The 230,686-nt window shown below is 61.4% G+C and carries 199 protein-coding genes, 2 tRNA genes and 3 rRNA genes (2 of these 204 cut by a window edge); 103 read left to right on the top strand and 101 right to left on the bottom strand.

Translation table 11 applies throughout. The annotated features are described in order from the left end of the window. Both ISP18_RS19765 and gltB read right to left on the bottom strand, forming a co-directional pair. Nucleotides 1–1,001, bottom strand: the 5' portion of a protein-coding gene (locus ISP18_RS19765) for an FAD-dependent oxidoreductase (RefSeq protein ID WP_380011468.1). The gene continues 436 nt to the left of window position 1, outside the view; 1,001 of the gene's 1,437 nt are visible here — the first part of the coding sequence; its start codon is at nt 999–1,001; its stop codon lies off the left edge, out of view. Then, on the bottom strand, nt 998–5,428 hold the full coding sequence (gltB, locus tag ISP18_RS19760) for a glutamate synthase large subunit (protein ID WP_380011946.1): 4,431 nt from the start codon (nt 5,426–5,428) through the stop codon (nt 998–1,000). The genes ISP18_RS19765 and gltB overlap by 4 nt, the downstream gene beginning before the upstream one ends. A 280-nt stretch (nt 5,429–5,708) precedes the next feature. Here gltB and ISP18_RS19755 point away from each other — a divergent pair, with 280 nt between their 5' ends. Beyond that, nucleotides 5,709–6,914 (top strand): murein hydrolase activator EnvC family protein, encoded by a 1,206-nt coding sequence (locus tag ISP18_RS19755; protein ID WP_380011465.1) that lies wholly within the window; start codon nt 5,709–5,711, stop codon nt 6,912–6,914. Nucleotides 6,915–7,056: 142 nt separating this feature from the next. Beyond that, nucleotides 7,057–8,418, top strand: coding sequence for a S41 family peptidase (locus tag ISP18_RS19750; protein ID WP_380011462.1), 1,362 nt, complete (start codon nt 7,057–7,059; stop codon nt 8,416–8,418). 53 nt (nt 8,419–8,471) lie between these two features. Here the strand turns inward: ISP18_RS19750 and ISP18_RS19745 are convergent, their stop codons facing one another. Then, nucleotides 8,472–10,694: a TonB-dependent receptor gene (locus tag ISP18_RS19745; protein WP_380011459.1), complete on the bottom strand. Its 2,223-nt coding sequence runs from the start codon at nt 10,692–10,694 to the stop codon at nt 8,472–8,474. A 197-nt stretch (nt 10,695–10,891) separates the two neighbouring features. Here ISP18_RS19745 and ISP18_RS19740 point away from each other — a divergent pair, with 197 nt between their 5' ends. Both ISP18_RS19740 and ISP18_RS19735 read left to right on the top strand, forming a co-directional pair. Further along, on the top strand, nt 10,892–11,572 hold the full coding sequence (locus ISP18_RS19740) for a hypothetical protein (protein WP_380011457.1): 681 nt from the start codon (nt 10,892–10,894) through the stop codon (nt 11,570–11,572). A 106-nt stretch (nt 11,573–11,678) separates the two neighbouring features. Continuing rightward, nucleotides 11,679–12,428 carry a pteridine reductase gene (locus tag ISP18_RS19735; RefSeq protein ID WP_380011454.1) on the top strand — a complete coding sequence of 250 codons (750 nt, stop codon included), beginning with the start codon at nt 11,679–11,681 and terminating at the stop codon, nt 12,426–12,428. 2 nt (nt 12,429–12,430) lie between these two features. On the opposite strand, the gene folK is transcribed toward ISP18_RS19735, so the two are convergent. From folK to tsaD, 3 genes are read right to left on the bottom strand one after another with little or no spacing between them, the layout of a single operon-like run. Continuing rightward, the gene (folK, locus tag ISP18_RS19730) at nt 12,431–12,913 is read right to left on the bottom strand and encodes a 2-amino-4-hydroxy-6-hydroxymethyldihydropteridine diphosphokinase (RefSeq protein ID WP_380011451.1); all 483 of its coding nucleotides are present in this window, start codon (nt 12,911–12,913) and stop codon (nt 12,431–12,433) included. Nucleotides 12,914–12,915: 2 nt separating this feature from the next. Next, complete coding sequence (gene folB / locus ISP18_RS19725; RefSeq protein WP_380011447.1) at nt 12,916–13,272, bottom strand: dihydroneopterin aldolase; 357 nt, start codon at nt 13,270–13,272, stop codon at nt 12,916–12,918. A gap of 32 nt (nt 13,273–13,304) precedes the next feature. Further along, a complete protein-coding gene (gene tsaD / locus ISP18_RS19720) occupies nt 13,305–14,372 on the bottom strand; it encodes a tRNA (adenosine(37)-N6)-threonylcarbamoyltransferase complex transferase subunit TsaD (protein ID WP_380011444.1) in 1,068 nt (355 codons plus the stop codon). A gap of 183 nt (nt 14,373–14,555) precedes the next feature. On the opposite strand from tsaD, the gene rpsU reads away from it, so the two are divergent. From rpsU to ISP18_RS19695, 5 genes are all read left to right on the top strand, one after another. Then, nucleotides 14,556–14,771 carry a 30S ribosomal protein S21 gene (gene rpsU, locus ISP18_RS19715; RefSeq protein WP_109724432.1) on the top strand — a complete coding sequence of 72 codons (216 nt, stop codon included), beginning with the start codon at nt 14,556–14,558 and terminating at the stop codon, nt 14,769–14,771. Nucleotides 14,772–14,935: 164 nt separating this feature from the next. Next, nucleotides 14,936–15,379: a GatB/YqeY domain-containing protein gene (locus ISP18_RS19710; protein WP_380011441.1), complete on the top strand. Its 444-nt coding sequence runs from the start codon at nt 14,936–14,938 to the stop codon at nt 15,377–15,379. A 91-nt stretch (nt 15,380–15,470) separates the two neighbouring features. Continuing rightward, nucleotides 15,471–15,644 carry a DUF1328 domain-containing protein gene (locus tag ISP18_RS19705; protein WP_380011438.1) on the top strand — a complete coding sequence of 58 codons (174 nt, stop codon included), beginning with the start codon at nt 15,471–15,473 and terminating at the stop codon, nt 15,642–15,644. Nucleotides 15,645–15,701: 57 nt separating this feature from the next. Continuing rightward, on the top strand, nt 15,702–17,438 hold the full coding sequence (gene dnaG, locus ISP18_RS19700) for a DNA primase (protein ID WP_380011435.1): 1,737 nt from the start codon (nt 15,702–15,704) through the stop codon (nt 17,436–17,438). 27 nt (nt 17,439–17,465) lie between these two features. Then, nucleotides 17,466–18,074: a DedA family protein gene (locus tag ISP18_RS19695; RefSeq protein WP_380011432.1), complete on the top strand. Its 609-nt coding sequence runs from the start codon at nt 17,466–17,468 to the stop codon at nt 18,072–18,074. A gap of 104 nt (nt 18,075–18,178) precedes the next feature. Here the strand turns inward: ISP18_RS19695 and ISP18_RS19690 are convergent, their stop codons facing one another. The 11 genes from ISP18_RS19690 to ISP18_RS19640 all read right to left on the bottom strand — a co-directional run bounded on the left by ISP18_RS19690 (nt 18,179) and on the right by ISP18_RS19640 (nt 33,733). Next, on the bottom strand, nt 18,179–18,979 hold the full coding sequence (locus ISP18_RS19690; RefSeq protein WP_380011429.1) for a bestrophin-like domain: 801 nt from the start codon (nt 18,977–18,979) through the stop codon (nt 18,179–18,181). 84 nt (nt 18,980–19,063) lie between these two features. After that, nucleotides 19,064–20,563, bottom strand: a complete 1,500-nt coding sequence (locus ISP18_RS19685) for an efflux transporter outer membrane subunit (protein ID WP_380011427.1) — start codon at nt 20,561–20,563, stop codon at nt 19,064–19,066. Nucleotides 20,564–20,565: 2 nt separating this feature from the next. Continuing rightward, on the bottom strand, nt 20,566–23,661 hold the full coding sequence (locus ISP18_RS19680; protein WP_380011424.1) for an efflux RND transporter permease subunit: 3,096 nt from the start codon (nt 23,659–23,661) through the stop codon (nt 20,566–20,568). Continuing rightward, nucleotides 23,654–24,769 (bottom strand): efflux RND transporter periplasmic adaptor subunit, encoded by a 1,116-nt coding sequence (locus ISP18_RS19675; protein WP_380011421.1) that lies wholly within the window; start codon nt 24,767–24,769, stop codon nt 23,654–23,656. The genes ISP18_RS19680 and ISP18_RS19675 overlap by 8 nt, the downstream gene beginning before the upstream one ends. Nucleotides 24,770–24,996: 227 nt before the next feature. Then, nucleotides 24,997–26,664, bottom strand: coding sequence for a Na/Pi cotransporter family protein (locus ISP18_RS19670; protein WP_380011418.1), 1,668 nt, complete (start codon nt 26,662–26,664; stop codon nt 24,997–24,999). 169 nt (nt 26,665–26,833) lie between these two features. Then, nucleotides 26,834–29,491 (bottom strand): magnesium-translocating P-type ATPase, encoded by a 2,658-nt coding sequence (gene mgtA / locus ISP18_RS19665; protein WP_449757887.1) that lies wholly within the window; start codon nt 29,489–29,491, stop codon nt 26,834–26,836. Between the two features lie 156 nt (nt 29,492–29,647). Continuing rightward, nucleotides 29,648–29,839, bottom strand: a complete 192-nt coding sequence (locus tag ISP18_RS19660) for a hypothetical protein (protein ID WP_380011415.1) — start codon at nt 29,837–29,839, stop codon at nt 29,648–29,650. A 344-nt stretch (nt 29,840–30,183) separates the two neighbouring features. Then, on the bottom strand, nt 30,184–31,080 hold the full coding sequence (gene cyoE, locus ISP18_RS19655) for a heme o synthase (RefSeq protein ID WP_380011412.1): 897 nt from the start codon (nt 31,078–31,080) through the stop codon (nt 30,184–30,186). After that, on the bottom strand, nt 31,077–32,234 hold the full coding sequence (locus ISP18_RS19650; protein ID WP_380011409.1) for a COX15/CtaA family protein: 1,158 nt from the start codon (nt 32,232–32,234) through the stop codon (nt 31,077–31,079). Before ISP18_RS19650 ends, cyoE begins: the two co-directional genes overlap by 4 nt. Next, complete coding sequence (locus ISP18_RS19645; protein WP_380011406.1) at nt 32,234–32,803, bottom strand: lipocalin/fatty acid-binding family protein; 570 nt, start codon at nt 32,801–32,803, stop codon at nt 32,234–32,236. Before ISP18_RS19645 ends, ISP18_RS19650 begins: the two co-directional genes overlap by 1 nt. Nucleotides 32,804–32,995: 192 nt before the next feature. Then, nucleotides 32,996–33,733 (bottom strand): SURF1 family protein, encoded by a 738-nt coding sequence (locus tag ISP18_RS19640; protein ID WP_380011403.1) that lies wholly within the window; start codon nt 33,731–33,733, stop codon nt 32,996–32,998. 59 nt (nt 33,734–33,792) lie between these two features. Between ISP18_RS19640 and ISP18_RS19635 the strand changes: the two genes are divergently transcribed. Next, complete coding sequence (locus ISP18_RS19635) at nt 33,793–34,008, top strand: twin transmembrane helix small protein (RefSeq protein ID WP_324938681.1); 216 nt, start codon at nt 33,793–33,795, stop codon at nt 34,006–34,008. A gap of 124 nt (nt 34,009–34,132) precedes the next feature. Here ISP18_RS19635 and ISP18_RS19630 read toward each other — a convergent pair whose 3' ends face one another. From ISP18_RS19630 to ISP18_RS19595, 8 genes are all read right to left on the bottom strand, one after another. Next, nucleotides 34,133–35,803: an EAL domain-containing protein gene (locus ISP18_RS19630; RefSeq protein WP_380011399.1), complete on the bottom strand. Its 1,671-nt coding sequence runs from the start codon at nt 35,801–35,803 to the stop codon at nt 34,133–34,135. After that, a complete protein-coding gene (locus ISP18_RS19625) occupies nt 35,800–36,189 on the bottom strand; it encodes a response regulator (protein ID WP_380011396.1) in 390 nt (129 codons plus the stop codon). The genes ISP18_RS19630 and ISP18_RS19625 overlap by 4 nt, the downstream gene beginning before the upstream one ends. Then, on the bottom strand, nt 36,186–39,146 hold the full coding sequence (locus ISP18_RS19620; protein WP_380011393.1) for a response regulator: 2,961 nt from the start codon (nt 39,144–39,146) through the stop codon (nt 36,186–36,188). Before ISP18_RS19620 ends, ISP18_RS19625 begins: the two co-directional genes overlap by 4 nt. Nucleotides 39,147–39,414: 268 nt before the next feature. After that, nucleotides 39,415–40,302: a cytochrome c oxidase subunit 3 gene (locus ISP18_RS19615; RefSeq protein ID WP_380011390.1), complete on the bottom strand. Its 888-nt coding sequence runs from the start codon at nt 40,300–40,302 to the stop codon at nt 39,415–39,417. 42 nt (nt 40,303–40,344) lie between these two features. Continuing rightward, nucleotides 40,345–40,530: a hypothetical protein gene (locus ISP18_RS19610; protein ID WP_380011387.1), complete on the bottom strand. Its 186-nt coding sequence runs from the start codon at nt 40,528–40,530 to the stop codon at nt 40,345–40,347. Between the two features lie 4 nt (nt 40,531–40,534). Further along, the gene (gene ctaD, locus ISP18_RS19605; RefSeq protein WP_380011384.1) at nt 40,535–42,160 is read right to left on the bottom strand and encodes a cytochrome c oxidase subunit I; all 1,626 of its coding nucleotides are present in this window, start codon (nt 42,158–42,160) and stop codon (nt 40,535–40,537) included. Between the two features lie 59 nt (nt 42,161–42,219). Then, complete coding sequence (gene coxB / locus ISP18_RS19600; protein ID WP_380011381.1) at nt 42,220–43,185, bottom strand: cytochrome c oxidase subunit II; 966 nt, start codon at nt 43,183–43,185, stop codon at nt 42,220–42,222. A gap of 19 nt (nt 43,186–43,204) precedes the next feature. Continuing rightward, the gene (locus ISP18_RS19595; RefSeq protein WP_380011941.1) at nt 43,205–43,645 is read right to left on the bottom strand and encodes a DUF2244 domain-containing protein; all 441 of its coding nucleotides are present in this window, start codon (nt 43,643–43,645) and stop codon (nt 43,205–43,207) included. A gap of 316 nt (nt 43,646–43,961) precedes the next feature. Between ISP18_RS19595 and putA the strand changes: the two genes are divergently transcribed. The 3 genes from putA (at nt 43,962) to ISP18_RS19580 (ending at nt 49,308) form a co-directional block, all read left to right on the top strand. Further along, nucleotides 43,962–47,150: a bifunctional proline dehydrogenase/L-glutamate gamma-semialdehyde dehydrogenase PutA gene (putA, locus tag ISP18_RS19590; protein ID WP_380011378.1), complete on the top strand. Its 3,189-nt coding sequence runs from the start codon at nt 43,962–43,964 to the stop codon at nt 47,148–47,150. A gap of 214 nt (nt 47,151–47,364) precedes the next feature. Next, nucleotides 47,365–48,129 (top strand): TlpA family protein disulfide reductase, encoded by a 765-nt coding sequence (locus ISP18_RS19585; RefSeq protein WP_380011375.1) that lies wholly within the window; start codon nt 47,365–47,367, stop codon nt 48,127–48,129. A gap of 99 nt (nt 48,130–48,228) precedes the next feature. Next, a complete protein-coding gene (locus tag ISP18_RS19580; RefSeq protein WP_380011373.1) occupies nt 48,229–49,308 on the top strand; it encodes an AraC family transcriptional regulator in 1,080 nt (359 codons plus the stop codon). Nucleotides 49,309–49,341: 33 nt separating this feature from the next. Here the strand turns inward: ISP18_RS19580 and ISP18_RS19575 are convergent, their stop codons facing one another. Then, nucleotides 49,342–49,722: an ArsR/SmtB family transcription factor gene (locus ISP18_RS19575; protein ID WP_380011370.1), complete on the bottom strand. Its 381-nt coding sequence runs from the start codon at nt 49,720–49,722 to the stop codon at nt 49,342–49,344. Between the two features lie 101 nt (nt 49,723–49,823). Here ISP18_RS19575 and ISP18_RS19570 point away from each other — a divergent pair, with 101 nt between their 5' ends. Next, nucleotides 49,824–50,570 carry a glucose 1-dehydrogenase gene (locus ISP18_RS19570; RefSeq protein WP_380011367.1) on the top strand — a complete coding sequence of 249 codons (747 nt, stop codon included), beginning with the start codon at nt 49,824–49,826 and terminating at the stop codon, nt 50,568–50,570. A 66-nt stretch (nt 50,571–50,636) separates the two neighbouring features. Here ISP18_RS19570 and ISP18_RS19565 read toward each other — a convergent pair whose 3' ends face one another. Further along, nucleotides 50,637–51,413 (bottom strand): hypothetical protein, encoded by a 777-nt coding sequence (locus ISP18_RS19565; RefSeq protein ID WP_380011364.1) that lies wholly within the window; start codon nt 51,411–51,413, stop codon nt 50,637–50,639. A gap of 884 nt (nt 51,414–52,297) precedes the next feature. Here ISP18_RS19565 and ISP18_RS19560 point away from each other — a divergent pair. The 4 genes from ISP18_RS19560 to ISP18_RS19545 all read left to right on the top strand — a co-directional run bounded on the left by ISP18_RS19560 (nt 52,298) and on the right by ISP18_RS19545 (nt 58,662). Further along, nucleotides 52,298–53,533 carry a parallel beta-helix domain-containing protein gene (locus ISP18_RS19560; RefSeq protein ID WP_380011361.1) on the top strand — a complete coding sequence of 412 codons (1,236 nt, stop codon included), beginning with the start codon at nt 52,298–52,300 and terminating at the stop codon, nt 53,531–53,533. 11 nt (nt 53,534–53,544) lie between these two features. Continuing rightward, nucleotides 53,545–54,708: an SO2930 family diheme c-type cytochrome gene (locus ISP18_RS19555; protein ID WP_380011358.1), complete on the top strand. Its 1,164-nt coding sequence runs from the start codon at nt 53,545–53,547 to the stop codon at nt 54,706–54,708. A gap of 79 nt (nt 54,709–54,787) precedes the next feature. Next, nucleotides 54,788–57,244, top strand: coding sequence for a TonB-dependent receptor (locus tag ISP18_RS19550; RefSeq protein ID WP_380011355.1), 2,457 nt, complete (start codon nt 54,788–54,790; stop codon nt 57,242–57,244). Between the two features lie 2 nt (nt 57,245–57,246). Then, the gene (locus ISP18_RS19545) at nt 57,247–58,662 is read left to right on the top strand and encodes a coniferyl aldehyde dehydrogenase (RefSeq protein ID WP_380011352.1); all 1,416 of its coding nucleotides are present in this window, start codon (nt 57,247–57,249) and stop codon (nt 58,660–58,662) included. Nucleotides 58,663–58,722: 60 nt separating this feature from the next. Here ISP18_RS19545 and ISP18_RS19540 read toward each other — a convergent pair whose 3' ends face one another. After that, nucleotides 58,723–60,138 carry an OmpP1/FadL family transporter gene (locus tag ISP18_RS19540; protein ID WP_380011349.1) on the bottom strand — a complete coding sequence of 472 codons (1,416 nt, stop codon included), beginning with the start codon at nt 60,136–60,138 and terminating at the stop codon, nt 58,723–58,725. A 339-nt stretch (nt 60,139–60,477) separates the two neighbouring features. Here ISP18_RS19540 and ISP18_RS19535 point away from each other — a divergent pair, with 339 nt between their 5' ends. Both ISP18_RS19535 and ISP18_RS19530 read left to right on the top strand, forming a co-directional pair. Continuing rightward, a complete protein-coding gene (locus ISP18_RS19535; protein ID WP_380011346.1) occupies nt 60,478–60,771 on the top strand; it encodes a YcgL domain-containing protein in 294 nt (97 codons plus the stop codon). Between the two features lie 67 nt (nt 60,772–60,838). Further along, a complete protein-coding gene (locus ISP18_RS19530; protein WP_380011343.1) occupies nt 60,839–64,279 on the top strand; it encodes an ankyrin repeat domain-containing protein in 3,441 nt (1,146 codons plus the stop codon). A 64-nt stretch (nt 64,280–64,343) separates the two neighbouring features. Here ISP18_RS19530 and ISP18_RS19525 read toward each other — a convergent pair whose 3' ends face one another. Next, nucleotides 64,344–65,438 (bottom strand): glycosyltransferase family 9 protein, encoded by a 1,095-nt coding sequence (locus ISP18_RS19525; protein WP_380011340.1) that lies wholly within the window; start codon nt 65,436–65,438, stop codon nt 64,344–64,346. 183 nt (nt 65,439–65,621) lie between these two features. After that, entirely contained in the window at nt 65,622–67,478 is a 1,857-nt protein-coding gene (locus tag ISP18_RS19520) for a monovalent cation:proton antiporter-2 (CPA2) family protein (protein ID WP_380011337.1), read from the bottom strand. Nucleotides 67,479–67,585: 107 nt separating this feature from the next. Between ISP18_RS19520 and ISP18_RS19515 the strand changes: the two genes are divergently transcribed. After that, entirely contained in the window at nt 67,586–68,374 is a 789-nt protein-coding gene (locus ISP18_RS19515) for a glutaminyl-peptide cyclotransferase (RefSeq protein ID WP_380011334.1), read from the top strand. A gap of 21 nt (nt 68,375–68,395) precedes the next feature. Here ISP18_RS19515 and ISP18_RS19510 read toward each other — a convergent pair whose 3' ends face one another. Continuing rightward, nucleotides 68,396–69,268 carry a LysR substrate-binding domain-containing protein gene (locus ISP18_RS19510; RefSeq protein WP_380011331.1) on the bottom strand — a complete coding sequence of 291 codons (873 nt, stop codon included), beginning with the start codon at nt 69,266–69,268 and terminating at the stop codon, nt 68,396–68,398. Between the two features lie 101 nt (nt 69,269–69,369). Here ISP18_RS19510 and ISP18_RS19505 point away from each other — a divergent pair, with 101 nt between their 5' ends. Next, nucleotides 69,370–69,939 carry a DUF4865 family protein gene (locus ISP18_RS19505; protein ID WP_380011329.1) on the top strand — a complete coding sequence of 190 codons (570 nt, stop codon included), beginning with the start codon at nt 69,370–69,372 and terminating at the stop codon, nt 69,937–69,939. Between the two features lie 18 nt (nt 69,940–69,957). Next, nucleotides 69,958–70,338 (top strand): tautomerase family protein, encoded by a 381-nt coding sequence (locus tag ISP18_RS19500; protein ID WP_380011326.1) that lies wholly within the window; start codon nt 69,958–69,960, stop codon nt 70,336–70,338. Between the two features lie 177 nt (nt 70,339–70,515). Here the strand turns inward: ISP18_RS19500 and hemB are convergent, their stop codons facing one another. Continuing rightward, the gene (hemB, locus tag ISP18_RS19495; RefSeq protein ID WP_380011323.1) at nt 70,516–71,508 is read right to left on the bottom strand and encodes a porphobilinogen synthase; all 993 of its coding nucleotides are present in this window, start codon (nt 71,506–71,508) and stop codon (nt 70,516–70,518) included. A gap of 214 nt (nt 71,509–71,722) precedes the next feature. Between hemB and ISP18_RS19490 the strand changes: the two genes are divergently transcribed. The 3 genes from ISP18_RS19490 (at nt 71,723) to ISP18_RS19480 (ending at nt 75,177) form a co-directional block, all read left to right on the top strand. Beyond that, the gene (locus tag ISP18_RS19490; protein WP_380011320.1) at nt 71,723–73,246 is read left to right on the top strand and encodes a S53 family peptidase; all 1,524 of its coding nucleotides are present in this window, start codon (nt 71,723–71,725) and stop codon (nt 73,244–73,246) included. Between the two features lie 125 nt (nt 73,247–73,371). Continuing rightward, nucleotides 73,372–74,388 carry a glucokinase gene (gene glk, locus ISP18_RS19485; RefSeq protein WP_380011317.1) on the top strand — a complete coding sequence of 339 codons (1,017 nt, stop codon included), beginning with the start codon at nt 73,372–73,374 and terminating at the stop codon, nt 74,386–74,388. Between the two features lie 105 nt (nt 74,389–74,493). Then, on the top strand, nt 74,494–75,177 hold the full coding sequence (locus ISP18_RS19480; protein WP_380011314.1) for an HAD family hydrolase: 684 nt from the start codon (nt 74,494–74,496) through the stop codon (nt 75,175–75,177). A gap of 74 nt (nt 75,178–75,251) precedes the next feature. On the opposite strand, the gene ISP18_RS19475 is transcribed toward ISP18_RS19480, so the two are convergent. From ISP18_RS19475 to secB, 3 genes are all read right to left on the bottom strand, one after another. Beyond that, a complete protein-coding gene (locus ISP18_RS19475) occupies nt 75,252–78,275 on the bottom strand; it encodes a DEAD/DEAH box helicase (RefSeq protein ID WP_380011311.1) in 3,024 nt (1,007 codons plus the stop codon). A 92-nt stretch (nt 78,276–78,367) separates the two neighbouring features. Next, nucleotides 78,368–79,408: an NAD(P)H-dependent glycerol-3-phosphate dehydrogenase gene (locus ISP18_RS19470; protein WP_380011308.1), complete on the bottom strand. Its 1,041-nt coding sequence runs from the start codon at nt 79,406–79,408 to the stop codon at nt 78,368–78,370. A gap of 21 nt (nt 79,409–79,429) precedes the next feature. Then, nucleotides 79,430–79,933 carry a protein-export chaperone SecB gene (gene secB, locus ISP18_RS19465; RefSeq protein ID WP_380011305.1) on the bottom strand — a complete coding sequence of 168 codons (504 nt, stop codon included), beginning with the start codon at nt 79,931–79,933 and terminating at the stop codon, nt 79,430–79,432. 304 nt (nt 79,934–80,237) lie between these two features. On the opposite strand from secB, the gene rpmB reads away from it, so the two are divergent. The 4 genes from rpmB (at nt 80,238) to ISP18_RS19445 (ending at nt 81,738) form a co-directional block, all read left to right on the top strand. Beyond that, on the top strand, nt 80,238–80,474 hold the full coding sequence (rpmB, locus tag ISP18_RS19460; protein WP_115477825.1) for a 50S ribosomal protein L28: 237 nt from the start codon (nt 80,238–80,240) through the stop codon (nt 80,472–80,474). Between the two features lie 13 nt (nt 80,475–80,487). After that, nucleotides 80,488–80,655 carry a 50S ribosomal protein L33 gene (gene rpmG / locus ISP18_RS19455; protein WP_026635435.1) on the top strand — a complete coding sequence of 56 codons (168 nt, stop codon included), beginning with the start codon at nt 80,488–80,490 and terminating at the stop codon, nt 80,653–80,655. Nucleotides 80,656–80,777: 122 nt separating this feature from the next. After that, nucleotides 80,778–81,329, top strand: coding sequence for a DUF4166 domain-containing protein (locus tag ISP18_RS19450; protein ID WP_380011301.1), 552 nt, complete (start codon nt 80,778–80,780; stop codon nt 81,327–81,329). Beyond that, a complete protein-coding gene (locus ISP18_RS19445) occupies nt 81,322–81,738 on the top strand; it encodes a thiol-disulfide oxidoreductase DCC family protein (RefSeq protein WP_380011299.1) in 417 nt (138 codons plus the stop codon). The genes ISP18_RS19450 and ISP18_RS19445 overlap by 8 nt, the downstream gene beginning before the upstream one ends. A gap of 381 nt (nt 81,739–82,119) precedes the next feature. Here ISP18_RS19445 and ISP18_RS19440 read toward each other — a convergent pair whose 3' ends face one another. Next, nucleotides 82,120–82,791, bottom strand: coding sequence for a class I SAM-dependent methyltransferase (locus ISP18_RS19440; RefSeq protein ID WP_380011297.1), 672 nt, complete (start codon nt 82,789–82,791; stop codon nt 82,120–82,122). A 292-nt stretch (nt 82,792–83,083) separates the two neighbouring features. Beyond that, nucleotides 83,084–84,277 carry a DesA family fatty acid desaturase gene (locus tag ISP18_RS19435; RefSeq protein ID WP_380011294.1) on the bottom strand — a complete coding sequence of 398 codons (1,194 nt, stop codon included), beginning with the start codon at nt 84,275–84,277 and terminating at the stop codon, nt 83,084–83,086. Nucleotides 84,278–84,422: 145 nt separating this feature from the next. On the opposite strand from ISP18_RS19435, the gene ISP18_RS19430 reads away from it, so the two are divergent. Genes ISP18_RS19430 through mutM form a run of 5 tightly spaced genes read left to right on the top strand, consistent with a single transcriptional unit; the run spans nt 84,423 to nt 88,593 of the window. Then, complete coding sequence (locus ISP18_RS19430) at nt 84,423–85,166, top strand: ABC transporter ATP-binding protein (RefSeq protein ID WP_380011291.1); 744 nt, start codon at nt 84,423–84,425, stop codon at nt 85,164–85,166. Next, nucleotides 85,163–85,948, top strand: coding sequence for an ABC transporter permease (locus tag ISP18_RS19425; protein WP_380011288.1), 786 nt, complete (start codon nt 85,163–85,165; stop codon nt 85,946–85,948). Before ISP18_RS19430 ends, ISP18_RS19425 begins: the two co-directional genes overlap by 4 nt. After that, entirely contained in the window at nt 85,948–87,273 is a 1,326-nt protein-coding gene (locus ISP18_RS19420; RefSeq protein WP_380011286.1) for a GldG family protein, read from the top strand. Before ISP18_RS19425 ends, ISP18_RS19420 begins: the two co-directional genes overlap by 1 nt. Then, on the top strand, nt 87,270–87,764 hold the full coding sequence (locus ISP18_RS19415) for a DUF4340 domain-containing protein (protein ID WP_380011283.1): 495 nt from the start codon (nt 87,270–87,272) through the stop codon (nt 87,762–87,764). Before ISP18_RS19420 ends, ISP18_RS19415 begins: the two co-directional genes overlap by 4 nt. Nucleotide 87,765: 1 nt before the next feature. After that, nucleotides 87,766–88,593, top strand: a complete 828-nt coding sequence (gene mutM / locus ISP18_RS19410; protein WP_380011280.1) for a bifunctional DNA-formamidopyrimidine glycosylase/DNA-(apurinic or apyrimidinic site) lyase — start codon at nt 87,766–87,768, stop codon at nt 88,591–88,593. 3 nt (nt 88,594–88,596) lie between these two features. Here mutM and ISP18_RS19405 read toward each other — a convergent pair whose 3' ends face one another. Then, a complete protein-coding gene (locus ISP18_RS19405; protein ID WP_380011278.1) occupies nt 88,597–89,364 on the bottom strand; it encodes a hypothetical protein in 768 nt (255 codons plus the stop codon). Nucleotides 89,365–89,395: 31 nt separating this feature from the next. Continuing rightward, nucleotides 89,396–90,028, bottom strand: coding sequence for a thymidine kinase (locus ISP18_RS19400; RefSeq protein WP_380011938.1), 633 nt, complete (start codon nt 90,026–90,028; stop codon nt 89,396–89,398). A gap of 140 nt (nt 90,029–90,168) precedes the next feature. Between ISP18_RS19400 and ISP18_RS19395 the strand changes: the two genes are divergently transcribed. Continuing rightward, a complete protein-coding gene (locus ISP18_RS19395; RefSeq protein WP_380011275.1) occupies nt 90,169–92,151 on the top strand; it encodes a UvrD-helicase domain-containing protein in 1,983 nt (660 codons plus the stop codon). A 9-nt stretch (nt 92,152–92,160) separates the two neighbouring features. After that, nucleotides 92,161–92,856 (top strand): 5,6-dimethylbenzimidazole synthase, encoded by a 696-nt coding sequence (gene bluB / locus ISP18_RS19390; protein WP_380011272.1) that lies wholly within the window; start codon nt 92,161–92,163, stop codon nt 92,854–92,856. Between the two features lie 34 nt (nt 92,857–92,890). On the opposite strand, the gene ISP18_RS19385 is transcribed toward bluB, so the two are convergent. Then, the gene (locus tag ISP18_RS19385; protein ID WP_380011269.1) at nt 92,891–93,910 is read right to left on the bottom strand and encodes an AI-2E family transporter; all 1,020 of its coding nucleotides are present in this window, start codon (nt 93,908–93,910) and stop codon (nt 92,891–92,893) included. A gap of 91 nt (nt 93,911–94,001) precedes the next feature. Between ISP18_RS19385 and ISP18_RS19380 the strand changes: the two genes are divergently transcribed. From ISP18_RS19380 to plsB, 3 genes are all read left to right on the top strand, one after another. Continuing rightward, on the top strand, nt 94,002–94,895 hold the full coding sequence (locus ISP18_RS19380; protein ID WP_380011266.1) for a 5'-nucleotidase, lipoprotein e(P4) family: 894 nt from the start codon (nt 94,002–94,004) through the stop codon (nt 94,893–94,895). A gap of 251 nt (nt 94,896–95,146) precedes the next feature. Then, complete coding sequence (locus ISP18_RS19375) at nt 95,147–96,124, top strand: hypothetical protein (RefSeq protein WP_380011263.1); 978 nt, start codon at nt 95,147–95,149, stop codon at nt 96,122–96,124. A gap of 42 nt (nt 96,125–96,166) precedes the next feature. Next, on the top strand, nt 96,167–98,812 hold the full coding sequence (gene plsB, locus ISP18_RS19370) for a glycerol-3-phosphate 1-O-acyltransferase PlsB (RefSeq protein WP_380011260.1): 2,646 nt from the start codon (nt 96,167–96,169) through the stop codon (nt 98,810–98,812). Nucleotides 98,813–98,957: 145 nt separating this feature from the next. Here the strand turns inward: plsB and ISP18_RS19365 are convergent, their stop codons facing one another. From ISP18_RS19365 to ISP18_RS19350, 4 genes are read right to left on the bottom strand one after another with little or no spacing between them, the layout of a single operon-like run. Further along, entirely contained in the window at nt 98,958–99,887 is a 930-nt protein-coding gene (locus ISP18_RS19365) for a c-type cytochrome (protein ID WP_380011257.1), read from the bottom strand. Continuing rightward, nucleotides 99,884–100,546: a c-type cytochrome gene (locus tag ISP18_RS19360; protein ID WP_380011254.1), complete on the bottom strand. Its 663-nt coding sequence runs from the start codon at nt 100,544–100,546 to the stop codon at nt 99,884–99,886. Before ISP18_RS19360 ends, ISP18_RS19365 begins: the two co-directional genes overlap by 4 nt. After that, nucleotides 100,543–101,487: a substrate-binding domain-containing protein gene (locus ISP18_RS19355; protein WP_380011251.1), complete on the bottom strand. Its 945-nt coding sequence runs from the start codon at nt 101,485–101,487 to the stop codon at nt 100,543–100,545. The genes ISP18_RS19360 and ISP18_RS19355 overlap by 4 nt, the downstream gene beginning before the upstream one ends. Nucleotides 101,488–101,497: 10 nt before the next feature. After that, a complete protein-coding gene (locus ISP18_RS19350) occupies nt 101,498–102,031 on the bottom strand; it encodes a DsrE family protein (RefSeq protein ID WP_380011248.1) in 534 nt (177 codons plus the stop codon). Nucleotides 102,032–102,155: 124 nt separating this feature from the next. Between ISP18_RS19350 and ubiE the strand changes: the two genes are divergently transcribed. Next, a complete protein-coding gene (ubiE, locus tag ISP18_RS19345; protein WP_380011245.1) occupies nt 102,156–102,905 on the top strand; it encodes a bifunctional demethylmenaquinone methyltransferase/2-methoxy-6-polyprenyl-1,4-benzoquinol methylase UbiE in 750 nt (249 codons plus the stop codon). Nucleotides 102,906–102,938: 33 nt separating this feature from the next. Here ubiE and ISP18_RS19340 read toward each other — a convergent pair whose 3' ends face one another. The 3 genes from ISP18_RS19340 to ISP18_RS19330 form a co-directional block, all read right to left on the bottom strand. Continuing rightward, a complete protein-coding gene (locus tag ISP18_RS19340; RefSeq protein ID WP_380011242.1) occupies nt 102,939–103,481 on the bottom strand; it encodes a lipid A 3-O-deacylase in 543 nt (180 codons plus the stop codon). Between the two features lie 199 nt (nt 103,482–103,680). Beyond that, nucleotides 103,681–104,370 (bottom strand): glutathione S-transferase family protein, encoded by a 690-nt coding sequence (locus ISP18_RS19335; protein WP_380011239.1) that lies wholly within the window; start codon nt 104,368–104,370, stop codon nt 103,681–103,683. A gap of 4 nt (nt 104,371–104,374) precedes the next feature. Further along, nucleotides 104,375–105,298, bottom strand: a complete 924-nt coding sequence (locus ISP18_RS19330) for a DMT family transporter (protein ID WP_380011236.1) — start codon at nt 105,296–105,298, stop codon at nt 104,375–104,377. 128 nt (nt 105,299–105,426) lie between these two features. Between ISP18_RS19330 and ISP18_RS19325 the strand changes: the two genes are divergently transcribed. The 6 genes from ISP18_RS19325 to ISP18_RS19300 all read left to right on the top strand — a co-directional run bounded on the left by ISP18_RS19325 (nt 105,427) and on the right by ISP18_RS19300 (nt 111,132). Then, nucleotides 105,427–105,933 (top strand): Lrp/AsnC family transcriptional regulator, encoded by a 507-nt coding sequence (locus ISP18_RS19325; protein ID WP_380011233.1) that lies wholly within the window; start codon nt 105,427–105,429, stop codon nt 105,931–105,933. 39 nt (nt 105,934–105,972) lie between these two features. Then, nucleotides 105,973–106,923, top strand: a complete 951-nt coding sequence (gene pip / locus ISP18_RS19320; RefSeq protein WP_380011230.1) for a prolyl aminopeptidase — start codon at nt 105,973–105,975, stop codon at nt 106,921–106,923. A gap of 79 nt (nt 106,924–107,002) precedes the next feature. Further along, on the top strand, nt 107,003–107,644 hold the full coding sequence (locus tag ISP18_RS19315; protein WP_380011227.1) for a glutathione S-transferase family protein: 642 nt from the start codon (nt 107,003–107,005) through the stop codon (nt 107,642–107,644). A gap of 76 nt (nt 107,645–107,720) precedes the next feature. After that, entirely contained in the window at nt 107,721–109,571 is a 1,851-nt protein-coding gene (locus ISP18_RS19310; protein WP_380011225.1) for a M1 family metallopeptidase, read from the top strand. A 174-nt stretch (nt 109,572–109,745) separates the two neighbouring features. Next, a complete protein-coding gene (locus tag ISP18_RS19305) occupies nt 109,746–110,735 on the top strand; it encodes an alpha/beta fold hydrolase (protein WP_380011222.1) in 990 nt (329 codons plus the stop codon). Nucleotide 110,736: 1 nt separating this feature from the next. Beyond that, on the top strand, nt 110,737–111,132 hold the full coding sequence (locus ISP18_RS19300) for a GFA family protein (protein WP_380011218.1): 396 nt from the start codon (nt 110,737–110,739) through the stop codon (nt 111,130–111,132). A gap of 81 nt (nt 111,133–111,213) precedes the next feature. On the opposite strand, the gene treF is transcribed toward ISP18_RS19300, so the two are convergent. The 7 genes from treF to ttcA form a co-directional block, all read right to left on the bottom strand. Further along, nucleotides 111,214–112,809, bottom strand: coding sequence for an alpha,alpha-trehalase TreF (gene treF, locus ISP18_RS19295; protein ID WP_380011215.1), 1,596 nt, complete (start codon nt 112,807–112,809; stop codon nt 111,214–111,216). Between the two features lie 89 nt (nt 112,810–112,898). Then, nucleotides 112,899–113,486 (bottom strand): methyltransferase family protein, encoded by a 588-nt coding sequence (locus tag ISP18_RS19290; RefSeq protein ID WP_380011212.1) that lies wholly within the window; start codon nt 113,484–113,486, stop codon nt 112,899–112,901. Nucleotides 113,487–113,572: 86 nt separating this feature from the next. Beyond that, entirely contained in the window at nt 113,573–113,788 is a 216-nt protein-coding gene (locus ISP18_RS19285; protein WP_404559534.1) for a hypothetical protein, read from the bottom strand. A gap of 47 nt (nt 113,789–113,835) precedes the next feature. Next, a complete protein-coding gene (locus tag ISP18_RS19280) occupies nt 113,836–114,603 on the bottom strand; it encodes a M48 family metallopeptidase (protein ID WP_380011208.1) in 768 nt (255 codons plus the stop codon). A 328-nt stretch (nt 114,604–114,931) separates the two neighbouring features. Further along, nucleotides 114,932–115,843 (bottom strand): recombination-associated protein RdgC, encoded by a 912-nt coding sequence (locus tag ISP18_RS19275; protein WP_380011205.1) that lies wholly within the window; start codon nt 115,841–115,843, stop codon nt 114,932–114,934. A 153-nt stretch (nt 115,844–115,996) separates the two neighbouring features. Next, the gene (locus tag ISP18_RS19270) at nt 115,997–117,196 is read right to left on the bottom strand and encodes an amino acid aminotransferase (RefSeq protein WP_380011202.1); all 1,200 of its coding nucleotides are present in this window, start codon (nt 117,194–117,196) and stop codon (nt 115,997–115,999) included. A gap of 60 nt (nt 117,197–117,256) precedes the next feature. Continuing rightward, nucleotides 117,257–118,138, bottom strand: coding sequence for a tRNA 2-thiocytidine(32) synthetase TtcA (ttcA, locus tag ISP18_RS19265; RefSeq protein WP_380011199.1), 882 nt, complete (start codon nt 118,136–118,138; stop codon nt 117,257–117,259). A 146-nt stretch (nt 118,139–118,284) separates the two neighbouring features. Here ttcA and ISP18_RS19260 point away from each other — a divergent pair, with 146 nt between their 5' ends. From ISP18_RS19260 to ilvA, 13 genes are all read left to right on the top strand, one after another. Beyond that, a complete protein-coding gene (locus ISP18_RS19260) occupies nt 118,285–118,491 on the top strand; it encodes a YdcH family protein (protein ID WP_380011196.1) in 207 nt (68 codons plus the stop codon). 164 nt (nt 118,492–118,655) lie between these two features. Beyond that, the gene (locus ISP18_RS19255; RefSeq protein ID WP_380011193.1) at nt 118,656–119,264 is read left to right on the top strand and encodes a GNAT family N-acetyltransferase; all 609 of its coding nucleotides are present in this window, start codon (nt 118,656–118,658) and stop codon (nt 119,262–119,264) included. 504 nt (nt 119,265–119,768) lie between these two features. Next, nucleotides 119,769–121,376, top strand: coding sequence for a 2-isopropylmalate synthase (locus ISP18_RS19250; protein WP_380011190.1), 1,608 nt, complete (start codon nt 119,769–119,771; stop codon nt 121,374–121,376). Next, a complete protein-coding gene (locus ISP18_RS19245; protein ID WP_380011187.1) occupies nt 121,373–122,377 on the top strand; it encodes a branched-chain amino acid transaminase in 1,005 nt (334 codons plus the stop codon). The genes ISP18_RS19250 and ISP18_RS19245 overlap by 4 nt, the downstream gene beginning before the upstream one ends. Beyond that, the gene (gene leuC, locus ISP18_RS19240) at nt 122,374–123,786 is read left to right on the top strand and encodes a 3-isopropylmalate dehydratase large subunit (protein ID WP_380011184.1); all 1,413 of its coding nucleotides are present in this window, start codon (nt 122,374–122,376) and stop codon (nt 123,784–123,786) included. Before ISP18_RS19245 ends, leuC begins: the two co-directional genes overlap by 4 nt. Before the next feature lie 142 nt (nt 123,787–123,928). Further along, nucleotides 123,929–124,513: a 3-isopropylmalate dehydratase small subunit gene (gene leuD / locus ISP18_RS19235; RefSeq protein WP_380011181.1), complete on the top strand. Its 585-nt coding sequence runs from the start codon at nt 123,929–123,931 to the stop codon at nt 124,511–124,513. Next, nucleotides 124,510–125,601 (top strand): 3-isopropylmalate dehydrogenase, encoded by a 1,092-nt coding sequence (leuB, locus tag ISP18_RS19230; protein WP_380011178.1) that lies wholly within the window; start codon nt 124,510–124,512, stop codon nt 125,599–125,601. Before leuD ends, leuB begins: the two co-directional genes overlap by 4 nt. 11 nt (nt 125,602–125,612) lie before the next feature. Next, nucleotides 125,613–127,331, top strand: coding sequence for a dihydroxy-acid dehydratase (gene ilvD, locus ISP18_RS19225; protein ID WP_380011175.1), 1,719 nt, complete (start codon nt 125,613–125,615; stop codon nt 127,329–127,331). Continuing rightward, nucleotides 127,328–128,344 (top strand): ketol-acid reductoisomerase, encoded by a 1,017-nt coding sequence (gene ilvC, locus ISP18_RS19220; protein WP_380011172.1) that lies wholly within the window; start codon nt 127,328–127,330, stop codon nt 128,342–128,344. The genes ilvD and ilvC overlap by 4 nt, the downstream gene beginning before the upstream one ends. A gap of 77 nt (nt 128,345–128,421) precedes the next feature. Continuing rightward, nucleotides 128,422–128,736, top strand: coding sequence for a VOC family protein (locus tag ISP18_RS19215; RefSeq protein ID WP_380011169.1), 315 nt, complete (start codon nt 128,422–128,424; stop codon nt 128,734–128,736). 82 nt (nt 128,737–128,818) lie between these two features. Continuing rightward, on the top strand, nt 128,819–130,687 hold the full coding sequence (ilvB, locus tag ISP18_RS19210; protein ID WP_380011935.1) for a biosynthetic-type acetolactate synthase large subunit: 1,869 nt from the start codon (nt 128,819–128,821) through the stop codon (nt 130,685–130,687). A gap of 38 nt (nt 130,688–130,725) precedes the next feature. Further along, the gene (gene ilvN, locus ISP18_RS19205) at nt 130,726–130,965 is read left to right on the top strand and encodes an acetolactate synthase small subunit (RefSeq protein ID WP_192676522.1); all 240 of its coding nucleotides are present in this window, start codon (nt 130,726–130,728) and stop codon (nt 130,963–130,965) included. Next, a complete protein-coding gene (gene ilvA / locus ISP18_RS19200) occupies nt 130,962–132,521 on the top strand; it encodes a threonine ammonia-lyase, biosynthetic (protein ID WP_380011166.1) in 1,560 nt (519 codons plus the stop codon). The genes ilvN and ilvA overlap by 4 nt, the downstream gene beginning before the upstream one ends. On the opposite strand, the gene ISP18_RS19195 is transcribed toward ilvA, so the two are convergent. Then, nucleotides 132,510–132,899 (bottom strand): VOC family protein, encoded by a 390-nt coding sequence (locus tag ISP18_RS19195; protein WP_380011163.1) that lies wholly within the window; start codon nt 132,897–132,899, stop codon nt 132,510–132,512. The genes ilvA and ISP18_RS19195 overlap by 12 nt on opposite strands. A 256-nt stretch (nt 132,900–133,155) precedes the next feature. Here ISP18_RS19195 and ubiA point away from each other — a divergent pair, with 256 nt between their 5' ends. Further along, complete coding sequence (ubiA, locus tag ISP18_RS19190; protein WP_380011932.1) at nt 133,156–134,049, top strand: 4-hydroxybenzoate octaprenyltransferase; 894 nt, start codon at nt 133,156–133,158, stop codon at nt 134,047–134,049. Between the two features lie 35 nt (nt 134,050–134,084). Here the strand turns inward: ubiA and ISP18_RS19185 are convergent, their stop codons facing one another. Next, nucleotides 134,085–134,798, bottom strand: a complete 714-nt coding sequence (locus ISP18_RS19185) for a ComF family protein (RefSeq protein ID WP_380011160.1) — start codon at nt 134,796–134,798, stop codon at nt 134,085–134,087. Nucleotides 134,799–134,813: 15 nt separating this feature from the next. Further along, entirely contained in the window at nt 134,814–135,020 is a 207-nt protein-coding gene (locus ISP18_RS19180; RefSeq protein WP_380011157.1) for a hypothetical protein, read from the bottom strand. A 138-nt stretch (nt 135,021–135,158) separates the two neighbouring features. On the opposite strand from ISP18_RS19180, the gene bioB reads away from it, so the two are divergent. From bioB to bioC, 5 genes are read left to right on the top strand one after another with little or no spacing between them, the layout of a single operon-like run. After that, nucleotides 135,159–136,202, top strand: coding sequence for a biotin synthase BioB (bioB, locus tag ISP18_RS19175; RefSeq protein WP_380011154.1), 1,044 nt, complete (start codon nt 135,159–135,161; stop codon nt 136,200–136,202). Further along, on the top strand, nt 136,189–137,373 hold the full coding sequence (bioF, locus tag ISP18_RS19170; protein ID WP_380011151.1) for an 8-amino-7-oxononanoate synthase: 1,185 nt from the start codon (nt 136,189–136,191) through the stop codon (nt 137,371–137,373). The genes bioB and bioF overlap by 14 nt, the downstream gene beginning before the upstream one ends. A gap of 27 nt (nt 137,374–137,400) precedes the next feature. Continuing rightward, a complete protein-coding gene (locus tag ISP18_RS19165) occupies nt 137,401–138,168 on the top strand; it encodes a sulfurtransferase (protein ID WP_380011148.1) in 768 nt (255 codons plus the stop codon). Then, on the top strand, nt 138,165–138,938 hold the full coding sequence (gene bioH, locus ISP18_RS19160; protein WP_380011145.1) for a pimeloyl-ACP methyl ester esterase BioH: 774 nt from the start codon (nt 138,165–138,167) through the stop codon (nt 138,936–138,938). Before ISP18_RS19165 ends, bioH begins: the two co-directional genes overlap by 4 nt. Next, entirely contained in the window at nt 138,935–139,816 is an 882-nt protein-coding gene (bioC, locus tag ISP18_RS19155) for a malonyl-ACP O-methyltransferase BioC (RefSeq protein WP_380011142.1), read from the top strand. The genes bioH and bioC overlap by 4 nt, the downstream gene beginning before the upstream one ends. 3 nt (nt 139,817–139,819) lie before the next feature. Here the strand turns inward: bioC and ISP18_RS19150 are convergent, their stop codons facing one another. The 6 genes from ISP18_RS19150 to ISP18_RS19125 form a co-directional block, all read right to left on the bottom strand. Then, entirely contained in the window at nt 139,820–140,398 is a 579-nt protein-coding gene (locus tag ISP18_RS19150) for an LptA/OstA family protein (RefSeq protein ID WP_380011139.1), read from the bottom strand. An 87-nt stretch (nt 140,399–140,485) separates the two neighbouring features. Continuing rightward, complete coding sequence (locus tag ISP18_RS19145; protein ID WP_380011136.1) at nt 140,486–141,067, bottom strand: DNA-3-methyladenine glycosylase I; 582 nt, start codon at nt 141,065–141,067, stop codon at nt 140,486–140,488. Between the two features lie 45 nt (nt 141,068–141,112). Further along, a complete protein-coding gene (locus tag ISP18_RS19140) occupies nt 141,113–141,874 on the bottom strand; it encodes a hypothetical protein (RefSeq protein ID WP_380011133.1) in 762 nt (253 codons plus the stop codon). A 213-nt stretch (nt 141,875–142,087) separates the two neighbouring features. Beyond that, the gene (locus tag ISP18_RS19135) at nt 142,088–142,999 is read right to left on the bottom strand and encodes a hypothetical protein (protein WP_380011130.1); all 912 of its coding nucleotides are present in this window, start codon (nt 142,997–142,999) and stop codon (nt 142,088–142,090) included. A 213-nt stretch (nt 143,000–143,212) separates the two neighbouring features. Further along, a complete protein-coding gene (locus tag ISP18_RS19130; protein WP_380011127.1) occupies nt 143,213–144,163 on the bottom strand; it encodes a pyridoxal-phosphate dependent enzyme in 951 nt (316 codons plus the stop codon). Beyond that, complete coding sequence (locus ISP18_RS19125; RefSeq protein WP_380011124.1) at nt 144,160–145,164, bottom strand: aldose 1-epimerase; 1,005 nt, start codon at nt 145,162–145,164, stop codon at nt 144,160–144,162. The genes ISP18_RS19130 and ISP18_RS19125 overlap by 4 nt, the downstream gene beginning before the upstream one ends. A gap of 67 nt (nt 145,165–145,231) precedes the next feature. Here ISP18_RS19125 and pepN point away from each other — a divergent pair, with 67 nt between their 5' ends. Then, nucleotides 145,232–147,877, top strand: a complete 2,646-nt coding sequence (gene pepN / locus ISP18_RS19120; protein WP_380011121.1) for an aminopeptidase N — start codon at nt 145,232–145,234, stop codon at nt 147,875–147,877. A gap of 57 nt (nt 147,878–147,934) precedes the next feature. Here the strand turns inward: pepN and ISP18_RS19115 are convergent, their stop codons facing one another. Next, complete coding sequence (locus tag ISP18_RS19115) at nt 147,935–148,120, bottom strand: hypothetical protein (RefSeq protein ID WP_380011118.1); 186 nt, start codon at nt 148,118–148,120, stop codon at nt 147,935–147,937. A 537-nt stretch (nt 148,121–148,657) separates the two neighbouring features. Between ISP18_RS19115 and mnmG the strand changes: the two genes are divergently transcribed. The 4 genes from mnmG to ISP18_RS19095 all read left to right on the top strand — a co-directional run bounded on the left by mnmG (nt 148,658) and on the right by ISP18_RS19095 (nt 156,015). Beyond that, a complete protein-coding gene (gene mnmG, locus ISP18_RS19110; protein ID WP_380011115.1) occupies nt 148,658–150,535 on the top strand; it encodes a tRNA uridine-5-carboxymethylaminomethyl(34) synthesis enzyme MnmG in 1,878 nt (625 codons plus the stop codon). 75 nt (nt 150,536–150,610) lie between these two features. Next, nucleotides 150,611–151,363: an RDD family protein gene (locus ISP18_RS19105; RefSeq protein ID WP_380011112.1), complete on the top strand. Its 753-nt coding sequence runs from the start codon at nt 150,611–150,613 to the stop codon at nt 151,361–151,363. Between the two features lie 131 nt (nt 151,364–151,494). Continuing rightward, nucleotides 151,495–153,819 (top strand): Tex family protein, encoded by a 2,325-nt coding sequence (locus tag ISP18_RS19100; protein WP_380011109.1) that lies wholly within the window; start codon nt 151,495–151,497, stop codon nt 153,817–153,819. Between the two features lie 153 nt (nt 153,820–153,972). Then, nucleotides 153,973–156,015 carry an autotransporter outer membrane beta-barrel domain-containing protein gene (locus ISP18_RS19095; protein ID WP_380011106.1) on the top strand — a complete coding sequence of 681 codons (2,043 nt, stop codon included), beginning with the start codon at nt 153,973–153,975 and terminating at the stop codon, nt 156,013–156,015. 76 nt (nt 156,016–156,091) lie between these two features. On the opposite strand, the gene ISP18_RS19090 is transcribed toward ISP18_RS19095, so the two are convergent. Beyond that, nucleotides 156,092–156,955, bottom strand: a complete 864-nt coding sequence (locus ISP18_RS19090) for a YbaY family lipoprotein (protein WP_380011103.1) — start codon at nt 156,953–156,955, stop codon at nt 156,092–156,094. 538 nt (nt 156,956–157,493) lie between these two features. On the opposite strand from ISP18_RS19090, the gene ISP18_RS19085 reads away from it, so the two are divergent. Then, the gene (locus tag ISP18_RS19085) at nt 157,494–158,072 is read left to right on the top strand and encodes a helix-turn-helix domain-containing protein (protein ID WP_380011100.1); all 579 of its coding nucleotides are present in this window, start codon (nt 157,494–157,496) and stop codon (nt 158,070–158,072) included. Between the two features lie 73 nt (nt 158,073–158,145). On the opposite strand, the gene glyS is transcribed toward ISP18_RS19085, so the two are convergent. Both glyS and glyQ read right to left on the bottom strand, forming a co-directional pair. Beyond that, nucleotides 158,146–160,293, bottom strand: coding sequence for a glycine--tRNA ligase subunit beta (glyS, locus tag ISP18_RS19080; protein ID WP_380011097.1), 2,148 nt, complete (start codon nt 160,291–160,293; stop codon nt 158,146–158,148). Then, on the bottom strand, nt 160,290–161,201 hold the full coding sequence (glyQ, locus tag ISP18_RS19075) for a glycine--tRNA ligase subunit alpha (RefSeq protein ID WP_380011094.1): 912 nt from the start codon (nt 161,199–161,201) through the stop codon (nt 160,290–160,292). The genes glyS and glyQ overlap by 4 nt, the downstream gene beginning before the upstream one ends. 93 nt (nt 161,202–161,294) lie before the next feature. Here glyQ and ISP18_RS19070 point away from each other — a divergent pair, with 93 nt between their 5' ends. Next, nucleotides 161,295–163,118 (top strand): GspE/PulE family protein, encoded by a 1,824-nt coding sequence (locus tag ISP18_RS19070; RefSeq protein ID WP_380011091.1) that lies wholly within the window; start codon nt 161,295–161,297, stop codon nt 163,116–163,118. A 26-nt stretch (nt 163,119–163,144) separates the two neighbouring features. Continuing rightward, the gene (locus tag ISP18_RS19065; protein WP_380011088.1) at nt 163,145–163,873 is read left to right on the top strand and encodes a glutamine amidotransferase; all 729 of its coding nucleotides are present in this window, start codon (nt 163,145–163,147) and stop codon (nt 163,871–163,873) included. Here ISP18_RS19065 and ISP18_RS19060 read toward each other — a convergent pair. From ISP18_RS19060 to tyrS, 8 genes are all read right to left on the bottom strand, one after another. Beyond that, nucleotides 163,870–164,193, bottom strand: a complete 324-nt coding sequence (locus tag ISP18_RS19060; RefSeq protein WP_380011085.1) for a DUF1820 family protein — start codon at nt 164,191–164,193, stop codon at nt 163,870–163,872. The genes ISP18_RS19065 and ISP18_RS19060 overlap by 4 nt on opposite strands. A 9-nt stretch (nt 164,194–164,202) precedes the next feature. Then, nucleotides 164,203–164,889 carry a rhomboid family intramembrane serine protease gene (locus ISP18_RS19055; protein WP_380011082.1) on the bottom strand — a complete coding sequence of 229 codons (687 nt, stop codon included), beginning with the start codon at nt 164,887–164,889 and terminating at the stop codon, nt 164,203–164,205. A gap of 343 nt (nt 164,890–165,232) precedes the next feature. Next, a 5S ribosomal RNA gene (gene rrf / locus ISP18_RS19050) occupies nt 165,233–165,347 on the bottom strand. Between the two features lie 183 nt (nt 165,348–165,530). Next, nucleotides 165,531–168,407: ribosomal RNA gene (locus tag ISP18_RS19045) — 23S ribosomal RNA — on the bottom strand. A 204-nt stretch (nt 168,408–168,611) separates the two neighbouring features. Then, nucleotides 168,612–168,687: transfer RNA gene (locus tag ISP18_RS19040), tRNA-Ala, on the bottom strand. Nucleotides 168,688–168,714: 27 nt separating this feature from the next. Further along, nucleotides 168,715–168,791, bottom strand: a tRNA-Ile gene (locus ISP18_RS19035). A 109-nt stretch (nt 168,792–168,900) separates the two neighbouring features. Then, nucleotides 168,901–170,445: ribosomal RNA gene (locus tag ISP18_RS19030) — 16S ribosomal RNA — on the bottom strand. The 16S, 23S and 5S rRNA genes sit together here with 2 tRNA genes alongside, the layout of an rRNA operon. A 423-nt stretch (nt 170,446–170,868) precedes the next feature. Next, nucleotides 170,869–172,080 (bottom strand): tyrosine--tRNA ligase, encoded by a 1,212-nt coding sequence (gene tyrS, locus ISP18_RS19025; RefSeq protein WP_380015819.1) that lies wholly within the window; start codon nt 172,078–172,080, stop codon nt 170,869–170,871. Nucleotides 172,081–172,297: 217 nt separating this feature from the next. Here tyrS and ISP18_RS19020 point away from each other — a divergent pair, with 217 nt between their 5' ends. Beyond that, the gene (locus ISP18_RS19020) at nt 172,298–173,749 is read left to right on the top strand and encodes an OapA family protein (protein WP_380015817.1); all 1,452 of its coding nucleotides are present in this window, start codon (nt 172,298–172,300) and stop codon (nt 173,747–173,749) included. Between the two features lie 4 nt (nt 173,750–173,753). Next, complete coding sequence (locus ISP18_RS19015; RefSeq protein WP_380015907.1) at nt 173,754–174,881, top strand: anhydro-N-acetylmuramic acid kinase; 1,128 nt, start codon at nt 173,754–173,756, stop codon at nt 174,879–174,881. On the opposite strand, the gene ISP18_RS19010 is transcribed toward ISP18_RS19015, so the two are convergent. The 3 genes from ISP18_RS19010 to ISP18_RS19000 form a co-directional block, all read right to left on the bottom strand. Continuing rightward, on the bottom strand, nt 174,882–175,178 hold the full coding sequence (locus ISP18_RS19010) for a hypothetical protein (protein ID WP_380015815.1): 297 nt from the start codon (nt 175,176–175,178) through the stop codon (nt 174,882–174,884). A gap of 129 nt (nt 175,179–175,307) precedes the next feature. Then, nucleotides 175,308–176,606: an AmpG family muropeptide MFS transporter gene (locus ISP18_RS19005; protein ID WP_380015813.1), complete on the bottom strand. Its 1,299-nt coding sequence runs from the start codon at nt 176,604–176,606 to the stop codon at nt 175,308–175,310. Further along, nucleotides 176,596–177,366 (bottom strand): exodeoxyribonuclease III, encoded by a 771-nt coding sequence (locus ISP18_RS19000; RefSeq protein WP_380015811.1) that lies wholly within the window; start codon nt 177,364–177,366, stop codon nt 176,596–176,598. The genes ISP18_RS19005 and ISP18_RS19000 overlap by 11 nt, the downstream gene beginning before the upstream one ends. A gap of 94 nt (nt 177,367–177,460) precedes the next feature. Here ISP18_RS19000 and pyrE point away from each other — a divergent pair, with 94 nt between their 5' ends. Both pyrE and ISP18_RS18990 read left to right on the top strand, forming a co-directional pair. After that, a complete protein-coding gene (pyrE, locus tag ISP18_RS18995) occupies nt 177,461–178,108 on the top strand; it encodes an orotate phosphoribosyltransferase (RefSeq protein ID WP_380015809.1) in 648 nt (215 codons plus the stop codon). A gap of 97 nt (nt 178,109–178,205) precedes the next feature. Beyond that, nucleotides 178,206–178,856: a DUF4124 domain-containing protein gene (locus ISP18_RS18990; RefSeq protein WP_380015807.1), complete on the top strand. Its 651-nt coding sequence runs from the start codon at nt 178,206–178,208 to the stop codon at nt 178,854–178,856. 98 nt (nt 178,857–178,954) lie between these two features. Here ISP18_RS18990 and ISP18_RS18985 read toward each other — a convergent pair whose 3' ends face one another. The 3 genes from ISP18_RS18985 to coaBC are packed head-to-tail and all read right to left on the bottom strand — an operon-like array spanning nt 178,955 to nt 182,970. Beyond that, nucleotides 178,955–181,297, bottom strand: a complete 2,343-nt coding sequence (locus ISP18_RS18985) for a phosphomannomutase/phosphoglucomutase (protein ID WP_380015805.1) — start codon at nt 181,295–181,297, stop codon at nt 178,955–178,957. A 15-nt stretch (nt 181,298–181,312) separates the two neighbouring features. Next, nucleotides 181,313–181,768: a dUTP diphosphatase gene (dut, locus tag ISP18_RS18980; RefSeq protein WP_380015803.1), complete on the bottom strand. Its 456-nt coding sequence runs from the start codon at nt 181,766–181,768 to the stop codon at nt 181,313–181,315. Then, on the bottom strand, nt 181,765–182,970 hold the full coding sequence (coaBC, locus tag ISP18_RS18975; RefSeq protein WP_380015801.1) for a bifunctional phosphopantothenoylcysteine decarboxylase/phosphopantothenate--cysteine ligase CoaBC: 1,206 nt from the start codon (nt 182,968–182,970) through the stop codon (nt 181,765–181,767). The genes dut and coaBC overlap by 4 nt, the downstream gene beginning before the upstream one ends. Before the next feature lie 369 nt (nt 182,971–183,339). Between coaBC and radC the strand changes: the two genes are divergently transcribed. The 3 genes from radC (at nt 183,340) to ISP18_RS18960 (ending at nt 186,921) form a co-directional block, all read left to right on the top strand. Next, the gene (gene radC / locus ISP18_RS18970; RefSeq protein WP_380015799.1) at nt 183,340–184,011 is read left to right on the top strand and encodes a RadC family protein; all 672 of its coding nucleotides are present in this window, start codon (nt 183,340–183,342) and stop codon (nt 184,009–184,011) included. Nucleotides 184,012–184,521: 510 nt separating this feature from the next. Further along, nucleotides 184,522–186,213: an arginine--tRNA ligase gene (argS, locus tag ISP18_RS18965; protein WP_380015797.1), complete on the top strand. Its 1,692-nt coding sequence runs from the start codon at nt 184,522–184,524 to the stop codon at nt 186,211–186,213. Continuing rightward, complete coding sequence (locus ISP18_RS18960) at nt 186,214–186,921, top strand: SPOR domain-containing protein (RefSeq protein WP_380015795.1); 708 nt, start codon at nt 186,214–186,216, stop codon at nt 186,919–186,921. It abuts the gene before it with no gap. Nucleotides 186,922–187,150: 229 nt separating this feature from the next. On the opposite strand, the gene ISP18_RS18955 is transcribed toward ISP18_RS18960, so the two are convergent. The 5 genes from ISP18_RS18955 to speA all read right to left on the bottom strand — a co-directional run bounded on the left by ISP18_RS18955 (nt 187,151) and on the right by speA (nt 192,878). Further along, on the bottom strand, nt 187,151–188,014 hold the full coding sequence (locus ISP18_RS18955; RefSeq protein WP_380015793.1) for an NAD(P)-dependent oxidoreductase: 864 nt from the start codon (nt 188,012–188,014) through the stop codon (nt 187,151–187,153). After that, nucleotides 188,011–189,213 carry a DUF3734 domain-containing protein gene (locus ISP18_RS18950; RefSeq protein ID WP_380015791.1) on the bottom strand — a complete coding sequence of 401 codons (1,203 nt, stop codon included), beginning with the start codon at nt 189,211–189,213 and terminating at the stop codon, nt 188,011–188,013. Before ISP18_RS18950 ends, ISP18_RS18955 begins: the two co-directional genes overlap by 4 nt. An 8-nt stretch (nt 189,214–189,221) precedes the next feature. Continuing rightward, entirely contained in the window at nt 189,222–189,971 is a 750-nt protein-coding gene (locus ISP18_RS18945; protein WP_380015789.1) for an acetoacetate decarboxylase, read from the bottom strand. 135 nt (nt 189,972–190,106) lie between these two features. Further along, complete coding sequence (locus tag ISP18_RS18940; protein ID WP_380015787.1) at nt 190,107–190,892, bottom strand: 3-hydroxybutyrate dehydrogenase; 786 nt, start codon at nt 190,890–190,892, stop codon at nt 190,107–190,109. Between the two features lie 96 nt (nt 190,893–190,988). After that, nucleotides 190,989–192,878 (bottom strand): biosynthetic arginine decarboxylase, encoded by a 1,890-nt coding sequence (gene speA / locus ISP18_RS18935; RefSeq protein ID WP_380015785.1) that lies wholly within the window; start codon nt 192,876–192,878, stop codon nt 190,989–190,991. A 284-nt stretch (nt 192,879–193,162) separates the two neighbouring features. On the opposite strand from speA, the gene speE reads away from it, so the two are divergent. After that, nucleotides 193,163–194,014, top strand: coding sequence for a polyamine aminopropyltransferase (gene speE / locus ISP18_RS18930; RefSeq protein WP_380015783.1), 852 nt, complete (start codon nt 193,163–193,165; stop codon nt 194,012–194,014). 146 nt (nt 194,015–194,160) lie between these two features. Here the strand turns inward: speE and ISP18_RS18925 are convergent, their stop codons facing one another. Next, nucleotides 194,161–194,343, bottom strand: coding sequence for an antitermination protein NusB (locus ISP18_RS18925; protein ID WP_380015905.1), 183 nt, complete (start codon nt 194,341–194,343; stop codon nt 194,161–194,163). 170 nt (nt 194,344–194,513) lie between these two features. Here ISP18_RS18925 and ISP18_RS18920 point away from each other — a divergent pair, with 170 nt between their 5' ends. The 5 genes from ISP18_RS18920 to ISP18_RS18900 all read left to right on the top strand — a co-directional run bounded on the left by ISP18_RS18920 (nt 194,514) and on the right by ISP18_RS18900 (nt 199,567). Further along, the gene (locus ISP18_RS18920) at nt 194,514–195,539 is read left to right on the top strand and encodes a hypothetical protein (RefSeq protein WP_380015781.1); all 1,026 of its coding nucleotides are present in this window, start codon (nt 194,514–194,516) and stop codon (nt 195,537–195,539) included. A 194-nt stretch (nt 195,540–195,733) separates the two neighbouring features. After that, the gene (locus tag ISP18_RS18915) at nt 195,734–196,366 is read left to right on the top strand and encodes a nucleotide-binding protein (protein WP_380015779.1); all 633 of its coding nucleotides are present in this window, start codon (nt 195,734–195,736) and stop codon (nt 196,364–196,366) included. 62 nt (nt 196,367–196,428) lie between these two features. Next, nucleotides 196,429–196,902: a SixA phosphatase family protein gene (locus tag ISP18_RS18910; RefSeq protein WP_380015777.1), complete on the top strand. Its 474-nt coding sequence runs from the start codon at nt 196,429–196,431 to the stop codon at nt 196,900–196,902. Then, nucleotides 196,899–197,501, top strand: coding sequence for a YceI family protein (locus ISP18_RS18905; protein ID WP_380015775.1), 603 nt, complete (start codon nt 196,899–196,901; stop codon nt 197,499–197,501). Before ISP18_RS18910 ends, ISP18_RS18905 begins: the two co-directional genes overlap by 4 nt. Nucleotides 197,502–197,671: 170 nt before the next feature. After that, nucleotides 197,672–199,567 (top strand): phospholipase D-like domain-containing protein, encoded by a 1,896-nt coding sequence (locus ISP18_RS18900; protein WP_380015903.1) that lies wholly within the window; start codon nt 197,672–197,674, stop codon nt 199,565–199,567. A gap of 175 nt (nt 199,568–199,742) precedes the next feature. On the opposite strand, the gene ISP18_RS18895 is transcribed toward ISP18_RS18900, so the two are convergent. The 4 genes from ISP18_RS18895 to ISP18_RS18880 all read right to left on the bottom strand — a co-directional run bounded on the left by ISP18_RS18895 (nt 199,743) and on the right by ISP18_RS18880 (nt 204,314). Then, on the bottom strand, nt 199,743–200,195 hold the full coding sequence (locus tag ISP18_RS18895) for a GNAT family N-acetyltransferase (protein ID WP_380015773.1): 453 nt from the start codon (nt 200,193–200,195) through the stop codon (nt 199,743–199,745). 18 nt (nt 200,196–200,213) lie between these two features. After that, a complete protein-coding gene (ntrC, locus tag ISP18_RS18890) occupies nt 200,214–201,608 on the bottom strand; it encodes a nitrogen regulation protein NR(I) (RefSeq protein WP_380015771.1) in 1,395 nt (464 codons plus the stop codon). Then, on the bottom strand, nt 201,601–202,638 hold the full coding sequence (locus ISP18_RS18885; protein WP_380015769.1) for a two-component system sensor histidine kinase NtrB: 1,038 nt from the start codon (nt 202,636–202,638) through the stop codon (nt 201,601–201,603). The genes ntrC and ISP18_RS18885 overlap by 8 nt, the downstream gene beginning before the upstream one ends. Nucleotides 202,639–203,012: 374 nt before the next feature. Beyond that, the gene (locus ISP18_RS18880) at nt 203,013–204,314 is read right to left on the bottom strand and encodes a hypothetical protein (protein WP_380015767.1); all 1,302 of its coding nucleotides are present in this window, start codon (nt 204,312–204,314) and stop codon (nt 203,013–203,015) included. 184 nt (nt 204,315–204,498) lie between these two features. Between ISP18_RS18880 and ISP18_RS18875 the strand changes: the two genes are divergently transcribed. The 4 genes from ISP18_RS18875 (at nt 204,499) to ISP18_RS18860 (ending at nt 206,973) form a co-directional block, all read left to right on the top strand. Further along, a complete protein-coding gene (locus ISP18_RS18875; RefSeq protein WP_380015765.1) occupies nt 204,499–204,924 on the top strand; it encodes a winged helix-turn-helix transcriptional regulator in 426 nt (141 codons plus the stop codon). A gap of 233 nt (nt 204,925–205,157) precedes the next feature. Continuing rightward, a complete protein-coding gene (locus tag ISP18_RS18870) occupies nt 205,158–205,520 on the top strand; it encodes an ArsR/SmtB family transcription factor (protein ID WP_380015763.1) in 363 nt (120 codons plus the stop codon). Next, complete coding sequence (locus tag ISP18_RS18865; protein WP_380015761.1) at nt 205,498–205,998, top strand: SRPBCC family protein; 501 nt, start codon at nt 205,498–205,500, stop codon at nt 205,996–205,998. The genes ISP18_RS18870 and ISP18_RS18865 overlap by 23 nt, the downstream gene beginning before the upstream one ends. 36 nt (nt 205,999–206,034) lie before the next feature. Beyond that, on the top strand, nt 206,035–206,973 hold the full coding sequence (locus tag ISP18_RS18860; protein ID WP_380015759.1) for an alpha/beta fold hydrolase: 939 nt from the start codon (nt 206,035–206,037) through the stop codon (nt 206,971–206,973). Nucleotides 206,974–207,056: 83 nt separating this feature from the next. Here ISP18_RS18860 and ISP18_RS18855 read toward each other — a convergent pair whose 3' ends face one another. Then, on the bottom strand, nt 207,057–207,644 hold the full coding sequence (locus tag ISP18_RS18855; RefSeq protein WP_380015757.1) for a TetR/AcrR family transcriptional regulator: 588 nt from the start codon (nt 207,642–207,644) through the stop codon (nt 207,057–207,059). Between the two features lie 153 nt (nt 207,645–207,797). Here ISP18_RS18855 and ISP18_RS18850 point away from each other — a divergent pair, with 153 nt between their 5' ends. Both ISP18_RS18850 and ISP18_RS18845 read left to right on the top strand, forming a co-directional pair. After that, a complete protein-coding gene (locus ISP18_RS18850; RefSeq protein WP_380015755.1) occupies nt 207,798–208,532 on the top strand; it encodes an SDR family NAD(P)-dependent oxidoreductase in 735 nt (244 codons plus the stop codon). Between the two features lie 45 nt (nt 208,533–208,577). Then, entirely contained in the window at nt 208,578–209,225 is a 648-nt protein-coding gene (locus tag ISP18_RS18845) for an NADPH-dependent F420 reductase (RefSeq protein ID WP_380015901.1), read from the top strand. A 203-nt stretch (nt 209,226–209,428) separates the two neighbouring features. Here the strand turns inward: ISP18_RS18845 and ISP18_RS18840 are convergent, their stop codons facing one another. Continuing rightward, on the bottom strand, nt 209,429–210,067 hold the full coding sequence (locus tag ISP18_RS18840; RefSeq protein ID WP_380015753.1) for a glutathione S-transferase family protein: 639 nt from the start codon (nt 210,065–210,067) through the stop codon (nt 209,429–209,431). Nucleotides 210,068–210,863: 796 nt separating this feature from the next. On the opposite strand from ISP18_RS18840, the gene ISP18_RS18835 reads away from it, so the two are divergent. Further along, on the top strand, nt 210,864–211,397 hold the full coding sequence (locus tag ISP18_RS18835) for a dihydrofolate reductase family protein (RefSeq protein ID WP_380015751.1): 534 nt from the start codon (nt 210,864–210,866) through the stop codon (nt 211,395–211,397). A 213-nt stretch (nt 211,398–211,610) separates the two neighbouring features. On the opposite strand, the gene ISP18_RS18830 is transcribed toward ISP18_RS18835, so the two are convergent. Continuing rightward, nucleotides 211,611–211,979, bottom strand: coding sequence for a VOC family protein (locus ISP18_RS18830; RefSeq protein WP_380015749.1), 369 nt, complete (start codon nt 211,977–211,979; stop codon nt 211,611–211,613). Nucleotides 211,980–212,383: 404 nt separating this feature from the next. On the opposite strand from ISP18_RS18830, the gene ISP18_RS18825 reads away from it, so the two are divergent. After that, nucleotides 212,384–212,911 (top strand): TetR family transcriptional regulator, encoded by a 528-nt coding sequence (locus ISP18_RS18825; RefSeq protein WP_380015747.1) that lies wholly within the window; start codon nt 212,384–212,386, stop codon nt 212,909–212,911. Between the two features lie 57 nt (nt 212,912–212,968). Next, the gene (locus ISP18_RS18820; RefSeq protein WP_380015745.1) at nt 212,969–213,916 is read left to right on the top strand and encodes an SDR family NAD(P)-dependent oxidoreductase; all 948 of its coding nucleotides are present in this window, start codon (nt 212,969–212,971) and stop codon (nt 213,914–213,916) included. A gap of 1 nt (nt 213,917) precedes the next feature. Here ISP18_RS18820 and ISP18_RS18815 read toward each other — a convergent pair whose 3' ends face one another. The 6 genes from ISP18_RS18815 to ISP18_RS18790 all read right to left on the bottom strand — a co-directional run bounded on the left by ISP18_RS18815 (nt 213,918) and on the right by ISP18_RS18790 (nt 219,569). Continuing rightward, the gene (locus ISP18_RS18815) at nt 213,918–214,433 is read right to left on the bottom strand and encodes a MarR family transcriptional regulator (protein ID WP_380015743.1); all 516 of its coding nucleotides are present in this window, start codon (nt 214,431–214,433) and stop codon (nt 213,918–213,920) included. A 74-nt stretch (nt 214,434–214,507) separates the two neighbouring features. Further along, the gene (locus tag ISP18_RS18810; RefSeq protein ID WP_380015741.1) at nt 214,508–215,695 is read right to left on the bottom strand and encodes an efflux RND transporter periplasmic adaptor subunit; all 1,188 of its coding nucleotides are present in this window, start codon (nt 215,693–215,695) and stop codon (nt 214,508–214,510) included. 10 nt (nt 215,696–215,705) lie between these two features. Next, nucleotides 215,706–217,187, bottom strand: a complete 1,482-nt coding sequence (locus tag ISP18_RS18805) for an efflux transporter outer membrane subunit (RefSeq protein WP_380015739.1) — start codon at nt 217,185–217,187, stop codon at nt 215,706–215,708. A 66-nt stretch (nt 217,188–217,253) separates the two neighbouring features. Then, nucleotides 217,254–217,703: a MarR family winged helix-turn-helix transcriptional regulator gene (locus ISP18_RS18800; RefSeq protein WP_380015737.1), complete on the bottom strand. Its 450-nt coding sequence runs from the start codon at nt 217,701–217,703 to the stop codon at nt 217,254–217,256. An 81-nt stretch (nt 217,704–217,784) separates the two neighbouring features. Continuing rightward, nucleotides 217,785–219,347, bottom strand: coding sequence for a DHA2 family efflux MFS transporter permease subunit (locus tag ISP18_RS18795; protein WP_380015735.1), 1,563 nt, complete (start codon nt 219,345–219,347; stop codon nt 217,785–217,787). Nucleotides 219,348–219,404: 57 nt separating this feature from the next. Beyond that, entirely contained in the window at nt 219,405–219,569 is a 165-nt protein-coding gene (locus ISP18_RS18790; RefSeq protein ID WP_380015733.1) for a hypothetical protein, read from the bottom strand. A gap of 225 nt (nt 219,570–219,794) precedes the next feature. Between ISP18_RS18790 and ISP18_RS18785 the strand changes: the two genes are divergently transcribed. Further along, nucleotides 219,795–220,325, top strand: a complete 531-nt coding sequence (locus ISP18_RS18785) for a MarR family winged helix-turn-helix transcriptional regulator (protein ID WP_380015731.1) — start codon at nt 219,795–219,797, stop codon at nt 220,323–220,325. A gap of 14 nt (nt 220,326–220,339) precedes the next feature. Here the strand turns inward: ISP18_RS18785 and ISP18_RS18780 are convergent, their stop codons facing one another. Next, nucleotides 220,340–221,281, bottom strand: a complete 942-nt coding sequence (locus ISP18_RS18780) for an AraC family transcriptional regulator (protein ID WP_380015729.1) — start codon at nt 221,279–221,281, stop codon at nt 220,340–220,342. Between the two features lie 125 nt (nt 221,282–221,406). On the opposite strand from ISP18_RS18780, the gene ISP18_RS18775 reads away from it, so the two are divergent. From ISP18_RS18775 to ISP18_RS18750, 6 genes are all read left to right on the top strand, one after another. Further along, a complete protein-coding gene (locus ISP18_RS18775) occupies nt 221,407–222,483 on the top strand; it encodes a quinone oxidoreductase family protein (protein ID WP_380015727.1) in 1,077 nt (358 codons plus the stop codon). A 5-nt stretch (nt 222,484–222,488) separates the two neighbouring features. Further along, entirely contained in the window at nt 222,489–222,857 is a 369-nt protein-coding gene (locus ISP18_RS18770) for a VOC family protein (protein ID WP_380015726.1), read from the top strand. A 771-nt stretch (nt 222,858–223,628) separates the two neighbouring features. Continuing rightward, nucleotides 223,629–223,781, top strand: a complete 153-nt coding sequence (locus ISP18_RS18765) for a hypothetical protein (protein WP_380015724.1) — start codon at nt 223,629–223,631, stop codon at nt 223,779–223,781. Nucleotides 223,782–223,910: 129 nt separating this feature from the next. Further along, a complete protein-coding gene (locus tag ISP18_RS18760; RefSeq protein ID WP_380015722.1) occupies nt 223,911–227,003 on the top strand; it encodes a TonB-dependent receptor in 3,093 nt (1,030 codons plus the stop codon). A 182-nt stretch (nt 227,004–227,185) separates the two neighbouring features. Beyond that, nucleotides 227,186–228,694: a tetratricopeptide repeat-containing sulfotransferase family protein gene (locus tag ISP18_RS18755; RefSeq protein WP_380015899.1), complete on the top strand. Its 1,509-nt coding sequence runs from the start codon at nt 227,186–227,188 to the stop codon at nt 228,692–228,694. A 686-nt stretch (nt 228,695–229,380) separates the two neighbouring features. Further along, nucleotides 229,381–230,686, top strand: partial view of a hypothetical protein gene (locus tag ISP18_RS18750; protein ID WP_380015720.1) — the 5' portion only. 680 nt of this gene lie beyond the right edge of the window; 1,306 of the gene's 1,986 nt are visible here — the first part of the coding sequence; the start codon lies at nt 229,381–229,383; its stop codon lies off the right edge, out of view.

The following is a 230,686-nucleotide window of genomic DNA, read 5'->3' as shown; positions in this document are numbered from 1 at the left end:
CGGCTGTAATTCACTTCGCGCGCGGAGCCGGGCATGCTTGCTTCGTCACGGCGATACACGCAGGTGACGGACGTGGCGCCGAGACGGATCGCGGTACGGTTGCAGTCCATGCCGGTATCGCCGCCACCGAGCACCACCACGTGTTTGCCGTGAAAATCGAACACGGACGCGGGTTCATCGCGCAGCAGGCGCTCGGTGTTGGCGATCAGGAATGGCAAGGCATCGTGCACGCCCAGCAATTCGCGCCCGGGCAATTGGCCGTCCACGAAAGTGTAGGCGCCGGTGCCGACGAAGACCGCGTCGTATTCTTCGAGCAGCGCACCAAACTCCACGTCGCGCCCTACTTCCTTGCCGAGCAGGAAACGTACGCCCATGCCTTCGAGTACGTCGCGACGCGTACGCACGACGCCCTTATCGAGCTTGAATGGCGGAATGCCGAAGGTGAGCAGACCACCGATCTCGCGCTGGCTATCGTAAACGTCCGCTGCGATGCCTTCGCGACGCAGGCGATCGGCGCACGCCAACCCTGCAGGGCCAGCGCCGATCACTGCCACGCGATAACCGGTTTCGCACACCTTGGAAAGATCCGGCCGCCAGCCCTGGCGCAGCGCTTCATCGGTGACCCAGCGTTCAATACTGCCGATGGTCACCGAGCCGAACGCGGTCTGCTCCAGCGTGCATGCGCCTTCGCACAGACGATCCTGCGGACACACGCGCCCGCAGATTTCCGGTAGCGGATTGGTTTCATGCATCAACGTGGCCGCTTCCATAATGCGGCCCTGTTGCACCAATTTCAGCCAGTTAGGAATGTAGTTGTGCACCGGACAGGCGTGTTCGCAATACGGATTGCCGCAATCGATGCAGCGCTCCGCCTGCGAGGACGCCTGCGGTGATGCAAAGTCGCCGCCGATTTCACCGTAGCCCAGCACGCGCACCGCCACGGGGACGGTGCGCGGCGGCTGTCGAGGTACGTCGAGGAATTGGAACAGCTTTGCGCTCATGCCGCCCTCCGAAGTTCTTCAGCCAGCACGGCAAGGCTCGCGGCTTTCGGTTTCACCAGCCAGAATTTGTATTGCAGGCCGCGGAAGTCGCGCAGAATCTGCCGACCCCATTCGCTGCCGGTCAATTCAACGTGGCGGGTGACCAATTTCCGCAGGTGCTGCATGTAGTTTTCCATCCCCTCGGGTGAAATACGCAGGATGTCGACCAGCTCGTGGTTGTAGCAGTCGACGAAATCGCGCTCGAGATCGAGCACGTAAGCAAAGCCTCCGGTCATGCCCGCACCGAAGTTGAGGCCAACCTTGCCGAGCACGGCGACAACGCCGCCGGTCATGTATTCACAGCAGTGATCGCCGGCGCCTTCCACCACGGCGATCGCGCCGGAATTGCGCACGGCGAAGCGCTCACCCGCGCGGCCGGCGGCATACAACTCGCCATCCGTCGCGCCATATAAACAGGTGTTGCCGATGATCGACGCATCCTGACTTGCGTATGGCGCATCCGCTGGCGGACGCACCACGATGCGACCACCCGCCATACCCTTGCCAACGCCGTCGTTCGCTTCGCCGATCAGTTCGATATGCACGCCGCCGGCATTCCACGCGCCCAGACTCTGGCCGGCCGCGCCTTCTAGCTTCAGTTCGATCGGGCTTGCATCCATACCGTGATCGCCGTGACGACGCGCGACGTCGCCGGACAAACGCGCACCGATTGCACGATCAGTGTTCTCGATGCGATAGGCGAATGCGCCGCCGGCCTTGTTCGCTACCGCTGTGGCCGTATCGACTTCGATGCGCGAAGCCAGTTCGGCTTCGTCGCGCATTGGGTTGCGCGGCAGCGTGCAGGCGAATTCGCTGCGTGCACTCAGACCCGTGCCATCGATCAGCGGAGTGAGATCGAGCTTATGCTGCACCGGCGTCACGCCTTCGAGCTGTTCGAGCAGTTCGGTGCGTCCCACGATCTCACCCAGCGAACGCACACCGAGCTGTGCGAGATGCGCACGCACATCCCGTGCGACGAAGGTGAAGTAGTTCATCACCATCTCAGGCAGGCCGATGAAGTGATCCTTACGCAGCACCGGGTGCTGCGTGGCCACACCGGTGGCGCAGTTATTCAAATGGCAGATGCGTAGGTACTTGCAACCCAGCGCCACCATCGGACCGGTGCCGAAGCCGAAGCTTTCCGCACCCAGCAGCGCGGCCTTCACCACGTCTAAGCCAGTCTTCAGGCCGCCGTCGGTCTGCAGACGCACACGGCCGCGCAGATCGTTGCGTCGCAGTGTCTGCTGTGTTTCCGCCAGACCTAGTTCCCACGGCGTGCCGGCGTATTTGATGGAGGTGAGCGGACTCGCACCGGTGCCACCGTCGTGGCCGCTGACGGTGATCAGATCTGCGCCGGCTTTCACCACGCCAGCCGCCACCGTGCCGACGCCTGCGTGCGAGACCAGCTTCACCGAGATCAACGCCTCCGGATTCACTTCCTTCAAATCGTGAATCAGCTCGGCGAGATCTTCGATCGAATAAATGTCGTGATGCGGCGGCGGCGAAATCAGGCCGATGCCCGGCTTCGCATAGCGCAGGCGCGCAATGGTGGCATCCACCTTGTGGCCGGGCAGCTGACCGCCTTCGCCGGGCTTTGCACCCTGTGCGATCTTGATCTGCAGCACTTCGGCGTTCACCAGGTACGCCGGCGTGACGCCGAAACGTCCGGACGCCACCTGCTTGATCTTCGATGCTTTCTCCGTGCCGTAGCGCGCTGGATCTTCGCCGCCTTCACCGGAATTGCTGCGCGCGCCGAGACGGTTCATGGCGATCGCCAACGCTTCGTGCGCTTCCGGCGAGAGCGCGCCCAACGACATGCCGGCCGAATCGAAGCGCTTCAGGATCGCTTCGACAGATTCGACTTCTTCCAGCGGAATCGGTTCGGCAGCGGGTTTCAAACCGAGCAGATCGCGCAGTGCAGACGGCGGGCGGTGATCGACGAAATCGGCATACTCACGATAATCACGTGGATTGCCGGTGCGCACCGCCTTTTGCAGCGTGGCGATCACATCCGGGTTGTACATGTGGTACTCGCCGCCGTGCACGTACTTGTACAGGCCGCCGGCGCGCAGCGATTGCGCCTGGTTCCAAGCTTCCGCCGCAAGCAGGCGCTGCTCGTGTTCCAGGTCGGCGAAGCTTGCACCCCCGATGCGCGAAGGCGTGCCGGGGAAGCACAGCTCCACCACTTCCGGTGCCAAGCCGACGATTTCGAACAACTGCGCACCGCGATAACCGGCCACGGTGGAGATGCCCATCTTCGACAGAATCTTCAGCAGACCCTTGCGAATGCCGCGACGATAACTGCGACCGATCTCCTGCCGATCACCTTCGATGTGCCCTTCGCGACCGAGCTCGAACAGGCTCTGATACGCCAGCCACGGATAGATTGCCGTGGCGCCGTAGCCGATCAGGCAGGCGAATTGATGCGGATCACGCGGCGTGGCCGTCTCCACCACGATATTGCAGTGGCAACGCAGACCTTCATCGATCAGATACGCATGCACTGCGCCGGTCGCCAGCAGCGAATGGATCGGCAGCAGGTCGTGCTGTGGGTAACGATCACTCAGGAAGATCAGCGCATTGCCATCGCGCACTGATTGCGCCACGTCGAGGCACAGGCGGCGCAGCGCGGCTTCCAATCCTTCTTCCGCCGCATACATCAGGTCGAAGCGCGGTGCGTTGGCGTATTGCGGCATCGCCAACAGCTGACGCAACTTGCGCTGCGAAAGAATCGGCGAGTTGATCAGAATCTGCTTGGCGTTCTCGGGCTTCAGATCGAACACGTTGCCTTCCGGCCCGATCTGCGTCACCAGCGACATCACCAGCTTTTCGCGCAGCGGATCGATCGGCGGATTGGTGACCTGCGCGAACGCCTGGCGGAAGCGATCGAACAACGGACGTACCTGACGCGACATCGCGGCGATCGGTGTGTCGTCGCCCATCGAACCGGTGGCTTCAGCTTCCAGTTCTGCGATCACCTTCAGCACGGTTTCGCGCTCTTCGCGCGACAGGCCATATAGCTTTTGGTAGCAGCGCAATTCATCCGCCGGCAGCGGTTCGGCCGCCAGAGAAGGATCGATCAGGTCGGATTCCAGATAGCTCACGCCCGCACGCAACCAGTCGCGATACGGCGCACGCTTGCGGTTGATGTCGTCGATGTCGGCATCGCGCAGCAGGCGGTGAGTCTGGAAATCGACAGCGATCATTTCACCGGGTGCGAGGCGGCCCTTAGCGATGACGCGCGAACTGGGCACGTCCCACAAGCCGGCTTCGGAAGCGACGATCAGATGGTTGTCGTCGGACAGTGACCAACGCGCCGGACGCAAGCCGTTGCGATCGAGCGTGCAGACGGCGTAGCGGCCATCACACATCACCAGTCCGGCCGGACCATCCCACGGCTCGCTGTGCAATGCGTAGTACTCGTAGAACGCGGCGAGATCTTCGTCGATGCCTTCGCGCGCGGCAAACGCCGGCGGCACCAGCACGCGTATGGCGGCGATCATGTCCAGCCCGCCGGCCAGCAGCAGTTCCAGCGCGTTGTCGAGGCTTTCCGAATCCGAGCCGCTTTGCCGCACGAACGGGCCGATGTCGGAGAGATCAACCCGCGGCGAACGCCAGACCTGTGCGCGTGTCTGCATCCAACGGCGGTTGGCGCGGATGGTATTGATCTCGCCGTTGTGCGCCAGCAACCGGAACGGCTGCGCCAGGCGCCACTGCGGCGTGGTGTTGGTGGAGAAGCGTTGATGGAACACCACTGCATCGGACGCCAGCGCTGGATGGCGCAGATCGTCGAAGACGTCGCGCAGATGTCCTGGCGCGGCCATCGCCTTGTAGCCGATCACCTGGGCGGACAGCGACACCACATAGAACTGCGGATCGTCGGCCAGTGCATGCTCAGCGCGACGGCGTGCGCGGAACAGCGCGCGCTCGAAGCTGGCGTCGTCCATGTCGTCCGCAGCATTGATAAAGATCTGCCGCACCAGCGGCTTGGCCGCGGCCGCGATCGGGCCGCAGGCTTCCGCATTCACCACCACGTCGCGCCAGCCCGCCACAAACAGGCGTTCTTCCGCCACATAGCGCTGCAGCGTCTTGGCGGCTTCGCTGTCGGCCGATTCCAGAAACACCAGACCTGCAGCGAAACGCTCACCCAGCGGGATGCCTGCTTGCACCGCCATGGCACGCAGCCAGGAGTGCGGGTGATGGATCAGCACGCCGCAACCGTCGCCGGTGACGCCGTCGGCATTCACGCCGCCGCGGTGGGAAAGTTTGGCGAGCGCCGTAAAAGCCGTATCGACCACCCATTTGCTGGCGCGGCCGTCGATCTGGGCGACCAGACCAAAGCCACAGCTATCGTGTTCAAAACTGGGGTCGTACAACCGCGGTGCCACCAACATGACTTGAATTCCCCTTACTTCTCCGGGCTCGCTAGGGCGCAAAAAGCCTGCCGCCTCGGGAGCGGCAAGCTGCATGCGAATAAGGCTTGCAACCCGACTTTAAGCACAACTTGTGCGTCGCGTCAAAGCCGGCTAGACGTCCAAATGAAAAACGATCGTTAGATGTACCAGCTCACGCTAACAGACCAATCCTGCGCGGATGTCCGCAAAGGCGCGCTGCGGCGGCGTTTGTGGCGTCTCGCGGGAACAGTCCAGCTCAGACATAATCTGCTGCATGCCGACATCTTCCCGTGCGTTCCGATCACTCGTTTTCACCCTCATCGCCGCTGCGATCGCCCTTTCCATCAGCTTTCCCTCCATCGCCGGAGCTGCGCAGGACAGTAAGGCTGAAGCCCAACAGGCCCAGACCAAGCAGCAACTGACAGACCTGCGCGCCAAGATGCAGACGCTGGCCAAGGAGCAGGCCGACACCGCTGCCAAGCGCGACAGCGTCAACGCCGAGCTGGCCAAGCAATCCGACGTAGTGGCCGCCGCCGCCAAGGCGGTGCGCGATACCGATGCGCAAATCGCGGCCAAGCAGCAGCAACTCGATCAGTTGCAAACGCAACGATCGGTGCTCAATCAGAACCTGAGCGGACAACGCGCGGCGATCGCCGACCTGTTGCGCGCCACTTACGCCGTCGGCCACGGCTCGGATATTCGCCTGCTGCTGGGCGACGAAGACATCGCGCGCATCGCCCGCTCGCTGGAATATTCCAAGTATTTCCAGCAGGACCGCCTGCAGAAGGTGCAGCAGCTGATGACGGAACTGGCCAAGCTGCAGGATCTGGAAAACCAGATCACCGCCGAGCAGCAGGCGCTGGAGGCCACCCGCACGCAGCGCCAGCAGCAGGCCGCCAGTCTGCAGCAGCAGCGCAAGCAACAGCAGCAGCTCGCCAGCCAGATCGACGCGCAGTACAAGAACCAGGCGCAGAAGCTGGCCGCGCTGAAGCAGAACGAGCAATCGCTCAACGACCTGCTGATGAAACTGCAGAAGGCCATCGACGACGCAGCCCGCGAAGCAGCGCGCAAGGCGCGCGCCAACCCCACCGTGCCGAGCGGCGAAACCGGCAAGGCCATGGCCAACATCCGCGGCAATCTGCCCTGGCCGGCGCCCGGCCCGGTGCACACATTCGGCAACGGTGTGGTGATCGGCGCGCCGCGCGGCGCCGACGTGCGCGCGGTGGCACGCGGACGCGTGGTGTATGCACACTTCATGCGCGGCTACGGGCAGCTGATCATCCTGAGCCACGGCAACGGCTGGCTGAGCATGTACGGCAACAACGAAACCCTGCTGCACGGCGTGGGCGATGATGTGGCCGCCGGCGAGGCGCTCGGCACCGCCATGCTCAGCACCGGCGACAACACCGGGGTGTATTTCGAGCTGCGGCAGAATGGCAAGCCGGTGGATCCGCGGACCTGGCTGAGCCAGAAACGCTGATGCCGACACGGTTTAGACAGGGGTGAAGCCATCCTGCAACGCTTAAGCGGTCAAGATCGGCGTATCCTTTTGGCTATTGAATTCCGATGGCCCCGGGCGGTCTCAGCCGGGCCATCCTCTTATTTTCTGTGGAGTTTGCCCCATGCGTTTCCCCCGCCCTTGCCTGCTCGCCTTGCTGCTGGCGACGCCCGTGCTGCACGCACAGGCGGCGCCCGATGCGGCGGCGGCCGACAATGATGCCGCCCCGGCGAAAGCGACGAGTAGCGCGGCGCCCGCGGAGCAGGTGAACATGGACGACGTGCGCAATTTCGCCCACGTCTACCAGATCATCCGCCAGGCCTATGTCGAGAAGGTCGATAGCAAAACCCTGATGAACGACGCGATCAAGGGCATGCTCGCCGGCCTCGACCCGCACAGCGCCTACCTGGACAAGGAAGGCCTGCAGGAACTCAACGAGGACACCACCGGCCAATACGGCGGCCTGGGCATCGAAGTGATGGAAGACAACGGCATGCTGAAGATCGTCTCACCGATCGACGACACGCCCGCCTCGCGCGCCGGCATCAAGCCGGGCGACGTGATCACCGCGATCGAGGGCAAGGTGGTCACGCCAGACAACATCGACAGCATGTTCGACGCACTGCGCGGCAACCCGGGCACCAAGATCACGCTGGGCATCCTGCACGAAAAATCAGACCAGCCCGTCAACATGACGCTCACCCGCGAGCGCATTTCCATGACCAGCGTGAAAGTGCGCGAGCTGGAGCCCGGCTACGCATACATCCGCATCAGTCAGTTCCAGGACGACACCGCCAGCGACCTGGAGAAAAAGCTGGGTACGTTGCTCCAGAAGAACGGTGCGCAAAAAGGCGCGATCCTGGATCTGCGCTCCAACCCGGGCGGCCTACTGACGGCGGCGGTGTCGGTGAGCGATGACTTCCTCGATTCGGGCATCATCGTCACGACACGCGGGCGCCTGCCGGATTCCAACCTCACCTTCTCCGCACACCCCGGTGATCTCTTGAACGGCGCGCCGATGGTGCTGCTGGCCGACAACGGCACCGCATCGGCGGCGGAGATCGTCTCCGGCGCGCTCAAGGACAACCATCGCGCGCTGATCGTCGGCCGCCGCACCTTCGGCAAGGGCGTGGTACAGACCGTGCTGCCGCTCGACGCCGATCACGCGGTGAAACTCACCACCGCGCGCTACTACACGCCGAACGGCACCTCGATCCAGGCCGAAGGCATCAAGCCAGACATCGCGCTGGCCGACCTTACTGTGGCCAAAGTAGACGATACGCAGAACCCGATCAGTTCCGAAGCTGACCTGCCGCATCACCTGGCGAACGAAGCGATCGCGAACAGCGATGGCATCAACAACGACGGCAGCGCGGAAAACGCGAAGCTGGCGACCAGCGATTACGCGCTGTCGCAGGCGTTGAACATTCTCAAGGGTCTGGCGCTGCGGAAGGATGGCGGGCAACCGACGGCTTCGGCGCATTGATTAAAGCCCCTCTCCCGAAAGGAGAGGGACTCACTCAGCAAAATCCCTTCGAATCAGAAGTCGAACAGCTTCTCCAACGTCAGATACAACCCGCGCCGCGGCGCATACTGCGGCGCGCCGACGCCGATGCCCGTGCCGCTGCGCAGTCGGTACGAGCGATCCAGCGCATTGATCAGCGCCAGCTGTGTATGCACCTTACCGAAGCTGTCGAAGTTGAAGTCGTGCGACACGTTGAAGTTGAGCTGGAAGTAGTACGGCAGCGAGAGGCCGTTGGGCACCAGACCTGCCTGGCGCAAGCCGCTGCCGAATAGGTAATCGGCGCCCACCTTGGTGCTGTCGGTGATGGCGTAGGTCACGCCACCCGATGAAGCCAGCTTCTGATCGTGGTCGAGGTGGATCCAGTTATTGGTGATATAGGCCAGCTCGTCCACGCCGAAGTTGTACTGGCCGGTGATCACGTCCTTGCCCATGGCGCGGCTGAATGCGGCATTGAAATACGCCGATACCGGGCCATGGTTGTAAGAAAGAGTGAGCTCGGTGCCGCGAACGCGGCCGTACTTGTAGTTAAACGTGGAGTACACCAGCGCGGTGCCGAACTGCCCCAGGTCCTGCAGACGCTCCACCTTGCGGTAGTAGGCATCCAGGCCCAGTGTCCAGTCCGAACCGATGTTCTGTTGAACACCCGCGTCGAAATAGTTGGAGCGCTCCGTCAGCGGCGTGTTGTTGCCGTAGTTCTTCACCGCATTGGTGGTGTTGGCGAACGCGTTGATGTTCTCGGAGGAGATCAACTCAGTCTGCGGCGGCGTGAAATAGCGCGAATAGCCAGCATGGAACGTCGTGCTGTCGGTCGCCTGCCACACCACGCCCACGCGCGGGCTCAGCTGGCTTTCCTCACGAAACGCCGTGTAGCGATCGCCACGCACGCCGTAGTTCAGCGTCCAGGCGTCGCTGATATCCCATTCGTCCTGCAAGTAGATCGCCGCCGTCTTGGCGAGAATGCGATCGCCGGTGAAGATGTTGAACGGCACTGTGCTGGCCTGGCTACCGTCCGGATTGGTCGGGAACACCAGCGAGTTGGTGCTCGTAGCGGCGCGATCGAATTCGTAATACACGCCATAGCGCAAGGTGTGATTGCTCGCCCACGGCGTAGCGAAGTCAGCTTGCAGCGTCGAAGCGCGGTCGGTCTGATTGATCTGGCCGGCCACGCCGTTGAACATCAGGTCGCCAATGTCATCGGGGTAGTACTGCAGTCCGCTGTAGCGCTGGCCCACCGATACTTGATAGGCGGTATCGCCGAACTTGCCCTGCAGCGCCAGCATGCCGAAGCGCGTCTGCTCGTTCTGGCGCTCGTTCAAGTTGGCGGAGTTGAAATCGGTCTGGTCCAGATAGCCGAAATTCGGCGTCTGGCTGGGATTGTTCGGAATCTGGAAGCGATTGTTGGTCACGCCGAACAGGAAGCTCAGGCGCGTGTCGTTGTTGATCAGGTAAGAGATATCACCGAAGCCTTTCACCTGGTTGGTGTGATCGTGGATCGGATCGCGGCTGCGCGTCGGATTCTCGATGCCGACGTTGTTCTCTATGTAATTGCCGGTGAAGAAGTAGCTCCAGTTGCCGCTATGGCCCCAGATCGACGCATACGGATTGACGGAGCCGAACGATCCACCGGTGATGCCCACCACGCCGCCATTGCCGAGATCCGCGCCACTCTTGGTGGTGACATCTACTACCGCCGCCGTGCGCTCGCCGTATTGCGCCGGTAAGGCGCCGTCCAGCAGTTTCACCGTTTGGATCATGCGCGGATCCAGGGTCTGGCCGAAACCCGCGATTGACTCCGGCAGCATGACGCCATTGATGCGGTACTGCAGGTTGGCGTGATCGCCGCGCACGTGCAGCTGACCGTAGGAATCCTGCACCACGCCAGGCGCCTGCAGCAGCACTTGGTTGAGCGGCGTGGAGGCACCCAGCGGCAGCGCCTGGATGTCCTGCGCACTGATGACGTACTGGCTGCTGCCCGTATCTGGCGACAAGTTGTTGCGCGCTACATCCAGCGCGGCGGAAACGTTGACCGTACCAAGCTGCTTCGCCTTGGTAGCCCGGCGGTTGCGCGAGCCCTGGTCAATGGTGTCGCCCTGAGTATCGTCACCGGGTGGTTGTTGTGTGGCGGTGTTCGAAGAACTGCTGGCGGCGGCAGGCACCTGATCGCCGCCGGGCGCGGCCGTGGCGGCGACGGCGTATAGCGCAAGGCTGAGACCAAGGGCAAGCGGAGACATTTTCATGCAGGGGAATCCAGGGCGGAGTTGAACGAAAGAACAGTCCGCAATGTTATAACATTTCCCTTACACCCTAGTGCCCGTCCCAGAAGTCATGCCCGGCCCCCCAGGTGGTTCATGCCGCCCTCATCAGCGCTGCACATGGCCGGACTATGATCCCGGGTCTGTTGTTTCCTCACGTTGTTTTCCCTAGGGAGCACGGCATGACCGAGCCCAACGACACGCAAGCCACCCCCGGCCTTCCGGCTGTGATCACACAGGACGAGGCCAGCAGCCGGGTGACGCGAGCCATCCTGGATTTCATCAGCCAGGTCCCCGACAGCAAGTTGCACAGCCATTCCGACCCAGAAGCCGAGGCGCGCCGTCTGGCCAACCGCGCCGCTCAGCGCGCCGCGCTGACCGCCGGCACGCTCGCCCTGCCGCCCGGCCCGCTTGGGTGGCTCACCATCCTGCCGGAGCTGATCTCGATCTGGAAAATCCAGGCGCAACTGGTCAGCGACATCGCCGCTGCGTACGGCAAGCACGCAGAACTCGGCCGCGAACAAATGCTGTGGTGCCTGTTCCGCCACACGTCCGCACAAGCGTTCCGCGACCTGGTAGTGCGGCTGGGCGATCGCCTGATCTTCCGCCGCGTGTCCTATGGCGTGATCGAACGCATCGCCAAGCAGATCGGCGTGAAAGTGACGCAGCGCGCGCTGGGCGAAGGGCTTTCGCGTTGGATGCCGATAATTGGCGCAATCGGCGTCGGCGGTTATGCCTATTACGACACGCGACAAGTGGCCGCGACGACGATTGCGATGCTGAAGAGCGACATCGGCATGGCCGATGGGGACGATGCAGCCGCGGACGTGACACAGGAAGTGCAGGCGACGCGTTTGCATTAGGACGGCGCAAGGCAACGCGATAAAGTTCAGCTGTTTCCTCACCGTTATTCCGGCGTAGGCCGGAATGACGGTGAGGCATGATTCCGCGTTACTGCAGGGGCCTCACATGGATTCGTCCAAACCGCAGCATCCGGTCGTACTGATCACCGGCGGTGCCAAGCGCGTCGGCGGCGTGATCGCGCGCACGCTGCATGCCGCCGGCTACGATCTCGCGCTGCACTGCCGCCGTTCGATGACCGAGGCGGATGCTCTGGCTGCCGAACTTTCCGCACAACGCGCCGATAGCGTGCTCGTGCTGCAGGCTGACCTTGCCGATCTGCACGCACTGCCGGAACTGCTCGACACCACGCTGGCGCGTTATGGCCGCCTCGATGCACTGGTCAACAATGCCTCCGCGTTCTACCCCACGCCGCTGGAAACCGCCACGATCACACAATGGAATGAGTTGTTCGCTTCCAACGCGCAAGCGCCATTCTTTCTCGCGCAAGCTGCGCTACCCGCTTTGCGTACAACGCGTGGCGCGATCGTGAACCTGGTGGACATCTACGCGGAACGCGCGCTGGCGCAACATCCCATCTATGTGATGGCGAAAGCAGCGCTCGCCGCCATGACGCGCTGCTTGGCGCTGGATATCGGCCCTGACGTGCGCGTCAACGGCGTCGCACCTGGCGCGGTGATGTGGCCGAGCGACGGCAAGCCCTACGCCGAACAAGAAACCATGCTTGCACGCACGCCACTCCAGCGCAGCGGCACGCCAGAAGACGTCGCCAGCGCGGTGCTTTGGTTATTGCGCGACGCACCCTTCGTAACCGGCCAGATCATCCGCGTGGACGGCGGGCGCAGCGTGACGATCTGAACTTACAGCGGCTCGAGTTTCAGAGGTTCGCGTTCGACGGGAAACGCCGCCCATAGTTCCGCCATGGTGCTTCCGCTGACGGGATGACGCACATCGGGTGCGATGTCGGCAAGCGGCTTCAGCACGAAGGCATGCTTCAGTTCCTTGCGCGGAATATCCAGATGCCCCGGCCCCTGCGTCACCAGGTCGTCGTACAGCACGATGTCCAGATCGAGCGTGCGATCGGCATAACGCGGCACGTCGCGGCGACGCCCGTGGTGATCTTCCAGCGCATGCAGCCAATCGTTGAGCGCGTTGGGGTCGAGGTCCGTATCAAGACCCACCGCAAGATTGACGAAGTCGGCGCCATCAAAACCCACTGCCGCGCTGCGGTACGCCGGCGACACGTTGATGTGGCCGAAACGCGCGCGCAATTCGTCCAGCGCGGCGCGCAGGTAGTGATGCGGTTCCTGGTTGGAACCCAGGCTTAGGTAGACGCGAGCCATGTCTAGGAACGTTTGCCGCGCTCGATGCACACGCCCACGGCTTTCGCGCCGCGCACCGCACCAGGCTTGGAAAGCTTCAGCCGCACCCACGCCACGCCGAATTCGACGCGGATGATTGCAACGCAGCGCTCGGCCAACGTTTCCACCAGGCCGAAACTGGATTCGCTCACATACGCGATCAGCCGCTTGGACACGTCCTTGTAATTGAGCGTGTCAGCGATGTCGTCGCTGGCGGCGGGTACGGTATTGTCGAACGCCATCTCGATGTCGAACGACAAGGTCTGGCGCACGCGCCGCTCCCAGTCGTAGATGCCGATGACAGTGTCGATGCGCAAATCTTCGATGAAAACGATATCCATGCGTGCAAGCGTCGCGGATGCGGGCGATACGATCAAGCGGCGGGTGGCAGGGTCTGCAGGTCCCAGCGCGGAAACACCTGCACGGATTCGTCCTGATGCTGCCCATGCGCCAACCGGATGGCGCCGGCCAGCGCGATCATCGCGCCGTTGTCGGTGCAGAACTGCAGACGCGGGAAATAGGTCTTGAAACCGTCCTTGGCGCCCGCGGCAGCCAGCTCTTCGCGCAAACGACGATTGGCGCCCACGCCACCGGCGATCACCAGCCGTTTCACGCCAGTTTGGGCCAGCGTGCGACGGCATTTGATCAGCAATGTATCGACGATCGCTTCCTCGAACGCGCGTGCGATATCGGCACGGGTCTGTTCGCTTTGATCGGACTGCTGCCAGGCCAGCAGCACCTGCGTCTTGAGGCCCGAGAAACTGAAATCCAGCCCGGGGCGATCCGTCATCGGACGCGAAAAACGGAACGCACCCGGCCGACCCTGGCCTGCCAACGCCGCCAACGCCGGGCCACCCGGGTACGGCAGGCCCATCAGCTTGGCGGTCTTGTCGAAGGCCTCGCCGGCGGCATCGTCCAACGTGTCGCCCAGGATGCGGTAATGACCGATGGACTGCACCTCCACCAGCATCGAATGGCCGCCGGACACCAGCAAGGCCAAGAAGGGCGGCTCGGGCGGATCGTCTTCCAGCAAGGGGGCTAGCAGGTGCCCTTCCATATGATGCACACCGATCGCCGGCACACCCAGCGCCCAGGCCATGGCGCGGCCGGTGGCGGCGCCCACCAGCAAGGCGCCCACCAGGCCGGGACCCGCCGTGTAGGCCACCCCGCCGAGGTCAGCCGGGGTCAAACCCGCTTCCTTCAAGGCTTCGCGCACCAAGGGCAATAGCTTGCGCACGTGGTCGCGGCTGGCCAGTTCCGGCACCACGCCGCCGTAATCCGCATGTAGCTTCACCTGGGTGTACAGGGCATGCGCCAGCAGCCCCTGCCCCGGCGCCTTGGGCTCCCAACGCAACAGGGCGACGCCGGTTTCGTCGCAGGAGGTCTCGATGCCCAGCACAGGGCGGGGAACGGGGGACGGGGGACGGGGAACGTTGGACATCTCGAAATGCGCTGGCTTTAATATATAGACGCTCATTCTTGCCTATATTGCGGTTAGAGCGGCATCTTTCATGTTCCCCGCTCCCTGTTTCCCGCTCTCCGCTCTTTGAATTTTTCACGTCACTCGGCGTATACTTTGCGGCTCGCCGCAGTCTTGTGGCCATTTCCACCATCCGGAGTTTCCATGCCCAGCGTAAAAGTCCGCGAGAACGAGCCGTTCGAACTCGCCCTGCGTCGCTTCAAGCGCACCTGCGAAAAGGCCGGCATCCTCGCCGAGACCCGTAAGCGTGAGTTCTATGAAAAGCCGACCCAGGAACGCAAGCGCAAGCGCGCCGCTGCCGTTAAGCGCCATCTGCGCCGCCTGTCGCGCGACGTTTCGCGCAAGACCCGTCTGTACTGAGCGCTCCCGCCTCGGCGGGGCTTGAGAGTTCTGGCGCGTTCCGCGCCGCACTCGTCCAGCGTTTGTAGTCGGCGCGTCCATTCGCAGCCGCTGTCAGCAAGGCACTTGCACTGGCCGACGTTGCCCCGCAACGTCGGCTTTGTGCTTTCCGAAGGAGTGGTTCCATGCCATTGAAACAACAGCTTACCGAAGACATGAAGGCCGCCATGCGCGCTGGCGACAAACAGCGCCTCGGCGTGATCCGCCTGATCCTGGCCGCAGTCAAGCAGCGCGAAGTGGATGAGCGGATCGAACTGGACGACACCCAGACCATCGCGGTGCTGGAGAAGATGCTCAAGCAGCGCAAGGATTCGATCAGCCAGTATGCCGCCGCCAACCGCGAGGATCTGGCCGACGTGGAGCGCGCCGAGATGACGGTGATCGAGGGCTACCTGCCCGCCAAGCTCAGCGAAGCCGAAATCGACGCGTTGATCGAAGCGGCCATCACCGAGACCGGCGCGACCAGTGCACGCGACATGGGTAAGGTAGTCGCCGCAGTGAAGACCAAGGCCGCCGGTCGCGCCGACATGGGCCAAGTGTCCGCCCGCATCAAGGCCCGCCTGGGTTGATGCCCGCCCACGGCAACGCCCGGATGGCGCTGCCTTCACGCCCGCCGCGTTTAGATGCTTCCACGCAACACATAGCGTAGGGGAAAGACGCATGCTCAAGTGGGCCATCATCTTCGCGATCATCTCCCTGGTTGCCGGCTGGCTGGGCTTCGGCACGCTGTCCGGCGCAGCCGCCGCCATTGCCAAGGTGTTGTTCGCGATCTTCGTAATCATCTTCCTGATTGCCTTGCTGGCAGTGATCGGCGTGATCCACATGGCGACGTGATTCGCATTCCTCAGCGATAGCGATCTCACCGCAGGGTCCGGCTAGACTAGCCGGACTATGCGCGGTCGCATCCCCGATAGCTTCATCGACGAACTGCTCGCCCGCGTCGACATCGTCGACGTGATCGAGCGGCGCGTGCCGTTGAAGAAAGCCGGACGCGAATGGACCGCCTGCTGCCCGTTCCACAACGAGCGCACGCCCTCGTTCTACGTAACTCCCGCCAAGCAGTTCTTCCATTGCTTCGGCTGCGGCGCGCACGGCAGTGCGATCAAATTTCTGATGGACTATGAGCGGCTGGAATTTCCGGACGCGGTGGAAGAACTGGCGCAATCCGTCGGGCTGAAAGTGCCCTACGAAGGCGCACGCGACAATGCGCCACGCGAAGACAAGACCGATCTCTACGCCGTACTCGACGCCGCCGCACGCTGGTACGAAGGCGAGTTGAAGAAAAGCGACGAAGCCGCGGCCTACTGCCAGAAGCGCGGCCTGGATGCGGACACCATGGCGCGCTTCCGCATCGGCTGGGCGCCGGCCGGTTTCGACGGCGTGATCCGCAGTCTCGGCACCAACGAAAAGCGCATGCAACTGCTGACCGAAGCGGGCATGGTCGCCAGCAATGAGCGCGGCAGCAAATACGACCGCTTCCGCGAACGGTTGATGTTTCCGATCCTGGATCGTCGTGGGCGCGTCATCGCGTTCGGCGGCCGTGTACTGAAATCGGAGCAAGGCCCGAAATACCTCAACTCACCCGAAACGCCGCTGTTCCACAAAGGTCGCGAGCTGTTCGCGCTATGGCAGGTCAAGCAGGCCAACAGCAACCTCGCGCGCATCGTGGTGGTGGAAGGCTACATGGACGTGATCGCGCTGCATCAGGCGGGCCTGCCGATTGCAGTGGCGACATTGGGCACCGCCACCACGCCCGAACACACCGAAGTGCTGTTCCGCGCCGCGCCAGATGTAGTGTTCTGCTTCGATGGCGATCGCGCCGGCCGCGCCGCCGCGTGGAAAGCACTGGAATCGGCCCTGCCGCGCTTGCGCGATGGGCGCCAGGCGTATTTTCTGTTTCTGCCGGACGGCGAAGATCCGGACACGCTGGTACGCAAGGAAGGCAAAGAAGGTTTCGAGAAGCGTCTGCGCGAAGCCACGCCGCTGTCCGAATATTTCTTCAACGAACTTTCGCACGAGGTAGATCTGGGCAGCCTCGACGGGCGCGCACGCCTAGCCGAGCGCGCACGCCCATTGATCGCGCGCCTGCCGGATGGCGCCTTTCGCGACTTGATGGCGCAGGAGCTGGAAAAACGCACCGGCGCACGCGCGGTGCTGGAAGCCGATCCGGCAGCGCGACGCCCTGTGCAACGTCCGGTCGCGGTGCAGCGTTCGCTGGTGCGCAGCGCCATCGGCCTGCTGCTGGCGCAACCCGGGGTTGCCGATGAAGTGGAGCGCCCCTACGGCTTTCTGCGCCTGGACAAACCGGGCGTGGATCTGCTCGCCGAACTGATCGATACCGCACGCGCCCGACCCGGCATCAACGCGGCAATGCTAGTGGAGCATTTCACCGGGCGGCCCGAATACGCCGCCTTGCAAAAGCTGACGGTTGCTACGACCGTCGGCGAGCCGGAAATCCAGCGCATCGAATTCTTCGACGCATTGGCACGCATGGAGAAGCAGGCCATTGACCAGCGCCGCGATGCGCTGGTCGCCAAGAATCGCGAAGGCACGCTGAGCTCTGCTGAAAAGGCCGAGCTGCGCGAATTGCTTGCCGCGCGCGCGCCGACGCCCACGGCCGCATCATGACCCGCTTTTCGACAACAAGGAACGTCGATGGATTTGCTTGAACGCCTGATCACTTTCTTCGCCGAACACGGTTATGTAGCCGTGTTCATGGCGCTGCTGCTGTGCGGCGCCGGCCTGCCGCTGCCGGAGGACATCACCCTGGTCGCCGGCGGCGTGATCGCGGGCCTGGGCTACGCCGACGTACACACCATGGCCGCCGTCACCATGGTAGGCGTACTGGCCGGTGATGCAGGCATGTTTCTGCTCGGCCATCACTACGGCGTACACATGCTGCAGTGGAAACCCATCTCCTTGCTGATGCCGCCGCGCCGCTACGCGAAGATGCAGGACAAGTTCGCGCGCTTCGGCAACCGGCTTATGTTCTTCGCGCGCTTTCTGCCCGGCATGCGCACAGCGGTGTACATCACCGCGGGCGCCACACATCGCGTGAGCTTCTGGCGCTTTTTGCTGCTTGATGGCATGGCCGCGTTGGTGAGCGTGCCGTTCTGGGTGTATCTGGGCTACTTCGGCGCCAACCGGCGCGAATGGCTCGGCATGTGGATACAGCGCGGGCAGAACAGTCTGTGGCTGATCGGCGGCGTCGTATTGCTGGTGTTACTGGTGCTGTGGTGGCGTAGGAAGCGGCAATCAGCGTAATCCTCATGGCCGTCATTCCCGCGAAAGCGGGAATCCATGTTGCTCTAAAGCTCAAAGCGAAGATGGATTCCCGCTTTCGCGGGAATGACGGCCATGCAGATCATCTATCTCAGTGAACTGACGCTGCCTGATTGCGCAGAAAACTGCTTGTGCAGATCATCACTCAGCATTTGCATGCTCTGCTGACTCACCTGGATCAAACCGTTCACCGGCGAATCCAGATCCGCAATCAAGCTCATGGCAATCGCCACCGTCAGCACGGGGATGAACGTGGCCAGGGCTGCGCGATGGCGTTGGCCGTAACCGATGATCACCGAGGTCAGAATCGCCAGCACCGCCATCAATGCCCAGATATCCTGCGGCACGCGATTGCGTCGCGCAGCCACGCGCTTGGCATCGAGATCGATCACGTCGTTCAACGCCGATACGTACAACCCCATGATGGGTGTCGGTGACTGCTGCGCGGCGGCCGTCGCCTGGTTCCACAATTCGTTCTGGATCTGCCTGGCGCGCTTTACCTCGGAACTGTTTTCGTCGATATCGGACATTGTGCCGAAGACAGCCAGGCGCGCATCGACATAATCGCGAAACAGCCCGGGCGCGGCGCTACGTATTGGTTCGGCCTGCATGGCGGCGCGCAGGTAGGCGGTACCGATGGCATTGGACTCCTCCAGCACCAAGTCCTTGCGCTGGTCGAAGCGCGAAAGGGCCATGCTGAGGGTGAAACCGATCAGCAGACTCAGCAATATCGCGAGTTGATTGCGCGTTTGGTGAACCTCCTTTTCCCAATCTTCCTCATCGCGACGCTTGGCGAATGCGCGCAGGCGATAACCCAGTTCATGGGCCAGCAACAGCACAAGCGTAACGAGTACAAACAATTCAACCGGATGGTTCAGCAGGTACATCAGCGCACTCCTTTTGCAGATGCATTTACGTTTGTGGCGTGACGAGCATGACTAAGCCTCATGCTCGTCATGACAGCAAGGCCATTACATGCCGCCCACCATGGCCACATCATGCCGATTCCACCAACCACCGCCCAGTGCCTGGAACAGCGCTACCGTATCGGCGTAACGTGCCGCGCGCGCCTGGATCAGGCTGAGCTGGGCCTGCCGGTACGTGACCTCGGCGTTGAGCAGCGCCACCATGCTGATATCGCCCAGCGCATATTGCTTCTGCGCGATGGCATAGCTGCGCGCTGCCGCCTGCTCGGCACGTGCGGAAGCTGCCATAGTCTCGGCATCGGACTGCAAGGCGTGCAAGGTGTCGGCCACGTTCTGCAGCGCCGACAGCACTGTGCTGCGATATTGCTCGGCCGCCTGACGGTAGGCCGCTTCGGCCGCACGCTGCTTGTGCTTGAGCGTGCCGCCGTCGAACAGCGGTGCGCTAATGGCGGTGCCGATGTTCCAGAAGCCGGTACCCGATCCGAACAGTGTGTGCATCTGATCCGTGGCGCTGCCCCAATTGGCCGTGATGTTGATGTTGGGCAAACGCGCGGCAAACGCCACGCCTACCTGTGCGCACGCGGCGTGCAACTGCGCATCGGCCATGCGCACATCCGGGCGCTGCTCCACCAGTCTCGCAGGCAGCGTCAGCGGCAGGTCTTGCGGTAGTTGCACGCTGTCCAGACTGAAATGGGCGCTGACATCCTGGTCAGGCGTGCGGCCAGTAAGTACCGCGAGCACGTCGCGCTGTTGCGCCAACTGTTTGCGCAAGGGCGGCAGCCCTGCCCGCGTCTGCTCCAGTGTGGCCTCCTGCGCGGCAACGTCGTTTTCTGAAGCGTCCCCCAAGCCCAATTGCTTTTTGCTGGTTTCCAGAATTTTCGACTGACTGTCGATCATGTCCTCCGTGGCGGCAATCTGCGCGCGCATCGAAGCTTCCTGTACGGCCGCGTTGACAAGATTGGACGTCAGCGTGAGATAGGTCGCTTCCAACTGGAACCGCTGTGCATCAGCTTGCGCCGCCAGTGATTCCACCGCACGGCGATTAGCACCCCATATGTCAGGTGTATAGGAAACGCTGACCTGCGCGGTGGTCAGATCATAGAACGAGGCACCCGACGAGGCCGGGCTGGCGAGCGTACCGGCGATTTTCTGCCGCGTGGGATCGACGCTGGCATCCACGGTTGGCCAATAGAAACCGCGCTGCGCGTAGACGTTTTCCCACGCCGATTTCAACGCGGCCTGCGCCGCGGCGGCATCGGGATTGTTCTTCAGCGCATCGTCAATCAAGCCGTTCAATGGCTGGGAATGGAACAGCGTCCACCACTCGCCAGGAATATCCATCTCCGGTACGAAGCGTTGTGCCTGACCGTCCGCACCCGGTGCGGATGCGGTGGCCGACAATGTCCCCTCTTCCATATACCCCTGCGCAGAGGGCGCAGCAGGCCGATGGTAATCCGGCCCAACCGCGCAAGCGCTAAGCGCGAGGCTTACGCCCAGCGCAAGCACATGGACACGCAATTTGAGAATGTGATTTGTCACGATCATGATCACAGCTCCACCTCAGACGGCGGATGTCCCCAGCGCTTGCGGATGAAAGTCTCCAATCCGAAGTAAAGGCTGGGCAGAATGTACAGCGTAAGCAAGGTGGCGATCGGCAGGCCACCCACCACCACGGTAGCGAGCCCGCGCTGCACGTCCGTGCCAATGCCCGTCGCCAGCGCCGCCGGGAGCATGCCGATGCTCGCCACGGTGGCGGTCATCAGCACGGGGCGAAAGCGTTCGGTCGCACCCACCAGTACAGCTTCGTTGAGCGACAAGCCTTCTTTGCGCACACGATTGATGTTCGACACCATGATGATGCCGTTCTGCACCGCCACACCGAACAGCGCGATAAAACCGACGGCCGTGGCGATGTTCAGCGTTTCACCGCGCAGATGCAGCGCCAACAGTCCGCCTACAGTCGCCAGCGGCACGACGCCCAGCACCAGCACGGCCTGATGGAACTTGCCGAACTCCGCAAACAGCAGCACCGCCATGATCGCGAGCACCATACCCATTACTACGGTCAGACGTGCCTCGGCACGCTGCTCGTTCTGGAAATTGCCCGCCCATTCGAGCTGGTATTTCTGCTGATCGAAATGCACCTTGGCATTGATCTGCGCTTGCGAATCGGCAAGGTATTCGGAAAGCGCACGATCGCGGTTGTCGATGCGGATGGTCAACTCGCGCTGGCCATGTTCGTGCGCGATCGTGCTTTCACCCATCGTCAGCTTGATGTCCGCCACCTGCTTGAGCGGCACCTGTGCACCGCTGGCGGAGGTCAACGGCAGCTCCCCGACCGCTTGCAGACTGTTGGTGACATCGTTGGATGCACGCGCGGTCACGTTGTAGATGCGATCGGCCACGTACACCTGGGTGATCGGCGCGCCGCCGATGGTCGTCTGGATCAGATTGGTGATGTCGCTGACGTTGATGCCGTAACGCGCTGCTGCATCGCGGTTCGCAGTGATCGACAATTGCGGAATCGGCGGCTCCTGAAAGATCGAAGCATCGGCCGTGCCGCGTACACCTTTCAGCACATCCACGATCTGATTGCCGACGCGACGCATATCGTTTAGATCGTCGCCATAGATGCGCAGCACCAGCGGACTATGTGCGCCGCCGATCATGTCATTCTCACCGTCGATGATCGGCTGACTGATGCCTACCGAGATGCCCGGTATCTGTTGCATGCGTGCGTTGAACTTGCGCAGGAATTCCTGCTTGGTCTCGCCATGCGCCCAGGTGTTGTAAGGCTTCAGACCCACACCGGATTCGACATGTGAGGGCGTCCACGGATCGGTGCCGGTATCGTTGCGGCCCAATTGGGTAACGATATAGGAGACCTCCGGAAACTCGCGCACTGCCTTGCGTAACTCGCCTGTCATCGCGCTGGCCTGATCCAGCGACAAACCGGTCGGCATCTGCACCTGCAGCCACAGTGCACCTTCATCCAGATCGGGCAGAAACTCGCGGCCAATGGTCGCGCCAAGCATTAGCACGCCGCAGAACGCCACACCTGCAATCGAATAGGCAATGGGCAGCCGATGCAACAACTTGCCGAGGCTGTATGTAAAGGCAGCCTGCAGGCGTTCCAGCGGCTTGTTGTGGAACAGCTTGCGCGGTTTGCGCAAGGCGAGATAGGCCAGCGCCGGCGTTAATGTCACCGTGCACAACAAGGCTGCCAATAAAGCGTAGCCGACGGTGAAGGCCATCGGCCTGAACAGTTTGCCTTCCGCATGCTCGAACGCGAACAGCGGCAGATAAGCCGTGATGATGATCAACGTGGCGAAGAAGATCGAGCGACCGACATGCCCGGTGACCAGCATCACGTCGTCTTCGGTCAGCACTTCGGTGGGCTTCTCCTCACGACGCCGCAAAATAGCTTCCGTCACTACGATGGCGCCGTCCACGATTACGCCGAAGTCGATTGCGCCGAGCGAAAACAAATTCGCCGACATATGCGTGAACTGCATCAGGATAAACACTGTCACCAGCGACATCGGAATCGCCACGGCGGCGACCAACGCGGAACGCGGGCTGCCCAGAAACAGGATCAGCACGATACACACCAAGCCGATGCCTTCCATCACGGTGTGGAAGACTTTTTCCTTGGTAGCGTTTACCAGATCGTCGCGATCGATATACGGCACGATCTGTACGTCCTGCGAAGCGAGCTGCTTGTTCAGCTCCGCCACTTTCGCGTGAATGCCGTCGAGCACGAGTGAGGGGTTCTCGTACTTGAGCAGGTCGACGATGCCTTCGATGGTGTCGGGATTGTTGTCCTTGCCGAGAATGCCTTCGCGTACCTGATGGCCGTAGCGCAGCTTGCCGAGTTCTCGCACCAATACGGGCACGCCGTTGTTCTGCGTGACGACAATGTCACCAAGATCCTTCAGCGAATGCACCATGCCGACGCCACGTACGATGTACGACTGCTCGCCGCGCGTGATGCGTCCGCCGCCGGCATTGGAGGTGTTGTTGGAAATCGCCGCCGTCACCTGATTGACGCTGACACCGTAATGCAGCAGTTGTGCCGGATCGAGTTCCAGTTGGAACTCCTTGGTGAAGCCGCCGAAAATATCGACATTGATCACGCCAGGCACCTGCTGCAGGGCCGGGATCACGATCCAGCGCTGGATCTCCGACAGCTGCATCAGGTTCTTGGTCTTGGATTCGAGCGTGTAGCGATAGATCTCGCCGGCCGGACCGGTCACCGGATCGAGCCCCGGCGTGACGCCCGCAGGCAGTGTGACCTGGCCCAGAGCATTCTGGACGCGCTGCCGCACCCAGTAATCGTCGGAGCCATCCTTGAACACCATGGTGATCAGCGACAAGCCGAAGGTGCTGCTCGAACGCATGTTCACCAGGTTCTGCGTGGTGGCCAGCTGACGTTCCAGCGGAATGGTGATCTGTTGTTCGATTTCCTCTGCCGCAAGACCCGGCACCTGCGTGGTGACCTGCGCGGTGACGTCGCTCAGTTCCGGATACGCCTCGATTGCCAGCTGGGTCCACGAGTAGTAGCCAAAACAGATGACGAGTAACGTCACCACGATAAACAACATGCGCTTCTCAAAGCAGAAGCGGAAGAGCTGGTTAATCATTGAGCAGCACTCCGCCTCGGACGATCACACGATCGCCCGCCTTCACGCCCTTGAGCACGCGCGTGTCGCCGGTTTCGTCGTAGCTCAAATCCACGGTGCGGCGCTCGAACGTCCACGGCGCTACTTCGACGAACACGCTGGTGTTGTCGTTGTTCATCAGCAGGGCCGATTCCGGCACGAATATCTCTGCGGGTTGCGGAATGTCGATGCTGACGTTGGCGTACATGTTGGGCTTGAGCTTGGCGTCCGCGTTGGCGAATACCGCACGCACCAGATCGCGGCGCGTATCGGATTGCAGCAGCGGATTGACGAAACTCACCGTGCCGTGGAATACCTCGTTCGGATAGGCCGACAGCACCGCATTGACCTTGTCGCCCTTGGCGATTTGGCCGACGTCACTCTCCGGCACGTTGGCAGTGATCCATACCGAATCGAGATTCGAGATGGTCATCATCGCCGCGGTGGCGTCGTTGACGTACATGCCGGGCGACACTGACAACGCAGTGATATAGCCGCTGGTCGGCGCCGCCACTTGCATTGGTCGCTGTGCCGCAGACCCCTGCATACCGCCGACGGCGGTGAGGCGCGTCTGCGCACGATTGAATTCCGCCAACGCTTGGTTGTAGCCGCTCTGCGCCGATTCCAGATCCTTGGTGGCATTACCGCCAGCGGCTTTGACACCACGCGCACGATCCAGTGTCTTCTTCGCAAGATCCAGGGCGTCGCGCGCTTTGTCGACGTCAGCGTAGGCTTGTGCGAGATCGCCCGAATCGATAACTGCCAGCAACTGGCCGCGCGTGACGTGATCGCCCAATCCGACTTTCAGTTCCATCACTTTGCCGGTGAGCGGCGGAAGCACATTGGCCGTCCGCGTGGGATCAGCTTCCACATTCGCCGGAAAGACTATCGCGTGAGGCACCTGTCGCATCTCGACCGGCTGCACGATCAGCTCTTTGCGCAGTGGCGAGCCGTCCGGGACTTTGATTTGGTCATGCTCGACGGTAAACGCCGGCGGCGCTTCAGCCGCTTCGTTTCCGCCCCGCGAGCAGGCAGCCAGACTCAGCGCCACGGCCATGGCAGCCGCCAGTCGCCATCCTTGTTTATTCATCTGGTAAAGCATTGGTGTTCCCCATCGTTGCTGCGCTATGGCGCTACCCCGTGACCACGAGGCCATAACGTTGTTGCAATACGGTGAAAGGAGCAGGGCAATGTGTTGCACATGCCTTGCATACCCGGACCGCGGTTGGGCTGCCCCTGACCGCCACCGGATTGATGGCGGCAGTCAGCGGGCCCGGCTAATAGTGGGAGGTTCCGCTTGCGTATGACTGTCCAAGTTCAGGCTTTTCCTTCTGCGATGGCGTGATTATTAGGCGGTTGAATCAGCCTGCCCTGCAGCAGGCCGGCGCGTTCCAATGGCAGATAGGCAATCGCCGCCAGGTGTGAATGAATGCGGCGTAGATCGCGCAGGATGCGCAGGTACACGTCGCCACCGCCGCCGTCGCGCTGCTGGCGCAGGTCGCGCACGTGCCGGTCGGAGGCGTCGTTTTCCAGGCGCCACAGCAATTCCTTGCGTTCCATCAAATGCTGCGCGGAACGAAGATCGCCACGCATGAATACCGCGATGGCCAACCGCAAGCTCTCCATCACCTGCGCGTGCATGGCTGCAAGATCCTGGATGTCGTCCGCCGAGAAATCCTGTCCGCGTTGCGCTTTCTTGGTGACGAACTCCATCAGGTTGTTGGCGGTGATGTCGCCGATGTGTTCGATGTTGATCACGAACGCATGGATCTCCTGGCTGCGTTCGCCGTCCTCCTCGTTCAGCGCCTCGCCGACGAGATCGGCCAGGTATTGGCGGATGGCGACGCCAAGACGATCCAGATACGGATCCATCTTGCTGATCGCTGCGGCGCGCGCGGTGTCGTCCTTGCCGAAGGTCTCGACTAGACCCTTCAGCATCCCTTCCACCATGTCGGCCATGCGCATGGATTCGCGCGTGGCATTCACCAACGCCACGCTGGCGCTTTCCAACGCGGCTTCTTCCAGATACAGCGGCACGCCCGGATCGGCCGGACGCGGTGGCTCCGGCAGCAGACGCACCAGCAACTGCGCGAGCTTGTTCACCGGCAGCAGGAAGATCAGCGCCAGCGCAAGATTGAACGCCGTGTGAAAATTCACCGCGATACGCTCCGGCGAATCGCCCAGCGGCGCGAGCCAATGCGCCAGCAGGTGCAGCAGCGGCAGGCAGACCACGCAACCGAACGCGCGCACCAGCAGGTTGCCCAGTGGCAGGCGACGCGCCATCGGCGTATGCGCTTCAAGCAAGGCCGGCAAGGTGCTGCCGAGATTGGCGCCAAGCACGAGCGCGATCGCGCCCGGCGCGTCGACCACGCCACCGGTGGCGAGTGACACAATCAACAGCACCACCGCTACGCTGGAATGGCACATCCAGGTCAGCGCGGCAGCGAGCAGCATGGCCATGACCGGCTCGTCGGCCAGCGCCTGCATGCCGGCCTTGAGCAACTGCGCGTTCTCCATCGGCGCCATGGTCAGCACCAGCAGATGCAGCGCCAGCAACATCAGGCCCAGCCCGATGCCGACGCGGCCAAGGTTTTCGTAGCGCACATCATCACTGCGGCGATGCAGTGCGGTGCCGAGCAGAATCAGCACCGGTGCGATCAACGCGATGTTGAACGACATCACCTGCACGATCAGCGTGGTACCGACGTTCGCACCGAGCATCACCGCCAACCCCGGCGCCAGGCCGAGAAAGCCGCTGGCCGCGAACGATGTGGCCATCATGCCAGTGGCGGTACTGCTCTGTAGCAACGCGGTGATGCAGAAGCCGAATGCAAACGCGCTCGGCCGAGTGCCGAGAAAACGGCCCAGCGAACGGCGCAACGCGCTGCCGTAGCCGCGCAGCACGCCGCTGGTGACCATGTGCGTGCCCCACAGCAGGAGGGCGACATAGCCGGCAATGTCGAACAAAGCGAACGTGCCTTTCATGGCAGGTCTCCTCGTGATGCGCTTCCCGGCGTTGAGTATTCGCCGGAAAGCAACGAGTCTGCGTAGATTGGGGTAAGCGCATGCGAACCCCAACGTCATCATATAAATCTTCGTGTTGGGGTTCGCCCCGGATCAAGTCCGCGGCTCACCCCAACCTACATGGCTCGAATTAGAGCCACCTGCTGAAACGGCGCATATAAAGCAGTTTCATCGCCTGCGTCAGCGCGCAATACGCCAGCACGGTTGCTGCCAGCCAAGCGAAGTAGACGTGTGGCAGTTCCAGCATACCCAGCTTCGCACCAATGCCGGAGTACGGAATCAGCAGGCCGATCACGATGATCGCCGTGGTCAGCGCCAGTACGGGCGCCGCCGCGATGCTCTGCAGGAACGGGATCCTGCGCGTGCGGATCATGTGTACCACCAGCGTCTGCGTGAGCAGGCTCTCGATGAACCAGCCGGACTGGAAGAACGACTGATGCTCCGCGCTGTTGGCGCCGAACACGTACCACAGCAGCAGGAAGGTGGTGATGTCGAACACCGAACTGGCAGGACCGATCCATACCATGAAGCGCCCGATATCGCGGGCATCCCATTTGCGCGGCTTACGCAGGTATTCGTCATCCATGCGATCAAACGGAATCGACAACTGCGAGATGTCGTACAGCAAGTTCAGCACCAACACCTGCAGCGGCAGCATCGGCAGGAACGGCAGGAATGCGCTCGCTACCAGCATGCTCAACACATTGCCGAAGTTGGAGCTGGCCGTCATCTTGATGTACTTCATGATGTTGCCGAAGGTGACGCGCCCTTCGACGACACCCTCCTCCAACACCATCAGATTCTTTTCCAGCAAGATGATGTCGGCCGACTCCTTGGCGATATCGGTGGCGGTATCCACCGAAATGCCAACGTCGGCTTCGCGCAAAGCCGGTGCATCGTTAATGCCGTCACCAAGGAAGCCGACGGTATGCCCCTGGCGCTGCAGCGATTTCACCACACGCGCCTTCTGCAGCGGCGACATCTTGGCGAACACAGTGGTGCGCTTGACCAGTTCGTCGAGCGCGTCATCGTCCAACGGTTCGATATCGCGGCCCTGAGCCGAATGCTCCACATCCAGGCCGACTTCGCGGCAGATCTTGCGCGTCACCGCTTCGTTGTCGCCGGTGATCACTTTCACTTCCACGCCGTGGTGATGCAGGGCGGCGATGGCCGTGGCCGCCGTGTCTTTCGGCGGATCGAGGAAAGCGAGACAACCGACGGCGGTGAGCTCGGCTTCATCGGCCACGCCGTAGGCGCGATGGCTCGGTGGCTGCTGCTTGATCGCTACCACCAGCACGCGCAGACCGTCTTCGTTGAGCCGGCGCGTCATCGCCTTGATTTCGCGGCGGCGCTCGTCCGTCATCGGCACGATCTCATCGCCGCGACGCTCCGTGGTGGCGATGGCGAGCATCTCTTCCACTGCACCCTTGCATACCAGCAGGTGGTGGCCCTCGCCATTGGCCAGCACCACCGACATGCGGCGGCGCTGGAAGTCGAACGGGATTTCGTCCACCACGCGATAGCGCGTCACAATCGGTTCGAGATCGCGATGCGTCAGCACGGCTTTGTCCATCAGATTCTTCAAACCCGTTTGGAAATGGCTGTTGAGGTAGCCGTATTCCAGTGCGTCTTCCGAATCCTCGCCGTCCAGGTCGAGATGGCGCTCCAACACGATCTTGTCCAGCGTCAGCGTGCCGGTCTTGTCGGTGCACAGCACGTCCATCGCACCGAAGTTCTGGATCGCGTTGAGGCGCTTCACCACCACCTTGCGCCTGGACATCGCCATCGCGCCCTTGGCGAGATTCGCCGTGACGATCAGCGGCAGCATCTCTGGCGTGAGGCCGACGGCTACCGACAGCGCGAACATCAGCGCCTCGAGAAAACCATGCTTGTACCACTGGATGCCCAGTACCACTGGCACCATCACCAGCATGAAGCGGATCAGCAGCCAGCTGACGCTTTTTACGCCGCGATCGAAACTGGTCTGCACGCGCTCGCCAACCATGCTGCTCGCCAGCGAACCCAGGTAGGTGCGCGAGCCGGTCGCCACGGCCACCGCGGCGGCCGTACCGCTCACCACGTTCGTGCCCATGTAGCAGACGGTGGGCAGATCCAGCGGATTGCCCTTCTGCGTATCGTGCGCGCCGCTTTCGACCGCGTGCGCCTGCGCCGGGCCAGCCTTTTCCACCGGCAGCGATTCGCCGGTAAGGATCGCCTGACTGATGAACAAGTCCTTGGCGTTAAGCAGGCGCAAGTCCGCGGGCACCATGTCCCCCGCTGCGAGGTGCACGATGTCGCCGACCACCAACTCGTTCACCGGCACTTCGATGCGTTCGCTGTGACCGTCCGAGGCGCGACGCGTGACAGTGGCGGTGTTGCGCACCATCGCCTTGAGCTTTTCGGCCGCCTGCGAGGAACGGTATTCCTGGGAGAAGCTGAGCAGCACGCTGATGCCGACCATCACCGCGATGATGATCGGACCGGAGAGGTCATCCGGCGTTACGAACACCTGCACCACCGCCAAGATCAGCAGCACGACGATGAAGGGATTGTTGAACGCGCGCAGCAACTGGATCGACCAGTGCGGCGGCTTCTCGTGCGACACCTCGTTCACGCCATCGCGGTCGAGGCGCTCGGTGATCTGCTCTTCGTTCAAGCCGGCCAGGCTGGTATCCAGGCCGCTCAGCAGGGCTTCGTTGTCGCGGAAGGCATCCTGCGCGGCTGCCACATGCTGAGGCGCGGGGGCGATCTTGGCCTTGGCGACAGCCTGGTTGACTCGGTTCATCATCATTCGCTTCCGGGAATCAAGTTGTCGTGCGATGCCGGAGGCGAGCTGATAGGGCTACCCGACTCCGTTAGGGCAATCCGCGGCCAGGGCGAGGCCCCTCGGACCGGTAAACCGGTCCTGGCGGAGGCCACCCTTTATGAAGCCGGGGATGACGCATCAGTGACTTGATACCAAATGAAGATGACGGGACGTGCGTGGCTCATCGGTCCGCGCGCGTTCGGCCGGCTGGCGCTGGGTGAGCGGCTGGGGCACGGTTACGGTGTAGGTCGGACGCACGGCTTGACGGCGGCCGGCCAGGGGAAACCGACCCGCGGTGCGAATACGAAAGAAATCACGAAGGAGCTTCATTGGCCCATCTCCTCTAATTACGGTGCCCGCGGCACCGTTAGGAGTGGGCCGGACTTCCCTAGTCGAGGAAAGCGCCGGCCAACCGCTGGCGGTTGCCGCGAACGATCAGCTTGTTATGCAATGCCGGCACCCGATGCTCGCGGATGTCGACGTTGCGACTAGGGTAAACGTCCATATGCCTTGGTTAAGTTCGGACAGAGGCCCGGTCAGCCAGATGGCGCCGGCGGGCGCGGGAATTGTCTTGCTGCAGTGCGAAACTGTCAAGCCTTGGAAACAAAGTTTTTCATCATTTAGCTCCCTTCCGGGAGCGGGCGGAGGCCAATCTTGCGGGAAGCCTTCGCAACCTATGCCAAGTGCGAGAGCGCGACTGTCTGCATCGGCTGCACTAACCAATGATCGGCCAGCAGAAAGGCGAACAACGCCATCAGATAGATCACCGAATACTTGAACACCCGCATCGGGAAATACTCGTCCGGTGGGTTCATCAGGCGGATCGCGTAATAGAGAAATCCGATGCCCAGCACCGCCGCGCCGCCGAAATAGATCAGGCCGCTGTGGCCGGTGATGGAAGGCAGCAGGCTCACAAGAACCAGTAGGATGGTGTAGAGCAGGATCTGCCAGCGCGTATAGCGCACGCCGTGTGTCACTGGCAGCATCGGAATCTGCGCGCGCGCGTAATCGTCGCGGCGGAAGATGGCCAGCGCCCAGAAGTGGGGGGGCGTCCACACGAAGATGATCAGGCACAGTTGCAGTGCAAAGGGATGCAGCGCACCGGTGACGGCCGTCCAACCGAGCACGGGAGGAATAGCGCCGGCCAGACCACCGATCACGATGTTCTGCGGCGTGGCGCGCTTCAGATACGCGGTATACACCAGCGCGTAACCGATCAGGCCGCCAAAGGTTAGCCACGCGGTAAGTACATTCACCTGCGAGGCGAGCACCACCATCGAGACAACGCCCAGCACGATCGCGAACACCAACACCTGCCGCGCAGTGAGCTTGCCGGTCGCCAGCGGGCGTCGTGCTGTGCGCGCCATTAGCTTGTCGATGCGCTCGTCGATCAGGTGATTGAAGGCCGCAGCAGAACCCGAGGCCATCCAGATGCCGAGCGTGCCGAACACCAGTGCGCGCCACGGCGGAATGCCGGGCACTGCGAGAAACATGCCGATCACCGCGCAGAACACCAGCAGTGCTACCACGCGCGGCTTGGTGAGTTGCAGGTATTCACGTGCCAGCATCATGCGAACGACTCCACGTCATCCGCATGCCAGGGTTGCAAGCGCGCGTAATGGGCCAGCAGCGTGAACAACAGCAATGCCGCGCCGCCGTTATGCAGGGTTGCCACCGGCAGCGGCAAGCCGAAGTGCACGTTGCTGATGCCGAGCAGCACCTGCACAACCAGCACGATCGCCAGTGCGACGCCACCCGTGCGAAAACCGCTGCGCGTCAATCGATACGACAGCCACGCCAGATAACAGAACACCACCAGTGCGCCGATGCGATGGGCGATCTGGATCGCGCTGCGCGCTGCCATGTCCAGCACGCCGCCTTCGTAGTTCACGCCGACCTCGCGCCACAGTACGAAGCCTTGGCGGAAATCGGTGGGGGGTGCCCATTGGCCGAGACACGTCGGGAAATCCGTACCGCAAGCCAGCGCCGCGTAATTTGCCGAAGTCCAACCGCCCAACGCGACCTGGCAGGCAAGCAACAGGATGCCCAGCATCACGGCCGCACGCAGGGATGCATGGCGATTATCCAGCGCGCCTACGCTCCTGTAGCGCAGGGCGGCATACGCGAGCAGACCGAACGTCGTCATGCCGCCGAGCAGATGGCCCATCACCACGATCGGTTTCAGCAGCAAGGTCACTGTCCACATGCCGAGCATGGCCTGGAAAATGATGACCGCCAGTGCCAGCACGCTCATCTTTAGCGCTGCGCGTTCACGCAGCCACAATGCACCCGCGGTCGGCAAAAGTATCGCCAATAGCGCCAGCCCCGACGACCAATTACGTTCGCCATGCAAATAGAGCGCAATGCCGATCGCCGCAAACAACGCGCTGAGTATGATCGCGAGCATGACCACACGATCGCGGCGCGCAGCCAGCAAGGCCAGCACTACCACCAGCACGCCCAACGTGCCGGCCAGCATGCGATGCACCTGTTCGCGCCAGGCCTTGCTCGCCTCGTAGGGGCGATCCGGAAACGCCGCATTCGCCGCCGCTACCGCCTGTTCGTGATGTGGCCAGGTGGCTTTGCCATAGCAGGTCGGCCAATCCGGGCATGACAACCCAGCGTTGGAAAGCCGCACGAACGCGCCGAACATCACCAAGCCGAAGGCGAACACAGCGGCGAGTATCGCCAGGTAGGGCACGATTTTGCGGACACGCAAGCTCATCAACGAATGATCCTCTGCAGATCCTTGCGCAAACCGCTCGGATCGAAACCGACAGGATACCGCGACAGTGCCGTCCCATCGGATTCCACCAGCACGGCGCTGACGCTGTCGGGCGTGGTGGGCCGGTAAGTATCGAGGCGACCATCCACGTCCGAGCCGAGCGCCCAGTAGTTCTCCATGCCGTTGCCAGCCGCATTCGCCGGCGGCTGTCCGACATAAAGCAGGCGCAGGCGCGACATGTTGTTGTTGAGCGTGATGCGCGCGGCAGCCATCTTGGTGAGCACATCCATGCAATGCGCGGCGCAGCCCGGGCCGGCCATGGCGATCAGCGTCATGCGTGGCGAAGTGTCGCGCCAAGCCCAGGTGCGTCCGTCGGCAAGGCGGACCTGCACATGTTCCTGTTCGAAATTGCGCTGCGGAAGAATGGGTTCGCCATACGCCTTCCCCGATGGTTGCCAGCCGCTGAAGTTCAGCAGCGCCGCGGCGATGATCGGAGCGACGAATATGCACACGACCAGCAGGAATTTGAGGCGGCTTGTGCGTTGGGTTGGAGTGTTAGACGTATTCATACTTGCTCAAAATGGAAGCCCTTCTTCGGAAGAACGTAGATATCTGGATTCATGCGAGGAGCGGCTCCCTCCCCTGCTTGCAGGGGAGGGCTGGGGTGGGGTCAGGCACTTGCGTGAAAGCTCAAGGCAAGTGTTCACCCCCTCCCAACCTCACCCTGCAAGCAGGGGGGAGGAGTTTGTTCGCAGGAATGATCAACCATCACGTTTCAGACGCGGCTTTCGCCGATGCAGCACCACAAAAATCACCACTGCTGCAATCGCAAACGTGAACCACTGAAAGGCATACGCACGATGCCGCGCTGGGGGCATTGATGAAAGGTCCAGCGCATGCACGCGCACGTAGATCGCCGAAGGATCGGGATCCAAGGCCAGCACTCGCGGATAAAGGGCGCCGTGTAAATCCGCTGCCACCTGACCGAGATCCAGATAAATCGACGTCTTCGGCCACTGCGTCTGCTGCGCCAAGGCATTGCCACCCAGCTCCAATCCCGTGCCTGGCGGCGGCTGATACGTGCCCTGCAAAGTCTGCACGTCGGCGGGAAGGGGTGGAAGCTGCGGCGCCTTGTCCGTACCGTTGCCGGGCAAAAAGCCCAGGTCCACCAGCAGCAACTTTTGCTGGTTCGACGGCAGGAAGGGCGCATACACCTCCGCACCGCCAAGGCTGTCGTGCTTGGGATTGTCGAGCAGATAAAGGCGATCGGCGAGATAACGCCCCTGCACGCGCACGCGCGGATACGCATCCATGGGGGGCTGATCGGCCACCGCATCGAAGGCTTGGACCGGCGCGCCGGCCGCCGCGGCATACCGTCGCAGAAGCTCGTCCTTGTAGTCCGCACGGTGCAATTGCCAAACGCCCAGACGTAGGAAAACAAGCACTCCAGCGATAGTGAGCAACACCGACCACCACGCCGGACGGCGCATCGGACTCACGCGGCAACTCCGCGGCGCGTAGCTATACTGGCGATGTCGGGCCTGCTTGGGATTTTCACGTGGAAACCATCTACAAAGTAGCGCTGGTAATCATGTTCCTGGTGGTGATCTTCAACCTCGGCCAGGCGCTGTATTTCATGATGACGGACAAGGATGGCAGCAAACGCACCGTGTGGGCGCTGACGCGGCGCATCAGCTTTTCTCTGCTGCTGATTGCGATGGTCATCATCGGTATCCGAATGGGCTGGATCCATCCGCACGGGGTTGGCCAGTAATTGTAGCTGTCAGGCTACGCCAGCACCCTGGGCTGCGACTTTTCAGCACTTTGCCGTCCTACAAAAAACCCGCCGGGTGGCAGGTCGGACGTTCGCGTCGTTTGGCCGGATGCGATCGCCCGGCTCAATGCAATCGACGCAACAGATCCGCTTCGGGCCGCGGCCGTCCCAGCAGATAACCTTGTACGTACTGGCAACCCACCTCGCGTAGCACTGTCAGCTCAGCATCATGCTCGACTCCCTCGGCGATTACCTCCAGGCCAAGCGAGCGGGCCATGCCGATCAGCGATTCGATCAGGCGGCGCATTTGCGCGTCGGCGTCGATGCCGCTGACGAAGCTGCGGTCAATCTTCATCGTATCGCAAGGCAGCAGGCTGACGTGGCTCAGCGATGAGAAACCCGTGCCGAAGTCATCCAGCGCCACGTGGATGCCGCGCTCACGCAGGCGTTGCAACGCGGCGACACAAGAGGGCATGTTGGTGACATGCAGGCGTTCGGTGAGCTCCACCGCCAAGTGCTTGCGCACGAATTCGGGCAGCTCCGCGGAAAGAATCTCCATCACCGGTCCCGATGTCAGGCTACGCGCGGTAACGTTCACGTGCAGCCTGAAATGTTGGGGCAACGTACCGTCCCAGGCCACGAGGCTGTCGATGGCGTGTTCCGTCACCCAGGCATCGATCCGGTTCATCAGGGGCGTGTGCTCCACGGCAGCGAGAAACGCCCCGGGAGCGAGCACACCTTGCTCGGGATGATTCCAACGCAGCAATGCCTCGGCGCCCACCGGGCACAGGTCACCGGCAATGGGGTAGATCGGTTGGAAGTAGAGCTCCAGCTCGCCGCGCTCCAGCCCCTCTTCCAGTTGCTGATGGATAGCCAGCGAGGCGCGCGTACGCATGCGCAACGCAGGGTCAGCCAGCACTACCCGCTCGTCCACCAACGGATCGATGAGTGACGCCTCGCTCATGGCCAGGCGCAATAGCTCGGCTACCTCTATCGGCATTCCTGCAGACGACCACACCGCGACACCGGCGGTAAGCGCACGCACCGATCCGAATATCGGCAGCGCCCCGCGGGAGGTTGCGTCGAGTGCCTCCTTCACGTCGAGGACGATCTGCTGACCGGCCTGCGCGTCAGGCACCAGACAACCCAGCATGTCTTCGGCGATGCGCGCCACCATGTCGATCCGATCCCATCGCGATTGCAGGTGCGCAGCGAGTTTGCGCAGGTATGCAGCCGCTTGAATCTCGTCCGTGCCAAGCGCCACGTCGTTGTGATTGCTGCAAGCTACCGCGACCAGGGCCAGGGACCGTCCGGAAGCCGCCACGCGCTGCGTTCGTTCGAGCAGCGCGGCACGGTTGGGCAGTTCGGTTTCCGCATCGAAACGGGTGAGGAAGGCGCGCTCGACCGCACGCAGGCGGCGACGTTCCAGCACGGAGGCGATGCGCGCGCGCAGCATCGGTATCAGGACAGGCTTGCCGAGATAATCCTCGGCCCCCAGTTCGATGCATCGTGCAGCCATGTCCAACGTGTCATGGGCCGAAACCATGAGCACGGTCACTTCGCGCAAGCGGTCATCCTCGCGCATGACGCGTAATACCGACATGCCATCGGTACCCGGCATCATCACGTCCAACAGCATGATGTCGGGCAATTCCCGGCGCGCCAGGGCGAGACCCGCCTCACCGTCACCCGCTTCGATCACGTTCTCGAAGCCCAACTGCTGCAGCCGTCTGCGCAGCATGAAGCGGCTGTTCTCGTCGTCGTCGACAATGAGGATGCTTGCATGCTGATTCATGAGCTGTCGCCTCCATGGCTGTCGTGCTTGATAACACGATCCAACGCTTCGAGCAGGCGAGGAAACTCGATGGGCTTGGGCACGAACGCGTCGGCACCGGCTTCGAGCGCCCGTGTGATGTCATCCTCCATCACGTGGGCAGAAAGCACGATCACCGGCACGCTCTGGGTCAGCGGGTTGCTGCGCAGTTTTTGCAGCACGCTGAGGCCATCCATGCCGGGCAGGCTGATGTCCAACAGCACCACGTCGGGGATCTTCCATACCGCGTCGATAAGCGCCTTTTCACCACTTTCGACGTGCCGCATGTGAATGCCGTGCCGCTCCAGCCGGCGGGTAAGCATGAAGGCGTTGTCGTCATCGTCTTCGACGTAGAGCACCGTGGTCATGTTATTTGGCCCGCCGTGACCATGGACGCCCGCATGGGATCCAGCAGCCGATGGACGCAATGAATGATGTCGGCGAGATCGCCCTCACCCTTGCGCACCAGCAGCACGGCGCGTTCGCACAGTCGCCTGTGCATCTCCGGCGTTATATCCGCCGCCGTCACCAGCACGATAGGCACCGGAGCCAGCACGGGATCGGCGCGCATCACCTCGATCACCGACAGGCCATCCATGCCCGGCATGACCAGGTCCAGCAGCACCAGGTCAGGCACGCGCTCACGCATGGCGGCCAGCGCGCGTTGGCCATCATGGGCGGCATCCACCCAATGCCCTTCCTGACGTAGCGCAACGGCAAGCTTCTCGCGGTAGAGATCATCGTCGTCCACCACCAGCACCTGACTGCTCTTCGCACTGCCCACCAGGCGCTGCACCAATCGGCTCAGGTGCGCGCGATCGAACGGCTTCGTAAGGTGCTCCACCACGCCAAGCAAACCGGTGCGCTGCTCGGGATCGGTAACGGTGCACACAATGACCGGCAGCTCCGAGTGCTCGGGGTCGGCGCGTACTGCGGCGAGCACGTCCCAGCCGCTCATGTCGCCGAGCAGGATGTCCAACACCATCACGGCCGGGCGCGCGGATCGCGTCAGCGCCAGAGCCTGCTCGCCCGAGGATGCGCTGATGACGCTGACGCCGTCGCGCTCCAGCGCATTGCGGATCAGCTGGCATGCGTCAGGATCGTCGTCGACCACCAACACCACCGGGCGACGTCCGTGGGCCGCAACATTCCCCTCAGCAGCCTGCGCCATGCGCTGTTCGGCGTTATCGATGTCGCCCACCGGCAACGTCACGGTGAACTCCGTACCGATGTGAATATCGCTGGTCACCCCGATCTGCCCGCCCATCAGTTCCAATAGCTGCCGCGAGATGGTCAGACCCAGTCCGGAACCGCCAAAGCGGCGCGCGATGGAACGATCCGCTTGCTCGAAAGGGTCGAATACGCGTTGCAACTGGTCGGGCGTCATACCGATGCCGGTATCGGCGATGGTAATCCGCAGTTGGTCATTGCTGCGGGCGAGCGTGACCTTCACCTCGCCGTCGCGGGTGAACTTGATGGCGTTACCGATCAGGTTGAGTACCACTTGTCGCAACCGCACGACGTCCACGCACGCCAAGCGCGCGTTTGGCGCTAGCTCCAATAGGAGCCTGTTGCGGTTGGCCTTGGCCAGCGGCTGCATGACGGTGACGATGCTTTCAAGCAAGCTGTCTACGCGAACGATTTCGGCATGCAACTCGATGCGCCCGGATTCCACGCGCGAGATATCCAGGATGTCGTTGATCAACGAAAGCAAGTGGCGTCCTGCGTTGACCACGCGTCGCATGAATTCGGCCGCTTCGTTGTCCTCGCGCTCAATGGCCTGCTCAAGCGTGAGTTCGCTCAAACCGATGATGCTGTTGAGCGGCGTGCGCAGCTCATGGCTCATGTTGGCCAGGAAGATCGACTTGGCCCGGTTGGCCGATTCGGCCTCCAGCTTGGCTGTCCGCAGCGCTCGCTCCATGTGGATGCGCGGGGTGATGTCCATCGAGACCACGCCGATGCCGGCGATGGCACCGTGTTCGTCCGTCACCGGGAAGCGCGTGGAGAACAAGGTGTAGGAGCCGCCCACGTAATCGACTCGCTCTTCGTAGGCGGTGATGCCGCTGCCCTCGAGCACTTCGCGATCATGCTCGCGTATCAGCGCCGCCGTTTCCGCCGTCGCGACCTCGTCGACGCTGTGGCCCAGCATTGCTTCGGCGGGGCGCCCCATCAGCTTCGCGGCAACGTCGTTGATGCGCAGGATGCGGCCGCTGGCATCCTTCACCTTCATCGCCAGATTGGAGTGCTGGAAGATCTCGTCCAGCAAATGCGCATTGGCGCGCATCTTGTGGTGCATGACGCGGAAGCGTTCGCGCAGATGCGTCAGCCACGCCGCCAATATCACCAGCAGCGGTAGCAGAATCAGCATGCAAAGCATGTAGCTGCGGCTCAGCAGAATGTCTTTCAACGCCGGCGCCGTGGTCAACGACACGATTCGCAACTGCGGTCCGGCAGCTCCTGCGCTGGGATTCATGTCGATCGTATCGAACACGAGTTGACCAAAGCTGCCGCTTTGCTCACCACGCGCCGTTGACCGCATCGCCGCCCATACCGCAGGCATGTCGGTGGCCACGCTCGCCTGTTCGCGGTTCGGCGTCATGAAGCGCCATTCGCGACTGGGATCGGGCCCTTCCAGCCAGTTGCCCTCGCGATCGACCAACCATATCGGCCCGTGCGCGAACTTGGCGTCCGCATGGAAATCCGCCAGTAGCTGGTTGCCGTCCAGGTTGATGATCACCATCCCCAAGCGGACGCCGTCCTCGCCAAACAGCGGCACACCGATACGCAAGGTGGGAAAGCGGGGCTGCTGGATCTGGCCATGCTCGATGTTCAGATCGAGAGGCGAAACATAGACCGCACCATCGGGCAGCTTGGCGGTAGCGGTCACATAGGGGCGGGATGCTTTGTTCTGCAGTTCGTCTACCGGCACGGTGCGCAGGCCATGCGCTGTTTCGTCGACGCGCAGCACCTCCATGCCGCTGTTATCGATTAGTCGGACTTGCGCGTAATTACCGCGGGTGATCGACAAGGTTGCCGCAAGACGCTCCACGGCCTCGCGCAAGGATGGTGTAGGAGCAGACATGAAATTGCGCACAATCGGCAGCGCCGAGAACAGCCGCGCATCGCCCTTGACGGTATCAAGTTCCGACCGCAGCGTACGGGCGATCAACGTGACCGCATCTGCGTTGGCCTGGTCCAGGTGATGGGCGGTAGATCGCTGTTCGACAACAGCGACGGCCACCTGCACGAGCAGGCTCAAGACCAGCAAGATAGCCAGAGTCGCCAGGAAGCCTGCCAATCCGCCGGCCAGGGCAGGTCGTTTCATACATGAGCCCCTTGTTCCCGTGTATTTTGGTTTCCTTCCTGCACGGGGCGCGCGTCATGGCATCAGAGCGTGAACTCGTCGGCTGAACCGGCTGCCCCTAAGACGAACGACTCACTTTGAACCCTCACAACGTGAAGGTTTCGTGTAGGAATGGACAGCAGAGCCCGTGACGCTTGGCGGCAGGCGTTATCTGAGCGGCATGGGTTCGGCAGGGATCACACGAAAGCGTGATACCTGCCCCTCACGACAGTGGAATTAACGGAGTCGTCTAGAGAATGTAGACGAACATGAACAGGCCCAGCCACACCACGTCCACGAAGTGCCAGTACCAGGCCACCGCTTCGAAGCCGAAGTGATGCTCCTTGCTGAAGTGGCCGGCCAGCACGCGCAGCCAGATGATCGCCAGCATGATGGTGCCCAGGGTCACGTGCAGGCCGTGGAAGCCAGTGAGCATGAAGAAGGTGCAGCCGTATACACCGGAGCCGAGCGTGAGGTTGAGCTCTTTATAAGCCTCGGCGTACTCGTGCGCCTGGCAGAACAGGAAGCTTGCGCCCAGCAACACGGTGAAGCCAAGGAAAGCCAGCACTTTGCCGCGATGGCCGGCCTTCAACGCATGGTGCGCGATGGTGACGGTGACGCTGGAACTGAGCAGGATCAGCGTATTGAGCAGCGGTAGTCCCCATGGCGCCACGGTCTGGAAAGCGCCGCCAACATGCGCAGGGCCGTTGCCGCCGCCCGAGCCCCACGAAGCCGCGTAATCGCTCCATAAGTACTGATGTGTCAGCACGCCGTGACCATAACCACCCAGCCATGGCACCGAGAACATGCGGATGTAGAACAGCGCGCCGAAGAATGCGCCGAAGAACATCACCTCGGAGAAGATGAACCACATCATGCCCATGCGGAACGAGCGATCCACCTGGCTGTTGTAGCGGCCTGCCATCGACTCGTGAATCACCGAGCGGAACCAGCCGAAGAACATCAAAAGGATGCCGACGAAGCCGATCAGCAGCATTGTCTTGCCGAAGCCGCTTTCACCCGGTTCGGCGTTGAGCCAGTGCGCCGCACCGAACACGGTGAGGAACATGACCACCGCGGCCACGATCGGCCATTGGCTCTTGCTCGGTACGTAGTAGATGTCGTGCTGCTGACTCATGATGTCGTTCCCGGAAACGTTCCTGGTGACCTGCGCCTACTTCTACTGCATAAGTGAATCGATGACGGCCTGGTGGTGCGCCTGCGGATGATGCTGCAACCAGAGCATCTGCCCGATCGAGAACACGAACACGGTGAAAGCGACGATGCCTATCACCATCGCAGTGCGCCGTGCGCGACGCAGGCGTTGAGCCTGTCCCGATTCGAGTGTCTGATGATCCAGCTTCATTCGATCAATCCTCGACGTGACCGTGCGCCAGTTCTTCGTCGTGGATCACCGGCGCAATCGAGAAGGTGTGATGCGGCGGCGGTGACGACACGGTCCATTCCAAGCCCCTGGCGCCTTCCCACACGCGATCGGTGGCCTTCTTCTTGGAGAACCACACGCAATGGATGATCACGCCGAGGAAAATCAGCTGCGAGGCGCCGAACAAGAAACCGCCAATCGAGCTGATCATGTTGAAGTTGGCGAAGGCCACGTTGTAGTCCGGAATGCGGCGCGGCATGCCGGCCAGCCCCAGGAAATGCTGCGGGAAGAACAACACGTTCACCCACACCACCGAGTTCCAGAAGTGCACCTTGCCCCAGAACTCGCTGTACATGTGACCGGTCCACTTCGGGATCCAGTAATACGTGGCGGCGATGATCGCGAAGATCGCACCGGTCACCAGCACGTAGTGGAAGTGCGCCACCACGAAATAGGTGTCGTGATATTGGAAATCCGCCGGCACCAGCGCCAGCATCAGGCCGGAGAAGCCGCCGATGGTGAACAGAATCACGAACGCCACCGCGAACAGCATCGGCGTTTCGAAGGTCATCGAGCCGCCCCACATGGTGGCGACCCAGTTGAACACCTTCACGCCCGTCGGTACCGCGATCAGCATGGTCGCGTACATGAAGAAGATTTCGGCACCCAGCGGCAAGCCCACCGCAAACATGTGGTGCGCCCACACGATGAACGACAGGAACGCGATGGAAGCGATCGCGAACACCATCGCCTTGTAACCGAAGATCGGCTTGCGCGCGAAGGTGGGAATGATCTCCGAGATGATCCCGAACGCCGGCAGGATCATGATGTACACCTCGGGATGACCGAAGAACCAGAACACGTGCTGGAACAGAACCGGATCACCGCCGCCGGCCGCGTCGAAGAAGTGCGTGTCGAAGTACTTGTCGGTGAGCAGCATGGTCACCGCACCCGCGAGCACCGGCATCACCGCGATCAGCAGGAACGCCGTGATCAGCCAGCTCCACACGAACACCGGCATCTTCAGCAGATCCATGCCCGGCGCGCGCATGTTGAGGATGGTGGCGATGATGTTGATCGCACCCATGATCGAACTGATACCCATCAAGTGCACCGCGAACACCACATAGGCCAGCGAAGCGCTCTGCAGCGATAGCGGCGGGTACATGGTCCAGCCACCGGCAGGACCGCCGCCCGGAAGGAACAGCGTGGACAGCAGCAGCGTGAAGGCGAACGGCAGGATCCAGAACGAAAGATTGTTCATGCGCGGCAGTGCCATGTCCGGCGCGCCGACCATCAGCGGGATCATCCAGTTGCCCAGGCCCACGAAGGCCGGCATCACCGCGCCGAAAATCATCACCAGCGCATGCATGGTGGTCATTTCGTTGAAGAAGTACGGCTGCACCAGCTGCATGCCCGGCTTGAACAGCTCCGCGCGGATCACCATCGCGAAGCTGCCGCCGATGAAGAACATCAGCAGCGAGAAAATCAGGTACAGCGTGCCGATGTCCTTGTGATTGGTAGACATCACCCAGCGCTGAAAGAAGTTCAGGTGCTCGTGATGTTCGTCGTGATGCTCATCATGGTGGTCGTGGGCGGCTGCTTGGGCCATAACCTTGAACCTCTACCGAGTGATTGCGTTTACGTGAACTGCATAAGCAGCCGGGTGAATCAACCTTGCGTCGCGTGGAGCGGTGCAATCTGCGCTGTCGCCTGCGCCGGCGCCGCAGCCGTGGATGCCGGCGCGGGTGCGGGCGTGGCCGGCTTCTGCTGATCGGCCAGCCACTTGGCGAAGTCTTCCTTCGACACGGCTTTCACCACGATCGGCATGAAGCCATGGTCCTGACCGCACAGCTCGGCGCACTGGCCGCGGTAAACGCCGGGCACCTTGATGTTCGTCCATGTCGCGTTTACCACACCCGGAATCGCATCCATCTTCCAACCCAGTGCAGGGATGTACCAGGAATGGATCACGTCGTCGGCGGTGATCACGAAGCGGATCTTGGTGTCGACCGGCACCACCAGCGCATGATCGACATTCAATAGATAAGTGTTCTCGTCGCCCACCTTGACCGCATACGGATCGAGGCCGGAATTCAACTGGCGCGTGGCGTTGCTCTGGTCGTCCAGCTTGGACATGAAACCGACGTGGCTGACCGCTTTACCGAGGTAGTCGACGTAGTCGTAGCGCCACTTCCATTGATAGCCAGTCACCTTCACCGTCATCTGCGCGCCGGTGGTGTCAGAGAACTTGCGCAAGCCGTCAGTAGCGAGCCACGCCAGGCTCACCAGGATGACTACCGGAACGGCAGTCCACACGATTTCAACGACGGTGTTGTGCGTCCACTTTTCCGGCACCGCGCCGCGCGATTTGCGGAAGCGGAACATCGCTATGAACATCGCGCCGAACACCAGGATGCCGATCACCACGCAGACGCCCAGCGCCACGTTGTTGAGCATGTAGGGAACGTCGGAATAGGTCGTCACGCCGGGCGTGAGGTTCAACTGCCCAGGCTGCGGATTGGCCAAAACGCTGTTGCCGAACAGACTGGAGGCGGCAAGCGCCAACGTCCCGACTGCATGCTTGAAGTGCTTCCCAACCCTGATGCCGTGCTTTCCAATGCCGCCAGCTGTCATGTTTGCACCTTTGTTGAACCTACCTGCATTGCTGAGATTGGAAATCAGCCAGCAACACCTTAAGTTTCCGGCATAGCTCGGTGCGTTCCTCGTCGGTGAGGAAAACCCCGATCTCCAGCTTGCGTCCATGCGACGACAACAACAATCGGTAACGCCCCTCCCCTGATTCCAGCAGCACGCGCACCCAATAGGGCTGGAAACGCGTGCAGCGGCGACCCGGCAAGGTTTGCACCTCCAGCGACGTGGTGTCGAGGGTGATGCGCTCGCTGCGGTCGCCGGCTCGCCAAGCCACGCTCAACGCGATGGCCACGGCGGAAGCCTCGATCAGGGCGAACAGCGGAGCGAATACGTCGCCCTGCCACGCTCCCAGACCTGCCGTTATCAACACCAGCGCAGCCAGCACCAGGATCAGATGACGCAGACCGCGCCGGCTGAGTGTGCGGTTGGGCCGAAGCCACATCACGCACGGCAGGCCGCCGAGGGCTGGTCGAAGCACGATCATGGAGGTCCGGCGTGCCTGGAACGTACTCGATCATAGGCTGCGCGGTGATGACGGGCAAGGACAGGCGCAGCGCACGGCGTGCCGCGAATTCGCCGCATGCGCGCGATTTGCAGTGCCGTATCGACGAAGATAGCAAGCCGCGACAATTTGTCTCGCCGGCAAGCAACCGCGAAATCGGGCAAGCCCATCGCGTTGCGCCGCAGCGCGGACGCCCTGCGCTTATCCCTTACAATTTGCCGTTCCCTGACCTCCCCTCCCCACGCGCCACACCATTGTGACCCAACCCATTCTTACTCCCGAACTGCCGACCAGCGTCGAGCCGGCCCGCGCGCGCATCACCGCCAACTGGCTGCGCGACGAAACCGAAGCCGTGAACGACCTGCTGGCCCAGGCCACGCTGCCGCCCGTCGAGCGCGAAAAAGTGATCGACCTGGCCGCCGACCTGGTCAGCCGTGTGCGTGCCCGCGCCAAAGACCAGAGCGCGGTGGAATCCTTCATGCGTCAGTACGATCTTTCCAGCGAGGAAGGCGTGCTGTTGATGTGCGTGGCCGAAGCCTTGCTGCGTATTCCCGACAAGGCCACCGCCGACAAGCTGATTCGCGACAAACTGGGCGACGCGAACTGGAAGAAGCACCTGGGACAGAGCGAATCACTGTTCGTCAACGCTTCCACCTGGGGCCTGATGCTCACCGGCAAGCTGGTGAACCTGGCCGAGGAAACCCGTCACGATTTCACTGGCGCATTGCGTCGTCTGGTCGGTCGCGCAGGCGAGCCGGCGATCCGCCTGGCCGTGCGTCAGGCCATGCGCATCATGGGTCACCAGTTCGTGATGGGGCAGACCATCAACGAAGCGCTGGACCGCTGCGCCAAGCCCGAGTACGCGGTATATCGCTACTCCTACGACATGCTCGGCGAATCGGCGCTCACCGCCGAAACCGCCGAGCGCTATCAGCAGGATTACCGCAAGGCCATCGCCGCCATCGGCGCGCGCGGCCCGTTTGCCAATCACACGGATGCCCCGTCGATCTCAGTAAAACTTTCCGCGCTGCATCCGCGCTACGAAATGGCGAACCGCGAACGCGCACGCCGCGACCTCACCGCCAAGCTGCTGGAACTGTCGCAGCTGGCGATGCAGCAAGGCATCGCCTTGTCGGTGGATGCGGAAGAAGCCGATCGCCTGGAATTGTCGCTGGACATCATCGGCGACGTGTTCGCGCATCCCTCGCTCGCCGGCTGGAATGGCCTGGGCATCGTGGTGCAGGCGTACTCCAAGCGCACACCGTTCGTGATCGACTGGTTGATCGAAACCGCGCGCGCCAGCGGCCGCCGCTGGTACGTGCGACTGGTGAAGGGCGCGTACTGGGATGCGGAGATCAAGCGCGCGCAAGAATTGGGCCTTTCAGGCTATCCGCTGTATACGCGCAAGCCGAATACCGATGTGTCGTATCTCGCCTGCGCGCACAAGTTGTTCGACGCGGGCAGCGAGCTGATCTATCCGCAATTTGCTACGCACAATGCGCACTCGATCGCCGCCGTGCATCACATTGCGCGCGGGCGTCCGTTCGAATTCCAACGCCTGCACGGTATGGGTACGGATCTGTACGCCGAAGTGATCGGCAAGCAGAACCTCAACGTACCTTGTCGCGTGTACGCCCCGGTGGGCACCCACGAAGACCTGCTGCCGTACCTGGTACGCCGCTTGCTGGAAAACGGCGCCAACACCAGCTTCGTCAATCGCGTGGTGGATGAAACGCTGCCGGTGCGCGATCTCGTGGCCGATCCCTGCGAAACGGTGCGCCGCTTCGCTTCCATTCCGCATCCGCGCATTCCCCTGCCGGTCAATCTCTTCGGTGAGAATCCTGCCCCTGCGCAGAATTCAAATTTTGTATCCAGGAAGAATTCCATGGGCGTCAACTTCTCCAACGACAACGAACTGAAGGCCCTCGCTGAGGCAGTCAACGCGAAGTCCGGTCCGTGGACCGCCAGTCCGCTGGTGCCGGGCGGCGAAAGCAAAGGCCCCACCGTGCAGGTGACCAACCCGGCCGATCGCCGCCAGGCAGTGGGCAGCTACGTGAGCGCTGATGCCGCGCTGGTCGACAAGGCGCTAGCCAACGCCGTGGCCGCGCAGCCGAGTTGGGATCGTCTGCCCGCTGCTAGCCGCGCCGCGATCCTGGAGCACGCCGCCGAGCAGCTCGAAGCGCGTCGCGGCGAGTTCATCGCGCTGTGCGTGCACGAAGCAGGCAAGAGCCTGCCCGACTCGATCGCTGAAATCCGCGAGGCCGCCGACTTCCTGCGCTATTACGCCACCATGGCGCGCCGTCTGTTCGGCCACCCAGAGCAGTTGCCTGGCCCGACCGGCGAGAGCAATCAGCTTTATTTGAATGGCCGCGGCGTGTTCGTGTGCATCAGCCCCTGGAATTTTCCGCTGGCGATCTTCCTAGGCCAGATCTCCGCCGCTCTGGCCGCTGGCAACAGCGTGATCGCCAAGCCCGCCGAGCAGACCAGCCTGATCGGCTACACCGCAGTGAAGCTGCTGCATGAAGCTGGCGTGCCGGCAGAAGTCTTGCAGTACCTACCGGGCGACGGCGCGGTGGTGGGCGCGGCGCTCACCAAGGATCCGCGCGTGGCTGGCGTGGCCTTCACCGGCTCGACTGAAACGGCCTGGGCGATCAATCGCGCACTCGCCGCACGCAATGCGCCGATCGCCGCGCTGATCGCCGAAACCGGCGGCCAGAACGCGATGATTGCCGACTCCTCTGCGTTGCCCGAGCAGATCGTTAAAGACGTGATCGCCTCTGCCTTCCAATCCGCCGGCCAGCGCTGTTCCGCTGCGCGCGTGCTGTTCGTACAGGAAGACATCGCCGACAAAGTCATCAGCATGCTCGCCGGCGCCATGGCCGAGCTGAAAGTGGGCGACCCGGGTCAGCTTTCCACCGACGTGGGCCCGGTGATCGACGAGGATGCGTTGAAAATCCTCATCGACCATGCCTCGCGCATGGACAAGGGAGCCAAGAAGATCGCCGACGCCAAGCTCGATCCAGCGATGACCTCGCACGGCACCTTCTTCGCCCCGCGCGCCTACGAGATTCCCTCGCTCGACGTACTCAAGCGCGAAATCTTCGGCCCCGTGTTGCACGTGATTCGCTGGAAAGGCAGCGAGTTGCCGCAGGTGGTCGACGCGATCAACAACACCGGATACGGCCTCACACTTGGCGTGCACAGCCGTATCGATGACACCGTGGAATACATCCGCAGCCACGCGCGCGTCGGCAACTGCTATGTCAATCGTAACCAGATCGGCGCGGTGGTCGGCGTGCAGCCGTTCGGCGGCGAAAGCCTCTCCGGCACCGGTCCGAAGGCAGGCGGCCCGCATTATCTGCTCCGTTTTGCAGGCGAGCGCACGCTCACCATCAACACCACGGCGGCTGGCGGCAACGCTTCGCTGCTGACGATTGGCGAGTAATGCGCACTTCCCCTCTCTTTTCCGGGAGAGGGTTGCGTAATCCTCAATGGCCGTCATTCCCGCGAAAGCGGAGGCGCTTTTCAACAGCGAAAGCTGGTCAATCCATCTTCGCTTTTGCATCAGAGCAAATGGATTCCCGCTTTCGCGGGAATGACGGCCATGAGGTTATCCTGGCGAAAGGCCCGCCAGTAACAACCGTCGACAGGCGTGCGTGATGCGACGAATATCGATCCTCATCTTACTGCTATGGCTGGCAACCGCAGCCCACGCCGCCAATCCCAGCCAAGACGAACAACACTTCGTCGCCTCTTTGCATCTAGGCACCACACCTCAGGTCCGCTACCTGGATGCCAACGGCAAGCCGCTCGACTACACCGCCTTCGCGCAGCAATTGAGCGCCGGCCGCCGCCACTACAGCTTCACTCGCGACAGCCGTGCAGGCATGGCTGTGCTGCGGCTGCGCCCACCCGGCGCGCACGCCGGCGAGCCGGGACGCTTCGCCTTCGGTCGTGGCGACGCCTTTCCTCCGTTCGAATTGCCATCCCTGCAAGGCGGCATGCAACGACTGGGCGATTTCCACGGTCGCTACACGCTGGTCAGTTTCTTCTTCGCCGAATGCGCGCCTTGCATCGCCGAAGTGCCCACGCTCAACGCCTATGCACGCGAGCACGGCGACATGAACTTCGTCGCCATTACCTATGAGGATGCCGCCAGCGCACGCCAGTTCGTGAAGGAACGTGGCCTGGTCTGGAACGTGCTGTACGACGGCCAAGCAGTGACCGACACGCTCGGCGTCGGCATCTTTCCCACCCTGATGCTGATCGACCCTTCCGGTCGCGTGGCCGGATCCGCGGTGGGTATGTCGATGCAGGATAACCCTGCTCAGCGCCTGGCAGACCTCGGCGGCTGGATTGAGCAATGGAAACGCGCGTCGTCCAGCAGCGCACAACCGCTGCACGAAAGATCCACTCAACGCTAACGCCACAGCCCGACTTGTGCGCCGCGCTAACCACGCCGGCGCCACCCGTGCTAGAACAGTCTCCTGCGCCGTCGGGGTTGGCACGGGGGAAAGATCGGCATGTCACAGGTGGCATTCGAACTACGCGACACACGGCGCATGGCGCCGCCGTCGATCGAACCCGATCCGCGCGCGCAAGCCGCCGACATCCCGCCCAACGTACTGGTCCATCTCACCGAATTCGCTGCACGCCAAGGCATTTCCAGCGACGCCTGGTTCGCCGGTTTAGGGATCACGCGCCAGCAGATCAACGATCCGAGCTTGCGCGTTTCCTACCGGCAGGCCCGCATGGTCATTACGCGCGCACTGCGGGCGATGCGTTACCCGGCGCTGGGCCTGCTGATCGGTCGCAACGAATCCATCGGCAGTTTCGGCCTGCTTGGCCTGGCCATGATGACCTCGCGCAATTTCGGCGAAGCCATGAACGTGGGCATCGAGAACCACAAAATCTGCGGCAGTCTGCTCGATGTGGATTTCGCCGCGGTCGACGCGCACCACGTCTCCGTGCAGGCGTGGCCGCGCTTCGGCGAAATCGAACTGCTGCCGTTCTTGTGCGAAGAACTGTTCGCCAGTTGCCTGGCGATCGCGCGCGAACTGGTCGGCTCCAGGATCACGCCCGTGCGCATGGAATTCACCTATCCGGCACCCGTCTACGCGGCCGAGTACATCGCCACGTTCCAGTGCGACGTGCGCTTTGGCGCCCAACACAATCGCATCGTGGTCGACATCAACTGGCTCACGCACCCACTGCCCGGCTACAACCCGCTCACCTCGCGGCAGGCGCTCGCGCTATGCCACCAGCAACTGCGCGGCACCAGCCACGCCGATGAAATCGTCGGTTCCGTGGAGCGCCTTTTGCGCAGTCGCCTGCGCGAACATCCCAAACTCACCGAAGTCGCCCGCACCCTCCACCTTAGCGAACGCTCGCTGCGCCGCAAACTCGCCGAGAGCGGACGCATCTTTCGCGAAATCCACGACCGCGTGCGCGCAGAACGTGCGCTGGAATTGCTGCACGCGGACCAATTGAGCGTGGCGGAAATCGGCATCGAACTGGGCTTCAGCGATCCGCGTGAATTCCGGCGTGCGTTCAAGCGTTGGACAGGCATGCCGCCGCAACTGGCGCGGCGGAGCTTGCCCTGATCGTTGCGCGATCCTTATCGCGCAGCAATAAATTCAGCCGGCTTTTGTCTTCCTGGCGCTCGATTTGCGCTTTGCTGCCTGCATGCGCTCCGATGCCTGAATTTGATGCGCCTTCATAATAGTCAGGACCAATCCCGGAAAACGCTGATTGATCTCTTCGCAGCGCGTACTGTTGCGCATTTCCACGCCCTGGCGTTCGCTACGGATCAAGCCCGCCTCGCGCAACGCGCGGAAGTGTTGCGATAGCGTGGACTTGGGAATGTCGCGGTCGCTGATCTTCAGGAAGTTGGAGCAGGTGGCGCCGCTAGAGGTAGCCAGCTCGGCGTAGATGGCGGCGCGCACGGGGTCGGACAGGGCGTGGAGGATGCCCTCGACGGTGATGTCCTCGATGGATGGGTGAATCAGTGGCCGCATGGCGCCATTTTACCAGCCCCTTGATTTCTAGTTCTATAGTTCTTAAGTTACGAACTTCAGGAATTCAGAACTCCCTCATCCCACCACCAGGACACCCATCCATGAGCAAGCTGAAAGGTAAGGTCGCCGTCGTTACCGGCGCATCCAAGGGTATCGGCGCCGCTATCGCCAAGGCATATGGCGCGGAAGGCGCGTCGGTTGTCGTCAATTATGCGTCCAGCAAGGCGGGCGCGGATGCTGTGGTCAATGACATTGTGAAGGCCGGCGGCAAGGCCGTGGCCGTGCAAGGCGATGTTTCGAAGGCCGCCGATGCGCAGGGCATCGTCGACGCTGCCATCAAGCACTACGGGCGCCTCGACGTTCTCGTGAACAATTCAGGTGTCTACGAATTCGCGCCGATCGAGGCGATCACGGAAGAGCATTACGACCGGCAGTTCAACGTGAACGTGCGCGGGCTGCTGCTAACCACCCAGGCTGCTGTGAAGCATCTTGGCGAAGGCGCCAGCATCATCAATGTCGGCTCGCTGGTATCGCGCATCGTGCCGCCGGCCACGGTGGTCTACACCGCCACCAAAGGCGCGGTGGATGCCATCACTGGCGTGCTGTCGAAGGAGCTTGGACCGCGCAAGATCCGCGTTAACGCGCTCAACCCTGGCATGGTGGAGACGGAAGGCACTCACGCTGCTGGCGCCATCGGTGGCGATTTCGAGAAATACGCCCTGGCAAGCACGCCGCTGGGCCGCATCGGCCAGCCGAACGATATTGCATCGATTGCCGTGTTCCTGGCGTCCGACGATTCGTATTGGCTGACGGGCGAGCGTTTGTACGCCGGCGGCGGCGCGCGCTGATCGCACATTGTTGCCATCACGACAAGCGGCCCGCATAGCGGGCCGCTTCTGTGTTACGGCGATCGACTATTGCTTGGGTGGCACATACGTGAGGTCAGCATCGTAGCGATCGACGTGCGATGACTGGTCCACGATGGCGTCATTGAGCGCCTTGCGCATCGCCTGCGCAGCTTCCTTTCCGTAGACGTTCTCGACCATGGTCCACAACGGTGGACTGTCTTCCTTTTCCAGATCGGCCCAGCTGTTGGATGGACTCACGATGATGAAGTCAGGCGCATCCTGGCCGCCCTCCCGCACCTCGCCGACCGAATAGTGGCTGGACCAATGCGTCTTCGCAGAAGCGGCGGCAATCTTTTGCGCTGCAGCCCTGAACGCTTCGAATGCCGCGTGACTGGGCTTTAGCTTGAAGAAGGTGACCTCGATGAAATCGGACTTCATCATGGCCTGGTCCGGCATGTAGCTCAGCTCAGGAAGCATCACCAGGAACGCGCTTGTCTCGCTCCTCAGGTGCGGGTTGATGTCCTTGGAGATGGATGGATCGCAGACTTTTCCCGTGGCTCGCATGTCATCGAAACTTCCCCAGGCAAGCGGATCGGTGACATAGGAGTACATATAGGTATCTCCGGTCTCGTGGATCCAGGCCCTCCAACCGTATTTGAAACCATGTTGGCCGAGGCATTCGTTATAGCGCTTGATGCCCGCCTCATAGGCTTGCTGATCCGCGGGTGCCACCGAGTCTGTGTAGTCCCGTACCACGTTGGCCTTTTCCGGTTCTGCCGCCTGCGCTCCGGTCATGCACAACAGCGCGATCGCCAAAGCTTGCCAAGTCGCTTTGCTCTTCATACCAGTCTCCTCCAGGGCCATCGCCCTATCTCGTTTGGTGCGAAGTCCAGCTCGGCGAGATGACGCACGCCGTAGTCGAGGACGAACGATGAGGAGTACCGGGAAAGACGATGCAGGATCCCGCCGCCACGACGAGACAGCCGAATGCCAGAACTGGCCAATGGCTCAGAACGATGGGCACAAAGAGCAAAGACCGACGGCGCAAAGAACCGAACCATGGGACACAACCCCGCAAGAAGTCGCACATTCCCTTGTCGGGACGTCCTCAGTTGCACCGACCGCACATCAGACGCGGGCCGATCGGCGGGTCATGACAGGCGCCTAATCTGAACAAGATAGCGCAAAAATGTGAACTACATCACATTTTATTGACCCACAATCGATGAAGCGGGCGGCCTAGGCCGATAAGGCAATTTATTGCCGATGGATGGACCCATCGCCGATACCAAGGCATAGACGTGCATGCGTCGATGCAAGGCTCCTTTTGTCGCAGGTATCCCGGCGATTGCGGACATCCGGGGACGATAGCCTGGGGGAATCACCGATCGGCAGCGATAGCGCCATGCGATTACCGCCATTTGCGTTCTGCAACAGCCGACCCAACCGGAACGAGTACATGGCCATCTCCACAACTTCTTGAGGATGTCTCAAGATAGGAGGGATGTAGTGATCGCAAAAGCGACATCTTCGCAAGCCAGCGTTAAATAACTCTCAAGTCATATCGCACCCATAGCTGGCCGCTCCAGATCGGCTGGCGCCACAAAAGCGACACACTGGCCGATTTACCCCCCGTACCCGTCCCTTTTGCCCTCCCCTGCCCGCATGGCTTGCGTGACAGTGCGGTTGTACGCGCCCGTACGGCGCGGGTGAGGAGAGCATTCGCCATGCGCAAGACCTGCACCTTGATTGTCCTTTCGTTGCTGCTGACCGCCTGTGACCATCAGGAGAGCGCTACACAGAGCCAAGGCGATACCTCGTTCGAAAGCAAGCTCGAGCAACAGCTGCTCGACGCCAAGCCCGGCAGCGTGATCGACATTCCGGCAGGCCATTACGCGCTCAAGCGCGGCCTGAGCCTGCGCACGAATGGCGTAACCATTCGCGGCGAGGGCATGGACAAAACGGTGCTGTCATTCAAGGGACAGATCGTCGGCCCGGAAGGTTTGTTGGTGAATGCCGACGACTTCACCATCGAAAACCTCGCCATCGAAGACACGATGGGTGATGCGTTGAAGATCAACCAGGGCAAGAACATCACCATCCACGGCGTGCGTATCGAATGGACCGATGGCCCGAAGAGCACGAACGGCGCTTATGGCTTGTATCCGGTGAAGACACAGAACGTGTTGGTGGAAGATTCTGTCGTGATCGGCGCCTCCGATGCCGGCATCTACGTGGGGCAATCGAACAACATCGTGGTGCGGCGCAATCGCGCTGAGCAGAACGTGGCCGGCATCGAGATCGAGAACTCGGTGAACGCCGATGTGCACGACAACACGGCGACGAAGAACACCGGCGGCATTCTCGTCTTCAACATGCCGAATTTGTCGCAGGCAGGGCACGCCTCGCGCGTGTTCCATAACAAGGTGTTCGCCAACAACACCGGCAACTTCGCGAAGAAGGGCGCGGCCGTGGCCAGCGTTCCGGCAGGCTCCGGCGTGGTGGTGAATTCCAACGACAAGGTGGAGATCTTCGATAACGACATCGCCGACAACCAGACGGCCAACGTGATCATCTCCAGCTATTTCTCCACCAACTACTACAACACGCGTGGCGTGGCCGCCGATTACAACCCGTATCCCAAAGGCATCTACGTCTACGGCAACCGCTTCAAGGGCGGCGGCGATTCACCGGACGGCCTCAAGCTGAAAACGCTGAAAGCCGCGGTGTACGGCATCAACGGCAGCTTCCCCGATATCGTTTGGGATGGCTATGCCGATCCGAAAACCCAGGTCGATGGATTGCCGCCACCTAATGATCGCATCTGCATCCAGGATGCCAATGGCGTGCTCAACGCCGATGGTCCGCACGGCTACAAGAACCCCGTCACAGATACCAAACCCTTCCAGTGCACTTTGCCCAAGCTGCCGCCCGTCGCGCTCAATCCGGAACCGAAAGTCTGAGAGTGCTGCTGATGCCGAAGAAGATGTGGATGCGCGAACTGCTGTTGTTGCTCGCGCTGTCATGCCTTGCTGCGTGCCACCGCGGCATGGAGCCGGTTGCGTTTCACGATGAGGGTTATCCGGCGAAGCTCAGCGATTGGCACGTGGTGGAAGCGCGTGACGGCGTGCTGCAGTTGAATGAAGGCGTGGTGCCCTACGAACTCAACACGCCACTATTCACCGACTACGCGCACAAGCTGCGCACGATCTGGATGCCCAAGGGGGTATCGGCCAAGTACAGCCCCACGGATACTTTCGATTTCCCGGTGGGAACCATCATCAGCAAAACGTTCTTCTATCCGCTTCCCAAGGACGCGGCACGCAATGCCACGGATGTGGCGGGCACGTACGACACCAGCCTCGATTTCGCCGCTCCGGGGCAAGGCTTGAACCTCGCCAACGTGCACCTCGTCGAAACACGTCTGTTGATAAGGCGCAGAGACGGATGGGTGGCCATTCCCTATGTATGGAATGCCGATCAAACCGAGGCCATGCTCGCACGCACTGGCGACGTGCAGGCACTGACTCTCGTAAGCGACAGCGGCGAACGCGAAAACTTCAACTACGTCGTACCGGATCAGAGTCAGTGCGTGAGCTGCCATGCGCACGACTGGAACACGCGCGCTATCCAACCGATCGGCCCGAAGGCGCGTCATCTCAATCGCGACTACCGCTATGCCGATGGCGACGAGAATCAACTGGCGCACCTGATGCGCGTCGGCTATCTGACCGGTGCACCAGCGCCTGCCGATGCGCCGCGCAACGCGAACTGGATGGATCCGCACGCCTCGCTCGATGCACGCGCACGCGCTTACTTGGATATCAATTGTGGCCATTGCCACAACCCGAAAGGCGCAGCCAACACCACGGGTTTGACGTTGGATATCGCCACGCCGGAAGACAGACACATCGGCATCTGCAAGCCGCCGACAGCAGCTGGGCAAGGTACCGGCGATCACCTGTTCGACATCGTGCCGGGTTATCCGGACGATTCGATTCTGCCTTACCGGCTCAGCTCCACCGAGCCGGGCACGATGATGCCGGAGATTGGGCGCAGCACGATGCATAGAGAGGGTGTTGCGCTGATCAAGGCGTGGATTGCGGCGCAATCGGGGGATTGCGTCGTTCTGCACTGAAAGTTCTTTGCTCCTCCTTCTGCTTGCAGAGGGAGGCAGCGACGTAGGCAAGGTAGTTTCTTGAGGGGAAAAGAAAAACATGACGATCCGCCAACGAGCACTGTCCGCTTATGTCCGTCATCTGCTACGCGGTAGCGCCGCGCTGCTAATGTGCGTGCCGCTCTCCGCCTTGAGCGACACGCCCGCGCAAACCGGCACCGATACGAAAAGCCAGCCGGATGCCAGCAAGGCCAAGCAACTTGGCAACATCACGGTAACGGCACAAAGCCGCACGCAGCAGATGGAACAGGTGCCGATTCCGCTGCAGATCCTTACCGCAAAGCAGATCGAAACGCAGGCGGCTACCGATCTCAGCAAGATCTCGCTATTCGTGCCGGGCTTGGTGGTGGATGGCAGCCAGCCCACGCAGCCTAATTATTCGTTGCGCGGCATCAGCACCAGCGACTTCGGCATCGGCACCGAATCGGCGGTGGGCGTGTACATCGACGGCGTGTATGCGGCGCGCTCCGGTGGCGCATTACTAGCGTTCAACGACATCGATCGCATCGAGGTACTGAAAGGCCCGCAAGGCACGTTGTTCGGCCGCAATGCGGCGGGTGGTGCGATCTCCATCGTCACCAACGAGCCTACCGACACATTCGAAGGCAAAGCCTTGATACGCGTGGGTAATGAAGGCGAGCACTACGAGAGTGCGCTGGTCAACCTGCCGCTCAACAAAGACATGGCGCTGCGCATCAGCGTGCTCGACAACCAGAGCAACGGCTGGATTCGCGATCAGGCCAACGGGCAGCGCTACGGCAAGAACAATGACTGGGGCAGCCGCATGGTTTACCGCTGGAACATCACACCGAACACGCGCGTGCTGTGGTCGTGGGATCACGAGCGGCTGGATCAGCCGCCGCGTCCGGCGATCGGCCTGGTGCCGCTGTCGAATGATACGAACGAACGTCCACCTTATCCGCCGAATCCCGCTACCTATCTGAATCCGCTCACCGCGCCGCTTTACAACGATGCGATCCAGGCACGTGAATGGCGGCATTTCGACGGCTCCACGCTGACCATCGATCACTCCTTTTCGTGGGGCAGTTTCACCTCGACCACGGCGTGGCGTCACTTCAACACGTTCAACGATGAAGACAACGATGGCACCGATCACATCGTCAGCTATCTCGACACCGCCAACATCGAGCACAACAACAGCTACTACCAGGAATTCAAGCTGTCGGGCTACAACGACCTGATGGATTGGGTGTCCGGCGTGAGCTTCTATTCCGAGCAAGCGCGCCAGACCAGCCAGGTGAATACCAACACCAGCAGCCTGGACACGCTGGCGCAGAACGTCGACGGGCTTGGCTTGCCGCTCACCGAAATCACCCAGGGGCTGCAGGCGCTCGGCCTGCCTTACAGTCTGCTCAACGATCCGTGGCGCGAGCAGATCAACAACGTCGGTAAGTTCAAGGCGTATGCAGCGTTCGGCGACGTGATCTGGCATGTGAACGACAAGCTCGATCTCACTACCGGTTTGCGCTACACCGAAGACAAGAAAGATTTCACCTGGTACACGCCACCACGTCAGGCCACGGCTTTCGACCAGACCGTGGCAGAACTCGTCGCCACTGGCGTCTACGGCCTGCTGCCGCCGCAAGCACAGCAGGCACTGGCCGCGTTCGGCAACAACATTGTTTTTCCCAGCGCAGTGGGACAATGGGTACCGGTGCATCACAGCTGGCACGACTTCAGCCCGCGCTTGGTGCTCAGCTACAAGTTCACGCCCGACACCATGGCCTATATCTCCGCCACCAAGGGCTACAAGGCCGGCGGCTACAACAGCCTGCAGGTAGGTTCGTTGTATGCGCCGGAAAAGGTGTGGAACTACGAAGCCGGCATCAAGACAGTAGTGCCCGAATACAACTTGCTGTTCAATGCATCGGCGTTCTACTACCGCTATTCGAACCTGCAGTCGTCGGTGCTCAATCCGAATTACTCGGGCTCCGGCGTGCCGTTCTACACGGTGCAGACCTCCGACCAGCACGCGCACGGCGTGGACTTGGAAGCGCAATGGCAGCCCACCGACGCGCTGCGCCTTAACTTCACTAGCGAGTACATCGACTTGACCTACGTCCATGGCACGTCGACATCGGGCGTGGTGCTCGACGGCCAGCCCACCGGCGAACCGCTGTTTTCCATGACGGCCGGCTTCGATTACACCTGGCACGGCGTCTATCACGGCGATTTGGAACTCAACATGCAATACGCGTATCGCGGACACACGCGCTGCAATGCCGATTCGGAATTTCAGGGCAATTGCTTTACGACGGCTGCGTTCAAAATTGGCACGTCGCAGCAACGCACCGATGCGCGACTGGATTGGCATACGCCGGACCAGCGCTGGGGCGTTGGCCTATACGTCAACAACATGTTCAACAAGCGCTACGTGCTCGGTATCGGCAACGACAGTACCAATGATTTCGGCACGCCGTATGCCACCATCACGCCGCCGCGCACCTTCGGCCTGGAAATGCGAGCCAAGTTCTAGCCATGAATCAACCTGACCGACTCGATCTAGCCACCGAACTACAGCGTCTGCGCATCGTGCAGGCGCGCGATCCGTTGCCGGACTGGCCCACACGCGCGCGCCGCCTGCGTGCCTTGGAAGCAGCAGTGAGCCAGCACCGCGACGAGGTCGCTGCGGCGATCGATGCAGATTTCGGCTGCCGCCCGCGCGAAGAAACGGACATGCTGGAAGTGTTTCCCAGCCTGTCAGCGATCCGTCACGCGCTGCGCCATGGCCGGCGCTGGATGAGGTCGAAACGCAACCCGGCAAGCATGGCCTTTCTGCCAGCGAGCACCGAGCTACGCCCGCAGCCCCTGGGTGTGGTCGGCATCATCGTGCCCTGGAACTATCCTCTGTTCCTTGCCGTGGGACCGCTGGTGGATGCACTCGCGGCAGGTAATCGTGCGATGGTGAAGATGAGCGAATACACGCCGCGCTTCTCGCAGTTGTTCGCCGAACTGATCGCGCAACATTTTCAGCCGGATGAAGTGATCGTGGTGAACGGCGACGCATCGGTGGGACAGACCTTCGCAGCGCTGCCGTTCGATCATTTGCTGTTCACTGGCTCCACTTCTGTCGGCCATCACGTGATGCGCGCCGCTTCGGCGAACCTTACGCCGGTTACGCTGGAGCTGGGTGGCAAATCACCCGTCATCGTCGGCCCCGGCGCACGCTTCGAGCACGCGGTGGAACGCATCGTGCTCGGCAAGCTGGTCAACGCCGGGCAAACCTGTATCGCGCCCGATTACGTGCTGCTGCCGCGTTCGGATGTCGCGCGCTTTGCTTCCGCCGCACGGGAAGCCACGGCGCGGCTGTATCCGGATTTCGCCAACAACCGGCAGTACGCCAGCATCGCCACCGATCGTCACTATCACCGGCTGCTCGAATTGCGCGATGACGCGGTGAATGCCGGAGCGCGCAGCGAAAGCCTGAGCGACGCGGCAGATCGTCCCGAACAGCGGCTGCTCACGCCGACACTGCTAACCGGCGTGCGTGACGACATGCCGGTGATGCGGGAAGAAATCTTCGGCCCATTGCTGCCGCTGGTACCTTACGACACGTTCGACGAAGCCATCGACTATGTCGCCAGCCATCCGCGTCCGCTGGCCTTATATCTGTTCGAACAGGATCAGGCGCGCATCGACCGCGTGCTTGCCCGCACGCATGCCGGCGGTGTCACGCTCAACGACACGCTGTATCACATCGCCCAGCACAAGCTGCCGTTCGGCGGCGTGGGACCTTCCGGCATGGGCGGCTATCACGGCGAAGCCGGCTTTCGCACGTTCTCGCACATGAAGCCGGTGTTCCGGCAGGCGCGGCTCAACGGAGTGCGGTTGTTCAATCCGCCGTATGGGAAACGCTTCAGGCAGTTGCTGGAGATTTTGTTGCGCCGAGGTTGACCATAAAAAAACCTCCTCACTTGCGTGAGGAGGTTCTTGATTCTTCCAACCTGACGTCGGTCAGAACTTATAGACCGCCGACAACGCAAACAGATTGCCGGCATCGTCATACGAACCCGTGAGCGTGTCTGCGGTAGCACTGACCGCGCCATTGATCGCAGCGCGATTCACGAAGATGTGCGCGTACGACGCGTTGATCGTGAGGCGATCCGATGCCTTGTAGCCGAGGCCCACCGACAGCAGCTTGCGGGTTTCGTCCGGCACACGCGGCTCGCGGTAGGCCGCCTTGGTCGGCGTGGTGTCGTAGCCGAAGCCAGCGCGCAGGGTCAGCTTTTCGGTGAGGTAGTAATCGCCGCCGAATGCGAAGTAATAGGAGTTGTGCCAGTCGAACAACTGGGTGGTGCTCGGCTGCGCCGGATTGCCGTAGTTCACCGTGAGGTTCTTGAACACGTCCCACTCGGTCCAGGACAGGTCAGCGCCGAAGCCGAACTTGTCTTCCTGATGCCAATAGCTGGCGGTGGCCACGGCCGGCGTGGTGAACACCGCGGTGCCGCTGGTGTGCTGGAACGGCAGCTGGCTGGCGGTGAGGCCTTGCGCAGCTGCAAGCTGGCCGATCAGCGTCGACACATTGTCCGGCACATTGAAATTGGCCGTACCCTGCAGGCGATGACTGATCTTCGAGCGGTAGTTAACCGAGAGGCGATCCTGCGGGGTGATCTTCCAATAGGCGCCCAGCTGCCAGCCCCACGCCCAGCTGCTACCGGTGATGCGCGCCAGACCATCGGAACCTGGCGGTACCAAGCCGTAAACCTCGTTGACCGGTAGATTGGTCGCCGTGCCTGGACCGATCAGGCCAAGGGCCACGCTGGAAAAGTTGATGGCATTGGTCAGCGTCGCGGTGGTGTGCTGCGCGATAGCGCTGCCGCCGACACTGAAGGTGTCGGTGACGTCGAACGAGGCGGACATCGTGCCGTCGATCGACTCGAATTTCGAATAGATCGAGTTATAGCGACCCACCCAGTTGTTGTCGTATTCGGTCTTGAAGCCGAACGGCACGGTGATGGCAGCGCCCACGTGCCAGCGGTCGCTCACCTGAGTAGTGAAGAAGAGCGAGGGCACCGGCATGGTCGTGCCACCATCGCCGCCATTACCGCCGCTGATCGGTTGGCCCAGCACGTCGTGCGCGCTGCCAGTGAAGTTGGCGCTGAAGTTGATGGCGGTGACATCGCCTTGGAAATAAGTGCCCTTCAGGTCGCTCATCGCGGCCGGAGCGTTGGCCACCACGGAAACGTCGCCACCCGCGGTCGCCGAACCGGCGTAGGCGCGACCCATGGCTTGCGCGCTGTCTTCCTTCAGCTGGAACGAGCTGGCATGAGCCTGTTGGGGCGCGGTCAGCGCACCGGCAATGGCCAAGCCCAGCGCGGCCAGGACGAACGGACGGCCACCATGGGCGGTGTTACGAAAGGACGTGTGCATCGCATGCTCCTGCTTTTCTTTTGGTGACGAGTCCGGCCCCTGGGAGGCCGGGATCTTGCTCAGGGGTCGAACAGCCCCCGCGGCTCGGGTCGTAGCGGGGCCTGAAACAAACAGAAATTCATACGCGCGTTTGATACCCCTGGCCGGCACTCTGCCGACTCGGGCCGAGCTGTGCAAGTGCGGTTGCAGCATGATGACTAACCGCCGCGTAGACCCGAATCGCCCACGGCGCGCCATATAAGGCTGAAATCTTGCGCAACGCGCCATAGCCCGTGCCCTCCATCTACATGCTCGCCCTGCTAACCTTCCGGCCCCTTATGACTTTCCGCGGGCAAAGCCATGCATTGCTTCGTCTACGCCAGCCAGCGTAAGGCCGATACGTATCTATGGCTGGATAAAAAAGACCATTTCGACGTGCTTCCGGAATCGCTGGTGCTGCTACTCGGCGATCTGCGCTTTGTGCTCGAAGTGGAACTGCATCCGGACCGACGCCTGCCGCACGAGGATGTGGAAGTGGTGATGCAGCATCTGCTCACCAAAGGCTGGCATCTGCAGTTGCCGCCACATGAAACGCTCGCCGTATCCACCCATACGCACGACCACCCACTCGCGCCCAAGAGCCGGGATGAATGACCATCGCCGCGATGGTTGTTAACAAGTGATTACCGTCTGACGCGCTGCCGGTTCCTATACTGCCCCCATGCCACCTATCCATAGATCGCGTCACCCTTCCTCCGCGCTCATTTCGCTCGTCTGGTTTCTGCCAGGGTTGATCTGCGCCGGCGTCGCCGCCTTCGATGCGCATCCGCTTGCACTGATTCCGCTGCTGCTGGCCAACACCTTGACCATGGCTGCGGTGTGCCACGCGATCGGTTTCGATCCGGAGCCGGATTTCTTTCGCACCGTGCTTCGCCGCGGTGCGGCGCATCTGGCGATGTTCACCTGCTACGTGGCGCTGGTATTCCTGCTGATCGCCTGGCCGATGTTGCGCCTTACGCAGCATCCCACGCTGGGCGGCAGTCTGATGCTTGCAGCGGCGTTGGTAGTGGCGTTGATGGCGCTATGGCGCTTGTGGCCGGCTTTTGCGTTGGTCTATGTGTGGGACGACGCCTATCCCGCGCATGGTCAGGGTGAAGGCTCATGGCTGTTCACTGCCACAGCACGAAGCGTGGCCTTCGGCCGACATCTCGCTCGTGAAGAACAGTTTTTCAGCCACTTCCTGCCCAGTGCACTAGCGCTGCTGGTGCTCTCGTTTTCCACCATCGCGTTGAGCGGCCTCTACGGCGTACTGCCATCGGAAATGCGCACCGCCGCGCTGGTGCTCTACGCGGTGCTGCTGATGCCGCTGGGCTGCCTGATCGTGGCCAACCGCACGTTGCGCGTCATGCTGTGCGAAAGCCGCCGGCCGCGTCGGCAGGAACGCAATGAGAAAGCGGAACCTGCCGTCGCCGCACCGCCGCAGCTGAGCGACCGTGAACGCACCGCCGGTACACCTGAGCAGGCGCAGGCCTTGCTGGCCGCCGCACGCAGTGGCGACGTCGCGCGTGCGTTGGCGCTGGTGGAAGCCGGCGCCGATCCGAATACCGCGCCTACCTCTGGCGATCGCGATCAACGACCTGTACTGATGTTGGCCGCATTGCTGCCGGACAGCCGTCTCTTGCGCGCCCTGATTGCCAAGGGAGCCGATGTGAATCACGCCAGTGGCGGCCTCACGCCGCTGCTGGCCGCCACACGCGACAGTTGGCATGGCCGTGCCGATGCGGTGATGACGCTGCTCACCAACGGCGCCAATCCACTCGCCACCGATGCCGACGGCAACACGCCACTACATGGCGCCGTGCTCAGCGGCGAACCGACCGTCGCCGCCATGCTGCTGGACGCCGGTGCGGCGATCGACACACTCAATAAAGCTGGTGCAACACCGCTTTCGATCGCCTGCCGCGCGGCCAACTGGCCGCTGGCGAAATTCCTGCTCGAACGCGGTGCCAAGAGCGCGCCGACCAACGGCGAGCCAGCGTTGGTCGCGGCAGCGGGCATCGCCGATGACGACGTCGCCGGCACGAAGCTGCTGCTCAAGCACCGCGCCGCTGTGAATGCGATCGACGCACGCCGACGCAGCGCGTTGATGACGGCCGCTGCGGAAGGGCACGAGCAGATCGTCCGCACGCTCTGCGCCGCGAACGCTGATGTGAACCTCACCGATCAGCACGGCAGCACCGCGCTGATGGAAGCCGCACGCGCCGGCGCGGTCGGCGTGGTGTCGCTGCTCGCCGACGCGCAGGCGGATGCACGTGCACGCGACCAGCACGGCCGCGATGCGTTGACGCTCGCCTGCCAGTCGCCGCATGCGCAGGTCGAAACCGTACGCGCGCTACTCGCGCTCGGCGCCGAACCGAAGACGCCAGGCAGCGACGGCCGCAGCGCGCTCGATCACGCCGCCGCCAGCGGACGCTGGGATCTGGTCGCCCTGCTCGATCCGGATACGCCGCTGCCGGCCAGCCTCGATCTCGAAGCGATTTCCGAAGGTGCGGACACGCCCGCGCACTTGCTCGATGCACTGCGCTTCGGACATTGGGCGATCGTGTCCAGCTTCGCCACCCGGGTGCGCGACTGGTCGCAGGCGCAGCTTGCGCAGTTGTATCTGGAACTGACCGAGCCCGGCCTGCGCACGGCGCGCCGCTGGCTGCTCGATCACGGGCTGCAGGCCGAAGCGCGCTTGCAACCGCAACTGGTCGACGAGCTGGAAAGCGAACAACCTACCCTGCCACCGCTCGGTCGCCGTTTGTTCGACGCATTGCTGCCGTTGCTGCCTGACAGCGCCGAAGCCATCGAGGATCTGCTCGACGCTGGCGCCAGCCCCGCCGGTGCCGGATTGCTCGCCCAGGCGCTCGGCCACCTGCAGCAAGCTTCTTCCGTTTTGCCGCTCACCCTGCTTGAACGTGGCGCAGACCCGTTCGGCACCGACGAGCGCGAGCGCACACCGCTGCACCTGGCCGCGGCCAACGGCCAGCTCCCGGTGCTGCAGGCGCTGCTGATGCGTGGTTGCGATCCGAACACCCGCGACACCAGCGGACGCATGCCCTTGTTCGCCGCGCTGGAACATGGTGCCGATGCGCTACCGCTGGTACGCGCGCTGGTCGCACATGGTGCCGACGCAGAGACAATGGACGCGAACGGCGAAACGCCGCTCGGCCTCGCGTTGGAACATCCTCAGTTGGAACGCTGGCTCGATTGGAACGACTGGCAGCGCCCACGTCGCCCGCTGCGCGCGGACGATCTGATTCACGCCGCGACGCTCGGCGCAGACACCGCAGTGCACCGCCTGCTGGAACTGGGCTTTGCGGTGGACACGCGCGACGCGCAAGGCGCCACCGCGCTACTGCATGCCTGCGGCGCCGGCCATCGCGACGTCGCCGCTACGCTGATCGACGCGGGCGCGGACGTCGCCGCCAGCGCCAGTAACGGCATGACGCCGCTCGCAGCAGCTGTCGCCGCGCGTCGCGAAACCCTGGTGGCCTTGCTGCTTGAACGTGGCGCCGTGCCGGATCAGCGTCTACCGAACGACGCCACGGCGCTGATGATCGCCGCCGTGCAAGGCTATCCCGAGATTGCCGAGCAATTGCTCGATGCCGGTGCTGATCCCAATGCCATCGACGCACGCGGACACAGCGCCTTGCACGCCGCCTCGCAGTTCGGCTTCGAGCAGAACGACAGCCTGCGCGCGCGTCGTCTGTTTGACGTGTTGCTGAAACGCAAAGCCGATCCCAACCTCGCCGACGGCGAAGGCAAAACGGCTCTGTTGTTGCTGCTCGGCGCACATCTACGCCCTGGCAGTTCCTGCGATGCCACGCATATCGGCGCCTTGCTGCCGGTGCTGCTCGATGCCGGCGCGCGCATCGAGCATGCCGATCAGCGCGGCGTCACCGCTCTGCACGCCTGCGCCATGCACGCCTTGCTGCCGCCGGCCCGCCTGCTGCTGGCGCGCGGCGCGGACCGCAATGCCGCCGACGCCTTCGGCCGCACTGCTGCGGACGTGGCGCGGCATCTGGGCTTGATCGACATTGCACATGAACTGGCCGCGCGGCATAGCGTGATTCCCAGCGTACGGCAGACCTTGCGGCAGCCGGCGCAACCGGATTGATCAACGTACCTCGCCGTTTATCGCCGTGCAGGCTGGGATTGTCATCCCAGCCTACGCATCGTCATTAGCTGTCGGACGTCACGCTAAGCTTCACCGACTCCGCAACGCTCGCACGCAATGGCAACGATCGCCACGCCTCGATCACCTGCTCCGGCGTAATCGCATCGACGCGTGTGCTGGTCGGCGGACCACCCAGCACGTGCACAGCTTCGGGGTTGCTACTGCGCGGACGCCAATGACTGGGTGATCCCCCACCGAACATCACGACCAAAGGACAGCCCATCGCAGCCGCAAGATGCGCAGGGCCAGTGTCGACGGAAATCATGCTGTGCGCGACGGTAAGCAGGGCTTTCAGTCGCGGCAGCGGCAACTCCTTCGCGACCACTTCCACGCCGGGCTGTGCGATCGCCGCGCGAATGTTTTCCAGGTAACCCTGTTCCGCTGGCGATCCGCATAGCAGGATGCGCACTTGCGGCATCTGGGCATGCAACGCCGCCGCAACACGTGCCCAGTTTTCCATCGGCCACGACTTGTCGTCGTCACTGGCTTTGCGCACGCCATTCCAGCGCATCGTGCGCTTGTTCGCCGGTTGCAGCAGAACCAGCGGATGTCCAGCAAGACCGCGTGCGGCTAACCATCGTTCGCACTCGGCGCGATCCTGCGCGCTCACGAGGAATTCGGGCACGGCACTGGTGCTGCACGCCACGCTTGCGTAGCGATCACGGAAGGCAGGGGGCGTGCTGTCGGCCAGCGCAAGCAAGTGTTCGATCCAATGACCGCCCGGCGGCAACGGAATATCGTTGAGGAAGACGCAATGGTCGTCAGCGATGCCGGCCAACTTCAACAGCGGGCGGATGCGCTGCAAGGAACGCGGCTGCGGCTCGCACACGTATACCGGCACATGCCGCATGCGCTGCAATGCGCGAACCGCGTGCCACTGCTCCGGACTCAACAGCAGCGATCGATGGCGGGAGCGCAGCGCGATCACTTTCGCCACGTCGGGCTGGTCGTGATACAGGTCGGTCGCGTAGCTGCCCGTCGCAAGCAACGTACAAGGCTCGCTATAACGCGCATGCAGGCGACGCAGCAACGGCTGCAGCAGCATCGTGTCGCCGAGGCGACCGTAGCGGATGACGAGCGGATGGAAAGGATTCGACATGCGAAAGGGCGCAGCGTGTGCTCGTCAGGTTTCACATCGCGCAAGCATGCTGATTAGCTGCTTACCGGAGACTTACCGCATTTTCTTGCTGCCTTTGCAAAAAGCACACAGACAGGCTAACGCGACATATAAAACACCCTCGTGTGAAAAGCATATGACGCGCCGCGCACAGGCGAACGCCATCTACGCCTTCCCCTGTTCCCCATCACCCGCCACGAGCGGCGTATCCGCATCGGGTCCCTTGGCCGGCGGCGGCGCGATCTCCGCATCGGCTTCGAACAGCCTGTTCAGATCCTCGATCGCCTCGCGCGTGGTCTGCACCAGCTTGGCTTCGTCGTCATAAACCAGGTACTGCACCTTGAGCAATTCGGCATCCTTGCGGCGGAACAGCTCCACTTGTTCCGTGGCTTCCTGCGGGCTGAGGCCAAGCGCCTCCAGCGTCTGGCGGGTCATCTTGAGGCTGGAGAACAGCGTTTCGCGAACGGGCTGCTCGATGCCCAAGTCCATCAATCGCCACACGTGCTGGCGGTTGCGCGCGCGGGCGATGACTTTCAGATGCGGATATTGGCGCCGCACGGTTCGCGCCACGCGCAGGCTGGATTCGGGATCGTCAGTAGCGAGCACGAACACTTCAGCCTTGTCCGCCTGGGCCGCGCGTAGCAGCTCCGGGCGGGCCGGATCGCCGTAGAAAATATCGTTGCTGTTGCCGAAGCGCTGCACCATGTCGAGTTGTTCTACGGATTGATCCAGCGCCACGAACGGAATCTTCCGCGTGCGCAAGATACGCGCAACGATCTGGCCCATCCGGCCGTAGCCGGCGATGATCACGCGCGGATGATCCACCGTAATAGTGTCGAAGGGACGCTTGGGCTCGGCCTTCTTCTTCGCGCCGATCAGCTTGCCGGTGCCTGCCACCAGCAGCGGCGTCAGCCCCATCGATAAGGTGATCGCCAGCACCAGCAATGCGCCCTGCTGCTCTTCCAGCAGGCCACGCTCGCTCGCCTGGCGCAACACCACGAACGCGAATTCGCCGCCGCTGGCCAGCAGCACGGCAAGACGCAACGTATCGCTGCGATGAAGACCGCCGATCGTCAGGCCCAGCGGCCACAGCAGAAAGCCCTTCACCAGCAACAGCCCAAAAGTGAGCCCCAGCACAAGCAGCGGCGATTGGAGCAGCAAATCGATGCGCATCGACATGCCGACGCTGATGAAGAACAGGCCCAGCAGCAAGCCTTTGAACGGCTCGATGTTCGATTCCAGTTCGTGGCGATATTCCGAATCGGCCAGCAGCACGCCCGCGAGAAAAGCACCGAGCGTGACGGATACGTTGAGCTCTTCCATCAGCAAGGCCGTGCCCATCACCACCAGCAGAGCGGTGGCAGTGGACACCTCTACCGATTGGGCGCGTGCCACGAAGCGGAACAAGGGTCGCAGTAGATAGCGTCCGCCGACCAGCACCGCCACGATCACCGCGACAGTGCGCAGCACGGCCAGCGGATCGATGCTGTGATGCGGTGAAGTCGATGCCAGCAGCGGTACCGCGGCAATCAGCGGTATCGCGGCGAGATCCTGAAACAGCAGAATGGCGAACGCCTGCCGGCCATAGGCCGACGATGCCTCTTTGCGCTCGGTAAGGATCTGCAGGCCGAACGCCGTGGAAGACAACGCCAGGGTGCCGCCAACGATTGCCGCTGCACTCGGTGACAGCCCAAAGCCTAGGTGCGCGATCGCGCCGATGGCAATGCCGGAGGCCAGCACCTGCACCAGGCCGCTGCCGAACACCGCACGGCGCATCACCCACAAGCGCTGCGGCGAAAGCTCCAGGCCAATTACGAACAGCATCAGCACCACGCCGAATTCGGAAATGCTGCTGGCGCCGCGTGGATCGGCGATCAGGCGCAGTTCCGCCGGGCCAATCACTACGCCCGCCAGCAGGTAACCGAGCACCGCGCCGAGCCGGAACCGCTTGGCGATTGGCACCGCGATGACCGTGGCCAGCAGGAAGACCACCGCTGTCTGCAGAAAATGATGGCTATCCACGTTCCCTCCACGGCAAATTCCTGCGATGGATTATTTCACGCGCTGACTCCGCGTGGCGTACAAACGCTGCTGGCTGCACTGCATTCGACATGCGATGATCCGGCCCCATGAAACGGATCACTCGCCTACTCGTCCTGCTTGCTCTGGTATTGGCATCGTCCGCGCACGCGCAGGCGGGGATACCCATCTACGGCTACAAGGTAGTGCGCACTTATCCACACGATACCAGCGCATACACGGAAGGCTTTTTCTACCTCAACGGCTACCTGTACGAGAGCACGGGCACCGAGGGCCAATCGACCATCCGCAAGATCGATCTTGCCACCGGTAAGGTGCTGCAGAAGGTGGATCTGCCACCGCCTGACTACGGCGAAGGCATCGTGGCGTGGAAGAATCGACTGTTCCAGCTCACCTGGCAGTCGCAGCGCGGCTATATCTACGACCTCAACAGCTTCAAGCGGGTCGGCACGTTTGATTATCCAGGCGAAGGCTGGGCGCTCACCACAGATGGCAAGCACATCTACATGAGCGATGGCACGGCCACCATCCGCGTGCTCGATCCGAACACCCTTAAGCAGACTGGCAAAATCGACGTGACAGCCGGCGAAGGCAACCCGGTCATCAACCTCAACGAATTGGAATGGGTGAAGGGGCTGATCTACGCCAATGTATGGCTGACGCAGAACATCGTGCAGATTGATCCATCCAACGGCAAGGTCGTGGGCGTGATCAATCTCACTGGCCTGGCGCCGGATCCGCAGACCTTGTCCGACCCCAGCAATGACGTGCTCAATGGCATCGCTTACGACGCGAAGCGTGACAGGTTGCTTGTGACCGGTAAACGCTGGCCGTCGATCTACGAGATCAAACTCACACCGCCGCCGTCCGACCATTGAGCTTAGGTGGGGGCGCCCAACCTACTCGCCTTCCAGTCGCTCCAGAATGAGCTCGGCCAAGCGCGCTACTTCCGGCGCCGGTTCCTCTTCACTGCGATAAAGCGCCAGCCCAAGCTGAGGTAGCGTCGGCAAGTTGGCCACCGAAGCATCCATCATGCGCAAATCGGCGGGCACGCCAAGCGGTGTGCGCACGCTGACGCCCAATCCCGCTTTTACCGCCGCCCAGGTTCCCGCCAGGCTCGCGCTGGTGAAGGCGATGCGCCAGGCGAGACCGGCAGCGTCCAGCGCGTTGATGGCCGCGGTGCGCATCAGGCACGGCGCATCCAGCACGACCAGCGGTATCGGTTCGTCCGCTACATAGGGGAGCTGTGCGGCATTAGCGCCGATCCAGCACATCTGCAACGTCTGGATATGTTGCGCATGCGGTGCGCGCGCTTCCGTTTCCCAGGCCAGCGCAAGATCGAGCCGGCCCGCTTCCAGCGACTGCATCAGCGCGGCGTTGCGCGCGATATGCACCTCCACGCGTAGCCGCGGATGGGCGCGCTTGAAGCGTCCAAGCACTTCGGGCAGCACGCTTTCGCCGAAATCTTCCTGCAAGCCCAGCCGCACACGCCCTTCCAGTTGCACGCCGCGCACGGCGCTGGCCGCCTCATCGTTGAGTTCCAGCAAGCGGCGCGCATAGCCGAGCATCACCTCGCCCACCTCGGTAAGAGCCATGCCGCGGCCGGCCTTGCGCAGCAGCGGGGTGCCGGCTTGGTCCTCCAGTTTCTTCAATTGCGCGCTGACTGCCGAGGTGGAGCGGCCCAGCCGTTCGGCGGCTTTGGCAAAGCTGCCTAGCTCGATGCCGGTGACGAAGCTGCGCATGACGTCCAGATCGAAAGTGACGCGGCTCATGGAATCATCCCGTTTTTCAGGATCATTACTGCATAAATTCCCGATTTTCAGCATCATGCTGAACCGCTACGCTGGCACCGTCAAGCCTGGAGCTAACCGCCATGCTCACCATGCAGTACCGCATCACTTTGCCCGCCGATTACGACATGGGCATCATCCGCCGCCGCATCGCAGAGCGCGGCCATCTTACGGATGACTTTCCGCAGCTCGCGTTCAAGGCCTACCTTTATGCTGATCGCAACCAGCCTTACGCCGCCGGTCGCGAGAATCGTTACGCGCCGTTCTACCTGTGGCATGACACGGAAGGCATGAACGCTTTTCTCGGCGGCGCGGGCTTCGCCGGCGTGGTGGCATCGTTCGGACGGCCAGTGGTGCGGACGTGGTCGGTGTGGCGCGCGGAGACGGCTCCGGATCTCTCCCTGGCCACGCATGCAAGCTGCGAGACTGTGCCTATACCTGCGCATGTTGCGTTGAGCGAGGTGCGCGATGCTGAAAACGCGGGCGTTCAAGCCGATCTCGACCGCGGCGCATTCGCCGCGATCAGCGCGTTCGATCCTGCCGGCTGGACCGCGATGCGCTTCCGACTGTGGCGTGATATTGCAGATACTTTCAGTGAAAGCGTGGACCTCTACCAAGTCGGCCACGTCTCCCATCCTTCAGCGAAACACTAATCTTCGAGGAATATCCCCATGCCTCTGGTTCGCATTGCTCTACGTCGCGGCAAATCCTCCGCATACATCACCGCACTTCGCAACGGCATCTACGCCGCCATGCGCGAAAGTTTCAACGTGCCGGAAAACGATCGCTTCATCCTGGTCAGCCAGCACGACGCGGAGGAATTCGATTACGACCCCAACTACCTCGGCATCGCACGCAGCGATGATCTGGTGATCGTGCAGATCGCCTGCAACAACACACGCACGGTGGAGCAGAAGCAGGCGTTCTATCGAAGCGTGGCGGAGAAGCTGGCCGCCGATCCCGGCGTGCGGCCGGAGGATGTGTTCATCAATTTGCTGGAGACGGCGAAGGAGAACTGGTCGTTTGGGAATGGGATTGCGCAATATGTATAACGCACAAGCAAACCAAACGAAGCCTCGGACAAGCACCTCCCCCTGCTTGCAGGGGGAGGTTGGGAGGGGGTGAACACTTGCAGGAAAGTCTGAGGCAAGTGTTCACCCCACCCCAACCCTCCCCTACAAGCAGGGGAGGGAGTCGTCCCTCGCGTACATGCAGATTGCGCGCAGGAGTTACGCTTCGCGCAACCAACGCGCCGCATCGATCGCGTAATAAGTAAGAATCGCATCCGCCCCCGCACGCTTGAACGCTGTCAAGGTTTCCAGCACCACCGCGCGCTCATTCAACCAACCGTTCTGCGCCGCGGCTTTCAACATCGCGTATTCGCCGCTTACCTGGTACACGAAAGTAGGCATGCCGAAGGCGTCTTTTACCCGGCGCAGCACGTCGAGATACGGCAAGCCCGGCTTTACCATCACCGCGTCGGCGCCTTCGGCGATATCCAGTTCCACTTCGCGCAGGGCTTCATCGCTGTTGGCGACGTCCATTTGATAGGTGTGCTTATTGCCCTTGCCGAGGTTGGCCGAGGAACCGACCGCATCGCGGAACGGACCGTAGAACGAAGAGGCGTACTTGGCCGAATAGGCAAGAATACGCGTATGGATATGACCGGCGTTTTCCAGCGCTTCGCGAATCGCGCCGATACGCCCATCCATCATGTCGGACGGTGCGACGAAATCCATGCCCGCTTCGGCCTGCGCCAGCGACATCTTGATCAGCGCTTCGACGGTCGGCTCATTCATCACGTAGCCGTTTTCGTCGATCAGGCCGTCCTGGCCGTGCGTAGTGTAGGGATCGAGCGCCACATCGCCGATCAGACCCAACTCCGGATACTTCGCCTTCAGCGCGCGGGTAACACGCTGCATCAGGCCCTGCGGATTCCACGCTTCGGCAGCGTCTTCGCTTTTTGCGGATGCATCCGGCGAAGGGAACAGCGCCAGCGCGGGAATTCCCAAACGCACGCATTCGCCGGCCAGTTCCAGCAGGCCATCGATCGACAGACGCTCCACGCCCGGCATCGACGGCACCGGCTCGCGCTTGCCTTCGCCTTCGATCACGAAGGCCACCATGATCAGATCGGTGGGCAGCAACGTGTGCTCACGCATCAACGCGCGGGAGAAGGTGTCGCGGCGCATGCGACGCATGCGGATGGCGGGGAAGTTCATGCGCGAAATCTCTTGCGAAAACTGCGCATAGTCTAGCGCTGTGACTGCATGGACGCAGGGACAGAACGCCGCGCCCGGACGACTCAATGTGTGAGATGCGTCAGTTCAAGAATAGGCACCGTAGTTAAACGCCGAGCTGCGCGTGCGCGAGTTCGACACATTTTGTGTGCCATCTTTGATGGTGCATGTCCCCACCCATTCAAGGAACTGCGTCATGATCCAGCCCGTCAAGCGCCCCTCGCACTGGACCACGCCTGAAGGCATGAAGTATCTCGGCCCGCACGATGATGCCGCGCCGATCGATGTGACGGTGGTATTACGCCGTCGCTCAGATACCGCGCCAAAGCCTGCCGAATGGCCCAAGTCGCCGCAATTCCCGCACGGTCAGTTCGGCGAGCATTACGGCGCCGATTCAACGGATATAGAGAATGTGCGCGGCTTTGCGCACAAGCACGGACTCACCGAGACCGGCTGCGACGCGCATCGCCGGGTAGTGCATCTGCGCGGCACGCCAACGGCGCTGGAGCAAGCGTTCGGCGTGACGCTGGGCAAATACCAGATGGGCGATTGCCAGTTCATCGGTTGCAGTCACGCGCCCACGCTGCCGCCGGAAGCGATCGCGGTGCTAGGCCTGGATAAACGTCCGGTGGCGCAGCCGCATTTCCGCAAGCCGCTGGCGCAGCCGAACACCTCCTATACGCCGATCCAGCTCGGGCAGCTGTACAACTTTCCCGCCGGCACCGATGGCACGGGCCAGACGATCGGCATCATCGAACTGGGCGGCGGTTATACCAGCAGCGATCTCAGCCAATATTTTTCGAACCTGGGGATCAGCAACCCACCGAAAGTAGTCGCCGTATCCGTGGCCGGCGGGCAGAACACGCCAGGCGGTGGCGACGCCGATATCGAAGTGGCGCTGGATATCGAAGTGGCCGGTGCGCTCGCGCCAGGCGCCACCATCGCGGTGTATTTCGCACCGAACACCGACCAGGGCTTTTACGAAGCGATTTCGCAGGCCGCGCACGACACCACGTACAAGCCCTCGGTGCTCTCGATCAGCTGGGGTGGCCCTGAGGACAGTTGGAGCAGCCAATCGCGCACCGCCATGGAATCCGCCGTGCAGGATGCAGCGGCGCTGGGCGTAACGGTGATCGTGGCGGCCGGCGACAACGGCTCCAGCGATGGCGAAAGCGACGGACAGCCGCATGTCGATTTTCCCGCATCCAGTCCTTACTCGCTGGCCTGCGGCGGCACCACGCTGGTGGCCACCGGCCAGACCATCCAGAGCGAAGTGGTGTGGAACGATACCGCCACCAACGAAGGCGCGACGGGCGGTGGCGTGAGCATCGAATACCCACTACCGACCTGGCAGCAGAATGCCAAGGTACCCAACGCGCCTAGCGGAAGCACGGGCCGCGGCGTGCCCGATGTATCCGGCAACGCGGATCCCATGACCGGCTACCAGGTGCTGGTCGGCGGGCAGACGCAGGCGATCGGCGGCACCAGCGCCGTGGCGCCGCTGTGGGCGGGGCTGATCGCACGCCTCAACCAGAAACTGGGCAAACCGGTGGGCGATCTGCACGCAGCGATCTACCAGATCGGCGAGTCCGCGTTCCGTGATATCACGCAAGGCAATAACGGCGCGTATCAGGCCGGTCCCGGTTGGGATGCGTGCACGGGGTTGGGCAGTCCCAACGGGCAGGCGTTGCTGGATGCGTTGTCCAAGCAGCAGGCGTGATGAGAAGGCAGCTTCCTCTCCCCCATCTTTCGTTAAGGGTTGGGGGAGAGTGAATAGCTCGCGTAACGCTGGACGAATCGGGCAGCAACGGGCAGTCTTGTAGGGTTCGCAACCCCGGATTGCCCATGGATCGCTCCATCGCCTCCCCCACCCTGCTTGCCGACCTTGGCGGCACCAACGTCCGTTTCGCGCTTGCCGACGCTGCATCGTCCGATCCGCTACTGCTGGACAGCGTGCGACGCTATCGCGTCAAGGATTTCGATACGCTGGCGGACACTATCCGCCAGTATTTCGCCGACACTGGACACATCGCCACGCAGGCAATCATCGCCGCCGCCGGCCGCATCGCCAACGGTGAAACGGTGAAGATCACCAACAATCCGTGGGCAGTCTCCGCGCATGGTTTGCAAGAAGAACTGGGCCTCGAGCGTGTGCGCCTGGTGAACGATTTCGCTGCACAGGGCATGTCGATTCCGTTGCTCCATCGAGATCAGTTGCAGGCGGTCGGCACGATGCTGCCGCCGGAGCACAATCACAAATCCTCGCAAACCTTCGTGGTGATGGGTCCGGGCACGGGTCTCGGTGTGGCCGGGCTGCTGCTTCGGCATGGGCATTGGTTCGTGCTGGAAACCGAGGGCGGCCATTCCGGCTTCGCCGCGCACACCGCCGAGGATGTGGAAATTCTGCATCGCCTCAACGCACGCTTCGGTCGCGTGTCCAACGAACGCATGATCTGCGGCAACGGCCTGGTGAATCTCTATCTCGCGCTCGCCGATATCGCTGGACAACCCGCGCAGGAATACACGCCCGAAGACATCACCTCGCGCGCCACCGACGGCAGCGACATGCTGTGCGTACGCACGGTGGAAACGCTCGCCGGCATTTTTGGCAGCGTGGCCGGTGACCTGGTGCTGAGTCTGGGTGGTTGGGATGGCGTGTACCTCACCGGCGGCGTGCTGAAGATTCTGATGCCATGGCTGCAGAGCGGTGGCTTCCGCGAGCGTTTCGAAGCAAAGGGTCGCTTCCGCGACACAATGGAAAATGTGCCGACCATCGCCATCACACATCCGGAACCGGGCCTACTCGGCACGGCGGCATTGGCGGTGCTGGAATCGGGCCGGAGCTTACCTGGCTGCGCGTGATGTCATGTAGGTTGGGGTGAGCGCATGCGAACCCCAACAACCAACGGTAATGTTGGAATTCGCATGCGCTCACTCCAACCTACCCTGAGCTCAAGGTAATCGAACATGCCCCGCTCCCATACCGCTTTTCTTTTCGACCTCGACGGCACGTTGATCGACAGCGTGTACCAGCACGTGCTGGCCTGGAAAGAAGCGCTGGATGAGGAAGGTGTCGTACTGCCGGTCTGGAGCATCCATCGCAAGATCGGCATGAGCGGCGGATTGTTCACCAACATCCTGTTGCGCGAAACCGGCCTGGACATCACACCCGAACGCATCGAGCGTCTGCAGCAGCGGCACGCGGAAGCCTTCAATCGCCATCACACCCAAGGCTCGGTACGGCCGCTGCCGGGCGCGCGTGAGCTATTGCGGTTTCTCACCGAGGAAAACATTCCCTGGGCGATCGCCACCAGTGGCCGCATGCGCACCGCCGCGCACAATCTCGCCGCGCTCGGCGTCGATCCCAACGAAGTGCCGGTGGTGACGCGCGACATGGTGCGCCATGCCAAACCCGACCCGGACCTGTTCATTGCCGCCGCCGAACGACTGGGCGTGGACATCCATCGCTCACTGGTGATCGGCGACAGCATCTGGGACATGCTCGCCGCGCAGCGCGCGCGCGCGTTGGGCGTGGGCCTGCTTTCGGGCGGCTACGGCCAGGACGAACTACAGCGCTCCGGCGCATTCCGGGTGTACGACGATCCGGCCGATCTGCTCAAGCACATCGACGAAGTGGCGGCACGGGATTAAGCGTCAGCGGGTGACGCGAAATAATGTGGCGCCTTGGTTCCCTCTCCCCTTCGGGGAGAGAGAACTAGAAGCGATCAACCCGGTGCCAGCAACGCATCCAGATCGGATTGATCGAAGCTCAGCTTCTCACGCGTACCGCCACCTTCCAGCACCGCTTCGGCAAGCTCCGCCTTGCGTGCCTTCAGCTCCTCGATGCGCTCCTCAACGGTGCCCGAGGTGATCAGGCGGAACACGAACACTGGCTTGTCCTGCCCAATGCGATGCGCGCGGTCGCTGGCCTGGGCTTCCGCAGCGGGATTCCACCATGGGTCGTAATGGATCACCGTGTCCGCGGCGGTAAGGTTGAGGCCCACACCGCCGGCTTTCAGCGAAAGCAGGAACAGTGGCACGTCGCCTTCCTGGAAACGCTGCACTGGTTCAGCGCGATCGCGCGTTTCGCCTGTGAGCATCACGTAACGGATGCGGCGGCGCTCCAGCTCGTTCGCGATCAGCTTGAGCATTTCGGTGAACTGCGAGAACAACAACACCTTGCGACCCTCGGCGAGCAGCGCGGGGAGCATGTCCATCAATAGCTCGAACTTGGCGGAATCACGCACACCACGCGCGGCTTCCAGCTTCACCAGACGCGGATCGCAGCACACCTGGCGTAGCTTGAGCAGCGCATCGAGCACCACGATGCCGCTGTGCGCGATGCCGCGTTGCGCGATCACTTCGCGCAATTCGTCAGCGAGTGACAAACGTAGGCTTTCGTACAGTTCGCGCTGGCGACCGTCGAGCACGACGCGACGCGTGATCTCGGTTTTCAACGGCAATTCCGAGGCGACTTGTGCTTTCGTTCTACGTAGGATGAAGGGCGCGAGACGGCGATTGAGCCGCACCTGACAATCCTCGTCGCGCTGCTTTTCGATCGGCACGCGATAGTGACGACGAAACGCGCCTTCGTCGCCGAGCAGGCCCGGCACGGCCAGATCCACCTGTGACCATAGCTCGCCCAGATGATTTTCCAGCGGCGTGCCGGTGAGGCAAACGCAGCGCGGTGCGCGCAAAGTAAGCGCGGCGCGGCGTGCCTGCGTGCGTGGATTTTTCACCTGCTGCGCTTCGTCGAACACGATCAACGAGAACGGCTGTTTACGCAGCGTCACCACGTCGCGCGGCAGCAAGGCGTAGCTGGTGAGGATGATGTCCTGTGTGGCGATCTGCGAGAAATCACCGCTGCGTTGCGGACCATGCAAGGCCAGCGAGCGCAACGACGGCGCGAAGCGTGCTATTTCCGCCAGCCAGTTGGGAATCAGGCTGGTGGGAACCACGATCAGCGCGGGCTGCTCCAACGCCCCGTGTTCCTTCAACGCAAGCAGATGTGTGATCAGCTGCAAGGTCTTGCCTAGGCCCATGTCGTCGGCCAACACGCCGCCAACGCCTGCTTCGGCCAGCGCGTTCAACCAACGCAGGCCTTCGCGCTGATACGGACGCAGTTCGACCGTGAGCCCTTCGGGCACCACATCGCTGGCGCGCTCGGCAGCATCGCGCAAGCGCGCGGTGAAGCCCCGCAATTGCTCGGGTGCCTGTAGTTCGCCGCCGGCCGGCAGCGCTTCGACGATTTCTTCCAGACGGCCCGCCTGCACGCGCGGCAGGTGCAACTTGCGCTTGGGTTTTTCGAGGTATTCGGCCAGTGGTGCCAGCAAGCCGCGCAGTTCCTTCAGGCGCACAGGCACACGGCGACGTTCATCAACCGGCGCGTACCACACGGCGTCTTCCGGTTCGTTCGGCGCGGGGCTCAGGTTGAGCTGATGCTCGGCCAGCGCCTGCGCCACGGCGGGCAGCAAATTGCGGCGCTTGCCTTCGACTTCGATGCCGATTTCCAGATCGAAGGCGTGATCGTCGGCATCCTCGACGGCGTTGCCGTACCAGCGCACCGGCCCTTCCAGCACTTCGAACGGAAAGCTCGGTGCGTATTCGAGCAGGAAACCTTCCGCTTCCAGCTTCGGCCGCAAGGCGAGCCAGCGCGCAGGCGTGTTCACTTCCAATGCACCGGCGTGGCCCTTGCCGGGGAACAGCCAGGCGTCTTCCGGCAAGGTATCGGCCAGATCCCACGGCAGACCTTCGGTATCCACGCCCAAGGTGAGTCCGGCGCGCTCGAGTTGCTCCATGGCGGAGAGTTCTTCGGCGCGCTTGCGTGTGATTTCGACCAGCTGGCCATTACGCACACGGCGCACCAGCGGTTCGCCGCCGCGTCCGGGCAGGCGCTCGCCGGCGTAGTCGAAGGCCAGACGCGCGTACGCTAACGGCGGCGTGCCCGCGGCGAGTCGCGCGTGGCGCGTGAGCGCGTGCAAGATGAGCACCGGCTTGGGTGCGAGTTCGGCGCGCCGCAGTTCATCGAATACCTGTGGCAGCGGAATGCGGTGTGCCAAGCGGCTCTGCGGCAGCGCGTGGCGCAGGGCACGGCTGTATTCGTGTTTGAGCAGCGGCAGGTCCAACCAATGCGTTTCTTCCGGATCGGCTTCGAGATGACCGAGTTCGGCGCGCTCGGCGTCCAGGTACCACAGACCATCCAGGCGCAGCAGGCGCTGGCTGTGTGGCAATGCCGGCAGCAGGCGCTGGCTACCGTCCTGCTCCAGTTGCCAGTGCCAGTTGAGCTGATGCGATTTGCCGCGCGAAAGTCGCAGGCCGGCGAGACCGCCGAGGAAGCAGGGCGCCGTATCCAGCATCTCGGCCAGCAAGGCGTTGCCCACATGGCCGGACAGGCGCGCGTAGCTGCGTGATTTGCGCAGCGTTTGCGGCAGGCCGAGCACGGTGGTGGCCAGCCGCTGCTCGTGCAAGCTCAGCACCGAGTGCGACAACAGTTTGCTTTCCAGCGGTGCGGGACGCGCAAACCGTCCGTGTTCGGTGGGCACCAGTAACACGGGAGCGGCGTCCAGCCGCGCGGAGGGTGCGCCGTCTTCGGGCATCACCTCGAAGAAGAAGCCGAGCACCACGTGTTCGTGCGCGGCGGCCGCGCCTGGTTTGCCCAGCAGCTTGCTCCAGGTGCCAGGCAGACTTTCCTCGCGCTCGTCAGTCGAAGCGGAGGGATCGTCGTGCTGGTTCTCGTCCGGTAGGTGCATGCGCATGCGATCCCTGGAGCGATCAAAACCTTGAGCTTAGCAGCGATCAGGGTGCGTATCGCAATACGCACACGTGATTTGCAAACTTGCGCTCAATGCGTTCCGAACAAGCCCTGCGGATATTCCGGCTTTTGCTCACGCGCCATCAGCGCCTTCAGGCCTTCGATCGGCGTCACGTCGCCGTGTAGCACGGCGCGCACACCTTTGCTGATGGGCAAATCGAGGCCGTGCTTGTCGGCCAGACGCACGACCTCGTCCGCGGTGACGACGCTTTCCACCACTTGGCCGATCTGCGCAACCGCCTCGTGAATGCCGACGCCCTGGCCCAGTGCAAGACCGAGCCGGCGATTGCGCGACAAATCGCCGGTGCAGGTGAGCACCAGGTCGCCCAGGCCGGACAGGCCCATCAGCGTTTCCGGCTTTGCGCCGAGAGCCACGCCCAGACGCAGCATCTCGTTCATGCCGCGGGTGATGAGTCCGGCGCGCGCGTTCAGTCCGAGCTTCATCCCATCAGCCACGCCGGTGGCCACAGCCAGCACGTTCTTCATCGCGCCACCCAGTTCGGCGCCGAGCACGTCATTGCCGGTGTAGGCGCGGAAGTTCGGCGCGTGCAGCAAGATGGCGAGCTGCTGCGCGAAGGCCTCGTTCTCCGAATGCACGGTGACAGCGCTGGGCATGCCAGCCGCCACTTCTCGCGCGAACGACGGGCCAGTAATCACCGCCGCGGCGCGCCCCGGCAGCTTTTCCGCCACCAGTTCATGCAGGAAGCGTCCGGTGCCGGGCTCGAAACCTTTGGTAGCCCAGGCGATGCTGGCGCCCGGATCGAGCAGCGGCGCGAGCTCGCTCAGCATTTCGGCAAAAGCATGACTAGGCACCACGATCAATACGATGATGGCACCACGCACAGCCGTGGCCAGGTCGGGCTCAAACGCGAGCCCGGATGGCAGTTCGAGATCCGGCAGATAGCGCTGGTTGCGATGGCTGGCCGCCATGGCGGCCAGGGCCGCGGCATCACGCCCCCAAAGGCGAGTGGGCACGCGATTGCGGGCAGCCAGCGCGGCCAATGCCGTACCCCAGGAGCCAGCCCCGAGGACAGCCAAGCCATCCCGATCGGCGATAGGCTGGTCGGTCATGTCGCAGACCTGCTTGGCCGCTCAGCTGTTGAGCGAAGGCGCCTCGCCGCCGGACGCCGTGCGGCGCTGCTGCTCGGCGTAAAGGGCTTCGAAGTTGATCGGCTGCAGCAGGAACGGCGGGAAGCCACCTTCCTGCACCAGGTTGGAAATCACGTGGCGGGCGTACGGGAACAGGAGGTTCGGGCAGTAACTGCCGATGATGCCGGCCTGATCGGGCTCGCTGAAGCCGGCGATACCGAACAAGCCCGCCTGCTTCACTTCCGCCAGATAAGCGGTGCGCTCGTCGATGGTGCAGGTGAGCGTGAGCGTGAGCACCACTTCGTACAGATCGTTGCCCAGGCCCGTGGCTTGCTGGGACAGGTTCAGCTGCACTTGCGGAGCCTCGGTGATCTCGCCGATTTCCTGGAAAATCTGCGGCGCATTGGGCGCCTCGAAGGACACGTCCTTGACGTAGATCTTCTGCAGCATGAGCTGCGGCTGGTTCGCCTGGCCACTGGCCTGGCCGTTGGCGGTGATGTCTGCCATGGGTATCCCTCGGTTCGAAAGGCAAGCGCGCAGAGCGCAAAGAAGGGGAATTGTTCCATACATCCCCGTCTGCCGCCATGTCGGCGAACAGCTTTGTTGGCCCAACGGATTGCACATGCGCCTGTTTTTACGGGATAATGCACGGCTCGCCCCAGTCGACCCGGCCATCCGGGCATTCCGCTACGCGATGCGGACCTCACGACAACGGCGACAAGCAGCACCCTCCAGCATCGCGTGGCGCACAGCGCCGCTGGGCCGATGTCGCCCTGGCCAACGGGCGGTTTATGAATTTACGGAGGTCATCATGGCCCGTGTATGCCAAGTCACCGGAAAGGGTGTGCAGACAGGCAACAACGTCTCGCACGCCAACAACAAGACCCGCCGCCGCTGGTTGCCCAACCTGCATGAGCGCCGGTTCTGGGTTCCCAGCGAAAACCGCTGGGTAAAACTGCGCGTCTCCAACCAGGCGCTGCGTACCATCGACAAGAAGGGCATCGAGGCCGTGATCGCCGACCTGCGTGCCCGCGGCGAAAAGATCTGAGGAGGATTGAGCCATGTCCAAGAGCAAGAGCGACAAGATCCGCCTGATCTCCTCCGCCGGTACCGGCCACTTCTACACCACGCAAAAGAACAAGAAGAACACGCCCGACAAGTTCGAGTTCAAGAAGTACGATCCGGTAGTCCGCAAGCACGTGATCTACAAGGAAGGCAAGATTAAGTGACCCGTCGCTAGACAGGTCATCCCGGCAAAAGTTGGGGTCAGTGCCTTTTAGAGAAGCCCGCCGCAAGGCGGGTTTTCTTTTGCCCGCTTGCCAGTGCTTTTATCGTTGCGCATGATCGCCTGATGGAAACGGCACAAGCGCTCTTCCCAAGCTTGCTCGGCGACGCCGTCTGGCATGCCCTGCCCAGATCGGTGCGCCGTATGCACGGCTCCGCCTCGCGCATCCTCGCACGCGGTAAGGCCGACGTCGAAGGCAGCGACAACCTGGTCGCGCGAGTCTTACGGCGCCTGCTCGGACTGCCGCCTCCTGGCATGGAACAGGCGCTGGAGGTATGCATCGAGCGTCAGGGTAATCGTGAAACGTGGACACGACGTTTTGCCCTAGGCCATATGCGGTCGACGCTGCGAAGCGATGCAAATGCTGCGTACCTGTTCGAACACCTCGGCCCAGTCACTCTGCGCTTTACTCTGCTTCCCGACGCACAAGGGGTGGAGTGGCGTTTGAACGGCGTATCAGTGCTCGGCGTGCGTGCGCCGCGTCGATGGTTCGGCACGGTGCTGTCGCACAGCGGTGAACGCGATGGACGCTATGCATTCGCCATTGATACGCACCTACCCTGGATAGGCCGGCTCGTTGCCTACCACGGCTGGCTGGAGATCGTTGACCATGACTGAGCCTGTCGTACAACCCGTGGTTGTCTACGACGGCGTCTGCCTTTTATGCAGCCGCTGGATCCGCTTCCTGCTTGAGCACGACCACGAGGGGCGCTATCGATTTGCTTCTATGCAATCGGATAACGGTCGCCGCCTTCTGCAGGCTCATGGCCTGAATCCCGATTCGCCGTTTTCGATGCTGCTGGTCGAAGACGGTCGCGGTTATACCGATACCAGCGCAATCGCCCGCGTACTGCGCGGACTACCTCGCCGCCGCTGGCATTGGCTGAGCAACCTCATATTGCTCGTTCCCCACACCATCCGCGACTTTGCCTATCGTTTCGTTGCACGCCATCGCTATCGTCTTTTCGGGCGAAGCGATCAATGCTTCGCACCCTCGCCGGAGCAACGCTCGCGCTTCATCTCGTGAATATTTCCAGCTTGGAACGGATGTCGTAGTCAGAAAGCGCTGCCAAGGCTTCGTCCAGATCGAACAGTCCCATGCATGGCATCGCTCCACGAACGGTAAGCGAACCATCGGCTTTTTTCGCGCCAGCACCACGGCAGGCAAGGCCGGGATTTGCGGTCCACCGCCTGCTGCGGCATGCAGCGACCAACGTAGCGCCCCGCAATCGGCGCTTTTTTTGCTTTTGAGATAACCATCCCCTGGTTGGTTGTAGTCGCCCGACTAACGTCCTAGTCCTAGCCCCGCAGACTTGCCAGCCACTTTAGATAGAAGGCCATCACCGTCAAGAGGGCATTAACTGCACCCGATTGGAGTTTTGACGCAGCCTGGCATGGCAGCTTTTTACTAACTGGTTTGCTTGATTGCTCGAAAGACCCCGCTTGTACTCGCAAAGCCTAGCTCAGGTGCATAGCAAAATCCGACATCCACCTGAGCAAAACCTGCGGCGCGAATTTCGTCCAGCAAGTCCAACCCAAACCAGTGAAACGTGTAAATACCGGCGCTCCTTACACCATCGCCATGATATTCAGGTGATGCAAAGTGCGTAAGAGATCCATCCGGATTTGGCTTCCCTCGTAATAGCGAGGTAGCGCGCTCTTGAAAGAACGGCACAGTAAACACAAGCGCACCGCCAGGTGCGAGCACTCGACTACATTCATGTAGTGCGGCGCGGTAGTCGTATACATGCTCCAATACATCGCTATGGGCTATCACATCGAGGGATTTCGATCTATAAGACAGCTGCGTGATGTCCTCGTGTCGCGTGTAACGAAAGCGGAAGGTACTTGATCGCCACACATAAGCTTTCCCTTGCTGTTTGTCGTGCCCGAGGAACTCCGAGCCCATCGTATTGGGGTATCGGCGCTTCACCGACCGATATAATCGGGACGCCTGCTCCAATAAAGCGATTCGAACTCCGTGGTCACTCACGGTGTCAGCGATAGCGCACGCCATCAAGCGCTGCCGGTTCGTCAGCTTGCAATGCGCACATCGCACCACTTCTCGCAAATTGAGCATGGGTCCGCTCGACAAGCGAAAGACCGTCGCTCGGTTGCACCATACGCACCAACCTTGGACCATTTCGCATTGAGCTACAGAAGCCTCGTACGCTTCTACCGCCGCACCAAGCTTATTCACGTCCTCAACGTATTGACGCACATCTGCATACCAATTCAACATATTTGATATTTTCCGGCCACATTGCAAATGGACTTGTATTGCAGAAGTATTGGAATTTTCAGCTTCTTTATGACAGACAAAAAAAGCCTGCCAAAAGGCAGGCTTTTCGATTCAAACTCGATAACCTGAGTCAAGCGCCGCTGATGGTATAACCCTTCAACCGCTGAGCGAACTCCTGCAATGTGCGAATGCCACTCTGCTCGGCTTCGACAATCCATTGCTGTAAACCCTTCAGCGCCTGCTCCGCACCCCGCTGCTCCATAAGCTCTGCAAGTCGATTACGAAAATCGCAAACGGTGCTGAGAGTGGGGCGCTTGGCAAGGACGGCCTGCATGCGTTCGCGACCATCGCTGTCGAGCCAGCGGCCACCATCGGCAAGAGCGCGGCGCAGACGACGCGGGATGGACTTGATGCCCTCGCCAGCGTGCTGAGCCTCATCGCGCAGGGTGGGTACGATCACGTTGCGGTAGTAATCGGTCATCGCCTGGAAGCGGTGGGTGAGCACGGCCTTCAGGGTTTCAGCGTCGGGCAGGTGCACGTTGGGACGCACGTCCAGCGTGGGCGCTACGCGCAGCACCTTGGCCAAGCCCACCTTACGCAGCACGCAGATGGCAGCCCAACCGATGTCGAACTCCCACTTGCGCAGCGCGAATTTGGCCGAGCTGGGGAAGGCATGGTGGTTGTTGTGCAGCTCTTCGCCGCCGATCCAGAAACCCCAAGGAATGAGGTTGGTGGCCGTGTCAGAGCTTTCGAAGTTGCGGTAACCCCACCAGTGGCCAATGCCATTGACGAAGCCGGCCGCCCAGAACGGAATCCAAATCATCTGCACGGCCCACACGGCCGCGCCGATCACGCCGAACAGGGCGAAGTCGATAATCAGCATCAGCGCCGGACCCCAGTACGGATGAGCGGTGTAGAGCTTGCGCTCGATCCAGTCGTCCGGCGTGCCGCGGCCGTACTTTTCCAGATCTTCCTTCACGTAGCTGGCGTCGCGATACAGCGACACGCCATCCCAGAACACCTTCTTGATGCCGTAGATCTGCGGGCTGTGCGGATCTTCTTCCGTCTCCACCTTGGCGTGGTGCTTGCGATGCACAGCCACCCATTCCTTGGTGACCATACCGGTGGTAAGCCAGCCCCAGAAACGGAAGAAATTCGCGATGACGGGATGCAGGTCGACGCCGCGATGCGTCTGGCAGCGGTGCAAATAGAGAGTGACGGTGAAGATGGTGATCTGCGTGACCACCAGCAGGTAGACGAGAATCGTCACCCATCCGGCTTGGCTTACACCGCCGGAAAGGAAATGCAGCACTGCGTCGAGCATCGTGGGAAAATCCTGGGGTTGAAAAGGCAGTCTAGTCGAGGGTGTCCGTACCTACCAGCATGGTAGGACCCTAGCGCTTCGACTTCCGTTAAATCGTGACGGAAAACGGTTGTCTGTTGCATGGGGTCACCCCGACAATCATGCAATGAACGCGCCTAAACCCGCTTTACCTCCCGTACTGCAACTTGAAAGGGTCGCCCGGCGCCGGGCCGGCCGGTCGGCCGTGTCCAATCTCAGCCTGCGTCTGGACGCCGGCCAAGTCCTTGGGCTGCTTGGGGTGAACGGGGCCGGCAAGTCCACCACACTGGCCATGATCGCCGGGGCATTGCGACCCGACCGGGGAACGATTTCCCTGTTGGGAAAGGACTTCCTGGAGCATCCGGAACTGGCTCGGCAGGCCATCGGCTGGCTGCCGGAAGCTGCCCCACTGTGGCCGGAACTGACCGTCCGCGAACATTTGAACGCACATGGCCGCCTGCGCGGCCTCTCCGGCGCCCGGCTGGACCAAGCCCGGGATGCCGTGCTTGAACGGCTGGAACTGAAGGATCTGGCCCGTCGCCTGGCCGGCGTATTGTCGCAAGGACAACGTCAGCGCCTTGGACTGGCCTGCGCCCTGCTGCACCGTCCCGCCCTGCTGGTACTGGACGAACCGGCCAACGCGCTCGATCCGGTACAGGTCGTCGCCTTGCGCGCACTGCTGCGTGAACTGGCTGCGGGCGGCACATCGGTCATTCTCTCCACGCATCAGCTGCCCGAAGTGACAGCGGTGTGCGACCGCGTGGCAATCCTGCACGAGGGCATGCTGCGCTACGACGCACCGTTGGCGGCGGATCAACATGACGCACTGGAAAAGACCTTCTTCAACATCGCGATGGCCAAAGCCGCATGACCCTTTTTGCTGTGACGCGGCTGGAACTGCGCCGCCTATTCGTGCGCCCGCTTGGCTGGATTGTTGCCGCTCTTGCGCTAGCGGAACTTGGCTGGCGCTTCGCACTGCTGCTGCAGATCTTCCTGCTTAATCAGGTGAAACTCGCGGCCTTGCCGGATGGCCCGGGCTATACCGACCTAGTGGCCGTACGCCTGTACAGCAGCTTCATCACCGGCAGCCCTTTGCCGCTCGGCATGATCGAACTCGCGCTGCTGCTGGTTCCCCTGTTGACCATGAGCACGCTGGCGAGCGAACGCAGCGCCGGCACCTTGCCGCTGCTGTTTTCTACCGGACTGTCCGCCTCGCGCATCCTGCTCGGCAAATATCTGGCGGTGCTGATCTGGCTAATGCTGTGGCTGCTGCTTGCGCTCGCCATACCTGTGAGCCTTGCACATGGCGTGACACTGGACTGGGGCAAGCTTGCCGCCGCCACGCTGGGGACCTTTCTCGCGCTCGCCGTACTCGGTGCGATCGGCGTAGCCTGCTCGGCGTTCGCTTCGCATCCGGCCGTCGCTGCCGTCGCTGCGCTGATGATAGGTTTGGCACTGAACTGCATCAATCTCGGCGCGCAGCTTGCCGGGGTCAATAGCGGTTTCATCAATTGGCTGGCGATGAGCACGCATCAGGAAACCTTGCTGCGCGGCCTGGTATCAAGCGCGGACATAGTGTGGTTTCTGCTGGTGATCGTCGTGGCGCTGACGCTCGGTACGCAACGCCTCGCGGCCGACAAGGAGCGCGGCTGATGAACATCTCTTTCATGCGCCGCCTAAATGGATGGCTATTTGCATTGCTGGTGCTGCTCGGTGCCGGCGCGATCGGCTATCTCACTGCGCGTCACGATCGCATCGTCGATTGGACCTACAACAGCCGCGTGAGCATGTCGCCAGAAACGCGCGCGGTGCTCGCGAAGCTGGATGGACCGGTCGACATCGTCAGTTATGCAAGTCCGCAGGGCGATCTGCGCCAGACCATCGCCGCCGCGTTGCAGCGCTATCAAAAAGCCAAGCCGGATTTACACCTGAGTTTCGTCGATCCACAGCAGGATCCGGCGGCGATGCGCAATCTCGGGATCACTGTCGATGGCGAACTAATTCTGCATTACCGCGATCGCCAGCAACGCTTGGATACGCTGACCGAACGCAGTCTCACCGATGCATTGGAACGCCTGGTGCGCGGCAACGATCGCATCGTTGCATTCGTCACCGGCAACGGCGAGCGTCGCGCGGATGGCGTTGCCAATGCGGATTTGGGCACCTTCGCGTCGCAGCTTGAACAAAGCGGCATGCGCGCGGTGCCGTTGAATTTCTCGCAGGTCACCAGCGTGCCCGAGCACACCGATGTGGTCGTGCTCGCCGGCCCGCAGGCAGCACTGGCACCGGGAGCGACCAAAGCGCTGGTCGATTACCTTGGCAACGGCGGCAATCTGCTGTGGCTGGCCGACCCGGGCAACATGGATGCAAGCCTGCAGCCCATCGCCGACGCACTCGGCATTCGCGTGCTGCCGGGTGAACTGGTGGATGCATCCGCATCTGCGCTGGGTCTGAAGGATCCGCGCATGATCGCGCTCGGCGATTACCCGCCCAGCACCATCACGCGCGGCCTCACGCTCACCACGCTGTTTCCTGAAGTTGCACCGCTGGCGGAGATACGCCGAAGCGAGTGGCAGCTCGAACCGTTCCTGCGCTCCAGCCCGCAAGCCACCACGCAATCGCTGGATGGAAGCGCAACGGCATCGCTGAAGGGACCGCTCGACTTCGGCTTCGCGCTCAGCCGTCTTTCGCCCAGCCCCGCCAAGAGCGAGCAGCGCGTGGTGGTGATCGGCAACGGCGATTTCCTTTCCAACAGCTACCTCGGCAACGGCGGCAACCGCGCGCTGGGCGAGCGTATCTTCAACTGGCTGCTGGGCGACGACCAACTCATCAGCATGCCGCCGCGCGGCGCGCCTGATCGCGTGCTCAAGATGTCGCAAGGCGAACTTAGTTTGCTCAGCATCGCTTTCATGATTTTCATGCCGCTGCTCTTGCTGGTAATCGGCGCACTGATTGCCTGGCGCAGGCGACGCGCATGAAGCGCGCAATGCGCCGGCAACTGTGGCTTCTAATCGCAGTGATCGTGCTACTTGCCGCCGCATGGTGGCAGCTGCGCAACGACCAGGCATCCGCTCCCGGCACACTGCTGCCGCTCAAGCCCGAGAAGATCACGCGTGCGACGCTACAAATGGGCAACGCATCGTCCGAACATTACGAGAAGCGCGGCGAGCATTGGTGGCGTACCGATCAGACAACATCAACGCACGCCGATGACCGCCGCGTGGAAGAGCTTGTTCGCATCGCCGCCGCTCCAGTGCAAAGCTGGCAACCTACAAACAGCTACGACCTCGCCAAGATCGGCCTTGCGCCACCTCAGGCCAAGCTGGAGCTGGACGATGAGACGCTGCATTTCGGCACGGCGACCGCCATTGGCCACAACGTGTACGTGCAAGCAGGCGATCGCATAGGCATCGTGTCATTGCGCTACATGCCGCGCTCCGCGCAAAGCCAGTCCATCCAGGCACAGTGACATGCCCGAGCTGCCCGAAGTCGAAACCACCCGCCGAGGCATCGCACCGCATCTGATCGGCCGCCGCGTTGCCGAAGTCACATTGCGCCGCGCTGACTTGCGCTGGCCGATTCCACGCGAAATCACCGAGCTGCTGCCCGGCCAGCGCATCGATGAAGTGGAGCGCCGCGCCAAGTACCTGCTGCTGCACACGCACGCCGGCAGCGCGTTGCTGCATCTGGGCATGACGGGCGTGTTGCGCGTGCTGCCGCCGGATGCGCCTATTGGTGTCCACGATCACGTCGATATCCGCCTGGAACCGCTGCAAGGCGAGCGCGCACGCATTCTTCGTTTTACCGATCCACGCCGCTTCGGCTGCCTGTTGTGGCAAGCGCCAGGCACTACGCACGAATTGCTCGCTGACCTTGGCCCCGAGCCACTTACCGATGCCTTTGACGGCGATCTGCTTTGGCATCGCTCGCGCGGACGCAAGGCGGCGGTAAAGCTGTTCCTGATGGACAACGCCGTCGTGGTAGGCGTGGGTAATATCTACGCCAGCGAAGCGTTGTTTGCCGCCGGCATCGATCCACGCCGGCCTGCAGGTGCGATCTCTCGCGCACGCTATCAGCGACTAGCCGGCGAAGTGAAGCGCATCCTCGCCTGGGCGATCGAACGCGGCGGCACCACCCTGCGTGACTTCCTTAATCCGGATGGCGTGCCGGGTTATTTCTTTCGCGAGCTCTTCGTATACGGGCGCGAAGGCGAGCCGTGCAGGGTGTGCAGTACGGTGATACGGCAGCAAGTGATCGGGCAACGGTCGACGTTCTGGTGTCCGCATTGTCAGAAGTAACGCTTAACCCGGCCAATAGAACTCGGCATATGTGTTGTTGAATTGCGGATCGTCGTATCCGCCACCCAATGCCGCGACCAGCCCGCCAAAGATGCCGTCAACTTCCAGCGCCTGCCCATCTGCGAAATGCGCACCAAGTGCTTCCAGCTCAATCAGTCGCTGGCATAACGCGCCGGCGCGATCGGTTTCGTTTTCCGGCACGTTGCGCAGGCTGATGTCGGCACGACCGAACTTGCGCAGGCCGCGCGTGTGAATCCAATAGCGACCCGCATCGTCTTCGTCGCGAAGGATCAGCAGATGATTGCGCAACGGCGCGCCGTCCTTGATCAGATAACGGCTGCGCCATTCCTCTGCACCGAACAGGGTGAGGATCTGCGGATCGAGAATCGCCACGCCGCCGATATCGAGTAAACCCGCCAGCACACCGTACGTATCGCGCAGATAGCCGGTATCGGCTTGGTCCTTAAAGCGCCCGTGCAATACCAGCACCTGCGGCGCGGCGATGGCTTGTTCATAAGCCTCTGGTGCATCGTTCTTGAACAGTTCGCCTAGCGGTCCTTTCAGCGGATAGCCTTCCCAATCGCGCAGCACATGATGGTGATGGCTGGTGAGCTGCACCTCTTCCGGAAGGCCGTCGCTTCCGTACGTGGCGGACGGCACGCGCGTGGGCTGGAAATTGCCGAACGCGTAGAACTGCAGGATGACTTCCTCATCATTGGGCTGCCAATGCGGACGCTGCCAGGCGGGAAAATAGCTGACCGGATTGCTCATTAACGTTTTCCTTGTGTGATGCCAGTCCGGCTCAATGCTTATCTTCTAGCGGCAGGGTGGACTGCTTCAGCTCGATGCGGCCTTGCCCTCGGGTAATCTTCTTGAACTCGGCGCGACTCACCGAGACATAGCGTTCATTGCCGCCGATCTCAACCTGCGGCCCTTCTGTGATGGCCCGCCCCTGCTCGTCCACGCGCACCACCATGGTGGCCTTGCGACCGGTGTGGCAGATGGTCTTGATTTCTTCCAGGTTGTCGGCCCAGGCCAGCAGATAGCGGCTGCCTTCGAACAGTTCGCCGCGAAAATCCGTGCGCAAGCCATACGCCAGCACGGGAATGTTGAGCTCATCGACCACGTCGGTGAGCTGCCATACCTGCGCCTTGCTCAGAAACTGCGCCTCGTCGACGAATACGCAATGCAGGTCACCATGCGCCGCGATGTCCTCCCGTACCGAAGCCAGCAGATCCGTCTTGGCGGTGAAACGCTGCGCCTGCGAGCGCAAGCCGATGCGCGAGGCCACCACGCCCTCGCCATAGCGATTGTCCAGCGCCGGCGTGAGAATCAAGGTCCGCATGCCGCGCTCGTAGTAGTTGTAAGCGCTCTGCAGCAAGTTGGTGGTCTTGCCGGCATTCATCGACGAATAGTAGAAGTAGAGCTTGGCCATGGGGTTGCGGGCGTACGGAATGGCGCATGGTAGCGCGAGGGTTGCCATCGTGACGAATTGCTTGCAAGCCTGCTTCAACGGCGCCCGGTTTGCTACGATCGCCCTTTGTGCTGCACCCACCTGACCGATCCGGCCGACGCATGCTCAACCCCCAACAATTGGCCGCCGTCGAACACATCGACAGCCCGCTGCTGGTGCTCGCGGGCGCAGGCTCCGGCAAAACCTCCGTAATTACGCAGAAGATCGCGCATCTGGTGCAGCGCCGTAAACTTTCCGCCTCGAAGATCGCCGCGATTACCTTCACCAACAAGGCCGCACGCGAGATGCGCGAGCGTGTGAGCAAGCTGGTGAGCGCGGAGGATGCGCAGGCGCTCACCGTCTGCACCTTTCACGCGCTGGGCTTGAAATTCCTGCAAATGGAACACGCGCGCGCCGGCCTGCGCCGCGGTTTCTCCGTGCTAGATGCTGATGACAGCGAGAACATTGTCAAGGAACTGGCGCCGAAGGGCATCAAGCCGGATGTGCTATTCGGCCTACGCAATCTGCTGAGCCGCGCCAAGAACACCGGCCTTTCGCCAGAAGAAGCGCTGGCTGCCGCGCGCAGTCCGCGCGAACTGGAAGCGGCGACGATCTATGAGATGTATCAGCAGCGTCTCGCCGCGTTCAATGCGGTTGATTTCGACGACCTCATCCGCTTGCCGTTGCGTATTCTCGAAAGTGACGAGGAATGCCGCACGACATGGCGCGAACGCCTGCGCTATCTGCTGGTGGACGAATACCAGGATACCAACGACGCGCAATACCGCCTGCTGAAAGTGCTCGCCGGCACCCGCGGCAGCTTCACCTGCGTGGGCGACGACGATCAGTCCATCTACGCTTGGCGCGGTGCCAATCCCGAGAACATCGACCAGCTCGGCAAGGATTGGCCGAGCCTGCGCGTGATCAAACTGGAACAGAATTATCGCTGCGGCCGACGCATCCTGCGTGCGGCCAACACACTTATCGCCAACAATCCGCATCTGCACGCCAAGAAACTCTGGAGCGAGCATCCGGAAGGTGCACCGATCCGCGTGATCGAATGCAAGGAGGCTGAGCACGAAGCCGAACGCATCGCTGGCATGGCCGCCACCTTGGCGGAAAAGCACAAGGTGCGCTGGCACGACATGGCGATCCTGTATCGCGGCAACTTCCAGGCGCGTCCGCTGGAAAAGGCATTGCGTCTGGCGCGCGTGCCATATCATCTAACCGGCGCGCTGTCCTTCCTCGATCGCGCGGAAGTGAAGGATCTGCTCTGTTATCTACGACTGCTCACCAATCCTACCGACGATGCCGCGTTCCTGCGCGTGGTGAACGTGCCCAAGCGCGAGATCGGCGCCACCACGCTGGAAAAGCTGGGGCAGATTGCACAAACGAAGCACTGCTCGCTACTCGAAGCCACGCGTAGCGACAGCGTACTGCGCCAGTTGAGCCCGCGTCCGGCGGCGGCGTTGGCCTCGTTTTCCGAACTGCTGGATGAGTTCCGCAGCGCTTCGCTGCATGAAAGCGCGGCTGACCTGGTCGATCGCGTGCTGACGCGCACCCAGTACGCTGCGCACATCGCCGCCAGCACGCCAGATGCGACCTTACGCGATCGCCGCCTGGGCAATCTGCGCGAATTGGCCGAGTGGTTCCGCGCGATGCAGAAAGGCGGCAACAGTGCCGGCGATCTCGCCTCGCAGCTGGCACTGCTCTCGCACGCCGATCGCGACGAACCCGGCAATGCGCTGCGCATGATGACCTTGCACGCGGCAAAAGGCCTGGAATTCCATTTCGTTTTCATCGTCGGCTGTGAGGAAGGCACGCTGCCGAACGATGCCGCGATCGACGAAGGCCGCGTGGAAGAAGAGCGCCGCCTGATGTACGTGGGCATCACCCGCGCCAAGGAGCTGCTTACGCTATCGTGGTCGTCCAAGACCAAGCGTTACGGCGAAATCCACAGCAACCTGCCCAGCCGCTTCCTGCACGAACTGCCGCAGGACGATCTGCACTGGGAAGGCAAGGATCCGGAAGCCGACAAGGAAGCGGTGCGCGAAACCGCCGAATCGCACATGGCGAAGATCGCCGCGATGCTGGCCGGCAACTGAGATGTATTCATGAGCGATCACCAATTTTCGGACGAGCAGCGCGCAGGTTTGTATCGCGCCATCCATGAGCGCCGTGACGTGCGCTCGCAATTCCTGCCCGATCCCATTGCGCCGGAAGTGCTGGCACGCCTGCTCAAGGCCGCGCACCACGCGCCGTCGGTGGGCTTCATGCAGCCGTGGGATTTCGTGCTCATCAACAGCGTTGAAGTGAAGCGCGCAGTCAAGGCGCTCTACGAAGCAGCAAATGCAGAGGCGGCAGGCAATTATTCGGACGAGCGCGCCGCGCAGTACCGGCGCTTGAAACTGGAAGGCATCGTCGACAGCCCGATCAACCTGTGCATCACTTGCGATCGCCAGCGCGGCGGTCCACACGTGCTGGGCCGCAACACTATGCTGGACACCGATCTGTTCAGCACTTGCCTGGCTGTGCAGAACTTGTGGCTGGCCGCGCGCGCCGAAGGGATCGGCGTGGGCTGGGTCAGCATCGTCGACCCGGCGCAGTTGGCCAAAGTATTGGAACTACCCGAGCAGGTTTATCCCTTGGCGTATCTATGCCTTGGCTATGTGAGCGAATTTCTGCCCAAGCCCGAATTGGAAATCGCCGGCTGGCGTTCGCGTCTGCCGCTGGAGCAATTGCTTCATGGCAATACGTGGAGCGGCCACGTTAACGACGACGCATTGATGGCGGCGATTCGCGATGCGTAGGCTGGAGTGAGGCGCAGCCGAACTCCAACCGACCTCAAATCAACCGCTGCTGTTCCAACTCGCGTTTCAAATAGGCGTAATAGATCGGTGCGGCCACCAGCCCCGTTAGGCCAAACGCCGCCTCCATCACCAGCATCGCCACCAGCAATTCCCACGCTCGCGCGCGAATCTGCGTGCCGATGATGCGCGCATTGAGGAAGTACTCCAGCTTGTGGATCACGATCAGGAAACCCAGCGACGCCGCTGCTACCCAGATCGACACGGACAAGCCGGCAATGGTCACCGCCGTGTTGGAAATGAGATTGCCGATCACCGGCAGCAGGCCGGCGAGGAAGGTGACTACCACCAGCGTTTTCGCCAGCGGCACGTGAATACCCATCAACGGCAGCACGCCGAGCAAGAAGATGGCGGTAGCGATCGTGTTGATCAGCGAGATCTTGATCTGCGCGAACACGATGCTGTGGAACGCCGCAGCCAGATGCTGGCAACGCTCTCCCAGCGTCGCGGCCAGCGGACCCACCTGATGCGACGGTCGCGCCCGGTTGAGCGCCACCAGCGCGCCGAGCGCCAGACCCAGGATGATGTGCACCAGCACGCGTGCCGTTTCCTTGCCCACGTTCTGCAGGCTCATCGCATGCTTGCGAGTGAGCTCCAGCGCCATCACGCGCAGTTCGTCAACGCTGTCCGGCAGCCAATTAGTCAGCGATTGCGGCAGCTGCGCGCGCGCCTTCTCCACCAGCGGCATCAACTGTTGCTCCCACAGCGCGGCAGGATTGCTGATTTCCTTGCGGAAGAAGCCAACCAGCGCGACGATCAGCAAGGTCAACAAGCCCACCACGATCACGCCGAGCACTGTCACCACAACCAGACGCGCGCGTTCGCCGGAAATGCGCCGGCCGAGCAGCGGCGTCATGGCATGCACCAGCTCGTACACCAGCAAACCGGCCAACAGCGCCGGTAGAAGATGCAAGTACAACACCAGCACCAACGCCAACGCGGTCAACACGTAGCTGGCGATGCGAATACCGCGGGTGGATAGCGGAGTTGCGTACACGGGCGCGATCCATGGCTGGGGAAGGGGTACCGGCAAGTCTGTCATAAACTTACGCGATCCTCTGCGGCTTCATCTTTCTACAGGGTGTTCCATGATCAAGTCCCTGCCCGTTCTGCTGGGCACGTTGCTTCTGCTTTGCGGATGCGCCAGCCAAGCGCCGCATTCGGCTACACCGGCTCCGTCCGCGACCACCAGCGCTGCAGTTGCGCCCGTTCCCTCGGACGACAACCTCAACGCGGTCGCCTGGACACAGACCGCACTCGAGCATGACTTGATCTATCGAGAGACCTTTCGCAGTGCGCAGTCGCAGTTGCTGGCCGCACTGAAGGACAAGAACTGGGATGCGCTGCCCAGCGACGATCGCACCACGCCGTACAAGAACCTGAAGCCGGCGGTGATCCTGGATATCGACGAAACCGTGCTCGACAACTCGCCTTATCAGGCGCGCCTGATCCGCAAGGGCGGTGAATTCAACGAAGCCGACTGGGCCGCGTGGTGCAAGGAGGAACGTGCGCGTGCCCTGCCGGGTGCTGTCGCGTTCACCCAGTTTGCGGCCAAACACGGCGTTGCCGTGTTCTACATCTCCAACCGCGCGCAGGATCTGGATACCGCCACGCTCAACAACCTGCGCAAGGCAGGCCTGCCTGTGTCCGGGCCAGATGCCTTCCTGGGGTTGGGCACCATCCTGCGCGATTGCGATCAGGTGGGCACCGAGAAGAACTGCCGCCGTCAGTTGATCGGGCAGCACTACCGCGTACTGATGCAGTTTGGCGACCAGCTTGGCGATTTCGTCACCGTGCTGAGCAACACTCCGGCTGGCCGGGCTCAGGCTATGGCACCCTACATGGGTTGGATCGGCACTCGCTGGTTCGTGCTGCCCAACCCCACGTACGGTTCCTGGGAACCTGCTTTGTTCAATAACGAGTGGAGCACGCCGCGCGAGCAGCGCCACGAGCAAAAGATCCAAGCTCTTCGTATTGATTAATATCAATCACTTAAGCAGCAACACTTAAAGTGTTGCCTTAGATCAGGAAGGGCCGTATCATGAGCTTGCCGACCCTGCTGACCTCCAAAATCTCTGCGGGCAAGGCCATTTCCCTTCCGGCGATGCCGGCATGACCCTGCGAGGCCCAACGCCCGCGGGGTTTTCTTTTAAGATGCACCGCGCCCGCCGTGTGGCGCGCCGCTGCCCTTTGCCTGGATGGCAAGCCTCCGCCCCTCCACGTGAGAGTATTCATGCGCTTTCAAACACTTAGGCATTGCCTGTTGCTTCTGGCGCTGCTTGCGCTGGTCGCATGCCATAACAAGGAAGAGACCGCCGCGGTACCGGGTGGCGCCACGCCGGAAGCAGCCGTGCAACAGACTGTGGTGCTGATCAAGGCCGGCGATTTCGACGGTTTCTGGAAGCACGCCCTGCCGCCGGCCGACTACGCCAACCTGCGGGCCGACTGGACACACCCGCGCCCCGACCAGCGGCCGATTACCGACGAGGATCGCGCCCGCTTCGCCCAGGCCGTGAAGCAGCTCACCGCGCCCAATGCCGAGACCACGCTGTACGACCAGCTCAAGCCCAAGCTGACACTGATGGAACAGCAGTATCACGACCAACTGCCGGTAATGATCGGCATCGGCCAGGCCATCCTCACTACCGGCATCGCACAGAACAAGACGATGACGGAAAACCAGAAGCAGCAGACCCGAGACGTGCTCAACGTGCTGCTGCCGTGGGCACAGCAAACCTCATGGTTCGATCAGGACAAAGCCAAGCAGGCAGTCGGCGTCGTGGTGACCACCGCGCGTCAGCTCGATCTGAAAACACCCGATCAGCTGCAGAGCATGGACTTCGACAATGCGATGAAGAAATACACCATCGCCTACCAGGGTATTAAGCAATTGCTGACCATCTACGGCCTTTCCGTCGACGACACACTCGACTCCATGAAAGTCAGCACCATCGGCATCGATCACGGCCATGCGCACGTAAAGATCGACTACACCTTGCTCGGCAAACCGTTGAGCACCGACTCGCAACTGGTGCTGGTCGACGGCCGTTGGTACAGCCAGGATCTGATCGACAGCGAACGGGCACAACACGAACAGCTCATGCACCCGCCCGCACCAGCCGGCAGCAGCACCGCGCCAGCACCCGCCGCCAGCGCACGGCCACCAGCCGGCAATGCTTCCACTGGCACGACGCTGGCGGCAAAGCCCTAAGCCTGATGTAAGACCGAACGCTACACTATGCAGATGCCGACTATGACGACCGCGGAACCTTCCTACCGCAGCCGCGCCCCCTGGTGGTTCAACATCGCCGGGCACCTGCTTGAACCGTGGGTACGCATTCGCCGCGATCCGGCCGAACCGGCCAGCTTGTTGCGAGGCGAGGCACCCGTTTGCTACGTGATCGAGCGTGATGGGTTTTCCGACGCGCTGATCCTTGATCGCGCCTGCCGCGAAGCAGGTCTGCCCAGCCCCATGCAACCGTTGTTGTTCACGCGACGCCGCCGCTCGGTCTTTGCGCTGGCGCGTCGCGACGGCTGGTTGTTCGGACGCAATCGCAAGCGTTCGCCGAAAGAGCCGTTCGGGCAATTGGTACGCGCGCTGGAAGGGTTTCCGGACCGCGACATCCAGATCGTGCCCGTGTCCATCTACGTTGGCCGCGCGCCCACACGCGAATCCGGCTGGTTCAGCGTGCTGTTCTCGGAAAACTGGGTGATGGTCGGCCGCTTCCGCCGAATGCTCGCGCTACTGCTCAACGGCCGCGACACAGTGGTGCATTTCTCCGCACCTGTATCGCTGCGCACGGTGTTGAATGAAGAAGGCGAGGTTCGTCCGGAGCGTTTCGCGCGCAAGATGGCGCGCGTGATGCGCACGCACTTCCGCCGCATCCGCGCGGCGGTGATCGGGCCGGACCTTTCGCACCGCCGCACCGTGGTCGACGCCGTGCTCAACGCCGAACCAGTGCGCGCTGTGATTGCCTCCACCGCCGCGAAAGAAGATCTCACTTATGCGAAAGCGTGGGAACGCGCGCACAAGATGATGATGGAGATCGCCGCGGACTATTCGCACCCTGCCGTACGCTCGGCGTCGTTCCTGCTGCGCAACTTCTGGAACAAGCTCTACGATGGCATCACCATGCATCACTTCGACAAGGCCCGCGCCGCAGCGCCGGGCTACGAAGTGGTGTACGTGCCAAGCCACCGCAGCCATGCGGATTACCTGCTGCTGTCGTACCAGTTGCACGCATCCGGCGTGGTGGTGCCACACATCGCCGCGGGCGTGAACCTCAACTTGCCATTGATCGGCCCGATCCTGCGCCGCGGCGGCGCGTTCTTCCTGCGCCGCAGCTTCAAGGGCAATGCGCTGTACTCGGTAGTGTTCAACGAATACGTCGCGCAGCTGATCGATCGCGGCGTGCCGATGGAATATTTCATCGAAGGCGGACGCTCACGCACCGGCCGTCTGCTCGCGCCGCGTGCCGGCATGCTGGCGATGACAGTGCGCGCCTTCCTGCGCGCGCCACGCCGTCCCGTGCTATTTCAGCCCGTCTACATCGGCTACGAGAAGCTGATGGAAGGCAAGAGCTACATCGGCGAACTGTCCGGCAAGCCCAAGGAAAAGGAATCGCTGCTCGGCCTGCTCCGCGGCCTCGGCGTGCTGCGCCAGCGCTACGGTCACGTGGCACTGAACTTCGGCGAGCCGATCGAGTTGACGCCCCTGCTCGATGCCGCCAGCAGCCATTGGCGCGACGCCACCGGCGATCCAAGCACCAAGCCGGAATGGCTCGGCGCGGTGGTCGACCAACTCGCCGAAAAAATCCACATCAACATCAACCGCGCCGCGGACGTCAATCCGATCAACCTGCTGGCGCTGGCACTACTGTCCACGCCCAAGCATGCGATGGCGGAGAACGATCTGCTGGCGCAGCTGGATCTGCTCAAAGCCCTGCTGGAAGAACTGCCGTATTCCGATCGCATGACGCTCACGCCGTTGGCGCCGGACGCGATCATCGCCTACGGCGAACAAATGGGCTGGATCACGCGCGTGCGTCACCCGCTCGGCGACGTGCTGACGGTGGAAGGTGAGCCGGCGGTGCTGCTGAGCTACTTCCGCAACAACGTGCTGCACCTCACCGCTGCTGCCGCATGGGTGGCTTGCTGCTTCCTCAATAACCGCCGCATGTCGCGCGCCTCGGTGCTGCGGCTGGGGCGCATCATCTACCCCTTCATTCAGAGCGAACTGTTCCTGCCTTGGGACACCGAAGGCTTCGGCGCGCAATTGCAGGCCACCATCGACTTCTTCGTACGCCGCGGCCTGCTCGAGGCCGTCGGCGAAGGCCGCGTACTAGAACGTGGCCCAGGCCAGGACGACGCAGCATATCAATTGCGAGTCATCGCACGCAGCCTGATCCAGGCATTCGAACGCTACTACATCGCCATCGCCGCACTGGTGAAAAACGGCCCGCACACCATCACCGCCTCGGAACTGGAAAACGTCTGCGCCCTCACCGCCCAGCGCCTGAGCCTGCTCAGCGAACCGCTGGCACCGGAGTTCTTCGACAAGGCCCTGTTCCGCGGCTTCATCCATAAACTGCGCGAACGCCGCGTTGTCTGGACCGACACCAACGGTAAGCTCGACTACGACACTGCGCTGGAAGATATGGTGCGCGATGCGCGCGTGATTCTTGCGCGCGAAATGCGTCATTCCATTCTGAAGATCACCGGCAGTGAGGAGAAGGAAACACCTCGCGCGACGGCGGATGCGGAAACGACGCCCGCAACGACGGAACAGCCTCCAACGTCAATCGAGCCTCTGAACACCAGCGAAGAGCTGCATGAGCGCCATGTTACCGCTGAGCATCATGAACATGAGCGAGCGCCGGCGGATCAGGATAAAGAGTGATCGCTTTATGGCTGGGTACGAATGCCTTGATTCGTGCGCAGCCATCACGCTATGTCAGAAACGATACCTAGCGCTAGCGCTGACCGTGGCGGCCTTGATGTCGTCGCTCGCACTCTGAAAAGTCTCGATCTCGAAACCGGCTTAGCTACTGACCAGCAATTCCTTCACCCAAGACTTTTCCGTTTACCTTCACGCCATAAAGCGAATCCGGCGTGTCGTGATAAGCCTTGCGCGTTTCTTCGACGGAGCTCTTGAAACGCGGATCCTGCGGACGCTCGTGCGCATTCATGAAATACGCGACATCCCACGCGTCCTGATCGGTAAGCGTGTTGCCACGACCCAAGGGCATGTTGGCCTTGATGAAGCCCGCGGCGTTGTCGAGCCGCTCCATGCCGGCACCCCAGTTGTAGGATTGCGGGCCCCATAGCGGCGGAAAGACCGTGCGATCCACGACTTGCTGGCCTTGGCCGTTGTCGCCATGGCACATTGCGCAATCACGTTTGAAAACAGCTTCGCCACGTGCGTAGTCGGGCGCTTGTGCCGGCTGTGGCAATTTCAAATAACCGTGTCCGGGCGACGCAACGCCGATCGGTTCGCCTTTCGACATCCAGTAAGCATAGGCCTCCAGTGCGACGAGCACGTCATCGCCCAGCGGCGGCGCCTTGCCGTTCATGCTGTACTGGAAGCAGCCCTGCAAACGCTCGGCGAAAGTGTTCACGTGGTGGTTCTTGCTGCGGTACGCGGGATACATGGGATAGGCGCCCCACAGCGGCGCGGAATGCGCTAGGCGACCTGCATCCAGATGACAGTTTTCGCAATTGAGCTGATTGCCGACATAAGCTTTTGCGTAATGACCGGTGTCGATGAAGATCTGCCGCCCCAGCGCGATCTGCTTGCCGAAGTCGTCGTTGGGAATCGAGGATTCCGGAGGCGGTTCGAAGCGGCCAGTGCTTTTTGGGGATGACGCAACTGCAACTGGCGTATCCGATACCGCGGGCGCAGCCTGCTGAGTCGACTGATGGCACGCCGCAAGCGGGAGCAACGCAACGGACAGCATCCATCGCGACGCCTTCATGGCTGCAGTTCCTTCGTCGTGGCGGCGGGCTGCGCGGCGTACCATGCGCTGATGGCTGCGATGTCCACATCACTCAACTTGTTCGCGACGGTTTGCATCAACTGTAGCGGATCGTTGCGGCGCGATCCCTGTTGCCATGCACGCAGTTCGTTTCCGAGATACACGGACGATTGTCCAACCAGCGGCGGAAAGTGATCGCCCACGCCGATGCCGCCGGGACCATGACATTGTTCGCACGCAGGCAATCCACTCGACCAACGCCCGCGCGTAGCTAGCGTTTGCGCAAGCTGTGCGGTCTCGCCCGAGGGGGCCGCCCCCGGCGTCGTATTTGGCACTGATAACCTGCTGTAATACGCCGCTACCGCATCACGTTCCGCGTCACCCAAGCCAGCTGCGACAGGCTGCATAGTGGCGTTGCTACGAGAGCCATTCGCGAAATCGTCTAGCTGTTTGCGCAGATACGCCTGTGGCAGTCCCGCAAGACGTGGAAAACCGGCGGCTGCCTGTCCGCCGCCATCGGGAGCGTGACAGGCCATACATGGCGCCACGCCATGTCCATTGCCTTGTTGCGCAATCGTGGCGCCGTCGGGTGTATTGGCGAGTACGCTGTTGGCGATCAGCGCGCAGCCTGCAAGCAAGACGATACGAATCACATTCATGGCTGCGATGACTGAAACCCGTACTTGCGATAGATCGCCTGTGCCTCGGCCGATGCCATGAAGGTAAGGAAATCTTTGGAGGCCTGTTCGTGCGGCGCGTCTTTCATGCGTGCGGCCGTGTAGGTCGCGGTGACATTCTGTTCTGCCGGTATAGTGATCGTTTCCACCGGGCGATGCAGGACCTGCTGCTGAAAGTAGGCTTCGGTCGACCACACCGGCACCGCATCCGATTCGCCCTGCAGCACGCGCAGCGGCGATTCGCGATGATGGATGCGAGTGAGATAGGTACTGCCGTCCTTTACCTTGTTGTCCATGATCGTGCGATCCAACGCATCGCCGCCCGCTTTGCGATAGCCGGCCTCGATCTGCTTGGCAATGCCCTCCCATTGCGGATTGGGCATGCTGACGCGTACATCTGCACGACCGAGATCCTTCAAGCTTTCGACATGCTTTGGATTGCCTTTCGCCACCAGGATCGCCAGCGGATTGCGCGCGTAGTCAACAGTATCGGCAAACCAGTCGTGCTGCTTCTGTAGCTCGGTGATGGAGCCCTTGCCATTGGTGAAGATGTCCGGTTTCAGCGCGATACGCAAATTGCCCATCACCAGCGAACCGGTTTCGATCTGTTTGGCAAGGATGCCGGGCGGCAACGTTTCCACGAATACGCGCTGGTATTGCGGATGGTGCTGCTTGAACGCTTCTACTAGATCATGCACCACCATGAACTGGTTGCCGGCGAAGAACACGGTGAGCTGCGGATCGACAATGTCGCCATGCAGATCAGCGATGGCATCGAACGGTGGCACGGCAAAGGAAACACCTCTGGTTGGCGGCGGGTTCCACGGTGGCAAGTAATTCGGCTGCGCGGCATGCACGACGCCGCAAGCAACCAGCAAGGCTGCCAGCAGTAGGTGCCGGCGTTTCCAAAGCAGTGACATCATCCATCCCTTCCTAAAGCGGCATCAGGGCATAGCCCTGCTGTTCCAGTTCGGTGATGGTGGTAAGCGCGGACAGGCTAATCGTCACATCCTGGGATGCCCAGTCATCGGCATAGTGGTGCTCGGCCATGGCCTGCCCGCATACCGCAACATCCACGCCGGCCTTGCGCAATTGCGCGATTACCGCGAGGTTGGGATTGGTCACACCGAACTGCGCCTTGTAGTGCTCATCGTCCAGCACCACTGGTGTAGCTGGCCCATAAGCCACGGCCACGAACTTGAGATGATCCAGCGGCACGCCGGCGGATGCGTAGAGATTGACCGCACGTGCCACGCGCTCCAGCGCCGGATTGATCTGATCGGGCTTGTCGCTGCCCTTGGTCAGTGAAAACACCACTTTGTAGGTAGCGGCGGGATTGGGCTGGTAGGCCGCCTTGGGCAGCGGATGGAAGTTGCCGGCGGCGGTGATCACCTGCGTCGGCGCACTTTGAGCCACAGCGCAGCCAAGCAAACTGACAAGCCAGAACAGCGAAATCGAAGGTTTCATGCTTACTTCCCGTTGCGAGCGTCGAGGGGAGGCTACGCCCGCAGAAGCCATCAGGCCACTTCATGTTGCCTATATGACAGATAAGCGTGCTTTATCGTCGTCATTCATCCTGTACCATGCGCGCATGAGCGAGCAGCCCATCACCCACTTCGGTTTTCGCGACGTACCGGTCGCGGAGAAACAAAAACTGGTCGGCCAGGTGTTCACCTCGGTCGCCCGCAGCTATGACCTGATGAACGACCTAATGTCGTTCGGCATCCATCGCCTGTGGAAGCGACATTTCGTGGCCATCAGCGGCATCCGCCGCGGCGATCGCGTGCTGGATCTGGCCGGCGGCACCGGCGACATCGCGGCACTGCTCAAGCCGGTGGTCGGCGAAGCCGGCGACGTGCTCGTAGGCGATATCAACGCCGCCATGCTCAACGTGGGGCGCGACCGCCTCACCGATCGCGGCATGGTTTCGGGCCTGCGCTGGGTGCAGTTGAATGCCGAGGTGCTGCCCTTTCCTGACAACAGCTTCGATGCGGTAACCATGGCCTTCGGCCTGCGCAACGTTACCGACAAGGACAAGGCACTGGCCGACATCTGCCGCGTGTTGAAACCGGGCGGCCGTGCGTTGGTGCTGGAGTTCTCCAAGGTGCGCAACGAGCTGTTCGGCAAGCTGTACGATTTCCATTCTTTCCAGGTGCTGCCGAAGCTGGGCCAGTTGTTCGCGGGTGATGCGGAAAGCTATCAATACCTGGCCGAGTCGATCCGCAAACATCCGGATCAGGAAACGCTGAAAGGCATGATGGAAAGCGCGGGTTTCGAGCGCGTCGAAGTCCGCAACCTCAGCAGCGGTATCGTGGCGATCCATCGCGCATACAAGCTCTAAGCCTGCATCAAGCTTTCTTTCGCTTGCCCGTTGCTAGAACGTGATGCCCACCAGCAGCATGTTCTCGCCTCGGTTGGGCATGTGCAGAAATGCATTCGAACTGTGGCGAATGGCGAGCATCCAGTGGGCGCCCTGCCATCCCAGCGTACTGGTGAACTCGTAGCTGCTGCTCAAGCCTTGCGTGCGCCCGGTATGCAGGCTGGGCTGGAAGCTGAAGAACAAGCGGCGATACCACGCATCAGGCGCATCGCATTGAAAGCGCAGCCCACCCGCCAGCATCCAGATGTGGTCGCGGGTGGTGTAGCGATCGTCCCGAAAACGTGCGATGTCGCGGCCATCGATCCAGCCTGCGGTCATATCCGGCGCCCAGGTGAAACGACTGCTGCCAATCGCGTGTTCGGCGAAGACGGCTTCGGCGAAGACCGTAGGCGTGCCGTCGTTCAAGGTGAAGTAACCGCCCAGAAAACTGCCGCCGCCTTCCACCGAAATGCGCGGACCGTCGGCGAAAGCCGGCCAGGCGATGAGGTTCAACAGGATCGCAGCCGCGATGCGGCGATAAGCGGACGTGACAGCCATGGAAAACCTGCGAGTTACGCCTGTCCGCCAACCAAGTCGCCAACCCCTGCACTACCCACCCGGGCAGTTGCTTGATTGCCATCCGCGTTTGCGCGCGAATGCCCGAACAGGTTTAGCGCCACCCTACTTATTCATTTGTTCTGGAAAAGCGAAGATTTTGCAATGCGGCTCGCGACGCATGCCCGTCAGACGGCACGCATCATGCCGCGCGCAGATCCTGCAGCAGCGTGCCCTGACGCAGCGTTTCTTCTTCGTGGTCGCGATCGCGCCAGGTTTCCTTCAAGCCCGACGCATACCAGTTGCGCATGGAAGGCAACGCCAGCATGCGCTGCACATACGCTTGAGAAGCATCGTCGATGGTGAGTTGGTAGCTTTGGATGCGGAACGTCACCGGTGCATAGAACGCATCGGCCGCGGTGAATGCGGGGCCGGCGAGATACGGTCCACCGAATCGCTGCAGCCCTTCGTTCCACAGTTCCTGCAGGCGGGCGATATCGCGCAACAGCGCGGGTGATATCGCGTGCAGTTGCAGCCGGATGCCGCAGTTCATCGGACATTGCGAGCGCAGTTCCTGAAAGCCGGCATGCATTTCCGCTGTAACGTTGCGCGCCCAGGCCCTGGCGCGCGCATCAGATGGCCATACGCCGGGATGGTGCTCAGCCACGTATTCGGCAATGGAGAGCGATTCCCACACCACCGTATCCCCGTCGTGCAGGCAAGGCACTTTGCCGGTGGGTGAAAACTCGCGAAACACTTCCCAGCTTGATGAGGTGCCGCTCTGAAACGGCACGAGCCTTTCCTCGAAGGGAATGCCTAGCTCCGTCAGCAGCACCCATGGGCGCAGCGACCACGAAGAGTAGTTCTTGTTGGCGATGTACAGCGTGTACATGAATTCAACACTCCTTGGCAGTAACCGTTTCGGTCGGCAAAGCGGGCGCCGGTGCGCGCCGCTTCGCATTGGCCAGGGCCACGCCGCCCACCGTGATCGCTCCGCCCACCAGCGTCAGCCAACCCGGCTGCTCACCCAGCCACACCCACCCTATCAGCACCGCAATCGGCGGCGAGAAATAGATGAAGCTGGAAACCTGCGAAGCCGATGCGCGCCGCAACGCCGCGTTCCAGGTGAGATAACCCAAAAAGGTCGGTGCAATGCCAAGCCATACTAGCGCGGCGATATGCGTCCACGGTGCCACCACCAAAGCATGCGGCAGCCCCAGGCCGAACGGCAGCGAGCCCAGCGTGCCGGCCAGGAAGGCGAACGTGGTGACGCCGATCATGTCGTTGCGCACGAACAGCGGCTTCTGCCCCACGAAGAAAATCGCCGAGGCGAGCACGCTCACCAGCACCAGCGCAGCCATGGGCTGAAAGCGCACTTCCTTGCCGCTCGTGAGCACCACCAGCACCACGCCGAACAGCGCCACGCCCAGGCCCATCACCCGACGCGCACCAATGCGCTCGCCGATCCAGAACGCTGAAAGCGTGGCGGTCGCGGCCGGTACCAGTGAGATCAGAATCGCCGCCGTGCCGCTGGCGATGCGCGTCTCCGCGTAATTGAGGCACAGGTGGTAAACGGTAAGGCCGATCACGCCGAGCAGAGCGAGCTGCGGCCAATCGCTGCGCCTCGGCAACGGCGTGCCCCTTGCCCACATCAATAAAACGAAACACACGGAGCCGATGAAGAGTCGCGCTAGCGCCACTTCGCCGGGCGTAAACGAAGCCAGCGCATAGGCGATCGCAGCATAAGCGGACGACCAAGTGATCAGCGCAATGGCAATGTAGATGAGCGCGCGCCCATCAAGGCGTTCGGTAGAGTCCATGATCGATCCCGTAGGAAAGTAGGAATGGGGAAGCAGGAATGAGGGAAATCCTAGTCTTGAGACGGCGACTGATGAATAATGGATCCGAAGTCCATCCCCATGTTTCGCCGTCGAACGAAATATTGACCATGCATATGACCTACGAATCGAAACCCAATTGGGATGCCAAGGACTGGCAACTGCTGGAAGCCCTGCAACACGATGCACGCACGGGCTACGCCGAACTGGGCCGCAAGGTCCGCCTTTCCGCACCCGCCGTGGCCGAACGCGTAAAACGCTTGGAAGAAGCCGGCGCCATCACCGGCTATCGCGCCGTGGTCGATCCCAAGCGCCTCGGCTTCGGCATCGAAGCGATGGTACGCCTGCGCTGCGACGGCGGCATCTGCGCGCGCATCGGCAAGATTGTTGCGGACGTACCGGAAGTGCTGGATTGCCGCCGCCTCGCCGGTGAGGATTCCGCCCTGCTGCGCGTGGTGGCGATGTCGATCTCGCATCTGGAAGCAGTGCTCGACCGCCTGCTCAAGATCCACTCCAGCATCAGCACCACTACGTTGATCGTGCTGCAGACGCCGCACGCCAATCGCTCCATCACGCGTGCCATGTGGGACACGGCGCGCGCATTGTCGAACGACTGAGCGCCATTCATTTCGAACAGCAAGGACCACGGAAGCATCATGCGCACGATGTACCCCGAGATCGAACCCTACCGCACGCATCGCATCGCGGTGGATAACCGGCACACGTTATACGTCGAAGAATGCGGCAATCCACAAGGCTTGCCCGTGATCTTCCTGCACGGCGGTCCCGGTGCGGGCCTGTCGCCTTATCACCGGCGCTTCTTCGATCCGGCGCGTTACCGCATCGTGCTATTCGATCAGCGCGGCGCGGGGCGCTCCACGCCATTCGCCGATCTCACCGACAACACCACTTGGCATCTCGTGTCGGATATCGAGGCGATTCGCGAGCAATTGAGTATCGAGCGCTGGGTCGTATTCGGCGGCTCCTGGGGTTCCACACTGGGACTGGCGTATGCGCAAACGCATCCGGAACGCGTACTCGGCCTGGTACTGCGCGGCATCTTCCTGTGCCGTCCGGAGGAAATCCGTTGGTATTACGAAGAAGGCGGTGCATCGTGGATCCTGCCGGAAAAATGGCAGCGCTATGCCGCGACCATTCCAACCGAAGAACACGGCAACATGCTTGAAGCCTACTGGCAGCGCCTGACCAGTGACGACGAACAGGTAAGACTGCACGCAGCCACCGCCTGGGGCGCATGGGAAGGCGGCGGCATCACGCTGGAAGAATCCCCCGAGACCGAAGCCAGTTTCGCCGCACCGGAAGTCGCACTGAGCCTCGCGCGCATCGAAGCGCATTATTTTCGCAACGGCGCCTTCTTCGAACCGGATCAGTTGCTACGCGACGTAAGCAAGCTACGGCATATTCCCAGCGTCATCGTGCATGGCCGCTACGACATTATCTGTCCGGTCAAGAACGCCTACGACCTGGCCGCTGTCTGGCCGGAAGCGGAATTCCACGTGGTGCTGGCCGGCCACGCCGCGTCGGAACCGGCGATTGTCGACGTGCTGGTAGAGGCGACGGATCGGCTTGCCGATCGTTATTGCTGAGTGCAACAGGCAAGAAGCGGATAGTCGCGCAACAAGGTTTTCAACATAGTTGATCCATGTACGCCAGAGGTCTGTTTCGATGCTTACCCTGTTCGACTACCCCGCTTCGGAAAATGCCTGGAAGGTGCGCCAGCTGCTGCATCACTTGCGGCGCCCTTACCGCACCGTGAAGCTCAGCATCTTCGAGGGCGAAGGCCGTACCGAAGACTACCTGCGCACCAGCCCTACCGGCACAGTGCCGGCGATCCAGCTCGATGATGGCCGCACGCTGGCCGAATCGAATGCCATCCTGTTTTTTCTGGCGACGGACACGCCGTACTTGCCAGACGATGCTTTCGGGCGGGCGAAAGTGCTGCAGTGGCTGAGCTTCGAGCAGGAGCGGGTGGAATCGGTGATCGGCTCGCTGCGTTACTGGACGCTCACCGGCAAATTGGAAAAGCGCGCGCCTGTCCTTGTGGAGATGAAGCGCAGCACCGGGGAACGCACGCTGCAGATCCTCGATCGCGAACTGGCTCAGCGCCCGTTCCTCACCGAGCACGGCTACAGCATCGCGGACATTTCCGTGTTTGCCTACGGCAGTCACGCGGAAGAAGCCGGCTTTTCACTGCAATCCTATCCGCATGTTCGTGCGTGGATCGCGCGAGTGAAGTCGCAACCCGGCTTCCTGGCGACCATGCACCCCTATTCGGACGACCCGCACAGCAGCGGGGAGCTGCCTTAGCCAACCTCCGCCACAGGGCAGAAGCGGTGCGGCGATGGCATACTCGCCGCTCCCGATTTCCCATGGAAGCCGCACGATGTCTCCGCTTCGTACCTTGGCCCTTGGCGCGCTGCTCCTGCCGGTGGCGGCCTATGCCAACGATCCCTACTCCTATGCCGAACCTGATGAGGTGCGCGTCACCCATCTGGACCTGAAGCTCAAGCTCGATTTTCCACAGCGCAAGCTGGATGGCCGGGCCACGCTGACACTGGACTGGAAGGATCCCAAGGCCAACGCATTGGCGCTGGACACGCGCGATCTGAACATCGCGAGCATCGAGTCGGTCGACGCCAATGGCAAGAGTTCGCCGTTGCAATACGCGCTGGCACCGCGTGACAAGCAGCTCGGTAGCAAGCTCACCATCCAGGCGCCGCAGCATCCGCATGAAGTGCGCATCGTCTACAGCACCTCGCCGAGTGCCACCGGTCTGCAGTGGCTGCCGCCCGCGCAGACGGCGGACAAGAAGCAGCCTTTCATGTTCTCGCAATCCGAATCCATTCACGCGCGCTCATGGGTGCCGCTGCAGGATTCGCCGGCGATCCGCTTCACCTATAACGCCGAGGTGATTGCGCCGAAGGACACGCGTGTGGCGATGAGCGCGCCAAACGATCCCAGCCATGCACTGAGCGGCGATTTCAGCTTCAAGCAGACGCATCCGATTCCTTCCTACCTGCTGGCGATTGCGGCCGGCGACCTGGCAGTGAAGCAAACCGGGCCGCGTTCGGCGGTGTACGCGGAGTCTTCGGTGGTCGGCAAGGCAGCGCACGAATTCGAAGACACCGAGAAGATGATCCAGACCGCAGAGAAGCTGTACGGCCCGTATCGCTGGGGCCGCTACGATCTGCTGGTGCTGCCGCCGAGTTTTCCGTACGGTGGCATGGAAAATCCGAACATGACCTTCGCCACACCGACCGTGCTGGTGGGCGACAAGAGCCTGGTTTCGCTAGTGGCGCACGAGCTCGCGCATTCCTGGTCCGGCAACCTGGTGACCGCTGCGTCGTGGCGCGACATCTGGCTCAACGAAGGCGTCACCACGTACGTGCAGGGCCGCATCACCGAGGCACTGTACGGCACGCGCCAGGCAGATGAGGAAGCGTTGCTTGACATTCACACCCTGCAGCGAGAAGTAGGCGAGCTACCAGCGAACGCGCAGCGATTGGCGCCGGAGCCGGGCAAGATTGACGCGGACGATACGCTTTCCGACGTCGCCTACAACAAGGGCTCATGGTTCTTGCGCACGCTCGAGCAGCGCTTCGGCCGCGACACCTTCGACAATTACCTGAAGGGCTACTTCAATCACTTCGCCTTCCAGAGCATCACGATCGAACAGATGCTCGACTATCTGAAGCCGAACTTGATCGACAAATACCCCGGCAAAATGAGCTGGGACGAAGTGAAGGAGTGGGTGTACGGCCCCGGCATTCCCAAGAACGCGCCGATTCCCGATTCGCCGCGCTTCGACGCGATCGACAAAGAACGCGCTGCCTTCCTCGCCGACACGCTGGACGCCGATAAGCTCGATGCGAAGGACTGGAACACGCAGGAATGGATGTACTTCCTGGACGGCCTTCCGGATGCACCACCTCTGGCCAAGATGCAGCAGCTCGATGCGGCTTGGCATCTTACCGGCACGCCCAACGCGGAAATCGGCATGCGCTGGTACGTGCATGCGATCGCTGCCGGCAACAAGGCCGCTTGGCCGGCTGCCGCAGAACATATGACGCGCATCGGCCGCCTGTATCTCACCATGCCGGTCTATCGCGCCTTGAGCAAGACACCGGACGGCCTGGCGTTTGCCGAGCAGGTGTACGACAAAGCGAAGAGCGGCTATCACCCGCTGACACAGCAGGCGGTGGAAGCGTTGTTTGCGAAGGCTAGCAAGCACTAAATCGTTCGGCCCCTCTCCCTCCGGGACAGGGGTTGGGGTGAGGGTTCGGGCAGCGCGCGATGTTGATGGTTTCGACAAGATGTCATCATCGCGCTACGGTCGCACCCTCATCCGCCCTTCGGGCACCTTCTCCCGGAGGGAGAAGGAATAACTACAAGCATCTGGCAGATACCCATGAGCGCACCTCTTTCAAATTCCAGCCGCCCCCTCTGGCAACGCCTGCTGATCCGCCGCCTTAAATTCCTCGGCATCATCGCCGCGTTGATTATCGTGGTGCTCGGCGGCAGCTACCTGTTCGCGCCGCAATGGTTGCTCACCGCCAATACCTGGCGCGAGGCCATGAATGCGCAGTTGGAAAAACGCACGGTGCAAGCCGGTGATACACACTGGGTGTATTACGAAGGCGGCCAGGGTCCCACCATCGTGCTGTTGCACGGCTTCGCGGCGCGCAAGGAAGTGTGGCTGAAGGTGGCACCGCAGCTCACAGCGCATTTCCATGTGGTGATTCCCGACCTGCCCGGCTGGGGCGAGTCTTCGCGCAACCCGGGCGCCAGCTACAACATCGACAATCAGGCCGACCGCCTGAACGATTTCATCCAGACCCTGCATCTACAGCACGCGCTGATCGTGGGTCATTCGATGGGTGGGGCCATTGCCGGTGTGTACGCCGCCGAACATCCGCAGGACCTCGCGCAACTGGCGCTGATCGATTCGTTCGGCCTGAAGTTCAAGGAGAATGACTTCGCCAAGGAAGCCATGAGCGGCAAGAATCCGTTCGACTTCGACGACCGCGCCGGCTTCCTACGCGCCAATGCGCTGGCCTTCGAACACGTGCCCGATATCCCCGGCCGCTTCATCGATGTGTTCGTACAGGACAACGTCAAGAACCGCGCCTTCATCGACAACACCTTCAACGAACTGCGCGATAACTCGCAGGTGCTGTCGCTGCAGACCAGACTCGACAAGCTCACCATGCCAGTGCTTGGCATGTGGTGCCATGACGACAAGATCATCGACATCTCAGCACTGGAAAGCCTGCGCACCGGCCTCACGCATGCACCGTCAATTAGTACCAGCATCTTGAACGGCTGCAATCATATGCCGCAGATGGAGAAGCCGCAGGCGTTCGCGCAGGTGCTGACAAGCTTCATGCTGGCGCATTGATATGCAGGTGTTTGAGGGCTCCTGCCATTGCGGCACAGTATGCTTCCGCGTAACGGCAGCCGTTACCGAAATCACTACCTGTGACTGTTCGCTGTGCAGCATGCGCAATGCCTTGATGCTCAAGGTGCCCGAGCAGGCGTTGACGCTGCTGCAGGGCGAACAATCGCTCACGCTGTATCAGTGGAATACCCGGCGCGCCAAGCACTACTTCTGCAAACACTGCGGCATCTACGTTTTTCATCGCAAGCGCGCAGCGCCGGATCACTTTGGCGTCAATGTGTTTTGCCTGGAAGGCTTCGATCACGCGTCGGTACCTGTTCGCGCCACTGAGGGTGCGAATATGACGGTCGAGGATCCGGACGCACGCGTTGAGTGGCCCGGTCCTCGCACAACCTAGGATAGGTTGGAATGAGCATCTGCGAACCCACGTCATCGCGCGATGATGTTGAGGTTCGCACGACCAGGCAATGTACAAAAGTTAGGCCTTGGCCGCGGCGCACGCGTCGTTGACCGGGTGATCAGGCTTTTCATGTAGCAGGCGGCGCGTGACGCCATTGGTCCAACCGAAGCCGTCCTGCAAGAAATATTCGCCGCCGCAACCGCCCACGGCGCGGCCTAGCGGCGCCGTCAGCACGTATTTCTCGACCAGCTTGCTCTCCCGCTCGTACAGGCTGCCCACGGTGTGCAGCCAGCGGTGGGCAATGTCTTCGGCCAGTTCGTGCAAGCCGTACTGACGCAAACCGTGTATCGCCAGCCATTGCAGCGGCGCCCAGCCGTTCGGCTTGTCCCATTGTTCGCCGGTTTCCATTTCGGTGGCACCGAGTCCGCCTTCGTCAAGCAGCCTGGTACGTAACGCTTCGGCGACACGCAACGCTTGCACCCGGCTAGCAAGGCCGACATAGAGTGGTGTGCTGGCTGCAGCGTTGAGTGCCATGCGCGGTGCGTGACACTGCCAGTCGTAATCGAGGTAGCTGCCGGCCACTTCATTCCATAGCAGGCGATCAATGGCGTCGTGACGCGCCTGCGCACGCGCCTCGAAGGCATCTGCCTGCTTGTGCTGGCCGTCGGCGCGGCTGAGTTCGGCGATCTGCCGCTCCAGCTTGTATAGGAAGGCGTTGAGATCCACTGGCAAGATCGCCGTTGTGCGGATGGTTTCGAGCTTGCCGTCGTCGCACCAGCGCGAACTGAAATCCCAGCCGGATGCAGCGCCTGCGCGCAGGTCGCGATACACCTCGGCGCTCGGCCTTGGACTGCGGCTAGCGGTGGTGACGTCTTCCAGATGCGATTCTTCGCGCGGGATATCGCGATCATCCCAATAGCGATTGAGCAGACAGCCATCATCAAGCCGCACGCAATGCCGATACGCATCACCGGGTCGCAGCGCTTCGGCGCCGTCCATCCAGTAGTCGTATTCCTTGCACAACTGCGGCAGCCAAGTGATGGCTCCGCATACGCCGCGGTCTTCGAACAGCTCCACCATCAAGGCGAATACAGGCGGCTGCGAGCGGCTCAGGTAATAGGTGCGATTGCCGTTGGGAATATGCCCGTAGGTGTCGATCAAGTAAGCAAAATTGCTGGCCATGCAGTGGAGCAGATCGTGGCGCCCGCTTTCCGCCAGCCCGAGCATGGTGAAGTACGAATCCCAGTAATACAGCTCGCCGAAACGCCCACCGGGCACCACGTAGCAGTTCGGCAACGGCAGCAGCGACGACATGGCTGGATGCAAATCGGGGCTGCGCGTCAGTACGTCCCACAGGCCATCGATGTGTTTGCACAATGGTTGCCCGGGCACGGACACATAATGGCTGGCATGCACCTGCGGTGCTTCGAAGTGCGCATGCACGAATGCGGTGAGATCGAAATCGGGCTGTCCGCGCTGCGCGCGGTACAACGCCAGGATGCGTTCCGGCTCGCTTAGCGGCGCACAGTCGACGAAGGTTTTGCTATCGGGAAACACGCGCCCCATCTGCACGTCGACAAACAGTTCCTGATAACGATCTGCCGGTGTCAACCTGTCGGCGGGCGTCACGCCTGCAGGTAGGGTGTGCATGCTTGCGAGAGTCTGCTCGTTCATGGCCGGGATTCGCTCAACATGGCGTCCATGCATCGATCGAACGCCATGTTCCAAGTGCACAAACTACGGCGCAAGCCGTCGCCACAGCGTCAAAGCACCCAGGGCACTAGGGCTTTTACGTGTTGCATGTAGTTGCGGTATTGATCACCGAAGAGTTCGCACAACCAGCGTTCTTCAAGCCTTAGCTTGCGCCAGAACGCGATGGCGACGAGCGCGGTGGCGACCAGCGTATGCCACTCGCCGATGGCCAATGCAGTGCCGAAGAAGGCGAGCAGCAAACCGGTGTAGATTGGGTGTCGCACGAAACTGTACGGACCGCGCACGATCAGTTCATGATCCTGCTTGAGCTGCACGATGGCACTCCAGTTTCGTCCCAGCACCACGCGCGCCCAGCAGGTGAAGGCCAGACCGATCACCGTGAGGGTAAAGCCCAGCCACACGATCCATGCCTGATCCGGCACAAAACGTTCGTTGAGGAAGCTGCCGTTCAACCATGGGTACCTGCGCAACAGCAGTACCGCCAGGATGATAAGCAACACATGCCTGCCCCAGCGCGAACTGCGCGATTCGACACGGACGGCTGGCTTGACGCGCAGCGCGCTGATGCCCCAGTACGCCAGCCAGAGCATCCATACGCCGCTGAACCATGGACTGAGTACCGTTGTCATCGCGCGCATTTATGCCTGTTGTGGCAACACGGCTCGCATCGGATGGAACTCGAAACGGAAGCCGCGCTCGGCCTGGATGACGGGATCGCCATCGATCAATGATTCGGGCGCAACGCTTTCTGGAAGCTGCATGACGAGCACGCGTACGCTGTCGCTGGGTCCATCACGGGACCGAACACCACGACATAGCCTTTGTGCATCTGTTCGCGCCAGTAATCCACGTGCGCTTTCATCAACACGCCTTCCTCAGGCGTGATGTCGGCGGGAAATGTAACGCGTGGCCCATGCAGCTTGCAGAAGAAATAATGCATGTCATTCATCCTGAAAAACTGCTTTCTGTCGCCTTAAGACATAGCGATCAATCGGCGACGTCGGCGATCAATCGATCCAGTTCAGCCTTCAGCATCGCGCCGTTCTGGCGCAGCCAATCGCGCTGTTCGCGCCAGTCCGGAAAGATCGATTCCACGTGCGCCCAGAAGCGCGGCGAGTGATTGCGTACTTTCAGATGACACAACTCGTGCGCCAACACATAGCGCAGAGCCGCGGGTGGCGCGAGCGCGAGCGCAAGATCCAGGTTGATGCGATCTCGCGTATCCAGGCTGCCCCACAAGCTCTTCATTGGACGAACGCGCAAAGCCGTCGGCGCAAGACCGAGCTGCGGCACGTAACCGGCAAGCCAGCGCGATACGTCGCGGCGAATCTGCGTTTCGAAATACGAAGCAAGCAGGCCGCGCGCGACTGGCAAGGCGCGACTGTGCGGACGCGGGATCTCCAGCGTGATGCCGCCGTCATGGGCGACCACGCGCGGATACGCGCCTTCGTCCCAATCGAGCGTGGTGATTTCGCCGCGCAACGGAAATTCGACCGGTGTGCCGACGCGCAGCGACGGTAGCGGTTCGATTACGAGATTGAGTTCGCCGAGCTTCTTCTCCAGCCAGTCGGCGTTGTGACGCAGAAACGCGTTGACCTGCGAAGGATGGGTGCCTTGCGGATAAGTGATGCGCGCACCCTTCGTCGACACCGTCAGACGCAGCCGTCGCGCCCGCGGGTGCGAAGCTTTCAGCACACGAATGGTATTGCCGCTGGGTGTTGCCAACTCCAGCCAGTCGCCGTCGAGATACGCCATGGGTCCTGCCTTTCAATACTGCTCCCAGGCCGCGGGGAGGGCTTGGGCACGGGCAGAATGTGGGGTGCCGAGGCTTCGCGCAAGGGCTTTTTTGCGCTTACTGCGGGAAGCCCGGTCTAGCGCGCGTCTCAGGCGGGATGGGACGGCCTGCCGCCCCCTCTCCCCTCCCGGGAGAAGGTTTGGGGTGGGGGTCAACCTCACCGGACTACCTGTCTTGGGCGGGAATTCGGGGGACATATAGCCGGGATCTTGCCATGCTTCCCCGCAAGCCTTGGCCCCTTACCCTAGCCCTCTCCCCGGATGGGAGAGGGAGCTGGATCGCGCGAAGTTACTCGGGCCGCGGCAACCCGAACCACTCTTCCAGCTTGCCCAGCAGACGTTCCAATTCCAACGTCAACAATGCGAAACGGGCATCCATTTCAGCCGCAGCATCCTGCTGACCGTCGCCCAGCTCATCGATCACCGCGTCGAGGAATTTCAGCTTGCGCAACACTAGATCCTCGCCGAGCACGAAGCTGATGCGATCGTCGAACACCAAACCAAGCTGGAAGACCTGCTTGCCGTTGCGCAGGTGTTCCTTCACTTCCTCGGCATCAAGATCCTGACGACGGCAGCGCGCGATGGCGCCGGTAGCCGTGGCGGGATCACGCAGTTCGCATTCGTCGCCCAGCACCAGGCCGCCCGGCAACTTGCCGCTGGCGAGCCAATCGGTCATCAGCACGCGCGGGCCTTCTTCAGGCGCAAGCGGCACGGCGGGGAAACTGCCGAGCGCCTCGCGCACTTGAGTAAGCGCGTTTTCCGCACTCTTGCGACTGGCGGTGTCGAGCACCAGCCAGCCGTTCTTGCGATCGACGTAGGCGGACATGCGCGAGCTGCGCACGAAGGCGCGCGGCAGCAGTTCGGTGAGCAGGTCTTCCTTGATGCGCTTGCGCTCGCGACCGCCGACCTTGCGGCCTTCTTCTTCGGCGATCTTTTGCACCTTGCGCTGCAGTTCGTCGTTCACCACGGCGGCGGGCAGCAGCTTTTCTTCGCCGCCCACGGTGATGAGCGTGCAGGCGTTCACGGCGTGTGTCATTGGCGCATCGTCGCCGCGGCCGACTGGCGGCACGAAACCGCGCGTGGCCATTTCCAGCGGACCGCACGGACGCAGGCGATGTTCGCCCAAGGCTTCATCGAGGCGTTTCAGGTCTTCGGCAACGGAGGGAGAAAAGCGGAACAGCGTGAGGTTGCGGAAAAACATGCAAGTTCCAATGAGGTTTGCCCCTCCCCCTGCTTGCAGGGGGAGGTTGGGAGGGGGTGAATACTTGCGGGAAAGCTTGAGGCTAGTACTCACCCCACCCCAACCCTCCCCTGCAAGCAGGGGAGGGAGTGGTTATAGGCAGAATGGAGCAACTCAACGAATGACGGCGGCAACTGCAGCAACTACGTTATCGAGATTGTTGCGATTCAACGCCGCCACGCAGATGCGCCCCGTGCCGATGGCGTAAATCGCATGCTCCTCGCGCAAGCGATCCACCTGCGCCTTGGAGAGGCCCGAATACGAGAACATGCCCGCCTGCCTCTGGATGAAACCAAACTGCGGTGCACCGTTCGCGGCGAGTTTCTGCACCATGCCGGCACGCATCGCGTGAATGCGCTCGCGCATCTCGGTAAGTTCCTGCTCCCACAGCGCACGCAGCTCGGCGCTGTTGAGCACGCCGGCCACCAGCGCTCCGCCGTGCGTGGACGGGCTGGAATAAATGGAGCGAATGATGCGCTTGACCAGCGACTGCACGCGCAGCGCTTCCTCTCGCGTAGCGCCGACAACCGACAGCGCGCCCACGCGTTCGCCGTACAGCGAGAACGACTTCGAATATGAGTTCGCCACTACGAAGGAATCGATGCCCGATTCGGCGAACAGACGCACCGCAGCAGCGTCTTCGTCGATGCCCTTGTCGAAGCCCTGGTAGGCCATGTCGATGAAGGGCAGCAAATTGCGATCCTTCACCACCGCAACGACTTGCTTCCACTGCTCGACGGAAAGATCCACGCCGGTGGGGTTGTGGCAGCACGCATGCAACAGCACCACGGTGCCCGGCTCCAGCTTGTTGAGATCGGCCAGCATGCCTGGAAAATCCAGCCCGTTCGTGGCGGCATCGTAGTAGGCGTAATCCACCACTTCGAAACCGGCCGCGTTGAACACTACACGATGGTTTTCCCAGCTCGGGCTGCTGATGGCCACCTTGGCATTGGGCAGCGCTTTCTTCAGCAGTTCCGCGCCCACGCGCAGCGCACCGCTGCCGCCGATAGTCTGCGAGGTGGCCACACGGCCAGCCGCCAGCAGCGGCGATTCCGGTCCGAACACCAGCTTCTGCGTGGCCTGCGTATAGGCAGGCAGACCGTCGATGGGCAGATAGCCGCGCGGCAGGGATTCTTTCGCCAGCGCTTCTTCCACTTGGCGTACGGCGCGCAGCACGGGAATACGGCCGCTTTCGTCGCAATAGATGCCCACGCCCAGGTTGACCTTGCCGGGACGCGAATCAGCCACGAAAGCTTCGGTGAGGCCCAGGATCGGATCGCCTGGGGTCATTTCAACGGATGCGAAAAAGGACACGGTTCTACTCAAAAAGTGGAAGAAGAAATTTAGACGTCCAGACGTCCACCTGAAATCTAATCAGTTGTTCTCGCCATCGCTTCCCGCCAGCCAGCCGTGAGTGTCGGCGCGCTTAGCGCCTTCCTGCGAACCGAGCTCGGCGAAATCGAACAGCTTGCGATCAGCCAACTGCGAGGGTGCCGCATTACCCAGCGCGCGAAACATGGTTTCGCTGCGCCCGGGATACTGGCGCTCCCAATCCTGCAACATGCGACCGACCGACTTGCGCTGCAAGTTTTCCTGCGAGCCGCAAAGATTACAGGGAATGATCGGAAACTGCTTGTGCTCCGCGTAGTCAGCGATGTCACTTTCCTTGCAGTACGCCAGCGGACGTATCACCACATGACGCCCGTCGTCCGAACGCAGCTTGGGCGGCATCGCCTTCAGGCTGCCCTGATGGAACAGATTGAGGAAGAAAGTGGCGAGGATGTCGTCGCGATGATGGCCCAGCGCGATCTTGGTAACGCCGTTGTCCGCCGCCCAGTGGTACAGCGCGCCACGGCGCAGGCGTGAGCACAGGCTGCACATGGTCTTGCCTTCGGGAATCACCCGGGTGACCGTGCTGTATGTGTCCTGCTCGATGATATGGAACGGTACGCCGCGCTCGGTGAGGTATTGCGGCAATACGTGTTCGGGGAAGTCCGGCTGCTTCTGATCCAGGTTCACCGCGATCAGTTCGAAACGTACCGGCGCCTTGGCCTGCAACGACAGCAGGATGTCGAGCATGGTGTACGAATCCTTGCCGCCTGACAGGCACACCATCACCTTGTCGCCGCCCTCGATCATGTTGAAATCGGCAATCGCCTGACCAACCTGATGGCGCAGGCGCTTGGCCAGCTTAGCGGCTTCATAGGCGCGCTTACGGGCGAGATCAGGTGGAGTGGCCTCAAGATGGGCGGACATGGGCGGGCACGGCTACGACAGGCGAGCACGTATTGTAGCCGGCCGGGCACGGGGAACGGGACGCTTCACGCTGGCCGCTCCCGCCGTCTGTCCCCAGGCGCGCTACAATTTACGTCCTTACCGCCCTCCTTTTCGCGATTGCCGACATGCAGGCTCAGGATCCCGCCCAGATCGCCCATCTCTTGGCCGAATTGCGCCAGGAACATCGCGACCTGGACACAGCCATCCAGCAGATGTCCACCTCGATCGGTGTCGATGAGCTGCAGATCACCCGCATGAAGAAGCGCAAGCTGCTGTTGAAGGACGCCATCGCGCGGCTGGAAAGCAAGCTGATTCCGGACCTGGATGCCTGAAGAACGGGGAACGGGGAACGGGGAACGAATGATTCTCGTAAAGCCGACTTTGGTTGTAAGCCATCGTTTGAAGACTTTTCCCTAAAGCGTTTTCCCCGTACTGTCTCTATTCGCGCGCGCCTCATGGTCCCCGCTCCCTGTTCCCCATTCCCCGCTCAATAACCATGCCCACCCTCACGCCTGTCCGCCTCGAAGACGACCACGTCCTGCTTGAACCCCTTGGCCTGCATCACGTGCCCGAGCTTGAAGCGGCCGCAGCCGATGGGGAACTCTGGAATCTGTGGTTCACCAGCGCGCCAGCGCCTGGGCAGGCCCGCGCCTATATCGAGAAGGCGCTGGAAGGTCTTGCCGCCAACCTCATGCTGCCGTTCGCGGTGCGTGAGAAAAGCAGCGGCGAGATCGTGGGCACCACGCGCTTCTACGATTTCGCACCGGAACTGCCGCGCATCGCCATCGGCTACACCTGGTATGCGAAGCGCTGGCAGAAGAGCCATCTCAACACCGCCTGCAAGCGGCTCCTGCTCCAACACGCCTTCGAAGGGCTCGGCTGCGTGGCGGTGGAGTTCCATACTGACCACCGCAATCTCGATTCGCAGCGCGCGATCGAGCGCTTGGGCGCACACAAGGACGGTGTGCTGCGCGCTCACAAGCGCCGTCCGGACGGTACGCTGCGCGACACGGTGTGCTACTCCATCCTCGCCGGCGAATGGCCCGACGTGCAGCGCTGGCTGGGCATGCGACTGGCACGTCTGAGCGCACAAGCGAGCGACTGACTCTAGCCATCGTCCCACAAGGCGTAACGAAGCCCCTCGAGCTTGTCCAGTGAACATCCCTATCCCTGGAGCATTTCGTCCAAACACCTGCATGGTTTCGAATGAAACAACATCGTTGCGATTGAAACCAACTTTCCGCGAGTGCTTGATACATATGGACGTTTAGCCATCCAAATTTGCCCGAATAGACAATTCGGAAAATTTCTCATAAAAAAATAGTTGACACGTTTGCTCGACTGCCCTACGTTCGACGACATGCCGCAGCGCAACAGCCACCGCTACACGACCCGTGCGATTCGTCCCCCGACGATGACGGACGTGCTGCCGTTCGCCGGCCTCCTTCTTATTTCCCTTGTACTCGTACTCCTCATTACCAACGGAGGTGCGGGCTGAGGACGCGTGTCAAGGTAAAGCAAAACTAACCTAGATACCCCAAAGAACCCCGCACCCGAACAGGATGCGGGGTTTTTTATCGCCCCTTTCCGACCCAAAACGGAGCCAGGCATGAATTCCCAAACAGCACAACCGAACGACACCAGTGAAGGTGGCGACAGCGCCGAAGATCGCGTACGTATCTTCGACACCACCCTGCGCGACGGTGAACAGGCTCCCGGTTTTTCCATGGACCGGCGCGCCAAATTGTGCATGGCACAAGCCCTGGAAGCGTTGGGCGTGGACATCCTGGAAGCCGGTTTTCCACAGGCTTCACCGGATGATTTCGCTGCGGTTGAAGAGATCGCGCGAAGTTTGCGCAACACCACGGTGTGCGCACTAGCGCGATGTCAAACCGGCGATATCGACACCTCCGCACGCGCCTTGGAACGCGCACACCGATCACGCATTCACCTGTTCCTCTCCACCAGCCCGCTGCATCGCGAACACAAGCTCGGCATGAGCAAGCAGCAGGTTCTGGATACCGCCGTCGCCTCCATCGAACGCGCACGCAAATACTGCGCAGACGTGGAATTCTCCGCCGAAGACGCGCTGCGCACCGAACCGGAATTCCTCGTCGAAGTCTTCAGCGCCGCCATCGCCGCTGGCGCCACCACGCTCAACGCGCCCGACACCGTGGGCTACACCACGCCTTCCGAGATGGTCGAGCTGTTCACCTACCTGCGCAAGAACGTGCGCGATGCGCACAAAGCCGTGTTTTCCACGCACTGCCACGATGACTTGGGCATGGCCGTTGCTAACAGCCTCGCTGCCGTGAGCGCCGGTGCGCGCCAGGTGGAATGCACCATCAACGGCATCGGCGAGCGTGCCGGTAATGCCGCGCTGGAAGAAATCGTGATGGCGCTGAAAGTTCGCGCGCCGCATTTTGGCATCGCTACCGGCATCGACACGCGCAAGCTGTATCCCACTTCGCGCCTACTGACTCAGCTCACCGGCCAAGTGGTCCAACGCAACAAGGCGGTGGTCGGCGAGAACGCCTTCGCGCACGAATCGGGCATCCATCAGCACGGCATGCTCAAGCATCGCAGCACCTACGAAATCATGCGTCCGCAGGATGTGGGCATTGCCGAAACCACGCTGGTGCTGGGCAAGCATTCGGGCCGCCACGCGTTGCGCCAACGGCTGGAAACACTAGGGCACACGCTGGACGACGAAGCCATGGAGAGCGTCTTCAAGCACTTTAAGGCGTTGGCCGATCGCAAGCGCGACATCCGCGACGAGGATCTGGAAGCGCTAGCCCTGGGCCTGGATCCGGACGCGACCGGCCCGTGGCATCTGGTGCAACTCAACACCAGCTCGCACCTGGGTGGCAACGCCTCGGCCAACGTGAAGCTGGGTCACGAAGACGGCCGCGAAGTGAGCGAAGCCGCCATCGGCGATGGCCCCGTGGACGCCGTGCTACGCGCGATCGAGCGCGCCACCGGCACCGACATGGTGCTGAAGCGCTTCCAGGTACGCGCGATGAGCGAAGGCGGCGACGCACAAGGCCACGCGCAACTCACCGCGCGCCATGCCCAGCGCGACTGGCAAGGCAGCAGCGTCAGCACCGACATCATCGAAGCGACGGCGCACGCCGCGCTCGCCATTGTCAATCGCATCGAGCGACAGGCTCGCGATAACAGCGCCGATGCTTCCGTACTCCAAGGAGCAACAGCATGAGCACGCCCTTCCTTTGGCATAACGGCCGCATCAAGCCCTGGGCCGAAGCCACCGTCCACGTCAGCACGCACGCCTTGCATTACGGCTCGTCCGTATTCGAAGGCGAGCGCGTGTATGCCACGCCGGAAGGGCCGGCCTATTTCCGACTCGCCGATCACACGCGCCGTCTGTTCGAATCGGCGCGCGTGTATGAGATCGAGATCGGCTATAGCGAAGATGAGATCAACGAAGCTTGCCTGGAACTGATTCGCGCCAATCGGATGGCATCGGCTTATGTACGACCGATTGTCTTTCGCGGCGCCGGCGGGCTCGGCGTTCTCCCCAGGGACGGCGCGCCCGTCGACGTCGCGATCATGGCTTTGGAATGGGGCGCCTACCTCGGCGAAGCTGCCGAGCGCGGTGCGGACGTATGCGTGTCCTCGTGGAACCGTCCCGCACCGAACACTTTCCCGAGCTGGGCCAAGGCCGGCGGCAATTACCTAAGCAGCCAGCTGATCGGCCTGGAAGCGCGCCGCGGCGGCTTCGATGAAGGCATCGCGCTGGGCTGCAACGGCTTGCTGAGCGAAGGTGCTGGCGAAAACCTGTTCCTGGTCAAACGCGGCAAGCTGCTCACGCCGCCGTCGAGCGCCGGCATCCTGGCCGGCATCACGCGCGACACCGTAATCACGCTCGCTAATGACATGGGCTTGGTCGTGGAAGAACGCGACCTGCCTCGTGAGGCGCTGTACAGCGCGGACGAAGTGTTCATGACCGGCACCGCAGCGGAGATCACACCGGTGCGTTCGGTGGATCGCAAGAAGGTCGGCAGCGGTACACCCGGTCCGATCACGCGTGCGCTACGCGATGCGTTCTTCGGCCTGTTTGAGGGCCGCACCCAAGATCGCTACGGCTGGTTGACCCACGTTTCTGCGGTCGTCCCTGACCGCGAAGATCAAAAAGCGGCCATCCATGGCCGCACTCCTCACCAAGAGCAGCAACCGGCAATGAAGGTGACCGCATGAGTTCACGGACGCTATTCGAAAAAATCTGGGACGCTCACGTGGTAGCGCCCGAATCGGCCGATACGCCGGCCGTGCTGTACGTCGATTTGCACTTGGTTCACGAAGTTACCTCGCCGCAGGCATTCAGCGAACTGCGCTCGCGTGGTCTGAAACTGCGTCGCCCGGATCGCACGCTGGCCACGCTCGATCACTCCACACCTACTCTGCCTGCTGCAGCGAACGGCGAGCGCCCGTATGCGAATGCCGAAGCGAAAGCCCAGGTCGCGCAGTTGGAAACCAACTGCCGCGAATTCGGGGTGCAATTGTACGGCTGGGACAGCAGCGACCGCGGCATCGTGCACGTGATCGGTCCTGAATTGGGCGCCACGCAGCCGGGCATGACGATCGTCTGCGGCGACAGCCACACCTCCACGCATGGAGCGTTCGGTGCGCTGGCGTTTGGCATCGGCACCACCGAAGTCGGCCACGTGATGGCCACGCAGTGCCTGCTGCAGCGCAGGCCGAAAACCTTCGCGATTCACGTCGACGGCAAGTTACCGCGCGGTGTTGGCGCGAAGGATCTGATCTTGCACATCATCGGTGAGATCGGTGTGGATGGCGGCACCGGCTACGTGCTCGAGTACCGCGGCGAAGCGATCGAAGCACTGTCGATGGAAGAACGCATGACGGTGTGCAACATGTCGATCGAAGCGGGCGCACGCGCTGGATTGATTGCGCCGGATGAAACCACTTTCGCCTGGCTGAAAGGCCGTCCGCGCGCGCCGCAGGGCGCAGCATGGGACGTCGCCGTACAGCGTTGGCGCGACCTGCGCAGCGACGAAGGCGCGAGCTACGACCGCGAAGTGCGCTTCGACGCCAGCAAGATCCGTCCCACCGTCACCTACGGCACGCATCCAGGTATGGCGATCGCGATGGACAAGCCCGTGCCCGCCGCGCGCAACTCAGTGGAGCAGCGCGCGCTGGATTACATGCAGGCGAAAGCGAACCAGCCGATGCAAGGCATGGCGGTGGACGTGGTGTTCATCGGCAGCTGCACCAACTCGCGTCTGTCGGATCTGCGCGAAGCGGCTAACGTGATGCGCGGTCGGCATGTCGCCAAGGGCGTGCGCGCGCTGGTTGTGCCCGGCTCTGAAGCCGTGCGCCGCGATGCGGAGAAAGAGGGCTTGCACGACGTGTTTCTTGCCGCGGGCGCCGAGTGGCGCATTCCGGGCTGCTCGATGTGCATCGCCATGAACGGCGATCTGGCGCAGCCAGGCCAACTGGTAGTGAGCACGTCCAACCGCAATTTCGAAGGCCGCCAGGGCAAGGGCGCACGCACCGTACTGGCCAGTCCCGCGACGGCTGCCGCTTCGGCCATCGCCGGCACGATTGCCGATCCTCGTGAGTATTTGACGGAGGTGGCGGCATGAGCGCGATCTCACTCCCTCTCCCCTCCGGGGAGAGGGCTGGGGTGAGGGGCCAACCTCGCCACGCGCTTCATGCGAAGCGCTCCCCCTCACCTCAATCCTCTCCCCAAAGGGGAGAGGAGGCCCGCTTTGCTGGAGCTTTCCAATGAAACCCGTCACCCGTATTCATTCGCGCACGGCGGTGTTGCCCGATGAAAACATCGACACCGATCGCATCATCCCCGCGCGCTTTCTGACCACCACCGAGCGGGCCGGCCTCGGCAAATTCTGCTTCAACGACTGGCGCTACCGCCAGGACGGCAGCGACAACCCTGAGTTTCCGCTCAACAAGCCCGAAGCACGCGGCTGCAACATCCTGGTCGCCGGCCGTAATTTCGGCTGCGGTTCCTCACGCGAACACGCGCCGTGGGCGTTGCTGGATTACGGCATCCAGGCGGTGCTGTGCAGCGAGATCGCCGACATCTTCCGCGGCAATGCGCTGAAGAACGGCCTGCTCGCCATCGTACTGGATGAAGCCGAACACCACTGGCTGCTGAAGAACCCCGGCATCGAGCTATCCATCGACGTGCGCGAACAGGCGATCGAACTGCCAGACGGCGGACGCATCCGCTTCCAGTTGGAGGCCTTCGCACGGCATTGCCTGCTCAACGGCGTGGATCAGCTCGGTTTCCTGCTGCAGCACGACGACGCAATCACTCACTACGAACATACACAGGAGAAGGCGGCATGAAGGCGCGCATCGTTACCCTACCCGGCGACGGCGTAGGCCCAGAAGTTCTCGACGCGGCGGTCGCCGTACTGCACGCCGTTGCCGAGCGCAGCGGCCACACTTTCGAATTCGAATCGCATCTGATCGGCGGCTGCGCCATCGACGCTACCGGCGAACCGCTGCCAGCCGCCACGCTGGAAGCCTGCAAGAAGGCGGATGCCGTGTTTCTGGGCGCGGTCGGCGGACCGAAGTGGTCCGATCCGCAGGCGAAAGTGCGTCCCGAGCAAGGCCTGCTCGCGATTCGTGCCGCACTCGGCGTGTACGCCAACCTGCGTCCGCTGCAGGTGCATCCGTCGCTGGCCTCGCTGTCGCCGCTGAAGAACGAGAAGCTTAAGAACGTCGACGTGCTGTTCGTACGTGAACTGACCGGCGGCGCATACTTCGGCGCGAAGACGCGCACCACCGATACCGCCACCGACGAATGCAAGTACACCGTAGCCGAAGTCGAGCGCGTCACGCGTCGCGCCTTCGAGCTGGCGCGCGAACGTCGCCAGCATGTCACCTCGGTGGACAAAGCCAACGTGCTGGAAACGTCGCGCCTGTGGCGCAGCACGGTCACGCGTGTCGCCGCCGAATATCCGGATGTGAAGCTGGAGCACCAGCTGGTCGATTCGATGGCGATGCTGCTGCTGACGCAGCCTTCGCGCTACGACGTGGTCGTCACCGAAAACCTGTTCGGCGACATCCTCACCGATGAAGCCGCCGCGCTGGCAGGTTCCCTGGGCTTGCTGCCATCCGCTTCGCTGGGCGAAGGCAAGATCGGTCTGTATGAGCCGATCCACGGTTCGGCACCGGACATCGCCGGGCAAGGCGTGGCGAATCCGCTGGGTGCGATCCTGTCCGCCGCGTTGCTATTGCGGCACTCGCTGGATCTGGACGTGGAAGCGACCACCATCGAGGCGGCCGTCAGCCATGTGCTGACCAACGGCCCGCACACGCGCGACATCGGCGGCAAGGCCGGCACCGCGGACGTGCGTGACGCCGTGATCGCCGCGCTCGACGACGTGGCCACGCCGGCGTTTCTCTCCGGCCTGCGTGCGTGTGGCTGAGCGGAGTGACGATGCGTAGCGATCTGATCAAAACCGGCCCCGACCGCGCACCCGCACGCGCGATGCTGCGCGCCACCGGCTTGCAGGACAGCGACATCACCAAGCCGCTGGTGGCGGTGGTGCATACGTGGTCCAACGTGAGCCCGTGCAACCTCAACCTGCGCGATCTCGCCGAGCATGTTTCAGCTGGTATTCGCGCGGCCGGCGGTACGCCGATCGAGTTCAACACCATCGCCGTCACCGACGGTATCGCGATGGGCACGCCAGGCATGCGCGCCTCGCTGATCAGCCGCGAAGTGATCACCGACTCGATTGAGCTGGCCGTCGACGGCCATTGCCTCGACGCGATGGTGGTGCTGTGCGGTTGCGACAAGACCATTCCCGCCGCCGCGATGGCGATGGCGCGCCTGAACATTCCCGCGGTCGCGCTGTACGGTGGCAGCATCGCGCACGGCAATCACAACAATCACCCCATCACCATCCAGCAGGTGTTCGAAGCGGTCGGCGCGCACGGCGCCGGCAAAATCGACGATGCCGAACTGGCGGCAGTGGAAAAGGATGCTTGCCCAGGTGCCGGCGCCTGCGGTGGCCAGTTCACCGCCAACACCATGGCGATGGTGCTGCAGACGCTGGGCCTGTCACCAATGGGCTTCAACGATATTCCCGCCACGCATCCAGCGAAGGCGCATGCGGCATTTCGCTGCGGCGAGTTGGTGATGGATTGCTTGCGCGAACAGCGCAAACCACTGGATATCCTGAACCAAACGGCGTTTCGCAACGCGGCGCGCATGGTTGCAGCAACGGCCGGCTCCACCAATGCTGTGCTGCATCTGCTGGCGATCTCGCGCGAAGCCGATGTGCCGTGGACGATCGAGGATTTCGAGCCTGCTTCGGCCCATACGCCAGTGATTGCCGATCTGCTGCCCGGCGGCCGCTATACCGCCGTCGAATTGTTTGGCGCAGGTGGAAGCGCACGCGTCGCGCAGGAATTGATCGCCGCGAACATGCTGGAGGACAGCCCCACCGTTACCGGTCGCACCTTGTTCGAGGAATGCGCTGCCGCACCGCGAGCGGAACAGCAGGACGTTGTGCATCCAGTGAGCCAACCGCTGAAACCGCGTGGCGGCTATTCAATCCTGTACGGCAATCTGGCGCCAGAAGGCTGCATTCTGAAACTGGCCGGCAAGGGTGCCACGCATTTCGAAGGACGCGCACGCGTGTTCGAAAGCGAGGAACAGGCCTTCGCTGCCGTGCAAGCCGGAACGCTGACCAAAGGCGACGTGATCGTCATCCGCAACGAAGGTCCGGCCGGCGGTCCCGGCATGCGCGAAATGCTGGGCGTCACGGCCGCACTGATCGGCCGCGGCCTGGGCGACGACGTCGCGCTAATCACCGATGGTCGTTTCTCCGGCGCCACGCACGGCTTCATGGTCGGCCACATTGCACCGGAAGCGGTGCGCGGCGGCCCGATTGCTTTGCTGCACGAGGGCGATCGCATCGTGATCGATGCGCAGTCGCGCACGATCTCTACGGACGCCGATCTCGCTACACGCCGCGCCAGCTGGCAACCGCCCGCGCCGAAAGTTACGCGCGGCGCGCTCGCCAAATACGCGCAATTGGTGGGGTCCGCCTCCGAAGGCGCCACCACGCATCCATCCACAAACGCACCTAAACAACCCATCACAACACAACCCGTCACATCAGGCATCGACGCAGGAGTCACAGCATGAGCACCACCGCCACCACCGAAACGCTCGCCAAGGCGCGCATTGCCGTTCTTGGCTACGGCAGCCAGGGCCGCGCCCACGCGCTCAATCTGAAGGACTCCGGTCTGGATGTCGTCGTCGGCCTGCGCCCGAACGGCCCCACCTGGAGCAAGGCCGTGGCCGATGGCTTCCATGTGGTCGAGCCGGGCGAAGCCGTACGCGGTGCGGACCTGGTTGCCGTGCTGACGCCGGACATGGTGCAGCCAACGCTGTACAAGGAGTCGATCGAGCCGAACGTCAAGCCCGGCGCTGCGTTGCTGTTTGCGCACGGCCTGAACGTGCACTTCAAGCTGATCGAACCGCGCACCGACATCGACGTGGTGCTGGTCGCGCCGAAAGGCCCGGGCGCACTGGTGCGCACCGAATACGAGCGCGGCCGCGGCGTGCCCTGCATCTACGCCGTGCACCAGGACGTAAGCGGCCACGCTGAAGAAAAGGCCACCGCCTATGCCGCGGGCCTGGGCGGCGCGCGCGCGATGTTGATCAAGACCGATTTCAAGGAAGAGACCGAAACGGATCTGTTCGGCGAGCAAGCCGTGTTGTGCGGCGGCGCCAGCGAGCTGGTGCTGAAAGGTTTCGAAACGCTGGTGGAAGCCGGCTATCAGCCCGAGATCGCCTACTACGAAGTGCTGCACGAACTGAAACTGATCGTGGATTTGTTCTACGAAGGCGGCATCACCAAGATGCTGGAATTCGTCTCCGAAACTGCGCAGTACGGCGATTACGTCAGCGGCCCGCGCGTGATCGACGCCGGCACCAAGGAGCGCATGAAGGCGGTGCTGAAGGATATCCAGGACGGCACCTTCACGCGCAACTGGATCGCCGAATACCAGGCTGGCCTGCCCAACTACAAGAAGTGGAAGCAGGCGGATCTGGATCACCCGATCGAGCAGGTCGGCGCAAAGCTGCGCGCGCGCATGCCTTGGCTGCAGCCCGGCGCCAAGGCCGGCCAGCCGGCGCTGAAGAAGGTTGGTTGAACACCATGCGGCGCTCACTAGGCTCCCCCCTGTCTCCGGCCAGTGGGCGCCGCATGGTTCCTTACAGGAATGTCTCCATGAAACGTTTCCACATTGCTCTTGCAGTTCGCGATCTCGACGCCTCCATCGCCGACTACAGCACGCGCCTTGGCCAACGACCGAACGTCATGGTCAACGGCAAGTACGCGATGTGGCGCACCGACCTGTTGAATTTCTCGATCAACGAAAACGCCGAACGTGCTGGCCAGTTGCGGCACATAGGTTTCGAGGACGACGGCGCGGAAGGCTTCACCAGTACGACCGACGTGAACGGTATCGAGTGGGAACGCTTCTCTGCCAAAGCACAGGACGAACGCATTGTGGAGATGTATGGCGCGCCCGTCAGCGCTTGACGGGCACGCTTCCGAGGATCGCTTCGCTCTATCACCCAACAGCACCACACGCTTCAAACACCACCAAGGGACCGACGTGAACATGCCACTGCTGAAACCCGCACCCGCCGCCGATGCCGCACAGGCCATCGCGCGCCATCCGCTGGCAGGTACTGCCATGAGCGGGGCGGATGTCGTCGTACAAGTGCTGGCGGATGAAGGTGTGGAAGTACTTTTTGGTTATTCCGGCGGCGCGATTTTGCCCGTTTACGATGCAGTATTCCGTCACAACGCCGAACACGTGTTGCCTGACGGCAGCGAACCGATGCCGCTGATCGTGCCCGCCAACGAGCAAGGCGCGGGTTTCATGGCGTCCGGTTATGCGCGCGCGTCGGGCAAGGTCGGCGTGGCCGTCGTGACCTCCGGCCCGGGCGCCACCAACATGGTGACGCCAGTGCGCGACTCCACCGCCGATTCGATTCCGTTGGTGGTGATCTGCGGCCAGGTCGCCACACAGGCCATCGGCAGCGACGCGTTCCAGGAAGCACCGATCAGCAACATCATGAGCGCCTGCGCCAAGCACGTGTTCCTGGTGACCGAAGCGGAGAAACTGGAAGCCACGCTGCGCACTGCATTCACTATCGCGCGCAGTGGACGGCCCGGCCCGGTAGTCGTGGACGTTCCCAAGGACATCCAGAACGCTGGCGTTGTTTTCGACGGCAAGGTGGAGCTGCCGCTGCCCGGCTATCGCGCGCGCCTGCGTGCCGTGGAGCAGGCCTCTTTGAGCGATACCGATTGCGCTACGTTTTTCCAGGTGCTGCTGCAGGCCAAGCGTCCGCTGATCTATGCCGGCGGCGGCATGATCGCCAGCGGCGCGTCGGTGCTGTTGCGCGAATTCGCCGAAACGTTCGGCCTGCCTGTCACCACCACGCTGATGGGTATCGGTGGTTTCGACACCACGCACCCGCTGGCGCTACACATGCTCGGCATGCACGGTACCGCCTATGCGAATTACGCCGTGGAGGATTGCGATTTCCTGTTCACGCTCGGCGCGCGCTTCGACGATCGCGTCGCCGGCGTGCCGTCGCAGTTCGCGCCGAAGGCGAAGTTCATCGCACATATCGACATCGATCCGGCTGAGATCAACAAGGTGAAGCCGGCCGATTGGCATCACGTCGGTCCGCTGGATCGCGCACTGCAACGGCTCATTCAATACGGCAAGGCACGCGGTCATCAACCGGCGCTGGCCGACTGGCACGCGCACATCGCGGTGCTGAAACACAAGCACGCCATGAACTACGACCGCGACAGCTCGCTGATTCAGCCGTACGCCGTGCTGGAGGAGATCAACCGCCACACGCAAGGCCGCGCCATCATCAGCACCGGCGTGGGCCAGCATCAGATGTGGGCCGCGCAATACCTGGATTTCCGCGCGCCGCGGCATTGGCTCACCTCCGGCTCGATGGGCACGATGGGTTTTGGCCTGCCAGCTGCGGTCGGCGCGCAATTCGCCCGGCGCGATGCGCTGGTGATCGACATTGATGGGGACGCCAGCATCCGCATGAACCTGGGTGAGCTGGAAACGGTGACCACCTACGATCTGCCGGTGAAAATCGTGGTGCTCAACAACGTCGGCGACGGCATGGTGCGCCAATGGCAGAAGCTGTTCTTCAAGGGGCGCTTCGCTTCCTCCGACAAGAGCCTGCATCGCAAGGATTTCGTGCGCGCTGCAGAAGCTGACGGCTTCGCCTGGGCACGCCGGCTGGAGCGCCGCGAGGATCTGGCCGCCACCATCGCCGAATTCCTGGCGTTCAAAGGACCGGCGTTCCTTGAAGTGATGATCGACCCGGATGCCGGCGTGTATCCGATGGTCGGCCCCGGCGCCAACTATTCGCAAATGATCACCGGCGACTTCATTCCCACACGTACCGTCGCGCACACCGGCGAAGCCGTTGCGTCCGACAGTTTTTGAATCCCCGCACGCTCATGACCGCTACACAGGAACAGGCCATGCAACACACGCTTTCCATTCTTCTGCAGAACGAAGCCGGCGCGCTTGTGCGCGTCGCAGGCCTGTTTGCCGCACGCGGACACAACATCGACACGTTGACCGTGGCCGCCACGGCTGACCCGGCAGTATCGCGTCTTACGCTGACGGTACGCGGCGATGACGCGACGCTCTCGCAGATCCTGCAGCAGACACGCAAATTGGTCGATGTATTGCAGGTCGAGCATCCGGCCCAGGCATGAATGCACGCCTTGCCGAGGAGGAAGCAACGCCAGACGCTGCCACCGTATTGCGGCGCGCCGAAGCGGCGTGCGTCTACGATGTGGCGCAGCGAACCGCGCTGGAACCTGCTTCACTGCTTTCAGCGCGGCTTGGCGTCAGCGTGCTGCTTAAACGCGAAGACCAGCAGCCGGTGTTTTCGTTCAAGCTGCGCGGCGCATACAACCGCATGGCTCAGCTCGATGCGGTGGAACGCGCGCACGGAGTGATCGCCGCCTCAGCGGGCAATCATGCGCAGGGCGTCGCGCTGGCCGCATCGCGCCTGAAGATTCATGCCACCATCGTGATGCCGGTGACCGCGCCGCAGGTGAAAGTCGATGCCGTACGGCGTTTCGGCGGTACCTATACCGAGGTCGTGCTACACGGCGATTCCTACAGTGATGCGCAAGCCGAAGCGCAACGTTTGCGCGAGCAGCGCGGCGCTACCTTCGTGCATCCTTTCGACGATCTGGACGTGATCGCCGGCCAGGCCACCATCGGGCTGGAACTGCTGACGCAACATCAAGGTCCTCTGCACGCGGTCTTTGTGCCGATCGGCGGCGGCGGCTTGGCTGCGGGTGTAGCCTCCGTCATCAAAGCACGGCGCCCCGACGTACGCGTGATTGGCGTGCAGGCCAGTGATGCCGACGCGATGGCGTGTGCACTGGAAGCCGGCGAACGTGTCGTGCTGGACGAAGTCGGGTTGTTCGCCGATGGTACCGCGGTCAAGCAGGTCGGCACGCAGACGTTTTTACTCTGCCAGCGGTATCTCGATGATGTGCTGCGCGTGGATACGGATGCCATTTGCGCGGCGATCCGCGATATCTACCAGGATACTCGGAGCATTCCCGAACCTTCCGGCGCCCTCGCGCTGGCCGGCCTCAAGCAGTATGCCGCGGCATACGGCTCGCCGGATGGCGCACTCGTCGCCGTGGTTTCCGGCGCCAACATGAATTTCGATCGCCTGCGTTTCGTGGCCGAACGTGCCGAAGTCGGCGAACAGCGCGAAGCCGTATTCGCAGTAACCATTCCCGAGCAACGCGGCAGCTTTAAGCGTTTTTGCAGCGCACTCGGCCAACATTCGATCACCGAGTTCAACTACCGCATCGGCGATCTGCAGGCCGCGCACATCTTCGTCGGCGTGCAGACCACCAAACGCGGTGAGCGCGAAGCACTGACCGAAGCATTCCGCGCCAACGATTTCGGCGTGCTCGACCTTACCGACGACGAACTAGCAAAGCTGCATCTGCGCCACATGATCGGGGGTCGATCGCCACTGGCGCGCGACGAACGGCTTTACCGTTTCGACTTCCCCGAACGTCCCGGCGCATTGGCGCGTTTTCTGGACCGCATGCATCCGGACTGGAACATCAGCCTGTTCCACTATCGCAATCACGGGGCTGATTACGGCCGCATCCTGGTCGGCCTTCAGGTGCCGCCGAACGAACTTGGCTTGTTGCAGGATTTTCTCGCCACGCTCGGCTATCCGCATGTGGATGAAAGCGACAACCCTGCTTATCGTTTGTTGCTACGCGCGTAGAAAATCCGAGAGAGCGTCGTCCATCGAACCACCCGCATCCAACTCGAACACGTGGTTGTCGTAATCCATGAAATAAAGCGCGGTGTTTTCACGCGCCATGAAGTGTTCGACGTCGAAGTTGGCTAGCTTGTCAGCATAGCCCTTCAGTTCGTCACGGCTTACTTCGAAACCGATGTGATCGCCGTTGCGCGCGGGAGGCCCTTCACCTTGCCGCAATACGAACCACACCCCGCCGAACTTCGCAAAGGTTTGCGGGTGACCTTCATCGTCCGGCTGCTCGGCCACCACACGCGCGCCAAGCACACCCGCGAATAGCTCCGCGGTACGGGCGGGGTCGCGCACGATCAACGCAATATGACCGATAGATGTAGTGCTCATAACGACCCACCCCCGACGGCGCGCAACCTGTGAACCGACGCATCTTTGCCCGCCAATGTACTACTGGTCCGGGCGAAGCGGCATACAGCACGGTTTCGGGGTAAAGGGAGCACGCTACACTTGGGGCATGGCACCGACCTCTCGCAAGCGCCCACGGCGCACGTCTCCCGCACCTGCGCCGCATCGCGCTCGCGCCGCCGCACCCGCACGAGCGCAGCCCCCGCGCCCAGCCGATAGTTCTTCCCGTGCTTCGCGCGTGCTGGATTGGCTGCTGCAGAAGCTGCCCGAGCAGCACCGCCAGAAAGCGCACGACATCCTCGTCCTCACCCGCATGGATCGCCCGATCGGTGCGCTGCTGCTGCTGTGGCCGACCTGGTGGGCGCTGTGGTTGGCGGCCGGCGACTTTCCCCCGTGGAAGCCGCTGATCATCTTTACACTGGGCGTGTTCGCGATGCGCGCGGCCGGCTGCGCCATCAACGATTACGCCGACCGCAAGCTCGATCCGCAGGTGGCGCGGACGGCTGGACGTCCCATCGCCTCCGGTCGCGTGACGCCCCGCGAAGCCCTGGTCGTGTTCGTCGCACTGCTGGTGTTCGCGTTTCTGCTGGTGCTGATGACCAATACGCTGACCATCAAACTGTCCTTCATCGGCGCCGCACTGGCTGCGCTCTACCCTTTCACCAAGCGCCATACCGACCTGCCGCAAGTGGTGCTGGGCGCGGCGTTCGGCTGGTCGATACCGATGGCTTTCGCGGCCGTGCAAAACACCGTGCCGCCACTGGGCTGGCTGCTGTTCATCACCAATATCCTGTGGTCGGTGATCTACGACACCGAATACGCGATGGTCGATCGCGACGACGACCTCAAGGCCGGCGCACGCTCTACCGCCATTCTGTTCGGCGACGCGGATCTTCCGATCATCGGCGTGCTGATGGCTACGATGGTGATCGCGCTGGTGATGATCGGCACGCGCGCGCACCTGGGCTGGCCTTATTGGTTGGCGGTTGCGGTCGCGGCGAGCCTGTTCGGCTGGCAACAGTGGCTAATTCGGAACCGTGAACGCGATGCCTGCCTCACCGCATTCCGGCACAACAATTGGGTAGGGCTTGCACTGTGGATCGGCATCGCATTGGCGTTGGCGATTCGCTGAAGCGCACTACCTGCACTTTCAACACCCGCTTGACCTTACGTTTTTGAAGCCGGAGCGCGCGCAAGCGCCCATACATCGACACGCAGAACTCCAGCGCGCTTCAAGGTACGCGCACATTCGGCCAAGGTCGCCCCTGTGGTGAAGACATCATCGAGCACGGCGACGTGATCAGGTAGCACGGCACTCGCACGCAAAGCGAACGCATGGCGCAGATTCCGCCGACGTTCGACGGCATCCAGACCTGTCTGCGCATCGGTATGCCGAACACGCTGCAGCAGATCGTGTCGACATGGAATGTCCAGCGCACGTGCTAGCGGTCTTGCCAGCTCCACGGCCTGGTTGTAGCCACGCTCGCGCAAGCGGCTTCGATGTAGAGGCACGGGAAGAATAAGCTGCGGCAGATCAGACGACCGTGGTTCGCGCTGCCACATAGTGGTCAGTACGCGTCCGGCGGCAAGATCGCGGCTGAACTTGAAGCGCGTTTCCAGGCGATCCAGCGGCCACGTGTAGCGAAAAGGCGCCCAGGCAGCATCCCAGGGTGGCGCCTTGCGCTGACAGCGACCGCATAAGGGTGCCGAGATCGGCAATGGCAGCGCGCAGCGTTGGCAGCAGTGCGCATTGCGTGGCAGTTCTGCCGCGCAGTCGGCGCATAGGTCCACACCATTCGTGCCGGTGTCGCCACACAGCAGGCAACGCCACGGCAGTAGCCACCGATGCAGTGAGGAAAGCCAGCGAGTCGGCGCATCCATGCGCGGGTATGTCGGTCAGGTGTTCGGCTTGAACATCGCCGCGTCGAGGATCGACCAGAGATGGATGATCCAGCCCATCCAAAAGACCCAGAGGATGCCCGCCAGCACGAACATCAGCACCGCTTTCAGAAAGCGCCCCTGCACCAATTGACCCAGCCCCGGAATGAACAAGCTGCATACGGCGGCGATGACATTTCCGGCGCTGCCCTGACCTGCACTCATGGATCGACTCCTTCGATGGATGGTCTGCCGATGGTAGCGTCTTCACCCCCATTCCATCTCGTCAACCATTCGCCGGAGGATTGAGTTGACAGCCTGTTAGGCGAATCTCACACTGTGCCGGTTTCCCGGAGCCTTCCCATGACTGCAGCCGCCCTTCGCCATGACTGGACCCGCGACGAAGTCGTCGCCCTGTTCGCCCTTCCGTTCAACGAGCTGCTGCATCGCGCGCATAGCGTGCACCGCGAGCATCACGACCCGAATGCGGTGCAGGTATCCACGTTGCTGTCGATCAAGACCGGCGGTTGCCCGGAAGATTGCGGCTATTGCCCGCAGGCCGCGCGCTACCACACCGGCGTGCAGGCGGAAAAACTGATGTCGGTGGAAAACGTGGTCGCGCGCGCGCAGGCCGCCAAGAACGCTGGCGCCAGCCGCTTCTGCATGGGCGCCGCTTGGCGCAGCCCCAAGGACCGCGACGTGGCGCAAGTGGCGGAAATCGTTTCGGCGGTGAAAGCACTGGGCCTGGAAACCTGCGCAACGCTGGGCATGCTCACCGGCGAACAGGCGCAAACGCTGAAACAGGCCGGCCTGGATTACTACAACCACAACCTGGATACCGCGCCGGAGTTCTACGGCGAGATCATCCACACGCGCCAATACCAGGATCGCCTGGATACGCTGGAACACGTGCGTGAGGTGGGACTCAAGACCTGCTGCGGCGGCATCGTGGGCATGGGCGAAACGCGCGCGCAGCGCGCCGGTCTGCTGCAGACGCTGGTCAATCTGCCGGAGCACCCGCAATCAGTGCCGATCAACCAGCTGGTGCAGGTGCCGGGCACGCCGCTGCACGGCACGGAAGTGCTGGATCCGTTTGAGTTCGTGCGTACCATCGCGGTAGCGCGCATCCTGATGCCGGCGTCGATGGTGCGTCTGTCCGCCGGTCGTCAGCAGATGGATGACGCGGTGCAGGCGCTGTGCTTCTTCGCTGGCGCCAACTCGATCTTCTATGGCGAAAAACTGCTGACCACCGGCAACCCCGACGTGGAGCACGATCGCGCGCTGTTCCGTCGTCTCGACTTGCATGCGCTGGAAGTGACGGAAGACGCGGATACGGTGCACGCGGATATTCTCGAAACAGAAGCAGCCAGCTGCGGACAAGGCTGTGGGTGCAGTGTCGCGGCCTGACCTGATCGAACGTTTGGCCGTCCAGACGGCCGAGCGCGCGCAGGCTCAATTGCAACGCCGCCTGCGCGTTATCGAACGCGCTGAAGGTCCCTTCATCGAAAGCAACGGGCGCCGCCTGCTGGTTTTCTGCACCAACGATTACCTAGGCCTGGCGCAAGATCCAAGACTGATCAGCGCACTAAAGCACGCCGCTGATGCAAGCGGTGTCGGCAGCGGCTCGGCTCATCTCATCTGCGGTCATCGACGCGAACACGCCGAACTAGAAGAAGCATTGGCCGAATGGACCGGCCGTGAACGCGCGCTACTTTTCTCCACCGGCTACATGGCCAATCTCGGCGTAATGCAGGCACTGCTGCAGCGTGGCGAACTGTGCGTGCAGGACAAGCTCAATCACGCCTGCCTGCTCGATGGCGCGCAACTGGCCGGTGCGGCGCTGAAACGTTATCCGCATACCGATTTGGATGCCGCCGCGCGCCAATTGCGCAGCGACGTCGAAGGATGCGCGTTGCTTGCCACCGATGGCGTGTTCAGCATGGATGGCGATATCGCGCCACTGCGCGAGCTCGCCACGCTTTGCGCGCAGGAAGGCGCCACGTTGATGGTCGACGATGCGCACGGCGTCGGCGTGCTGGGCACAGATGGCGCCGGCAGCGTAGCCGAAGCGAGCCTGAGCGAACGGGACGTACCGGTGCTGATGGCGACGCTGGGCAAGGCGCTTGGCTGCAATGGCGCGTTCGTCGCCGGCTCCGCCACGCTGATCGATGGACTGATCCAGTTCGCGCGCACCTATATCTACACCACGGCCATGCCCCCCGCCTTGGCCGCCGCCACGCATTGCGCCGTGACCATTGCACGCAACGAAAGCTGGCGCCGCGAGAAACTCAACGCGTTGATTCAGCGTTTCCGTCACGGCGCGGAGCAGCTTGGCCTGCCGCTGATGCCGTCGCGCACGCCCATTCAACCGCTGCTGCTTGGCGACGCGCAGCATGCCTTGGAAGCATCCCGCACACTGGAAGCACAAGGTCTGCTGGCAGTGGCAATCCGCCCGCCCACCGTGCCACAGGGGCAATCGCGCCTGCGCATCACGTTGTCGGCCGCTCATGAGGAAATACACGTGGACCGGCTGCTGGAAGCGCTGGCGTCCCTGCGGCTGGCGGATGCCCCGGTATAATTGCGCCTCGCACATCCATCCCTCTCTATGTCGATCCTGAATATCTCCGCCTACCGCTTCGTCAGCCTGGACGATCTCCCGGCGCTGCGCGAACGCATGCTGGCGCAATGCGATGCGCTGACGCTGAAAGGTACGATCCTGCTGGCACCGGAAGGCATCAATCTGTTTCTCGCCGGCCCGCGCGAAGCCATCGACGGTTTCATGGACTGGCTGCGCAGCGATTCGCGCTTTGCCGATATGCAGGCGAAGGAATCTTTTTCCGACGACGCACCTTTCAAGCGCATGCGCGTGCGTCTGAAGAAAGAGATCATCACCTTGCGCCACCCGACGATTCGCCCTGAAGGCGGACGTGCGCCTGCCGTAGACGCGGCGACGCTCAAGCGCTGGCTGGACCAAGGCCACGACGACGATGGCCGCGCTGTAGTGCTGTTGGACACGCGCAATACCTACGAAACGGACGTGGGCATGTTTCCGCAAGCCATCGATTACCGCATTGCGAGCTTTACCGAATTACCCGCGGTGTTGGCAGCCGATAGGGAGCGTTATACCGACAAGACAGTGGTGTCGTACTGCACCGGTGGCATTCGTTGCGAGAAGGCCGTGCTGCATATGCAGGACATCGGCATGGATCACGTTTTTCAGCTTGAAGGCGGCATTCTGAAATACTTTGAAGAAGTGGGCGGCGCGCACTGGCAGGGTGACTGCTTCGTGTTCGATGAGCGTGGCGCGGTGGACAAGACGCTTAGTCCGGCGCTCGTAGCGCCGCCAGAGGCACCCAGAGACACCACCGCATGACCCTGCATATCGACACCCAAGGCAGCGGCCCGATTCCGCTGGTGATGCTGCACGGCTGGGCCATGCACGGCGGCATCTTCGGTCCGCTCGTCGATGTACTGCGCGAACGTTGCACGATGTATCTGGTCGATCTGCCCGGACATGGTTTTTCGCGCGATTGCGGTTTGCCGCTGGAACCGCACGCCTGCGCACGTGCCATCGTCGAGGCTACGCCGCCCGCCGTTTGGCTGGGCTGGTCGCTCGGTGGGTTGATCGCCCTCAGTGGGGCACTGGATTTCCCGCAGCACGTGCGCAGTCTTGCCATGCTGTGCGCCACGCCGCGCTTCGTCAGCAGCAGCGACTGGCCGCACGGACGCGATCCTTCGCTGGTGCGCCAGCTCGCCACCGACCTGGAAACCGACTATCACGCCACCATCGAGCGCTTTCTGGCGCTGGAGGTGATGGGCAGCCCCGATCCGCGCGCGGAGTTGCGCAAGCTGCGCGCCGAGGTATTTGCGCGCGGTGAGCCGAACATGCGCGTGCTGCAGGAAGGCATTCGCGTGCTCGATCAGACCGACTTGCGCGACGGCCTGCCGCAATTGCAAGCAGGCAAGAGTTGGTGGAGCGCCGGCCGCCTTGACCGGCTGGTGCATCCTGATGCCATGCAATGGTCCGCCCAGGCAAGTGAAGGGGAATTCCACGTGATCCCGCACGCGGGCCATGCGCCTTTTCTCAGTCACCCCGATACCGTCGCGCAAACGCTGCTGCCGTGGCTGGAGGCAACCGCATGAGCGATTTCCAGCTCGACCCGCGCCGCATACGCGCCAATTTCAGCCACGCCGCCACCAGCTACGAACAGCATGATGCCTTGCAGCGCGAAGTGCAGCAGCTGCTGCTGGAACGTTTGGACTTCTATTTGCAGGAACCCGAACGCGTCGTCGACGTGGGCGCCGGTACTGGTCGCGGCAGCGCGTTGCTGAAAAAACGCTACGGTAAGGCGCAGGTGATTGCCGTGGATGCGGCGCTGCCGATGCTGCGCACCGCCAAGTCGCACGCCAGTTGGCTGAAGCCGTTCGTGCGCGTGTGCGGTGAGGCGACCGCCTTGCCACTACCCGATCACAGCGTCGACGTGCTGCATTCCAACCTCTGTTTCCAGTGGATCGACGATCTTCCCGCGCTGTTCGGCGAGTGCGTGCGCGTGCTCAAACCCGGCGGCATGCTGCTGTATTCCACCTTCGGTCCCGATACCCTGCGCGAATTACGCGCGGCCTGGGCTGCAGTGGACCAGCATTCGCACGTCAGCCGTTTTCTGGACATGCACGATCTGGGCGATGCGATGATCGCCGCCGGCCTGCGCGATCCAGTGCTGGACGTGGACCGCTACACGCTCACCTACAGCGAGCCGAAGGCACTGCTGCGCGAACTGAAAGGCCTGGGTGCCACCCACGCCGACCGCGGCCGCGAGCGTGGTCTCACCGGCAAGCGTCATTTCCAGAGCATGCTGGCGGCGTACGAATCCATGCGCGTGAACGACCGCATTCCCGCCACCTGGGAAGTGGTGACGGCGCATGCCTGGGGTCCGGCACCGGGCCAGTCGCGTCGTGCAAAAGGCGGCGGCGAGATTGCCAGCTTTTCGATCGACGCCCTGCGTGGCTCGCGGCGACGCTGATTACTACTGCTGCGGTGCCGGCGCGCTGGTCGTCGGTGCGGGCACCGGCTGCGTCTGCGGCGCGTTCTGTCGCTGCTTGGGCAGGTAAGTCATGCTCACGTTGCCGGTGCCGGTGAAATAGGCAGTCTGCGTGTTGTAGGTAAGCGTGTCGGCATGCGCATCGCCCATGCCTTGCTCGGTGACCACGGCATTCGGTTGCAGCACGGCAATGCCATGTATGTTGTCGTAATCGAGCGTAGGGGCCTCGCCGGTCATCAGATGGTCATTGTCGTCCAACTGCTGGATGTGCGCCGGGCGACCCTTCAAGACGATACGGCTGACCTGGCTGTCGGCATCCAGATAAAGCTGGGCGACGTCACCCTTGGCCTTCATGCTGCCCTGCGTAACCACCACGTTACCGGTGAGCGTGGTGATCGTATTGGGTGCGTTGAAGCCGTTGACGGAGGTCTGCGAGGTGGTCATCGGCTGGTTGCGATCGCCGGTCTTGGCGTGCGCCGCCAGCGGTAGCAGCAGCGCGAGTGCGGCACACAGCCGGAACATGGAGCCGCCGTAGCGCGTGTGGGAATCTTGGTACGGCTTCATGTACGGCATCTCCATAGGCCAGCGGTTGACCGTCATTCTAGGGTGTTTTTGTGAGTCGTCGCACGTAAGCAGCGACTTTCCTGCTCGTCAACGCTTGGCGGCGCATGTCTTGTGCCGGAAACACTCCACCAGGTGATCGTTGACCATCCCCGTCGCCTGCATGAAGGCATAGCAGATGGTGGTGCCGACGAAGCGAAAGCCATGCTTTTTCAGCGCCTTGCTCATGCGATCCGACACCGGCGTGCTGGCCGGCACCTCACCTTGGGTGCGCCATGCGTTGCGAATCGGCTTGCCGTCGACGAACGACCACAGATAGGCATCCAGGCTTCCGTGCTCGCCGATCGCATCCAGCGCCGCCTTGGCGTTGTCACGCGCGGAGAATATCTTGAGGCGATTGCGGATCAGGCCCGGATCGAGCAGCAGCTTTTCCAGTTCGCGATCCTTCATCGCGGCGACGCGGGCGATGTCGAAATCATGAAACGCGCGGCGGTAGTGATCGCGTTTGTGCAACACCGTGCGCCAAGACAAGCCGGCTTGCGCCCCTTCCAGGCACAGGAATTCGAACAAGGCGCGATCGTCGTGCAGCGGCACACCCCACTCGGTGTCGTGATAAGCCTGCATCAGTTCGCCATCGCCTGCCCAATGGCAGCGTATGCGGGTGGTCGCCACGGCTTTCCCCTTTTTCGTTCTCAAGGGGCGCAGGATACCGCCAACTCAGTGCGCGATCTCCAGGCTGCAATGCGCGGCGCCGTCGGCCCTGCAACTGAGGTGCCTTACGCGCACTTTCTTGCCTGCCACTGCCGCACCTAGCAAGCCTTCCAGATAGCCGCCATAGAACTTGCATCCGGAACGGCCGCCCCTCATGCACATAGGGCAGTTGAGAACGTGCACGTGCACGCCACGCTGCTCGATCTCTGCAAGTTGACGCAAGGCGGGCACGGCAACGCGTCGGATCGCATCGCCCAGGTTCAGCCCGATGCTCTCGGCGTAATCCCGCTTGTGTACCCACACACCCATGCGCCGCCCGGCCAGGAACAGCGAAGGCTCACGTGCAGATTCCGCCACGCCGTTTTCCAGCGCAGCCAACCCGGGATAGATGCTCGGAAAATCCCGCACCAGCTGGGGAAGAAGTTGTTCTATCTGCGCGATGTCGGGCGCGACAGGCGGCTCCACTTCGGCAACGGATGGTGCAGCGATGCGTAACGCTGATTTCGGCGGAGCCACCGCAATCGCCGTCGCCTCTTCGCAAAGCGCCGCCTCGAAGCTCAGCACGCGACTGTGCGTACCCAGCATTTCCTCCAACGCAAAACGTTGCTCGGAAGGGCCGCGCACAACCATCGACAACCACGCGCCACGCCCGTCGTGCGTAAGACTCTGACGCAGAAGTGCATAGTGATTGGCGGTGATGACTTGCCCAAGCTCCATGACCAGGCCCTCTCTCCGATCGGAGAGAACCTGTATTTCCAGCTCGATCATAGGCCCCCCTGTTGCTCGATGCTGGTGACGCAGATTCGGCCGCCAGGATGAGCGATTTCCGGAGCGCAAGACGTGATTGGTTTCAAAAATCCCTGTGCATGAGCGGACGCACGTCTCACAAGGCGTCTTTACTGCTGCAAACGCCTGCCATGGAGACGCTCATGACAGCCGCGCCTTTCCGCGTATGGAAAAGGCGCGACCGCGCCGACTTGCTCAGAACGTTGCCCAGTTTTCGTAGCCGCCCGGCTGGGCCTTGATCGAATGGCGGCTCGCACGTGCGCGCCGCCGCGACCGCGCATGGCTCATCTGGAAACTCCAGAAGCGATCCCAAAGACCGCAATACTGCAGACACAACGCTTCGACATGCGTGTACTGCTCCGGCATCAGCGCCTGGGTGAGGATCAGCCAGAGATCGTTTTCGTGATCGTCATCGGCGGCCTCAGCGGTTTCATCGGCACTCACACCATGCACGAAGTAATAACCGTCGCTGACGTCAATGCCCTGCATGCAAGTTGCTGCGCGCAGCGGCGGACTGAACAGCACCACTTCTTCTTCGGCCACCGCCAGCAAGGCCGTTACGCCCACGTAGTAGCGATAGCTCCGCTCCAGAAACGTACGCACGCCGCGAGCACTGCGGCTGGGCACATAGGTTTGCCGCTCTTCCAGGCTAATACCGTAGTCGTCGAGCACGCGCTCGAACAGCGGATAGTGGGCATACGTCGGATTGCCACGGTAATAGCCATCGGCATCGGAACCGGGACGAAAGCCGAACTCGTCCAGATCGTTCAAGGTGATGAGGAAACGCGGAGCGAGCTTGGCGCCCGGCTGCAGGCGCGGTTCGAGCTGGCGGGTCTGCATCTGCGCGGCCAGCAAGGCGTCCGTGAATATCTGCACGATTGCATGACGATATTCCAGATGGATTCGGCGCATGGACGCAGCATCCAGTTCACCGCGATTGAGGATATCGATGGCGATGTGCCGCGCCACCGGATGAGCAGCAATGGTTTGCCGCAAGCCCTGGATAAATGCGGCGTTCTGCTGCCAGAGATCGGCCGGCACGCTGGCCTGCATGGCAGCAATGGCTTTCTTGCGCGGGTGATCCAGATCAAGCATCGAAGACTGCATACAGGTTCCCTCCAACGTTAGACACATCGATCAGGCGCCGGCAATGGCCGGCACTCAACGTTCGATTGCGAAAACGTGTTGGACTGTTCCAGTGTGTAGTTGAATCGTGCGTCGGTTTTTCTGGAAGTTTTGGTTAAACCGTCGTGCTCATGCGCAAAGTGTGAACTGCGAGGGTGAAGTACTCGCAAACTTCACGCACATGTCCCCCTTAGCTCACCAGGGCAAGGCATCCACATCTACGTTGCCGCCCGTCAGCACCAAGCCCACCCGGCGGCCGGCGAAACGCTCGCGTTGCTTGAGCACCGCGGCGAACACGGTGGCACTCGATACTTCCACCACTAGCTTCAGCGTCTGCCACAGCAGCTTCATGGCGGCGATGGTTTCCTCGTCGCTGACGGTGATGACTTCCACGCGATGTTCACGCAAGGCATCCAGGTTCGATGCGCCAATCAGCGCGCGCAAGCCATCACAGATGGTGTCCGGCGTGAAGTGTTCGATGCGCGCACCGTGTGCCAAGGATTGCGCCGCATCCGCGGCGCCGGAAGGCTCCGCGCCATACATGGCGATGGCCGGCGTGATGCCATGGGCGGCAATCGCACATCCAGCCATCAAGCCGCCGCCACCGATCGGCGTGACGATGGCATCCAGCCCCTCGCTTTGCCGCAGAAGCTCCAGCACCAGCGTGCCCTGCCCCGCCATCACGCGCGTATCGGCATACGGATGCACCATCACCGCGCCGGTCGCCTGTTGCACTTCAGCCGCCTTGGCTTCGCGCGCGGCGATGGTCGGCGCGCAGCGATGCAGTACGGCACCGGCGCGTTCGATCGCTTCCAGTTTGGCGCGCACTGCGCCTTCGGGAACCACCACGTGCGCCGCGATGCCCCGCGTAGCCGCCGCCATCGCAAGCGCGTTACCGTGATTGCCGGACGAGTGGGTAACAACGCCACACCGGGCTTCTTCGTCCGTTAGCGACCACACCGCATTGCAGGCACCGCGAAACTTGAACGCGCCGCCGCGCTGCAGGTTTTCGCATTTGAAATACATCTGCGCACCGATTAGCGCATCCAGCGATGCATTGCGCAGCACTGGCGTCAACACCGCATACGGTGCGATGCGTGCGGCCGCGTCGCGTATCTCTTCCACGGATGGCAGCCGCACGCTCATGTCCAGTCGATCTCCACGCCGCAGCGAAACACGCGTTCGGCGCCCGGTTCAAGCCGAATGGCGTCGGCGCAATCGGAGCGATTGAACGCATTGGACATGCTTTCCATCGGCTCCAGTGCCACCGAACGGCGCACGTCGCGACTCACCGTGTCAGCAGTGAACACCAACACCACGCCGTGTTCCTGCCACATGCTGATGCGCAGGCCGCTGGCCGGATCGCGCAGACGTGTACGCACGCGTCCATCGGCATCGTGCACGAGATCGGCGTAGGCGTGGTCGATCTTGGTGGAGCCGATCGGCTTGGCTTTGCGGAAGTCCAGCGCCTGTGCCGCCTGGTCCAGCGACTGGAAAGCTTCTGCGCCCGACAGGGGAATCAACTCAGCGGACGTGCGAACCAACTGAGTGGCGGGTACCTGCAGCTCCCATGCGTCCAGCTCGCTGCCGTCGAAACGGAAATACGGATGCCAGCCGAAGAAGCACGGCGCGGCGGCATCGCCGACATTGCGCATGCTTACCGCCAACGATAATCCCTGCTCATCGAGCGTATAGGTAATGGCCAGATCGATCGCGAACGGATAACCCGCGAACGCGCCTGGACGGATGCACGACGTGGCGAACGTTACGTGAGCGCTGTGTTCATCGGCATGAGTGCCGGCGATCTCGAAATCCACGGTGCGTACAAAGCCGTGCCGAATGCCGCGCTGCGTCTCCACACCGGGCTGCATGTCATAAGACGTACCATCGAACGTGTAGCGACCCTCGGCGATACGGTTGGCGAACGGCGCCATGATCGAGGACCGCGAGCTGGGACAGCGCACCAGTTCCTCGGCATCGCGATAGCCGTCGATCAGGGCATGCATGACGCCATCGATCAATTGCTCGAAGGACACCAGGTTCGCACCGCGGCGCGCCACGCGGGCGCAACGACCATGCTTGGCGTCGCGCAGAACGATCATGTCGTGCGTTCCCCACTGGGCCTGTTCGAGGCTGAATGCGCTCATCCGCTTGTCCTGTCGGCTAAAGGGCCTCATGTTAGCCTGACCCGCCCCTGCACTTCATCGGCTGCCCATGACGCTCGTCAACGAAACCTCCCCGATCCACCTGCGCGATTACCGCCGCCCTGATTGGTCGGTGGAGACCATCGAACTGGAGATCGACCTGGGTATCGACACCACCGAGGTCTCGTCGCGCCTCACGCTGCGCAGCAACCCGTCGTCATCGGCGCCACTGCGGCTGGATGGCGAAGGGCTGGAACTGCTCGCGATTTCTCTCGACGGCAGCGCGCTCGACGTGCATGCCTACCGCTACGACAAGGGCGTGCTGGAAGTGGACGGCGCCCGCGACGGCAGCGTGCTGGAAACACGTGTACGCGTGCGGCCCGCGGCCAACACCACGCTGGAGGGTTTGTACCTGTCCGGTTCGCGCGAGCACGGGTTTCTGTTGACTCAGTGTGAAGCCGAAGGTTTTCGGCACATCACGTTCTTTCCCGATCGGCCGGACGTGCTGACTCGCTACACGGTGACCTTGCGCGCCGATCGCGAGCGCTTTCCCGTGCTGCTGGCAGGTGGCAATCCCGCCGGCAACGGCGAGCTACCCGACGGGCGTCACTGGGCGCGTTTCATTGATCCGCATCCCAAGCCCGGCTACCTCTTCGCGCTGGTGGCCGGCCGTCTGGAAAACATCCAACGCGACTACGTCACCGCCGACGGGGGCAAGGTAAAACTGGTGATCTGGTCTGAGGCCAACGTGATCGATTGCTGTCATTACGCGCTCGACGCGTTGGAACGTTCGATGCGCTGGGACGAACAGGCCTATGGCCGCAACTATGATCTGGATGTGTTCCATGTCGTCGCCACGCACGACTTCAACATGGGCGCGATGGAGAACAAGGGCCTTAACATTTTCAATGCGAAATACCTGCTGGCCGATCCGGACAGCAGCACCGACGAGGAATACCGCGCCGTCGAAGCAGTGGTGGCGCACGAATATTTCCACAACTGGACCGGCAACCGCGTCACCTGTCGCGACTGGTTCCAGTTGTCGCTGAAGGAAGGGCTCACGGTGTTTCGGGAGCAGCAGTTTTCCGCGGACAGTAACTCGGCATCGCTGAAACGCATCGAGGACGTAGCGTTGCTGCGTCGCACGCAGTTTCCAGAAGATGCCGGCCCCTTGGCGCATCCGGTGCGTCCGGCGGAGTATCGGGAAATCAATAATTTCTACACTGCCACCGTCTACGAAAAGGGCTCGGAGCTGGTGCGCATGATTGCCGGCCGGCTGGGGCAGGACGGTTTCCGCCGTGGCATGGATCTGTATTTCGAACGACACGACGGGCAAGCAGCCACCATCGAGGATTTCCTCTCCGCGCTGGGCGATGCCAATCGCATCGATCTTTCGCCGTATCTGGCGTGGTATGCGCAGGCCGGCACGCCGCGCCTGCACGCCAAGGGTGAATACGATGCAGCCCGATGCGAATACACGCTTACCTTGTCGCAGCAGACGCGCCCCACACCCGGCCAGCCGGAGAAGGTATCACTGCCGATTCCGGTGAAACTCTCGCTGTTCGATCGCCAAGGCACGATGCTGCCTTTGCATCTGGATGGCGATGAGCAAGCGGACGGCACTGAGAAAGTGATCGTGCTGGACAAGGGGTCGCAGCGCTTCGTGTTCAAGCACGTGCTAGCACCGCCGGTAGCTTCGCTGCTGCGCGGCTTTTCGGCGCCGGTCGTACTGGAGTGCGATTACTCGCCGGAAGAACTGGCCTTGCTGCTCACACACGACGCGGACGGTTTCAACCGCTGGGAAGCGGGCCAGCAGTTGGCCATGCTGGCGTTCGACAGTTTGCATGAGGGCCACCATTCCGACGCCTGCAAGGCGTGGTGCGACGCGCTGGCCGCGTTGTTCGAGCAGCACGCGATCGACCCGGCCTTGCTGGCGGATCTGCTGACGCCGCCGGGTGAAATCGAATTCGCCGACCGCCAGAGCGAAGTAGATCCGGGCAGGATTCACGCGCAGCGTCAGACGCTGCAACATCGCCTGGCCGAACGTATCGGCATTGATGCCTTGTTGGCGCGTTATCACGCGCTGTCGGCGAATGCTCATCAGCATCTGGATAACGCGAGCCAGGCCAGGCGTCGCCTCAAGCGCCGCGTGCTTGAACTGCTGGCACTGGTGGATGCCGGCCAAGCGCACGCTCTGGCCGCCAAACAATACGAGAGCGCGCCGGGCATGACCGATCGCCTCGCCGCGCTCGGCGTTTTGGTGCGCGACCGCGCACCGCAGGCGAGTGACGCGCTCGCGCATTTCCGCCAGCGCTACGCGAACAATCCGCTGGCGCTGGACAAATGGTTCACCGTGCAGGCGCAGGTGCCGGGCGATGCGGCGCTCGCCATCATCAAGCAACTGGAAAACGATCCAGCCTTCACGCTGAAGAACCCCAACCGCGCGCGTTCCCTGTTCGGCGCTTTTGCCAGTACCAATCCCAGCGGCTTCCATCGCGCGGACGGCGAGGGTTATCAACTGCTCACCGAGCGCCTGGCGCAATTGGATGCGCTCAATCCGCAGATCGCAGCGCGCCTGGCCACTGCATTCAACGGATGGCAGCGCCTGGAGCCGTTACGTCGGCACGCTGCGCGGCTCGCTCTGGAAAGCCTGGCGCAACGCGAGGGCTTGTCTCCCAATTTGAGCGAGATTGTCGGCAACGTGCTGCAGCGCTGAAAACGCGAACGGCGACCAGTGGGTCGCCGTTCGCGGGGCGGTATTTGAAAATCCCGGTCAGACGGGAAGATGATCCAGCTCGCTGAGCAGATGAGTCATGCGCGATTCCAGGCGTGGGCGAAGCTGTTCCTGCTGGCCCGGGTCGCGCTCGACGAGGTGGTCCATCGCCAGTTCAAGGCGACCGATTTCCACCATCAAGTCATGCCGCAGATACACCGGTGCGAACTCGTTGCTGTTGTCCATGACGTTCCCCTTTCTCTGAGTTGCGAGAAATACGCAGCAACAGCTGTGCCAACGTGATGTAGATCACATGTACGCTTTGCCCCACATCACGCTGTGACCTTTTCTGTCAGCAGGTGCCGCTAGTAGGCAGAAATTTGCATTTCAGTCACTTCATGTTCACGCGTGCGGAGTGATGATCGATTCCACGCAACGGGGGGTGCGGCCTTTGTCGTACTGCCTGTTTAGGCAACCAGTTTCTGGCGCCCGGCACTACGGTCATCCTGGATTCCCCCTGTTCCTGAGACCGCCGGGCGCCAGATCTCTCTAATCAAGAGATCAAAAAAATGACGGCGCCCCAAGGGGCGCCGTCTTGCTTCCTAACCCGGTACGCGAAAGGACCCCTGCCGTCCTATCTCAGCGCGCTTATGCGCAGCGTCTGCCCGTGAAAGTGCAGTGAATCTAAAGCAGAAAGCATGCCAGCCTCGAGTAAGTAATGCCTGACAAGGCTGGGCGCATTATCATAAGCGTTTGTCTGTCCTTGCATTTGCCCGGAATCCGATGCTTCATCCGACTTCCTACGACGTAATCGTGATCGGCGGCGGCCACGCCGGCACCGAAGCCGCGCTTGCTTCCGCGCGGTGCGGCGCGCGCACTCTGCTGCTGAGCCACAACATCGAAACGATCGGCCAGATGAGCTGCAATCCGGCCATCGGTGGCATCGGCAAAGGCCATCTGGTGAAGGAGATCGATGCCCTGGGCGGCGCTATGGCACATGCGGCGGACCGCGCCGGCATTCAGTGGCGCACGCTCAACGCTTCCAAGGGCCCGGCTGTGCGCGCCACGCGATGCCAGGCCGATCGCGTGCTGTACAAGGCCGCCATCCGCCACATCGTGGAAACCCAGCCGAACCTGGATCTGTTCCAGCAGGCGGTGGACGACCTGCTGATCGAGCAAGGCCGCGTGGTGGGCGTGGTGACACAGATGGGGGTTTCCTTCCGCGCCCGATCGGTGGTGCTCACCGCTGGCACCTTCCTGGCCGGCAAGATTCACATCGGCCCAGCCCAATATGCTGGCGGCCGCGCCGGCGATCCGCCTGCCACCACGCTAGCCCAGCGCCTGCGCGAACTGCCGGTGGCCGCCAACCGGCTGAAGACCGGCACGCCGCCGCGCATCGATCTGCGCAGCATCGATTTCAGCGGCCTGGAGGAACAACCGGGCGACGATCCGGCGCCAGTGTTCTCCTATCTTGGCTCGCGGAGCGATCACCCACGCCAAGTAAACTGCTGGATCACCCACACCAGTGCCCGCACCCATGACGTGATTCGCGGTGCGCTGGACCGCTCGCCGCTTTACACCGGCCAGATCGAAGGCGTGGGCCCGCGCTACTGCCCTTCCATCGAGGACAAGGTGGTGCGCTTCGCCGACAAGAGCTCGCACCAGATATTTATCGAGCCGGAAGGGCTGGATAGTTTCGAGATCTATCCCAACGGCATCTCCACCTCGCTGCCGTTCGACGTGCAGCTTGAGCTGGTGCACTCGATCAAGGGTTTCGAGAAGGCGCACATCACGCGTCCCGGATACGCGATCGAGTACGACTACTTCGATCCGCGCGGCCTGCATCCATGGCTGGAAACCAAGACCATTCCGGGCCTGTATTTCGCCGGCCAGATCAACGGCACCACCGGCTACGAAGAAGCCGCCGCGCAAGGCTTGATCGCCGGCCTCAACGCTGCCCTTGCGGTGCAGGGCAAGTCGGCGTGGTATCCGCGCCGCGACGAGGCCTACATCGGCGTGCTGATCGACGACCTCACCAGCAACGGCACCATCGAGCCCTATCGCATGTTTACCTCGCGCGCGGAGTACCGTCTGCATCTGCGCGAAGACAATGCCGATCTGCGCCTTACCGAAACCGGCCACGCGCTGGGCGTGGTGCCGCAGGAACGTTTCGATGCGTTGCGCGCCAAACGCGAAGCGGTGGAACGTGAGACGCAGCGCCTGGGCGCACTGTGGGCCGCGCCAAACAACATGCTGGGCGCGGCGATCGAGCGCCAGCTCGGCATCGCCGTGAGTCGTGAGACCAACGCGCTGGATCTGCTGCGCCGTCCTGAACTGGATTACGCCAAGCTGTCCCGTGTGCCGGAGCTGGGGCCGGTCGTCGAACGCGAAGACGTTGCCGCCCAGGTCGAAGTACAGGCTAAGTACGCGGGCTATCTCGAACGTCAGCGCGAGGAAATCGAACGCCAGCGCCGCCACGAAAACACCGCCATTCCCACCAGCTTCAATTACGACAAGGTGCGCGGCCTTTCCGCCGAAGTGCTGTTGAAGCTCAAGCGCAGCCTGCCGGCCACCATCGGCCAGGCGGCGCGCATTAGCGGCGTCACGCCCGCGGCGATTTCGCTATTGCTGGTGCATTTGAAGCGTCGCGACGCGGCTTGATCGCGGCCCCTCCCTGCTCACAGTCGGTTGCGAGCGCATGGCATCATGCGCCTGATGTTTTTTCGAGGAAACGCCATGGAAGTCTGGATCGGTCGTAACGGCGAACGTCACGGCCCCTATCAGGAAGAACAGATACGCGACTGGTTGCGCAGCGGCCAGGTCAGCCCGGACGACCTCGCGTGGTACGACGGCCTGGCCGATTGGCAGCCGCTGTCGGTGCTGTTTCCGCAGGACAAGCCTGCGCCCGCTCCCAGTCCCTACGGACCGCCACCCCTGCAACAGCAGCGAACGAACACGGCCCATTTCGACTACGCCGGTTTCTGGCAGCGCTTCGGGGCGTGGGTGATCGACCTGATCATCCTGATGATTCCCTCCATGATCGTGATGTACACGCTCGGCGGCCTGGAAGCCTACAAGCACCTGCTTGGGCAGATGCAAAGCGGCGCCGACATGACTGCGGCCCTGCGCGATTATGCGCAGGCCACGGAAGGCGCATCGGTGGCATCGCTGGTGATCACTTACTTGTATTACGCCTTCTTCGAATCTTCCAAGTGGCAGGCCACACCGGGGAAGCTGGCGCTGCGCCTGCGCGTCACGGACGTCCAAGGACAGCGCATCACACTCGGCCGCGCAGCTGCACGCAATATCGTGCGCTTGTCAGCCTTGATCTTCGGCCTGATTCCGGTGATCTGCTACCTCGCCATCACCTGGACGCAGCGCAAGCAGGGCCTGCACGATCTCTGGGCCGGCACGTACGTGCTCAACGGTACCGCGCAGGAACAGCCGCCGCAGCGGCCGAGCGGCGAGCACGGCCAGTTCAACGCCTGATGCATTGATCAAATACGGCGCAATCTTCTGTGCGTGCGCCGTCTTTTTTGTCATGCTCGCAGACCGACGACGCATGACGCTTTCGCAACACGTTCGTCGCACCACGCAACGTCAAGGAATCATGTAGTCCCATGCTCAGCATCGAACAACGCATCGCCCAGGACATCGCCGCCAAGCCCGAACAGGTCCGCTCCGCAGTGGATCTGCTGGACGGCGGCGCCACCGTGCCGTTCATCGCACGCTACCGCAAGGAAGTCACCGGCGGCCTCGACGATACGCAGCTGCGCCTGCTGGAAGAACGCCTGCGTTACCTGCGCGAACTGGAAGAACGCCGCGCGGCGATCCTCACGAGCATCGAAGAACAAGGCAAGCTCACCGATGCGCTGAAGCAAGACATTCTCGACGCCGACACCAAGGCGCGCCTGGAAGATCTCTACTTGCCCTATAAACCCAAACGCCGCACCAAGGCGCAGATCGCGCGCGAAGCGGGGCTGGAACCGCTGGCGATCGGGCTGCGCGAAGATCCCTCGCAATCGCCGGAAGCGATTGCCGCGACATTTATCGATGCGGAAAAAGGCGTGCCGGACGTGCGCGCCGCGCTCGACGGCGCACGCGCCATCTTGATGGAAAGTATTGCCGAAGACGCGCAGCTGCTGGGCGAACTGCGCGATTGGTTGTGGGAGAAAGGTCAGATCCGCGCCAAGGTGGTCGAGGGCAAGGAAAACGAAGGCGCGAAATTCCGCGACTACTTCGATCACATGGAGCCGATTGGCAAGATTCCCTCGCATCGCTTGCTCGCGTTGATGCGTGCGCGCAACGAAAGCGTGATCGATCTGGAACTGCTGCCGACCGTCGAAGCCGAACAGGGCCATGCGGAAGCCGAAGGTCGTGTGGCCTCGCATGCCAGCATCATCGATCGCGGCCGTCCCGCGGATGCGTGGCTGCGCGAAACCGTGCGCATGACCTGGCGCGTAAAACTGCATCTGCATCTCACACTGGATCTATTCGGTCGCGTACGCGAGACAGCAGAAGACGAAGCGATCCGCGTGTTCGGCGACAACCTGAAGGATCTGATGCTTGCCGCGCCGGCTGGATCAAGGACCGTGATGGGCCTGGACCCGGGCATCCGCACCGGCGTGAAGGTGGCGGTGGTCGATGCCACCGGCAAACTGCTTGCTACCGATACGGTGTATCCGCACGAGCCGCGCAACCAGTGGGATCAGTCGCTCGCGCGTCTTGCGGTACTGAGCAAGCAGCACGGCGTGAATTTGATCGCGATCGGCAACGGCACCGCCTCGCGCGAAACCGACAAGCTGGCCGGCGAACTCATCAAGAAGCATCCGGATTTGAAGCTCGCCAAGATCGTGGTGAGCGAAGCCGGCGCGTCGGTGTACTCGGCGTCGGAAACAGCCGCCAAGGAATTCCCCGATCTCGACGTAAGCTTGCGTGGCGCCGTCTCCATTGCGCGCCGTCTGCAGGATCCGCTGGCGGAACTGGTGAAGATCGAACCCAAGGCGATCGGCGTGGGCCAATACCAACATGACGTGAACCAGGTAAAGCTGGCGCGCGCGCTGGATGCAAGGGTGGAAGACTGCGTAAACGCCGTCGGCGTCGACGTGAATACGGCTTCAGCGGCACTGCTGTCGCGCGTGGCAGGTCTTACGCCCAGCGTCGCTGAGAACGTGGTGAAGCATCGCGATGCCAACGGCCCGTTCGCCAATCGCAAAGCGCTACTGAAAGTACCACGTCTGGGCGACAAGGCGTTCGAGCAGTGCGCGGGCTTCCTGCGCGTTCCCAATGGCGACAATCCGCTCGATACGAGCGCCGTGCATCCGGAAGCGTATCCGGTGGTGGAACGCATCATCGCGCAATGCGGACGTGAGGTGAAAAGCATCATCGGCGACATCACCTTCTTGCGCGGCCTTAAAGCCGAGCAGTACACCGATGAGCGCTTCGGTGTGCCGACCGTGCGCGACATTCTCAAAGAGCTGGAAAAGCCCGGCCGCGATCCGCGCCCTGAGTTCGTGGCGCCGAGCTTCGCAGAGGGTGTGGAAGATCTGAAGGATCTCAAGCCGGGCATGATTCTCGAAGGGCGCGTCACCAATGTGGCCGCCTTCGGCGCGTTCGTCGACATCGGCGTGCATCAGGACGGTCTTGTACATGTCTCCGCGCTATCGCACACCTTCGTGAAGGATCCGCGCGATGCGGTGAAGGCTGGCGACATCGTGAAGGTGAAGGTGATGGAGGTGGACATTCCGCGCCAGCGCATTGCCCTTTCCATGCGCCTGGACGACGAGCCCGGCCAGGCCCGCGGCGGCCGGCCGGCCGGTGGCAGCGAACCGCGCGGAGGACGCGACAACCGTGGGCCGCGGCCAGGCAGTGCACCGCCGAAGCCCGCTGCTGCGCCGGCCAATAGTGCCTTTGCGGATGCGTTGTCCCGCGCGCTGAAGCGCTGATAGCTCCGGCTGTTGCGCCCTTCCCCTCTGAGGAAAGGAGCTGCCGCTTACGTTTCTGCAAATCCCGAAAGTTCCCGATACGGCAGCGCAGCATGCGCTGCCGTATGGCATGCATTAACGTAACGGCCTTATAACAAACGCAGGAGCACCCACATGTTGCACCCTCGCAAGATCGCCGGCGCCGTGGCGCTGGCCCTCAGCATGGTTGGCGCCGTGCACGCCACGGGCAATCCGCATTCGACTTTCAATAGCGTTGTGGCCTTTGGCGACAGCCTCAGTGACGCGGGCAATATTTCGCTGGCGACCGCCCCGAGCATCCAGCCGCCGCTCGAGTTCACCACCAATCCCGGCGCGGTGACCGTGCAGAACGTCGCGACCGGACTCGGCTACTCGCTGAGTGCATCGCTGGCGGGCGGCACCGACTATGCCTGGGGTGGCGCGGGCATCAACAACAACGACCCGGGCACGCCTTCCAGCGTGCCAACCATCACCAGCCAGGTCACCAGCTATCTGGCCAGCAGCAGCGTGAATCCTCATGCGCTGTATACGATGTGGGGCGGTGCCAACGACATCTTCAACGCCGCGGTTTCGGTGGCGGCCGGGGCGACCGCGCAGCAGCTGATCGCGCAGACGCTGGCCGCCGAAGCTTCGCAGGCAGTTGCGGCAGGCCTGATTCCGAATAGCCCGGTCGCCATCGCCGCGTTCGAGGCACAGATCACGCCGACCGTGACCGCGCAGGTGAACGCCCAGGTGGCCGCTGCCGCAAACGTGTCTTCTCTGCAAACCGCCGCCCAGGCGCAAACCACCATCGCTGCCGCCGCACAGCAGGAAGTGAAGCTGATCGGCGCGCTGCAGGCGGCCGGGGCGAAGAACATCGTGGTGTTCAATCTGCCCAACATCGGCCTGACGCCCGAGGCGCTCGAGCAAGGCGCCTCCGCGGCATCCTCGCTCACCACGCTGAGCGTAATCTACAACGGCCAACTCAATGCCGGCCTGGGGCAATTGGGTAAGGGCATCATTCCGGTGAACACCTACGGCCTGCTCAACCAGGTCATCGCGAATCCTGGTGCGTATGGCTTCACCAACGTCACCACGCCAGCGTGCGGCGTAGGCTCCAGTTCGGTGCAGTGCGGCCCGCAGGGTTCCGGCGCGAAATACACGTATGCGCCAGGCACCAACCAAACCTATCTGTTCGCCGATGGCGTGCATCCCACCACCGCGGCAGACGTGATGCTTTCGGAAGTAGTGCTATCCGAATTGGCCGCGCCCCAGCAGATTTCGCTGTTGCAGGAAGCCCCGCTCGCCGCCGTGACCACGCAGACCTCCGTGGTGCGCAACCAGATGATGCAGGATAACTTCGGCAGCACCACGCGCGCGTTCGCCAACATCAACTATTCGAACCAGCAGTTCGACCAGCGTGCCGGCGCACCGAAGACCACCAGCAACAACGTCGACCTCACCGTCGGCGCCGACATCCACGCCACGGATTACATCTCTGCCGGCGTGGCGCTCGGCATCGGTGAACACTACGCCGACGTCAGCGGTGGTGGTGGCTACGATCTGCAAGCGATCACCGGCCTGGGCTACCTCACCTGGCACACCGGCGGCGCTTATGCCGGCCTGTACGGCGACTTCGGCCAAGCCAGCTACACCGACGTCAACCGCGTCTTCATGATCGGCAGCAACCGCACGCACGAAAGCGGCAAGACCGATGGCTCGTATGTCGGCTTGGGGCTTCACGGCGGCTACTGGTTCGACGTCGCCGGATTGAAGACCGGTCCGTTCGCGAACTTCGAATACCAGAACATCAAGATCAACGGCTACAGCGAGAACGGCAACGACGCCACTGCTATGTGGTTCGGCCGCCAGCAGCGCAATGCCTTGATCAGCACGTTAGGTTGGCGACTGCAGGGCCATATGCAGTACGCCAGCATGGATCTGGCGCCGTACCTCGAGCTTGGCTGGAACCACGACAGCCGCGCCAGCACCGACACCGTCACCGCCGGCCTCAACAGCATGAACGGCAGCTTCGACATGGCTGGCTTCACGCCGGACAAGAACTGGGGCTCGGCCAATGTGGGTGTGACAGCGCAGATCACGCCGAATCTGTCCGGCTGGATCGCCTACAACGGTCACTTCGCCGACAACAGCCAGCGCAGCAATGGCGTCAACCTGGGCGTGAAGTTCGGCTTCTGAGCCGAGCTTTACGGCAACGAAAAAGCCGTCCCAATTGGGACGGCTTTTTTATGCGTTCAAGCCTGGAAGCGGAGGCTTACTTGCCCTTACCACCCGTCGCCAGATTGAGGATGTCCTTGGCCTGCTGCTGCAGATTCTGGGCATCGCTGTCGTCCAGTGCAGAAGTGTTGCCACCGGCATCGTGCGTCTTCAGCACCAGCGAACCATCGTCGCCCCAGCCGGCGGTATCCACCGAGGTGGGCTTGGCGTTCTGGCTGGGCTTCTTCTGTTGCTGCACCACCCACGGCTTACCGTCTTTGTAGGCAAAGTCGGTGCTGGTAAAACCCTTGTCGCCGTAATCGACCAGCTCGCGAACAAACTTCACTTCGCCGCCTTCGCGGAACACCTGCCAGGCGCGCGAGGCATTCGGCTCGAGCTTGGTGCCAGCCGTACGCTTCATGCCACCGATCTGCTTCTGCACACCCTGGAACGCGACGAGCAGCTTTTCGCCCGGCGTTTGCTCTGGAGCGAGTTCGATGTTGACGTTCGTGGTCGGATGACCCTGGGTCAGCACCGGCGCCTGCAGCGGCATCGTGTAGTGGCGATCGCCATCAGTCAGCTGGGCCTGCACGATGTACATGTCGTTGGTGGCGACGTTGGCAGGATTGAAATCGAGCTCGAACGACTGCGGGAACGTCGTCGCCGGAGCGATGGTCTTGGTCGCAAGCGGTGCGGAACCCTGCGCCGTTACGTCCACGATGCTGATGTCGAGCTTGTCTTGCTGGGAAGGCGTAATGCCGCCGCGAAGCGTGACGGTGCCGGTGACGCTATGCGTGGCGGCAGCCGGCGCATTCGCTTCCGTACCATCCGTGCCGGTCGACGACGACGAATTTGAAGAGTTATTGCAGCCGGCTACTGCCACCGCTGCCACTGTCATCAGCGACCAAACAACGCTGCGCATGGAATGGAAACCTCAGGTTGGATCGATTCGAATCGCGATGCCTGCCGCACGCATCGCGTCGCAAACATCCACGGGGGAGCCTCCGAGAATAGCCCAAAGTCCCTTCACGGAAAAGTCAACGGGACGAAAACTCCATTCGCTGCCGTATGTAACCGCCGGAAGAGCAGGGAGTTTTTATCGCCCTGTGATGGAAGAGTTGTGGGAATTTCGCCGCATAAATTCCACATCGAAGGAAGAAATTCCGACGGTCCCGGCGAGCCGACTTGGCATTCCCAGGCCCCTTCATTGGCGGGCACTCAGACTCGATGCCCGTAGATTCTTGCCCTATTTAGGGCTTCGTGTGTCAACCCCGCGCCTACTGACGCGTTTGTGCGCCGAAGGACGACCCAACAAGCCCGCCGCCGCCTGCAAGTTCATCCAGGTTCTACGCAATAACTTGCGATCGACTACAGATTTATCCGGGATGTTTGGTCTATAAAAAACAGGCGCGCCGATAAGAACTTACCGGCCAAACGTTAGACTACTGTGGAATTTTGCGATGAATTTGCAAACTCTTACGCCCACCGAGCCCACTACGACCTTCGCCGATCGCATCAAGGTGCTGATCCAGCGCGTTGGCAGCGTTACAGAGATAGCCCGCATGTGCGGCTTTTCGGAGGGAGTGGTCCGCAGTTGGCGAGACGGCAACACCGACCCTTCGCGCGCTCGTTGCGTGACCTTGGCGCGCACCCTGGGCATTTCCCTGGTGTGGCTGGTGGCTGGCGAGGGATCGATGATGGATCCCAGCGCCGTGGTCCCCGACGACAACGTAAGGGGCACCAACAGCTCCGAAAGCATTGCTTCGCGCCACCGCTCCAAGCTGCGCGCCGCCGCGGAAACGCTGGAAGCCAGCGGCATGGATGTGCAGCGCTTGAACACCGCGTTGCGCATCCTGCAATCGGAACTGGATCTGGCGGATAGCCAGCTGACGCTGGCCGAAAACTCCGACATGCTGGCAGAGCTTTACGACATCCTTGGGCCTGGTGGCAACGACGTCGATGCGAGCGCCATGGTAGCGTTCAATCATCGCCTTGCAGAGCGCTTGAGGGGACGTACGGCGGCTCGGCTGACTTCCTAAAGCGGTTTCTCGATCACATCACAAAAAAAGCGGCAGCCCGATGGCTGCCGCTTTTTTTGTGCATATCCCGTCGCTACAACCTTGCGATATCAGCGATGGCAGTGAACTGCGCCTTCAGACGTCCGAGCAGCGCGAGCCGGTTGGCGCGCACAACGGGATTGTCCGCATTCACCAGCACGTGGTCGAAGAACGCATCGACCGGCGCTTGCAACTGGGACAAACGCGCGAGCACGGCGGTGTAATCGCGACGCTGTAACGCTACGGCCGTATCCGCCTGCGCTGCTTCCAGCGCCTGCGCCAGGGCACGTTCGGCATCTTCTTCGAAGTGCGCGGGATCAACATGCTCACGAATGCTCTGCGCGCCGTGTTCTTCCTGCTGCTTGCGCAGAATGTTGGCGACGCGCTTGTTGGCACCCGCCAGGCTCACCGCTTCTGGTTGTCGCACGAATTCAACGACAGCTCGCAAACGTCGATCGAAATCGACCAGGCTGATGGGCACTACCGCCAGCACTGCTTCGTATTGCTCGGTGGTGAACCCCTTTTCCGCGTAATAGCCACGCAAGCGTTCGAGCACGAAGTCGTTAAGTTCGGACACTAGCGCGGCGCGGCGCTGACCCGCGTCGAGCGCGGGCGACTTGCCGTCCTTACCCGGTTTGAGGCCGGCAGCAAGCGCAGCGTCCGGCAGCAATTCCAGCGCCTCGGTGAACAGCGCCTTGTGATCGAGTTCAAGGCCGCCTTCGATCAGCGTGCGCGCCAAGCCCAACGCGGCGCGACGCAGGGCGAACGGATCCTTGTTGCCGCTGGGCTTCAAACCCACGGCGAAAATGCCGGCGAGCGTATCGGTGCGTTCGGCGATAGCAAGCACCTGCCCCACTTTGCCCGCGGCGATGGTGTCGCCCGCGAAGCGCGGCTGGTACACGCTGTCCAGCGCATCGGCGACTTCGGCCGGTTCCATGTCGTGCTGCGCGTAGTAGCGGCCCATCACACCCTGCAGTTCGGGAAACTCACCGACCATGCGCGTAAGCAGATCGCACTTGGCCAGGCTCGCCGCGCGTGTCGCCAAGCCCGCATCGACGTCGACCCGATTGGCGACGATGCGCGCGATCTCGGCCACCCGCACACTCTTGTCCCACAAGCTTCCCAGTGCCTGCTGATAGGTGACGTTCTTCAGCGCGTCCTGATAGCTCTTGAGCGGCGTCTTGAGATCTTCATCCCAGAAGAACTTTGCATCGGCGAAGCGCGGACGGATCACGCGCTCGTAGCCTTTGCGAATCTCACCGGGATGCTTGCTGTCGACATTGGCGATGCCGATGAAGTGTTCGGTGAGCTTGCCCTGTGCATCGAATACCGGCACAAATTTCTGGTTGGCCTCCATCGTCGTAACCAGAGCCTCAGGCGGCACGCCGAGGAATGCACGATCGAAAGTACAGGCGATGGCGACCGGCCATTCGGTGAGGTTAGCGATTTCATCAAGCAGCGCATCGTCAAGGCGCGGCGTGCCACCGGTTTCTTTCGTTACGCGCACTACTTCGTCACGAATGCGCTGGCGGCGTTCCATCGGATCAGCCAGCACCTTGGCCATGCGCATGGCGTCCACATAGCTGTCCGCGTCGGCAAGATGCACAGGCTGCGGATGCATGAAGCGATGGCCGCGCGATTTGCGACCGCTGTGCAAACCCAGCACTTCGCCATCGACGATGTCCGAGCCATGCAGTATCACCAGCCAATGCACTGGGCGCACGAATGTATAGTCGTGATCAGCCCAGCGCATCGGCTTCGGGATAGGCAACCCCTTGAGCGCTTCGTCGACGATTTCTGGTAACAACGAAGCCACCGGCTGACCGGGCTTCACGGTGCGATACACGAACCACGCGCCCTTGTCGGTTTCCAGTTTCTCCAGCTGTTCGACGCCGACGCCACAGGACTGTGCAAAACCGACCAACGCCTTGCTCGGCTGGCCTTGCGTATCCAACGCCGCATTCACAGCGGGGCCGCGACGCTCGATCGATTGTTCAGGCTGCGCCGTGGCGACCTCGGGGATATGGACGGCCAAACGCCGTGGCGTCATGTAGAGCGAAGCCTGGTCGAGCAGCGCCGCGATACCGCGCTTGCCTAGGCCCTCGCAGATACCGCGCAGGAACGAGGCGCCCAGCTCGTCCAACGATTTCGGCGGCAGTTCTTCCGTGCCCAGCTCGATGAGCAATGACTTGGCGGCGCTCATGCAGCCTGCTCCTTTTTCTGATGCTTCAATCCGGGAAACCCGAGCTTTTCGCGCTGCGCTACATAGACTTCGGCCACGCTGCGCGACAAGGTGCGCACGCGCAGGATGTAGCGCTGGCGTTCGGTGACGCTGATGGCGCGGCGCGCGTCGAGCAGGTTAAAGGTGTGGCTGGCCTTCATCACCTGTTCGTAAGCCGGTAGTGGCAAACCAGCGGCGATCAGCTTGTTGGCCTCACTCTCGCACACGTCGAACCAACGCAGCAGCTCGGCGACGTTCGCGTGCTCGAAGTTGTAGGTGCTCTGCTCCACTTCGTTCTGGTGGAACACATCGCCGTAGGTAACTTTGCCGTGCGGGCCTTCCGTCCAGACCAGGTCATAAACGTTGTCCACGTTCTGCAGGTACATCGCCAGGCGTTCCAGACCGTAGGTGATCTCGCCCGTCACTGGCCTGCATTCCAGGCCACCGGCTTGCTGGAAGTACGTGAACTGGGTGACCTCCATGCCGTTGAGCCACACTTCCCACCCCAGACCCCAGGCGCCGAGGGTGGGCGACTCCCAGTTGTCCTCCACGAAGCGCAGATCGTGCACCTGCGGATCAAGGCCCAACTCCTTGAGCGAGCCGATGTACAGCTCCAGGATGTTCTCTGGGTTCGGCTTCATCACTACCTGGTATTGGTAGTAGTGCTGGAGGCGATTGGGGTTTTCGCCGTAGCGACCGTCGGTGGGACGGCGGGAAGGCTGCACATAAGCCGCAGCCCAAGGTTCGGGACCAAGCGAACGCAGAAACGTGGCAGGGTGGAAGGTGCCGGCGCCAACCTCGGTGTCGAGGGGCTGAAGCAGCACGCAACCCTGGCTTCCCCAGTAGCGGTTGAGGGTCTGGATCACATCCTGGAAGGTAGGCGCGGACATCTCTTTCCTAACCTGAGCGTAAAGCGGGTTAGTATAGCCGCAGCGCATCTTTTCGCCGTTTTTCCGGGTGATCGGCGCCTTTAGGGGGCACCCATGGCAGCAACACAACAAATCGCCTCTCTGCTTGGCCGCCGCGGCCGGCTCGCTTTGGATGACGTGCTCGCGGCGCTGGTGGTGGACGGCTATCTGCTGGCCGACGATGCCAAGCAACTACGCATAGGGAATCGCGTCGGGCGCAGCACGGTGGAACTCAATCCGCTGGTGATCATCGCCAACGCCAAGCTCACCAACCGTCGCGAACCAGGCCGGCCGCTCAGCCTGGAGGGCCTGACCGAATGGTTGGCCGGACAAGCCGGACTGCCATACCTGAAGATCGATCCGATGAAGATCAACGTGGCTGCGGTCACGCAAGTAGTGAGCCACGCCTACGCGCAACGCCATCGCATCCTTCCGGTGGCCGTGACGCCGGGCGAGGTGACCTTCGCCACGGCAGAGCCGTTCGATCAGTCATGGGCCAAGGATCTCGCGCAGATGTTGCGCCGGGATGTGCATCGCGTGGTGGCCAGCCCGATCGACATCAATCGCTATCTGCAAGAATTCTACGGTGTCCAGCGTTCGATCCAGTTGGCCAAGGACGCCAAGAGCCAGAGTGGCTACGATCCCTCCGCGCTGCTGAATTTCGAGCAGTTGCTGGAGTTGGGCAAGGCCGGCGAAGTCGGTGCCGACGACCGCCACGTGGTGCATATTGTGGACTGGCTGCTGCAATACGCCTTCGAGCAGCGCGCGTCGGACATCCATCTGGAACCGCGTCGCGAAGCAGGCATGATGCGTTTTCGCATCGACGGCATCATGCACAAGGTATTCGAGCTGCCGCCGCCGGTGATGACCGCGGTGACGTCGCGCATCAAGATTCTTTCGCGCATGGATGTAGCGGAAAAGCGCCGCCCGCAGGACGGCCGCATCAAGACGCGCGCCACCTCCGGCCGCGAAGTGGAACTGCGTATTTCAAGCATGCCCACCGCCTTCGGCGAGAAGATGGTGATGCGTATCTTCGATCCGGACATCGTGGCCAAGGACTTTTCGCAGTTGGGGTTTTCCGCGACGGAAGACACCTTGTGGCGAAGCATGGTCGAGCGTCCGCACGGCGTTGTGCTAGTGACAGGACCGACCGGCTCCGGCAAGACCACCACGCTGTATTCCACGCTAAAACATTTGGCGACACCCGACATCAATGTGTGCACGGTCGAAGACCCGATCGAAATGGTCTCGCCGGAGTTCAACCAGATGCAGGTGCAGCCTACTATCGATCTGGATTTTGCCGCCGGGGTGCGCACGCTGCTGCGCCAAGATCCGGACATCATCATGGTGGGCGAAATACGCGATCTAGAAACGGCGCAGATGGCGGTGCAGGCGTCGCTTACCGGCCATCTGGTGCTTTCCACGTTGCACACCAACGATGCGCCGAGCGCCGTGACGCGCCTGCTCGATCTGGGCGTGCCGCATTATCTGATCCAATCCACGCTGACCGGCGTGGTAGCGCAACGACTAGTGCGCACGCTGTGCCCGCATTGCAAACTCGAAACGCAGCAGGATCCGCACGAATGGACGGTGCTCACGCACGGCTGGTCGATTCCGGTGCCCGAACAGGTGTTCAAGCCGGTGGGTTGTCTGGAGTGCCGTCACACTGGCTTCCTGGGCCGCACCGGCATTTATGAAATGATGCCGCTCACTCCGCGCCTGCGTGGCATGATCGGGGCGCAGCTAGATCTGATCCATTTCAGTCGGGCAGCGTTGGTTGAAGGCATGCGCCCGTTGCGTATTTCCGCATCGGATCAGGTCGCGCGCGGACTGACCACTGTGCAAGAAGTACTGACCGTGCTGCCGCCGGTCGAGCATGTTGAAGATTCTCCATCCTGAAGCTTTCGATCGACTTCTTTCCTAGCATGAAGCCCATTCTGATCATTCGCACCGGCCAGGCCCCCGACAACATCCGGGCGCGTCATGGCGACTTTCCGCATTGGTTTCGCCTGAGCGCGCAGCTCGCGCCGCAGCGGGTACGGGTGGTCAATGTGGCAGCGGGCGAAGACTTGCCATCACCGCAAGAAGTGTCCGGCGCATTGATCACCGGCTCCGCAGCGATGGTGACGGATCGCGCGCCATGGAGTGAGCGCACGGCAGGCTGGATCCGCAACGCGATGGACGCCGATCTGCCCCTGCTGGGCGTCTGCTACGGCCATCAGCTGATGGCGCATGCCTTGGGTGGACGCGTCGACTATCTCGCCGGAGGAAGAGAGATTGGTACGGTGCCGATCGAATTGCTGCCGGGTGCGGAACAGGATGCGATGACTGCGTTTCTGCCCTCGCAATTTCGCGCACACACCACACACGAACAGAGCGTGGTGGACATTCCGAAGGATGCGAAGGTGTTGGCGCGTTCTGCACGCGATCCGCACCATCTGATCCGCTATGGCCGCCATGCGATCAGCGTGCAGTTCCATCCCGAATTCAATGCCGACGTGATGCGCGCCTATATCCGGCGCAAACATCATGATATGCGGCGAGAGGGCTTCGATCCCCATCACACCTATCGGCAGGTGGCAGCCACGCCGTTGGCGAGGCGACTGCTGAAGATGTTCTCGCGGCATCACGGACTCAGTCGCGCATCACGCTAGCGATTTCGTGGCGGCATCGGGAAAGGCGTGACCTTCTGGCCGTCCGCCGCGTCGCGGATCGCCAGCGTGCCTTTGCGATCCACTTCCTCGATACGTATCACCGCCTGCATCGGCAGATGCAGCACGCGGGTATCTTTGAATTCCTCGCGCAGGCGTTCCTCAGTCGGATCCACGACCAGCCCTTCGCCTGCCGGTTCAAACACCAGGTCGCCGATTTCGGTGAAACCCCACAGGTTGCTCGAGGCAACGTGCCGGGCGTACAACTCGTAGCACTTGCCCAAGTGCAGGAAGGTGACTTTGTAAAGTTTCTGATTGCGCATATTGCAATTCTACCGGCGCATGCGGCGCATGATCGCATTGCGTGACAACAGCGCGAACAGCACGCCGAACAAAAAGCCTGCCACGTGCGTCCACCAGGCGTAACCGCCATAACTCGGGCCACCCGCATAGCTGAAAAGCAGCTGCAACAGCGCCCAGATGCCAATCAACAGAAACGCCGGCACACGGACGAATTCCAGATAGAAACCCAATGGCAGCACCAATCCCAAACGCGCCCTCGGGAACAACGACACGTACGCCCCCAGCACAGCCGACACCGCACCGCTGCAACCGATAATCGGCCTGACCTCTCCCGCTAAAGAAATGGCCCCGGCGAAATTGGCAACCACACCACCCAGCAGAAACAGTATCAGGAAGCGAATCGAACCCAGAGTGCGTTCGGCCGGCACGCCGAAGATCATCAAGAACAGCAGATTGCTGAGCAAATGCAGCCAGGCGACATGGATGAATAGTGCGGTTATTAGTCGAAGGAGTGCCGGATCGCGCAATTGCTGCAAGATCGGTTGATGCGTGTCGAACACGTTGGCTGGAACCGTTCCCCATTCCAGCAGAAAGGTCACGCGCCGCGGCGGTGACATCAAAGCCAACGCCATGAAAGTCACCACGCAGATGCAGATCAGCAGCGTTGCTGCCCAATGCAGGCGCGGTTGGCGTCGGGTTTCGACATTCACAAACACGGTGTTCTCCTCGACGAGCGTACCGGTCGAGCTATCCGGGAGTACATCTTAGGCGATAACCGTGTACTGCTTACCGAAAATACTCCAGCGGATCGACTATCTGCAGCACGAGCACAGCTGGTTCATTCTGCTCGCGTTATGCAACGGAGTTCGCACTGGCCATACAGAGCGACGGCTGGATGCTCAACACCGAGAACTAGCACGATGACCATCTGCAGCACGCCTACGTCGGCGTTTGATCCACCAAGCGGGCACCGAAGCCCGTGATCGATGCGCCGCATGCTGCCATCGCTGTAAAGCAAAACGCCTTCCCGATCTCGGGAAGGCGTTTTAAGGATAAAGCCCCTGGCGGTGACCTACTCTTGCATGGGCAATGCCACACTACCATCGGCGCAGCTGCGTTTCACTTCCGAGTTCGGGATGGGATCGGGTGGGGCCACAGCGCTATAGCCGCCAGGGAAGGGGTGGGAGCAGCGCTTTTTAGCGCCGGCTCCGCAACTTTGAAGAGTCCGACCATAGATAGCCGGTTTTTAACTCTTCTCGTGAGACGGATCTCACGTGAGATAAAGGGTAAACGAGTGACAAGCGTCTGGTGAATTGAGATGTTCGTTGGTCATAACCACGAAGCGTCTTGGGGTTATATGGTCAAGCCGCACGGCGCATTAGTACGCGTTAGCTCAATGCATTGCTGCACTTCCACATCGCGCCTATCAACCACCTAGTCTTGATGGTGCCTTAAGGAGACTCGAAGTCTCGGGAGATCTCATCTTGGGGCGTGCTTCCCGCTTAGATGCTTTCAGCGGTTATCACTTCCGTTCGTAGCTACCGGGCAATGCCATGGGCATGACAACCCGAACACCAGCGGAACGTCCACTCCGGTCCTCTCGTACTAGGAGCAGCCCCCCTCAAATCTCCAACGCCCACGACAGATAGGGACCGAACTGTCTCACGACGTTCTGAACCCAGCTCGCGTACCACTTTAAATGGCGAACAGCCATACCCTTGGGACCGGCTACAGCCCCAGGATGTGATGAGCCGACATCGAGGTGCCAAACACCGCCGTCGATATGAACTCTTGGGCGGTATCAGCCTGTTATCCCCGGAGTACCTTTTATCCGTTGAGCGATGGCCCTTCCATACAGAACCACCGGATCACTAAGACCTACTTTCGTACCTGCTTGATCCGTCGATCTTGCAGTCAAGCACGCTTATGCCTTTGCACACAGTGCGCGATGTCCGACCGCGCTGAGCGTACCTTCGTGCTCCTCCGTTACGCTTTGGGAGGAGACCGCCCCAGTCAAACTACCCACCATACACGGTCCCCGATCCGGATTACGGACCTAGGTTAGAACGTCAAGCACTTCAGGGTGGTATTTCAAGGTTGGCTCCACCGAAACTAGCGTCTCGGTTTCATAGCCTCCCACCTATCCTACACAGAAGAACTCAACGTTCAGTGTAAAGCTATAGTAAAGGTTCACGGGGTCTTTCCGTCTTGCCGCGGGAACGCTGCATCTTCACAGCGATTTCAATTTCACTGAGTCTCGGGTGGAGACAGCGCCGCTGTCGTTACGCCATTCGTGCAGGTCGGAACTTACCCGACAAGGAATTTCGCTACCTTAGGACCGTTATAGTTACGGCCGCCGTTTACTGGGGCTTCGATCAAGAGCTTCGCCTTGCGGCTGACCCCATCAATTAACCTTCCAGCACCGGGCAGGCGTCACACCCTATACGTCCACTTTCGTGTTTGCAGAGTGCTGTGTTTTTGATAAACAGTCGCAGCGGCCAGGTTACTGCGACCCGCTAGTGCTCAGTCACGCATGTGACCACACCGGCGGGCGCACCTTCTCCCGAAGTTACGGTGCCATTTTGCCTAGTTCCTTCACCCGAGTTCTCTCAAGCGCCTTGGGATTCTCACCCTGCCTACCAGTGTCGGTTTACGGTACGGTTTGCTGTAGCTGAAGCTTAGTGGCTTTTCCTGGAAGCGTGGTCTCAGTCACTTCGCCCTAAGGGCTCGTCTCGGTGCTCGGCGTATGTGATCCCGGATTTGCCTAAGATCACCGCCTACCGCCTTTCCCCCGGACAACCAACGCCGGGTAGACCTAACCTTCTCCGTCCCCACATCGCACTACAGTCAAGTGCTGGAATATTAACCAGCTTCCCATCGACTACGCATTTCTGCCTCGCCTTAGGGGCCGACTCACCCTGCGCCGATGAACGTTGCGCGAGGAAACCTTGGGCTTTCGGCGTGCGGGCTTTTCACCCGCATTATCGTTACTCATGTCAGCATTCGCACTTCCGATACCTCCAGCAAGCTTCTCAACTCACCTTCACAGGCTTACGGAACGCTCCTCTACCGCGCACACAAAGTGTGCACCCCGAGCTTCGGTGTATCGCTTAGCCCCGTTAAATCTTCCGCGCAGACCGACTCGACCAGTGAGCTATTACGCTTTCTTTAAAGGGTGGCTGCTTCTAAGCCAACCTCCTGGCTGTCTATGCCTTTCCACATCGTTTTCCACTTAGCGATAACTTGGGGACCTTAGCTGCGGGTCTGGGTTGTTTCCCTTTTCACGACGGACGTTAGCACCCGCCGTGTGTCTCCCGTACATTCTGTCCTGGTATTCGGAGTTTGCCATGGTTTACTAAGTCGCAATGACCCGCTAGCCATAACAGTGCTCTACCCCCAGGAAGATTCATACGAGGCGCTACCTAAATAGCTTTCGAGGAGAACCAGCTATCTCCGAGTTTGTTTAGCCTTTCACTCCTATCCACAGCTCATCCCCATCTATTGCAACAGATGTGGGTTCGGTCCTCCAGTGCGTGTTACCGCACCTTCAACCTGGCCATGGATAGATCACTCGGTTTCGGGTCTACTGCCAGAGACTATGCGCCCTATTCAGACTCGGTTTCCCTTCGCCTCCCCTATACGGTTAAGCTTGCCACTGACAGTAAGTCGCTGACCCATTATACAAAAGGTACGCAGTCACCCTTGCGGGCTTCCACTGCTTGTACGTATACGGTTTCAGGGTCTATTTCACTCCCCTCTCCGGGGTTCTTTTCGCCTTTCCCTCACGGTACTTGTTCGCTATCGGTCAGTCAGGAGTATTTAGCCTTGGAGGATGGTCCCCCCATGTTCAGACAAGGTTTCTCGTGCCTCGCCTTACTCAATTTCACACAATGTGCGTTTTCGCCTACGGGGCTATCACCCGCTATGGCCGGCCTTTCCAAACCGTTCGACTAACACATACTGTGCTTTTGGGCTGCTCCCCGTTCGCTCGTCGCTACTCAGGGAATCTCGGTTGATTTCTTTTCCTCCGGGTACTTAGATATTTCAGTTCCCCGGGTTCGCTTCGCTCAGCTATGTATTCACTGAGCGATACTCCTTACGGAGTGGGTTTCCCCATTCGGACATTGCCGGATCAAAGCTTGTTGCCAGCTCCCCGACACTTTTCGCAGGCTGCCACGTCCTTCATCGCCTCTGACTGCCAAGGCATCCACCGTATACGCTTGGTCGCTTGACCATATAACCCCAAATCGCCTCGCGGCCATTCGTTGTCATATACCCAAACAACGCATTCGTCGTTTGCCTCAACGACACATCTCGGTTTGGTTCAAACCAAGACGCTTGTCACTCGTTTACGTTTTCAAAGAACACGACGCTGGCCTCAACGCCAGTTCGCTTCAAAATCTTTTGTATGCGCTACACATCCGCTTACCGTTAAAACTGGTGGAGCCAGTCGGGATCGAACCGACGACCCCCTGCTTGCAAAGCAGGTGCTCTCCCAGCTGAGCTATGGCCCCGTAAGTCCGGGTCGGCATCCCAAATAATGGTGGGTCTAGGTGGACTCGAACCACCGGCCTCACCCTTATCAGGGGTGCGCTCTAACCACCTGAGCTACAGACCCATAAAGCTTCAGGCCCCGCTCCTTGCGGAGCAGGCCTCTCACGCCGTCGGCGTGCGGATGTGCAGGTGTCTTGTGTGGACGTCTTGCGGCAGCGGTGCTGTCGCTCTCGAAAGGAGGTGATCCAGCCGCACCTTCCGATACGGCTACCTTGTTACGACTTCACCCCAGTCATGAACCACTCCGTGGTCGTCGCCCTCCTTGCGGTTAGGCTAACGGCTTCTGGAGCAACTCACTCCCATGGTGTGACGGGCGGTGTGTACAAGGCCCGGGAACGTATTCACCGCGACATAGCTGATTCGCGATTACTAGCGATTCCGACTTCACGAAGTCGAGTTGCAGACTTCGATCCGGACTGGGATCGGCTTTCTGGGATTGGCTCCACCTCGCGGTCTCGCAACCCTCTGTACCGACCATTGTAGTACGTGTGTAGCCCTGGCCGTAAGGGCCATGATGACTTGACGTCATCCCCACCTTCCTCCGGTTTGTCACCGGCAGTCTCCTTAGAGTTCCCACCTTTACGTGCTGGCAACTAAGGACAAGGGTTGCGCTCGTTGCGGGACTTAACCCAACATCTCACGACACGAGCTGACGACAGCCATGCAGCACCTGTGTTCGCATTCCCGAAGGCACTTCCGCATCTCTGCAGAATTTGCGACATGTCAAGGCCAGGTAAGGTTCTTCGCGTTGCATCGAATTAAACCACATACTCCACCGCTTGTGCGGGCCCCCGTCAATTCCTTTGAGTTTCAGTCTTGCGACCGTACTCCCCAGGCGGCGAACTTAACGCGTTAGCTTCGACACTGATCTCCGAGTTGAGACCAACATCCAGTTCGCATCGTTTAGGGCGTGGACTACCAGGGTATCTAATCCTGTTTGCTCCCCACGCTTTCGTGCCTCAGCGTCAGTGTTGTCCCAGATGGCCGCCTTCGCCACTGATGTTCCTCCCGATCTCTACGCATTTCACCGCTACACCGGGAATTCCACCATCCTCTGACACACTCTAGCTTCCCAGTATCCACTGCCATTCCCAGGTTGAGCCCGGGGATTTCACAGCAGACTTAAGAAACCGCCTACGCACGCTTTACGCCCAGTAATTCCGATTAACGCTTGCACCCTTCGTATTACCGCGGCTGCTGGCACGAAGTTAGCCGGTGCTTATTCCTCAGGTACCGTCAGCCCCACCGGGTATTAGCCGGTAGTATTTCGCTCCTGATAAAAGTGCTTTACAACCCGAAGGCCTTCTTCACACACGCGGCATTGCTGGATCAGGCTTGCGCCCATTGTCCAATATTCCCCACTGCTGCCTCCCGTAGGAGTCTGGGCCGTGTCTCAGTCCCAGTGTGGCTGATCATCCTCTCAGACCAGCTATCGATCGTCGCCTTGGTGAGCCATTACCTCACCAACTAGCTAATCGAACATCGGTCCATCCAACCGCGCGAGGTCCGAAGATCCCCCGCTTTCTCCCGTAGGACGTATGCGGTATTAGCGTAAGTTTCCCTACGTTATCCCCCACGTCTGGGCAGGTCCCGATGTATTCCTCACCCGTCCGCCACTCGCCACCCATGGTATTGCTACCACTGTGCTGCCGTTCGACTTGCATGTGTTAGGCATGCCGCCAGCGTTCAATCTGAGCCAGGATCAAACTCTTCACTTAAGTTTTCGATCATCCGAAGACGATCTATCTTTCCGAAGCGTTTACCCTAACCTTAAAACGTCAAGCTTTTGAATTGACTCTTTGGTTAGACGCTTGCAATACATGGACAGTCATCCATCTACCGCAAGGCGCCCACACAAGTCACCTGCGCATACTGTCAAAGATCAATCACTTGCAACCGACTCTTGTCGATCGCCCCAAGACCTTTCGTCCCGGGTGAGCCGCCCATTCTACATCCCTTCACGCTTCCGTCAACACCTTTAGCGACTGCATTTTTGCTTGGGGAGTTGCCGTGCGCGAAGGGTGCAACGGCGGGGTGGCGAATATTAGGGAGCGCCTACCGATCTGGCAAGCGATTTCTGCAAATTTTTTTCTTGCGAGCAACGCAACGCCTGTTCGCGTTGCTCGCATGCGCATGCTCACTCAAGCTTGAGTGAGCAAGACGCGCGCGAAGTTGCGCTTGCCGACTTGCAGTACGGCCTCAAAGCCGGGCGCAAACACGCGCTGAGCATCCTCGACGACTTCCGCATCAATGCGCACGGCACGTTCCTTGAGCTTGCGATTCGCTTCGGAATTGCTGGAGGTCAGACCAGCCGCGGTGAGCAGCGCCGGCAAGCGCAAGCCTTCGGCGGGCACGGTGATTTCAGTGAGCGGCAACAAGCTGGTATCGCCCTCGCCGCGCACCACCGCATGCCAGCCGGCAATCGCCTGCTCGGCCGCTTCGACATTGTGGAAGCGCACAGCCAGTTCGCGCGCGAGGCGCAGCTTGGCATCGCGCGGATTGAGCTCCCCACTCGCCACCTCGCGCCTCATCTGCGCCAGCTTATCCAGCGACACGTCGAAGCTCAGCAGCTCGAACCAGCGCCACATCAGCTCGTCGCCGATCTTCAAAGTCTTGGCGACGATGTCGATGGCCGGCTCATTGATGCCGATGTAGTTGCCCAGCGACTTGGACATCTTGTTGACGCCATCCAGGCCCTCGAGCAGCGGCATGGTGAGCACGATCTGCGGCGGCTGGCCGTGATGTTCCTGCAGCGCGCGTCCCATCAACAGGTTGAACTTCTGGTCGGTGCCCCCGAGCTCCACGTCGCACTTCAGCGCCACCGAGTCGTAGCCCTGCACTAGCGGATAGAGGAATTCGTGGATCGCGATCGGCTGCTGCGCGGCATAGCGCTTGGCGAAATCGTCGCGCTCAAGCATGCGGGCAACCGTATGCTGCGCGGAGAGCTTGATCATATCGGCCGCCGTCATCTGGCCGAACCATTCGGAATTGAAGCGCAGCTCGGTCTTATCGCGGTCCAACACCTTATAGACCTGCTCGGCATAGGTCTCGGCGTTCGCCAGCACGTCTTCGCGACTGAGCGGTTTGCGCGTGATGTTCTTGCCCGTGGGATCGCCAATCATCCCAGTGAAATCGCCGATCAGGAAGATCACCGTGTGCCCAAGGTCCTGGAACTGCCGCATCTTATTGAGCAGCACGGTGTGGCCCAGATGCAGATCCGGCGCGGTCGGATCGAAGCCGGCCTTGATACGCAGCGGCCGCCCGAGCTTGAGGCGGCCGGCCAGCTCCTCCTGCTTGATGATCTCGTCGGCGCCGCGCGCAATGGTGGCCAGCGCCTGCTCAAGCTCGTTCATGTCGTCCTCGTCGGTGTAGTTGTCTAGGCAGCCAAAAAGGTGATGGCCGCCGTCAATAGCGTTAATTGTGCGTTAACCGGAAATCTCGCGCAAACCCTTGATGCAAAAGGCATTGACGACCTTTGCACAAGCTCGTTATGGTACGCGTCGATTGATACTTTGTAACCGCAGGGGGTGCGGTGGTGAAGATGCATAAGAAGAATAAGGTTAATTGGTGATGGCACAGAGCAAGCAAGACCCGCGCATCGCGCGCAAGCTGGCCATCCGCCGCAAGGCCCAACGCCGACACTCTCACTTCTATCAACGCTGCGCCCATTGGTCGTTCAATCGCCAGACGGGTGGCGATCAGCCGCCTATCCATTGGCACCGCGAACGCTGGATGCTCGCCGCAACAGCGCTGTTGATCACGGTGCTTTCCGGCTTTCTGATTCCTGCGTGGGCCACAGCGATGAAGCCCGTCGCTACGCAGCCGGTGGAACACACGCTGCTGCCGCTCGCCTTGCCGAAGGTCGAAGCCCCCTCGCTCAAGTCACCGGCGATGGAAGATTGGCGCGTCTTGCAAGTGCGCTCCGGACAAACGCTTGCAGACATTTTCCAGAGCCAGGGACTGAGCCTTTCCGATCTTCAACGCGTGGTCGATAACGCCGGTGACGCGAAGACGGCGCTTCATAACATCCGTCCGGGCCAGGAATTCGATTTCCTGATCGGTCGTCACGGCAACCTCGAAGGCATTCGTTTCGACAAGGATGAATCCACCCGCGCCATCATCCGCCTCGACGGCGCCACGCCCAGCATGAACACCGTCGCGCGCACGGTGGAAACGCGCGAGCAGATCGCCCACGGCGTGATCGACGATTCGCTGTTCGCCGCCGCCAACAAGGCGGGCTTGAGCAACGCGATGGTGATCAAGCTCGCTGATCTCTTCAAATACGACATCGACTTCGTGCAAGACCTGCGCGTGGGCGACAGCTTCACCGTGGTCTACGACACCGTGTATCGCGATGGTGGTTACTTGCGCGAAGGCGACATCGTCGCGGCCGAATTCGTCAACCAGGGACAGCGCTACACCGCGTACCGCTTCAAGCGCGCCGATGGCAGCATTGGTTGGTTCAGCGAAGATGGCCGGCCGCTGCAAAAATCCTTCCTGCGCATCCCCGTGGACTTCACACGTATTTCCTCGACCTTCAGCGCCGCGCGCATGCATCCAATCCTGGGCCTGATGCGCGCGCACAAAGGCGTGGACTACGCCGCGCCTACCGGCACGCCGATCCATGCCGCCGGCGATGGCGTGATCAAGTTTCGCGGCTGGATGAACGGCTACGGCAATTTCGTGATCATCCAGCACAACAGCCAGATCAGCACGGCTTACGGCCATATGTCGCGCTTCGCCACCGAGCGCGTGGGCCAGCATGTGCGTCAGGGCGATGTGATCGGCTACGTCGGCATGACGGGCCTGGCAACCGGCCCGCATCTGCACTACGAATTCCGCGTCGACGGGGTGCAGCGCAATCCGCAGACGGTCACCCTGCCCAAGCCCGAGCCGTTGCCGGGACCGCAAATGGCGCAGTTCAAGAGCATCGTGGTGAAGCCGCAACTGGCGCGCCTGACGGAAATCGACAACAACTACAAGCTCGCGCGCGCCCAATCCACCCCGCGCAGCGATGACTGAGCCCGTGGATGACGGCACTGAGCTCTACATCGGGCTGATCTCTGGCACCAGCGCGGATGGCATCGACGCCGCGCTGGTGCGTTTCGAACAAAACCAACCCCAGCTGGTGCATGCCCTAGCGCATCCCTGGCCGGAGGCGCTACGCACACAGATCCTGCGTGTGGCGCAGGACGAAACCACGCTGGATCTCGATGCGTTCGGACGTTTGGACGTCGCGGTGGGCCGTACGTTTGCCGACGCCGTCGAAGCATTGCTTGCACAAAGCGGCACGCCCGCAGCATCCGTGCGCGCGGTGGGATCGCATGGACAGACCATCCGGCATCGCCCCAGCGGCGAGCATCCCTTCACGTTGCAGATCGGCAACGCAGCCGTGATTGCCGAACGCTGTGGCATCGACACCGTTGCAGATTTCCGCAGCGCGGATGTCGCGGCCGGCGGCCAGGGTGCGCCGCTGCTGCCCGCTGTCCACGCGATGCTGCTCAGCACACTCGGTCGCACACGTGTGGTGCTCAATCTTGGCGGCATCGCCAACATTACCGTGCTTGCCGCGGACGGCCGCGTGTTCGGCTTCGACACGGGGCCAGCGAACGGCTTGATGGATGCGTGGTGCCTACGTCATCGCAGCGAGGCATTCGACCGAGGCGGCGCATTTGCCGCCAGTGGACACTCAGACGAAACGCTGCTTGCGCAGTTGCTGCGCGATTCCTACTTCGCCATGCCGCCACCCAAAAGCACCGGACGCGAGCACTTCCATCTCGCCTGGCTGGATGCGCAATTGCACTCGCTATCGATCTCGCCAGCTGACGTGCAGGCCACCTTGCTCGAACTCACCGCGCATAGCATCGCCATGGCGATCGAGACGCACGCCAAAGATGCCGCCGATGTACTGCTGTGCGGCGGCGGCGTGCATAACCCGGTGTTGGTCCAACGCCTGCAAAAACTGCTGAAGCCGCGCGAACTGGCCAGCACGGCGGTCTACGGTGTCGATCCGGATTATCTGGAAGCCACTGCTTTCGCATGGCTGGCGCGGCAGCGGTTGCTTGGATTGCCGGGCAACCTTCCGGCCGTTACCGGTGCGAAAGGGTTTCGCGTGCTGGGTGCAGTGTATCCGGCGCCCCGCGCGACGCGCTGATCATTCCAGCAATTCGCTCACCTGAGGACTCGGCGCAAGTTGTTCCGGGCACGCCATGGCGAGCGCCTGCACCGCCTCCTGGAACGCTGCGCGCTCGCGTGCGTCCCAATGTCCACCGAAGGAAATGTCGGACGACTCAAGCATGGTCTCGGCGAGCAACCCGTTTCCCGACACACCCAAACCCTGCCGCAACGCCTGCAGCACAACATCGTTGATCGACCACTGGCGCGCTTTCGCCAGCAGCTTGATGCGCTCTGCCATCAATCGATCGATGTGACGAATCATTAAATCCGGCATGGGACGGTTGCTCCGGTACCACACAGCCCTGTATACCGATCCTCGCCAACTGCATCGTTGCCTGCAATCGCCATCGCGGCGATCCGTGGATCAGTTCGCAGTCGAGGTGTGAGCGCTTTCAGCTCCCGCTTATCCAGAGGGTGCCGCAACCGGATCGAAACGCCGCCAAAGACAGGCGAACAGCAGCATCGCCGGCAGCACCGAAAACACGGTAATCACGAAGTAGCCGCCGTAACCCAGTACCGCCACAATGCCGCCGGCGAAAAAGCCGAGTACTTTGCCAGGCAGATTTACCAGTGAACTCAACAGCGCATATTGCGTGGCCGTGTGCTGGCGATTCACTAGTAGGGAAAGAAATGCGACGGTCGGCGGACCGAGCATGCCTTCGAAAAAATTCTGTCCGGAGATGGCCAAGGTCAGCATGGTCAGATGGCCTTGGTGTGCGATCAGCAACAGGTAAAGCAAGTTGCTGATCGCACCCAGCACGATGCAGGCGCCAAGGGATCGCCACGCACCCCAGCGCGCTACCGCTGCACCGCCGGCGAAAGCGCCGAAAATACCAATCCAGATACCGTAGATCTTGGTGACGGCACCGATCTCGGTCTTGGAGAAACCCATGTCGCGGTAGAACGGCCCCATCACGCCGCCGATGATCGCCTGCTCCGGAATCTTGAACAGCAGGATGAACAGCAAGGTCAGCAGCGCGAGAGCCCAGCCGTAGCGACGGAAGAAATCGGCGAACGGATCGATCACGCCTTCGCGCATCGCCTCCCGCCATGACGCGGGTAACAGGCGACGCACGTCCGGTTCGCGCATCTTCAGCGTGGTGATCACCGGTAAGACCATCGCTACAGCCATCAGCACATAGATCTGCGCCCAACGAATGTGATCGGCCAGGATCAGCGCCAGCGCGCCGGAAACGAGCAGACCGAGCCGATAACCTAGCGAATATGTCGCCACCAAGGCACCTTGTGCCGACGGCGGCGCGATCTCGATGCGATACGCGTCGACAGCAATATCTTGCGTGGCGCCCATGAAGGCGACGAACAGCGTGGCTGCAACGAACAGCGGCAGCTGATGCGGCGTCAGCACCGCCATCGTGACCAGCCCGACGATCACCCCAAGCTGAGCGAGCAGCAACCATCCACGGCGCTGCCCCAGCCGCGTGAACAATGGGAGCCGCCAATGATCCAGCAATGGCGCCCATACGAACTTGAACGCGTAAGTCATGCCGGCGCTGGCGATCATCGTGATGTCTTTCAGCACGATGCCGTTTTCCTTCAGCCAGAACGACAGCGTGTAGGACACCAGCAGAAACGGCAGGCCGGAGGAAAAGCCCAGCAGGCACATCGTCCACGCGGCCGGTTGCGAAAACGCCTGCCAGATGGAGGGTTTGCGCGCGGCCGAAGCGCCGGCCTCAGTCGGCATAGTCAACCGTGTAGGGCGCGTGGTCCGAGAAACGTTCGTCGCGATAGACCGAGCAGTGCTTGAGCCGCTTGTGCAGCGAGGGCGTCACGATCTGATAGTCGATGCGCCACCCCACATTGTTCTCGCGCGCGCGGCCGCGGTTGGACCACCAGGTGTATTCCACCGCTTCCGGCTTGATCGCGCGGAAGCTGTCTACCCAGCCCCGCTTGTCGACCAGGTCGTTGAGCCATGCACGCTCCTCCGGCAGGCAACCGGAGTTTTTCTGATTCGAACGCCAATTCTTGATGTCGAGTTCCGTGCGCACGATGTTCCAATCACCGCAGAGCACGTAATCGCGACCGCTCTTCAGCCACTTGTCGAAGATCGGTGTGAGCCGATCCATCGCCTTGAACTTGAACTGCTGGCGTTCCTCGCCGGACGAGCCGGAAGGCACGTAGAGCGACACCACGCTGAGATTGCCGAAGCGCGCCTCGATGTAGCGCCCTTCGTTGTCGAACTCATCCCAGCCCAGTTGCGTGAGCACTTTGTCCGGCTCGCGCTTGGCGTAGATCGCCACGCCGCTATAGCCCTTCTTGCTGCTGGCGTCGCGATAGAAACAATGATGCCCGTCGGGGCGGAACATCGGATCGGTAAGCTGATCCTCCTGCGCCTTGGTTTCCTGCAGACAGACCACGTCGGCGCGCTGCTTGCGCAGCCAATCGAAGACACCTTTGGTTGCGGCGGAACGGATGCCGTTGGCGTTCAGGCTGATGATGCGCATGGGTGTTCCTCGTGGGGACGGGCCATGATAGCAATCGAGCAAGAAGCGAGGGACGCGGTACCATGGCACACCTTGTCCTCCCGCCCTTACTGCCATGCACGATTACCAGCGCGATTTCATCGAACTCACCCTGCAACGCGACGTACTGCGCTTCGGCGAATTCACGCTCAAATCCGGTCGCGTCAGTCCGTATTTCTTCAACATGGGACGCATCGACTCCGGCTCGGCGCTAGCGCGTCTCGGCCGTGCTTATGCGGCAGCCGTCGCGAATTCGGGCCTGGAAGTGGACATGCTGTTCGGCCCGGCCTACAAGGGCATTCCGCTCGCCGCCGCCACCGCCATCGCGCTGGCCGACCAGCATGGCCGCGACCTGCCCTGGGCCTACAACCGCAAAGAGGCCAAGGATCACGGCGAAGGCGGCATGCTGGTGGGCGCGCCACTCTCCGGTCGCGTGCTGATCGTGGACGATGTGATGACCGCTGGCACAGCCGTGCGTGAATCGCTTGCCCTGATCCACGCGCAAGGTGCCACACCGGCCGGCGTGCTGATCGCACTGGACCGGCAGGAACGCGGCCAGGGCGAGCTTTCCGCCGCACAGGAAGTGCAGCGCGACTACGGCATCCCAGTAGTCGCCATCACCAGCTTCGGCGACGTGCTGGCCTATGCCGGCGAGCGACCCGACCTCGCAGCGGAACACCAACGCATGCTCGCCTACCGCGAACACTACGGCGTAAGCAGCTAAGTTGTCCCGGACTGCTAGTGAACCCAGTCACGTTGGCGCACTTTTGACATCCTTGCTGTCAAAAGCGATGGCTATACTGGGCTGAGGAGGGGGAAACATGCATCGACTCGCGCTTAGCGCATCCATCATCTTGTTGCTTAGCCTGGCCGGGCTCGCCGTCGCTCAAAGCACTTCGGGCGGCTTCCGCTATCGCTGGGTGGATGCTCACGGCCTGCCGCATTACAGCGACAGCCTGACTGAGGACGCACTGAAGTACGGCTACGACGTCATCAACAGCAATGGCATGGTGATGACGCACGTACAGAAGCAGCTTTCGCCCGCCGAGCGCGCCGCCGCGCAACAACAGGCAGCCGAGGCTGCCGCCAAGCAACGCGCCATCGAGGAGCAGAAGAGCAAGGACATCACACTGCTCAACACCTACCCCGACGAAGCCGCGCTCAAAGTCGAACAGCAGCAGGTGCTGGACAACCTCGACGAGCAGATGAGCACCACGCGCGTAAACCTGCACAGCCAGGACGGCGCGCTCACTGATCTGCTCAATCGCGCCGCCGACGAAGAGCGCGCGAAAAAGCCCGTGCCAAAGTTCCTCACCGATCAGATCGCCACGCAGCGCAACGTGGTGGCCAATGAGCGCGCCCTGCTCGAACGCCAGAAAGTGAACCGTGAAGCGGTGGCGGAGCAGCAAGCTCAAGAGCTGCAGCACTTCCGTGATTTGAAGGCGGCAGAGAAGAACGATCGCGGGTATTGATTGCAGCCGCTTAAGTAAGCGGCCAATCTCACGTCAAAACACCATTTGTTGCGACGTAGGCTGGGTGCAAACCGCAGCCTACGCAGCCGAAAGAACTATCAGAACGGCAACTTCAGCGACGAATCCACCGCCAGCAACTGCACACGGAACACATCCTGGATGCGCTTGAGCGCCTCCTCGTTGTCCGCATCGAAACGCAGCACCAGTATCGGCGTGGTGTTGGAAGGCCGCACTAGGCCCCAGCCATCCGGCCAGTCGGCGCGCACGCCATCGATGGTCACCAGCGTGGCATCGCCGAAATTCGCCTGCTCGCGGAATTTCTCGATGAAACGGTAATGTTCGCCCTCGGTCATTTCCACTTTCAGCTCCGGCGTGGAAACGCCTTTCGGGCACGTGGCGAAGATGTCTTCCGGCGTGCGCCCTTCGATATCGCCGGCAAGGATTTCCAGCAGGCGCGCCCCGGCGTAAATACCGTCGTCGAAGCCGTACCAGCGTTCCTTGAAGAAGAAATGCCCGCTCATCTCGCCGGCCAGTTCCGCGCCGGTTTCACGCATCTTCGCCTTGATCAGCGAATGGCCGGTACGCCACATCAGCGGGCTGCCGCCAGCGTCGAGGATCTGGCCCTTGAGATGGCCGGTGCATTTGACGTCGTAGATGATCGTCGTGCCCGGCTGGCGGGATAGCACGTCGCGTGCGAACAGCATCAACGTGCGGTCGGGGAAGATGATTTCGCCGCTGCGCGTAACTACGCCCAGGCGATCACCGTCACCATCGAAGGCCAAGCCAAGGTCAGCGCCGGTTTGCTTCACCGAGAGGATCAGATCCTCCAGGTTGTGCGGATCGGATGGATCGGGATGGTGATTGGGGAAGGTGCCATCGACGTCGCAATACAGCGGAATCACTTCGCAACCGATGCCTTCCAGCACCTGCGGCGCGACCGCACCCGGAATGCCGTTGCCGCAATCGACCACGATCTTCAGCGGACGCTCGGTTTGCACGTCCGAGGTGATGCGCTCGATGTAATCAGGTACCACATCGACCAGCCGCAGCATGCCGCCGCCATCGGATTCGAGCGCGCCGGTGGCAATGCGCTGGTAGAGATCCTGGATGGCGCCTTCGGACAGCGTTTCGCCGCCCACCACGATCTTGAAACCGTTGTAGTCCGGCGGATTGTGGCTGCCGGTGACCGCCACGCCGCAGCCTGTGTTGAAGCGATAGGCGGCGTAGTAGACCACCGGCGTCGGCACGGCGCCGATGTCGATCACGTCGACACCTGCCAAGCGCAGGCCATCGGCCAGTGCACCGGCCAGTTCAGGGCCGGAAAGGCGTCCATCGCGGCCCACCACGATTTCGCGCAGACCTTTCTCCCGCATCACGGTGCCGATCGACTGGCCGAGCAGCTTGGCAACCTCGGGTGTGAGGCTCTTGCCGACCACGCCGCGCACGTCGTACGCGCGGAAGATCGTCGGATCAACGCTGGCGGGCGTCGTAGTCGCAGTTGGGGCCGGCGCCGGCTTGGCGACAGGCGATGCAGCGGGTTTGGCGGGTTCCGGTTTCGATTGGGGCTCCACGATGTCCGACAAGGTCTGTTCCTCTAGCGTAGGTGCACGACGGGGTGTGCCCGCGTGCGCAAACAACCAGAATAACCCGATACCGCTAGCCAGGCCCACCAGTGTGAGAAACGCCGCAAACGGCCAGGACGGCGGCAGTACGATGTAGGCACCCGGCAGCACCGCCTCGACGTAGAAGTTGCTGCCCGCAACGGCCTTGCCGGTAGGCTCGACATCTACCGCGCCGGCATTGCCACGGGCCATCAGCTCCAGACTCCCACCGCGATCGGTATTCTGGGTGAGCTGCAACCGCCCGCTGTTTGTGGAAACCGCGTTGAAGCGATCGGCGACAGGTGCGAATGGCAATTCGATCCACGCCCACGCGGCCGGCTTTTGCGACGCCCCAATTGGCGCGACGACAGTAAGGCGTCGATCGCCCAGGCCCTTGAGCGCGGCCTGCATCGGCGGTGTGCCTTCGGCATCCGGCGCAGACATCAACTGCGCAGCTTTCGCGTAGCCGAATTCGCGGTAGTTGGCGTGTAGCACTTCATCCAGGCCGCCGCTGTACAACTCGATGTCCTGGGCTTGCGGCAAGCGCTGCTTCAACGTCGCGATCACTTGCGGCGCGCTGCCCGGCAGACCGCTGACGTCGACGCCGGCGACCGCCTGGTTCACTGCATCGCGCTGCTTGGCGATTTCCTCGCTGAGCGCTTGCACAGCCTGGTCCTGCGCCACGTGCACGCGCTCCACGGCGCTACCCTGATCGGCGATCAGCCACGTCTGCCAGCCGCCAAAGATGGCCAGCGCCAGCAGCAAGGTGCCGCCTGCCAGCATCAGCAATCGTCCCCACCGCACATCTGGCAACCGCGCTCGTGCGCCGTTCATCGCCATGCTTCCCCCGAACGCTCAATGTTTTCCGGTTGATCCGAATCCACCTTCGCCGCGCTCCGAAGGTACGAATTCCTCGACGATCTGCAGCCGTGCCAGCCCCACTGGCACCAGCAGCAATTGCGCGATGCGCTCGCCCACGGCAATGGTGTAAGGCTGCGTGCCGCGATTCCAGCAGGAGATCATCAGCGGCCCTTGGTAGTCCGCATCGATCACGCCGACCAAGTTGCCCATCACCAACCCGTGCTTATGGCCTAGGCCCGAGCGCGGCACGATCAACGCGCACCAACCCGGATCGCCGATGTGGATGGCCATGCCGCTGGGCACCAGTGCGCTTTCGCCCGGCTGCAGCATGAGCGGCTCCTGCACCGCGGCGCGCAAGTCCATACCCGCGCTGCCGGCGGTGGCCGCTTGCGGTAGCGGAATGCTGTCGCCCAGGCGCGGGTCGAGAATCTTCACCTCAATGTCGATCATCCCCGCACCGCCTTATAGCGGCTGGCGATGCATTCGATCAGCTGGCGCGCAAGCGCGGCCTTGTCGGCGCGCGGTAGTTCTTGCGAGCCATCGGCCCAGTAGAGCGTGATGGCGTTGTCGGCCGTTTCAAAACCGAGACCTTCGCCGACCTGGTTGGCGGCGATCATGTCCAGGCCCTTGCGTTGCAGTTTGTCGCGCGCATAGGTTTCCACGTTCTGCGTTTCGGCGGCGAAGCCCACTAGAAACGGATGCAGCTGCTTCGCCGAGAGACTGGCGAGAATGTCCGGGTTCTCCGCCAGTTGCAGCGTGAGATCGGCACCGTCATGTTTCTTGAGCTTGTGCGCGGCCACGGTATTGGGACGGTAATCGCCAACCGCTGCCGAGCCGATGTAGATGTCCGCGCCTTGCACGGCTTCGCTCACCGCGGCGTGCATCTGCGCGGCGCTGCGCACGTCCACTCGCTTGGCGATCCCCGCTGGCGTCGCCAAGCTCACCGGCCCTGCTACCAGCGTAACCTGCGCGCCGGCTTCAACCGCTGCTTCGGCCACTGCAAAACCCATGCGTCCCGAACTGCGATTACCGATGAAGCGCACCGGATCGATGTCTTCGTAAGTGGGCCCCGCACTCACCACAACTTTCTTGCCGCGCAACGCCTGCTCGCCGAACGAGGCAACCATGGCGGCACGCAGTTCGTGCGGCTCCAGCATGCGGCCGGAACCGACCTCACCACAGGCCTGATCGCCCGCGGCCGGCCCGAGGATATGCACGCCGCGCGTGCGCAGCGTGGCGACATTCGCCTGCACGGCCGCGTGCGCCCACATCTGCTGATTCATGGCCGGCGCCACGTACAGCGGTGCAGCCGTGGCGAGGCACAGCGTGGTCAGCAGATCGTCGGCATGGCCGTGCGCAAGGCGCGCGATGAGATCGGCGCTGGCCGGCGCGATCAGCACGCGCTCGGCCCAACGCGCCAGTTCGATATGACCCATCGCCGCTTCGGCGGACTCATCCCACAAACTCGTGCGCACCGGCTCACCGGACAGCGCCTGGAACGTGGTGGGCGTGACAAAGCGAGTGGCGTTCTCCGTCATCACCACGCGCACGTGTGCGCCGAGGTCGCGCAGGCGGCGAACCAGCTCGCAGGATTTGTAGGCGGCGATGCCGCCCGATACCCCCAGCACGATGCGGCGTTCAGCAAGACTCATCGGGATGCTCTGATCAATTTTTCGTAGGTGTCACCGGCTCTGTATGTTCGCAGGCCACAGGACCATCGGTGAAGGCAGACTGGCCGTCTGTCGAGACGATGGGCCGAAGGCCTGCGGACATACAGAGCCGACCCGAAGGGTGATGTCCGGAAGGCTCGCATGCTGCGCCGCGCGGCTTGGCAAGACAGCCAGTCTTCCCGGCGCCGCGCAACACACCCTGCGAGCCTTCTGGACATCATGCCACCCACGAAAAATTGACCAGAGCATCCCATGTAAGCAGCACCCGACGTACGAATAGACGGCTAGCTTACCGGATTCACCTGGGCCAACTGCTGTCCGGAAAGCGCCTCCAAACGGGATGCTGGTCACATGAGCATTCGACAATGGCCCGAAAGCGAACGACCCCGCGAGAAACTGCTGACCCACGGCAGCGCCGCCCTCTCCGATGCGGAATTGTTGGCCGTGCTGCTCGGCAGCGGCGTGCGTGGTAAGGACGCCATCACACTGGGTCGAGAACTGCTGATGCAGGCCGGCGGCTTGAACGCGTTGCTCGGTAGGCAGGATCGGGAGATCCGCACACCAGGTTTAGGCCCCGCCAAGCGCGCACGCCTCGCCGCCGCGCTGGAACTGGCACGGCGCAGCCTGGCCGAACAGCTCGCCGAACGCCCCTCGCTGCGCAACCCGAGCGACAGTGGCGATTACCTCAGTGCCCGGTTGCGGCACCTGCCGTACGAAGTATTCGCCTGCCTTTATCTGGACAACCGCCACCGCGTGCTGGCGTTCGAGGAACTGTTCCGAGGCACGCTGGATGGCGCCAGCGTGCACCCGCGCGAAGTGGTGCGCGCCTGCCTCAAGCACAACGCCGCCGCCGTGATCTTTGCCCACAACCATCCCAGCGGGGTGGCGGAGCCCAGTTCCGCCGATCAAGCCATTACCCGTGAATTGGGCCAGGCGCTACGGCTGGTTGGCGTACGGGTGCTGGATCACCTGGTGATCGGCCATGCCGAGCCGGTATCCATGGCCGCTCGTGGCTTGCTCTAAAACGTACGCAAAAAAAACGGCGCGACCGGGAGGACGCGCCGGGAGCCGCATGAGGGGAGGGTATAAGGGATGCGGCAGTCCCGTATCGAGCCGACGGGGGAGACGCCGGTGATACCCAGTTATTGTCGCGTTGCGTCATGACTAGCGTGTGACATGGCCGGTACCACGCCGAAAGGCGCACCCCAAAAAGTCGGTCCGACAGACGTTGGCAAGACTTATGCACACAGCGCCCTGAAGGCCACTTAGACTCATATCACTGAAAAGCACATCAAGTTCACATTTTAATTCATTGTTTTATAAGTATTAATTGCGTTACAAACAGGTTTCCGTCGGCCTTTTCCGCAATCCCCCATACGCCCTCTTCACTTTCCCCACAGACTTATCCACAGCCGGATCCACCGCAGTGCAGCAGTTTCCCACGGGCCTGGATGACAGTCGCCCACGGTAAGGAAGGCTCTGACGCGGCTGTCTGTTACGATGCGCGGTTCCATCCCGATTCGATCCCCTCCTGTGAAAGAAGCGCTGCGCGAACTGGTCCTTCAGGCTATCCGGACCCTTCAGGGCGATGGTGTCCTGCCCGCCGATATCGACTTGCCCAAGTTTGTCATCGAGCGAGCACGCAGCCGCGAGCACGGTGACTTCGCTACCAACGCAGCCATGCTGCTGGCCAAGTCGGCACGCGCCAAGCCGCGCGAGGTGGCTGAAAAGCTGGTCGCCGCCCTGCCCGCCAACGCCCTGGTGGCGAAGGTGGAGATCGCTGGTCCCGGCTTCATCAATTTCGTCCTCGCCCCGGCTGCCTACCACGCAGAGGCGGGCCGCATCCTGTCCGAAGGCAACGCCTACGGTCGCAACCAGAGTGGCGCCGGCCACACCGTGGGCGTGGAATTCGTGTCGGCCAACCCGACCGGACCACTGCACGTGGGGCATGGCCGCAATGCCGCGCTTGGCGACTGCATCGCCCGCTTGTTCGAAGCCACCGGCTGGAGCGTGAAGCGCGAGTTCTATTACAACGATGCCGGTGTGCAGATTCACAACCTGGCGATCTCGGTACAGGCGCGCGCGCGCGGCATCGCGCCGGGCGACGCCGGCTGGCCGGAAGACGGCTATCGCGGTGATTACATTGCCGAGGTAGCACGCGCCTATCTGGCTGGCGAGACGGTGATTGCCGACGGTCACGCCGTGGTCGGCGCAAAAGACCCGGAAGATCTCGAGGCGATCCGCCACTTCGCCGTGGCCTGCTTGCGCCGCGAGCAGGACCTGGATCTGCAGGCCTTCGGCGTCAGCTTCGACGTGTACTTCCTCGAATCCTCGCTCTACACCGACAAAAAGGTGGAAGAAACCGTGCGCGAACTCATTGCCCACGGTCACACCTTCGAGGAAGGTGGCGCACTCTGGTTGCGCACGACCGACTTCGATGACGACAAAGACCGCGTGATGCGCAAGTCCGACGGCACCTACACTTATTTCGTGCCGGACGTGGCCTATCACCGCAGCAAGTGGCAGCGCGGCTACGAAAACGCCGTCACCGTGCTGGGCTCCGATCACCACGGCACGCTGGCCCGCGTGAAGGCTGGTCTGCAGGCGCTGGATTGCGGCATTCCCAAAGATTGGCCGCACTACGTGCTGTACCAGATGGTGACGGTGATGCGCGGTGGCGAAGAGGTGAAAATCTCCAAACGCGCCGGCAGCTACGTCACGCTGCGCGACTTGATCGAGGAAGCCGGTCGCGACGCTACGCGCTACTTCCTGATCGCGCGCAAGGGCGATTCGCAGCTGGTGTTCGACATCGACCTTGCCCGCTCGCAAAGCAACGACAACCCGGTCTACTACATCCAGTACGCCCATGCCCGTGTGTGCCGCGTGCTGGAAGAACTGGCCGAGCGCGGCCTGCCGCCGGTGGACGCGCGGGTGGGCATTGCGCAGATGACGCGGCTCGACTCGGAGCCGGAGCAGATTCTGCTCACCGAACTCTCGCGCTATCCGGAAGTGGTCGAGGCCGCTGCCAACAATCTGGAACCGCACCTGATCGCGCAATATCTGCGCGAACTCGCCGGCGCGCTTCACAGCTACTATCACGAGCACAAGTGGATCGTGGACGACGCCGATCTGCGCAACGCGCGCATCACGCTGGCCGTCGCCACCCGTCAGGTCATTCGTAACGGATTGGATTTACTGGGTCTCAGCGCCCCGGAGAAGATGTAAATGGCAGCACGCAAGGGTAAAGGGCGGCAGGCCGTTCGCAACAGCGGCGGCGGATTCCCAGCCTGGGCCGGGATTCTGGTCGGCATCCTGATCGGCGCCCTGGTCGTGGTGGTGTTGATGCGCCACTCACTGGTACCGATGACACCCAAGGGCCCGCAACCCAACCCCGAAGCCACGGCGCAGCCCGGCAGCGACGAAGGCCTTACGCCTGCAGGCGCCAACACCGCGCCCAAGAAACCGCAATACGACTTCTATTCCGTGCTGTCGGAAAAAGAAGTACGCATTCCGGATTCCGAAATCAGCGCACGGGCCAAGGCCGAACAACAGCAACAACTGGCTCAGCAGAAACAGCAGGCGCAACAGAACGCCGTGCCCACCACGCCCAAGCTGCCACCGAACGCGCCGCCAGCCGTTACGCAGAACATCACCGCGGCACCGGCGTCGGCCGTGGCGCAGCCGCCTTCATCCGGCCCCAGCGGCTATCTGCTGCAGGTTGGCGCATTCCCAAGCGCGGCCGATGCGGAAACCTTGAAGGCCAAACTGGCGCTGCAAGGTTTCGTGGCTAACGTGCAGTCGGTGAACGTCGGTGGCCAGACCTATCACCGCGTACGCCTGGGGCCGTTCCGTTCGGCGACCGATCTGGAATCGACCAAGCAGCGTTTGTCGGCGGCGGGGATTTCGGCGATTGCGTTGAAGGCTGGCGGTTGATTAGCGACTGCAACTTTCGTCATGACAAGGGCGCCGATGGCGCCCTTGTTGTTTTCAGCTGACGCTTGCGACAACCACCATCGCGCCTTATCGTCATTCCGGCGAAGGCCGGAATCCAGTACGAACATGCTGTGCGAAGCACTCAACACAAAAGATTCTGTGTGCTTCGCACGACGTATTCAAACTGGATTCCGGCCTTCGCCGGAATGACGTGCGCTTCGATCAGGCTCTACGAATGACGCCGCTTGAGCCGAATCAACCCGGAAATATCATCATCCCCATGCCCCTGCTGCATCAGCTCGGCATAGTCGACCAGCGACTGCTCGATCACATTGCGCGCCGTGCCAGCTTGCTCGGCAATACCACGCACGATCCCAAGATCCTTATGTAGCAGCGCGAGTTTGAAGCCCACGCTGAACTGGTTCTTCAACATCGTCGCGCCGCGCTTATCCAGGAACCAGTTGCCGGCCGCGCCGGCGCCTAATGTGGGAATCAGCCGCTCCGGATCGAGACCCAACGCTTCACCCAGCGCTAGCCCTTCGCACACGGCCTGCGCGATACCCGCCACCAACACCTGGTTCACCGCCTTGGTGGCCTGCCCCGCGCCGACGTCGCCCAGATGCGTAATGCGCAAGGCATAGGCTTCGAGCACAGGACGCGCACGTTCTAGCACGGCAGCATCGCCACCTACCATGATCGAAAGCTTGCCGTTCTTCGCACCTTCCACGCCGCCAGAAACCGGTGCATCCAGGAAATGCGCACCGACCGCTTCCAGCCGCGCAGCAGCCTGCTTGGCAGTATCCGGTGCGACGGTGGAATGATCAATCACGATCGTACCCGGCTTCACATGCTGAGCAAGCGCATCGACCGTGTTCAGCACATCGGCATCGGCAGTGACGCACAGCGCGATCACCTCGCACTGCGCTGCCAGCTCGGCAAGCATGGGAGCAGTAACACCGAGCGTACGCGCCAAAGTTTCCGCCTTAGCATGCGTGCGATTGGCCACCGCGTACAGGAGACCGCGCTGCTTCAGATGTCCTGCCATGGGTTCGCCCATGGCACCTAGGCCGATAAATGCTGCCTTTAGAGTCATGCCTGTTCCTGATTGAAATTGAGCCCGCGATGCACGTCGTGCGTCACGAACGGGTTGTCCGGTGTCGGCGGCTCGAGCCAATGCGGATGGCTCAAAGTATGCCGCATGTCGGTCAGCCCGCTTTGCCAGTGCTCATGCATGGTCACCGCGCTGAATTCGTAGTCCTTGTAATGCCCTTCGTAGGGCTTGTCGCGGTAGATGAGGTGGATGAGATTGGTCAGTGCGCCGTTGGCATAACGCTCGGCGCGGCGGAAGGCCGGATCATCGCGTTTGCCTTCCGGCACCAGAGCCATGAGTTCATGCAGCAATTGCTGCTGTTCACGGGTTTGATGCATGTATTCGGTGACCAGGCGCGTGCGGCTGGAATATTGAATATCTTTTGAGCGCTCCGCCACGCTGCCCATGTCGCGCGGCAACGCACCGACCGCACTCCACAAATCGACCTGGAAGATCAGCGAATCGTGATGCGGCCGCTCCGACAGCACCTTATACAACGGCGTGTTGGAGACCATGCCGCCGTCCCAGTAGTACTCGCCATCAATCTCCACCGCGGGAAAGCCCGGCGGCAACGCGCCCGAAGCCATGAAATGCTCGGGCCGCAGCTCGCCGTGACGATTGTCGAAATAGGCGAAATTGCCGGTGCGCACATTCACGGCACCCACCGATACACGCACACAGCTCGGATGATTGATACGGTCGAAATCAGCCAAGCGTTCCAGTGTTTCGCGCAAGGGCGCGGTGTCGTACCAACTGGTGGTGGCGGGCGTGCCATGCCATTGCAGCACCGGTGGCGGCACGCGTGGCTGGAAGAAACCCTGCTGCCCTTCGGTGATCGCGCGCCACGCGGCAAACATATTGACGCCCTCGCGAAGCACCGACGGGATGCTCATGCCTTCCATCCAGGGAAATCCTGGCGTACTGGGCCACAGCGCCGACTTGCAGATGGTTTCCCAGAATTCCGTCAGCCGTTCGACGCGATGTTCCGGCGCATTGCCGGCGATGATGGCCGCGTTCAACGCGCCGATCGAAATGCCGGCGATCCAGTTCGGATGCAGCCCGGCTTCCGCCAGCGCCTGGTAGACACCGGCCTGGTACGAACCCAGTGCACCGCCGCCTTGCAGGACCAGTGCGGTGACTTTGTACGCATCCTGCACGGGATGATGAGGGGCGGTTTTGGACGATGTCTTGGTCACGGCCATAAAGCTTCCTACGCGTTGTCTTCGGCAAGATAGTCGTAAACCACCGTACCCAGGTCGAGCGTGAGATCGGTGATGTAATGCGCGGCCGATTCCACCTTGAGCACGGGCAGGTCGGCCACGGGCGCCAGCGCGTGCGGATGCAGTTCCAGCGACGCGGGACCCGTCCAAGCACCTTTCAGGGTGACGTTGGTCGTGTGGTAGCGCACCAGCTCGCAAATGCGCGGCGTACCGTCGACGTGCGGAATGATCTTTAACAAGAAACTTGGCGCTGCAAGGCCCGCAAGGATGGCATCCGCATCCGCAGGCCGATGCTTGAAGCCCATCGTCGCCTTAGCCACACGCACCTTGCCGTAATCGAGCGTGCCGACCAGCGTGTCGATCTCGGTATCCAGGATCGGCGTGGCGAGCTTTTTCGGAAAGCCCCACAGTTCGCGGCCACCGGCGATCGGCGGATGATCGTTGAGATACATCGCATGCACGTAACCGCCGCGCTCGCCGCGAAAGCTCACCGGAATCACCTGCCCGGATTCGGTGTAGTCACCGAAACCAGTGGAATCGGGCATGCGAATGAATTCGTACTTCACCACCGGCTCGGTGACTTCCAGCGGCTCCGGCACCACGGCGCGCAATGCGTCCATGTCGGTGCGGTAGGTGATGACGAGGAATTCCCGATTGATGAAGCGATACGGTCCCTTAGGAAATGCGGGACTGGTAAGTGGCATGGCGAAGGCGTTGGCCTTCACATCTGCGATTTTCATTGACACTTCCTTTTTTGAGGACGGTGTTTGTATTGCATTGCCTCCCTTACGCCTTGCCGTCATTCCCGCGAAAGCGGAGGCGCTTTCGCGGGAATGATTGGAGGGCAAGAATGCGTCTTAGGGAGGAGCGATGCCTTACTGCATATACCAGCCGTGGCTCACCACAAAACTCTGACCCGTCAACGCCGCGCTCGGGAATGCAGCCAGGAACAGCGCTGTCTCCGCGATGTCTTCGACGGTGGTGAACACACCATCCACGGTGTCCTTCAGCATCACGTTCTTGATCACGTCCGCTTCGCTGATGCCCAGCTCCTTGGCCTGTTCGGGAATCTGCTTTTCCACCAGCGGCGTGCGTACGAAACCAGGACAGATCACGTGCGAGCGCACGTTATGCGCCGCGCCTTCTTTCGCCAACGTGCGCGCGAGACCGAGCAGGCCGTGCTTGGCAGTGACGTAGGCCGACTTCAGCTTCGATGCTTCATGCGAATGCACCGAGCCCATGTAGATCACCGTGCCGCCACGGTTGTCCTTGTACATGTGCTTGAGTGCGGCCTTGGTGGTGAGGAAACCACCGTCGAGATGGATCGCCAGCATCTTCTTCCAATCGGCGAAAGCGAACTGGTCGATCGGGTTGATGATCTGCACACCGGCGTTGGAAATGAGGATATCCAGGCTGCCGAACGCTTCCACGGTCTTTTCCGTGCCCGCGTTCACCGCGTCTTCGTTGGTGACGTCCATGGCGATGCCGATGGCTTTTCCGCCAGCCGCCTTGATCTCTGCCGCCGCGGCGTCCGCTGCCTGCTGGTTGATGTCGGCGATCGCCACCGCCGCGCCGTTCTTTGCGTAAAGCTCAGCGATAGCCTTGCCCAGGCCGCTGGCGGCGCCCGTGATCAATGCAACCTTGCCGTCGAGACTTGCCATGTGCCACTCCTCCGGATGAATAAAAAGGCCGGGGCAGCACATTGGATCGCCGCAGGATGTTTCGACAGCTTGCCGAAACATCCTCAAGGCAGGTCGCTAACGCACGCCCTCGGAGAGGTAGGTATAGCCGGTGAGCCCTTCATTCAATGTTACAAACAGGCTTTCCGCTTGCTCGCCATCTATACCGGATGCCGCAATGCGTTCACGATAGCTGCGGCGAAGCGCTTCCAAATCGTAGCCGACGTAGTCCAGCATCAGGTCGGTGGTATCACCGCGACGCTTGTGGGCGAACACATAGTTGCCACCCTCAACGCGCACGTTCACTGCATCGGTATCGCCGAACAGATTGTGGATGTCGCCCAGCGTTTCCTGATACGCGCCAACCATGAAGATGCCCAGCCGGTACGGCTCGCCATCCTTCAGCGTGTGCAGCGGAAGGCTCACATCCACACCTTCGGCGTCCACGTAGTTGTCGATGCGGCCGTCCGAATCGCAGGTGAGGTCGACCAGCACGCCGCGTCGCGTCGGCTGCTCGTGCAAGCGAGCGATGGGTGCGATGGGAAAGATCTGATCGATCGCCCACACGTCCGGTACCGATTCAAACACCGAGAAGTTGACGAAGTATTTGTCGACCAATTTTTCGTCCAGCTCGTCCAGCGCCTGGCGATGCGAACGTTCGGCGGGCAACAGACGCGCACGCACGGCGTTGGCGATGGCGTAATAAAGCTCATCCAGCTGCGCGCGCGCCGCCAGTGACAACTGCCCCAATGCGTATAGCGTCTGGCCTTCCTGCAGGTGATGCTGCGCTTCGTGGAACAGTTCCAGTGGTGGACGCACATTCAATTCATCATGCACTTCGCGCAGATGGCGCAGCACGGCAGGTTCGCCGCTGTCGGCGGGCGGCAGGCTGCCGACCGGCACGGCCTCCACTTCGCTGACATTGATCACCATCACCGCGTGATGAGCCGTCATCGCGCGTCCGGCTTCGGTGATGATGTGTGGTGCTTGCAAGCCTTCGGCTTCCACCGCTTCGGCCAGCGATTGCACGATAGTGGCGGCGTATTGCTCAATCGAATAATTGATGGAGTTGTGGCTGCGCGAGCGCGAGCCTTCGTAATCCACGCCCAGGCCGCCGCCCACGTCGACGATCTCCAGCGGCACGCCCAGGCGTGTGAGTTCCACGAAGTAACGTGTGGCCTCGCGCATGCCGTTGGCGATGTCGCGCACGTTGGAAATCTGCGAGCCCATATGGAAATGCTGCAGCTTCAGCGTGTGCTTCAGGCCGGCCTGGTCCAGGCGCTCCACCAAGCTCAGCACCTGTGCGGGCGAAAGGCCGAACTTGCCTTTGTCGCCGCCGGTGTTCTGCCACTTGCCCGCACCGATCGACGCCAGGCGCACGCGTACGCCGAGCAGCGGTTCGACGTTCAGCGCTTTCGCTTCGCTGATCACGTGATCGAGTTCAGACGGTTTTTCAATCACGATATGGATGCGCAAGCCAAGCTTGCGGCCGATCAGCGCGAGACGGATGTATTCGCGATCCTTGTAACCGTTGCAGATCACGATGGAACCGGGTCGGGCCATCGCCAGCACGGCCATCAGCTCCGGCTTGGAGCCGGCTTCCAAACCGAAGCCGTGCGCGCCAGCCGCCACCAACTCCGCCACCACGCCGCGCTGCTGGTTCACCTTGATCGGATAGACGGCCGTATAGTCGCCCGCGTAATGCCATTCGCCGATCGCCTTGGCGAACGCGCCCTGCAGGCGCGCGAGGCGATCGGCCAGGATGTCCGGAAAGCGCACCAGCAGCGGCAGGCGCAGACCTTCGGCGCGGGCGCGCTCGACGATCTCGGGCAGGGAAAAGCCAGGGCCGTTCGGGCCGTGGGGCCGGATCTCGATGTGGCCGGCATCATTGATATCGACGTAACCGTCGCCCCAGTAGGGCACGGCATAGGTGTGACGGGCGGCATCGATATTCCAGGCGTTCGCCATGTGACGGAATCTCCTTGTAGGGGGACGACGTCGTCGCAGCGGCGAGCCTTGACGAACACGTAAGCCCGCCGGCCGGAAGCCTCGCACGCCGCGGGGCCGGGAGGGCTTGACGGCCGCCACGCAGACGGCCGAACGCCTATTGTAACGGGCGGCTGCGACAATTTGAGGTCAGCGCATCAGCACCCTCTCCCCGAATGGGTGAGGGAGTTGCGGCGGCGGCACGACGCCAACGGTTGCCGCTACAATCGCTTTCCTTTAATCACGCTCCATAGGACTCATCCGTCATGTCGCAGCCCAGCTGGTTCACCGAAGCGCACCAGGCTTCCGGTTCCTCCATCGGTTATCGCGTTGAAAAGCTGCTGCATGCCGAGAAAACCCCGTTCCAGACCATCGAGATCTACCAGACCACCGACTGGGGCAACCTGATGGTGATCGACGGCTGCGTGATGCTCACCAGCCGCGACAACTTTCTCTATCACGAGATGATGACCCACCCGGCGCTGTTCACGCATGCGCGGGCGAAGCGCGTGGTGATCATCGGCGGCGGCGACTGCGGCACGCTGCGCGAAGTGCTTAAGCACGAGGAAGTGGAGCATGCGGCACAGGTGGAAATCGACGAGCGCGTCACGCGCTTGGCCGAGGAGTATTTCCCGGAGCTGTGCGAGTCGAACAACGATCCGCGCGCGGAGCTGCTATTCATCGACGGCATCAAGTACATGGCCGAGGCGGAGCCGGAATCGCTGGACCTGATCATCGTCGACTCCACCGATCCGGTCGGCCCGGCCGAAGGCCTGTTCAATGCAGCCTTCTACAGCAGCTGCCACAAGGCACTGCGTCACGGCGGCATCCTGGTGCAGCAAAGCGAATCGCCGCTGGCGCACCTGGAACTGATCAAGTCAATGCGTGCGGCGATGCGCACTGCCGGCTTCAACGCGGTGAAGACGCTGCCGTTCCCGCAGCCGTGCTATCCCACCGGCTGGTGGAGCTGCACGATGGCGCGCAAGGGCGGTGATCTGGCCGGCTTCCGCGAACGCGGCGCGCTCAGCAAGAACTTCTCCACCCGCTACTACAACGCCGAAGTGCACAAGGGCGCGCTGGCGCAGCCGGAGTTCATGCGCGAGGCGTTGGGGGAATAAAAGCGGGGAACGGGGAACGGACAATCCTCGTTCAACCCAAGCGCTGCCGCAAACAACGCCTACGCGTTTTCTCAGGTATTTGTGCCATGGTTTGCGCACTCGTATGCACCCCATGTTCCCCGTTCCCTGATCTCCGTTTCCTGCCTTCAGAAGATCCGACTGCGCACCTTCGGTAACACCACGATCGCGAGCGTCGCGAGCGGACCAAACAACAGCGACAGCAGGAACCACAGTAGCCCGCTGCGGTTCTTGCCTTGCGCCAGGCCGGCATTGATCAAGGCCAGCGTGCCCCATCCCACGAACCACGGGGCATTCCCCTGGGCAAACATCGAAAACGACTCCACAGCTTTCTCCTGTGTTCTTCGCGGGCGGCGGTCAAGCATGCTACAGGAGCTTGTGCGACATGCCCAAGGCATACGGCTGCGAAATCGTCCGTTCAGAGCACCCTCAAACCGGCGCGGTTAAGCTGGCCGCTTTCTTTTATGGCTGGAGCTCCCCCATGCGCGGACGGCGCCTGTTTGTCCTCACCCTGGCCTGCGTACTCAGTGCATCGGCCGTAGCCGCAACGCCGCAGGCGGCATCCGACGCCGCGAAATCCACGCAAGCGCGCCAGAATGCGCTGGTCGCCTTCCAGAACGACCTCATCCATGTGCTGGCCCCCAGTGGCGACGCGGATCGCCTGCTGGCCGCAGCCCTGATGGCCCGTCCACTGCCGAACCCGAGCAAGCTGAACAGCTTCCACGCCATGATCGAGCGCGCCAGCCGCGCTGACAACGCCGGCCCTGCCGTGACCTGGGCTCGCCTAGCCGACTGCAGCCCCGACACCCAGTCCTGCCCCAACAGCGATGCCGTGACGCAACTGGTGCAACAGGCACCGGACAACGCCGCCGTCTGGCTGGTGAAACTCAGCCAGGACGTCGGCACCCTGAAGAAGGATGACGCCCGCCAGGACCTGGCCAAGGCCGCATCCGCCAAGCTGTATGACGACTACAGCGGTGCTGCGCTGAAAGCGCTGGCTAATGCCGCCACCGTGCTGCCACCGCCAAACGCCACCCTCGATCCGAATTCCGACGCGGGCGCGAACGGCGTGCAGATGCTGATCGCGTTCGGCTCCGCCGCAGGCATGCCGCAGCCTGCGTTGCGCGATACCGCCACGTATTGCGAAGCACAGGCGCCGAAAGACAGCTCGGTCAAGAACGACTGCCTGAAACTGGGCCAGCTCTTGGAATGGGGCTCCAGCCCGCTGGCTCGTTCGCTGGGCCTGCATCTTCGCGAAGTGCTCAACGCCGATGCATCCCAGCAAGAGGATGCCCGGAACGCCCGGCGCAACCTGGTCTGGCAGGTGCAGAACTTCGCCGAACTTTCCCTGCGCGCACAGACCGACAAAGCCCAGGCGCAGCACCTGCTGGCCCTTGCCCGCAGCGGGGGCACCCAGATGAGCCTGGTGCTGGCCGCGCTGCATGATGCGGGCCTTCCCACCGATGCGCCGACCGACTGGCAGCCACATAAAGCGGAAAACGAGTAATAGAGAACTGGGAACATGAGACGTGCGGCAGACTTGGGGTTCTGCCGCATGTCTGGCCATTTCAGTAAAAAATGGCAGGCGGTACTTGCGAGAGCCATCAACTTCATAGGTAGCTTTCCGTTCCCTGCTCCCTGTTCCCCGTTCCTTGCTCCTCCGCTACCCTTGGCTCGACCTCACGCCATTAGGGGCAGCCGATGCTTACCGTATTGGTAGCAAGCAGCAAGGGTGGTTGCGGCAAGAGCACGCTGGTCACCCAGCTTGCTTCGCACTGGGCACAGGATGGAAAGCGCACCGCTATCGTCGATAGCGACCCGCAAGGCTCCAGCTACCGCTGGGCGACCCTGCGTCCGGACAACGTACCCGGCGTGCTGGCGCTGGAAGGCGGACGCCGAGCGCTGGAAAAACTGCCGGAAGACACCGATCGCGTACTGGTCGATACCGCGGCCGGCTCCCACGAGAAAGAACTCGATCCGTACGTGGAGCAGGCCAACGTGGTGTTGGTACCGGTGCTGCCGTCCTCCTTCGACCTGCACGCCACCCTGAACTTCCTCGAACACCTACGCGGCATCAGCCGGATCAAGCGCGGGAAATTGCCGGTGGCGCTGGTGGGCAATCGCCTGAAACCCTGGACGCACGCCAGCCAGGACGCGATCGCACAACTGGCCGAACAGGCGCCGTTCCCGGTGGTGGCGCAGCTACGCGACACCCAGGCCTACGTGCTGCTGACCTCGCTGGGCAAAGGTATTTTCGACTACGGCTCCGAGCAGGTACGCGGGCACCAGCAGGACTGGACCCCACTGCTGCGCTGGATTAAGCGGCACCATTAAGGTGCATCTTCGTGCATGATCTTCACGACGAACCAAAACCGCTTCCACGAGAATCCACAGCCATGCACGAACTGATCCTGTTGCGCCACGCCGAAGCCCAGCCCGCCCCGCCCGGGGGGGATGACGAGGTGCGTCGCCTCAGCGGCCGCGGTGAACAGGAAGCCCGCGCCGCCGGCACGTGGCTCAAGAAGCATGGCAAGCGGCCTGATCGCGTGCTCTGCTCCCCTTCCGAACGCACCTGTGCCACCGCGAACCTGGCGCTTTCCGAACTGGAACGTGCGCCGACCTTGCAGACATCGGCGGAAATCTACAACGCCACGCCCGGCGAACTGTTAGCCCTGCTCGATCAGCACGGGGACGCGAACACCGTGATGCTGGTAGGCCACAACCCGGGCATCGAACGATTGGTCGCCCTGCTGGTGGAAGGGCGCTCAGACGAATTTCGCGGCATGCCGCCGGCCGGATTGGCGGTGCTTCACTTCGATGGCCCGCTGGAGCCGGGCAACGCACGACTGGATGCGTTCTGGTCACCATGAGTCATTGTCTAAACGCGTTGTGGAAACAAGCATCGCGTCTGGTTTTCTTATTACTTTTACCAGCGCCGCTGTGTGCAGTCGCCAGCCAAGCCGATTACCACATCGAGCCGGACGCCTCGCAAGCTGTGTTCCGGGTTCGCCTGTTCTGGTTGGACTACGTTAGTGGTCTTTTCACTCACGTCGATGGCGATGTGGCACCCGGACCGCATCCCGACAGCTGGGTGGTGAACGCCACTATCCCGGTCGACAGCGTGACGATGTCATCGTCGCGCATGCGCCAATGGCTGCTGGCGCCATCGTTCTTCGATGCCGAACGTCATCCGACCATCCATTTCGTTTCCAATCCCGTCGCGCTCACCGAACTGGATCACGGCGGTACGCTCACCGGCTACCTCACTTTGCGCGGCGTGACCGCGCCCATCCATTTCGCGGTGGAGCCGGAGCATTGCACGGAGGAACACGACGTAACGACCCCGTGCAGAATCGTGTTGCGCGGCAACCTGCATCGCAGCACCTACGGCATGACCAGCGATCGCTTGGCAATTTCCGATAGTGTCGACCTGAACCTCAGCATCACGCTTCAACGCGAAACACGCTAACCGCCGGGTATGATGGCTTCGCTCGACCGCTTGCAGTTCGCCGGTCGTGTTTGCACGCACATCATGAAAGTGAAAGGTAGGTGGAGACATGAGCGGATGGAGCTGGCATGCAGGCACGTCTTCAGCGACGCGTTCGCGCGTATGGCGCGCATGCATGGAATGATGCCCGTATGCGTATGCGCTACAGCCTCCTGCTGATCTTGCTGCTAGCGTCCCTGCTGCAAGGATGCACGCTGAGCCACGCACGGATCCGCCAAGCCGATGCCATTGTCGCCGCCAGCGTCGATCGTCAGACCACCTGCAAAAGCGCCGATCACTGCGCCACACCATCGCCTTTGCTCGATGCCGCCGAGAAAGCGCTGGCCGATTCCACGGCCGACAAACCCGAGCACGTCGTCACTTTGCTCGACGACAGCGAAGCCTCCCTCGCCGCGCGCATCAACCTGATTCGCGCAGCGAAAACATCCGTCGATGTGCAAAGCTACATCTGGGATGAGGACGACCTTGGCCAGCTTGCGCTCGACGAACTGGTCGCTGCGGCAAAGCGTGGCGTGCAAGTACGCATCCTTACCGACCAGTTGTTCTCATTCGAAGACCCGGCCATTCTCGCCCAACTCGCGCGCGCCAGCCCTAATCTGCAGGTGCGGCTGTACAACCCCACTTTTCACAACGCGCGTACGCCACCGCTGGAATTTGCGGCCAGCATCGTGTGCTGCTTCATGAAGTTCAACCAGCGCATGCATAACAAAGTGCTGGTGGTAGACGATGCCATCGGCATCACCGGCGGGCGCAACTATCAGAACCGCTATTTCAACTGGGACAACGATTTCGATTACGTCGATCGCGACATCATGGTGGGCGGCCCCGCCGCGCGCGACATGGCAAAATCGTTCGACCTGTTCTGGCGTCACAAGCGCGCGGTGCCGGTTACGCATCTGCACGACGTGAATCGCCTGATTCTACGCACTCCCGCGGTACCGCCGTGGTCCACACCGCGATACGTCTATCCCGCCCGTGTGGCGATGGCCCAGGCCGAAGCGGAAGATCCAGAGTGGCTGGCCGAACACGTCGCCAACAACAGTATTTACACCAGCAAAGTGGAGTTCTTCAGCGATCTACCTGCCAAGACCGAACAGCCCACACGGCGCGAGGCGCGTGAGTTCACCGCGCACTTGATGGGTCTAGTCAACCACGCGAAAAAGGAAGTAGTGCTGCAAACGCCCTATCTGGTGATGAGCCGGCGCGCGAAGAAGATCTTCAAGAAACTCCACCGCGAAGCACCGGCGCCGCAGATCATCGTTTCCAGCAATTCGTTGGCTTCCACCGATGCCTTTGCGGTGTATGCGCTCTCCTACAAGCACCGCAAGTCTTATCTCTCCGAATACGGTTTCAACATCTACGAGCTGAAGCCGCGCGCCGAATTGGCCACCGACGCCTACATGCAGGCCAATGTCGAAGACGAAGACGACGGCGCACCGGTGGTCGCCGGCGCTTCAGGCAAGCTGCGCAAACGTTATCCCGGCACCGATCGGCGCCCAGGCTTCTTCGGCAGCCAAGGCAGCCGCAATCGCCCGGCGCCGCTGATCAGTCCCGGTCGCCGTTTCGGCCTGCACGCCAAATCGCTGGTGATCGACGATGACCTCGGCATGGTCGGCTCGCACAACTTCGATCCGCGCTCCGATCGCTACAACACCGAAGCCGGCGTGATCGTGTACGACCAGCGCTTTGCCGCCGAACTGCGTGATTCGATCTTGGAAGCCACCGAATCGCAGAACGCCTGGGTGATCGCGCCACGCAAGCCAGTGATTCCCGTGCTTGGCCAGATCAGCCAGGTGATCGGTGATATCTCGGCCAAGCTGCCGTTGTTCGACATCTGGCCCTTCCGCTATGCCACCAGCTATGACATGAAGCCCGACCCCGATTGCGCGCCCATGCAACCGAACAATCCCGATTTCACGCGCTGCTATACAGCCGTCGGGGATTTTCCGGACGTGGCGATTTCACCAAAGTTGATTTATACGCGGTTGATTACGGCGTTTGGGGCGGGCGTGCAAGGCGTGCTTTAGCTCACTATCCCCTCCGATGGGTTGGAGTCATGGCAATCTTGCTAGCGAGACAGCAACTTCTACCTCACGGCCGTCATTCCCGCGAAAGCGGGAATCCATCTTGCTCTGATTTTTAAAGGGCAAAAATGGATTCCCGCCTTCACCGGAATGACGACACTATGAAGATGGGCGCAATTCAAAGCATCTGCTCATACATGAAGTAATGACACTGCTCCATGCCCAGCTCCCGATACGTCTGCTGCGCCCGCTCATTCTCCGTTTCCACGTACAAGCGCAAACCCACTGCGCCCGCCTGCTTTGCACGCTGCGCCACATCGCTATACATGCCGCGAAACACACCACCCCTACGCGCTTCCGGCGCTACGTACACGCTCTGAATCCACCAGAAATCGCCGTTGCGCCAATCGCTCCACTCGTAGGTCACAAGCAGGCAACCCACGGCCTTACCATCGCGCTCGGCCACCAGATAAAACCCGCGTCGCGGCTCATCCAGCACGGCCGTTACACCGCGCAACAGTACTTGCGGATCTAGCCGCTTCTGTTCCGTCTCCCACGCCATCGCGGCGTTCCAATCGGCAACGGCGGAAATATCGCTGCGTTCGGCCGGGCGTATCGTCAATGTGGACACTGCAAACTCCCTACGTTCTTATGTTTTGCGCCGTGAGCGCGATGCGCCCAGCTTGCGCGTAAGCGTATTGCGCCCCACACCCAGCGCCGCCGCGGCGTGCTGACGATGTCCGTCGTTGGCGGACAGTGCCGCTTCCATCAGCACGCGATCGAGCGCTTCGCGCGCACGGGTGTGGATATCTGCTTCGCTACGCTCCAGCGCGCGTTCGGCCCAGTCGCGCAATGCATCCGTCCAATCTCCGCGCTGCGATTCGACAGACTTGCCCAGATCCGCCGGCAAAATCTCGGTGCCCATGGCGATGACCGCCAATCGACGGCAGAGGTTTTCCAACTCGCGCACGTTGCCGGGAAAGTCGCGCTGCGCGATGGCTTTCAACGCAGCCTTGGAAAAGCGCTTGGGTGGCAACTTCAGTTCTTGCACTGCGGCGGCGAGAAAGTGTTGGGCCAGCAGCGGAATATCGCTGCGCCGCTGCCGCAGCGGCGGCAGTTCGATGCGCACTACGTCCAGGCGATGCTTGAGGTCGGCGCGGAACTGCCCTGCCGTAACGCGCGCATCCAGATCTTGGTGCGTGGCCGCGACAATGCGCACATTGCAGCGGATCAATTCACGCCCGCCGACGCGATAGAACTCGCCACCCGCCAGCACACGCAGCAAACGCGTCTGCAGGATCAATGGCATGTCGCCGATTTCATCGAGGAACAGCGTGCCGCCTTCCGCCTGCTCGAAACGCCCCGCCACGCGACGCGTGGCGCCGGTGAATGCACCCGCTTCGTGACCGAACAGCTCGCTTTCCAGCAATTCGCTGGGAATGGCAGCGGTGTTCAACGCTACAAGCGGTTTGCCGCGTCGCGCGCTTTCTTCGTGCAAGGCGCGCGCTACCAGTTCCTTGCCGGTACCTGTTTCGCCGGTGACCAGCACGTTAAGATCGCTGGCGGCCACGCGCCCGATAAGGCGGAACACTTCCCGCATCGGCGCGCTTTCACCCAGCAATGCGTTCGCTGGCGCTGCCGTAACCCCAGGCACGAGTTCCGCGTGTGGCGTATCGGCCAGAGCGCGTTGCACGGATGCAAGCGCCTGGTCCAAATCGAACGGCTTGGCAAGATAATCCACGGCGCCCGCGCGATACGCCGCCGCGGTGGTCGCCACGTCGGTGTAGGCACTCATCACGATCACCGGGCCGATGCCCTGCGCATGCAGTTCCTCCAGCAAGACAAGCCCGCTTTCGCCCGGCATGCGCACATCGGTGATCACCAGCGCAGGCGTTGCTTCGCGCAGGGCTTTGCGCATGCTGGCGACGTCTTCGAATTCGCGCACATCCAAGCCAGCATCGCGCAGCGCTTCGGCCAGGACAAAGCGCACGCCGCGGTCGTCGTCGACGATCCAAATGCCGGCCCGGTCGTTGGATTTAGCCATGCGAACGCCCTGTCGATACCGCAACACCCACACGCGGCGGCAAAGGTAGATAAAGCGAGAACATCGTTTCGCCCGCACGGCTCACGTAGCGCAATTCGCCGCCGTGTTCGTGCGCGATTTCGCGTGACAAAGCCAGCCCCAGGCCGGTGCCATCCGCGCGACCTGAAACCAACGGCTCAAACAAGGTATCGCGCAACGCCGCCGGCACGCCGGGACCATCGTCGATCACATCCAGCCGCAACGCGCTGCGAAACATGCGCTCGCCCAGACGCACCCCGTGTTCCACGCGACTGCGCAACATCAGCGTTTTCGCGCCGGCCTCGATGGCATTGCGCGCAAGGTTGAGCAGCACTTGCTGCAGGCGATCCGAGTCGCCTTCCACATCCGGCAAACTGGGGTCGTAGTCCTGACGCAGGCGCGGCGGCGAGGGTTCTGCGCGGATCAATTCGCCGACCCGCTCCATCAGCTGATGCAGGTTCACCAGGCTCAGCCGTGGCGCGCCATCGTGATGCAGCAGGCGATTCGCCAGCGCGGCGAGCCGATCCGCTTCGTTGATCACCATGCCCGCTAGCGACTGCATGTCCGGATCTTCCAACCGCCGCTGCAGTAATTGCGCAGCACCGCGCAGACCTGCCAGCGGATTTTTCACCTCATGCGCAAACCCGCGCAGCGTCGCCGACAGCGGCGAAACGGTGGACGGCGTCTCCGCCAACGCGTGCACCTCCACCAGCACACTGCCACCCTCCAGCGGCTGCAACGCCACATCCACTCGCTGACCGGCCGACGCCCCCGGCAACAACACGCCGCGGCACTGCACCGATCGCTGCTCCGCCAGACTCCGCGCCGCCTGCTCCGCCACCCCCGCATCCTGCAGCAAACCCTGCAACGGCAACCCCTGCGCATGCCGCAACCCCAGCCCCAGCAACTCCGCCAGCGCCGGATTGATCCACTCCACGCGCAATCCCCCATCGACCACCGCCAACCCGGTCGACATCTGCTCCACCCACCCTCGGGACTGCTGCTCGCTCATTGCACCATCATGGACAATGCGCCGGGTTGGTGCAACTGAGGTTTTGTCAGTTCAATGGTCCGGTGCCGGTGGGCAGAACTCCAAAGTTTGTATGTGCCTATACAAACTTTGGAAAATCACCGATTCAGAAACTTTGCTGTTCGACCTCAATGGATAGGGCTGCCGACTAAGTTCGATTTGAGCGGTTCGACGAGGATGGACACGCACTGCTTCTTGATGATCCAGTGACGTTCAATCGCATGATTGACGACTTCATACAAAGCTTGCCGAAACAATGAACTCCAACTCACGCATGCAGTCAGCGCCACCTCTCGCGCTGACTGCATGCGTCCACGTTGTTTGAGCGAGGTTCAATGACGCTTCGAAAACGCTCGTTAACGCACGAATTGGCCGCCGGGTCCGGATTTCTTCAAAAGTCGTGTGACAGCGTCCGCTGCGGGGAAATTGGATTGCAGGCAATTAGGCGCGGCCTGTGCAATCGATTCACCCACGATTTGCTTCACAGGGGTTGCTAGAAAGGCGTGCATCTCGCCCTGGTGCGGCCCGCTGCATACGATGGCCATGCCTCCGATTTGTCCGCGGTTGTTGATCTTGGCGGCGAAGGTCGCAAACAGGTTGGAACTGGCAGGGAACAGCGTGTTGAGATCGGTCATCACGCCGTTCTGCCAGATAAAGGCATGCGACCAGTAGAAGTTGGCGTTCCACTCGCCCCCCACGACTTGGCCCTGGTTGTTGTTGCCGAAAGCTAGGCCCGCGGCATCCCCCGGCAGCAGTCCGAGCACGGTGGTGAGTTGGGTGGTGCCAGTGCCTTTGACAATCTGCCAAATCGCGCCAGTTTGGGTAGTTCCGTCAGCACTACCGACGGTTCCAACAATTTGGCCCTGGTTGTTGATGTTCTCAGCGAAGCCGCCGGTTCCGAGATCTGCTAGCGCAGACGCTGTGCGGTTTTCCCACAATATGCCGTGAATGGGTCCGCTGCAGTTTCCCGAGTAGCCGACGGCCTGACCACGATCGTTGATCCAAAATGCGAATCCGTCTGGATCATGATCTACCGTAGGAAGAGCGTGGGCGTTGCCGTTTTCCCACAACACCGGCAATTGAACCCGATTATTGATGGTGCCCGCCTGACATGAGGGGTCCACGGCACCGTTTTCTGCCATTCCAACGATTTGTCCAAGGTTATTAATCGCGCTCGCCTCCCCGTTATTTCCGCCTAGTGTTGGGAGGGCGCTCATATGGAAGGGCTGCCAAAGAAACGGAAGACACGTAAGGTGAGTGCCGAATCCGCAAATGTCTTCGCCGTTCGGGTCTGGAACAGCCGTTTCGGAATCACCCACGACCTGCGCGAAGTCGTTGATCTCGCCAAAGTTCATCCAACTGTTCGGTCCGCCGAGCGTGCCGAGATCGACGTAGTATCCGTCGACGTTTATCAGTGCGCGTCCGTTTAGAGGTACCCCGGATAACGAATCGCCCTGCCCCGGTAAAAAGTTCCCAGCCATGATCTCCGACCAGCCCTCATCGTTGACGGACATGATCATCGAATAATTGTCATTCTTCGGAACGCCCAGATCGGTCACTTGGTAGCTCACCTGAGCGAAGGCATTGCCAAAGCAAGTCAGAGCAAACATCGAAGCGCACGGTATCCATAGATTGCGCAGCTGCTTGAACATGTTCATGTTTTTGCCTCCCACGAAGTTTCAGTCCAACCCCCAGGTTCCTGACAACGCACCGTTACACGCGAGCGCCAGCTGGACGGATCTCGCTCATAACAACCAGTACAGTGATACAACTGGTTATATTATGCAACTGGTTTTAAAGTCGTAGAATAGGGCTGGAATGTCCATTTAAGTTGGAAGCAGCGTGCGCACGACTCATAGATCCGATTGCGTCATCAACCAGACGCTCGAAGTGCTTGGCGATCAATGGACTTTGCTCGTCATCCGCGACATCGTTTTCGTTAATCGAAGGCATTTCCGCGAACTCCTGACCAAATCTTTGGAGGGAATCGCATCGAATATTCTTGCCGACCGACTTCGAAAGCTTGTCGAACAAGGGATCATCACCAAGTCCGATGACCCGACCCATAAACAGAAAGCGATCTATAGCCTTACAGAGAAAGGCATCGCACTAGTTCCTCTTCTGTTGGAAATGGCCGCATGGGGAGACGAGTATTTGCCCACGGCTGAGTTATGCGGTCTGGCTCGCACCTTGAAAGAAGGTGGGCCTGAAATGCGCGCAGAGTTTATGAATGAACTTCGGAAAACACATCTTCCGGCATCAGGATGAACTGCTGAGCTACTGCCGGCTCCACAGACACCGAGTTCAGGTGTGATGGTGAGCCGGAATGGGCCGCTCACGACCCTGAGGAGTCATCCGACGTCTTGCCTGGCCGCCGGTCGGAACTTTACCCATGCTCGGCATGCGCAGTTTGGGTTCAGAGCGGCAGAGGAGCTACGTGCGATTTGCGCTGCGGGGTCATCCGCTTGCAAATCACCCTTGCGCACCGTACAGTGAACCATATGGTTCACTATCAAGCCCAACTCGACACAACGTTCGCTGCGCTCTCCGATGTCACCCGACGCGGTGTGCTGGAGCAGCTCGGGGGTTCAGACGCCTCCATCACCGACCTTGCCCAAAGGTTTCACATGACCCTTACGGGCATGAAGAAGCACGTCAGCATCTTGGAGCAGGCGGGGCTCGTGACCACGGAGAAGGTGGGGCGCGTACGAACCTGCAAGCTCGGAGTGCGCCGGCTGGAAGAAGAGGCCGCCTGGATCGAGCGGCACCGCCAACTCTGGAGCGCGCGTTTCGACGCGCTGGACGAGATTGTCGAGAACTTGAACCGCAAGGAGAAGGCAGATGCCAGAAACAAAAGAAGGTAGTTCCGCCGCCACGAACCGCACCGTTGTGGCGCGCAAGTCCGACCGCGAACTCGTCGTGACGCGAACGTTCAATGCCCCCGCGCGCATCGTCTTCGAAGCGTGGAGCAAACCCGAATTGTTCAAGCAGTGGTGGATTCCGAAGTCGGTGGGCATGTCGCTGCTCTCGTGCGACATGGATATTCGCACCGGTGGCACGTATCGCCTCGTGTTCAGCCATCCGGCCTTCGATCAACCGATGGCGTTCTTCGGCACGTACAACGAAGTAACGCCGCACAAACGTCTCGTATGGACGAACGAAGAAAGCGATCAGGGCGCCGTGACCACGGTGACGTTCGAAGAAAATGCCGGCAAGACGCTGGTCACCTTTCACGAACTCTACCCAACGACGGAAGCCCTCGAAGAAGCCCTCGCCGGTTCGGCGGAAGGCTTGCCCGAACAGTTCGCACAGCTGGATGAGTTGCTCGCAGGCAGATCGTGACCACACCGCGGCCACCGGTGTATGGAAGAGATGGTGATGAAACACACGATCACCACGGCGCTGACCAGTTCGGCGCCACGTGAGGACGATATGCTCAGACGCGATTTCCTGAAGACTGCCATGGCGACCGCAGTGCTGACTGCGGTCCTTCCTGTTCAAGCCAAGGAGACTCTCGCCATGTCGAATGAGCATTTTGCCGACGTCAATGGCCAGCATCTCTTTTACAGCGTGCATGGCGTCGGCAAGCCGCTCATTCTTCTCCACGGCGGCATCGACCCAGGCAGCTTCGGAAGCAATCTGGCCGAACTGGCCAAGGGCCGACAGGTGATCGCTCCCCATCTCCAGGCACATGGGCGCACGCCAGACACGGACAGGCCACTGCGTAGTGAATCGATGGGCGACGACATTGCCGCCCTGATCGGCCATCTGAACCTCGGCAAGGCCGACGTCATGGGCTACTCGCTGGGCTCTAGCGTCGCGCTGCAGACCGCTATCCGCCATCCGGACGTGGTCAACCGGCTCGTGCTCGTGTCCGCGGCAATGAGGCAGGACGGCTTTTATCCGGAGGTGGTAACGGCCTTCAAACAGTTGGAGGCCAACGCTGCCACGTTGGGCCCTGGCGTCAAAGCATCGCCGCTAGGGGAGACCTACCCCGATGTCGATTGGACCAACCTCTTCAGAAAGGTCGGTGACCTGACCAAACGCCCCTTCGACTGGAGCGCAGGCGTCGCCAAGCTTCAGGCGCACACACTGCTGGTCTTTGCCGACGCTGACGCTATTCGGCCCGAACACATGGTCGAGTTCTGGAAGGCGTTGGGAGGCGGCCAGCGCGATGCCGGAATCGATGGCTCCCTGCGGCCCGCAAACGAGCTCGCCATCTTGCCGAATACCACCCACTACACGCTCCCCGTCGAGCCGATGCTGCCGGAGATCGTCGAACGCTTCCTCGGCGCTGCATCGAAGGCAATAGGTTAGGGGCCCACGAAGCGCTCACGGAGCTATCAGAGCGCGGGAGCGTTGCGTGTGTCCTTCGATGTTTTGAACAATTCGTGGCATACCTAATCGGGGCGTAACAGACTGTTCTTGTCATCGTTGCTCGACGGGTTTGTCAGGATGGCGCTCGCGATAAGGTGAAAGAGATGATCGGCCCGCGGCGCGAATGCGGGTTGGCCGGCGAGCCAGCCGAGCGCCGACATCAGGGCGAACAGGTCGTCCCCATTCATATCGGCGCGCGCCGTTCCTTCGGCCTGAGCACGGAGCAGCAGTCGAGCGCCCACTGCGTGCACCGTTGCGCATGATGCGTAAAGCGCGGAGTCCGGGTCCGCATGGGCGCTCGCCATCAATTCGGCAACGCCGCGATAGCTATGGACGAATGCCACCCCTTCGCGAAACCAGGACACGAGCGCTTCGCCAGGTGGATTCGACGTTTCGAGTTCGTCTGCCTTCTGTGCCAGTGCGTCCAGATTCGTACACATCAACGCTTCGAACAAAGCTTCTCGCGTTGGGAAATGACGAAGCAGTGTGGCCAACCCGACGTCGGCGCGACGGGCGATATCTCGCATGGACGCATCGACACCATCCTCGGTGACGACATCACGCGCGACTGCAAGGAGATGACTGTAATTTTTTCTGGCGTCGGCTCGCATGGGTTGCCTTGACAAACGGATCACTGATCCATATATTTGGATCAGTGATCCGTATGCTGAGAGTCAGGATCTGGATCGGTGATCCACAAGATACAGCGCCCTTGTATCAATGAAAACAGAGACGCTGTCCGACGCGACGAAAGGTGAAAAGTCATGGGAAAGCTTGAGGGTAAGGTTGCAGTCATCACGGGCGGATCGAGCGGCATGGCGCTGGCGAGCGCCAAGCGGTTTGTTGAAGAAGGCGCGTACGTTTTCATCACGGGCCGGAGGCAGGAGGCGCTCGATGAGGCCGTCAAGCTGATTGGGCGGAACGTGACCGGCGTGCGCGGCGACGCGGCCAATCTCGACGACCTCGACCGCCTGTTCGACACAGTCAAGCGGGAAAAGGGCCGGATCGACGTCCTGTACGCGAGCGCCGGCACCGGCGAAGCCGTTCCACTGGGCGAGATTACCGAGCAGCATTTCGATGCGACCTTCGACCTGAATACGCGCGGCACGCTGTTTACGGTTCAGAAGGCGTTGCCGCTGTTCAACGATGGCGGATCGATCTTTATGACCGGATCCGTTGCTTCGGTGAAAGGTTTTCCTGGTTACGGCGTGTATGCGGCGAGCAAGGCGGCGTTGCGCTCATTCGCACGCACGTGGCTCAACGAACTGAAGGGCAGGAATATCCGGGTGAACGTGCTGAGCCCAGGGCCGATCGCCACACCGATGCAGCACCAAGTTCTCACCGAGGAAGCGAAGCAGATGTTCGAGTCCCTGATCCCGCGAGGAAAGATGGGGCGCCCTGAGGAAATCGCGACGGTCGCGGTGTTTCTCGCTTCAGATGAATCGAGCTTCGTGAATGGCGTGGACTTGTCTGTCGACGGCGGCTTCTCGGCCATCTGACATCGCGCCGAAAAGCGTGGGGGTGCCTGGCACTCCGAGAAGACGCTGATCACGCCTGGATCATTCCGGGCAACCCACTTCAACACTGATCGGAAAGGTGACATGAGCTACGCAATCGTAGGTTTCGGCGCGGTCGGCCAGGCGCTAGCCCGCATGTTTGCTCGCAAGGGCATCGAAGTGGCTGTAGCAAGCAGGCATCCGCCTGAAGCGCTCGCGCCGCAGGCAAACGCGATCGGCCCGACGATCGTTCCCAAGACTTTGAAGGACGCGCTTGAGGCCGACATCGTGATGTTGGCTGTCCTGTACGAACAGCACCGAGAGGTCGCGAAGGCTCAGGCAAGCTGGAAGGGCAAGATCGTGATCGACGTGACGAACACGCTCGACGATTTGGGCGGCCTTCCTTCCTCTTCGCTAATAGCCCGCGCCCTGCCCGGCGCTCAATTGGTCAAAGCGTTTAACCATCTGCCTGCCCGCGTTCTCGCGGAAGACCCGTCCATCAACAGTGGACGACGAGTCGTATTTCTGTCGAGCGACGATGAAAGCGCGACGGCAACGGTCGCCGCCCTGGTCGAGCAGCTTGGCTATGCGCCGGTCAATCTCGGCAAGATCGCGGAAGGTGGTCAGCTCGTGCAGGCGCGGAACGGGGTCTGGGGGCCGCTGATCTTCCAGGACCTGTTCAAGAAGGGGCAGTGACCGATGACCCGAAGTCCGCAGACTCCCCTTGCTGGCTTTTTATTGCCGATACCGAGGAAGGCTGTGTACAGACAATGGCGTTCCGTATGCCCCAACCACTGCAATTTGAAATGAGATAGCTAAGCCGGGAATGTCTGCTCTGGGTTGAACGCGGACATTCCCCGCTTGCTTACAAACTTGGCCGGCCGCAACACGGTAGCCAGCTATACCGCGTTAGCGAGCCATGCCTTCCTGGATTGACATGTTTCCATAGCGCGCTTATAGCCTTCGCGTGCTCGGGTACGAGCCATATAAGACCGCTCCGCCTCGCCGAGAGTGATGCCTCCACTTGTTTTGGCCAACTCCAGGGCGTAGGTCACCGAAATGTCAGCGGCGGTGAACGTCTCACCGGCAAGATAGGGCGTGCGTGCAAGCTGCCGCGTTACCAACGTCAATCGGCTCTCGAAAACGCTTAGTGCTTGGCCGGCGCTCCAGTTCTGCCGCTCGGACTCCGGCGCAAAATTGCGGGCACCAACGACAAAGTAGATGGAGGCCGCGAGGCCGGCTTCACCGAGGTGAAGGAACTGTTGGTAAGCGGGGAAGGCAGGATCGTGTGGGTCGGGCGCGAGCGACGTCGGCCCGTAGCGAGCCATCACGTATTCCATGATCGCAATGGACTCGACCATCGTGACGTCGCCGTCCTGAATCGCCGGAATGAAACCGGCAGGGTTGATGGCCAGGAACTCCGCGTCTTCCTCGACGCCGGCCAGAAGGTCCACCGGCCTCAGCCGGTACGCGAGCCCCATCTCCTCCAGCAGCCAGACGACCCGGAAACCTCTTCCTTCACCAAATACAGTGATCATCTTTCGTAATCCTTCTTTGATTCGGCCTTATCGACCCCATCGGAAAGACGAACGGGAATTTCGAAAATCGACATTAGAGTTTGCGTGTGAGGGCCATGGTCCCAAAAAAATACATCCCATACCCAACTATCAATAAGTGCATGCAGAATTTCCGCATGATCGCTAGGCACGGGCCTTCCCTCTAGGGTCCAACGCTGGAGTTATGCGAGCGAAGGTCCTAGTTGAGACCTAGATCGCTCCCCGCCGTCTGATATTCCCCAAATGGCCCGACGAGCGATTCGGGACACCCCTTCACACTGTCGATTCCAGTCCCAGAAATGTAAAGGGTGCGTCCAAATGCAAATTTGGGACGCTCCCCGCCGGGCGCAAAGCCATTGCTGGGAACGAAGTGCACTGATTATGAATAGTTGCGTTTGGCACCCAGGACCCAGGCTTCTAGCCGAAGTCACTGGTGCTCCGCACCAAGTTACGCTTTATTAATAAACTAAGAGGTATAGTTATTCCATGTCGAGAGACATCAGTCCCATCGCTTAGCCGGGCCTCCCCTCCTCGCTAAGCAAAGTAAAGATGGATGACCCGAAGCCCGCAGGCTCCCCTTGCGGGCTTTTTATTTGCCGATACCAAGGAAGGCCATGTACAGACTATGGGGTTCTAAAAGGTGCGGACTATGAGGTTCCGTCCATCGGAAACGCCTTATGTCGAGCTCCGGTTTCGCCATTCGTCGTCGTAGTGAATAGACCGGTTCTAAGGCACTTGCACCACTACTATCCCGAAGACTCTCGCGTGGAGATTTCCCATGGCAAAGTTTGTGTTCGGATTGATGCAGTCCCTGGATGGCTATGTCGACCACCAGGAATTAGGGCCTCCTGCTCCGTCGACCTTTCGCCACTTCATAGAGCACGTGCGCGACCTGACGGGCATGGTGTACGGACGCCGTACGTACGAGATCATGCGTTATTGGGACGAGGACCAGCCTGATTGGGACACGGGGGATCACGACTTTGCCGCAGTGTGGCGAAGCCAACCGAAGTGGGTCGTGTCGCGCTCGCTGAAATCAGTCGGCCCCAACGCCACCCTTATCGCCGATGACATCGAGGCGGCGATACGGGGACTGAAGGCCGAGCGCTCCGGGGAGATCGATGTCGCCGGCCCGGACCTGGCGCGAAGCCTGACCGACCTTGGTCTCATCGATGAATATCGACTCTACCTCCGCCCTGTCGTGCTTGGTCGCGGCACGCCATTCTTCGCGGGCCCTCGGCCGCCACTCCGCCTCGTGGCCAGCGATTTAATCGGGGAGGACATGATTAGGTTGACGTACGTTCCTGCTTAATGGCGCGCCACGGACGACGCCGACGCATTAGGTCCGGATTGGGTTGCGATTTCAGCCGGTCGATGCAACACATTGCTGATTGGTGGCTATGGCTTGCCAAGTAAGTGTCAAGAGGTCCGCTCCCGCACTCTCTAGTGACATTAATAACGTCTGACATGAGAGGCGAGCGCAAGCGAGCAAAGCCCGCTTGTGAACATCCCCTCGATGGAAGGGTTACGCCTCGGGTTTGTGGCAAACCACTTCGATGTTGTGCCCGTCCGGACTAATGACGAACGCTGCATAGTAGTTCGCGTGGTAGTGCGGGCGTAGACCAGGCGCACCATTGTCGTTACCACCCGCATCCAGAGCTGCACGATAGAAAGCTTCGACTTGCTGGCGACTCTCGGCCGCGAACGCCAAGTGAAGATGCGCCGGACTCTCCTCGGTTTGGAACATGCACAATGAAACCTTACCGTCCGAGCTGAGCTCGATACCGTGCTGCCCTTCCTGCACGACAGCTATGCCGAGCGGCTCGAGTGCTTTGAGGAAGAACGCTTTGCTCGCTGCACAATCGCTGACTCCGAATACGACGTGGTCAAACATGAGTTCTCCGGAAGTGTGCGGGCCTGCGCGTTGCCTAACAGTTATTCAAGCTACCCGTGGGCCGTTTTTTTATACAGGCTGAAAGTCGCCGCCCGATGGAGGGGTTAGGTGGCGCTTTATGCCTCATGCCATGTGCTCGATGTCACTTGGCATGTGAACCCAGAAGTGCATTCGCTCTTCATACATCGAGAAGCTTGGTGCTGGAAAGGATGGATCTGCAAACGCACCCACAGGTATGGCGACCGTCTCTGCGAAGAACAGATCTGCTGGTGGATGGCCTGCGCTCCTGAGTGAAGCCCCGGAAAAAGATTGACTGACTAGCCAGTCACTTATAATGTAAGCCTGTCCTCCGTTGAGTGAAAACCATGGCCAGGCCGAAAAGCGATGACAGGCGGAACGCGATCTTGTCTGCAGCGACCCGCATCATCGCCATCGAGGGGCTGAGCGCAGCAACGGCGGCGATCGCCAAGGAAGCAGGCATCCCGAATGGATCGCTATTTACCTACTTCGAAACGAAGGCTGACTTGTTGAACCAGCTTTATGTGGAGCTCAAGACTGAAATGGCGGCCGCCGCCCTGGAAAGGCTCCCGCTCGCAAGCGACATCCATACGCAAATGCGCCATATGTGGTTCCACTCGTTGCGCTGGGCAACGTCTTATCCGGAGAAACGGCGAACACTTGCGCACCTGGCGGTATCGGAGGACATCACTCCGGATAGCCGTCAAAAGGGGCACCAAACCATGGTTGGCATAGCCAAGTTATTGGAACAGAGTCGCCAAAACGGCCCCATGCACGATGTTCCCTTGGCCCTTGTTGCTGCCCTGATGAGCGCGATGGCGGATGCGACGATCGACTTCATGACTCAAGACCCGGCGCACGCCGACAAGCACGCCACGGCTGCGTTCGACGCCATGTGGCGAATGCTTACCTGACCTCTTTTTTTGACCTATTAATGACTGACTAGACAGACACCTATACGGAGAAATGTCATGGCGAAAGCTGTTTCGAAGGGCACCTCAATAGATCGCAAGGCATATATCGTCACCGGCCCGACGTCCGGCATCGGTCGCTATACGGCACTCGCGCTGGCCAAGCACGGCACGGTCGTGCTCGTAGGCCGCGATCCCGTGAAGCTCGCCACGGTACAGAAGACCATCGAGCAGCAGGGACGGCGCGCGATGTCAGTCGTGTGCGATCTTTCAGAGCCGAGGAGCGTGCGACGCGCAGCTGCGGAGATCGTCGCGCTTAATCTTCCGATCGCCGGCCTTCTCAACAATGCGGGCATCATGCAGGCGCGACCGACTAAGAGCACGCTGGGATGGGACATGTCGTTCGCGACGAACCATCTCGGCCCGTTTGCGCTGACGGAGGCGCTTGTGCCAAATCTCCCCGACGGTGCAAATGTCGTTTTCGTCGTCTCTGCTGTAGAAGACCCCGAGCGCAAGCCAGCCGTGGCTGCGGGTTTTCGAGGTGGTCGCTATATCTCCGCTGAGGCGAGCGCGCGGGGTGAATGGAAACCAGGCGGCGCCAAACGGCTGGGCTTCGATGCCTACGCCACTTCCAAACAAGCCATCCTTGCTGCGGCGATGGCATTCGCGCGTGAGACGCCACGGCTGCGCTTCAACGCGATCGAGCCGGGTTTGAATCCAACCACCGGTCTCGGAGGAGATGATGTCGGTGCCTTCGTGCGCTTTCTGCAGCGATTCGTCATCCCGCTCCTCGTGCCGCTGCTCATGCCCTTCATCAAGATCTTGAGCACCCCGAAGCGAGCCGCGCGCGTGATCACCAAAATCCTGATCGATTCATCCGGTCAGACCGGTGTCTATTACGACGAGGGCGGCCATCCGATGCAAGGCTCCGCGCTCGTGCGCGACCCGACGTTCCAGGATCGCGTCGTCGCCGAGACTCGCGCGCTGCTGGCCACAGTGCCTGGCTGAGTCAAGGTCGATCAACGGCGTTCCCGAACCATCCTTCTCCAATCGCGAGCGATACAAACTGTTCGAGCGATGCACCCAGATGTTCGATAGCCTTGAGTTGGGATGGCTGGGTGACATCGCTCAACGAAGCCAATAGCTCAAGCGCTGCACTCTTCCCATGCGCTGTCAGTGCAAGGATGATCTGTCGACGGTCCGACGATGAGCGATGCCGGCGTACCAAACCGTCTCGCGTCAGATCATCGAGCAATCTCGTCAAATAGGCGGCGGCAATCTTCGTGTCGGATTTGAGTTCCATCTGCTTGCACGTCGGCGCACTTGAAAGGCGAACGAGAACGAGCCAATGCAGCAGCGTCAGATGCTCGTTCGCTCCTGAATCAATATGCACCAACTTTTCCATGACATGGGTCGCGCATTTCAATGTTCTGGCGACTTCCGCCACCTTGTAGATGGTTTCTGTAGCTGTTTGCGCACTGACACTCGTTAACGGGTGCGTTGCGTGCATCGCGTGTTTGTTCATAGTTGCTCGACCCGGAAGGTTAGGAGCGCGGTGCCTGATTAATCGACCGACGTGGGGGTTTAATACTGGCGCACTTACTTCGCACCACCGGCCATATTTTTATGAATAATCTGGGCGACCTGTTCGTCAGCATGGGCCAACTGCTGCTGATAGACATCCGTACTAAAAGCGGGCTGTGTCGGTACGTTCTGAGCGAGCATTAGGCCGCTCTTGTCGTGCAAGTCCACGGTTGTATTCAAAGACATGCCGATGCGTAGCGGATGTTGGTCCAACTGCTGAGGATCGGTGAACACCACGCGCACGGGAATGCGCTGCACGATCTTGATCCAGTTGCCGGTAGCATTTTGCGCAGGCAGTAGCGAGAAGGCGCCGCCCGTACCCACGCCGAGTTCCAACACCTTGCCGCGGTACTTGACCGCGTGACCATAGACGTCGGAAGTCACTTCCACCGGTTGGCCGATACGCATGTGAGTGAGCTGGGTTTCTTTGAAGTTGGCGTCGATCCATACCTCGTGCAGCGGTACAACGGCCATCAGAGCTGCCCCAGGTTGCACGCGTTGACCAACCTGCACGCTACGTTTGGCTACATAACCTGTTACGGGCGCAACCATGGTCGTGCGAATCTCACTGAGGTAGGCAGCACGATATTGAGAGGCAGCGGCTTTGACATCCGGATGCGACGCGACAATGGTGTCGTCCACCAACACCTTGTTTGTCTGCAGTTGCTGCTCAGCCGTCGTGAGTGAGCTCTCAGCCGCGGTCAAGGCGTCTTGTGCGTGCGAGAGTTCTTCCGCGGAGATCGCGCCAGAGTTGGTCAAGCTGACGCGACGCTCGTAGTCGGCCTTTGCCTTCTGCACCGCGACCTGCCGTACCGCCACATCGGCCTGCGCACCTGACACGGTGCTGTACAAGCCACGCACCTTGCGCACGGTGTTGGCGAGGTTTGCGGCGGCGTTCTCCAGGGCAACATCCGCGTCCGCCTTATCAAGCGTGACCAACGTGTCACCCTGCTTTACGAAGTCACCATCATCGGCACCAATGCTGACCACGGTACCCGTAATCTGCGGTGTAATTTGCACGACATTGCCGTTGACATAAGCGTCGTCTGTACCTTCGTACCAACGACTTTCCAGCACGTACCAAGCACCAAAGCCCACGGCGCCGACGAGGACACATGCACCTAGGATGCGTAGCATGAAGCTACGTTTCTTTTTATTGGGTTGTGCGGCTTCGTTAGGAGTCGAAGCGATTTGAGTAGACATGATGGCTGCCTCAAGAGCGATGATGAATAAGGGAAGAGGAGTTCGCATCGGCAGCAATCGTCGACGCGTTAGGAGCGGGCTGGTCTGGACGATAGCCGCCGCCGAGCGCCTGAATGATTTGCACCGAGTAGTCGATGTGCTCGGCATGCAGCGTGGCCATGCGCTCTTGGGCAACCAGCAACTCCTGGCGCACGCTGAGGGCTTCCAGATAGCTGCCAATACCAGCTTTATAGCGTTGCTCGGCTAGCGTCCAAGCATCGTCGGCCGCATCGAGTGCGCGCTGCTGCGCGTCGATCTGCACCTGCAACGAGGCGAGTGCATCGTTGTCGTCGCACACTTCGTTGACGGCACGTACGAGCGTATCGTTGTACTGCGCCACGGCGAGATCGTATTGCGCATCCTTGCCGTTCAAGTCCGCACGACGGCGACCACCGTCAAAGATAGGCAGGCTGATCGCTGGAGCCACATCGTAGAAGCGAGACTTTGCCTGGAAGAGATTGCCGCCACCGAGCGCGACCAGACCTGCCATCGCGGTGATGTTGACGTTGGGAAGGAACTGGGTTTTGGCTGCGTCGATGTCCTTGTCGGCTGCTTCCACCCGCCAGCGCGCGGCGACGAGGTCGGCGCGATGCCCCAGCAACTCGACCGGTAGATCGGATGGCACACTCAGCGCATCTGGCGGCAACAGCTGTGGGCGGGCAATCGTCAAGCCGCGATCAGGACCTTTGCCCAACAGCACGGATAAGGCGGAGCGCTCTGCATCGATCGCGCGGTCCGCTTGTGCCTTTTGAACTTGTGCGCTGGCGACTTCTGAATCGCTCTGCTTGAGCTGCACTTGACTATCGATACCAGCGGCAACACGTTGCTGCGTCAGCTTGCGCACGTCCATCGCACGCTCTAGCTCCGCCGAAGCGACATCCTGTTGAGCGTAGGCGTAGCCGAGCTGCACATAGGCGCGCGCGACGTTTGTGGAGAGTTCGATACGGGCCGCATGTGCGTCAACTTCCGCAGCGCGCTCCTGTCCGAGAGCAGCCTCCCATGCAGCACGTTCGCCACCCCAAAGATCCAGATTCCATTTGAAACTGGCGGAGACATACTTAGCGGCGCCGTTATGACCGTTGCCAATCGGTAGCGTTTTCGGGAGGCGCGCTTCGGCGACGCTTCCTGCGACGTCTACTTCCGGCTTGCGATCAGCATCGGCCTCCGACGCTTCGGACTGTGCCTGGCGCGCCCGCGCGTCGGCTTCTGCAAGGCTTGGGTTGTCGTGCAAGGCCTCGGCAATCAATGCATTGAGCTGACTGTCGCCCAATGAGATCCACCAGTCGGCTTTGGGCCACGCGGCCGATGACACCTTTACGTTCGCGAGGGTGCGCGTAACTGCGAGAGAGTTGGGATTGATGGGCGCGCCGTTCGGATGCAGGCCGCCGGTACTGGCACATCCTGCCAGTGCGAGGGTCATTCCGACCGCTGCCGCAATGAGATGAACACGCATGGTCTTAGTCTCAGTAAATGGGATGGGTTTATCGGATGGAGCGCAAGCGCATTGGCTTTGAGCGCATTAGCGACGGGTATCGGCATCAATGAACTTGCCGAGTAGGCGCTGCAGTTCTTCAAACTCGGCCTTGCTGAAGTTCCTCAGACGTCCGTTCAGCACCGGCAGCGCGATGTCTGGAATCTCTGCGGCAGCCGCCTCGCCTTTGCGGGTCAACTTCAGATCGACGACACGGCGATCGGTGTTGCTACGGGAACGCTTCAACAGTCCGTTTGCTTCCAGCTTGTCCAGCATGCGGGTCATCAGACCGGTGTCGATGCTGAGATGCTTCGACATTTCGAAGGGTGTCGCGGCGATACCCCGACTGAGCCAGAGGATGACGCCCATTTGCTGACTGGTAATGTCGAGCGGCGTCAAGGCGGCATCCATGTCCGCTATCACCATGTTGCGCGCTTTCGTCAACATGTAGCCGATGCTTTGCGTCGTTAAAAAGTTTTTCTTTGTGTAATGTTCCATATCGAAGTCCCTGGAGCCGTTGTGTGCGTAGTGCGGCAATGTGTTGCTGCTCGTTGGGTTGATAGGTTTATTGGCAAATCATCAGTGGCCGCCGGCCGCAGCCGCTCCAGCCGCCGCATCCTTGCTTGGATGAGTGATCCAAATCAGCGGAATGATCAGAACGAAAAAGATGGCGGATATCCAAAAGATGTCGTTGAGACCAAGCATGGCCGCTTGTGCGTTCAGTCCGTTCTCGATGAAGGCAAGTGCATTGGACGCACCGACCTGGACCGTCGACTGCACCTGTGCAATCGAGTCCGTGAAGATCGAGTTGTAGCTGTTAGCCTGTTCGGTCAGTTGTGCGTGGTGCAGGATCGTGCGGTCATTCCAGCCGGTGGTCAGCAGCGATGTCCCAACGGCACCCGCGAAGACGCGGACGAAGTTCGATAAGCCGGCTGCGGAAGGGATCTTGTCGGGTGTGAGGCCGGACAGGATGATCGCAGTCAAGGGCACGAAGAATAGAGCGGTCGGTATACCTTGCAGCAGTGTTGGCAGGATCAAGGTGTATTGATCGACGTCGGTGGTGTACTCCGAGCGCAGGAAGAAGACACCCGCAAATCCGACGAAGGCCATTGTCGCCAAGATGCGCGCATCGGTCTTCATCATCATCTTGCCCATCGCCGGCGCAAGGATCACAGCGAAAATACCAAGCGGAGCAGTCACCATTCCTGCATCGACGGCGCGATAGCCGAGATATTCCTGAATCCACTGCGGCAGAATCACCAGGTTCGCGAAGAAGATCGCATACGCAACCGAGATCGCTATCGTGCCGCCGAGGAAGTTGCGTCCCGCAAACAGTCGTAGATCGACGATCGGCTTCTCTTCGGTTAGCTCCCAGATCACGAAGAACGCAAAGCCGATCAGTGCAAACACGCCCAGCGCACAGATGACCGGCGAGTTGAACCAATCCAGATCCTTGCCTTTGTCGAGCATGACTTGCAGTGCAGCGACCCAACCGATCAGCGCGATCAGTCCAACCGTATCGATCGGCAAGCGGCGAGTAGGCGTTTCACGGTCGCGATAAACCATCCACACAACCGCAGCAGCGAATAAACCTACCGGTACGTTGATGTAGAAGATCCAAGACCAGCTATATCTATCGGTGATCCAGCCGCCCAAAGCTGGACCGGCGATGGGGCCGACCGTTGCCGTCATGGCCCACAACGACAACGCGCTGCCGCCCTTCTCTTTTGAGAACGTGGAGAGCAGCAGCGCTTGCGACAACGGTATCAGCGGACCGGCTGCCACGCCCTGTAGCACGCGAGCCCCTAGCAACACGGTGAGGTTGGGCGCTATGCCGCACAACGCAGACGAAATTACGAACAGCAGAATCGCTCCGACGAATAGTTTGACCTGACCGATGCGTTGAGTCAGCCAGCCCGTGAGCGGGATCGCCACCGCGTTGGCGGCGGAGAACACGGTGATCACCCACGTTCCTTCGTCAACCGACACGCCAAGATCGCCTGACAATGTGGGAATGGCGACGTTAGCGATGGACGAGTCGAGCACGTTCATGAACGTGGCAAGTGCGACGGCGAAGGCGCCGAGTGCAAACCGCATACCCGTGAGAGGGGCCGGTGCAGCAGGGGAAGTGGATGCGTTCATGGGAGTCCGGTGCGGCGATGTAGATGTCAATGCAGCGCTTGGCGGCCAAATATCTGACTAGTCAGATAAATAGTTGAAAAAAAAGAAACCATTTGCCTGGCCGGCGTCTTGAGGCATCTGTGCTGCCTTCGCTGCTACGGTCAGCGCCAACTGGGTTTTGCGGCGCATTGCCCTCCTCGGCAATTGGGGCTTTACCCCTTCCTGTGGCTCTGTATTGGACATGTCTGACTCCTCGTCCCGTAGGCCGTGGCCGCGCCAACCGCGGTCTGCCCTTCGGCATTTGTCTGGAGACAGACAATATAGTTAGCTAACGAACAAGTCAATAAATAGACAGTTCGCCAGCATATTAATTTTATGTCATTGTTTTTATTGGCATGATTGCTTTCGTAACAGATTGTCACGTAGCATACAATCCAGCCACAGATAGTTTTGGCGCGAGAAAATCCTTTGATAGACGACGATTCGACCAGCGAGCAGACCTTTCCCGTCCCCTATCTGAGAGAGGCGTACCTGCGCCGATTTCCGCCAGCGGCGGCCCAGCGACTGGAAACCGTCTTCACGCTCAAATCGGCGAGCCAGCAGATCAACAACGTCTTGAACGAATGGCTGGAAGGCACAGCAGGCTCGCCCGCGCGATTTCAGACTCTGGCATTGCTCTGGGGCGCAGGTGATCGTTTCGTTCCACATCAGGAAATCATTGCGGCGCTGCAGGTCAAGCGCGCCACGGTTTCCGCGCTGATGTTTTCCCTTGAACAAGAAGGCCTGGTGCAATCGATCGGTGATGAGAAAGACCGACGTCGGTTACTCGCGACGCTCACAGAGAAGGGCAAGAAAGTCATCACCAGCGCGATGGAGTTGAATGCGCACAGGTTGGAGAAGGTGTTCGTTGATCTCTCGCCAGACGAATTGCATTTGCTGCAAAGCCTGCTGCGTCGCATGCGCGACGGCTTCGTCAAATTTTCCAGCGAAAAGAACTAAAGCCTGTACTCCCCTTAGATATGCGCTACCAAGCGCGCTTCACTCCGAAAACGGCCCGGACTCTGACCATGCAAGCGCTTGAAAGCGATGCTGAAGGCCGTATCGGAAAGATATCCAATTCGTTCGGCGATCTGCGCCAGTGATTCATCACTATGGCGGAGCGCGGTGCGTGCGACGGCCATGCGCCACCGATTTAAGTACTCAAGGGGCGCACAACCAACCAGCTCGCGGAAGTGCGCAGCGAAAGCCGTACGCGACATATTGACCGTGGAAGCAAGGCTTTCAAGCGTCCAACGCTCACCGGGTTGTGCATGCATGAGAGACAAGGCTCGGCCGATTTTGGGATCTGACAATGCGCCTAACCAGCCCGCCGGCAATGCTGTGTTGCTGAGATAGGCGCGTAGCGCGTTGACGAGCACGAGTGCCGCGAGACTGCTACGCGCAACTGCAGCACCGGCCTGGGTGTCACCTGTCTCGCCTCTGAGCAAGGTGAGTAACAGCGACAAGGCCGGCGTTTCGACATCTTTGGCCCTCAGATGAATGATCGGTGGAAGATGCCTAAGCAGAATTTCGCCTGCATCGTTTTCAAAAGTGAAACGGCCGCTGGCAAGGCTGACGGATGAGAATGCTTGATCATCTTCGCCTCGATACCGAACGACGCCATCGGCATCCCGAATGGATCGGTAGATCGGCGGACCATCCAAAGGCTTTCGTGTTGGATCGCTTGCTGAGCAGAAGGGTTGCCCCGTGGTCAGCAGGTAGAAATCACCCTTTTCCAAGACGAGAGAATCACGTTCTCCCTCAATCCAGAGGTGGAAGCGGCCCTCGAGCACGCCGCCAAATTTGATGTGCTGGTAAGCGGGAAAGCGAAATGCCCAGGCACCGCTCCCTTCAAAGCGTGAGGAAAGTGCGCTGGACACGCGCAGTAGGGAAAGCACATCGGATAAGGCGTCCATTTGGACGATCCATTAGGAAAATGGTCATTTTCATTATATCGCGTCACCCGTGACTCGAGGACCATATGCCTCGCCGCGTTAGCAGTCGGCGATCCGGCGGTTCATGGCCTCAAGCGGAGACGTAAATGAAAGCGTGGCAGCTCGACGGACTGGGTGGTCCGTTCAAATTCAACGATATCCCCGTGCCTGCGGCCCGCCCAGGAAGCGTAGTGGTGCGCATTCAAGCGTCGTCGCTCATGTCCTACATGCAGGACTACATGGAAGGCAAACTCCCCTTCTATCGGCCACCTCGCGGACCGTTCGTTCCCGGAGGGAACGGAATTGGCGTCATCCACGCGGTAGGTGACAACGTCTGGCATCTTCGTGCTGGACAACGCGTTGCCATCTCGTCTCATTTCGTGGCGCAGGAAAACGTTCGAGACCCGGCGCAGATTCTCTTGGGCGTTACCGGCCAAGGCGATATCGCGGCACACATCCAACAAGACTGGCCGGATGGCACGCTGGCCGAGTACGCCATGGTGCCGGCAAGCCTGGTCACACCTATAGATGGCCTAGATGCATTCACTGCAGCGCAGCTCGCCGTAACCATGCGCTATATCGTCCCGTACGGCGGGCTCATCCGTGGACGCCTGACAGCAGGTGAAACTCTCGTTGTGTCGGGAGCCACCGGGGCTTATGGCAGCGCAGCCGTTATGGTCGCTCTCGCCATGGGCGCGCGTCAGGTCGTTGCGCTGGGAAGGGACACATCGAAGCTTGATGCGCTGGTCGCTGCTACCAGCACTCGTGTAACGCCGCTGGTCGTGACCGGCGATATCGCAACCGATGCCGCGATGATTCGTAACGCAACCGGTGGCGGTGCGGATATGGCCTTCGACATGGTCGGTGGAGCCACTGATCCGAACATGACCTTGTCAGCCCTGCACAGCCTCTACAACGGCGGTCGACTTGTATTGATGGGAAGCATGGGCGTTCCGCTTCCCATTCCTTACGTGGAAGTGATGTTGAACAGCTGGGAGATTCTCGGCTGCTTCATGTATCCCAGGGACGCGTATCGTCGACTGTTCGATCTTTGTCGCAGCGGATTGTTGGACCCGACAGCGATCCACCTGCGCTCCTACGCGCTGCAAGACCTCACTGAAGCGATGGCTGATGCACGGTGTGCTGGCAGCCTCGAATGCGTCGTCATGAATCACGAAGGATAAGCGTCGTGAGCATCAAGCATCACGCTTTTCGAATTTACATCGAGCCTTCCATGCTCGCGCCTAGCATCGCGTTTTACGAGAAGCTGCAGGGGATGACCTGCGAGAGGCGCATCGCCTTCGCAGAACTCGGCGTTGAGGTTGCTGTGGTCGGCGCGTTCATTCTTCTCGCCGGAACCAACGAAGCCTTGGCGCCGATTCGCTCCGCAACCGCCGTGCTGATCGTCGATTCGCTGGACGAGACGCTTGATTGGGTGCGAACGCAAGGAGCCACGGTTCTTCACGAACCCCAGCACGCAGCGGGAGGGCGCCATGCAACCGTCCGTCACGCAGACGGGTTGGTGGCTGAATACTACGAACCTGCGGCTAGCGCCTGACGAAGAAGGTATCGCCATGCGATACGCGAAGCTCGGCAGTGATTGGCTTTGTACTTAAGCCTTCCGCAACGACATTGATCCGCCGGTAACTTGCCCTTTGCAGCCGACCTTTCACGTTGCGATAAGAAATTCCAAGCAGTTAAGCGACACAAGCAATACCGCAACCCCATTCGTCCTCTTCAGTTACCAACTGGCGCACCTTCGCTCTTTGACAACGGCGATGTGTTACCGAAGGGTCGAGCTTGCGTCTGCGCGCCTATTGTTCTTGTCTCGTCCTGATTCAGGCTTGGCGCCGTGACCACCAAGGCCGGCCATTTGCGGTTTTCGGACCGAATCTTTGCGGGTGCAGCACGCAATAAGTCTTGGAAAAACTTGGATCGATCTAATTATCTTGCTGTCGTGCAATATCGACCGGCCGATGAAATTGCTTATGTAGTGAAATATGTTTAGAAATTTTAAATTTGAATCGATACAAATTTTTGTTGACATCGCCTTTTTACTGTCCTATTGATTAGCCCGCTCGTGACGTTTGTACAACGTTGTCACGAGTACTTGGATCGATTGAGGATCCGTTTCCCGGGGGACTCTGGGGAAGACGTGGCGAGGCGTTTATTCCGCCTGCAGGACGCGTCAGTGGCTGGGCAGTTGTGTATCTCTTGAAAGCAGTGCGGAGGGTCATGGCAACAACCATGGCCAAGGGTGGGTTTGTGCCCTCAAAAACATCACAAATGTGGGCACTACAACAGGCAAGCCGAAAGGCAGGGGAGACATATGTACCGCAAGAGCGCGTCATCCGCGGCAATCGTCGCGACGTCGATGATCGCCGGGCAAGCGTGGACACAGCACGCCAGTTCTGCAACCGACATCTCGAAGAAAACAAGCAACAAGCGCGGCTCGGATCGCACCAAGCGGATCCACCTCTGAGCTACATCAACAGATTCCCAGGTGTGTAGCCATGCGACTCAACGCCGATGAGCGGCTCGAGTCAAAACGGGTAGTCGGTCACTTCGACCGGATCCGAAGCAGCGCATTTTTATTTTCTTGGAGGCAGGAATGAGCAGGTATCAGTTTCGTTTGGGCAGCAGCTTGCGCGCCAGCATACGCATTGGCCTATGGGCCGCTGCTTTGACCAGTGGTTCAGTGTTTGCACAGGACATTACCGGCGGCGTCTACGGCAATTTGCCTGCAGGAAAAGACGTTTCCGCAGAAGTGACCAACCCGTCGACAGGCTACGACAGCACGGTGCACGCCGATGCTAGTGGCCATTACGCGGTCACGGGACTGATGCCTGGCAATTACGTCGTCAAACTGTTGCGCGGCGGCCAGGTCGTCGATCAGCGCAGCGTAGTCGTTCAGGCCGGCTCTAACAGTGCCGCGATCTTCAGCGCAGCAGCGGCAGCCGGGAACGTGAAAGAGCTGAACTCGGTCACCGTTACCGCCACGCAGCCGTCGGTTAACGCGATCGACGTTACGACAAGCCAGCAGATCCAGACCTGGAATTCAAAAGACATCAATCGTCTGCCGTTGATCAATCCAGATCTACTCACGATCGCCTCGATGCAGTCGAACGTGGCCGCCATCACCAGTTCGCACGGCAATGCGCCGCAGTTCAACGGCGCGTCGGGTACCGAGAACCGCTACTTCCTCAACGAATTCAACGTCACCGATATGCAGCAGGGCGCGGTGCCGGACAAGATTCCGAACGAAGCCCTTGCCAGCGTCTCCACCATCGACGGCGGCATGGATGCCAAATACGGTAGCGCCATGGGCGGCGTCGTCGCCGGCACGATCAAGCAAGGCTCGAATGACTTCAAGGCCGGTGTGGATTTGGCGTTCACGCCTGCCACGGGCACGCTCAATGAAAACCCCAGAAACACCTACAACTACAATGGCCAGCTGACTAACGCCAACCAGTTGAACCACTGGTCGCCGAGCCTGTTGCAGGACTATTGGGCATCCGGCGCGATCCTGAAGGACAAACTGTTCTACTACGTGCTCGCCGAAATCGAGCCGAACAACTATGGCCAGGGCGTGCAGGGCGTTAACCCGACCACGACCTACAACTCTAGTAACAAGACCCTCAACGAAAACCGCAACAAGCAGTTCCTCGGCAACTTCACCTGGAACATCGCTGACGGTCACTCGCTGAACGTCTTCATCGATCGTCAGAGCAACCTCCAGACGCAATCGCAGTATGCGCTGTCGACGCCGTATGTTCCTTCCAGCGCGGCCCCCGCGCTGAACAACTGGAGTGGCAACGCTTGGCACGACACCATGGCGGTGGCCAACTACCACGGCCAGATCACCGATACGCTGTCCGTCTCGGCGATGGCGGGTACCTCGCAGCAGTACTTCACCTCGTATAACCAGTACGGCATCGACGTTCCGTACATCCAGAACTACAACCCAGACACGAAGCAGTACACGCAGGCGCCCGGCAACGGTACCAGCAGCCTGTATTACCTGAAGTACCGCATGATGGGTGCGCGCATCGACTTCACCTGGAACGTGACCGACAACCACGAAGTGACCTTCGGCGGCGAGCGTTACAGCCCGACCATGTCGCAGGCCAATATCCCGAACCCGAACTCGTGGACCTACAGCTACTGCAGCACGTCGCTGGGACCGAACGAGCCTTGCACCATTAACGGCCAGTCCGTCGCGCCGGGATCGAAGTACGTCCAGTTGTCCTATGCACCGCGCATCTACTACAACAGCTCGCCCACCTACGGCTTCTATCTGGGCGATAGCTGGCATTTCGCACAGAACTGGACCGCGTATGTCGGCGGGCGTTATGACAATTACGCCATGACCGACAACATCAACGTCAAGATGTACAGCAAGGGCAACTTCCTGCCTCGCGTTGGTGTGGCATGGGACGTCCATGGTGATTCGACACTGAAGATCGGCGCCACAGCGGGTGAGTACTCCGAAGGCATTCCGCTTTACTTCAATGCTTACGGTGGTACGCCGGGTCAAGGCTACATCCACACCACCACCACTTACACCTATACCGGCGTGACAGGCAATGGCGTTCCGACCGGTCTGACGCAAGTGGGGCCCGTACAAGGCAGCGCTGGTAGCGGCCTGCATTACCTGACGGCCGGGCAGTTCATTTCGAGCACGACGCAAAACGCAAAGCTGAGGCAGTTCTCGGTTTACGCGCAGCAACAGATCGGAAACAGCTGGACCGCAGGCGCCACGTTCTTCACCAGCGAGCTGACGGGGCTACCAAACATCTACAACAACATCGACCAGCTGAAGGCGTACCTGACCAACAAGGGCTACCCGAACGCGGTATTCCTCGGCCAGTACCTGATCACGCCGGGCAAGGACATCAACATTCCGGTGCAGTTGAACGGTGCCAACAGCCCGCTCACGATGGTCAACTTCCCGAACAGCTACATCGGTTTCCCGTCGCTGCGACGCAAGATCTATCAGCTCAGCCTGACCATGGATCACGCCTACTCCGACGAAGAGCCGTACTACCTGAGCGCGTCCTACACGTGGCGTCATGAGTTCGGCAACACGGATGGCACGACCAGCTATGCCGGCGGCACCGGTAACACCGGCGCAACCGGCTATGACGGCGGGTTGAATGCCCCGGGCTTCCTGCAGGGGGCCGCAGGTAATCTGGGCGACGATATTCCGAACACGGTCAAGGTGTTCGGCTACTACAAGTTTGCTCACCAGGACAACTTGTTGAAGGGTCTGCGTGTGGGTGGTGCGCTCACGTACTACGAGGGTGGCCCCGTCGATTGCCAATCCCAATATCCGAGCAACGGAACCCTGGCGATCGGCAGCAACCAGCTCGGCAACAACAACGCGTATTACTGCAACACGTTGTCGAACGTGTTGGCTGGCCAATCTCCGATCTCGAACACCATCAACTACACCCGCGGCAGCTACGGTCGCCTTCCGTCGTACAAGCAGGTGGACCTCGATATTGGTTACGACTGGGCATACGGTAAGAACGCCTTCTCGCTGGATTTGAAGGTGCTCAATCTGTTCAACAGCAACACCGTTACCTCGTACGTCCCCAACATCAGCAACGGCAACGGGCAGTTCAACCCCAACTTCATGCAGCCCAATACGTTCCAGCAGCCGCGTACCGGCCAGCTGGTATTCCGCTGGCAGTACGACTAACCGCTTGACGTTGTACGCAAGCTAACCTCGATGCCTCCATGTTCCCCAGACATGGAGGCATCTTTTTTTTTGGTAGATTGCATGCAAGCGCAGTGCTTTCGGAGACGCATTTGAATCCGCTATTGCAAGGCCTGGATCCTGTTGCGGCGAATCGAGTCATTGCCGCAGAACAGGCGCTGGCGATGAATCGCCCCGATCAGGCCATCAGCCAACTAGGTCCAGTGCTGGCCAGTCATCCGGATCATCCGGAAGTCTTACGCCTGCATGCGAGTTTGCTGAGCCTGCGTGGGGAACACAGATTGGCATTGCGCGACATGCGTCGCGCCCTGGATCAACGCCCGCACGAGGCTCTGTACCACAATGCGTATGCCCTCTTCCTTGCGGAGGCAGGCGAACTTGATCAGGCGATCGAATTTTTGCGTCGCGCCTGCGAACTTCAGCCAACCTTCGTCTTGGCCTGGTACAACCTTGGCCTGTTTCTAACCCGTAGCGCGCGCTTTGACGAAGCACGGGATGCGCTACGACGTGCAGTTGGATTGGCGCCCGACTACACCGCGGCACGGGCACAACTTGCGGACTTGTTGCGCATGGACGACTTCCGCGACGAAGCCATCGCCGAGTATCGAAAGCTGCTTGCCGCACAGCCGTGGACCGGCATGGCGTGGTGGGGCTTGGCGGAAATCAAAACGCTGCGTCTGGGCACGAGTGATAGCGACGCTATCCAGCACGCGCTTACACTGCCGCGCGCTACTGATGGCGACCGCGTCGCCATGGGTTTCGCCCTGGCCAAGGCGCTGGACGATCAAGGTCGTTATGCCGAGTCCATGCAGGCATTGGCTGCGGCGAATGACATCGCTCGAAGATACCGGGCGTGGAATGCGGCGGCATTTGCCGCGACGATCGAGTCGATCAGAGCCGCGACCTGCACAGCCAGTGCCGAGCAACGCCTCGGGTCGGAAGTGATTTTCATCGTCGGTATGCCACGTTCGGGATCGACACTGATCGAACAAATTCTCGCCTCGCATTCCAACGTCGAAGGTGCCGCGGAGCTGAGTGATCTGCCTCTGCTCATCGGTGAAGAGTCGAACAGGCGTAAAAAAAGCTATCCGAAATGGGTTTCGGAAATGAGCGCGGATGATTGGCGTCAACTTGGGCAGCGTTATTTAGAGCGAACCGCGCGCTGGCGTAAGCGTCGTCCGATATTTACCGACAAGTTGCCGAATAACTGGATGCACATTGGCATGATTCGCGCGATGCTACCGGGCGCGCGCATTGTCATCAGTCGCCGTGATGCGCTCGAAACCTGTTTCTCGTGTTACAGGCAGTATTTTCCCGGCAACGACTACACGCGCACGTTTTCCGATCTAGCCTCGTACTGGCGTAGCTTCGATGGCGCGGCGAGTTACTGGGCGCAGAAAGAACCGACACACGTTTATCAACACGTGTACGAGGATTTGCTTAAAGATTCTGAGACGCAAATTCGGGAGTTACTCGCCTTCTGCGGCCTGCCATTCGAAGAGGCGTGCCTCCGTTTCAACGAAACGCAGCGTGCTATCGGCACACCGAGTGCCATGCAAGTGCGAGAACCGCTGCGTGCCGATACGGCGCGTGCGCCACGCTATGGCGGATTGTTGAATCCGTTGCGGCAGGCACTTGATCTTCCGCTGGTTGATGAACGAAGTAAAGCATAAGTAAGACATGTCATCGCAAGCCGATGGCCTCGAACTTAGCGCTTGCCTCAAACCACTTCATCACCGCACGTCATTCCGGCGAAGGCCGGAATCCATGCTTCGTACTTGCTATGGATTCCGGCCTTCGCCGGAATGACGAATCGCCCTGCAACAGCATTGGTGCAGGTATTAAGTACGGCCATTTCGTCGCACGTATCGAAGGCTTTCCATGCACGAGTTCCGTGCATTTTTGCGTATGCAGCACCCATTAAATCGGATAGCAATTAGATCGATTGAACTATTTTGCTGTCACGCAACACCGCCATCACGATAATTTTATATCTATCAATAAGATATATTTAGAAAATCTAAATTTAGATCGATGCAAATATTTGTTGACAGAAGCTAATAGCTGGCTTATTGATGTGCCCACTCGCGACATTTGACTCACGTTGTCACGAGCATTCGGAGCGATTCAAAAATCGGTATCCGTAAAGACTCTGGGGAAGACATGGCGAGGCGGTGATCTCGCCTGCAAAAGCGTTTGTAGACAACGTTAATAGTTAGACCCGTTTGTGTATCTCTGAAAAGCAGTGCTGGAGGGTCATGGCAGCCGCCATGGCTCACAGGTGGATTTGTGCCTGCAAAAAAACTGCGTGGCACTCAACGACAGCTAACACGCCGAAAGGCAGAGGTGACACATGTCCATGAAACATACGAAAGCTCAGTATTCGCAGTGGCGTCGCAAACCGGCGTTGCTGCTTTTGGCTTCGGCGCTTGCATTCGCATGCGGCAGCGCGAATGCCCAAAGCACAGGCTATACCGGCATCTTCGGTGGCGGCCCGATGTACAAGCACGTGGCAAGTAACATCTCGGAGATCGAAAACTCGGGCTTCACCGAAGTGGTGGTGTGGAGTGTCGAAGTCAATTCGTCCGGCGACTTGAACTTCAACGGTGAATTTCCACTTACATCCGGTGGAACCTACGTTGGCAACAACACCTGGCCGTCGTTCGCGGCGGACCTTGTCACCATGAAAAAAGGAACGCCCAAGCGCATCACCTTCAGCATCGGCTCGTCGAACGTGGGCGATTTTCAGGACATCAAAGCCTTGGTTAACGCACAAGGAACCGGTCCAAGCAGCATCCTCTACAAGGATTTCCAAGCCCTTAAACAGGCGCTTCCATCGGTCGATGCCATCGATTTCGATGATGAAAACAGTTACGACTCCGCGTCGACCGTTGCTTTTGCCGTCATGCTCGGCAGCCTTGGCTATCACGTGGAAGTGGACCCGTACACCAACGCTTCCTATTGGACGTCCGTGGTCTCGCAGATCAACAGCCAAAGCCCCGGCACGGTCGATGGCGTGCACCTGCAAACCTACTCTGGCGGCTCAGGCAACAGTCCTTGCTCCGGCTGGAATTTCGGAAGCGTGCCGGTTTATCCCGGTGTTTGGGATGCTGACGACACGCCCCCGCAAGCGCAAAGTGCGATAAGCAGCTGGCATTCGCAGTGCGGCATTACTGGCGCCTTCCTGTGGTTGTATGACGACATTGCCGGCAAGACTTACAACGGCCAGAACGAAACGGCCGCATACGCCAGCGCCATCAACGCTGGACTTGGTGGAACGAGCACCGCAGGGCCTAGCGTGTATGGCATCTACAGCGATGGCACGACGTTCACCACAGGCGGCCTGGATAGCGACGGTTACGCCTATTCGTCCAACCTGCTCGGCAGCTCGAAGAGCTGGAATGGCAATACCTTCAGCTTCGGTGCCGCCAACACCACCAATGCCTATAGCAGTGGCACCATCAATCTTACGCAAGGCCAGTACAGCGAGCTCAGCATTCTTGCGACCGGCCTCAATGGCAACCAGGCATCACAAACCTTCACGGTCAACTACACCGACGGTACCAGCACGGTCATCAGTCAAAGCCTGAGCGATTGGTTTAGTCCGCAAAGCTACCCAGGCGAATCCGAAGCCGTCACGATGGCCTATCGCGACAGCAGCAGCG

This window comes from Dyella humi, from assembly GCF_044904605.1.
Taxonomy (GTDB): Bacteria; Pseudomonadota; Gammaproteobacteria; order Xanthomonadales; family Rhodanobacteraceae; genus Dyella_B; species Dyella_B humi.
The sequence above is the reverse complement of the archived record's forward strand: the minus strand, read 5'-3'. Positions and strand labels throughout refer to the sequence as shown.

Bases quoted from the DNA above. Each gene is read 5' to 3' on its own strand.
- ISP18_RS19755 (WP_380011465.1), top strand. From the start codon at position 5,709: ATGCCGACATCTTCCCGTGCGTTCCGATCACTCGTTTTCACCCTCATC.
- ISP18_RS19750 (WP_380011462.1), top strand. From the start codon at position 7,057: ATGCGTTTCCCCCGCCCTTGCCTGCTCGCCTTGCTGCTGGCGACGCCC.
- ISP18_RS19745 (WP_380011459.1), bottom strand. From the start codon at position 10,694: ATGAAAATGTCTCCGCTTGCCCTTGGTCTCAGCCTTGCGCTATACGCC.
- ISP18_RS19740 (WP_380011457.1), top strand. From the start codon at position 10,892: ATGACCGAGCCCAACGACACGCAAGCCACCCCCGGCCTTCCGGCTGTG.
- ISP18_RS19735 (WP_380011454.1), top strand. From the start codon at position 11,679: ATGGATTCGTCCAAACCGCAGCATCCGGTCGTACTGATCACCGGCGGT.
- folK (WP_380011451.1), bottom strand. From the start codon at position 12,913: ATGGCTCGCGTCTACCTAAGCCTGGGTTCCAACCAGGAACCGCATCAC.
- folB (WP_380011447.1), bottom strand. From the start codon at position 13,272: ATGGATATCGTTTTCATCGAAGATTTGCGCATCGACACTGTCATCGGC.
- tsaD (WP_380011444.1), bottom strand. From the start codon at position 14,372: ATGTCCAACGTTCCCCGTCCCCCGTCCCCCGTTCCCCGCCCTGTGCTG.
- rpsU (WP_109724432.1), top strand. From the start codon at position 14,556: ATGCCCAGCGTAAAAGTCCGCGAGAACGAGCCGTTCGAACTCGCCCTG.
- ISP18_RS19710 (WP_380011441.1), top strand. From the start codon at position 14,936: ATGCCATTGAAACAACAGCTTACCGAAGACATGAAGGCCGCCATGCGC.
- ISP18_RS19705 (WP_380011438.1), top strand. From the start codon at position 15,471: ATGCTCAAGTGGGCCATCATCTTCGCGATCATCTCCCTGGTTGCCGGC.
- dnaG (WP_380011435.1), top strand. From the start codon at position 15,702: ATGCGCGGTCGCATCCCCGATAGCTTCATCGACGAACTGCTCGCCCGC.
- ISP18_RS19695 (WP_380011432.1), top strand. From the start codon at position 17,466: ATGGATTTGCTTGAACGCCTGATCACTTTCTTCGCCGAACACGGTTAT.
- ISP18_RS19690 (WP_380011429.1), bottom strand. From the start codon at position 18,979: ATGTACCTGCTGAACCATCCGGTTGAATTGTTTGTACTCGTTACGCTT.
- ISP18_RS19685 (WP_380011427.1), bottom strand. From the start codon at position 20,563: ATGATCGTGACAAATCACATTCTCAAATTGCGTGTCCATGTGCTTGCG.
- ISP18_RS19680 (WP_380011424.1), bottom strand. From the start codon at position 23,661: ATGATTAACCAGCTCTTCCGCTTCTGCTTTGAGAAGCGCATGTTGTTT.
- ISP18_RS19675 (WP_380011421.1), bottom strand. From the start codon at position 24,769: ATGAATAAACAAGGATGGCGACTGGCGGCTGCCATGGCCGTGGCGCTG.
- ISP18_RS19670 (WP_380011418.1), bottom strand. From the start codon at position 26,664: ATGAAAGGCACGTTCGCTTTGTTCGACATTGCCGGCTATGTCGCCCTC.
- mgtA (WP_449757887.1), bottom strand. From the start codon at position 29,491: ATGATGAACCGAGTCAACCAGGCTGTCGCCAAGGCCAAGATCGCCCCC.
- ISP18_RS19660 (WP_380011415.1), bottom strand. From the start codon at position 29,839: ATGAAGCTCCTTCGTGATTTCTTTCGTATTCGCACCGCGGGTCGGTTT.
- cyoE (WP_380011412.1), bottom strand. From the start codon at position 31,080: ATGATGCTGGCACGTGAATACCTGCAACTCACCAAGCCGCGCGTGGTA.
- ISP18_RS19650 (WP_380011409.1), bottom strand. From the start codon at position 32,234: ATGAGCTTGCGTGTCCGCAAAATCGTGCCCTACCTGGCGATACTCGCC.
- ISP18_RS19645 (WP_380011406.1), bottom strand. From the start codon at position 32,803: ATGAATACGTCTAACACTCCAACCCAACGCACAAGCCGCCTCAAATTC.
- ISP18_RS19630 (WP_380011399.1), bottom strand. From the start codon at position 35,803: ATGAATCAGCATGCAAGCATCCTCATTGTCGACGACGACGAGAACAGC.
- ISP18_RS19625 (WP_380011396.1), bottom strand. From the start codon at position 36,189: ATGACCACGGTGCTCTACGTCGAAGACGATGACGACAACGCCTTCATG.
- ISP18_RS19620 (WP_380011393.1), bottom strand. From the start codon at position 39,146: ATGAAACGACCTGCCCTGGCCGGCGGATTGGCAGGCTTCCTGGCGACT.
- ISP18_RS19615 (WP_380011390.1), bottom strand. From the start codon at position 40,302: ATGAGTCAGCAGCACGACATCTACTACGTACCGAGCAAGAGCCAATGG.
- ISP18_RS19610 (WP_380011387.1), bottom strand. From the start codon at position 40,530: ATGAAGCTGGATCATCAGACACTCGAATCGGGACAGGCTCAACGCCTG.
- ctaD (WP_380011384.1), bottom strand. From the start codon at position 42,160: ATGGCCCAAGCAGCCGCCCACGACCACCATGATGAGCATCACGACGAA.
- coxB (WP_380011381.1), bottom strand. From the start codon at position 43,185: ATGACAGCTGGCGGCATTGGAAAGCACGGCATCAGGGTTGGGAAGCAC.
- ISP18_RS19595 (WP_380011941.1), bottom strand. From the start codon at position 43,645: ATGTGGCTTCGGCCCAACCGCACACTCAGCCGGCGCGGTCTGCGTCAT.
- ISP18_RS19585 (WP_380011375.1), top strand. From the start codon at position 47,365: ATGCGACGAATATCGATCCTCATCTTACTGCTATGGCTGGCAACCGCA.
- ISP18_RS19580 (WP_380011373.1), top strand. From the start codon at position 48,229: ATGTCACAGGTGGCATTCGAACTACGCGACACACGGCGCATGGCGCCG.
- ISP18_RS19575 (WP_380011370.1), bottom strand. From the start codon at position 49,722: ATGCGGCCACTGATTCACCCATCCATCGAGGACATCACCGTCGAGGGC.
- ISP18_RS19570 (WP_380011367.1), top strand. From the start codon at position 49,824: ATGAGCAAGCTGAAAGGTAAGGTCGCCGTCGTTACCGGCGCATCCAAG.
- ISP18_RS19565 (WP_380011364.1), bottom strand. From the start codon at position 51,413: ATGAAGAGCAAAGCGACTTGGCAAGCTTTGGCGATCGCGCTGTTGTGC.
- ISP18_RS19560 (WP_380011361.1), top strand. From the start codon at position 52,298: ATGCGCAAGACCTGCACCTTGATTGTCCTTTCGTTGCTGCTGACCGCC.
- ISP18_RS19555 (WP_380011358.1), top strand. From the start codon at position 53,545: ATGCCGAAGAAGATGTGGATGCGCGAACTGCTGTTGTTGCTCGCGCTG.
- ISP18_RS19550 (WP_380011355.1), top strand. From the start codon at position 54,788: ATGACGATCCGCCAACGAGCACTGTCCGCTTATGTCCGTCATCTGCTA.
- ISP18_RS19545 (WP_380011352.1), top strand. From the start codon at position 57,247: ATGAATCAACCTGACCGACTCGATCTAGCCACCGAACTACAGCGTCTG.
- ISP18_RS19540 (WP_380011349.1), bottom strand. From the start codon at position 60,138: ATGCACACGTCCTTTCGTAACACCGCCCATGGTGGCCGTCCGTTCGTC.
- ISP18_RS19535 (WP_380011346.1), top strand. From the start codon at position 60,478: ATGCATTGCTTCGTCTACGCCAGCCAGCGTAAGGCCGATACGTATCTA.
- ISP18_RS19530 (WP_380011343.1), top strand. From the start codon at position 60,839: ATGCCACCTATCCATAGATCGCGTCACCCTTCCTCCGCGCTCATTTCG.
- ISP18_RS19525 (WP_380011340.1), bottom strand. From the start codon at position 65,438: ATGTCGAATCCTTTCCATCCGCTCGTCATCCGCTACGGTCGCCTCGGC.
- ISP18_RS19515 (WP_380011334.1), top strand. From the start codon at position 67,586: ATGAAACGGATCACTCGCCTACTCGTCCTGCTTGCTCTGGTATTGGCA.
- ISP18_RS19510 (WP_380011331.1), bottom strand. From the start codon at position 69,268: ATGAGCCGCGTCACTTTCGATCTGGACGTCATGCGCAGCTTCGTCACC.
- ISP18_RS19505 (WP_380011329.1), top strand. From the start codon at position 69,370: ATGCTCACCATGCAGTACCGCATCACTTTGCCCGCCGATTACGACATG.
- ISP18_RS19500 (WP_380011326.1), top strand. From the start codon at position 69,958: ATGCCTCTGGTTCGCATTGCTCTACGTCGCGGCAAATCCTCCGCATAC.
- hemB (WP_380011323.1), bottom strand. From the start codon at position 71,508: ATGAACTTCCCCGCCATCCGCATGCGTCGCATGCGCCGCGACACCTTC.
- ISP18_RS19490 (WP_380011320.1), top strand. From the start codon at position 71,723: ATGATCCAGCCCGTCAAGCGCCCCTCGCACTGGACCACGCCTGAAGGC.
- glk (WP_380011317.1), top strand. From the start codon at position 73,372: ATGGATCGCTCCATCGCCTCCCCCACCCTGCTTGCCGACCTTGGCGGC.
- ISP18_RS19480 (WP_380011314.1), top strand. From the start codon at position 74,494: ATGCCCCGCTCCCATACCGCTTTTCTTTTCGACCTCGACGGCACGTTG.
- ISP18_RS19475 (WP_380011311.1), bottom strand. From the start codon at position 78,275: ATGCACCTACCGGACGAGAACCAGCACGACGATCCCTCCGCTTCGACT.
- ISP18_RS19470 (WP_380011308.1), bottom strand. From the start codon at position 79,408: ATGACCGACCAGCCTATCGCCGATCGGGATGGCTTGGCTGTCCTCGGG.
- secB (WP_380011305.1), bottom strand. From the start codon at position 79,933: ATGGCAGACATCACCGCCAACGGCCAGGCCAGTGGCCAGGCGAACCAG.
- rpmB (WP_115477825.1), top strand. From the start codon at position 80,238: ATGGCCCGTGTATGCCAAGTCACCGGAAAGGGTGTGCAGACAGGCAAC.
- rpmG (WP_026635435.1), top strand. From the start codon at position 80,488: ATGTCCAAGAGCAAGAGCGACAAGATCCGCCTGATCTCCTCCGCCGGT.
- ISP18_RS19450 (WP_380011301.1), top strand. From the start codon at position 80,778: ATGGAAACGGCACAAGCGCTCTTCCCAAGCTTGCTCGGCGACGCCGTC.
- ISP18_RS19445 (WP_380011299.1), top strand. From the start codon at position 81,322: ATGACTGAGCCTGTCGTACAACCCGTGGTTGTCTACGACGGCGTCTGC.
- ISP18_RS19440 (WP_380011297.1), bottom strand. From the start codon at position 82,791: ATGCTCAATTTGCGAGAAGTGGTGCGATGTGCGCATTGCAAGCTGACG.
- ISP18_RS19435 (WP_380011294.1), bottom strand. From the start codon at position 84,277: ATGCTCGACGCAGTGCTGCATTTCCTTTCCGGCGGTGTAAGCCAAGCC.
- ISP18_RS19430 (WP_380011291.1), top strand. From the start codon at position 84,423: ATGAACGCGCCTAAACCCGCTTTACCTCCCGTACTGCAACTTGAAAGG.
- ISP18_RS19425 (WP_380011288.1), top strand. From the start codon at position 85,163: ATGACCCTTTTTGCTGTGACGCGGCTGGAACTGCGCCGCCTATTCGTG.
- ISP18_RS19420 (WP_380011286.1), top strand. From the start codon at position 85,948: ATGAACATCTCTTTCATGCGCCGCCTAAATGGATGGCTATTTGCATTG.
- ISP18_RS19415 (WP_380011283.1), top strand. From the start codon at position 87,270: ATGAAGCGCGCAATGCGCCGGCAACTGTGGCTTCTAATCGCAGTGATC.
- mutM (WP_380011280.1), top strand. From the start codon at position 87,766: ATGCCCGAGCTGCCCGAAGTCGAAACCACCCGCCGAGGCATCGCACCG.
- ISP18_RS19405 (WP_380011278.1), bottom strand. From the start codon at position 89,364: ATGAGCAATCCGGTCAGCTATTTTCCCGCCTGGCAGCGTCCGCATTGG.
- ISP18_RS19400 (WP_380011938.1), bottom strand. From the start codon at position 90,028: ATGGCCAAGCTCTACTTCTACTATTCGTCGATGAATGCCGGCAAGACC.
- ISP18_RS19395 (WP_380011275.1), top strand. From the start codon at position 90,169: ATGCTCAACCCCCAACAATTGGCCGCCGTCGAACACATCGACAGCCCG.
- bluB (WP_380011272.1), top strand. From the start codon at position 92,161: ATGAGCGATCACCAATTTTCGGACGAGCAGCGCGCAGGTTTGTATCGC.
- ISP18_RS19380 (WP_380011266.1), top strand. From the start codon at position 94,002: ATGATCAAGTCCCTGCCCGTTCTGCTGGGCACGTTGCTTCTGCTTTGC.
- ISP18_RS19375 (WP_380011263.1), top strand. From the start codon at position 95,147: ATGCGCTTTCAAACACTTAGGCATTGCCTGTTGCTTCTGGCGCTGCTT.
- plsB (WP_380011260.1), top strand. From the start codon at position 96,167: ATGACGACCGCGGAACCTTCCTACCGCAGCCGCGCCCCCTGGTGGTTC.
- ISP18_RS19365 (WP_380011257.1), bottom strand. From the start codon at position 99,887: ATGAAGGCGTCGCGATGGATGCTGTCCGTTGCGTTGCTCCCGCTTGCG.
- ISP18_RS19360 (WP_380011254.1), bottom strand. From the start codon at position 100,546: ATGAATGTGATTCGTATCGTCTTGCTTGCAGGCTGCGCGCTGATCGCC.
- ISP18_RS19355 (WP_380011251.1), bottom strand. From the start codon at position 101,487: ATGATGTCACTGCTTTGGAAACGCCGGCACCTACTGCTGGCAGCCTTG.
- ISP18_RS19350 (WP_380011248.1), bottom strand. From the start codon at position 102,031: ATGAAACCTTCGATTTCGCTGTTCTGGCTTGTCAGTTTGCTTGGCTGC.
- ubiE (WP_380011245.1), top strand. From the start codon at position 102,156: ATGAGCGAGCAGCCCATCACCCACTTCGGTTTTCGCGACGTACCGGTC.
- ISP18_RS19340 (WP_380011242.1), bottom strand. From the start codon at position 103,481: ATGGCTGTCACGTCCGCTTATCGCCGCATCGCGGCTGCGATCCTGTTG.
- ISP18_RS19335 (WP_380011239.1), bottom strand. From the start codon at position 104,370: ATGTACACGCTGTACATCGCCAACAAGAACTACTCTTCGTGGTCGCTG.
- ISP18_RS19330 (WP_380011236.1), bottom strand. From the start codon at position 105,298: ATGGACTCTACCGAACGCCTTGATGGGCGCGCGCTCATCTACATTGCC.
- ISP18_RS19325 (WP_380011233.1), top strand. From the start codon at position 105,427: ATGCATATGACCTACGAATCGAAACCCAATTGGGATGCCAAGGACTGG.
- pip (WP_380011230.1), top strand. From the start codon at position 105,973: ATGCGCACGATGTACCCCGAGATCGAACCCTACCGCACGCATCGCATC.
- ISP18_RS19315 (WP_380011227.1), top strand. From the start codon at position 107,003: ATGCTTACCCTGTTCGACTACCCCGCTTCGGAAAATGCCTGGAAGGTG.
- ISP18_RS19310 (WP_380011225.1), top strand. From the start codon at position 107,721: ATGTCTCCGCTTCGTACCTTGGCCCTTGGCGCGCTGCTCCTGCCGGTG.
- ISP18_RS19305 (WP_380011222.1), top strand. From the start codon at position 109,746: ATGAGCGCACCTCTTTCAAATTCCAGCCGCCCCCTCTGGCAACGCCTG.
- ISP18_RS19300 (WP_380011218.1), top strand. From the start codon at position 110,737: ATGCAGGTGTTTGAGGGCTCCTGCCATTGCGGCACAGTATGCTTCCGC.
- treF (WP_380011215.1), bottom strand. From the start codon at position 112,809: ATGAACGAGCAGACTCTCGCAAGCATGCACACCCTACCTGCAGGCGTG.
- ISP18_RS19290 (WP_380011212.1), bottom strand. From the start codon at position 113,486: ATGCGCGCGATGACAACGGTACTCAGTCCATGGTTCAGCGGCGTATGG.
- ISP18_RS19285 (WP_404559534.1), bottom strand. From the start codon at position 113,788: ATGCATTATTTCTTCTGCAAGCTGCATGGGCCACGCGTTACATTTCCC.
- ISP18_RS19280 (WP_380011208.1), bottom strand. From the start codon at position 114,603: ATGGCGTATCTCGACGGCGACTGGCTGGAGTTGGCAACACCCAGCGGC.
- ISP18_RS19275 (WP_380011205.1), bottom strand. From the start codon at position 115,843: ATGTTTTTCCGCAACCTCACGCTGTTCCGCTTTTCTCCCTCCGTTGCC.
- ttcA (WP_380011199.1), bottom strand. From the start codon at position 118,138: ATGTCCGCCCATCTTGAGGCCACTCCACCTGATCTCGCCCGTAAGCGC.
- ISP18_RS19260 (WP_380011196.1), top strand. From the start codon at position 118,285: ATGCAGGCTCAGGATCCCGCCCAGATCGCCCATCTCTTGGCCGAATTG.
- ISP18_RS19255 (WP_380011193.1), top strand. From the start codon at position 118,656: ATGCCCACCCTCACGCCTGTCCGCCTCGAAGACGACCACGTCCTGCTT.
- ISP18_RS19250 (WP_380011190.1), top strand. From the start codon at position 119,769: ATGAATTCCCAAACAGCACAACCGAACGACACCAGTGAAGGTGGCGAC.
- ISP18_RS19245 (WP_380011187.1), top strand. From the start codon at position 121,373: ATGAGCACGCCCTTCCTTTGGCATAACGGCCGCATCAAGCCCTGGGCC.
- leuC (WP_380011184.1), top strand. From the start codon at position 122,374: ATGAGTTCACGGACGCTATTCGAAAAAATCTGGGACGCTCACGTGGTA.
- leuD (WP_380011181.1), top strand. From the start codon at position 123,929: ATGAAACCCGTCACCCGTATTCATTCGCGCACGGCGGTGTTGCCCGAT.
- leuB (WP_380011178.1), top strand. From the start codon at position 124,510: ATGAAGGCGCGCATCGTTACCCTACCCGGCGACGGCGTAGGCCCAGAA.
- ilvD (WP_380011175.1), top strand. From the start codon at position 125,613: ATGCGTAGCGATCTGATCAAAACCGGCCCCGACCGCGCACCCGCACGC.
- ilvC (WP_380011172.1), top strand. From the start codon at position 127,328: ATGAGCACCACCGCCACCACCGAAACGCTCGCCAAGGCGCGCATTGCC.
- ISP18_RS19215 (WP_380011169.1), top strand. From the start codon at position 128,422: ATGAAACGTTTCCACATTGCTCTTGCAGTTCGCGATCTCGACGCCTCC.
- ilvB (WP_380011935.1), top strand. From the start codon at position 128,819: ATGCCACTGCTGAAACCCGCACCCGCCGCCGATGCCGCACAGGCCATC.
- ilvN (WP_192676522.1), top strand. From the start codon at position 130,726: ATGCAACACACGCTTTCCATTCTTCTGCAGAACGAAGCCGGCGCGCTT.
- ilvA (WP_380011166.1), top strand. From the start codon at position 130,962: ATGAATGCACGCCTTGCCGAGGAGGAAGCAACGCCAGACGCTGCCACC.
- ISP18_RS19195 (WP_380011163.1), bottom strand. From the start codon at position 132,899: ATGAGCACTACATCTATCGGTCATATTGCGTTGATCGTGCGCGACCCC.
- ISP18_RS19185 (WP_380011160.1), bottom strand. From the start codon at position 134,798: ATGGATGCGCCGACTCGCTGGCTTTCCTCACTGCATCGGTGGCTACTG.
- ISP18_RS19180 (WP_380011157.1), bottom strand. From the start codon at position 135,020: ATGAGTGCAGGTCAGGGCAGCGCCGGAAATGTCATCGCCGCCGTATGC.
- bioB (WP_380011154.1), top strand. From the start codon at position 135,159: ATGACTGCAGCCGCCCTTCGCCATGACTGGACCCGCGACGAAGTCGTC.
- ISP18_RS19165 (WP_380011148.1), top strand. From the start codon at position 137,401: ATGTCGATCCTGAATATCTCCGCCTACCGCTTCGTCAGCCTGGACGAT.
- bioH (WP_380011145.1), top strand. From the start codon at position 138,165: ATGACCCTGCATATCGACACCCAAGGCAGCGGCCCGATTCCGCTGGTG.
- bioC (WP_380011142.1), top strand. From the start codon at position 138,935: ATGAGCGATTTCCAGCTCGACCCGCGCCGCATACGCGCCAATTTCAGC.
- ISP18_RS19150 (WP_380011139.1), bottom strand. From the start codon at position 140,398: ATGAAGCCGTACCAAGATTCCCACACGCGCTACGGCGGCTCCATGTTC.
- ISP18_RS19140 (WP_380011133.1), bottom strand. From the start codon at position 141,874: ATGATCGAGCTGGAAATACAGGTTCTCTCCGATCGGAGAGAGGGCCTG.
- ISP18_RS19135 (WP_380011130.1), bottom strand. From the start codon at position 142,999: ATGCAGTCTTCGATGCTTGATCTGGATCACCCGCGCAAGAAAGCCATT.
- ISP18_RS19130 (WP_380011127.1), bottom strand. From the start codon at position 144,163: ATGAGCGTGCGGCTGCCATCCGTGGAAGAGATACGCGACGCGGCCGCA.
- ISP18_RS19125 (WP_380011124.1), bottom strand. From the start codon at position 145,164: ATGAGCGCATTCAGCCTCGAACAGGCCCAGTGGGGAACGCACGACATG.
- pepN (WP_380011121.1), top strand. From the start codon at position 145,232: ATGACGCTCGTCAACGAAACCTCCCCGATCCACCTGCGCGATTACCGC.
- ISP18_RS19115 (WP_380011118.1), bottom strand. From the start codon at position 148,120: ATGGACAACAGCAACGAGTTCGCACCGGTGTATCTGCGGCATGACTTG.
- mnmG (WP_380011115.1), top strand. From the start codon at position 148,658: ATGCTTCATCCGACTTCCTACGACGTAATCGTGATCGGCGGCGGCCAC.
- ISP18_RS19105 (WP_380011112.1), top strand. From the start codon at position 150,611: ATGGAAGTCTGGATCGGTCGTAACGGCGAACGTCACGGCCCCTATCAG.
- ISP18_RS19100 (WP_380011109.1), top strand. From the start codon at position 151,495: ATGCTCAGCATCGAACAACGCATCGCCCAGGACATCGCCGCCAAGCCC.
- ISP18_RS19095 (WP_380011106.1), top strand. From the start codon at position 153,973: ATGTTGCACCCTCGCAAGATCGCCGGCGCCGTGGCGCTGGCCCTCAGC.
- ISP18_RS19090 (WP_380011103.1), bottom strand. From the start codon at position 156,955: ATGCGCAGCGTTGTTTGGTCGCTGATGACAGTGGCAGCGGTGGCAGTA.
- ISP18_RS19085 (WP_380011100.1), top strand. From the start codon at position 157,494: ATGAATTTGCAAACTCTTACGCCCACCGAGCCCACTACGACCTTCGCC.
- glyS (WP_380011097.1), bottom strand. From the start codon at position 160,293: ATGAGCGCCGCCAAGTCATTGCTCATCGAGCTGGGCACGGAAGAACTG.
- glyQ (WP_380011094.1), bottom strand. From the start codon at position 161,201: ATGTCCGCGCCTACCTTCCAGGATGTGATCCAGACCCTCAACCGCTAC.
- ISP18_RS19070 (WP_380011091.1), top strand. From the start codon at position 161,295: ATGGCAGCAACACAACAAATCGCCTCTCTGCTTGGCCGCCGCGGCCGG.
- ISP18_RS19065 (WP_380011088.1), top strand. From the start codon at position 163,145: ATGAAGCCCATTCTGATCATTCGCACCGGCCAGGCCCCCGACAACATC.
- ISP18_RS19060 (WP_380011085.1), bottom strand. From the start codon at position 164,193: ATGCGCAATCAGAAACTTTACAAAGTCACCTTCCTGCACTTGGGCAAG.
- tyrS (WP_380015819.1), bottom strand. From the start codon at position 172,080: ATGAACGAGCTTGAGCAGGCGCTGGCCACCATTGCGCGCGGCGCCGAC.
- ISP18_RS19020 (WP_380015817.1), top strand. From the start codon at position 172,298: ATGGCACAGAGCAAGCAAGACCCGCGCATCGCGCGCAAGCTGGCCATC.
- ISP18_RS19010 (WP_380015815.1), bottom strand. From the start codon at position 175,178: ATGCCGGATTTAATGATTCGTCACATCGATCGATTGATGGCAGAGCGC.
- ISP18_RS19005 (WP_380015813.1), bottom strand. From the start codon at position 176,606: ATGCCGACTGAGGCCGGCGCTTCGGCCGCGCGCAAACCCTCCATCTGG.
- ISP18_RS19000 (WP_380015811.1), bottom strand. From the start codon at position 177,366: ATGCGCATCATCAGCCTGAACGCCAACGGCATCCGTTCCGCCGCAACC.
- pyrE (WP_380015809.1), top strand. From the start codon at position 177,461: ATGCACGATTACCAGCGCGATTTCATCGAACTCACCCTGCAACGCGAC.
- ISP18_RS18990 (WP_380015807.1), top strand. From the start codon at position 178,206: ATGCATCGACTCGCGCTTAGCGCATCCATCATCTTGTTGCTTAGCCTG.
- ISP18_RS18985 (WP_380015805.1), bottom strand. From the start codon at position 181,297: ATGGCGATGAACGGCGCACGAGCGCGGTTGCCAGATGTGCGGTGGGGA.
- dut (WP_380015803.1), bottom strand. From the start codon at position 181,768: ATGATCGACATTGAGGTGAAGATTCTCGACCCGCGCCTGGGCGACAGC.
- coaBC (WP_380015801.1), bottom strand. From the start codon at position 182,970: ATGAGTCTTGCTGAACGCCGCATCGTGCTGGGGGTATCGGGCGGCATC.
- radC (WP_380015799.1), top strand. From the start codon at position 183,340: ATGAGCATTCGACAATGGCCCGAAAGCGAACGACCCCGCGAGAAACTG.
- ISP18_RS18960 (WP_380015795.1), top strand. From the start codon at position 186,214: ATGGCAGCACGCAAGGGTAAAGGGCGGCAGGCCGTTCGCAACAGCGGC.
- ISP18_RS18955 (WP_380015793.1), bottom strand. From the start codon at position 188,014: ATGACTCTAAAGGCAGCATTTATCGGCCTAGGTGCCATGGGCGAACCC.
- ISP18_RS18950 (WP_380015791.1), bottom strand. From the start codon at position 189,213: ATGGCCGTGACCAAGACATCGTCCAAAACCGCCCCTCATCATCCCGTG.
- ISP18_RS18945 (WP_380015789.1), bottom strand. From the start codon at position 189,971: ATGAAAATCGCAGATGTGAAGGCCAACGCCTTCGCCATGCCACTTACC.
- ISP18_RS18940 (WP_380015787.1), bottom strand. From the start codon at position 190,892: ATGGCAAGTCTCGACGGCAAGGTTGCATTGATCACGGGCGCCGCCAGC.
- speA (WP_380015785.1), bottom strand. From the start codon at position 192,878: ATGGCGAACGCCTGGAATATCGATGCCGCCCGTCACACCTATGCCGTG.
- speE (WP_380015783.1), top strand. From the start codon at position 193,163: ATGTCGCAGCCCAGCTGGTTCACCGAAGCGCACCAGGCTTCCGGTTCC.
- ISP18_RS18925 (WP_380015905.1), bottom strand. From the start codon at position 194,343: ATGTTTGCCCAGGGGAATGCCCCGTGGTTCGTGGGATGGGGCACGCTG.
- ISP18_RS18920 (WP_380015781.1), top strand. From the start codon at position 194,514: ATGCGCGGACGGCGCCTGTTTGTCCTCACCCTGGCCTGCGTACTCAGT.
- ISP18_RS18915 (WP_380015779.1), top strand. From the start codon at position 195,734: ATGCTTACCGTATTGGTAGCAAGCAGCAAGGGTGGTTGCGGCAAGAGC.
- ISP18_RS18910 (WP_380015777.1), top strand. From the start codon at position 196,429: ATGCACGAACTGATCCTGTTGCGCCACGCCGAAGCCCAGCCCGCCCCG.
- ISP18_RS18905 (WP_380015775.1), top strand. From the start codon at position 196,899: ATGAGTCATTGTCTAAACGCGTTGTGGAAACAAGCATCGCGTCTGGTT.
- ISP18_RS18900 (WP_380015903.1), top strand. From the start codon at position 197,672: ATGCGTATGCGCTACAGCCTCCTGCTGATCTTGCTGCTAGCGTCCCTG.
- ntrC (WP_380015771.1), bottom strand. From the start codon at position 201,608: ATGGCTAAATCCAACGACCGGGCCGGCATTTGGATCGTCGACGACGAC.
- ISP18_RS18885 (WP_380015769.1), bottom strand. From the start codon at position 202,638: ATGAGCGAGCAGCAGTCCCGAGGGTGGGTGGAGCAGATGTCGACCGGG.
- ISP18_RS18880 (WP_380015767.1), bottom strand. From the start codon at position 204,314: ATGAACATGTTCAAGCAGCTGCGCAATCTATGGATACCGTGCGCTTCG.
- ISP18_RS18870 (WP_380015763.1), top strand. From the start codon at position 205,158: ATGGTTCACTATCAAGCCCAACTCGACACAACGTTCGCTGCGCTCTCC.
- ISP18_RS18865 (WP_380015761.1), top strand. From the start codon at position 205,498: ATGCCAGAAACAAAAGAAGGTAGTTCCGCCGCCACGAACCGCACCGTT.
- ISP18_RS18860 (WP_380015759.1), top strand. From the start codon at position 206,035: ATGAAACACACGATCACCACGGCGCTGACCAGTTCGGCGCCACGTGAG.
- ISP18_RS18855 (WP_380015757.1), bottom strand. From the start codon at position 207,644: ATGCGAGCCGACGCCAGAAAAAATTACAGTCATCTCCTTGCAGTCGCG.
- ISP18_RS18850 (WP_380015755.1), top strand. From the start codon at position 207,798: ATGGGAAAGCTTGAGGGTAAGGTTGCAGTCATCACGGGCGGATCGAGC.
- ISP18_RS18840 (WP_380015753.1), bottom strand. From the start codon at position 210,067: ATGATCACTGTATTTGGTGAAGGAAGAGGTTTCCGGGTCGTCTGGCTG.
- ISP18_RS18835 (WP_380015751.1), top strand. From the start codon at position 210,864: ATGGCAAAGTTTGTGTTCGGATTGATGCAGTCCCTGGATGGCTATGTC.
- ISP18_RS18830 (WP_380015749.1), bottom strand. From the start codon at position 211,979: ATGTTTGACCACGTCGTATTCGGAGTCAGCGATTGTGCAGCGAGCAAA.
- ISP18_RS18820 (WP_380015745.1), top strand. From the start codon at position 212,969: ATGGCGAAAGCTGTTTCGAAGGGCACCTCAATAGATCGCAAGGCATAT.
- ISP18_RS18815 (WP_380015743.1), bottom strand. From the start codon at position 214,433: ATGAACAAACACGCGATGCACGCAACGCACCCGTTAACGAGTGTCAGT.
- ISP18_RS18810 (WP_380015741.1), bottom strand. From the start codon at position 215,695: ATGTCTACTCAAATCGCTTCGACTCCTAACGAAGCCGCACAACCCAAT.
- ISP18_RS18805 (WP_380015739.1), bottom strand. From the start codon at position 217,187: ATGCGTGTTCATCTCATTGCGGCAGCGGTCGGAATGACCCTCGCACTG.
- ISP18_RS18800 (WP_380015737.1), bottom strand. From the start codon at position 217,703: ATGGAACATTACACAAAGAAAAACTTTTTAACGACGCAAAGCATCGGC.
- ISP18_RS18795 (WP_380015735.1), bottom strand. From the start codon at position 219,347: ATGAACGCATCCACTTCCCCTGCTGCACCGGCCCCTCTCACGGGTATG.
- ISP18_RS18790 (WP_380015733.1), bottom strand. From the start codon at position 219,569: ATGTCCAATACAGAGCCACAGGAAGGGGTAAAGCCCCAATTGCCGAGG.
- ISP18_RS18780 (WP_380015729.1), bottom strand. From the start codon at position 221,281: ATGGACGCCTTATCCGATGTGCTTTCCCTACTGCGCGTGTCCAGCGCA.
- ISP18_RS18775 (WP_380015727.1), top strand. From the start codon at position 221,407: ATGAAAGCGTGGCAGCTCGACGGACTGGGTGGTCCGTTCAAATTCAAC.
- ISP18_RS18765 (WP_380015724.1), top strand. From the start codon at position 223,629: ATGTACCGCAAGAGCGCGTCATCCGCGGCAATCGTCGCGACGTCGATG.
- ISP18_RS18760 (WP_380015722.1), top strand. From the start codon at position 223,911: ATGAGCAGGTATCAGTTTCGTTTGGGCAGCAGCTTGCGCGCCAGCATA.
- ISP18_RS18755 (WP_380015899.1), top strand. From the start codon at position 227,186: ATGAATCGCCCCGATCAGGCCATCAGCCAACTAGGTCCAGTGCTGGCC.